This is a genomic window from Burkholderia sp. BCC0419 (assembly GCF_902830285.1).
Lineage (GTDB): Bacteria > Pseudomonadota > Gammaproteobacteria > Burkholderiales > Burkholderiaceae > Burkholderia.
Genome location: NZ_CADESR010000001.1, coordinates 915,745 through 1,081,750 on the forward strand (window position 1 = coordinate 915,745; position 166,006 = coordinate 1,081,750).

At 67.5% G+C, this 166,006-nt stretch carries 142 protein-coding genes and 1 pseudogene (1 of these 143 cut by a window edge); 78 read left to right on the plus strand and 65 right to left on the minus strand.

Translation table 11 applies throughout. The annotated features are described in order from the left end of the window. Together HWW87_RS04065 and HWW87_RS04070 are read left to right on the plus strand one after the other, a co-directional pair. On the plus strand, positions 1-289 hold the 3' portion of the coding sequence (locus HWW87_RS04065; protein WP_175819340.1) for a hypothetical protein. It extends 464 nt beyond the left edge of the window; 289 of the gene's 753 nt are visible here — the last part of the coding sequence; its start codon lies off the left edge, out of view; it ends in the stop codon at positions 287-289. After that, positions 279-716 carry a DUF4279 domain-containing protein gene (locus HWW87_RS04070; RefSeq protein WP_175819341.1) on the plus strand — a complete coding sequence of 146 codons (438 nt, stop codon included), beginning with the start codon at positions 279-281 and terminating at the stop codon, positions 714-716. The genes HWW87_RS04065 and HWW87_RS04070 overlap by 11 nt, the downstream gene beginning before the upstream one ends. A 203-nt stretch (positions 717-919) precedes the next feature. On the opposite strand, the gene HWW87_RS04075 is transcribed toward HWW87_RS04070, so the two are convergent. Then, complete coding sequence (locus tag HWW87_RS04075) at positions 920-2,446, minus strand: PLP-dependent aminotransferase family protein (RefSeq protein ID WP_175819342.1); 1,527 nt, start codon at positions 2,444-2,446, stop codon at positions 920-922. Between the two features lie 263 nt (positions 2,447-2,709). On the opposite strand from HWW87_RS04075, the gene HWW87_RS04080 reads away from it, so the two are divergent. Next, entirely contained in the window at positions 2,710-3,048 is a 339-nt protein-coding gene (locus HWW87_RS04080) for a GNAT family N-acetyltransferase (RefSeq protein ID WP_175819343.1), read from the plus strand. A 45-nt stretch (positions 3,049-3,093) separates the two neighbouring features. Continuing rightward, positions 3,094-4,548 carry a phosphonoacetaldehyde dehydrogenase gene (gene phnY, locus HWW87_RS04085; RefSeq protein ID WP_175819344.1) on the plus strand — a complete coding sequence of 485 codons (1,455 nt, stop codon included), beginning with the start codon at positions 3,094-3,096 and terminating at the stop codon, positions 4,546-4,548. Between the two features lie 45 nt (positions 4,549-4,593). Here the strand turns inward: phnY and HWW87_RS04090 are convergent, their stop codons facing one another. Then, a complete protein-coding gene (locus HWW87_RS04090) occupies positions 4,594-6,819 on the minus strand; it encodes a TonB-dependent receptor (protein ID WP_175819345.1) in 2,226 nt (741 codons plus the stop codon). A 323-nt stretch (positions 6,820-7,142) separates the two neighbouring features. On the opposite strand from HWW87_RS04090, the gene HWW87_RS04095 reads away from it, so the two are divergent. Next, the gene (locus HWW87_RS04095; RefSeq protein WP_175819346.1) at positions 7,143-8,204 is read left to right on the plus strand and encodes an asparaginase; all 1,062 of its coding nucleotides are present in this window, start codon (positions 7,143-7,145) and stop codon (positions 8,202-8,204) included. Positions 8,205-8,272: 68 nt separating this feature from the next. Here HWW87_RS04095 and HWW87_RS04100 read toward each other — a convergent pair whose 3' ends face one another. Next, positions 8,273-9,247, minus strand: a complete 975-nt coding sequence (locus HWW87_RS04100; RefSeq protein WP_175819347.1) for a LysR family transcriptional regulator — start codon at positions 9,245-9,247, stop codon at positions 8,273-8,275. 142 nt (positions 9,248-9,389) lie between these two features. On the opposite strand from HWW87_RS04100, the gene aspA reads away from it, so the two are divergent. Both aspA and HWW87_RS04110 read left to right on the plus strand, forming a co-directional pair. Then, complete coding sequence (gene aspA / locus HWW87_RS04105; protein WP_174388491.1) at positions 9,390-10,796, plus strand: aspartate ammonia-lyase; 1,407 nt, start codon at positions 9,390-9,392, stop codon at positions 10,794-10,796. A gap of 103 nt (positions 10,797-10,899) precedes the next feature. After that, entirely contained in the window at positions 10,900-12,405 is a 1,506-nt protein-coding gene (locus HWW87_RS04110) for an amino acid permease (RefSeq protein WP_175819348.1), read from the plus strand. Between the two features lie 75 nt (positions 12,406-12,480). On the opposite strand, the gene HWW87_RS04115 is transcribed toward HWW87_RS04110, so the two are convergent. Beyond that, positions 12,481-13,185 (minus strand): phospholipase, encoded by a 705-nt coding sequence (locus HWW87_RS04115; protein WP_175819349.1) that lies wholly within the window; start codon positions 13,183-13,185, stop codon positions 12,481-12,483. 199 nt (positions 13,186-13,384) lie between these two features. Beyond that, positions 13,385-13,576, minus strand: a complete 192-nt coding sequence (locus HWW87_RS04120; RefSeq protein WP_244107133.1) for a hypothetical protein — start codon at positions 13,574-13,576, stop codon at positions 13,385-13,387. 96 nt (positions 13,577-13,672) lie between these two features. On the opposite strand from HWW87_RS04120, the gene HWW87_RS04125 reads away from it, so the two are divergent. The 8 genes from HWW87_RS04125 (at position 13,673) to HWW87_RS04160 (ending at position 21,014) form a co-directional block, all read left to right on the plus strand. Next, a complete protein-coding gene (locus HWW87_RS04125; RefSeq protein ID WP_175819351.1) occupies positions 13,673-16,060 on the plus strand; it encodes an MCP four helix bundle domain-containing protein in 2,388 nt (795 codons plus the stop codon). Positions 16,061-16,082: 22 nt separating this feature from the next. Next, positions 16,083-16,811 carry a methyl-accepting chemotaxis protein gene (locus HWW87_RS04130; RefSeq protein WP_175819352.1) on the plus strand — a complete coding sequence of 243 codons (729 nt, stop codon included), beginning with the start codon at positions 16,083-16,085 and terminating at the stop codon, positions 16,809-16,811. Next, the gene (locus tag HWW87_RS04135; RefSeq protein WP_175819353.1) at positions 16,808-17,389 is read left to right on the plus strand and encodes a hypothetical protein; all 582 of its coding nucleotides are present in this window, start codon (positions 16,808-16,810) and stop codon (positions 17,387-17,389) included. The genes HWW87_RS04130 and HWW87_RS04135 overlap by 4 nt, the downstream gene beginning before the upstream one ends. A gap of 22 nt (positions 17,390-17,411) precedes the next feature. Beyond that, positions 17,412-18,371 (plus strand): chemotaxis protein CheX, encoded by a 960-nt coding sequence (locus tag HWW87_RS04140; RefSeq protein WP_175819354.1) that lies wholly within the window; start codon positions 17,412-17,414, stop codon positions 18,369-18,371. A 36-nt stretch (positions 18,372-18,407) separates the two neighbouring features. Further along, a complete protein-coding gene (locus HWW87_RS04145; RefSeq protein ID WP_006486240.1) occupies positions 18,408-18,773 on the plus strand; it encodes a response regulator in 366 nt (121 codons plus the stop codon). 202 nt (positions 18,774-18,975) lie between these two features. Further along, the gene (locus HWW87_RS04150) at positions 18,976-19,560 is read left to right on the plus strand and encodes a hypothetical protein (RefSeq protein ID WP_175819355.1); all 585 of its coding nucleotides are present in this window, start codon (positions 18,976-18,978) and stop codon (positions 19,558-19,560) included. A gap of 10 nt (positions 19,561-19,570) precedes the next feature. Continuing rightward, positions 19,571-20,023: a DUF3592 domain-containing protein gene (locus tag HWW87_RS04155; protein ID WP_175820668.1), complete on the plus strand. Its 453-nt coding sequence runs from the start codon at positions 19,571-19,573 to the stop codon at positions 20,021-20,023. Between the two features lie 40 nt (positions 20,024-20,063). After that, the gene (locus HWW87_RS04160; RefSeq protein ID WP_175819356.1) at positions 20,064-21,014 is read left to right on the plus strand and encodes a hypothetical protein; all 951 of its coding nucleotides are present in this window, start codon (positions 20,064-20,066) and stop codon (positions 21,012-21,014) included. A 23-nt stretch (positions 21,015-21,037) separates the two neighbouring features. Here HWW87_RS04160 and HWW87_RS04165 read toward each other — a convergent pair whose 3' ends face one another. Beyond that, positions 21,038-21,916, minus strand: a complete 879-nt coding sequence (locus tag HWW87_RS04165) for a LysR family transcriptional regulator (protein WP_175819357.1) — start codon at positions 21,914-21,916, stop codon at positions 21,038-21,040. Between the two features lie 137 nt (positions 21,917-22,053). Between HWW87_RS04165 and HWW87_RS04170 the strand changes: the two genes are divergently transcribed. Beyond that, entirely contained in the window at positions 22,054-23,484 is a 1,431-nt protein-coding gene (locus HWW87_RS04170) for an MFS transporter (protein ID WP_175819358.1), read from the plus strand. Between the two features lie 185 nt (positions 23,485-23,669). Continuing rightward, entirely contained in the window at positions 23,670-24,464 is a 795-nt protein-coding gene (locus HWW87_RS04175) for an enoyl-CoA hydratase (RefSeq protein WP_175819359.1), read from the plus strand. A gap of 258 nt (positions 24,465-24,722) precedes the next feature. Here the strand turns inward: HWW87_RS04175 and alr are convergent, their stop codons facing one another. Further along, positions 24,723-25,844, minus strand: coding sequence for an alanine racemase (gene alr, locus HWW87_RS04180; protein WP_175819360.1), 1,122 nt, complete (start codon positions 25,842-25,844; stop codon positions 24,723-24,725). A 302-nt stretch (positions 25,845-26,146) separates the two neighbouring features. Between alr and HWW87_RS04185 the strand changes: the two genes are divergently transcribed. Continuing rightward, a complete protein-coding gene (locus tag HWW87_RS04185) occupies positions 26,147-26,518 on the plus strand; it encodes an MAPEG family protein (RefSeq protein ID WP_027782754.1) in 372 nt (123 codons plus the stop codon). A 43-nt stretch (positions 26,519-26,561) separates the two neighbouring features. Here HWW87_RS04185 and HWW87_RS04190 read toward each other — a convergent pair whose 3' ends face one another. After that, entirely contained in the window at positions 26,562-27,509 is a 948-nt protein-coding gene (locus HWW87_RS04190) for a LysR family transcriptional regulator (RefSeq protein ID WP_174388477.1), read from the minus strand. Positions 27,510-27,628: 119 nt separating this feature from the next. Between HWW87_RS04190 and HWW87_RS04195 the strand changes: the two genes are divergently transcribed. Then, positions 27,629-31,168: an ABC transporter ATP-binding protein gene (locus HWW87_RS04195; RefSeq protein WP_175819361.1), complete on the plus strand. Its 3,540-nt coding sequence runs from the start codon at positions 27,629-27,631 to the stop codon at positions 31,166-31,168. Positions 31,169-31,696: 528 nt separating this feature from the next. Here the strand turns inward: HWW87_RS04195 and HWW87_RS04200 are convergent. Both HWW87_RS04200 and HWW87_RS04205 read right to left on the minus strand, forming a co-directional pair. Continuing rightward, complete coding sequence (locus HWW87_RS04200) at positions 31,697-32,008, minus strand: HigA family addiction module antitoxin (protein WP_175819362.1); 312 nt, start codon at positions 32,006-32,008, stop codon at positions 31,697-31,699. 49 nt (positions 32,009-32,057) lie between these two features. Beyond that, entirely contained in the window at positions 32,058-32,336 is a 279-nt protein-coding gene (locus HWW87_RS04205; RefSeq protein WP_074803724.1) for a type II toxin-antitoxin system RelE/ParE family toxin, read from the minus strand. Between the two features lie 462 nt (positions 32,337-32,798). On the opposite strand from HWW87_RS04205, the gene glnH reads away from it, so the two are divergent. The 8 genes from glnH (at position 32,799) to HWW87_RS04245 (ending at position 40,067) form a co-directional block, all read left to right on the plus strand. Continuing rightward, complete coding sequence (gene glnH, locus HWW87_RS04210; protein WP_175819363.1) at positions 32,799-33,551, plus strand: glutamine ABC transporter substrate-binding protein GlnH; 753 nt, start codon at positions 32,799-32,801, stop codon at positions 33,549-33,551. Positions 33,552-33,566: 15 nt separating this feature from the next. Continuing rightward, on the plus strand, positions 33,567-34,274 hold the full coding sequence (glnP, locus tag HWW87_RS04215) for a glutamine ABC transporter permease GlnP (protein ID WP_175819364.1): 708 nt from the start codon (positions 33,567-33,569) through the stop codon (positions 34,272-34,274). Continuing rightward, positions 34,271-34,999 carry a glutamine ABC transporter ATP-binding protein GlnQ gene (glnQ, locus tag HWW87_RS04220; RefSeq protein ID WP_174388472.1) on the plus strand — a complete coding sequence of 243 codons (729 nt, stop codon included), beginning with the start codon at positions 34,271-34,273 and terminating at the stop codon, positions 34,997-34,999. Before glnP ends, glnQ begins: the two co-directional genes overlap by 4 nt. A gap of 20 nt (positions 35,000-35,019) precedes the next feature. After that, complete coding sequence (locus HWW87_RS04225) at positions 35,020-36,069, plus strand: C45 family peptidase (RefSeq protein ID WP_175819365.1); 1,050 nt, start codon at positions 35,020-35,022, stop codon at positions 36,067-36,069. A gap of 15 nt (positions 36,070-36,084) precedes the next feature. Continuing rightward, on the plus strand, positions 36,085-37,419 hold the full coding sequence (locus HWW87_RS04230) for an aspartate aminotransferase family protein (RefSeq protein ID WP_175819366.1): 1,335 nt from the start codon (positions 36,085-36,087) through the stop codon (positions 37,417-37,419). 25 nt (positions 37,420-37,444) lie between these two features. Then, positions 37,445-37,999 carry a carboxymuconolactone decarboxylase family protein gene (locus tag HWW87_RS04235; RefSeq protein ID WP_174388469.1) on the plus strand — a complete coding sequence of 185 codons (555 nt, stop codon included), beginning with the start codon at positions 37,445-37,447 and terminating at the stop codon, positions 37,997-37,999. Positions 38,000-38,207: 208 nt separating this feature from the next. Then, a complete protein-coding gene (gene lpxO, locus HWW87_RS04240) occupies positions 38,208-39,107 on the plus strand; it encodes a lipid A hydroxylase LpxO (RefSeq protein ID WP_175819367.1) in 900 nt (299 codons plus the stop codon). Positions 39,108-39,275: 168 nt separating this feature from the next. Beyond that, a complete protein-coding gene (locus HWW87_RS04245) occupies positions 39,276-40,067 on the plus strand; it encodes an extensin (protein ID WP_175819368.1) in 792 nt (263 codons plus the stop codon). A 95-nt stretch (positions 40,068-40,162) separates the two neighbouring features. Here HWW87_RS04245 and ahpF read toward each other — a convergent pair whose 3' ends face one another. From ahpF to HWW87_RS04265, 4 genes are all read right to left on the minus strand, one after another. After that, positions 40,163-41,764 carry an alkyl hydroperoxide reductase subunit F gene (gene ahpF, locus HWW87_RS04250; protein WP_175819369.1) on the minus strand — a complete coding sequence of 534 codons (1,602 nt, stop codon included), beginning with the start codon at positions 41,762-41,764 and terminating at the stop codon, positions 40,163-40,165. A gap of 119 nt (positions 41,765-41,883) precedes the next feature. After that, positions 41,884-42,447 carry an alkyl hydroperoxide reductase subunit C gene (gene ahpC / locus HWW87_RS04255; protein ID WP_175819370.1) on the minus strand — a complete coding sequence of 188 codons (564 nt, stop codon included), beginning with the start codon at positions 42,445-42,447 and terminating at the stop codon, positions 41,884-41,886. A 144-nt stretch (positions 42,448-42,591) separates the two neighbouring features. After that, positions 42,592-42,801 carry a CopG family transcriptional regulator gene (locus HWW87_RS04260; protein WP_175819371.1) on the minus strand — a complete coding sequence of 70 codons (210 nt, stop codon included), beginning with the start codon at positions 42,799-42,801 and terminating at the stop codon, positions 42,592-42,594. A 114-nt stretch (positions 42,802-42,915) separates the two neighbouring features. Beyond that, positions 42,916-43,812, minus strand: coding sequence for a LysR substrate-binding domain-containing protein (locus tag HWW87_RS04265; RefSeq protein ID WP_175819372.1), 897 nt, complete (start codon positions 43,810-43,812; stop codon positions 42,916-42,918). 179 nt (positions 43,813-43,991) lie between these two features. Here HWW87_RS04265 and HWW87_RS04270 point away from each other — a divergent pair, with 179 nt between their 5' ends. Genes HWW87_RS04270 through HWW87_RS04280 form a run of 3 tightly spaced genes read left to right on the plus strand, consistent with a single transcriptional unit; the run spans position 43,992 to position 46,957 of the window. Then, positions 43,992-45,158 (plus strand): branched-chain amino acid ABC transporter substrate-binding protein, encoded by a 1,167-nt coding sequence (locus HWW87_RS04270; protein WP_175819373.1) that lies wholly within the window; start codon positions 43,992-43,994, stop codon positions 45,156-45,158. Positions 45,159-45,183: 25 nt separating this feature from the next. Further along, the gene (locus HWW87_RS04275) at positions 45,184-45,708 is read left to right on the plus strand and encodes an L-2-amino-thiazoline-4-carboxylic acid hydrolase (RefSeq protein WP_175819374.1); all 525 of its coding nucleotides are present in this window, start codon (positions 45,184-45,186) and stop codon (positions 45,706-45,708) included. Continuing rightward, complete coding sequence (locus tag HWW87_RS04280) at positions 45,701-46,957, plus strand: Zn-dependent hydrolase (protein WP_175819375.1); 1,257 nt, start codon at positions 45,701-45,703, stop codon at positions 46,955-46,957. Before HWW87_RS04275 ends, HWW87_RS04280 begins: the two co-directional genes overlap by 8 nt. Before the next feature lie 36 nt (positions 46,958-46,993). On the opposite strand, the gene HWW87_RS04285 is transcribed toward HWW87_RS04280, so the two are convergent. From HWW87_RS04285 to HWW87_RS04330, 10 genes are all read right to left on the minus strand, one after another. Beyond that, a complete protein-coding gene (locus tag HWW87_RS04285; protein WP_175819376.1) occupies positions 46,994-47,830 on the minus strand; it encodes a cytochrome c in 837 nt (278 codons plus the stop codon). 278 nt (positions 47,831-48,108) lie between these two features. Further along, positions 48,109-49,374: a hypothetical protein gene (locus HWW87_RS04290; RefSeq protein WP_175819377.1), complete on the minus strand. Its 1,266-nt coding sequence runs from the start codon at positions 49,372-49,374 to the stop codon at positions 48,109-48,111. After that, entirely contained in the window at positions 49,371-51,194 is a 1,824-nt protein-coding gene (gene glmS, locus HWW87_RS04295) for a glutamine--fructose-6-phosphate transaminase (isomerizing) (RefSeq protein ID WP_175819378.1), read from the minus strand. Before glmS ends, HWW87_RS04290 begins: the two co-directional genes overlap by 4 nt. A 119-nt stretch (positions 51,195-51,313) precedes the next feature. Then, entirely contained in the window at positions 51,314-51,802 is a 489-nt protein-coding gene (locus tag HWW87_RS04300) for a Biofilm PGA synthesis auxiliary protein PgaD (protein ID WP_175819379.1), read from the minus strand. Continuing rightward, positions 51,780-53,051 (minus strand): poly-beta-1,6-N-acetyl-D-glucosamine synthase, encoded by a 1,272-nt coding sequence (gene pgaC / locus HWW87_RS04305; RefSeq protein ID WP_175819380.1) that lies wholly within the window; start codon positions 53,049-53,051, stop codon positions 51,780-51,782. Before pgaC ends, HWW87_RS04300 begins: the two co-directional genes overlap by 23 nt. Further along, complete coding sequence (gene pgaB / locus HWW87_RS04310) at positions 53,048-55,141, minus strand: poly-beta-1,6-N-acetyl-D-glucosamine N-deacetylase PgaB (protein WP_175819381.1); 2,094 nt, start codon at positions 55,139-55,141, stop codon at positions 53,048-53,050. The genes pgaC and pgaB overlap by 4 nt, the downstream gene beginning before the upstream one ends. Positions 55,142-55,156: 15 nt before the next feature. Further along, positions 55,157-57,682 carry a poly-beta-1,6 N-acetyl-D-glucosamine export porin PgaA gene (gene pgaA, locus HWW87_RS04315; protein ID WP_175819382.1) on the minus strand — a complete coding sequence of 842 codons (2,526 nt, stop codon included), beginning with the start codon at positions 57,680-57,682 and terminating at the stop codon, positions 55,157-55,159. A 105-nt stretch (positions 57,683-57,787) separates the two neighbouring features. Continuing rightward, positions 57,788-58,546, minus strand: coding sequence for a hypothetical protein (locus HWW87_RS04320; RefSeq protein ID WP_175819383.1), 759 nt, complete (start codon positions 58,544-58,546; stop codon positions 57,788-57,790). Between the two features lie 65 nt (positions 58,547-58,611). After that, on the minus strand, positions 58,612-59,037 hold the full coding sequence (locus tag HWW87_RS04325) for a hypothetical protein (protein WP_175820669.1): 426 nt from the start codon (positions 59,035-59,037) through the stop codon (positions 58,612-58,614). A 634-nt stretch (positions 59,038-59,671) separates the two neighbouring features. Beyond that, complete coding sequence (locus HWW87_RS04330; RefSeq protein ID WP_175819384.1) at positions 59,672-60,655, minus strand: LysR substrate-binding domain-containing protein; 984 nt, start codon at positions 60,653-60,655, stop codon at positions 59,672-59,674. A 584-nt stretch (positions 60,656-61,239) separates the two neighbouring features. Here HWW87_RS04330 and HWW87_RS04335 point away from each other — a divergent pair. The 7 genes from HWW87_RS04335 (at position 61,240) to HWW87_RS04365 (ending at position 72,616) form a co-directional block, all read left to right on the plus strand. Further along, positions 61,240-62,655, plus strand: a complete 1,416-nt coding sequence (locus HWW87_RS04335) for a circularly permuted type 2 ATP-grasp protein (protein ID WP_175819385.1) — start codon at positions 61,240-61,242, stop codon at positions 62,653-62,655. A gap of 64 nt (positions 62,656-62,719) precedes the next feature. Then, positions 62,720-63,661, plus strand: a complete 942-nt coding sequence (locus HWW87_RS04340) for an alpha-E domain-containing protein (protein ID WP_175819386.1) — start codon at positions 62,720-62,722, stop codon at positions 63,659-63,661. 8 nt (positions 63,662-63,669) lie between these two features. Beyond that, complete coding sequence (locus HWW87_RS04345) at positions 63,670-64,671, plus strand: transglutaminase family protein (RefSeq protein WP_175819387.1); 1,002 nt, start codon at positions 63,670-63,672, stop codon at positions 64,669-64,671. A 93-nt stretch (positions 64,672-64,764) separates the two neighbouring features. Next, positions 64,765-68,202, plus strand: a complete 3,438-nt coding sequence (locus HWW87_RS04350) for a transglutaminase family protein (protein WP_175819388.1) — start codon at positions 64,765-64,767, stop codon at positions 68,200-68,202. Positions 68,203-68,404: 202 nt separating this feature from the next. Beyond that, positions 68,405-71,011: a circularly permuted type 2 ATP-grasp protein gene (locus HWW87_RS04355; protein WP_175820670.1), complete on the plus strand. Its 2,607-nt coding sequence runs from the start codon at positions 68,405-68,407 to the stop codon at positions 71,009-71,011. Further along, positions 71,005-72,165 (plus strand): transglutaminase family protein, encoded by a 1,161-nt coding sequence (locus tag HWW87_RS04360; protein WP_175819389.1) that lies wholly within the window; start codon positions 71,005-71,007, stop codon positions 72,163-72,165. Before HWW87_RS04355 ends, HWW87_RS04360 begins: the two co-directional genes overlap by 7 nt. A gap of 178 nt (positions 72,166-72,343) precedes the next feature. After that, positions 72,344-72,616 carry a hypothetical protein gene (locus HWW87_RS04365; protein WP_175819390.1) on the plus strand — a complete coding sequence of 91 codons (273 nt, stop codon included), beginning with the start codon at positions 72,344-72,346 and terminating at the stop codon, positions 72,614-72,616. Positions 72,617-72,682: 66 nt separating this feature from the next. Here HWW87_RS04365 and pip read toward each other — a convergent pair whose 3' ends face one another. Together pip and HWW87_RS04375 are read right to left on the minus strand one after the other, a co-directional pair. Further along, on the minus strand, positions 72,683-73,615 hold the full coding sequence (gene pip / locus HWW87_RS04370) for a prolyl aminopeptidase (RefSeq protein WP_175819391.1): 933 nt from the start codon (positions 73,613-73,615) through the stop codon (positions 72,683-72,685). A 143-nt stretch (positions 73,616-73,758) separates the two neighbouring features. Continuing rightward, on the minus strand, positions 73,759-73,959 hold the full coding sequence (locus HWW87_RS04375; protein WP_175819392.1) for a hypothetical protein: 201 nt from the start codon (positions 73,957-73,959) through the stop codon (positions 73,759-73,761). Between HWW87_RS04375 and HWW87_RS04380 the strand changes: the two genes are divergently transcribed. Then, on the plus strand, positions 73,951-75,102 hold the full coding sequence (locus HWW87_RS04380; RefSeq protein WP_175819393.1) for an acyltransferase: 1,152 nt from the start codon (positions 73,951-73,953) through the stop codon (positions 75,100-75,102). The genes HWW87_RS04375 and HWW87_RS04380 overlap by 9 nt on opposite strands. A gap of 17 nt (positions 75,103-75,119) precedes the next feature. Here HWW87_RS04380 and HWW87_RS04385 read toward each other — a convergent pair whose 3' ends face one another. Further along, positions 75,120-75,944 (minus strand): multidrug ABC transporter ATPase, encoded by an 825-nt coding sequence (locus HWW87_RS04385; protein ID WP_175819394.1) that lies wholly within the window; start codon positions 75,942-75,944, stop codon positions 75,120-75,122. 459 nt (positions 75,945-76,403) lie between these two features. Between HWW87_RS04385 and HWW87_RS04390 the strand changes: the two genes are divergently transcribed. Together HWW87_RS04390 and HWW87_RS04395 are read left to right on the plus strand one after the other, a co-directional pair. Further along, positions 76,404-77,549: a threonine synthase gene (locus HWW87_RS04390; RefSeq protein ID WP_175819395.1), complete on the plus strand. Its 1,146-nt coding sequence runs from the start codon at positions 76,404-76,406 to the stop codon at positions 77,547-77,549. Positions 77,550-77,561: 12 nt separating this feature from the next. Further along, the gene (locus HWW87_RS04395) at positions 77,562-78,491 is read left to right on the plus strand and encodes an asparaginase domain-containing protein (protein ID WP_175819396.1); all 930 of its coding nucleotides are present in this window, start codon (positions 77,562-77,564) and stop codon (positions 78,489-78,491) included. 294 nt (positions 78,492-78,785) lie between these two features. Here HWW87_RS04395 and HWW87_RS04400 read toward each other — a convergent pair whose 3' ends face one another. The 8 genes from HWW87_RS04400 to HWW87_RS04435 all read right to left on the minus strand — a co-directional run bounded on the left by HWW87_RS04400 (position 78,786) and on the right by HWW87_RS04435 (position 87,650). Beyond that, entirely contained in the window at positions 78,786-79,877 is a 1,092-nt protein-coding gene (locus HWW87_RS04400; RefSeq protein ID WP_244107195.1) for a branched-chain amino acid ABC transporter substrate-binding protein, read from the minus strand. A 561-nt stretch (positions 79,878-80,438) separates the two neighbouring features. Beyond that, positions 80,439-81,503, minus strand: a complete 1,065-nt coding sequence (locus tag HWW87_RS04405; RefSeq protein ID WP_175819397.1) for a 2-aminoethylphosphonate aminotransferase — start codon at positions 81,501-81,503, stop codon at positions 80,439-80,441. Then, positions 81,503-82,684: a phosphonopyruvate decarboxylase gene (aepY, locus tag HWW87_RS04410; RefSeq protein WP_175819398.1), complete on the minus strand. Its 1,182-nt coding sequence runs from the start codon at positions 82,682-82,684 to the stop codon at positions 81,503-81,505. The genes HWW87_RS04405 and aepY overlap by 1 nt, the downstream gene beginning before the upstream one ends. Continuing rightward, the gene (aepX, locus tag HWW87_RS04415; RefSeq protein ID WP_175819399.1) at positions 82,681-84,366 is read right to left on the minus strand and encodes a phosphoenolpyruvate mutase; all 1,686 of its coding nucleotides are present in this window, start codon (positions 84,364-84,366) and stop codon (positions 82,681-82,683) included. Before aepX ends, aepY begins: the two co-directional genes overlap by 4 nt. Continuing rightward, positions 84,363-85,130: a phosphocholine cytidylyltransferase family protein gene (locus HWW87_RS04420; RefSeq protein ID WP_174430765.1), complete on the minus strand. Its 768-nt coding sequence runs from the start codon at positions 85,128-85,130 to the stop codon at positions 84,363-84,365. Before HWW87_RS04420 ends, aepX begins: the two co-directional genes overlap by 4 nt. Before the next feature lie 35 nt (positions 85,131-85,165). Beyond that, on the minus strand, positions 85,166-86,167 hold the full coding sequence (locus tag HWW87_RS04425; protein ID WP_174430766.1) for an HpnL family protein: 1,002 nt from the start codon (positions 86,165-86,167) through the stop codon (positions 85,166-85,168). Then, positions 86,164-86,973, minus strand: coding sequence for a 2OG-Fe(II) oxygenase (locus tag HWW87_RS04430; protein WP_175819400.1), 810 nt, complete (start codon positions 86,971-86,973; stop codon positions 86,164-86,166). The genes HWW87_RS04425 and HWW87_RS04430 overlap by 4 nt, the downstream gene beginning before the upstream one ends. After that, a complete protein-coding gene (locus HWW87_RS04435; protein WP_175819401.1) occupies positions 86,970-87,650 on the minus strand; it encodes a CDP-alcohol phosphatidyltransferase family protein in 681 nt (226 codons plus the stop codon). Before HWW87_RS04435 ends, HWW87_RS04430 begins: the two co-directional genes overlap by 4 nt. 655 nt (positions 87,651-88,305) lie before the next feature. Here HWW87_RS04435 and HWW87_RS04440 point away from each other — a divergent pair. Beyond that, positions 88,306-89,820, plus strand: a complete 1,515-nt coding sequence (locus tag HWW87_RS04440; protein ID WP_174430769.1) for an acetyl-CoA hydrolase/transferase family protein — start codon at positions 88,306-88,308, stop codon at positions 89,818-89,820. 30 nt (positions 89,821-89,850) lie between these two features. Here HWW87_RS04440 and HWW87_RS04445 read toward each other — a convergent pair whose 3' ends face one another. Further along, positions 89,851-91,332: an MDR family MFS transporter gene (locus tag HWW87_RS04445; protein WP_175819402.1), complete on the minus strand. Its 1,482-nt coding sequence runs from the start codon at positions 91,330-91,332 to the stop codon at positions 89,851-89,853. Positions 91,333-91,520: 188 nt separating this feature from the next. Between HWW87_RS04445 and HWW87_RS04450 the strand changes: the two genes are divergently transcribed. Both HWW87_RS04450 and HWW87_RS04455 read left to right on the plus strand, forming a co-directional pair. After that, positions 91,521-91,961: a MarR family transcriptional regulator gene (locus HWW87_RS04450; protein WP_174430771.1), complete on the plus strand. Its 441-nt coding sequence runs from the start codon at positions 91,521-91,523 to the stop codon at positions 91,959-91,961. A 56-nt stretch (positions 91,962-92,017) separates the two neighbouring features. Continuing rightward, positions 92,018-93,088, plus strand: coding sequence for a tetratricopeptide repeat protein (locus HWW87_RS04455; RefSeq protein ID WP_175819403.1), 1,071 nt, complete (start codon positions 92,018-92,020; stop codon positions 93,086-93,088). A gap of 57 nt (positions 93,089-93,145) precedes the next feature. Here the strand turns inward: HWW87_RS04455 and HWW87_RS04460 are convergent, their stop codons facing one another. Continuing rightward, a complete protein-coding gene (locus HWW87_RS04460; RefSeq protein ID WP_175819404.1) occupies positions 93,146-93,643 on the minus strand; it encodes a DUF2938 domain-containing protein in 498 nt (165 codons plus the stop codon). A gap of 140 nt (positions 93,644-93,783) precedes the next feature. Here HWW87_RS04460 and HWW87_RS04465 point away from each other — a divergent pair, with 140 nt between their 5' ends. Next, complete coding sequence (locus HWW87_RS04465; RefSeq protein WP_175819405.1) at positions 93,784-94,209, plus strand: helix-turn-helix domain-containing protein; 426 nt, start codon at positions 93,784-93,786, stop codon at positions 94,207-94,209. Between the two features lie 16 nt (positions 94,210-94,225). Continuing rightward, positions 94,226-94,429 (plus strand): hypothetical protein, encoded by a 204-nt coding sequence (locus HWW87_RS04470; protein ID WP_175819406.1) that lies wholly within the window; start codon positions 94,226-94,228, stop codon positions 94,427-94,429. Between the two features lies 1 nt (position 94,430). Here the strand turns inward: HWW87_RS04470 and HWW87_RS04475 are convergent, their stop codons facing one another. Further along, the gene (locus tag HWW87_RS04475; RefSeq protein WP_175819407.1) at positions 94,431-95,312 is read right to left on the minus strand and encodes a helix-hairpin-helix domain-containing protein; all 882 of its coding nucleotides are present in this window, start codon (positions 95,310-95,312) and stop codon (positions 94,431-94,433) included. A 182-nt stretch (positions 95,313-95,494) separates the two neighbouring features. Further along, positions 95,495-97,030, minus strand: a complete 1,536-nt coding sequence (locus HWW87_RS04480) for a sigma-70 family RNA polymerase sigma factor (protein ID WP_175819408.1) — start codon at positions 97,028-97,030, stop codon at positions 95,495-95,497. Positions 97,031-97,327: 297 nt separating this feature from the next. Here HWW87_RS04480 and HWW87_RS04485 point away from each other — a divergent pair, with 297 nt between their 5' ends. Both HWW87_RS04485 and HWW87_RS04490 read left to right on the plus strand, forming a co-directional pair. Continuing rightward, positions 97,328-97,753 (plus strand): hypothetical protein, encoded by a 426-nt coding sequence (locus HWW87_RS04485; RefSeq protein ID WP_175819409.1) that lies wholly within the window; start codon positions 97,328-97,330, stop codon positions 97,751-97,753. 33 nt (positions 97,754-97,786) lie between these two features. Further along, positions 97,787-98,656: an SH3 domain-containing protein gene (locus HWW87_RS04490; RefSeq protein ID WP_175819410.1), complete on the plus strand. Its 870-nt coding sequence runs from the start codon at positions 97,787-97,789 to the stop codon at positions 98,654-98,656. Positions 98,657-98,763: 107 nt separating this feature from the next. Here HWW87_RS04490 and ilvD read toward each other — a convergent pair whose 3' ends face one another. From ilvD to HWW87_RS04515, 5 genes are all read right to left on the minus strand, one after another. Further along, entirely contained in the window at positions 98,764-100,623 is a 1,860-nt protein-coding gene (gene ilvD, locus HWW87_RS04495) for a dihydroxy-acid dehydratase (protein ID WP_175819411.1), read from the minus strand. A gap of 403 nt (positions 100,624-101,026) precedes the next feature. After that, the gene (locus HWW87_RS04500) at positions 101,027-102,049 is read right to left on the minus strand and encodes an Ldh family oxidoreductase (RefSeq protein WP_175819412.1); all 1,023 of its coding nucleotides are present in this window, start codon (positions 102,047-102,049) and stop codon (positions 101,027-101,029) included. After that, a complete protein-coding gene (locus HWW87_RS04505; protein WP_175819413.1) occupies positions 102,042-103,634 on the minus strand; it encodes an aldehyde dehydrogenase (NADP(+)) in 1,593 nt (530 codons plus the stop codon). Before HWW87_RS04505 ends, HWW87_RS04500 begins: the two co-directional genes overlap by 8 nt. 74 nt (positions 103,635-103,708) lie before the next feature. Beyond that, on the minus strand, positions 103,709-105,334 hold the full coding sequence (locus HWW87_RS04510; protein WP_175819414.1) for an APC family permease: 1,626 nt from the start codon (positions 105,332-105,334) through the stop codon (positions 103,709-103,711). A gap of 226 nt (positions 105,335-105,560) precedes the next feature. Further along, positions 105,561-106,481: a dihydrodipicolinate synthase family protein gene (locus HWW87_RS04515; RefSeq protein WP_059591384.1), complete on the minus strand. Its 921-nt coding sequence runs from the start codon at positions 106,479-106,481 to the stop codon at positions 105,561-105,563. A 251-nt stretch (positions 106,482-106,732) separates the two neighbouring features. Here HWW87_RS04515 and HWW87_RS04520 point away from each other — a divergent pair, with 251 nt between their 5' ends. From HWW87_RS04520 to HWW87_RS04535, 4 genes are all read left to right on the plus strand, one after another. After that, complete coding sequence (locus tag HWW87_RS04520) at positions 106,733-107,665, plus strand: 4-hydroxyproline epimerase (RefSeq protein ID WP_175820672.1); 933 nt, start codon at positions 106,733-106,735, stop codon at positions 107,663-107,665. Continuing rightward, the gene (locus HWW87_RS04525) at positions 107,662-108,789 is read left to right on the plus strand and encodes an FAD-dependent oxidoreductase (protein WP_175819415.1); all 1,128 of its coding nucleotides are present in this window, start codon (positions 107,662-107,664) and stop codon (positions 108,787-108,789) included. Before HWW87_RS04520 ends, HWW87_RS04525 begins: the two co-directional genes overlap by 4 nt. A 127-nt stretch (positions 108,790-108,916) precedes the next feature. Beyond that, positions 108,917-109,150: a 2Fe-2S iron-sulfur cluster-binding protein gene (locus HWW87_RS04530; RefSeq protein ID WP_012338331.1), complete on the plus strand. Its 234-nt coding sequence runs from the start codon at positions 108,917-108,919 to the stop codon at positions 109,148-109,150. After that, entirely contained in the window at positions 109,147-110,415 is a 1,269-nt protein-coding gene (locus HWW87_RS04535) for an FAD/NAD(P)-binding oxidoreductase (protein WP_175819416.1), read from the plus strand. The genes HWW87_RS04530 and HWW87_RS04535 overlap by 4 nt, the downstream gene beginning before the upstream one ends. A 56-nt stretch (positions 110,416-110,471) precedes the next feature. On the opposite strand, the gene HWW87_RS04540 is transcribed toward HWW87_RS04535, so the two are convergent. Continuing rightward, positions 110,472-111,416, minus strand: coding sequence for a LysR substrate-binding domain-containing protein (locus HWW87_RS04540; RefSeq protein WP_175819417.1), 945 nt, complete (start codon positions 111,414-111,416; stop codon positions 110,472-110,474). A gap of 164 nt (positions 111,417-111,580) precedes the next feature. On the opposite strand from HWW87_RS04540, the gene gtdA reads away from it, so the two are divergent. The 8 genes from gtdA to HWW87_RS04580 all read left to right on the plus strand — a co-directional run bounded on the left by gtdA (position 111,581) and on the right by HWW87_RS04580 (position 118,067). Next, positions 111,581-112,624 carry a gentisate 1,2-dioxygenase gene (gtdA, locus tag HWW87_RS04545; RefSeq protein WP_175819418.1) on the plus strand — a complete coding sequence of 348 codons (1,044 nt, stop codon included), beginning with the start codon at positions 111,581-111,583 and terminating at the stop codon, positions 112,622-112,624. An 88-nt stretch (positions 112,625-112,712) separates the two neighbouring features. Next, complete coding sequence (locus tag HWW87_RS04550; RefSeq protein ID WP_175819419.1) at positions 112,713-113,411, plus strand: fumarylacetoacetate hydrolase family protein; 699 nt, start codon at positions 112,713-112,715, stop codon at positions 113,409-113,411. 34 nt (positions 113,412-113,445) lie between these two features. Beyond that, positions 113,446-114,087, plus strand: a complete 642-nt coding sequence (maiA, locus tag HWW87_RS04555; protein ID WP_175819420.1) for a maleylacetoacetate isomerase — start codon at positions 113,446-113,448, stop codon at positions 114,085-114,087. A 33-nt stretch (positions 114,088-114,120) separates the two neighbouring features. Continuing rightward, the gene (locus HWW87_RS04560) at positions 114,121-115,329 is read left to right on the plus strand and encodes a 3-hydroxybenzoate 6-monooxygenase (protein WP_175819421.1); all 1,209 of its coding nucleotides are present in this window, start codon (positions 114,121-114,123) and stop codon (positions 115,327-115,329) included. Between the two features lie 78 nt (positions 115,330-115,407). Beyond that, a complete protein-coding gene (locus tag HWW87_RS04565) occupies positions 115,408-116,769 on the plus strand; it encodes an aromatic acid/H+ symport family MFS transporter (protein ID WP_175819422.1) in 1,362 nt (453 codons plus the stop codon). 99 nt (positions 116,770-116,868) lie between these two features. Then, entirely contained in the window at positions 116,869-117,219 is a 351-nt protein-coding gene (locus tag HWW87_RS04570; RefSeq protein WP_174434644.1) for a metalloregulator ArsR/SmtB family transcription factor, read from the plus strand. Continuing rightward, entirely contained in the window at positions 117,209-117,643 is a 435-nt protein-coding gene (locus HWW87_RS04575) for a YeeE/YedE family protein (RefSeq protein WP_175819423.1), read from the plus strand. Before HWW87_RS04570 ends, HWW87_RS04575 begins: the two co-directional genes overlap by 11 nt. Position 117,644: 1 nt before the next feature. Next, positions 117,645-118,067, plus strand: coding sequence for a DUF6691 family protein (locus HWW87_RS04580; protein WP_175819424.1), 423 nt, complete (start codon positions 117,645-117,647; stop codon positions 118,065-118,067). Between the two features lie 108 nt (positions 118,068-118,175). Here HWW87_RS04580 and HWW87_RS04585 read toward each other — a convergent pair whose 3' ends face one another. Further along, on the minus strand, positions 118,176-118,526 hold the full coding sequence (locus HWW87_RS04585; protein ID WP_175819425.1) for a hypothetical protein: 351 nt from the start codon (positions 118,524-118,526) through the stop codon (positions 118,176-118,178). 203 nt (positions 118,527-118,729) lie between these two features. On the opposite strand from HWW87_RS04585, the pseudogene HWW87_RS04590 reads away from it, so the two are divergent. Next, a pseudogene (locus HWW87_RS04590) lies at positions 118,730-120,222 on the plus strand (PLP-dependent aminotransferase family protein). Between the two features lie 84 nt (positions 120,223-120,306). On the opposite strand, the gene HWW87_RS04595 reads toward HWW87_RS04590, so the two are convergent. The 3 genes from HWW87_RS04595 to HWW87_RS04605 all read right to left on the minus strand — a co-directional run bounded on the left by HWW87_RS04595 (position 120,307) and on the right by HWW87_RS04605 (position 123,527). Next, on the minus strand, positions 120,307-120,585 hold the full coding sequence (locus HWW87_RS04595) for a hypothetical protein (RefSeq protein WP_175819426.1): 279 nt from the start codon (positions 120,583-120,585) through the stop codon (positions 120,307-120,309). Positions 120,586-120,681: 96 nt separating this feature from the next. Continuing rightward, complete coding sequence (locus tag HWW87_RS04600) at positions 120,682-122,067, minus strand: cytochrome c peroxidase (protein ID WP_175819427.1); 1,386 nt, start codon at positions 122,065-122,067, stop codon at positions 120,682-120,684. Then, positions 122,064-123,527 carry a metallophosphoesterase gene (locus HWW87_RS04605; RefSeq protein WP_175819428.1) on the minus strand — a complete coding sequence of 488 codons (1,464 nt, stop codon included), beginning with the start codon at positions 123,525-123,527 and terminating at the stop codon, positions 122,064-122,066. The genes HWW87_RS04600 and HWW87_RS04605 overlap by 4 nt, the downstream gene beginning before the upstream one ends. Before the next feature lie 163 nt (positions 123,528-123,690). Between HWW87_RS04605 and HWW87_RS04610 the strand changes: the two genes are divergently transcribed. Next, entirely contained in the window at positions 123,691-124,545 is an 855-nt protein-coding gene (locus HWW87_RS04610) for a class I SAM-dependent methyltransferase (protein WP_175819429.1), read from the plus strand. A gap of 94 nt (positions 124,546-124,639) precedes the next feature. Here HWW87_RS04610 and HWW87_RS04615 read toward each other — a convergent pair whose 3' ends face one another. The 5 genes from HWW87_RS04615 to HWW87_RS04635 form a co-directional block, all read right to left on the minus strand. After that, the gene (locus HWW87_RS04615) at positions 124,640-124,951 is read right to left on the minus strand and encodes a hypothetical protein (protein WP_175819430.1); all 312 of its coding nucleotides are present in this window, start codon (positions 124,949-124,951) and stop codon (positions 124,640-124,642) included. Beyond that, positions 124,948-126,969, minus strand: coding sequence for a BCCT family transporter (locus HWW87_RS04620; protein ID WP_175819431.1), 2,022 nt, complete (start codon positions 126,967-126,969; stop codon positions 124,948-124,950). The genes HWW87_RS04615 and HWW87_RS04620 overlap by 4 nt, the downstream gene beginning before the upstream one ends. A gap of 308 nt (positions 126,970-127,277) precedes the next feature. Then, entirely contained in the window at positions 127,278-128,465 is a 1,188-nt protein-coding gene (locus tag HWW87_RS04625) for a porin (protein WP_175819432.1), read from the minus strand. A 105-nt stretch (positions 128,466-128,570) separates the two neighbouring features. Continuing rightward, a complete protein-coding gene (locus HWW87_RS04630; RefSeq protein WP_175819433.1) occupies positions 128,571-130,991 on the minus strand; it encodes a glycoside hydrolase family 31 protein in 2,421 nt (806 codons plus the stop codon). A 27-nt stretch (positions 130,992-131,018) separates the two neighbouring features. Further along, complete coding sequence (locus HWW87_RS04635; RefSeq protein WP_175819434.1) at positions 131,019-132,290, minus strand: MFS transporter; 1,272 nt, start codon at positions 132,288-132,290, stop codon at positions 131,019-131,021. Between the two features lie 473 nt (positions 132,291-132,763). On the opposite strand from HWW87_RS04635, the gene HWW87_RS04640 reads away from it, so the two are divergent. The 9 genes from HWW87_RS04640 (at position 132,764) to HWW87_RS04680 (ending at position 143,000) form a co-directional block, all read left to right on the plus strand. Continuing rightward, complete coding sequence (locus HWW87_RS04640; RefSeq protein WP_175819435.1) at positions 132,764-133,708, plus strand: MurR/RpiR family transcriptional regulator; 945 nt, start codon at positions 132,764-132,766, stop codon at positions 133,706-133,708. Then, positions 133,705-134,703 carry an isoaspartyl peptidase/L-asparaginase gene (locus HWW87_RS04645; RefSeq protein ID WP_175819436.1) on the plus strand — a complete coding sequence of 333 codons (999 nt, stop codon included), beginning with the start codon at positions 133,705-133,707 and terminating at the stop codon, positions 134,701-134,703. The genes HWW87_RS04640 and HWW87_RS04645 overlap by 4 nt, the downstream gene beginning before the upstream one ends. A gap of 25 nt (positions 134,704-134,728) precedes the next feature. After that, positions 134,729-136,633 carry a dipeptide ABC transporter ATP-binding protein gene (locus HWW87_RS04650; RefSeq protein WP_175819437.1) on the plus strand — a complete coding sequence of 635 codons (1,905 nt, stop codon included), beginning with the start codon at positions 134,729-134,731 and terminating at the stop codon, positions 136,631-136,633. Positions 136,634-136,762: 129 nt separating this feature from the next. Next, the gene (gsiB, locus tag HWW87_RS04655; RefSeq protein WP_175819438.1) at positions 136,763-138,325 is read left to right on the plus strand and encodes a glutathione ABC transporter substrate-binding protein GsiB; all 1,563 of its coding nucleotides are present in this window, start codon (positions 136,763-136,765) and stop codon (positions 138,323-138,325) included. A 67-nt stretch (positions 138,326-138,392) separates the two neighbouring features. Further along, positions 138,393-139,313, plus strand: coding sequence for a glutathione ABC transporter permease GsiC (gsiC, locus tag HWW87_RS04660; RefSeq protein ID WP_175819439.1), 921 nt, complete (start codon positions 138,393-138,395; stop codon positions 139,311-139,313). Positions 139,314-139,320: 7 nt separating this feature from the next. After that, complete coding sequence (gene gsiD, locus HWW87_RS04665) at positions 139,321-140,214, plus strand: glutathione ABC transporter permease GsiD (protein WP_175819440.1); 894 nt, start codon at positions 139,321-139,323, stop codon at positions 140,212-140,214. Further along, the gene (locus HWW87_RS04670; RefSeq protein WP_175819441.1) at positions 140,214-141,296 is read left to right on the plus strand and encodes a P1 family peptidase; all 1,083 of its coding nucleotides are present in this window, start codon (positions 140,214-140,216) and stop codon (positions 141,294-141,296) included. The genes gsiD and HWW87_RS04670 overlap by 1 nt, the downstream gene beginning before the upstream one ends. Further along, complete coding sequence (locus tag HWW87_RS04675; protein ID WP_175819442.1) at positions 141,293-142,120, plus strand: M55 family metallopeptidase; 828 nt, start codon at positions 141,293-141,295, stop codon at positions 142,118-142,120. The genes HWW87_RS04670 and HWW87_RS04675 overlap by 4 nt, the downstream gene beginning before the upstream one ends. 100 nt (positions 142,121-142,220) lie before the next feature. After that, complete coding sequence (locus HWW87_RS04680) at positions 142,221-143,000, plus strand: helix-turn-helix transcriptional regulator (protein WP_175819443.1); 780 nt, start codon at positions 142,221-142,223, stop codon at positions 142,998-143,000. A 434-nt stretch (positions 143,001-143,434) separates the two neighbouring features. Here HWW87_RS04680 and pcaG read toward each other — a convergent pair whose 3' ends face one another. The 3 genes from pcaG to HWW87_RS04695 form a co-directional block, all read right to left on the minus strand. Beyond that, entirely contained in the window at positions 143,435-144,028 is a 594-nt protein-coding gene (gene pcaG, locus HWW87_RS04685; RefSeq protein ID WP_027809337.1) for a protocatechuate 3,4-dioxygenase subunit alpha, read from the minus strand. 3 nt (positions 144,029-144,031) lie between these two features. Further along, a complete protein-coding gene (gene pcaH / locus HWW87_RS04690) occupies positions 144,032-144,739 on the minus strand; it encodes a protocatechuate 3,4-dioxygenase subunit beta (protein WP_006489685.1) in 708 nt (235 codons plus the stop codon). 278 nt (positions 144,740-145,017) lie between these two features. Continuing rightward, positions 145,018-145,584: a YiiX/YebB-like N1pC/P60 family cysteine hydrolase gene (locus HWW87_RS04695; protein WP_175819444.1), complete on the minus strand. Its 567-nt coding sequence runs from the start codon at positions 145,582-145,584 to the stop codon at positions 145,018-145,020. A gap of 120 nt (positions 145,585-145,704) precedes the next feature. On the opposite strand from HWW87_RS04695, the gene HWW87_RS04700 reads away from it, so the two are divergent. From HWW87_RS04700 to HWW87_RS04715, 4 genes are all read left to right on the plus strand, one after another. Continuing rightward, a complete protein-coding gene (locus HWW87_RS04700) occupies positions 145,705-146,442 on the plus strand; it encodes a helix-turn-helix transcriptional regulator (RefSeq protein ID WP_174432277.1) in 738 nt (245 codons plus the stop codon). 77 nt (positions 146,443-146,519) lie between these two features. After that, positions 146,520-147,506: a pca operon transcription factor PcaQ gene (gene pcaQ / locus HWW87_RS04705; RefSeq protein WP_174388557.1), complete on the plus strand. Its 987-nt coding sequence runs from the start codon at positions 146,520-146,522 to the stop codon at positions 147,504-147,506. Between the two features lie 127 nt (positions 147,507-147,633). Then, entirely contained in the window at positions 147,634-147,993 is a 360-nt protein-coding gene (locus HWW87_RS04710) for a type II toxin-antitoxin system RelE/ParE family toxin (protein ID WP_034206211.1), read from the plus strand. Between the two features lie 74 nt (positions 147,994-148,067). Then, positions 148,068-148,364, plus strand: a complete 297-nt coding sequence (locus HWW87_RS04715; protein WP_175819445.1) for an XRE family transcriptional regulator — start codon at positions 148,068-148,070, stop codon at positions 148,362-148,364. A gap of 96 nt (positions 148,365-148,460) precedes the next feature. On the opposite strand, the gene HWW87_RS04720 is transcribed toward HWW87_RS04715, so the two are convergent. The 3 genes from HWW87_RS04720 to HWW87_RS04730 form a co-directional block, all read right to left on the minus strand. Then, the gene (locus HWW87_RS04720) at positions 148,461-149,735 is read right to left on the minus strand and encodes an amino acid permease (RefSeq protein WP_175819446.1); all 1,275 of its coding nucleotides are present in this window, start codon (positions 149,733-149,735) and stop codon (positions 148,461-148,463) included. Positions 149,736-149,875: 140 nt separating this feature from the next. Further along, on the minus strand, positions 149,876-154,384 hold the full coding sequence (locus HWW87_RS04725; RefSeq protein WP_175819447.1) for a DEAD/DEAH box helicase: 4,509 nt from the start codon (positions 154,382-154,384) through the stop codon (positions 149,876-149,878). Between the two features lie 201 nt (positions 154,385-154,585). Beyond that, positions 154,586-155,110, minus strand: a complete 525-nt coding sequence (locus HWW87_RS04730; protein ID WP_175819448.1) for a metal-dependent hydrolase — start codon at positions 155,108-155,110, stop codon at positions 154,586-154,588. Positions 155,111-155,507: 397 nt separating this feature from the next. Between HWW87_RS04730 and ggt the strand changes: the two genes are divergently transcribed. Further along, positions 155,508-157,229 carry a gamma-glutamyltransferase gene (gene ggt, locus HWW87_RS04735; RefSeq protein ID WP_175819449.1) on the plus strand — a complete coding sequence of 574 codons (1,722 nt, stop codon included), beginning with the start codon at positions 155,508-155,510 and terminating at the stop codon, positions 157,227-157,229. A gap of 132 nt (positions 157,230-157,361) precedes the next feature. Here the strand turns inward: ggt and HWW87_RS04740 are convergent, their stop codons facing one another. Beyond that, the gene (locus tag HWW87_RS04740; RefSeq protein WP_175819450.1) at positions 157,362-159,785 is read right to left on the minus strand and encodes a glycosyl hydrolase family 28-related protein; all 2,424 of its coding nucleotides are present in this window, start codon (positions 159,783-159,785) and stop codon (positions 157,362-157,364) included. 602 nt (positions 159,786-160,387) lie between these two features. Continuing rightward, a complete protein-coding gene (locus tag HWW87_RS04745) occupies positions 160,388-161,311 on the minus strand; it encodes an alpha/beta fold hydrolase (RefSeq protein ID WP_175819451.1) in 924 nt (307 codons plus the stop codon). Positions 161,312-161,664: 353 nt separating this feature from the next. Between HWW87_RS04745 and HWW87_RS04750 the strand changes: the two genes are divergently transcribed. Next, positions 161,665-162,114, plus strand: coding sequence for a helix-turn-helix domain-containing protein (locus tag HWW87_RS04750; RefSeq protein ID WP_175819452.1), 450 nt, complete (start codon positions 161,665-161,667; stop codon positions 162,112-162,114). 150 nt (positions 162,115-162,264) lie between these two features. After that, positions 162,265-163,215 carry a polyphosphate kinase 2 gene (gene ppk2, locus HWW87_RS04755; RefSeq protein ID WP_175819453.1) on the plus strand — a complete coding sequence of 317 codons (951 nt, stop codon included), beginning with the start codon at positions 162,265-162,267 and terminating at the stop codon, positions 163,213-163,215. A gap of 55 nt (positions 163,216-163,270) precedes the next feature. Here the strand turns inward: ppk2 and HWW87_RS04760 are convergent, their stop codons facing one another. Together HWW87_RS04760 and HWW87_RS04765 are read right to left on the minus strand one after the other, a co-directional pair. After that, on the minus strand, positions 163,271-163,558 hold the full coding sequence (locus HWW87_RS04760; protein WP_174429032.1) for an H-NS histone family protein: 288 nt from the start codon (positions 163,556-163,558) through the stop codon (positions 163,271-163,273). 175 nt (positions 163,559-163,733) lie between these two features. Continuing rightward, complete coding sequence (locus HWW87_RS04765) at positions 163,734-164,321, minus strand: YigZ family protein (RefSeq protein WP_175819454.1); 588 nt, start codon at positions 164,319-164,321, stop codon at positions 163,734-163,736. Positions 164,322-164,448: 127 nt separating this feature from the next. Between HWW87_RS04765 and HWW87_RS37515 the strand changes: the two genes are divergently transcribed. Continuing rightward, positions 164,449-164,622: a hypothetical protein gene (locus HWW87_RS37515; RefSeq protein ID WP_175819455.1), complete on the plus strand. Its 174-nt coding sequence runs from the start codon at positions 164,449-164,451 to the stop codon at positions 164,620-164,622. A 355-nt stretch (positions 164,623-164,977) separates the two neighbouring features. Here HWW87_RS37515 and HWW87_RS04775 read toward each other — a convergent pair. Next, positions 164,978-166,006: hypothetical protein (locus HWW87_RS04775; RefSeq protein ID WP_208449927.1), on the minus strand; the 1,029-nt coding region annotated here is incomplete at its 5' end.

Here is a 166,006-nt window from a genome sequence, read left to right on the forward strand (position 1 = left end):
CACAGCCGGCTTCACGGGCGGTGCCTCGTCATTGTTGGGAGATGCGCAGTCGTTCGACTACGCCGCAGGCACAATTGGCGACAGCGTTGAATCGCTTGCTGCCGCGACCAGCAATCCGAACTTTGCGGCAAAGATGCTCGGCTACGATCGCAAGACGTTCGGGCAGATGCTGCATATCTTGAAGCCAACAAACGGCTTAGGACCTGCCGACAACGTTATCTTTCACGACAGCGGCGACGTCGAGTTCAAAGGCGTGATTATTGATAACATCCACGACTATGCACCCTGAGTCCCCTACGCCCACCGATAGCGCACTTGCGCACGCGACGTTCATCATTTCATCGGAGGACGCACACCCGGACACGTGGACCGCTTTCTTCGGCATCTTCCCGAGTCGGACGATCACGAAAGGAAAGCCCTATCTGCTGCCGTCCGGGCGCCTGAGTTCGCGGCCCGGAAAGCTCAATCTGTGGGCGCTGGAAAGCAAGGCCGCCGTTCAAAGCGATCGATTGGAGCCGCACCTTCGCTACCTGATCGACCGACTCTCGTTGCCGCGTGAAGGTCTCCTCGAGCGTATCGAGCAGGCCGGTGCGCGTATGAGGTTCTTCTGCTACTGGGACAACGAGAAGGGTGATCGTGTACCTCACGTGTCGGATGCTACCCGCCAGCTCATTGAAACAGTCGGGGCAGTGATCGAGATCGATGAATATCGATAGCATCTACCGCTGCTGGCGTCGCGCTGACGCCTGACGCGACGCGCGTACCTCAATCCACCTCCCGTCGTAACACTAGTGTGGGCTTACGCGCAGTTCCGGCTGCAACGCACGGCTGCACGCGCCACGGACGGCGGGTTCGTGACGATTCATTTCAGCAGCCGCCCGAACCATCCGAAACCGAAGGTCGGCGACCTCGTATCCGATCAACTCGCCGGCTTCTGCACCCGCACACACTGCGCGAGCGCCCGCACCCCCGGCTCGATCCGTTCGAGCGGAATCGCGGAAAACCCCATCCGGAAGCAGCGGCGCGCGTTGCTGTCGTCGTTCATGAAGAACACGCTGCCGGGTTCGATCAGAATCCCGGCTTCCTGCGCGTCCACCGCGAGACGCGCCGCATCGAGCCACGGCGGCCCCTCGACCCAGCACGACGCACCGCCCGTCACGCGCACATGGCGCGCTTCCGGCAGATGCGCATCGAGCGCGGCCATCAGCGCCAGCGAGCGTTCGCTGTACGCATGCGCGAGCCGGCGCAGCAACGCGTCGTGATGGCCGAGCGCGAGGAAGGTCGCGAATGCGCGCTGGATGTACGCGACCGGGTGGCGCACCATCAGCCGCCGCAGCGCACGCAATTCCCGGATCAGCTCGCGCGGCCCGACCACGTAGCCGAGCCGCAGGCCCGGCGCGAACGTCTTCGACAGGCTGCCGACGTAGATCACGCGGTCGGCCGTATCGAGGCTCTTCAACGCCGGATGCGGCGTGCCGGAGAACGTGTTCTCGCTCTCGTAGTCGTCCTCGATGATCACGAAATCGTGCTGCCGCGCGCAATCGAGCAGCGCGCGGCGCCGCTCGACCGGCATCGTCGCGGTGGTCGGGCATTGGTGGCTCGGCGTCACGTACACGTAGTCGCAGCGCGACAGCGTGTCGCCGAGCGCATCGGGCGCGATCCCGTGGCCGTCGACGGGCAGCGGCAGCAGCCGCGCGTTGCGGTTCTCGAAGATGTTGCGCGCGTCCGGATAGCCGGGATTCTCGAAGCCGACCGTCGTGTGCTTGCCGCACAGCAGGTCCGCGATCAGGTACAGCGCCTGCTGGCAGCCGTTCGTGACGACGATCTCGTCGGGCATCGCGAACACGCCGCGCCGCGGCAGCACGCGCGTGCGGATCTGCTGGATCAGCGATTCGTCGTCGCGCTCGATCAGGTCGGGCGCCCAGTTGCGGATCTCCATTACCGACAGCGCCTTCAGGCAGCATTCGCGCCAGTCGTTGGTCGGAAACAGCGACTGGTCGAACTGCCCGTAGATGAACGGATATTCGTAGTGCTGCCAGTTCGCGGGCTTCACGATGTTGCGCTGCCTCGACGGCGGATGCGCGATGCGTTGCTCCCACGCGGGGCGGCCCGGGCTGTCGCCGCCGGCCTCCGGTTTCGCAGCGGGCCTGGCGGCCGCGAAGCCGGGCACGCCTTCGAGCATCTTCGGGTTCACGAAGTGCCCGCTGCGTTCGCGCGAGATCAGGTAGCCCTCTTCGACGAGCATCTGGTACGCGAGCACGACGGTGTTGCGCGCGACGCCGAGCTGGTCGGCGAGCTCGCGGCTCGACGGCAGCGCGGCATCGGGCGCGAGCTGGCCGTCGAGGATCGCGGCCACCAGCATGCGCCGGATCTGGTCCTGCAGGCTCGACGCCGACGACCGCCGGAACTGCTGCGCCCATAAGGCGGTCGGGGGACGACTCGGCATGCTTCCTCCTGTGATCGGTACGGGAAACGCGAGGCGGCACGCGCGGCGGATGCGCAGGCCCGCGAGGGCGCGGTGTGGCGAGAATACGCGCGTCGCGCCGCGGATGTGGACTCAATGAAAGATGGCGTCTGGCACTACTGCGCGCGGACGTGGCAAGACGATACTCAACTCGTCGCGCCCACACGATCCGGATAACTCCCCGGTACGCGGGCGCAGGGAGGCGTGCGCGCGTCGCGTGCGCCGGCATCGTCACCGGAGGGGCCATGCACGTCGTCGTGTTCAGGGATCGCTACGCACGCGTGATCCGCATCGTGTTCAACGACGCGCGCGTGACGGCGGTCGCGTATCGCGACGACGAGGCGATCGGCGAACTCGGCATCGACGACGATGGCGACGCCGTGCGCACGCCGTCGCTCGCGCGGCTGTACGTCGAACCGGCCTACCGGCGCAGCGGCATCGCGCACACGCTGCTGGCGTGCGCGTCGCGCGAATTCGGGCGGCCGATCCGCATCGATACCGCCGCGCGCGAATGGCCCGATTCGCCGGCGTGGGCGACGCTGTGCCGCTGCCTCGAATACGAAGGGCTGGTCGTGGTGCGCTAGCCCGACAGCGTGGCCACGATCGCGCAACACAAGAACGGAGACGACATGAGCACGGTCCTGAAGCCGATGCCCGCATCCGGCGTGCGGCACGAAGCGTTGCGACTCGACGGGCAGCGCGTGTGGCGCGACGCCGTCATCGACGTGCGCAACCCGTACGACGGTGCGCTGGTCGGCACCGTGCCGAAGGCGACGCTCGACGACGTGCGCCGCGCGTTCGCGGTCGCACGCGCGTACCGGCCGACGCTCACGCGCCACGATCGCGCGGCGATCCTGCGCCGCGCGGCCGACATCGTGCGTGCGCGCACCGCGGAGATCGCGGCGCTGATCACGGCCGAGGCCGGGTTGTGCATCAAGGATTCGACGTACGAAGCGGGCCGCGTGGCCGACGTGCTGACGTTCGGCGCGGGCGAAGTGCTGAAGGACGACGGGCAGATCTTCTCGTGCGATCTGACGCCGCACGGCAAGAAGCGCCGCGTGTACACGCAGCGCGACCCGCTGCTCGGCGTGATTTCGGCGATCACGCCGTTCAATCACCCGATGAACCAGGTTGCGCACAAGATCGTGCCGTCGGTGGCGACCAACAACCGGATCGTCGTGAAGCCGTCGGAGAAGGTGCCGCTGTCGTGCTACCTGTTCGCGGACATCCTGTACGAAGCCGGCTTGCCGCCGCAGATGCTGCAGGTGATCACCGGCGACCCGAAGGAAATCGCCGACGAGCTGATCACGAACCCGGCGATCGACATGATCACGTTCACCGGCGGCGTGTCGATCGGCAAGTCGATCGCCGCGCGGATGGGCTACCGGCGCGCGGTGCTCGAACTCGGCGGCAACGATCCGATCATCGTGATGGAAGACGCCGATCTCGACGAAGCGAGTACGCTCGCGGTGTCGGGCTCGTACAAGAATTCGGGGCAGCGCTGCACGGCGATCAAGCGGATGCTCGTGCACGAGTCGGTGGCCGATCGCTTCACGGCGCTGGTCGTCGAGAAGACGCGAGCTTGGTCGTACGGCAATCCGTCCGATCCGTCGGTCGACATGGGCACGGTGATCGACGAAGCGGCCGCGAAGTTCTGCGAGCAGCAGGTAAATGATGCGATGGCGCGCGGGGCGCGGCTGCTGGTCGGCAACGTGCGTGACGGCGCGCTGTATTCGCCGACCGTCGTCGATCGCGTGACGCCCGACATGCCGCTGGTGAAGCATGAAACCTTCGGGCCGGTATCGCCGATCATGCGCTTTCGCGACATCGACGAAGCGATCCGGATGTCGAACAGCACCGACTACGCGCTGTCGTCGTCGGTGTGCACGAACCGCTTCGACCACATCACGCGCTTCATCACCGAGCTGGAAGTCGGCAGCGTGAACGTGCGCGAGGTGCCCGGCTATCGACTCGAACTGACGCCGTTCGGCGGCGTGAAGGATTCGGGGCTCGGGTACAAGGAGGGCGTGCAGGAGGCGATGAAGAGCTTCACGAACGTGAAGACGTATTCGCTGCCGTGGTGAACGCGGCGGGGAAGGGCGCGTCGCGCCCTCCCGTCGCCGGCGGCGTTACTGATAGAAGTTGAGCGTGACCATTGCCGAGCGGCCCGGCGCCCACGTTGCGTAGATCGGGTACGCGCTCGCGTAATACTGCTTGTCGAACAGGTTCTGCACGTTCAGTTGAACGTCCATCGTCTTGTTCACGCGCCACGTCGCGGCCGCGTCGAAACGCGCATAGCCGGGCGTCCACTTCTTCACGGTCGACGATACCGACGCATAGGTCTGGCTCATCACCGTCGCGCCCGCGCCGAGCGTGAGCTTCGGCATCACGTCGTAGCTCGTCCACAGCGTGAAGTTGTGCTTCGGCACCATCACCATCGGCAAGCCCGATGCGCCCGGGCTGCCGGGGCCCGCGTCGGTCGTGATCGCGTTCAGGTACGAATAGCCGCCGAACACGTGCCACTTCTGCGTCAGGTTGCCCGCGAAGCCGAATTCGAAACCGCGCACGCGCTGCTTGCCCGCGTTGACCGTGTGACCGAGGCCGTCGCTGACGCGCGCGTTGGTCTTTTCGGTCTGGAACAGCGCCGACGTCAGCGACAGCTGATCCTGCAGCACGTCCCACTTCGCGCCGATCTCGATGTTGCGCGCGCGTTCGGGTGCGAGGTCCTGGTTGGTCGCGGTGATCTGGTCGGTGCCGCCGCCGAGGCCGCCGTTCGAGCCCGGCGGGTTCGACGACGTGCCGTACGACGCATACAGGCTCACGTTGGTCACCGGCTTGAACACGAGGCCGAACTGATAGCTGAACAGGTTCGACGTGTTCGACAGGTCGGCGACGCCGGCCTGCTTGCCGGTCGTGTCGTAGCGGTCGAAGCGCAGCCCCGTGTTGAACTGCCAGCGCTCGGACAGCTTCACCGTGTCGAAGAGGTACGCGGATACGGTGTCGGTGCGCGTGTTCGTCGTCGGGCCGGGGAAGCCCTTGTCGCCGTTCAGCACGATGCTGCCGGTCCACGGCCGGTTCGGGTTCCAGCCGCCGGCGAGCGGCGTGCAGTTGCCGGCCACCGCGCACGGGCTGTTCGAGCGGATGTTGTTGCCGGCCGAATCCGACACGAGATAGCCCTCGTAGCGCGCCTGCTCGTGGCTGAACTCGACGCCGGCCGTCATCGTGTGCTTCATCCCGAACAGGCTCGCGCTGCCGGTGACTTCCGTCTGGTTCGAGAAGCCGTTGAGCGCGTACTTGCCGCTCTTCGCCTGCAGCCCGAGCATGGCCGGGTTCGACGCGAGGATCTGCGGGTTCGTCGCGACGTAATCGAGCGTCGAGCGGCCGAACATCGTCGTGTTCCTCAGCTTCCAGTCGTCATTGATCTTGTGCTCGACGCGAATTTCGCCGGTGTCGGTCTGCCCGTAGCGATAGTCGCGCGTGTTCAGCCCGAAGAACTGCCCGCGATCGGTCGGCACCGGCGTGCCGCCCGACGCGCGGAACGGCACGCTGAAGTCCGGCATGTCGTACGAGTTCATGTGGTAGTAGCTGACCGTGACCGTGGTCGGCGTGTTCAGCCCGAACACGATCGACGGCGCGACGCCCCAGCGCTTGTTGTACACGTCGTTGCGGCCGGCCTGGTTCGCGTCGTGGCCCATCACGTTCAGCCGCACGGCCGTCGTGTCGCTGATCTTGCGGTTCGCGTCGACCGTCGCGCGCTTGTAGCCGTCGGTGCCGAAGCCGATGCTGCTGTTGATGAAGTTGTCGTTCTGCGGCGTCTTCGTGACGATGTCGATGCTGCCGCCCACCGAGCCGCGGCCCGCGTAGACCGAATCGGGGCCCTTGATCACGCTGATCTGCTCGACCGCGAACGTCTCGCGGTTCTGCAAGCCGGAGTCGCGCATGCCGTCGACGAAGATCGAGTTGCGCGATTCGAAGCCGCGGATCACCGGACGGTCGGCCGACGGGTTCGCGGCCGCATCGCCGCCGAGGAACGTGATGCCCGGCACCGAGCGCAGCGCGTCCGCGAACGACGTGACGTTCTTTTCCTTGATCAGTTGCTCGGGAATCACCGTGACCGAGCGCGGCGTATCGAGCAGCGGCGCGGTGAACTTGTACGACGGCGAGCGCTTCACCTGCATGTCCGACAGCGCGGACGACTGCACGGCGATGGTCGGCAGCGTCGCGGGCACGTCGGCGGCAGAAACGGAAGCGGAGGCGGGAGCGGTTTCGGCGGAGGCGAGCAGCGGCGTCAGGAAAACGGAGCAGGTCAGTGCCGATACGAGGGGGCGAGGCCTCGTCTTGAACTGGGCAGGCATATCGGGAAGCAGCGGAAGGTTCGGTGATCGGGCGCGTTTTCTCGATGCCGGAGGAGCACGCCCGGCACATCGGAAAATGTCAATGTAAATGCGTATGATTCGCGTTTGCGGCCGCAATTCTACGGATTGGTATCAAATATGTAAACGATTGAATGGTTTTTGTACTAAATCGGTCAGTCTTTCGTTGGGGGCGGCTGCCTTTGCGTCGCGTGCAACACCACTTTCCACGGCAAGGCCGACGCGCGGCGGCGACGACTCGCTACACTGCCGTACCGGTTGGACGGGCCCCGGCATCAGGCCCCCGAGCAAGGAGACAGAAGAGGATGGACACCCCACGCGCAGCGGTCGTCACGTACCGTGGCAATGCGATCGAGAACACGCACGTCGCCCATGTGGCGGTCGTCGATGCACGCGGCCGGCTGCTGGCCCGGTTCGGCGATCCGTTCCGGATGACGCTCGCGCGGTCGGCGGCCAAGCCGGCCCAGGCGCTGTCGGTGATCGAGACGGGCGCGCCGGAACGCTTCGGCTTCGACGACGCGGACATCGCGCTGATGTGCGCGTCGCACAGTAGCGAGGATCGTCACATCGAACGCACGCGCGCGATGCTCGCGAAGGTCGCCGCGCACGAATCGGATCTGCGCTGCGGCGGCCATCCGCCGCTGTCCGACGCGGTGTACCGGTCGTGGATCAAGCGCGACTACACGCCGACCGGCGTATGCAGCAACTGTTCGGGCAAGCATGTCGGGATGCTGGCGGGCGCGCAGGCGATCGGCGCCGCGATCGCCGATTACCATCTGCCCGACCATCCGATGCAGGTGCGCGTGAAGCAGGTGGTGGCCGACGCGTGCGGCCTGCGCGACGACGAGGTCGACTGGGGCATCGACGGCTGCAATCTGCCGACGCCGGCGTTCTCGCTGGATCGGCTGGCGCGCCTGTACGCGTCGCTGGCCGACGGCGCGGATGCGGTGGAAGCCGGCGGCGCGCTCACCGATCGCGTGCGCGCACTGGCGCGCATTCACCGGGCGATGACCGCCTATCCGGAGCTGGTCGCAGGCGAAGGGCGCTATTGCACGGTGCTGATGAACGCGTTCGGCGGGCAGGTGGTCGGCAAGATCGGCGCGGATGCGTGCTACGGGATCGGCGTGCGCGCGTCGGAGCGCACGCGACAACTCGGCGCGGACGGCGCACTCGGCATCTCGGTGAAGATCGAGGACGGCAATCTCGACGTGCTCTATATGGTCGTCAGCGAAATCCTCGAGCGGCTGCAGATCGGCACGGCCGAGCAGCGCGCGCAACTGGCCGGCTTCCACCGGCCGCGGATGCTCAACACGCAGGGCGTCGAGTTCGGGCACGCGACGTTCCCGTTCGAGTTGCAGGCGGCCTGAACGCCGTTACCGCGCCGTCACCGCGCCGATGCCGCCGGCCCGCGATCCGGGCCTCGCATCGGCGCGTGCTACGCGCGTGCGTCGCGAATCTTCGCCAGCTCCCGATCCGACAGCTCGCCGATCTGCGCGAGGTGTTCCGCGAGAAAATCCTTCAGCACGCGCAGCTTCGCCGAGCTGCGCCGGTTCGCCAGATACGCGATGTAGATGAATTCGCCGGTCAGCCGGTTCTGCAGCCGGTAGCGCGGCAGCACGGCTTCGAGCTGGCCGCTCGCGAGCAGGTCGCGCACGAGCCAGATTTCGAATTCCGCGATGCCGAGCCCCGCGCAGGTCGCTTCGAGCAGCAGCTCCGAATGGTCGGTGACGAGATTGCCGGCCGGCAGCACGCTGTGCTGCGTGTCGCCGTTCACGAGCGCCCAGCGCGGATCGCCTTCCGGGTGCACGTAGCGCAGGCAGTTGTGGTGCGTCAGGTCGTCCGGCGTTGCCGGGCGCCCGCAGCGGTCGAGATAGCCGGGCGTCGCGCACAGGATGCTGTCGTTGCGCGACAGCCGGTGGACGACCAGATTGTCCAGGTAGTTCTCGCCTTCGTGGATGTCGAGGTCGAAGCCGCCGGCCACGAGATCGTTATGGTTGTCGGTGAGCCGCACGTCGAGCTGGATCGTCGGATAGCGTGCCAGAAACGGTGCGACCAGCGGCGCGAGATGACGGCGGCCGAACGCGACCGGCGCGGTGAGCTTCAGCGGGCCGCTCGGCTGCGCATTCAGCTCGGCGACGACGCGCAGCGTGTCGTCGAGATCGGCGATCAGCGTGACCGCGCGCTCCAGATAGATATGGCCGGCTTCGGTGAGCGTCACGCTGTGCGTCGAGCGGTGCAGCAGCGCGACGCCGAGCGCCTCCTCGATCGCCGTCACCTTGCGCGCGACGGTCGACGTCGACACGTGCATCTCCTTCGCGACCGCCGAAAAACTCCCCGTTTCGACCACCCGCACGAACGCGCGCATCGCGCCCAGATGATCGATGCCGGTTTCTCTCGCGCCTTTTTTCATTCGATTCTCGCTGTTGCGTCCCACGCAAAACCGCTTTCGATAATACAGAAGGGGGCTTGTTTTTGCAAAGGCATAGAATGCGAACCCGTCGCGTTCGGCAAGCGGCGAACGACGAGCGGCACGAGACATCCAGGAGGGGACGATGACCGAGAACGGCTTCCGCGTCGAAGCGGATCTTTTAGGCAAACGAAGTATTCCGGATGCCGCCTATTACGGCGTCCATACGCTGCGCGCGAAAGAGAATTTCGACATTTCGGGCCGCACCATTGCGTCGCTGCCGTACCTCGTGATGGCGCTCGCGTCCGTGAAGGAAGCGGCGGCCGATGCCAATTGCGAACTAGGGCTGCTGCCGCGGCCGTATCGCGATGCGATCGCCGCCGCGTGCGTCGAGATCCGCGAAGGGCGGCTGCACGACCAGTTCGTCGTCGACGTCATCCAGGGCGGCGCCGGCACGTCGACCAACATGAACGCGAACGAGGTGATCTGCAACCGCGCGCTCGAAATCATGGGGCACGCGCGCGGGCAGTACGAATACCTGCATCCGAACGAGCACGTCAATCTCGCGCAGAGCACCAACGACGTCTATCCGACCGCGATCCGGATCGCCACGTGCTTCGCGGTCGAGCACCTGCTCGAAGCGATGGCGCGGCTGCGCGATGCATTCGCGGAGCGGGCCGACGCGTTCGCCGGCTTGCTGAAGCTCGGCCGCACGCAGTTGCAGGACGCGGTGCCGATGACGCTCGGCCAGGAATTCTCGACCTACGCGGTGATGCTGACGGAAGACATCGCGCGGCTGCAGGAGGCCGGCTGGCTGATTCGCGAGATCAACCTCGGCGCGACCGCGATCGGCACGGGCATCACCGCGCATCCGCAGTACGCGGAGAAGGCGCTGGCCGCGCTGCGCCGCATCACCGGGCTCGACCTGAGCACCGCGCCGAACCTGATCGAGGCGACCCAGGATTGCGGCGCGTTCGTCCAGGTATCGGGCGTGCTCAAGCGGATCGCCGTCAAGCTGTCGAAGATCTGCAACGACCTGCGGCTGCTGTCGAGCGGCCCGCGCGCGGGCTTCGGCGAGATCAACCTGCCGCCCGTGCAGGCCGGCTCGTCGATCATGCCCGGCAAGGTGAATCCGGTGATCCCGGAAGTCGTCAACCAGGTCGCGTTCGAGGTGTTCGGCAACGACCTGACCATCACCTTCGCGGCCGAGGCCGGCCAGCTTCAGCTCAACGCGTTCGAACCGGTGATCGCGAGCGCGCTGTTCCGCAGCTTCAGCCACCTGACGGCCGCTTGCACGACGCTCGCGCAGCGATGCGTGAGCGGCATCACCGCGAATCCCGAGCGGCTGCGAGAAACGATGGAGCGCTCGGTCGCGCTCGCCACCGCGCTGAATCCGTACATCGGCTACAAGCGCGCGACCGCCGTGGCCGCCGAAGCGCACGAGAGCGGCAAGTCGATCCGCGAAGTCGTGCTGGCTCACCAGCTGATGACCGACGCGCAACTGGACGAGGCGCTGCAGCCCGAAGCGCTGATCCGGCCGCGCGCGTACTGATTCCGGCCGCGCGGCGCCGGCGCATGCCGCCGGCGGCCCGCACGCGGCCGTTCCCCGCAGCGCCCGTCGACGGGCGCGCTACATCAAGAAACGGAGACACACCATGAAGCACGCCAGCGAGCGCCCGGCCGATACGGCCGGCGGCGCGGATCCCCGTCATGCCGACCGCGATGCGATGTTCGCGTCGCACGAGGCCGGCTATGAGCAGAAGCTGAAGCCGCGCCACGTGCAGATGATCGCGATGGGCGGTGCGATCGGCACCGGCCTCTTCCTCGGCGCGGGCGGCCGCCTGCAGAGCGCGGGGCCCGCGCTGGCGCTCGTGTATCTCGTGTGCGGCGTGTTCGCGTTCCTGATCATGCGCGCGCTCGGCGAGCTCGTGATGCACCGGCCGACCAGCGGCAGCTTCGTGTCCTACGCACGGGAGTTCATGGGCGAGCGCGCGTCGTTCGTCGCGGGCTGGATGTACTACCTGAACTGGGCGACGACCGGCATCGTCGACATCACCGCGGTCGCGATCTACATGAAGTACTGGGCCATGTTCACCGACGTGCCGCAATGGGTGTTCGCGCTCGGCGCGCTCGGGATCGTGTCGGTGATGAACATGATCGGCGTGAAGGTATTCGGCGAGATGGAGTTCTGGTTCTCGATCGTCAAGGTGGGGACGCTCGCGCTGTTCCTCGCGGTCGGCGCCGTCTTTCTCGCGAGCGGGCACCCGGTCGCCGGCCAGATGCCGGGGCTGCATCTCGTCGCGGATCACGGCGGGATCTTCCCGCACGGCATCCTGCCGGCCGTGCTGATCGTGCAGGGCGTCGTGTTCGCCTACGCGAGCATCGAGCTCGTCGGCGTCGCGGCGGGTGAGACCGCCGATGCGCGCAAGGTGTTGCCGAAGGCGATCAACAGCGTGATGTGGCGTATCGCGCTGTTCTACGTCGGCTCGGTCGTGCTGCTGACGATGCTGCTGCCGTGGACCGCGTACAGCGCGCACGAAAGCCCGTTCGTGACGTTCTTCAGCAAGCTCGGCGTGCCGTACGTCGGCACGGTGATGAACGTCGTGGTGCTGACCGCCGCGCTGTCGAGCCTGAATTCCGGCCTCTATTCGACCGGGCGCGTGCTGCGCTCGCTCGCGATGGGCGGCTCGGCGCCGCGCTTCGTGTCGCGGATGAACGCGCGCGGTGTGCCCTATGGCGGAATTCTCGTCACGGTCGCGGTCAATGCGATCGGCGTGCCGCTGAACTACATCGTGCCGGCGCAGGCGTTCGAGATCGTGCTGAACATGGCGTCGCTCGGGATCATCACGACCTGGGGCTTCATCGTGATGTGCCAGATCCTGTTCCGCCGCGCGGTCGATCGCGGCGAGCTGAGCCCGGTGTCGTTCCGGATGCCCGGCGCGCCGTTCACGTCGTGGCTCACGCTCGGGTTCCTGGTCAGCGTGCTGGTGCTGATGGCGTTCGACTACCCGGGCGGCACGTGGACCGTCGCGATGATTCCGGTCGTCGTGCTCGCGCTGGTGATCGGCTGGAAGCTGGCGAAGCGCGGCGCCGAGCGCGAGCGGGCGGCGGCGATGCCCGCATCCGCGCGGGCCGTTGCCGAGCCTGCGCAGAACGCGTAATGCGTAATGCCATGCACCGGGGGCGCCGGTCCGTTTGCGGGCCGGCGCCCCCGGTGCGTTTGGTTCAAGTTCCGTTCAACCCGGCGAGCTCGCCGACCGATCCAACCCGGCGCGCTCACCGACCCATCGGCCGAAATCGCCGGCCATCTCCGCGGTCAACTCGTGGCCGGCCGCATACAGCCGCGTGTCGTGCGCGACGCCGAGCGCCGCGAGTTTCGCGTCGGCCTTGTCCGCCCATGAGACGGGCAGCTTGTCGTCGAAGCGACCATGCACGATCAGCGCATGGAGCGCGCTCAGTGCGTCCCGCGACGCAATCAGCGGATCGATCTCCGGCAGGATGCGCCCGCACAGCACGGCGAACGCGCTCACGTCGCCCGGCGACGTGAGGCCGACGCTCGCGCTCATGATGCCGCCCTGGCTGAAGCCCGCGATCACGGTCGGCAACGCGGGGGTTGCGCCATCCCGCGCGCGGAGTGCGTGCAACAGCGTGATCAGTTGCACGCGGCTCTCGTCGGCCCGCGCCGCGTCGATTTCAGGGCCGTTCGGGCCGAAACGCACCGGAAACCAGGCATGCTGATTGGGCCCGAACGTGAGCGGGCCGCGCAGGTACGCAATCTCGATGCGCGGATCGATCGCGTCGGCCACGTTCAGCAGGTTGGTTTCGTTGCCGCCGACGCCGTGCAGCAGCAACAGGCGGGCGGCGGCGCGGCCGGTGGCCGGACGCAACCGGTATTGAAGGCCGGAATCGGGATCGGTGGTCAGCGGCAGGGCGTCGGTCATCGCATGGGTCCGAAAGGGGAACGATGCGACAGTCTAGAGCGGGCGGATCGGGAGGGGAATCGCCGGCGCGGGATTGATTGTTTCCTGATGGGAACGAATCGGGGCAGGGTTGGTTTCGGGAGCGAATCGCCGATCGCGACTATAAAAAATACCAAAACAAACCGGCCCGTCGATAATGCGCAAACGTTTTGCCGGGCACTCAATAAAACGGATTTTGCGGATCATGAATAAAACAATGAATATCCGCTATTCCAGCGACGCGCCGAGCGCAGCCGCAGCCGCGCTGCGTATGGCGGCGTAAAGTTAACGGCAAACCCGCCAAAAACTTTAGCCTTTTCCCCGCGCAATTATTCATTTCAATTTCCTCAATGAACGATTGATTTTCGGTCATCGGACAGTCATACACCATCCCCGATAATTCGGCGCTCACATTCTTTCAATAGACCAAAGGGCGATCGAAGCCGGATCGCTGCGGGGAGCTGTACTCATGACCATCCGTCATCGCATTACGCTGCTAGTCGTCCTGACGTTCTTCGCGCTGTCCGCGATCGGCATCTATGCCGTGTACCAGACACGCAAGAGCGCATCCGAGGTGCGTCAGGTCACCCAGGGAATCGTGCCGAGTGCGCTCGCGTCGGCGGATCTCGTCGCCGATGTGAAGAACATCCAGATCGCGACGATGACGCTCGTCTATGCGCCCGACGCGAACACCGCCGCGCAGGCGCGCGACGAGCTGAAGGCGAAGCAGGCCGCCCTGCGCGCCGCACTCGACGCGCAGGCGAAATCGGCGGTCGGCCGCGCGCAGGAAGGCCTCGTCGCGCAGGCGAAGGACAGCGCCGCGAACTATTTCGCGGCGATCGACGACACCGTGAAGATGAAGACGGATGGCAAGGCCGAGATGGCGCAGGCCTACCTGTTCGCGAACGTCGCGCAGTATCGCGACGAACTCGAAAGCATCGTCGACACGCTGCGCGTCGAGAAGAACCGCCAGAAGGACGACGCGATCGGCGCGCTGAACGGGATGCTCGCCACCACGGCGACCGCGATCGCGGGCGTCGCCGGCACGGTGATCGTGCTGCTGACCGCGCTCGGCTTCGTGCTGTATCGCCAGATCACGCGCCCGCTGATCGGGATGCAGACGGCGATGAGCGAGATCGCGGCGAGCCAGGATTTCACGCGCCGTGTGCCGGTGGGCCGGATGGACGAAATCGGCCATTCGATCGTCGCGTTCAACGGGATGATCGAGAAGATCCAGGAGAACGCCGCGCAACTGAAGCAGAAGACGGCCGACATCCAGGCGATGCTGCAGAACATGCAGCAGGGCATCCTGACCGTCGTCGACGGCGGCGTCGTGCATGCGGAGTATTCGGCGTACCTCGAAACCATCTTCGAGACCAACGACATCGCCGGCCGCGACCTGATGGCGCTCGTGTTCGACGATTCGACGATCGGCGCCGACGCGCGCTCGCAGGTCGATGCGGCCGTGCATGCGTGCCTCGGCGAAGACAGCATGAATTTCGAGTTCAACGAGCACCTGCTCGTCAACGAAGTCGCGAAGCGGATGCCGGACGGCCGCGAGAAATGGCTCGACCTGAGCTGGTCGGCGATCACCGACGAGACCGACACGGTGGTGCGGCTGATGCTGTGCGTGCGCGACGTGACCGAGATCCGCGAGCTGACCGCGCAGGCCGGCGAGCAGCAGCGGCGCCTCGAGATGATCGGCGAGATTTTGTCGATCAGCCAGGACAAGTTCCACGACTTCGTGCACAGCGCGAAGGGCTTCCTCAGCGAGAACGAGCGGATGATCCGCCAGCACGAGCGCGTCGATCACTCGATCGTCGCGGCGCTGTTCCGCAACATGCACACGATCAAGGGCAATGCGCGCACCTACAGCCTGCAGCATCTGACGAACATCGTCCACGAAGCGGAGCAGGCATACGAATCGCTGCGCCGCGCGGACAGCGGCCCCGAGTGGAACCGCGACGCGCTGATGGACGACCTGGCGCGCGTGCGCGAAGCCGTCGAGCACTACGCGACGATCAACGCGGTCACGCTCGGCCGCAGCGGCGAGCCGGCGCAGAATGGCGCCGATTTCCTGATGGTCGAGCGCGCGCACATCAGCGAGAGCCTGCGGGTGCTCGACGGCGCCGATCCGGCGAACGCGTCCGACTGGCACGCGGCGCGCGATGCGGTGCGGCGCATGCTGAGCCAGCTCGGCACGCAAGGTATCGGCGAGGCGCTCGGCGGCGTGATCGAGTCGCTGCCGTCGCTCGCGGCCGAGCTCGGCAAGCCGGCGCCCGTCGTGCATATCGACAGCCACGGCCAGCGCGTGCGCAGCGAAATCGTCGCGACGCTGAAGAACGTCTTCATGCACCTGCTGCGCAATGCGATCGACCACGGGATCGAATCGTCGGAAGCGCGGCGCGCGGCCGGCAAGGCGGCGTCCGGCACGATCGACATCGCGGTCGGCGTGGGCGGCGGCGAGCTGTGGTTCGTGCTCGGCGACGACGGCCGCGGCCTCGCGCTCGACCGGATTCGCGGCATCGCGCGCGAGCGCGGCTGGATCGATGCCGACGACGAAGCGGCGCTGTCCGACGAGGACGTCGCCGAGCTGATCTTCCGGCCGGGCTTCTCGACCGCGCAGACGGTGACCGAGGTATCGGGGCGCGGCGTCGGCATGGACGCGGTGCGCAATTTCCTGAAGCGCGACGGCGGCGATATCGCGCTGCGCTTCACCGACGATCGCGTCGGCGCGCCGTATCGCGCGTTCGAGACGATCGTATCGCTGCCGGCGCGCTTCGCGGCGGACGGTGCCGCGCACGGCGCGGGGCACGCGCAGCCGGCGCGCAGCGCGGATATCGACGCAGCGGAGTGACGGCGTGATCGAGCAGGCGTGGATGAGTCAGATCGCCGCCGCGCTGGCGGGGGGCGGGGTCGTCGCGGTGGCGGCGGCGATCGTTTTTCGCGTGACGCGCAAACGGCTCGTCGCGGCGCTGGAGCGCGACGCGCAAGCGTTGCGCGATGCGCTCCACGGGGCCGATGGGCGGGCGGTAGAAGCGGCGTCGGCGCATGCGGAAGCGGCCGACGCATGGGCGCAACGCGAGGCGCAGCTCGAGGAGGCGCTGACGCGCGAGGCAGCCGCGAACGGTGCGCAGCGCGACGCGTTGCAGGCGCTGTCGGCCGACCGCGCGGCGCTCGCGCAGCATGCGATGAAGATCGCCGACGAAGCCGCGCGCCTGCGCGGGCTCGCCGGCACGTTCGAGCGCTGGCACGAGCAGATGATCTCGCTGACCACGCAGAACCAGGACATGCGCTCGAAGAACCAGGAGCTGTCGGCGATCGTCGCGCACGTGTCGATCGTGTCGCTGAACGCGTCGATCGAGGCTGCGCGTGCAGGCACTGCCGGCCGCGGTTTCTCGATCGTCGCGAGCGAAGTGCGCGGGCTGGCCGCCCGCTCGCAGGAACTGTCGAACAGCTATCGCGACAGCCTGAACCGCAACGATCTCGTGACGGCCGCGACGTTCCAGGACATCCAGGCTGGCGGCAAGATGATCACGGCCGCGCTCGCGACCGTCGAGACGCTGGCCGGGCAACTGCACGCACGGATCGAAGGAGCAGCCGCGTGATCAGTGCGCAGGCGAGGGCCGGTTTCGAGCGGATCTTTTTCGATGCTGCGCGCACGCGGCTCGCCGCCGGCGGCGCGTGCGACATCCGGCCAGCCGCCGGTCACGAACCCGACGCGCCGGATCGCGTGCACGCGAAGTCGCGATCGAAGCCGAAAGTGGCCGAACATGTCGTCGTGCTGACGATCTCAGCGCTGCATTTCCGCCTGCTGCTCGCGTTGCGCTTCAGCGACGACGACGCGACGCGCCGCCATTTCGCGGGCACGACGGCAGGCGCGAGCAACCAGCGGCCGCTGACCGATGCGTTCATGGAAGTCGCGAACCTGTGTTGCGGCGCGATCAACCAGGCGCTGACCGCGCCGTTTCCCGATCTCGGGATGTCGACGCCTTACCTGCTGAGCGGCGCGAGCATCGACTCCATGCCCGCGCTCTCGCCCGATTACGTGGCCGCGTACGACCTGACGCTCGGCGACGACGTGCGGGTCGGCGCGACGCTGTGCGTGTGCGCGAACGCGCCGGTCGATTTCCACGTGCCGGAAACGGCCACGGTGGAAACCGGCGGCGAGCTCGAACTGTTCTGACCGACCATCAGGAATCCATCAGATGACCGAAGACCAACCCGTCAGCAAGGTGCTCGTGCTCGACGACAGCCGCGTGCACGCTGACGCGATCAAGCGTTTCTGCGACGAGCACAACCTGGTCGGCCTGACCGTGCGGCGCAGCCGGCTGCTGAAGGTGCTGCGCTCGAACATCGATCTCGGCGCGATCCTGCTCGCCGAGGATTACGGCGGATCGCCGGCCGAGAGCGCGATCATCGCGACGCAGATCGATGCGCTGCGGCCCGAGCTGCCGATCATCCTGCGTCGCGAATCGCTCGCGTCGCGCGACGGGCTGCCCGATGCGCTCGCCCGTGTCGCGTGCGCGGCCTACGTCGCCGACGACATGACGCCGCTCAAGCGCGCGATCGACGAATACCTGTTCGGCCGCGACTACCCGAACGCGCTCGTGCGCGGCATTGCGGAGATCACCGAGGCACGCATCGACAGCCTGTTTCCGGGCATGACGATCGAGCACGACACGCCGTGCATCGTCCGCGACCAGATCATCTTCGGCGAGGTGTTCAGCCTGATCGCGCTCGAAAGCGCGTGGTGCCGCGGCTACATGCTGTTGCAGACGAGCGAGCAGCCGCTGCTCGACATGCTCGGCGGCACGCGCGACGGCGGCCGCGCGCCGGATTTCCGCGACGTGAACAGCGTGCTCGGCGAGCTGACCAACCTCGTGTGGGGCGCGTTCAAGAACCGCTATCTCGGCGATGCCGAGGCACTGGCGCGCCATCCGGTGCAGGTGCCGCTCGTCGTCAATCACAAGCAGAAGTTCATCTCGTTCGGCGGTGACTGTCCGCAGCTCTGTTTCAAGTACCGGATGACCGATCCGGCCTCGGGGCGCTCGGTCTGTCTCGACCAGCGTTTCGTGTTCAGCCTGAGCTGGTCGCCGGAGGATTTCCGCGAATCGGTGCAGGACGTCGGGCCGATGGTCGAATCGGGCGAACTCGAACTGTTTTGAATGTTGAAGTCAGCAACGACGAAAGGGGAATACGACATGGCAAAGATTCTGGTGGTCGACGATTCGGGCACGGTGCGCGACGAAGTGGCGGGCTTCCTGCGCAATCACGGGCTCGACGTCGCGACGGCCGTCGACGGCAAGGACGGGCTCGCGAAGCTCAAGGCGACGCCCGGCGTGCGCCTCGTGATCAGCGACGTGAACATGCCGAACATGGACGGCCTGACGATGGTCGAGAAGATTCGCGGCGAACTGGCGAACACGGCGGTCAACGTCGTGATGCTGACGACCGAGAGCAGCCCGGCGATGAAGGAGCGCGGCAAGGCCGCCGGCGTGAAGGGCTGGATCGTGAAGCCGTTCAAGGGCGATGCGGTGCTCGACGCGCTGAAGAAGCTCGCGGGCTGACGAGTATCGCGCGGTAGCGGGCTCGACGGCGGGCCCGCATTCAGCGCTGCGGTTCGGGTTGTGCGGCCGCCGCGTGGCCGGTTGCCGGCGCAATTTACAGCGCGCCGCGATGTCCGTATCCTGCCGGGTGCCGAGGGCGGCGTGCCGGTGCGTCATGCACAGCTCGCCCGGCATTGACGATATCGGGAACGGAACACCTCCAATGAAAACCGGAATCGGTCGGGCCGCGCTGCTGCGCGGCGCGTGCGTATCGCTGGTCGCCGCGCTGGCGGGCGGATGCGCGAACACGGGGCAACAGGATGCACGAACGGCGGCCGCGGGCAGCGGCTCGTCGTACACGTGCAACCCCACGCAGGCCGACGGGCAGGCGTCGGCCGGGCGGGGTGCAAACGGATGCTATTTCGTGCTGCACGATCCCGCCACCCGGCAGGCGCTGCCGAACACGCGCTATGCGTTCGCGCTTTACACCCGCGCGGCCCAGGACAACCCGGAACTCGAAGTCGAAGGCACGACCGACGCGCAGGGGCGCACGATCTACATGCGTTCCGATGCGCCGATCGATGCGGCGCGCATGGTGCTCGTCCGCATGATCGGTGACGGTCCGACCGGGCGGATGCCGGTGCTGGTCCGTCCGACGGACGGCAAGCGCATCCCGTTCGCGCAGTACAAGGTGGCAGGCTGTAACGGGCCGTACGAAGGCGTGACCGACGAGACGGGGCGCGGCGTGATGTATCGCTGCAAGACACAGTCCCGGATCGACGTGTCGTTCTACCAGTCGCGTCCGTAGCGCGAACCGGATCATGTCCGTCTCCGGCCGCGCTGCTGCCCAACCCATCGAGATGCTGATCGCGAAGGGCATCGTTTTTACCATCGTGGGCACGTGCATGCTGATCGGCGCCGCGCTGTGCGCGCAGTCGACACGGGAATTCATGCGGACGTCGGTCGTCGTGCCGGGGCGCGTCGTCAAGCTGAACGCGGGCCCGCATCATCCGGAGATCGCGTTCACGACGCTCGCGGGCGAGCACGTCGAATATCCGCAGGGCGGCGACGTCAGCGTCGAGGACGGCGCGACGGTGGAGGTGCGCTATGCGCCGGACGCGCCGGAGATGACCGCGCGGTTGAACACGTTCGGCGCGATCTGGGGCGATGCGCTGACAATCGGCGGGATGGGCGCGGTCTTTTTCGTCGGGGGCGTCGGACAGTTGTGGTCGGGCGTGCGCATGTGGCGCAGCGGGCGCAAGCGCACGTGACCGCCCGTTGCGCACTGAAACTCTTCACAGGACATTCCACATGACAATTCGCTTGATGCCGTGGCTTATCGCGATCGGCGCTGCATTCGCGGGCTTCCCCGCGCACGCGGCCGGCACCGCGCATTCGCTTGACCAAGTGCCCGGGAAGCTCAGTTCGCCCGAAACACGCGCCGCGTACGCGCGCGACATGAGCGGCGCGGAAGCGGATGGCTTCGGCGTGCACCTGCCGCCGGGCTTCACGAAGGAGGGGCTGGCGGCGCAGCTTGCCCCGGGCCAGCCGCTTGCGCGTGTCGTGCTGGTCGGCGCGAAACCGTGGCCGCAGCGCCCTGGTGCGTTCGTCGCGATCGTTTGCGTGGCACCGACCGACGAGATTGCGCGCGAGGTGCTGCGATTCCGTGCGCCTACCGATTGTGAAGGCTTCGAGAGCCACGCCGAGGCCGATGACCGGAAGGAATTCGTCTGGCTGGGCGTGTTCGAGCGCGGTACGGATGGCGTGCCGCGCCTCGTTGCCCGTACCGAACAGCCGCTCGAACAGGCGACCGACTGGAGCAGCACGAATCTCGACAGCCCCGACTATCTCGAGCAGACGAAGCAGTCGGGTGATCGCGCGTTACGGCCCGAGCGGTGGTCGCGGTTCGATCTCGCGCCGTATACGCTGCGGGCGGGCGATGCTGCGTTCGGGGTGCGGGCGGGCTGGTCGATCGGCTATGCGGGCGGTGGTGCGTCGTTCGAGGCGCTGTACCTGTTCCGGATCGACGGCAAGACACTGCGCGTCGTGTTCGCGCAACCGATGATGTACTACCGGAATATCGCCGGCGATTGGCATAGCAACGGCACGCGCGATCACGACATCACGGAAGGCAGCAATGCGCTCAGTGTGCTGTCGTCCTCGACGGACGGCTTCCACGACTTGCAGTTGCGAGAGCGCGGCGGCAAATGGCGCCAGACGTTTCGCTGGTCTGCTGCCGATGGCGAGTATCAGCCGCGCTGACGCACCGGCCCGTTAGAGGGCCACTACCGGCCCGCCGCCGCAGTCGCGAATTCGTCGACGACGGCTTCGATCACCGCCTGCACGCGCGCGGTCTTGTAGAGATCGGCATGGGCGACGAGCCACACGTCGAAATGATTGCACCGCTGCGTCATGAGCCGCACCAGCTCCGGCTCGGTGTCGGCGCGGAAGCACGGTAGCTCCGCAATGCCGAGGCCCGCCAGCGTGGCCTCCACCAGCATCATCGTCGACGACGTCTGGAACATCACGCGGCCGCGCGACGTCGGTTCGCCGCACAGCGCATCCCACATCGTCGGCACCACCGGCTGCTGGTACATCACCAGATCGTGTCCGTCGAACGCACTGCCCGCGACCGGTTCGCCCCGTTCGGCCAGGTAGCGGCGCGATGCGTAAATGCCCGTTTCGAGATGCCCGAGCCGCCTGACGATCAGGTCCGGCGATTCCGGCCGCAACGTGCGAATCGCGAGATCCGCTTCGCGGCGCGTCAGGTTGGTGATTTGCGCCGACGTCACGCACACGACGTCGATGCCGGCATGCCTGCGCCGCAAGCGGGCGATCGCGGGAACGATGAAACGCTTGCCGAGCGAGTCGGTCGTGGCGATGCGCACGGACCCGGCCAGTTGCTCGTCGAGCCCCATCACGCGGCGTTCGATCGTCAGCGACGCCCGCTCCATCGTTTCGGCCGGTTCGAGCAGCGCTTCGCCCGCGGTCGTCAGCACATAGAGGGACGGTGTGCGGAGAAACAGCCGGGCCGACAGCTCGTCCTCGAGTGCGGCGATCCGGCGTCCGACCGTCGCCTGATCGACGTTCAGCTGCGCCGCGGCGCCGCGCAGCGTGCCGGTGCGCGCCAAGGCGAGGAAGAAGCGGGCGTTGTCCCAGTTCATGCGGATCGATTGTGTCATCGGGCAGGCGGCGACGAGCGGGAAGTCATGATGCAGATTTGCATCAGGCAAATGCGAAATTATCACTTTTCCGCATCACGCGCCCGGTCCTAGACTCCCGGCATCTGCCTGGAGGTGTCATGTCCGATTGCCATTCCGTTTCCGTCCCCGTTTCTCCCGTCGCGCTCGCGGCACCGAGCCGCGCGACGGCGCGCGAGCAGCGCCTGACGCTGGCGCTGGTCGCCATCGGCATGTTCATGGCGGTACTCGATTCGACGATCGTCAACGTGGCGCTGCCGGCGATGCGCACGAGCCTCGGCGCGACGGTCGCGGAGCTCGCGTGGGTCGTCGACGCGTATACGCTCAGCTTCGCCGCGCTGATCCTCGCGGGCGGCGCGCTGTCCGACCGGTTCGGCGCGAAGCACGTGTATCTCGCCGGGCTGGCGCTGTTCGTCGGCGCATCGGCCGCGTGCGGCGTCGCGTCGTCGGTGGCCATCCTCGTGGTCGCGCGCTTCGCGCAGGGCATGGGCGCCGCGCTCTTTTTGCCCGCGTCGCTCGCGATCGTGCGCAGCACCTTCGACGTGCCGGCCGAGCGGGCGCGGGCGATTGCGGTGTGGGCCGGCATCGCGTCGGTCGCGGTCGCCGTGGGGCCGGTGCTGGGCGGGATCCTGGTCGACGATTTCGGCTGGCGCAGCGCGTTCCTGATCAACCTGCCGACCGGTGCGGTCGCCTTTGCCGGCGCGGCGGCGCTCGTTCGGGCCTCGGCCGCGCGGGATGTGCGCCAGTTCGACTGGGCCGGCCAGTGCATCGGGGCGACGGCGCTCGGTGCGCTGTGTTTCGCAGTGATCGAATTGCCGACGCGCGGCGTCGGCGCCACGGAGGTTTGGTGCGCGCTGCTGATCGCCGCGCTCGCCGCCGCCGTGCTGGTCGTCGTCGAGCGGCGTGCCCGCCATCCGATGGTGCCGCTCGCGTGGTTTCGCAATCGCGTGTTCGTCGCGATGAACCTGATGGGCAGCCTCGTCTATGTCGGCTACTTCGGGCTGCTGTTCGTGCTGAGCCTGTACCTGCACGGGTGCTTCGGCATGAGCGCGCGGCAGATCGGGCTGACGCTGTTGCCGTTCGCGCTGAGTCTGTCGCTCGGCAACCTGCTGTCGGGAAAACTGCATGGCCGCATTCGCCCGGTCACGCTGATGGCGAACGGCCTCGCGATGGCCGCGCTGGCCATTCCGGCGATCGCGATTGCGCTCGCGCTGCGTGCGCCGTGGCCGGTGGTCTGGATGGCCATGGCCGCATTCGGCACCGGGACCGCGCTGTCGGTGGCGCCGATGATCGCGACGGTGCTCGAACAGGTGCCTGCCGACGCGGCGGGCGTGGCGTCCGGATTCCTCAACGCGGCACGGCAGGCCGGCAGCCTGCTCGGCGTGGCCGTCGCAGGCGCCGCGACGATACTGTTGCCGGATCTGACCGATGCGCTATGGGCGGTCGCGGCGCTCGGGTGTGTCGCCTATGCGATTGCCGCGCTGGCTGCGAGCACGGCAGGCCGCGCGGAAGCCGCGCAACGGGGCCGTTGACGCGCGACCGGCAGGGTCGTTGCGCAGTGGCCGGCAGGCCGCCGCGCATGCGCATGCGGCGCCGCGGCTGGACGCCGTGCGGAATGTGGAGGACCATTTCGTGAACGATGCCGCGAACGGACGGACACGCGTTTCATCCGTTCGCGCCGCATCGAATCCTGCCGAACCCCATCGAGCGGAACACCATGGAACCCAGTCAACAGACAGCCGAGCCGATCCTGCTGCGCGACGCGCACGACGGCGTCGTCACGCTGCGCCTGAATCGCCCGCAGCAGTTCAACGCGTTGTCCGAAGCGATGCTGTCGGCCCTGCACGATGCGTTCGATACGCTGGCTACCGATCCGCACGTGCGCTGCGTCGTGCTGGCCGCCGAAGGCAAGGCGTTCTGCGCCGGCCACGACTTGCGGCAGATGCGCAGCAAGCCCGAACTCGACTACTACCGCACGCTGTTCGCGCAGTGCAGCCGCGTGATGCTCGCGATGCGCGCGTTGCCGGTGCCGGTGATCGCGCGCGTGCACGGCATCGCGACGGCGGCCGGCTGCCAGCTCGTCGCCGCGTGCGACCTCGCGATCGCGGCCGATACCGCGCGCTTCGCGGTGTCGGGCATCAACGTCGGGCTGTTCTGCTCGACGCCGGCCGTCGCGCTGAGCCGCAACGTCGCGGCCAAGCGCGCGTTCGACATGCTGATGACCGGGCGCTTCGTCGATGCGGCGACGGCCGCCGCGTGGGGGCTCGTCAACGAAGCCGTGCCCGCGGACGCGCTCGATGCGGCCGTCGCGCGCAAGGTCGCGGAGATCGTCGCGAAGAGCCCGGCCGCGGTGCGGTATGGCAAGCAGATGTTCTATCGTCAGCGCGAGTTGCCGCTCGACGAAGCCTATGCGTATGCGGGCGACGTGATGGCGCGCAACATGATGGAAGAGGATGCGGGCGAGGGCATCGACGCGTTCCTCGAGAAGCGGAAGCCGACGTGGCGTTCGTGATGCGTTGACGGAGGCGGGCGGGGAGCGCGTCGGAGCCCGTCGTTGCGCAACGATGTACCGTGTCGGCGTCGGCGCGCGTTGGCGGTTCTTCGCCGCCAAGCAAACGGTTCATCAGCCCGCGGCCGCCTATGCTTCAACCGTCCAACTTCGCGGGGTCAGTTCACCGAGGCGGCCCGCCGGTACGTAGCACGGCATGCGCGGCGACGCGGTCACGCACCGCCGCACCGCCGCACCGCCGCACCGCCGCACCGCCGCCGCTCAGCGTCCGTAGCTGCCGGTCCGCAGCGCCGGCTGCACGGTCGACGCGCCAGGCGGCACGATTACCACCGGCACGCGGCGCGCGAGCGCGCACATCAGCTCGTAGCCGATCGTGCCGCTGGCTTCCGCGACATCGTCCACTTTCACCTGGTCGCCCCACAGCTCGACGCTCGCGCCGATGCCCGCGTTCGGGCACGGCGTCAGGTCGACGGTCAGCATGTCCATCGACACGCGGCCGACGACGCGCGTCATCACGCCGTCCACCGCGATCGGCGTGCCGGTCGGCGCGTGGCGCGGATAGCCGTCCGCGTAGCCGCACGCGACGACGCCGATCCGCATCGGCCGGTCGGCCGTGAAGCGGCGGCCGTAGCCGACGGTTTCGTCGGGCGCGAGCGTCTGCACGCCGATGATCCTGCTGGTCAGCGTCATCGCGGCCATCAGCGGCGTGTCGGCGATATCCCGCGACGCGCCCGTCGGCGAAGCGCCGTACAGGATCGTGCCCGGCCGCATCCAGTCGCGGTGCGCACGCGGATGCCACAGCACGGCCGCCGAATTCGATACCGAGCGCTCGCCCGGAATCCCGGCCGTGGTCGCGTCGAACTGTTCGAGCTGCCAGTCGACTTCCCCTTCGTCGGCGTTCGCGAAATGCATCATCAGCGTGATCTTGCCGATCGACGGCGCACTCGCCGCGCGTTCCCACGCGGCGCGGAACGCGGCCGGCCGGTAGCCGAGCCGGTTCATGCCGGAATTCATCTTGAGCTGGATGTCGATCGGCTGCCGCGGCTTCGCGGCGATCAGCAGGTCGAGCTGTTCGTCGCAGTGCACGGCGACCGTCAGGCGATGGCGATCGGCCAGCTCGACGTCGGCCGGCTCGAAGATCCCTTCGAGCAGCAGCACGGGCTTGTCCCAGCCGAGTTCGCGCACGCGCACGGCTTCGTCGAGGTCGAGCAGCGCGATGCCGTCGGCGGCCGCGAGGCCGGGGTAGATCCGTTCGATGCCGTGACCGTACGCGTTGGCCTTGATCACGGCCCACACGCGCGATTGCGCGGCGATGCGGCGGATGAAGTCGAGGTTGTGGCGGACGGCGTCGGGGCGGATATGGGCGACGATGGGACGGGGCATGGCAAGGGCTCGGGTCGGATGTCGTTCGGCGCGCGGCGGCGCGGAGGGAAACGGCGGGCTGGCGCGATCACGCGCCAAGCCAGTGTCGAGCGCTATCTTATTGGTGTTCGACCAGTTTTAATTAACGTATTTGTCGACGATTTGGTGGAAATTTTGGCGTCGTTGCGGGCCGGGCGCCGTCACCCGCGGCCTGCTCGGCCGAGCCTCCCGTCTAGAAAACCGGTGCGCGAATAGCACGGCGCAATGCTAAGCTCTCGGCGATCTTGTCATTGATCAATGTAATCATAATGGAGGAGACTTTGATGACGACGTCCCAGCTGTGCCTGTTCATCGTGGCGCTGTTGCCGTTCCCGATGACGTTTCTGGCCAAGGCCCGCAAGGGTTACGACAACCGTACGCCGCGCGCGTACCTGGCGAAGCTCGAAGGCTGGCGCGCCCGCGCCCAGGCCGCGCATCAGAATGCGTGGGAAGCGCTGGCGCTGTTCACGGCCGCGCTGGTGGTCGCATGGCACAACGGCGCGAACGTGCATCGCGTCGACCAGCTCGCGATCGCGTTCGTCGCGATCCGCATCGTCTATGCGCTGATGTACCTGCTGAACTGGGCGTCGCTGCGTTCGCTCGTGTGGTTCGGCGGGATGGCGTGCGTCGTCGCGCTGTTCTTCGCGACGCCGTAAGCGGCCGACAGGCCACGCGAGGCCGGCCTTGCATGCCGGCCCGTCAGGCGCCGCCCGCGCCGCGTGCGTGACTGTCGTTGGATGCGGGCGCAACCATTTTCGAAACGAACGGCGGCGCGTCCGCTTCGCTGCGCAGGAACGCGACCAACGGGTCGAGCAGCCGGTGTCGCGTCGACGGATGGCGGCGCAGCACGAAGCGCCACGACGCGTCGCGTGCGAGGCCCGGCACCAGCGGCACCAGGCGCCCGCTGCGCAGTTCGGGCTCGATCAGCGGCACGCGGCCGAGCGCGATGCCCGCGCCGCCGACGGCCGCGCCGATCACCTGGCTGAAACTGCTGTAACGGACGATCTTCGTGTCGAAGTCGCCCGGCAGGCCGAATTCCGACGCCCAGTTGCGCCAGTCGATCTCGGGGCTGTCCTCGTGCATCTCCTGCAGCAGCCGCGAGCGGCATACGTACCCCGATGCGTACGGAAACAACTCGGGACTGCAGACCGGAAACACGGTTTCCCGCATCAGCACGTCGTCGTCGGCCCGCAGCCGGCGCGCCGGTACGTGCACGATCGCCAGGTCGATGCCGCTGCGCGCGAAATCCGGCTCGTCGTCGAGCACGACCGCATGCAGCGGCGTGTCGGGATGAAGCGACGAGAATTCCGCGAGCCGGCGCGCGAGCCACATCGACGAAAACGGCGCGTTGGCGGATACGGTGAGCCGTTGTGCGGTGCCGCGAATCTCGGCGCACGCGTCGGTGAGACGCGACAGCGCATCGCTGACGGCCGGCAGCAGGCGCGCACCGGCCGGCGTGACGCTGATGCCGCCGAGCCCCGTGCTGCGTTCGAGCAGCCGTGCGCCGAGCGATTCCTCGAGCGAACGGATCTGGTGGCTGACCGCGCTGGTCGATACGTTCAGCTCGACCGCCGCGCGCGCGAACCCGCCGAGGCGGACGGCCGCCTCGAAAGCACGCAGTGCGCTGAGGGGAGGGAGGTGCGACATGCGGGGTATTGTAGTTGACTCAACACCCGTTGAAAATTCATCTTTTGCCGCGCGCGGGCGGCGCGGGTAGCCTCGATCCGGTCAAGAAAAACGCAACGAAACACCGACTGGAGGGCTGCATGTATTTCGACCGACGACTATGGGCAATGATGGCGGGACTGCGCTGGCGGGTGGCGGCGGCCGTCGCGCTCGGGCTGCTCGCGATGGGTGTCGGCATCCTCCGCTTCGTATTTCTCGGCCGCGTGCTGGCGCTGGTGTTTTCCGGCGCGCCGGCGCGCAATATCGGCGAGGCCGTTGCTGCAACGGCGGCTTGCGTGCTGCTGCGTGCGTGGCTCGATCATCGCCGCACGGTGCTCGCGCAGCATACGGCGGGCCGCGTGCAGGCGACGCTGCGCGCGCGGCTGTTCGACCGGATCGCCGCGCTCGGCCCCGCCTGGTTCAGCGGCGAACGCACGGGCGGCGTGATGCTGGCCGTCGTCGACGGCGTCGAGCAGTTGCAGACCTTCTTCGGCGTCTACCTGCCGCAGCTCGTGATCGCCGCGTGCGCGCCGCTCATGATCTTCGCGGTGCTCGCATGGTGGGACGTGCCGACGGCCGCGATCCTGCTGGTCGCGGCGCTCGTCACGCTTGCGCTGCCGCAGCTCGTGCATCGCGCCGACAAACGCGCGGCGCTCGCACGGTCGGCCGCGTTCAAGGCGTTCGGCGAGGAGTTTCTCGATGCGGTGCAGGGGCTGCCGACGCTGAAGGCGTTCGGGCAGAGCACCGCGTTCGGCGCAAAGCTGGCCGCGAAGGCGCGCGCGCTGTCGGACAGCACGTTCTGGGTGCTTGCGCTCGGCCTGCTGACGCGGCTCTTCACGGATCTCGGCACCGGCCTCGGCGCGGCCGCAGCGATCGCGGTGGGCGCGTGGCGCGTGCGGCACGGCGACATGAGCCTTGAAGCGCTGCTGATCGTGCTGATGGCCGGCAGCGAGATCTTCCGGCCGCTGCGCGACCTGCGCGCGGTGCTGCATCAGGGGATGATCGGCCAGTCGGCGGCGAATGCGATCCATGCGCTGCTCGACGCGGGCAGCCCTGCACCTTCCGTCGATGCGCCGCGCGTAGCGGGCCTGCGGCCGGAGATCGCGTTCGATCACGTCAGCTTCGCGTATCCGGGGCGCCGCGCGGATGCCCATGCGGCGCTGAGTTTCACGGTGAGCGAGGGCGAGACGGTCGCGATCGTCGGGCCGAGTGGCGCCGGCAAGTCGACCATCGTGCGCCTGCTGCTGCGCCAGCACGACGCGCAGGGCGGTGCGGTCCGGATCGGCGGCCACGACGTGCGGACGCTCGCTGCCGACCAGGTGCGCGACATGATCGCGGTCGTCGCGCAGGATGCGACGCTGTTCGACGGCAGCGTCGCCGACAACCTGCGGCTCGGCCGCCCGGACGCGAGCGACGCGGACATGATCGCGGCCGCGCGCGCCGCCAACGCGCACGATTTCATCTCGGCGCTGCCCGACGGCTACGCGACGCGCATCGGCGAACGCGGGCTCATGCTGTCGGGCGGCCAGCGCCAGCGCATCGCGATTGCCCGCGCGCTGCTGCGCGATGCGCCGATCCTGTTGCTCGACGAGGCGCTGTCGTCGGTCGATGCGGAAAACGAAGCGCTGATCCAGCAGGCGCTCGACCGGCTCACGCGCGGACGGACGACGCTCGTGCTCGCGCACCGGCTGTCCAGCGTGATCGGCGCCGATCGCATCCTGGTGCTCGACCAGGGGCAGGTGGTCGACGAAGGGACGCATGCGGCGCTGATCGCGCGCGACGGCCCGTATCGGCGGCTGATGGGGCCGCAGCTGGAAGCGGTCGCCGAATCCGTCGGCGCGACGGCGGCGGCCGGCGCGACCGCGCGCGCATCGTCGGGCCCGCAGGTGCGGCCGCTGAACGACGACGCGGCGACGATCGGTTGGCCGGAGACGTTGCAGACGCTGCTGCGCTTCGTGCGTCCGTGGAAGGGCAAGGTGGCGCTGACCGTGCTGTTCGGGATCGGCCGCGTGCTTGCGTTCATCGGCGTCGGCGTGATCGGCGCGCTGGTGGTCGGCGCGGTGCCGACGGGGCACGTCGGCACCGGGCTCGTGGCCGCGCTGCTCGTGATCGCGCCGGTCGCGGCCGTGCTGCACTGGCTCGAATCGTGGCTCGCGCACGACATGGCGTACCGGCTGCTCGCGGAAATGCGCATCGCGCTGTTCGCGACGCTCGAACGACTCGCGCCGGCCGGGCTGCTGCGCCGCCGTTCCGGCGATCTCGTGTCGCTCGCGACGCAGGACGTCGAGACCGTCGAATATTTCTACGCGCATACGCTGGCGCCGGCATTCGTCGCGGTGCTCGTGCCGGCCGGCGTGCTGGTGTTGCTCGCGTCGATCGCATGGCCGCTCGCGCTCGTGCTGCTGCCGTTCCTGCTGTGGGCGGGGCTTGCGCCCGTGCTGGCCCGGCGCGACGTCGACCGGCTCGGCGCCGGCGCGCGCGAAGCGCTCGGCCAGCTCGGTGCGCACCTGACCGAAACGATCCAGGGGCTCGCGGAACTGACCGCGTTCCAGGCGATCGCGCGCCGGCGCGCGGCGTTCGTGGCCGAGGTCGATGCGTACCGCCAGCAGCGCGCGAAGCTGCTCGACGATCTGTCGACGCAAAGTGCCGCGCTGGAAGTCGCGAGCGGGCTCGGCGGGCTGGCCGTCGCGGCGCTCGGCGCGTGGTTGTGCGCACGCGGCGGGTTCCCGCGCGAGTCGTTGCCGCTGCTGGTGCTGGTCGCGGTGGCCGCGTTCATGCCGGTGGCCGAAATCAGTCAGGTCGCGCGCCAGCTTGCCGACACGATCGCGTCGACGCGCCGCTTGCGCGCGCTGGAGAAGGAACCCGTGACGGTGACGGACGGCGCGCACGCGATGCCGGGCAATCCGGCGGTGCGGTTCGAGGTGGCGTCGTTCACGTATCCGGGGCGCAGCGTGCCCGCGCTCGACCGCGTGAGCTTCGAGGTGCCGCCCGGCAGCACGGTTGCGCTGGTCGGCGCATCGGGCGCCGGCAAGTCGACCGTCGCGAGCCTGCTGCTGCGCTTCTGGGATCCGCAGCAGGGCCGCGTGACGCTCGGCGGCGTCGACCTGCGCGACCTGCGGCTCGACGATCTGCGGCAGCACATCGCGCTCGTTGCGCAGGATACCTACCTGTTCAACGACACGCTCGAAGCGAACATCCGGCTCGCGGCGAACGACGCGTCCGATGCGGACGTGCAGCGCGCGATCGACCATGCGGCGCTCGGCGACTTCGTCGCGCGGCTGCCGGACGGGCTCGCAACGCGCGTCGGCGAGCGCGGCGTGCAGTTGTCGGGCGGCCAGCGCCAGCGTGTGGCGATCGCGCGCGCCTTCCTGAAGGATGCGCCGGTGCTGATCCTCGACGAGGCGACGTCGCACCTGGACACGATCAGCGAGCAGCAGATCCGCGCGGCGCTGGAGGACCTGATGACGCAGCGCACGTCGATCATCATCGCGCACCGCCTGTCGACCGTGCGCAATGCCGACCTGATCCTCGTGATGGAGCACGGCGGCGTGATCGAGGCCGGGCGCCATGCGGAGCTGATGGCGCGGCAGGGCGCGTATGCGCGGCTCGTGTCGCATCAGGCGAGCGGGGTCGCGGCGTGAGCGACGCGGGATCGGCGCGCCGTCGTTCGGCGATGGCGCGCGAACCCCGCAACCTGCGTTGAGCCGCGCCGGCGATTGCCGGCTTGGCGCGCACGGCCGTCCCGACAAGGCGCCTGGTTGAATCGCCGGCCGTCCGCGCAAACCGATGTGCGGGTGGCGGCGACGGCGCGGTCGTTATCCTGCCGCGCACGTTGCACTGGACGGCCGTCGTGCCGGCCCGCACCATCTGCCGCGCCCCTCCCTTCAGACTTCTGCCTTAAGCTCGCCCCCGCACGACTCTTCCGAACGTCGTATGAAACCGGGGAACGTGTCGATCTCAAGGTCACATCTTTGCCGTTCGATAACGAGCTGTTCCAGGTATTCAGCGACTTCAGGATCGAACTAACCGCACGCGGTTACTACGTCATGCCGATCGATGAGGGCGCCGTCTACGTGCGGCCGGAAGACGTAGACGACGAGTCATAAGAAAAAAGCCCACACAAGGCGGGCTTTAACTGAATAGGGATCCGAACCAATGCTGGCCTCTCGTCATGCATGCACTGCCTCTACAGGGGCAGGCTTGACCTTCGTCGGCGCATGCTTTCGTGCCTGCCAGAGGTCGTAGTCCAGCTGCATGCCGAGCCAGAAATCAGCTCGGCCGCCGCGCTCCACACCAAGCCACTGCTCGAGGCGTAGCGCCATATCGGGCGAGATACTCGCCCTTTCGTTGAGAACACGGGACAACTGGACGCGCGAAACGCCCAGTTGTTCTGCCGCTTGAGTCACCGTCAGGTTCAGTGCCGGAAGCACATCTTCCCGAAGGATTGCCGCGGGATGCGGTGGGTCAAACATGATGGACATAGCCGTTGTAATGAATGCTGTACTGTAGAACCGTAGTAGAGGCGGCCTGTCAGTGAGGATCGAGATAATCGACGAGGACTGCATCCTCCCCATCGAACTCGAACGTCAACCTCCAATTTCCGTTCACGTCGACCGACCATACACCGTCGCCGGTTCCCTTCCAAGGGTGCAATCGCCACCCCGGTTGGTTCATGTCGTTCGGGCTTTTCGCCCGGTTCAACGCAGACAGTAGCCGCTTAAGTTTGCTCATGTGCGCCGCCTGAATGCCCGCTGTGGAGCCAGATTCAAAGAAGCGCTGAATGCCTTTATGGCGAAAGCTCTTGATCATAGAAATTGCGCATAGTGGAAACCCCCTTTTTTGTGGTGAATCAAAGCGTCTCGCACAAGACGCAAGGCGAGTATAGCCTGTAACGTTACGCGTTACAAGGATTGTGAATGCGATCAACTCGACGGATTCGCTCCCCATCAATCCGCCGATTTTGCGGGGCAGCGCCCGCGCATCCGTTTCATCCAAGGGGACGGCCTGCCCCAAGGGGGCGGTGCAGCACGCCCCGGACCATGCATTTCGGCCGCCATCCTCCCGCTTTCCTCCGATCTATCCGCGCCGCGCGGCCTGGGTTTGTCTCGATGTATTTATCTGTTGCGGACTTTTTTGGCGTCGTAGTATCGCCATTGACAACACTTGTTGCACTAAGGTCTAATTCGACATCGCATGTTGCGGTGCGGCTTGATGTCGTCGTTCCGCCGGCCCGTCGGCCGGCTACATCGCTCAATCATGCGGAGAGAAACCATGAGTCGCCGTTCCTTCCTGAAAGCCGTCGCGGTTGCTGCCGCGCTCGGCGCCAGCATCGCGCACGCGGACACCAAGACGCTCGTCGTCGGGACCGATACGTCGTTCATGCCGTTCGAGTTCAAGCAGGGCGACAAGTACGTCGGCTTCGATCTCGACCTGTGGGCCGAGATCGCGAAGGACCAGGGCTGGAAATACACGATCCAGCCGATGGATTTCGCGGGCCTGATCCCGGCGCTGCAGACGCAGAACATCGACGTCGCGCTGTCGGGCATGACCATCAAGGAAGAGCGCAAGAAGGCGATCGACTTCTCCGCGCCGTATTACGACAGCGGCCTGGCGGCGATGGTGCAGACCGGCAATACGTCGATCAAGTCGATCGACGACCTGAACGGCAAGGTAATCGCCGCGAAGACGGGCACCGCGACGATCGACTGGATCAAGGCGCACCTGAAGCCGAAGGAAGTCCGCCAGTTCCCGAACATCGACCAGGCGTATCTCGCGCTCGAGGCCGGCCGTGTCGACGCGGCGATGCACGACACGCCGAACGTGCTGTTCTTCGTGAACAACGAAGGCAAGGGCAAGGTGAAGGTCGCGGGCCAGCCGGTCAGCGGCGACAAGTACGGGATCGGCTTCCCGAAGGGCAGCGCGCTCGTGCCGAAGGTCAACGCGTCGCTCGTGAAGATCAAGGCCGACGGCCGCTACGCGCAGATCTACAAGAAGTGGTTCGGCGCCGAGCCGCCGAAGATGTGAGCGTGACGGCGCATCATGGCGCGGCCGAGTGGCCGCGCCGGTCTTGAATCGAACGGGGAGCGACAAGTGAATTTCGATTGGTCGGCGATCTGGGCGGCGTTGCCGGACCTGATGGACGGGGTCCGGTTGACGGTGTTCATCGCATTACTGGGGCTGGTGGGCGGTTTCATCGTCGGGATGATCGCGGGCATGTTCCGCGCATACGGACCGAAGGTGATGAACGTGCTCGCCCAAGTCTACATTGAGCTGATCCGCGGCACGCCGATCGTCGTGCAGGTGATGTTCCTGTATTTCGCGCTGCCGCTGCTCGCGCATATCCGCATCGACGGCCTGACGGCCGCGATCATCGCGATCACGGTGAATTCCGGCGCGTATCTGGCGGAAGTGGTGCGCGGCGCGCTGCTGTCAATCCCGAAGGGGCTGACGGAAGCAGGGCTCGCGATGGGGCTGTCGATGCCGCGCGTGCTGCTGAAGATCGTCGGGCCGCTGGCGTTCCGGCGGCTGATTCCGCCGCTCGGCAACCAGTGCATCGTGAGCCTGAAGGACACGTCGCTGTTCATCGTGATCGGCGTGGGCGAGCTGACGCGCAAGGGGCAGGAAATCATCGCGGGCAATTTCCAGGCGGTCGAGATCTGGAGTGCGGTGGCCGTCATCTACCTGATACTGACCGGCGCGATGACGCTGACGCTTCGGATCGTCGAAAAGCGGATGAAAATTTTATGAGCATGATCGAGTTCCAGAACGTGTCGAAGAGCTTCGGCCATGTACCGGTGCTGAAGAACATCGACCTGAAGATCGACGCGGGCGAGGTGGTCGTCGTGGTCGGCCCGTCGGGCTCGGGCAAATCGACGATGCTGCGCTGTATCAACGCGCTCGAGAAAATCACCGGCGGCGAGCTGCTGGTCGACGGCCAGAGCGTGCGCGGCAACGCGACGACGATCCGCAACATCCGGCTCGAAGCCGGCATGGTGTTCCAGCAGTTCAACCTGTTCCCGCAAATGACCGCGCTCGAGAACGTGATGTTCGGGCCGATGCAGGTGCGCGGCGCGTCGCGCGCCGACGCGCGCGACCAGGCGATGGCGCTGCTCGACAAGGTCGGCCTCGAATCGCGCGCGAATCATTACCCGTCGGAGCTGTCGGGCGGCCAGCAGCAGCGCGTCGCGATCGCGCGGGCGCTCGCGATCCGGCCGCGGCTGATGCTGTTCGACGAGCCGACGTCGGCACTCGATCCGGAGCTGCGCCACGAAGTGCTGAAAGTGATGCAGGATCTCGCGACCGAAGGGATGACGATGATCGTCGTCACGCACGAGATCGGCTTCGCGAAGCGGGTCGGCACGCGGCTGCTGTTCATGGATCAGGGCGGCATCGCCGAGGACGGCCATCCGGTCGAGCTGATCGACCGGCCGCCGACGCCGCGCCTGAAGGAATTCCTGAAACACGTGTCCTGAACGAAACCGAAACATCCGACATGCCGCTTTCCCTTTCTCCCGTCATCGCCGGCACGCCGTTCGACATCGGCGTGCGCCTCGGCGAGCTTGCCCGCCCCGTGTTCGATACGTACATGCAGCAGAGCAGCGCATGGCAGGCCGTGCGCCGCTGGCGCGGCCATCCGTTCGTCGATGCGCTGCGGCAGGCCGCGCTGGCCGCGTACCCCGACCTCGTCGCGGAACTGGACGGGATCGCGGCGGGTGTCGGCTGGCCGGCCGAGGACATTTTTCTGTGGAACTGCCGCGGCGAGCTGATCCATAACGCGCCGGACGGCTGCACGACGCTTGCCGCGCGCGATGCGGATGGCACGCGCTGGATCGCGCACAACGAGGACGGCGATCCGTATCTGCGCGAACGCTGCCTGCTCGTCGACGTGCAACCGCAGGGCAAGCCGGGCTTCATCAGTTTCTATTACCCGGGCTCGCTGCCGGGGCATACGTTCGCCGCGAACCGCGCGGGCATCGCGCAGGCGATCAACAACCTGCGGATCCGCACGCCTGCCGCCGGTGTGCCGCGGATGATCCTCGCGCGGGCGGTGCTCGATGCGACGTCGCTCGATGCGGCCGCCGACGTGCTGCGCACGCATGCGCGAGCGAGCGGCTTTCACCACACGCTCGGCGCCACCGGCGACACGCGAGTGCTGAGCATCGAGGCGAGCGTCGCGCGCTGTTCGGTCGTCGACGTCACGCGGCTGGCGGGCCATGCGAATCACCTGGTGCATCCCGGTTGCGACGCGGAAGCGCAGATCGTCACGCAATCGTCCGGCGATCGCCAGCGACGCGTCGACGCGCTCACGTCAGGCATCGACGCGATCGACGAAGCCGCGCTGCTGCGCGTGCTCGGCGATCGCGCGCCGGAAGGACTGCCGATCTACCGCGACGATCCGGCCGACCCCGACGACGAAAACACGCTGGCGACCGCGGTGTTCGCGATTCACGACACCGCGATCGACTTCACCGTCCATCAACACGGCACGCAGCGCTTCGCGACGCGCATTGAGCCGTCCGCGCACGCGCCCCGCGCGTTCTGATCCATGAGGCAACGCATGACGACCGTTTTTCATCGCGCTCCGCGCGCCACCTTGCCCGTCGCCGTCGCAGGCGACGGCATCGAGATCATCGACTCGACCGGCAAACGTTATATCGACGCGTGCGGCGGCGCGGCGGTGTCGTGTCTAGGCCACAGCAACCAGCGCGTGATCGACGCGATCAAGCGGCAGGCGCAGCAGCTGCCGTACGCGCATACGTCGTTCTTCACGACGGAAGTGGCCGAGGAACTGGCCGACCGGCTCGTCGACGCCGCACCGGCCGGCCTCGATCACGTGTACTTCGTGTCGGGCGGCTCCGAGGCGATCGAGGCCGCGCTGAAGCTCGCGCGCCAGTATTTCGTCGAGAAGGGCGAGCCGCAGCGCCGTCATTTCATCGCGCGCCGCCAGAGCTATCACGGCAACACGCTCGGCGCGCTCGCGATCGGCGGCAACGCATGGCGGCGCGAGCCGTTCCTGCCGCTGCTGATCGAAGCGCATCACGTGAGCCCGTGCTATGCGTATCGCGACCAACTGGCGGGCGAAACCGACGAAGCGTATGCGCAGCGCCTGGCTGACGAGCTCGAGCAGAAGATCGTCGAACTCGGCGCGGAAAACGTCGCGGCGTTCGTCGCGGAAACGGTGGTCGGCGCGACGGCCGGCGCGGTGCCGCCGGTGCGTACCTACCTGAAGAAGATTCGCGCGGTGTGCGACAAGTACGGCGTGTTGCTGATCCTCGATGAAATCATGTCGGGGATGGGGCGCACGGGTTACCTGTTCGCCTGCGACGAAGACGGCGTCGCGCCCGATCTGCTGACCATCGCGAAAGGGCTTGGCGCGGGCTACCAGCCGATCGGCGCGACGCTCGTCAGCGATCGGATCTACCGCACGATCGTCGACGGCTCGGGCTTCTTCCAGCACGGCCATACCTATCTCGGTCATGCCACGGCCTGCGCGGCCGCGCTCGAAGTGCAGCGCGTGATCGCTGAAGACAAGCTGCTCGACAATGTGAAGGCGCGCGGCGAGCAACTGCGTGCGTCGCTGCGCGAGCATTACGGTGCGCATCCGCATGTCGGCGACGTGCGCGGCCGCGGGCTGTTCGTCGGCGTCGAACTCGTGCGCGATCGCGACACCAAGGTGACGTTCGATCCCGCGCTGAAGCTGCATGCGGCGGTCAAGCGCGAAGCGATGCAGCGCGGGCTGATGGTGTATCCGATGGGCGGGACGATCGACGGCGTGCACGGCGATCACATCCTGATCGCACCGCCGTTCGTCTGCACCGCGCAACAGATCGACACGATCGTCGAGCGGCTGTCCGGCGCGATCGGCGCGGCGCTCGCGTCGGCCGGCGCGTGAACCCCGACCTCACCGAATCCTCACCATGACAGACAGACTGCCTCCTTTCGATCCCGCATCGGCCACCGACGAACAGAAGGCCGTGCTCGCCGACATCCTCAGCGGCCCGCGCGGCAACCTGAACGGGCCGTTTCTCGGCTGGATCGCAAGCCCCGAACTGGCCCAGCACGCGCAGAAGCTCGGCGCGTTCTGCCGCTATCGCACGGGGCTGCCGCTGCGCCTGTCGGAGCTCGCGATTCTCGTGACGGCCGCGCGCTGGCGCTCGCAGGCCGAGTGGCACATCCATCATCCGATCGCGCTCGATGCCGGCGTGCCGGCCGCGACGGCCGACGCGATCCGGCTTGGCGTCGCGCCCGCATTCGAATCGGACGACGACGCGCTGATCCATGCGTTCGCCACCGAGCTGTACGACACGCGGCGCGTGAGCGATGCGACGTTCGCCCGTGCGCAGGCGCGCTTCGGCCACGAGACCGTCGTGAACCTCGTCGCGCTGCTCGGCTATTACGCGCTCGTCGCGATGACGCTCAACACGTTCGGCATGCGCGCAGACGGGCAAACTGATTTGCCGTTTCCGGAATAATCGCCGCCGGCGCGTGCGTCGGCGGCATGCCGCACGCGCGCGCAGATTGCCCGAAAAGCCCGTATACACGGGCTTTTCGGCGTTTTGGCATCGGTCGATCGACACTCGCGCTGTGTCGTCCCGCTGCACATCGCCACCCCCTGCGCGTCAATGCAGGAAATTTCCCCCGTCTCTAGAATTTCATTAAAAGAACTCCGGGGGAATATCGATGCGCTGGGTCCTGTTGATCGTGTTCATTGCGTGTGTCGTGTACACGCATCGGCGCGGCAAGGTTCGGCACAGGTTGTTCAGGCAACTATCCGATCACTCGACCTTTACCGCACCGCTGAACTGCTTTTCGTACGCGTTCTCGTCGGTGCCGACCACGCCGTTTCTCGACACGGATCACTTTCCGGAGCTCGCGGTGCTGCAGCGCGAATGGCGCACGTTTCGCCGCGAAGCGCTCGCGTTGCGCGACGCGAGCCGGATCAAGGCGTCGGGCGAGTACAACGACATCGGCTTCAATTCGTTCTTTCGCCACGGCTGGAAGCGTTTCTACCTGAAGTGGTACGACGCGCCGCATCCGTCCGCGCAGGCGTTGTGTCCGCGCTCGGTCGAGATCCTGTCGCGGATTCCGTCGATCAAGGCGGCGATGTTCGCGCAGTTGCCGCCGGGCGGGAAGCTCGGGCTGCATCGCGATCCGTATGCGGGCTCGCTGCGCTACCACCTCGGGCTCGACACGCCGAACGACGACGCGTGCCGGATCGTCGTCGACGGCGAGTCGTATGCATGGCGCGACGGCGCCGCCGTGATGTTCGACGAGACGTACCTGCACTGGGCCGAAAACCGCACCGCGCACGATCGCGTGATCCTGTTCTGCGACATCGATCGCCCGATGAAATATCGCTGGGCGCAGCGCGTCAACGATGCGTTCGGACAACTGCTGATGCGCGCGGCCGCGTCGCCGAATGAAACCGGCGATCGCACGGGCGGGCTCAATCGTGCGTTCAGGTACCTGTATGCGATTCGCCGCGCCGGCAAGCGCCTGAAGGCGTGGAATCGCACCGTGTACTACCTCGTCAAGTGGCTGCTGTTCGGCGGGATCGCGGTCGCGATCTTTTGCATCTGACGGGCGAGGGCGGGCGGTTGCTTCTCGTCTGACGATAGTGCGGCGCGGCATTGCCCGGTGCCGACGCCCCGCCGCCATCATCAATGCAACCAAATGTATTCATGCGGGATCAACGGACGTCGGCCGCGTATGATGGCTTGTTCACGTCGATACGATCGGTGAGCAAGCATGACAAGTACCCGTAAAACCATGATGATCGCCGGCGGGCTTCTGGTGGCCGCGGCCGGCACCGCGTACGTGATGCTCCTGCGCGCGGACCACCGTGCGATCGAAGACGCCGGCATCGGCGATTCGGCCGCACCGGTTGCCGCGGCGCCCGCGGGCAACGATCACGCGGTGCAGGGCGCGATCGCGCCGCCGGCACCGGCCGCCGCGACGGCGCCGAAACAAACGGCTGCCGCACCGCCTCCCCCCGCACCCACGCCCGCGCCGGCAGCAACCGCGCGCGTCGGCGCCGCGCCTGCGCCGGCTCCCGCGATTCCGGTGGTCAGCGACAAGCCGCAACCGGTGACGAAGCCGGCCGCACCGCCGCCGAAGGTCAACGTCGTGACGGTCGATGCGCAGGATTCGACCCCATCGGCGCCGGCCGCCAAACCCGCTCAGTCGGCTGCGCCCGCGCAGGCCACGGAACGTGCGCAAGTCACGCAACGGGCGCCGCGCAAGCGCGACGGCCTCGACCGCCACGCAGCCGCCGCGCCGCCGGCTGCGACGAAATCCGAAACGCCGGAGACGGCCGCGCTCGTCAGGGAATCGGCGAAGCTCGATCCGTCGTTGCCGCCGCCGTCGACGTCATCGATATCTTCGATGCCGGCGAGCACCGGTTCGTACCGGCAGGGAAGTGCGTCGTCCGGCGCGAATCCGGTGGCCGCCGCGATGACCGAGCAACTGGTCAGGCAGTCGAGCAGTTTCAAGTCGACGGCGCCTGCGCCGGCGAACGGCGGCCCGACCGCGACCAAGTAATCGCGATCGACCTCGGCATAAAAAGGACCCCGCACGCCGACCAAGGCATGCGGGGCCAAGAGAGACAAACTTTGATGTCGGCAGGCTGACGTGCGTCAGGCGGCGACCGCTTCTTCGGCCTGCGGCTGAGCGCTCGTCGCCGGCGCTGCCACGTCCTGCCGGATCAGGTAGTCGAACGCGCCGAGCGACGCCTTCGCACCTTCGCCGACCGCGATCACGATCTGCTTGAACGGCACCGTCGTCACGTCGCCGGCCGCGAACACGCCCGGCACCGACGTCGCACCGCGCGCATCGACGACGATCTCGCCGTGCTTCGACAGTTCGACCGTGCCCTTCAGCCATTCGGTGTTCGGCACGAGGCCGATCTGCACGAACACGCCTTCGAGCTCGATACGCTGCGTGTCGCCCGAGCGCAGATCCTTGTAGACGAGCCCGTTCAGCTTGCTGCCGTCGCCGGTCAGTTCGGTCGTCTGCGCCTGCGTGACGATCGTCACGTTCGGCAGGCTGCGCAGCTTGCGTTGCAGCACTTCGTCCGCGCGCAGTTGCGCGCCGTATTCGATCAGCGTGACTTCCTTCACGATGCCGGCGAGGTCGATCGCGGCCTCGACGCCCGAGTTGCCGCCGCCGACCACCGCGACACGCTTGCCCTTGAACAGCGGGCCGTCGCAGTGCGGGCAGTAAGCGACCCCGCGGTTGCGGTATTCGTGCTCGCCAGGCACGTTGATTTCGCGCCAGCGTGCGCCGGTCGCGAGGACGATCGTCTTCGCCTTCAGCACCGCGCCGTTCGCGAGGCGGATCTGGTGCACGTCGCCCGGAATCAGCGCGTCGGCGCGCTGCACGTCCATGATGTCGACGTCGTACTGCTTCACGTGCTGCTCGAGTGCGGTCGCAAACTTCGGCCCTTCGGTTTCCTGCACCGACACGAAGTTCTCGATCGCCATCGTGTCGAGCACCTGGCCGCCGAAACGCTCGGCGACCACGCCCGTCGCGATGCCCTTGCGTGCCGAGTAGATCGCCGCGGCCGCGCCTGCCGGGCCGCCGCCGACGATCAGCGTGTCGAACACCGGCTTGTTCTCGAGCGACTTCGCGGCACGGGCGCTCGCACCCGTATCGAGCTTCGCGAGGATTTCCTTCACGCTGCTGCGGCCCTGGCCGAACGACGCGCCGTTCAGGAACATCGTCGGCACGGCCATGATCTGGCGCGACTCGACTTCATCCTGGAACAGCGCGCCGTCGATCGCGACGTGGCGGATGCGCGGGTTGATCAGCGACATCACGTTCAGCGCCTGCACGACTTCCGGGCAGTTCTGGCACGACAGCGAGAAATACGTTTCGAACGCGTAGTCGCCGTCGAGCGCACGAATCTGTTCGATCACGTCGTCGTCGAGCTTGATCGGATGGCCGCCCGTCTGCAGCAGCGCGAGCACGAGCGACGTGAATTCATGGCCCATCGGGATGCCGGCAAAACGGATGCCGGCCGGCTTGCCGGGCTCGCCGATCGAGAACGACGGCTTGCGCTCGGCGTCGTCGCGGCGTTCGGCCACGGTCACCCGATCCGTCAGCGACGCAATCTCGTTCAGCAGCGCATGCAGTTCCTGCGATTTCGCGCTGTCGTCGAGCGAGGCGACGAGTTCGATCGGGCGCGTGATTTTTTCGAGGTACGCTTTCAGTTGGGTCTTGAGATTGGCGTCGAGCATGGCGTTTCGGATTCCGTATTAATGATTATGGTCGGGCACGTCGTGCCGGAGGAGGGCGCGGGCCGCGCGATGTGGTGGCCCGCCGTCGCGCGCCTCGTGCGAGGCGCGCGGCGCGATCGTCAGATCTTGCCGATCAGGTCGAGCGACGGGGTCAGCGTTTCCGCACCCGGCGTCCACTTGGCCGGACACACTTCACCCGGGTGCGCCGCGATGTATTGCGCCGCCTGGACCTTGCGCAGCAGTTCGCCTGCGTCGCGGCCGATGCCGTTGTCGTGGATTTCGCACAGCTTGATCTCGCCTTCCGGGTTGATCACGAACGTGCCGCGCAGCGCCATCCCTTCTTCCTCGATCAGCACGTCGAAGTTGCGCGACAGCGTGAGCGTCGGGTCGCCGATCATCGGGTACTTGATCTTGCCGATCGTGTCCGACGTGTCGTGCCATGCCTTGTGCGTGAAGTGCGTATCGGTCGACACACCGTAGATTTCGACACCCAGCTTCTGGAATTCCGCGTAACGGTCGGCGAGGTCGCCCAGTTCGGTCGGGCAGACGAACGTGAAGTCGGCCGGGTAGAACACGACGACGGACCACTTGCCCTTGAGGTTCTCTTCCGAGACGGGCACGAATACGCCGTTGTGGTAAGCGGTTGCCTTGAACGGCTTGATTTGGGTGTTGATGATCGGCATCTGGACAATTCCTTTTCGTCAGGGGTGAGTGGAGTGTTGCCAGTATCCGGGTTCACCCTGAGTTTGTGAAATTGCTTGTTTCAATCCGAGGGATCGGGATTTCCTATCTGCTTCCGGCCCTTGATTGGGTGGCGGGGCGTGCCTTCACCATTCCGAGCGCAGATTCTCCTGGCTGGCGATCTCGCGCCCCTTCCATAGACCGAACACATTGTTGACAAGTGTGTATTCGTGTCGCGCGATATAGGCATCGATTGCGTCGCTGATGATCTCGGCGGGAGAGCAGTTCTTGTGCTCCGCGATGATGCTCAACGCGGCATGCTGGTCATCCGACAGGTCGACCGGGATTGTGCTCATGGCAACCTCCGTTACTGGACGCGTCCATCATCGATATCCGGCCCGGCAAATGCAAGGTCGCGCCTATCCGAAGCGAATGCCGATTCCCGGTTCGGTCGGCGGGACACGCCCCGCTCAAATCCCCGCCAGCTTCCGCAACCACTCCGCCAGCCGCCGCGCCCCGTCCGGCATGTCCGCGTCCTCTCGCGTGCACAGGTAGTAATCGCGCCCGTCGTCGAGCTCGTGATCGAACAGTTGCACGAGCTCGCCGTTCGCCAGTTCGCGCTGGACCAGCGGCGCGCGCAGCAACGCGGCGCCGAGATCTGCGCGGGCGGCGCTCAGCGTGAGCTGGCCATCCTCGAACATCGGCCCCACCGCGTGCGACACGTGCCGCACGCCGGCGCCCTGCAGCCAGTTGACCCACGTGCTGCGATCCTCGTCGTGCACGAGCGGCGCGCGCGAGAGATCGGCCGGCGTGCGGAACGGCCCGTGACGCTTCAGGAACGACGGGCTGCACATCGGCACCATCGCGCCCGGCAGCAGCCGCTCGCAGCGATAGCCGGGCCAGTCGCCGGTGCCGAAGCGGATCGACAGGTCCGACGCATCGCTTCGGTAGTTGCGGTGATGCGCGTACAGCACCGTGACGTCGACATCGGTGTTGTCGGCGAGGAACGCGTGCAGCCGGGGAATGAACCAGCCGATGCCGAGCAGCGGAATCAGGCTGACGGTGATCTGGCGCAGCGACGAACGGTCGCGCACGAAGCGCGTCGCGCTGCGCAGCACCGAGAACGCCGCGCTGATCGACCGGTAGTAGTCGCGTCCCTCGTCGGTGAGCGCGAGCAGCCGGCCTTCGCGTACCGTCAGCGGCGTCTGGATGAACGCTTCGAGCAGTTGCAGCTGATGGCTGACCGCCGACGGCGTGATGTCGAGTTCGCCCGCCGCCGCGGTGACCGAGCCGAGACGCGCAAACGCTTCGAACGCACGCACCGCGCGCAGCGGCGGATCGTGCGGCAATTGTTCGATATTTTTCATGTGTCGAATTTTATCGAAAAGTCAGGGTAAGCGACAACACAAAAATATCCTGCATTTACAGTGATGTACGTTAATGTGTCGGTAACGGTATAAGCATCCAACAATTAGGTATTTGGGGTTTGGGTGCCTAATATTTAATATTTTTCATGTTTTTGATCCGACTGACCCGATCCCCGCACATGAAAATCGCTTTCCTCTCCGCCAGCCTCGCCTTCTCGGCGGCCTCCTTGGTCGCCTCCGTTCCCGCGTTCGCGCAGTCCGCTCCGCAGACGGTCCTGATCGGTCTCGCCGCGCCGCTCACCGGCCCGTCCGCGCGGATCGGCAAGGATCTGCAGAACGGCGCGCAACTCGCGATCGACGACGCGAACGCCAGGCATCCGACCATCGGCGGCAAGCCGGTCGTCTACAAGCTCGTCGCGGCCGACGACCAGTCCGACCCGCGCACGGCCGTCGCGGTCGCGCAGCAACTCGTCGACCAGCACGTGATCGGCGTCGTCGGTCACTGGAACACGGGCTGCAGCGTGCCGGCGTCGCGCGTGTACCGCGATGCGGGCATCCCGCAGATCGCGCCGGCGTCCACCGGCCATCAATACACGCAGCAGGGCTACGCAACGGCGTTCCGCATCATGGGTCACGACGATGCGGGCGGTAACTTCACCGGTGCATACGCGGTGAAGACGCTGAAGGCGAAGCGCATCGCGGTGATCGACGATCGCACGTCGTTCGGCGCGGGGCTGGCCGACCAGTTCATCAAGGGCGTGCAGGCGAACGGCGGCACGATCGTCGATCGCCAGTACGTGAACGACAAGACGACCGACTTCAGCGGCGTGCTGACCGCGATCAAGGGCAAGCGCGCGGATCTCGTGTTTTTCGGCGGCCTCGACGCGCAGGCCGCGCCGATCGCGCGCCGGATGCGCCAGCTCGGCGTGAACGCGCCGCTGCTCGGCGCGGGCGGCTTCGTGAGCCAGACCTTCCTGTCGCTCGCCGGCAAGGACGGCGACGGCGTGACGGCGCTCGAGCCGGGCCTGCCGCTCGCCCGGATGCCGGGCGGCAAGGCATTCGATACGCAATACCAGGCCCGCTTTCACGCGCCGATCGAGCTGCATGCGCCGTTCGCGTACGACGCGGCCGCCACGCTGATCGCGGCCGCGCAGAAGGCCGGCACGACCCAGCCGGCGAAGCTGGTCGCGGCCGTGCGCGCGATCGACCGGCCCGGCGTGACCGGGCGCATCGGGTTCGACGCCGACGGCAACCTGAAGGACCCGGCCTTCACGATCTACCAGGTGCGCGGCGGCAAGTGGGCCGTCGTCGACGTGCTCGGCGGCTCGCGCACCGCAACCAAGTAACGACAAAACGACCAAGACGATCCCCATGACCGAAGCGAACCCGACATCCGCCGCCGCACCCGAGGACCCGCGCCTCGGCATCCTCGCGCGGCGCCGCATCGAAGCGGAAATCATCAAGCCGATCTACGAGATCATGAAGCGCGAGTTCGGCACCGAGCGCGCGCAGGCCGTGATCGCGGAAGCCGTGCGCGGCGCGGCCGTCGACGCGGGCCGTACGTTCGCCGCGCAGGAGCCGGACGGCACGAGCGTGAAGTCGTTCATCGCGCTGCAGGTGCTGTGGGAGAAGGACGATGCGCTCGACGTCGAGGTGCGGCGCGCGGACGACGCGCACTACGACTACGACGTGCATCGCTGCCGCTACGCGGAGATGTATCACGCGATGGGGCTCGGCGAGATCGGCCACCTGCTGAGCTGCGCGCGCGACAGCTATTTCATCCAGGGCTATGCGCCGGACATCGCGCTCACGCGCACGAGCACGATCATGCAGGGCGGCAAGCGCTGCGACTTCCGTTATGCGCTGCACAGCGCGCCGGAGAACGGCGATGCGTAACGATACCGATACCGCGAGCATGCCGCGCGTCGACGGCGACCGGCTGTGGGCGTCGCTCGAACGGATGGCGCAGATCGGCGCGACGCCGAAGGGCGGCGTCTGCCGTCTCGCGCTGACCGATCTCGACCGCGAGTCGCGCGACCTGTTCGTGCAGTGGGCGCGTGAAGCCGGCTGCACGGTGCGCGTCGACCGGATGGGCAACGTGTTCGCGCGTCGCGCGGGCCGTCATCCCGACGCCGCACCGGTGATGACGGGCTCGCACGCCGATTCGCAGCCGACCGGCGGCCGCTACGACGGCATCTACGGCGTGCTCGGCGGCCTCGAAGTCGTGCGCGCGCTGAACGACGCGGGGATCGAGACCGAGCGCCCGGTCGACGTCGTGATCTGGACCAACGAGGAAGGCTCGCGCTTCGCGCCGGCGATGGTGTCGGCCGGCGTGTTCTCGGGTGTCTACACGCTCGAATATGGACTGTCGCGCACCGACGGCGCGGGCCGGACGATCGGCGAGGAGCTCGAACGGATCGGCTACGCGGGCGCGGAGCCGGTCGGCGGCTATCCGGTGCACGCGGCGTACGAACTGCATATCGAGCAGGGCGCGATTCTCGAGCGGGCCGGCAAGACGATCGGCGTCGTGACGGCCGGGCAGGGGCAGCGCTGGTACGAGGTGACGCTCACCGGTGTCGACGCGCACGCGGGCACCACGCCGATGGCGTTCCGTCGCGACGCGCTGGTCGGTGCAGCGCGGATGATCTCGTTCATCGACGTGCTCGGCCGCCGCTATGCACCGGATGCGCGCGCAACGGTCGGGATGATCGACGCGCGGCCGAATTCGCGCAACACGGTGCCGGGCAGCTGCTTCTTCACAGTGGAATTCCGTCATCCCGACGATGCGGTACTCGACGAACTGGACGCGGCGCTGCGCGCGGAACTTGCGCGCGTGGCCGACGAAACCGGCCTCGGCGCGCAGATCGAGCAGATTTTCACGTATGCGCCGGTACCGTTCGCGCCGCGCTGCATCGACACGGTGCGTGACGCGGCGCGAACGCTCGGGCTGTCGCACATGGACATCGTGTCCGGCGCGGGCCATGACGCATGCTATGTCGCGCGTGTCGCGCCGACCGGCATGATCTTCGTGCCGTGCGTCGACGGGCTGAGCCACAACGAGGCCGAAGCGATTACGCCCGCATGGGCGACGGCCGGCGCCGACGTGCTGTTGCGCGCGGTGCTGCAGAGCGCGCAGGAAGCGTAAGCGCGACGGGTGCGGCCGTGCAGCGGGGTGCTCGCGTTACTTTCCCGCCTTGCGCCGCGCCATATACGCGAGATACGCGACGATCTGGTCGAGTTCGCGGTCGCTCAGCTGATCGGGCGGGAACGCCGGCATCACGCGGCCCGGCCAGTCGCGCACCGACGCCGGATTGCGGATGTAGCGGCGCAGCGCGGCGGGCTGGAAGTAGTCGACCGGATTCATCGGCGTGTTCAGGTCGGGGCCGGCGTGGCTGCTGCCCGCGCCGTCGATGCGATGACACGCGAGACATTGCGTGACGAACAGGCGCTGGCCCGCGCGGGCCGGATCGTTCGCGGGCAACGCGGCATCGACGGCGAGCGACGGCCAGCGCGCGAGCGGCGATGATTCGATCGTGATGCGCACGATCTGGTACGGCCACTGCTCGCCGCGGATCGACGACGCGTCTTGCCCGACCCACACCAGATAGAACGCCCCCGCGCTGACCTGCTTGCCGGGCAGCTTCGGCCACGGATGGGCCGGATCCTCGATCGCGAGCCACGGGATCGCGCCGGCCGGCGCGCGGCGGCGCACCAGATCGAGCGGCAGTTGCGCGGCGAAACCGTCGGCCGCGCGCGTTTCGAGCACGCCGTCGGCCGGCAGCGGCGTGTCGCCGAGCAGCGCGGCGAACGGCACCGCGCGGAACGTCATCGGCCGGCCGTACGCGATGTCGCGCGGCACGTGGATATCGGTCGCGTCCGTACGAGCGAGCAGCGTCTGGCGGGTGAGGGCGCGGGCTGTGCCGTCGGTGTCGAGTTCGAGCGTGGACTGGGCCGACGCGCGTTGCGCGAGCAGGCAAACCGTCAGCAGCACAAGCGAAAACCACTGGCGCTTCAGCATTCGTTCTCCGGGAAGGGGCGTTCCGGCGGCGGCAGGAGGCGGGACGCCGCGGCCGATAGAGGAATCGGGCGACAGTCTATCCGGTACGCGCGGCGCTGGCGAATTCGGCGCGGAAAGGCGCGGCGGCCATGCTCGGACAGGCCCGCGACAGCGCGCCCGACTACCGGGCGGCCGAATGGGCGAGGTGTCGTCGCAGCGCGGTTCGGACGGAGGAAGACGAAGGGCGCGGGCGACATGCGGTCTGCCCGCGTTCGCGACATTGCGTTACCGGACCGCCGTCAGTGACTCGCACACGACACGTCGTTCTTCGGCATCGACGTGCGTTGCGCCGGTTCGAAATCGGCTTCGCGCATCCCCGACGGCGTCAGCGAGACGAAATGCATCGCCGTGCCGCGCGCCGGGAAACCGGCGACGCCGGTCGCGCCCCACGGAATCGGCGAGCGCTGCACGCCGCTCACCGCCATGTTCGCCGGCGCAAGCGCGAGCGTCAGCAGCCGCCCGTCGCGGGTCGGCACATACGCGTGCGTGCCGGCGACGCCGATGTCCGATTCGCGCACCGACGCGGGCAGGCAATCGAGCGTCGCCGTGCGGCGGCCGTCCGGCGCGATCAGCATCGCGACGCCGCGATCGTCCGCTGTCGTCGTGACGACGATGAAACGGTCGATCTCCGGCACATAGGCGGCTGAATACACGTAGTACTGGATCGCGCCGTTCAGCGATCCGAGTTTTTCCAGCTTCTCGGTGACCGGATCGAACATCGCGTACTCGAGCGTCGCGTCCGTGCTGTCTTCGATGAACTTCTGCCACACGAGCAGCGCGTTGCGCGGCGAGCCCGCGATCACGGGCCACCACTCGCGGCGGCGCGGCGCAACCGCGACATGGTTCAGCACGCGCCCGGCCGCGTCGTAGGTTTTCAGGTAGACGCCATTGCCGCTGCCGAGGTTGTCGACCCCGCCGCCGTTGACCCAGTCGGCGGAATAGAACACGACGAAACGGTCGCCGACCGTCGCCACATGCCCCGAATGGCCGCCCGATTCGACGTCGTTCGGATAGGGCTTGATCGGCTTCAGGTCGCGGCGGTAGATGCCGTAGCGCTGGCTGACTTCCTGCGACGTGTTCCAGCCGTCCTCGAACGTGACGAAGATGTCGCCGTGCGCGTTCTGCGCGATCGATACGGGTTCCTGCGCCTCGGGGCGGCTGATGAACGTGCGGACGTGCAGCACGCGCGGCTTGTCGGGCAGCCATTCGCCGACGTACACGTCATGCGGCCAGTTGCCGTTGCGCAGTGCACCGCGCGGCGCGACGCCCGAGCTGCTGAAGAACACCCAGCGTTTGCCGTCGCCGGCGTCGGCCACGCCGATCCCGTGCATGAAGCGCCGCGGGTCGCCGGTGTCCTGCGGCGACGGGGCGCTCGACACGGTGACCGTATGCACGGCCGGCGCGTCGGCGAGGGCCGGCGACGCCGCGCCGATGCCGCCCGCGCCGCAGAAGGCAGCCACGGCCAGCCGCGTGACCGCCTGTACCGGGCGCGTTCGCCGCATCATTCGACGGTCACCGATTTCGCGAGGTTGCGCGGCTTGTCGACGTCGGCGCCGCGCGCGCAGCCCACGTGATACGCGAGCAGTTGCAGCGGAATCACGTTGACGATCGGCGACAGCAGGTCGCCCGATTCGCGCACGCGGATCAGGTGCGTGTCGCGGTCGGCGTCGATCTCGAGCTGATTGCCGGCCAGGACGTAAAGCCGCCCGCCGCGCGCACGCACCTCGGCCATGTTGGACTTCAGCTTCTGGAACAGCCGATCGTCCGGTGCGATCGTGACCACCGGCATCGCGCTCGTGACGAGCGCGAGCGGCCCGTGCTTCAGCTCGCCGGCCGCATAGCCTTCCGCATGGATGTACGACACTTCCTTGAGCTTCAGCGCGCCTTCCAGCGCGATCGGGAAATGGATGCCGCGCCCGAGGAACAACGCGTTCTCGGTGCGCGCGAACTTCGCGGCCCAGCCCATGATCTGCGTTTCCAGCGCGAGCGCGTGGCTGATGCGGTCGGGCAGCGCGCGCAACTGCTTCAGGTGCGTCGCGACTTGCGCGGCATCGAGCCGGCCGCGTAGTTGCGCGAGCGTCAGCGTCAGCACGAACAGCGCGACGAGCTGCGTGGTGAACGCCTTGGTCGACGCGACGCCGAGCTCGGTGCCGGCCCGCGTCAGGAACCGTAGCGGCGCGTTGCGCGCGATCGTGCTGGTCGCGACGTTGCAGATCGCCATCGACAGGTCCTGGCCCATTGCGCGCGCCTGCTCGATCGCGCCGATGGTGTCGGCCGTCTCACCCGACTGCGAGATGCCGACGACGAGCGTGCGCGGATCGGCTACCGTATCGCGGTAGCGGAATTCGCTGGCGATCTCGACCTGGGCCGGCACGCCCGCGATGCTTTCGAGCCAGTATTTCGCGGTCAGGCCCGCGTAGTAGCTGGTGCCGCAGCCGAGCAGCAGCACGCTTCTCACCCGCGACAGCAACGCGTGCGAGCTTTCCGTCGCGTCGAACAGCGCCGGCGAGATCGTGTCGATGCCGTCGAGCGTGCTGTCGATCGCCTTCGGCTGCTCGAAGATTTCCTTCTGCATGAAGTGCTGGTACGGGCCGAGCGCGGCATCGTCTGCGCGCGCCTTCACTTCGCACAACGGGCGCCGCGCTTCCTGCCCGCCCGCATCGACCACGGCGATGCGCTCCGGCGTGATCAGCGCGACGTCGCCGTCCTCCAGGTACACGAAGCGGTCGGTCAGGTCGCCGAGCGCCGCGCAGTCGGACGCGAGGTAGTTCTGCTCGGCGCCGATGCCGATCACGAGCGGCGAGCCGGCGCGCGCGGCGACGAGGCGCTGCGGCTCGCGCGCGCTGAGCACCGCGATCGCGTACGCGCCGTGCAGCCGTTTGACGGCGCGCACCACCGCGTCGAACAGGTCGTCGCGATAGAGGCTGTGGATCAGGTGCGCGATGACCTCGGTGTCGGTCTGCCCGCGAAACGTATAGCCGCGTTCGCGCAGCTCGGCGCGCAGCGTGTCGTGGTTCTCGATGATCCCGTTGTGCACGACCGCGATCGTGTCGCCCGACATGATCGGGTGCGCGTTCATTTCCGACGGCGCGCCGTGCGTCGCCCAGCGCGTATGCGCGATGCAGGTTTGCGCTTCGAGACCGAGCGTCAGCACGCGATCCTGCAGGTCCGTCACGCGTCGCAGCGTGCGTTCGCTGTGCAGGCGGCCGTCACCCTGTACGGCGATGCCGCACGAATCGTAGCCGCGATATTCGAGCCGGCTCAGCGCATTGACCAGTTGCGGCACCTGATTGTTCCGGCCGCTTGCTCCGACGATTCCGCACATGATTCACCTCGTCTCCAGGAAGTTGTCGGCTGACGCGCGACGCGCGGCAGCACGATGTCAGAAGCGGCGCCACGTCGCGCGGCCAAGCGTCGCGCGCGGCGCGGCACGTCTCCGGCGATTCATTCGCGGGGCTGCGGCCCGGCATGCGCGACCCATTCGATGCCCGAAATCGACCCGTTCGCATCGTGCGACGCGACGAGAATGCGCGTCGTGCGCCGCGCGCCGCGCCGGCGCTCGCTCACGAACGCGGTCGGCGGCACCGAGCGCACCTTCACGCTGGCCGAGCGCCGCAGCATCTTCGACACGCGCAACCGGTACGCGAGCGGATGCACGACGCGTCCCGCGATCAGCCACATGACGATCGTGCCGGCGATCAGCGCGATGCTCGTCACGTAGAACACGATCTGTTCGATCGGCATCTCGGCCTCGTTGAACGGCAACAGGTAGCGGTACGTGTAGATGCAGATCGATGCCCATACCCCCCCGACCAATGCGGGCCGCACGAGGCGGAACCACGCGACGAGCACGGGCCCGACGATGCCGCCCCGTTCGGCGATCATGTCGCGCGGTGCGCGCAGGGAGAGATCAATAATCGGTGCGTTCTTCATGTTGAATGCCTCGGTCGGGACTGACCCAAACGGCGCGCTTGCCGCGGCCCCGCAGTACGACGGCGGGCAGGGCGACGACGGTGGTGATCATGCTGATCAGCCAGAACGCGACGGGGTACCAGATGGTGTCAAGGAAGTACATCAGGAGTTTTTCGTCGTAACGACGATCGATCATGCTGCCGATGATCAGCTGCAGGATGCAGGTCGCGACCAGCAGCATCCCGTGCCAGTGCGGCACCACGGACACATGCCAGTTCGCCGGAAGCGGGTAGACGACGTCGATCAGCGCGAGCAGCAGGATGAACGACATCGAGTACGCCCACGCGATGCCGATCAGGTATTCGACGAACAGCGGCCACATCATCATCTGCGTCGGCCGCATCAGCGTGCCCGCGTACTTGAGCAGCACCTGGATGCCGCCCTTGGACCAGCGCAGCCGCTGCCGGTAGAGCCCCTTGATCGTCTCGGGCATCAGGATCCAGCTGAGCGCGTGCGGCTCGTACACGACGCGCCAGTCGCGGCACTGCAGCTTCCAGCTGATGTCGATGTCCTCGGTCAGCATGTCCGAGCTCCAGTAGCCGACGTCGGCGAGCGCGGTCTTGCGGAACATCGTGATCACGCCCGACACCGTGAAGATGCGGCCGTACACCTGCTGCGTGCGCTTGATCAGCCCGACGATCGACGAGAATTCGCCGACCTGCATGCGGCCGAGCAGCGACGTGCGGGTGCGGATGCGCGGGTTGCCGGTCACCGCGCCGACGCCCGGGTCGGTCAGGAAGTGTTCGAGCATCCAGCCGATCGCATCGTGCGCGAGCAGCGCGTCGCCGTCGATGCACAGCAGGTATTCCGCGTTGGATACCGCGGCCGCGGTCGTGAGCCCGACCGCCTTGCCTTCGTTGCGCGCGTGATGGATCACGAGCAGCCGCGGGATCTCGACGGCCAGCTCGTTGAGGATTTCGCCGGTGCGATCCTTGCTGCCGTCGTTGACCGCGATGATGTCGTAGTTCGGATACTGCATCCCGTTCAGGTGGGCGATCACGCTGCGCGCGTTCGCGGCTTCGTTGAAGCAGGGCACGACGATCGAGATCTTCGGGATGCCGCTCGACGCGATCGTGCGCATCGACAGCTCGCGGCCCTCCTCGAGCAGGAAGTAATGCACGACACCGCCGATCATCCACAGATACGACATGAAGAACGGATAGTAGAAGACGAAATCCTGCAGGCGCTGGATCAGGCTGTGGGTGTTCATGGCGTCTTGGTTCCCGGCGATTGCTGCATCTGCATCAGCGCGTTGATCGAGGTGGGATCGAGGCGCGATTTCAGCGACATGACGTCGCGCATCGCGTTGAGCTCCGGCTGGCCGTTCAGGAAGTTGTCGGGGTAGTAGCCGAAATTCACGGCGCCCTCGCTGCGCAGCCGCCGCATCTGCGCGAGCAGCGTGCTGGCCGGCACCGCCTTGCGCGCGTGCCAGTCGTACGACTGCAGTTCGAACACCGTGCGCTGCAGCCCGCGCTGCTTCGTGCGCACCACCTTCACGAGCTGGTCCAGCCAGCCTTCCGGATCCTTCGCCTGCTCCATGTACGGCATCGCCATCAGCGCGACGTAGTCGTAGGCGGCGAGGAAATCGTCGTAGTTCTGCGCATACCACGCTTCCGATTCGGGCTTGAGCACCGGCATCGCGAAAATGTTGCGCGCGGTCAGCACGTCGCCGACGTTCTGGTGGGCCAGCACGATCTGCTCGAGCTGCCGGGTCATGTCGATCAGGTAGCGCGTCTTCTGGCGCGTCCAGCGCTTCATCAGGTCGGGGTTCTCGCGGATCTTGCCGACGTCGGCCGGCAGCCCCCATTGCGAATAGGTGCGCAGCGCATGCCGGCTCGCATCCTCGTAGTCGTCGAGCACGGCGTCGTCGCTGAACAGGATGCCGCTGAACGACGCGTGCTTGCTGAGATCCTCGTAGACCTGCTGGATCATCAGTCGCGCATCGGGATCGAACGGGCTCAGCCGGAACACCCGCGTGCCGTTCTCGCGGGCCGGCGCGCCGCCGTATGCGCTGACGGCCTCGAGCCCGCGCTGCTTGTCGGCCGGCGGCCGGAACGCGAGCACCGGCATCCACGCGTACACCTGCACGTTGGCGCGCGTATTGAGCTGCCACGCGGCACGCGAGAACAGGTCGGAACGCATCGGCAGGTGCCGGTTCGGGAAATACACCGCCTCGGCCACGCCCGTGCCCTTCGGGTCCGCATATGCCTGCAGGTACACCGATTTCGGCTGCATCCGGTAGATGCGCTCGATCAGCTTGCCGAGATTCGCTTCCTGCCGCGCGGGATCGGGATCGTAGACCTGGTCGAGATCGACCTGCACGGTGCGCTCGGGCGTGTCGACGTCGCCGCGATTGGACGCCGGCTCGCGCATCGAGCGCTCGAACCCGCCGATATCGACGTCGTACATCATCAGGATCCGTCTCAGCCGGTCGAGCGGCACGTCGGGCGTATTCGGGCCGGCATCGAGGCTGAACTGGATGTCCATGCCGAGCGACGTCGATATCTGGCGCACGGGCTGATTTTCCGCGCCGTATGGCCACACCATCGAGCGTGCGACGAGGCCGGTGCGTTCGCGGATCTGCCGCACGCAAGTCTGCAGGTCGTCGTGCACGCGTGCGTGGAATTCGGCGTCGGTTTCATAGCGTTTCTGGTCTTGCAGGTAGAGATGCGACGTGGTCGCCGGCAATTCGTTGCCTTGCGGATTCGCGATCGCGCCGTGATGGAGATTGTGGGTGTGGCAGCCGAGCTCGACGAATTCCGACTGCCCGAGCTTTTTCACCTCGTCCCACGACAGGAAGTAGTCGCGCGGCACCTGAACCTTGTCGCTGATGCGGATCGGCGTACCCGACGGTGTGTCGATCCACGCGGTGACGAGGCCCATCACGGCCGGATACTTGAAGCGCTCGAGCAGCGGCAGCACCTTCGTGTAGTGGCTGCGGAAGCCGTCGTCGAACGTGAGCAGCACCGAGCGCGGCGGCAGCGGCTTGCCGCCGTGCCGCGACGCCTCGATCTGCTTGACCGTGATGGTGTGGTAGTTGTTGGTCTGCAGCCACGAGAAGATCGCGGTCAGTGTGCCGGTATCGACCGCGAACGGATCGATGATCGCCGTCGGCGACGAAAACGACGCCATCAGGTTGTCGCGCACGTCGTGCATGCAGATCACGCGAAACGTCTTGCCGTCGGCCGGATCGGACGGCGGCAGCAGGTCGATCATCCTGGCGTTGGTCACGCCCGGGAACAGCGAACAGGTGGCAAACGCGCCGAGGCATCCGCACATGAAGGTCCGTCTGGATTGCATTGATCGATCTCCTTGCTAGAACGGCAGGTTGAGCGACAGGAAGCCGGTTTCGGAGCGCTCGCGCTGGCCGTCGTATGCGTGACTGCTGACCTCGACGCCGTAGCTCAGCGTGATGTCGTGCTTGAACGTCCACGCGTGCTCGAGGCGCGCGCTCCACAGCGGGCTGGTGCCGAAGCCGCGCTCGTTGTACACGCCGCCCGACACCGACACGCGCTGTTGCAGCCCCATGTCGCCCTTCTTCCACAGCGTCAGCTGGTGCATGACGGTCGCCGCGGCCGCGTAGTCGCGACCGGGGCTGAAGTAGGGCGCGTCCCGGCGCGTATTGCTGTCGGTACCGAGATTCAGCGATACGTTGACGAGCTGGTTCGCGGACGTGTACACGCGCTGCGTGGCGGTCGCCGCGATCTCCTGGTGCAGGTTCGAATCGCTGTAGCGGCTCACGCCGTAGCTCAGCTTGACTTGGCGCCGGTCGTTCTGGCGATACACGACCTCGACGTTCGCGGAGCGGCCCCAGATGTGCGCGGCATACGCTTTCCACGGCAGCGAGTTGTCGTTGGTGTCGAGCCCGGCGCTGACCGTCCAGTAGTCGTTCAGCGCGTACGCGATCGTCCCGCGGCCGCCGGTTCGGCCGTTGCCGCCCATCGAGCGCGTGACTTCGCCCAGCACGGTGAGCGGCCCGTGCCGGTAGTCGCCGCCGATGCCCGTGCGCGTGCGGCTGAGGTTGCCGTCGTCGGTCTGCGCGAAACCGTAGAACGTGTGCGAAAACACGCGCCAGTTGTCGCCGAACGGTTGCGAATACACATAGCTGTCCGACGTGAAGCTGTTGTTGGCCAGTGCGCTGTTGCCGTGCTCGAAGCTCAGGTCGGTCGTGAACACCGGGCTGCGGTAGGCCTTGTAGTCGCGCTTGAAGCCGCGCACGGCGCCGCTGTCCGGGAACGTGTTGTCCAGCGTCTGGTCGACGGTCTTCGCGGTCGCGTAGTCGTCTGCCACGAGCGCTGCGCGGCCGAGGCCCGCGAGCATCTCGACGCTGTCCGGGTGGTCGGTCAGCGACGCGCGATACATCGAGATCGCCTGGCGCGGATGCGCCTGGCCCGACACCGCGTCGGCATGCGCGGCGCGGATCTCCGCGTTGAACGGCACCTGTTGCTCGAGCTGTTCGAGCGCGGCGATCCCTTCGTTGACGTGGCCCGTGAAGATCAGGTATTGCGCACGCAGCCGGTAGTAGCGCAGGTAGTCGCTTTCTCCCGGACCGACGTTGGTCACTTGCTTGGCCGGCGGCAGCGATTTCTCCATGTCGTCGAGCGCCTGCTTCGCTTGCGGCGCGCGTGCCTGGTCGACGTACGACCAGAACAGCCCTTCTTGCAGCTCGATCGGACGCGTGCGCGCGCCGTACTGGAAGCCGCGGGTCGCGCGATCCGTCGGCGACGCGGTGGCCTGCTTCAGCGCGCGCGCGTACACGGCGTTCGCCTTGACCGGCTCGCTCAGGTACAGGTAGGCGTCGCCGACGGCCGCCAGCGCGTCGATCGAGATTTCCGCGTTGGGCGGAATCGTCTCGAACGTCGCGACGGCCGTTTTCATGTCGCCGCGTGCCGCGAGGGCGACTACCCGGTCGCCCGCGAGTGCGGTGCGGACCGGCGTGTACTCCGGCGTGGCCGGCATCCGCTTGTCGAGGTCGTCGGCCGCGTGCAGCGCGCTGTCGAGTCCGTCGAAGCGGTCCGAACTCGTCATCGAACGCGACTTGTCGCGTCCGCCGCGCACCTGCTGGCGAATCGACAGTTCTTCCAGTTGCGCGATGTCGACGGCGGAGAAGGCATCGGGCCGGGCTTTCGCTTCGTCGAGCGCCTTGACCGCGCCGCCGCTCGTCGCGAGGCCGAACACGTCGTTGCGCACCGTTGCGACGTCGGCGGTGCGGAGATTCGGCGCCTGCGCATTCGGCGCTTCGACGTCGGGTCCCTGCGATCGTTGGGTCGACTCACCGGGGAGCTGCGCGCCGGGTGACTGTGAAGTCGGTTGCGGGGACGACGGCGGTTCGGCGCCGGGCGGCTGGGTCACGGGCGCGGGCGAATTCGGCATCGGCGTGCCGGATGCCTGCGCGGTGAGCGTCGGCGTAGTCGGCGGTGGGGCGGTCGCGGTTTGGGCGAGCGGCTGCGGTGCATCCGACGTCTGCGCGCGCGGCGCCGACGTATCCGGCGGCGCGGTGTCGAATGATGCTTGCGCGAGCAGCATCGGCGCATTCGACGTGTGCGCGACCGGCACCGCGGCGCCCGGCTGCGGCGCGTCGGGGTCCACCACGACCGTGGTCGGCATCGCCGGGTTCGATCCCTGCGCGATCTGCATCGACGCATCCGAGGCCTGCGCGATCGGCGTCGGCGCATGAGGGGGCTGCGTGCCCGAGCCCTGGGCGACCTGCGGCTCCACACCGCCCTCGGCTGCAAGGCACGGGCCGGACGCGACGAGCAGGCACAGCAGCGGCGCATGCAGGAGGGTCCGCCGGTTCGGCGGAACGACGGTGGTGCATTGTTGTTGACGATTGTTAGCCACGATGTCTCCTCACTTTGAAACGATCCCCCTCGGTTGCACGCCCGACGGCGCTCGTCGCCAGCCGTCGCGCCGCCGGGCTGCGAGGCCCGGCGGCATCCGACCGGTTTACAGGCGGTTGCGGATCGCTTGTCCAAGCAGTGCGCGCGATTCGCTGTTCTTCGGGTCGATGGCGAGTGCACGGCTCGCGTTTTGTTCTACACAGCTCCATTCGTCGATCTGGGCGCACCAGCGCGCCTTGGCCAGCGCGCGGGCGCCTTCCAGCTCATCGTGCGTGACGCTGGTGGTCTCCATGTGCGGCGTGCCGGCGATATACGACTGCGGTTGCTGTTTCGGCACGGGGTCGGGGTGTTTTCTCATGCGCGCCAGCGCCTGCGAACGTGACGTCCGGTGCGCATCGCCGGGGCGCGTCGTGCGACTGCCGGTCGACGCGGCGTGCGGGTCGGCGGCGAGCTTCGTCGCCGGTACATGCGCGCGGCGCGTGGGTTTCGTGTCGGAACGGGCCGCCGTTTGCGGCGGCGCGGCCGGTTCGGCCGCGGCCGACGGGGCGGGCGTCGCCGATGCAGACGGCGGAACCGGCCCGGCCTGCGCGACCGTCGACGTCGAGCCGGTGCGCGCCGCTGTGCCGGACGCGCCGCCCGACGCCGCCACGATGAGCTCGCGGTACTTGCCGACGGCGTTTCCGATCACGCCGGCGATATCGTGCGTCACGCTCGCATGGCCGACCCTCGCGTCTCGCTCGACATACGCGAAAGCGCCGAAGATCGCGGCAAACGCGGCGATGCTGAGCGCCGCATTCTTTCCCGGCCCCCACGAGGGTTTCGGCTGACGGGCGGGCGATTCATCCGGTCGTTCTGCACGGGGCATTCAAGTCTCCTAGATTCGATTTGTCGTTCTACCAATGACGCGATCCGAGCGGGACGGCGCGATGTTCACCATCGCAACTGCGTCGTGAGCGTGCCCGTCTCCACGATCGCGAACTGGGTTGCTCCCTGATAGGTTCCTTCGACCCGGTAGCTCGCATCCGGCACGCTGAACAGGCAGCGCGATCCCGATGCGTTGAATTCGACGAGCACGCGCCCGTGCCGGCGCAGGCGCACCTGCACGTTGGAGAGCGGCTGCCCGGTGTTCCCCGACACGAAAGACACGCCCAGGTTGTACGGGCGGCCGTCAGGGGGAAGCGGCGCGGTACCGTCGATCCGCGCATCGCCGCAGATATACGAAATCACGTACCGGTTTGATCCCGGACCGGACGCCGGCGACGAGGCCGCCGGTATCTGGGCCATGGCGTTCATGCAGAGCGTGGAGAGCACGACGCCCAGGAAAGGGCGGGCATGCTGTCGAAGCGAGGGTGACATTGCAATCTCCCATTCGGAATCGATGACGCGCATCGACTTCGAGTCGAATTTGCCAACGTTCTTTTTGCGACACGCTATTGATACACGATGGCTTTTGAACCAACAACTGCGTGTGGCCCGAATGGGACGAGGGTGAAAGATCCTATCTAAATAAGATAAGTGCAGATTGGTGAGGATTTCTTAATGCTGAATAAAGGCGATATTGCCGAACATGAAAATTGCTCGTCGGTAGCGATGATCGAGCACGCTTTGAATCACGTCGGAGGTATTGACGTTCGTGCCGAAAAATAACGACCGATAAAAGAAACTATTGCGGCTGTGATCGAGGCGAATCTATCAAAATCGGGATACAGATCGCACATCATGAAATGAGGGTACGACATTTTTGGTCATTCCGACAGTTGCAGGTAAATCGAAACTTGTGTAACAAGGTATTTCTGCCCGGAAAATCGAGCTGAATATTCTTACTTAATACGGAAAACAGTAAAAAATACGACATGAATCGCAAACGTTTGCGTTTTTATCGAGATCGATTACAGTCGGTGAGGGATTTTACGAAGTCGCACGGGGATTATCGATTGCCATCGAAAGAACGCGCATGCGCGCCGTGGATGCCCACGGCGCGAACGCTTCGTCAGCGGCTGCCGCCCGCGCTTCGCCGCGCGCTGCGCATCGCCGGCGCGGCCGCCTCTTCAGTGCCGATCGCCGTGCGCGGCCGGTTCATGATGTAGGCCCACAGCTGCTCGGCCGCGAGCCCGCGCTTGCGCGCCGATCGATACAGGCGGATTTCGAGTTCGGTGATCCAGTCGCCGGTGCCCGCACACACGAGCGTGCCGTCCGCGAGCTCCTTCGCGACGCAGCTTTCCGGCAGCCAGCCGATGCCGTGCCCGGCCACGACCATGCCTTTCAGCGCTTCGGACATGTGCGTCTCGAAACACCGGTGCAGCACATACGGCTCGGTCGCATTCAGCAGCAGCATCTCGACGATGTTGCCGAGAAAGGCGCCCGACGAATACGCGAGCAGCGGCAGCGGCGCATCGGGCGTGCCGGGCAGCTGGAACACCGGCTTGCCGCGCGCGTCGGGCGACGACACGGGCAGGATTCGCTCGACGCCGAGGCTGACGAACGGGAAGTGGTTCGGGTCGAGCACGATCGGCAATTGCGGATGGTGATAGCCGAGCAGCAGGTCGCATTCGCCTTCGACCAGCTGTTGCACGCCTTCCGGCACGTTCACCGCATTGACGCGCGCGGTCACGTGGCCGACCTCGCTGTTGAGCTGCTTGAGCCATTCGGGAAACAGCGTGAACACGAGCGTATGCGCGACGGCGAAGCGCACGACCTGGTCGCTCGCCGCGAACTGGTCATAGCCGTTCACGAGATTGCGCGCCGCATACATGCTGCGCAGGATGTCCGCGGCGAGCCCGCGGAACATCTGGCCGGCGGGCGTCAGCGTGATCGGATTGATGCTCCGGTCCACCAGCTTCGCGTCCATCCAGGTTTCGAGGGCGGCGATTCGTCTGCTGAACGCCGACTGCGTCAGGTGCCGGTGACGCGCGGCCCGGGAAAAGCTCTTGGTATCCGCAAGGCTCAGGAAATCTTCCAGCCACTTTGCTTCCATTTCGATCTTCGCTTTTTATAGTCGGGCGCCTGAAAGGCGGCGCCGTCTGCTGCACCAACGTTCTAGCGTACCGCGCATCGCGCCGGTCGGGCCGATGTTTTTTTTCGATCGGTGTCAGTCGAAATATGCATGGGCATTGTCGGCGGGATTACGGCTGCATAGCGTTGAGGGGCCGGACCGGTTAACCGGACAGTTCACCGCGTCGGACTGTCCCGGCCGCCCGGACGGCACTTCCCCCAGGGCCGGCTGCGCCGTGTGCGTGCCGGCCCGCCCGTTCATGGTCGTTCCGAGGGCCTGGGCTCGCCGCTTTTGGTGCAGTGCAGATTGCATATTCGTGACACGCGGGAGAACTATGTTCGTTGGACGCGGCGCAGCATCGGCCGTGCGCGCTCGCGGCGCACCGCAAGCGCCCGTCGCGTCGGGTGTTGCACCGTTGTGGTGCGTAATGCCGCGCAGGCGTGCCTGGGCGGCGCAAAACAGGGGGATATCGAAGGGATCAAGCAAGGCACGTTCCTTGCAAAGCATTCAGTACGCCGGTCCGGCATGCGCAATGCCGGGGAAAACGATCGATGGAGAAAAGATCGATGAAGCCATTCGATGAAATGCTGCAATCCGGCGATATGGTAAGGGCGCCTTACGCGCGCCTGAAGCAATGGCTCGACACGCAGAATCCTGCGAGCCTCGCCCAGAAGGCCCACGACGCGGAAGGCGTGTTCCGCAGGACGGGCATCACGTTCGCCGTCTATGGCGACGCGGAGGCCGCCGAGCGGCTGATTCCGTTCGACATCGTCCCGCGCATCATCTCGGGGGCGGAATGGAGCCGGCTGTCGCTCGGCATCGAGCAGCGCGTGATGGCGCTGAACGCGTTCCTCGACGACATCTACCACCGCCAGGAAATCGTGCGCGCGGGCATCGTGCCGAAGCACCTGATCGCGCACAACGAAGCGTTCGTTCCGGAGATGATCGATTTCCGGCCGCCCGGGAACGTTTACACGCACATCATCGGCGTCGACATCGTGCGCACGGCCGAAAACGCGTTCTACGTGCTGGAGGACAACGCGCGCACGCCGTCCGGCGTGTCGTACATGCTGGAAAACCGCGAGACGATGATGCAGCTCTTCCCGGAGCTGTTCCAGCAGGTGAAGGTGCGTCCGGTCGAGACCTATCCGCAGATGCTGCGCCAGTCGCTCGCGGCCGTGTGCCCGCCGGGCGGCAATGCCGACAACCCGACCATCGCGGTGCTGACGCCCGGCATCCACAATTCCGCGTACTACGAGCATTCGTTCCTCGCCGACCAGATGGGCGTGCATCTCGTCGAGGGCAGCGACCTGCAGGTGGTCGACGGGCGCGTCGCGATGCGCACGACCGAGGGGTTCCGCCAGATCGACGTGCTGTACCGCCGCGTCGACGACGCGTTCCTCGATCCGCTCACGTTTCGCCCGGATTCGGTGCTCGGCGTGGCAGGCATCATGGACGTGTACCGCGCGGGCAACATCACGATCGCGAATGCGCCCGGCACCGGCATCGCCGACGACAAGGCGATCTACTCGTACATGCCGGAGATCGTCGAGTTCTACACGGGCCGCAAGGCGCTGCTGGAGAACGTGCCGACGTGGCGCTGCGGCGAGGCCGACAGCCTGAAGTACGTGCTCGAGCATCTCGACGAACTGGTCGTGAAGGAGGTGCACGGCTCGGGCGGCTACGGGATGCTGGTCGGGCCGTGCGCGTCGAAGGCGGAACTCGAGGCATTTTCCGCGAAGCTGCGCGCACGTCCCGCGAACTACATCGCGCAACCGACGCTCGCGCTGTCCACGACGCCGATCCTGACCGACGCCGGCCTCGCACCGCGCCACGTCGACCTGCGTCCGTTCGTGCTGGTGTCGGACCGGATCCGCATCACGCCGGGCGGGCTCACGCGCGTCGCGCTGCAGGAAGGATCGCTCGTCGTCAACTCGAGCCAGGGCGGCGGCACCAAGGACACCTGGGTGCTGGCCGACTGAGCCGGGCACGACCGCGCGCGCCGGAGCCGGCGCGCGAACCGAACGAAGACGGAGTGGACACGAGATGCTTCTGGGACGTACTGCAAGCGGTCTCTACTGGATGTACCGCTATATCGAGCGCGCGGAGAATATCGCGCGCATCGTCGATGCCGGGCTGCGGATGGCGCTCACGCGCACGGCCGACGCGCCGGCCGAATGGTCGTCGGTGCTCGTCAGCTCGGGCGCGGACGACGGCTACCGGCAGAAATACGACGCGTATGCGGCCGATACCGTGACCGACTACCTGCTGCGCGATCGCGACAACCCGTCGAGCGTGCTGTCGTGCATCGAGGCCGCGCGCTCGAACGCGCGGATGGTGCGCACGGCGCTGACGCGCGAGGCGTGGGAAAGCGTGAACGGCGCGTGGCTCGCGCTGCGCCGCGCGCTGGCGCAGCCGGTGCCGGAAAGCGAGCTGCCGGCCGTGCTCGACGAAGTGAAGCGCGAAACCGCGCTGATCCTCGGCAGCTTCTACAGCACGATGCTGCGCAACGAGATCTTCGATTTCGCGCAGATCGGCGCATTCATCGAACGCGCGGACAACACCGCGCGGATCATCGACGTGAAGTACCACCTGCTGCTGCCGTCGGTATCGCACGTCGGCACGATCCTCGACAACTACCAATGGGAGACGATCCTGCGCTGCGTGGCCGCACACCGTTCGTATCGCTGGGTGTACGACGTGCAGTACAAGCCGCTCAACATCGCCGACTACCTGATCCTGAACGGCCGGATGCCGCGTTCGCTGCGCTATTGCTACGGACGCGTCGTGTCGAGCCTGAACCTGCTCGCGAAGGATTACGGCGTGACACACCCGTGTCACGACACGGCCGCGAAGATCCTGCAAATGCTGTCCGATACCTCGGTCGAGCGGATCTTCAAGAGCGGCCTGCACGAGTTCCTGACCGACTTCATCGGCCGCAACAACAGCCTCGGGATCGAAATCGCCCAGGCTTACAACTTCGACTGAGACTTGCCATGCGACTCGCCATTCGACACATTTCGCGTTACCAGTTCGACGATCAGGCCACCCACGCACTGCAACGGTTGCGGCTGCGCCCGCAGTCGGGCCCCGGGCAGACGGTGCGCGCGTGGCAGGTCACGATCGACGGCGTCGAGCCGACGCTGTCTTACGCCGACGGGCTCGGCAACCGGATCGACCTCGTGCGTCACGATCGCGGCGCGAAGGCCGAGATCGTCGTCGTGGCGGCCGGCGTCGTCGAGACGCAGGACCGCTCGGGTATCATCGGGAATCCTGAAGGCTATGCGCCGCCGTGGATCTTCGAGCGCGAGACCGCGCTCACGAAGGCCGGCGACACCGTGCGCGAGCTCGCGCAGGCGCTGCCGATCGAGCCGCACGGCCTCGACGCATTGCACTGGCTGATGACGGAAGTGCACGGCCGTATCGCATACGCGCCGAACCTGGCCGCCGACGCTGCCGTCGATGCGGAAACCGCGCTGCAAAGCGGCGAGGGCACGAGCCGCGACCATGCACACGCGTTCATCGCGGCCGCACGCGTGCTGAAGATCCCCGCGCGCTACATCTCGGGCTACGTGCTGGCCGACAGCGCGATGCAGCGCATCGCCGATGCGAAACAGCATGGGGGCGACGTCGAGGACGAGGAAGCGCTCGCGCTGCAGAGCGGCGACGGCATGCAGCAGGCGCTCGGCGCGTCGCATGCCGCGCAATCGCAATCGCAGGGGCAGTCGCAGTCGCAGGGGCAGCTACAGGCGGCGCTCGGCGGGCAGCCGCAAGCCGTCGCGCTGATGCAGCAGCCGGCCGGCCATGCATGGGCCGAGGCCTATGTCGAAGGGCTCGGCTGGGTCGGCTTCGACCCGTTCATGAACCGTTGCCCGGACGAACGCTACGTGCGCATCGCGGTCGGCCTCGACCATCGCGACGCGCAGCCGGTGACGGGGCTCGGCGCGACGGCCGTCGGCGTCGAGATCAGCGTCGTGCAGACGCCGGAACTCGTCTGACCCGCGGCGCGTTTTCGCCGAATCCGCCATGCCGGGCCGCCGCGTCGACAGCGACGCGGCGTGCGCGGCCGGCCCAACCCGACTCGAGCTCCCATGTCCATCCACGTCGCGCTGCATCACACCACCCGCTATCGCTACGACCGGCTCGTCAACCTCGGCCCGCAGGTCGTGCGGCTGCGGCCCGCGCCGCATTGCCGGACGCCGATTCTCGCGTATTCGATGACGGTCGAGCCCGCGCAGCACTTCATCAACTGGCAGCAGGATCCGTTCTCGAACTATCTCGCGCGGCTCGTGTTTCCGGAGCGGACCGAGCACTTCGACATCACGATCGATCTCGTCGCCGAGATGTCGGTGTACAACCCGTTCGACTTCTTCCTCGAAGCGAGCGCGGAGCAATACCCGTTCAGCTATGACGACGCGCTGAAGATCGAGCTCGCGCCGTATCTCGCGTGCGATCCGCAGACGAGCGCCGCGCCGCTGTTTCGCGCGTATCTCGACGGCGTCGACCGCACGCCGGCCGGCACCACGAACTTTCTCGTCGCGCTGAACCAGCAGCTTCAGCGCGACATCGGCTATCTCGTGCGGATGGAGCCCGGCGTGCAGACGCCCGTGCAGACGCTCGAACTCGCGTCCGGCTCGTGCCGCGACAGCGCGTGGCTGCTCGTGCAGCTGTGCCGCCATCTCGGCATCGCCGCGCGCTTCGTGTCGGGCTACCTGATCCAGCTCACCCCCGACGTGAAATCGCTCGACGGCCCGAGCGGCACGTCGGTCGATTTCACCGACCTGCACGCGTGGTGCGAGGTCTATCTGCCGGGCGCCGGCTGGATCGGCTTCGATCCGACGTCGGGCCTGCTCGCCGGCGAAGGGCATATTCCGCTCGCGTGCACGCCGCAGCCGACGAGCGCCGCGCCGGTGGAAGGGCTGATCGACGAGTGCGAGGTGTCGTTCGAGCACGAGATGAGCGTGACGCGCGTGTACGAGTCGCCGCGCGTGACGAAGCCGTATACGGAATCGCAGTGGGATGCCGTGCTCGCGCTCGGCACGCAGGTCGACGGCGCGCTGGCCGCCGGCGACGTACGGCTCACGCAGGGCGGCGAGCCGACCTTCGTGTCGATCGACGATCGCGACGGCGCCGAGTGGAACACCGATGCGCTCGGCCCGACCAAGCGCGGCTACGCGACCGAACTCGTGCAGCGGCTGCGCGCCGAATATGGCGACGGCGGCTTCCTGCATTTCGGGCAGGGCAAGTGGTACCCGGGCGAGCAATTGCCGCGCTGGGCGTTGTCGATCTTCTGGCGCGCGGACGGCCAGCCCGTGTGGCACGATCCGTCGCTGTTCGCCGACGAGCGCGAGCCGTCCTCGTATACCACCGACGACGCGAAGCGCTTCATCGATGCGCTCGCCGCGCGGCTGAACCTGACCGGCGAATTCATCGAGCCCGGCTACGAGGACGTCTGGTACTACCTGTGGCGCGAGCGCCGGCTGCCCGTCAACGTCGATCCGTTCGACGCGCGCCTCGACGACGAGCTCGAGCGCGCGCGGCTGCGCAAGGTATTCGAGCAGCAGCTCGACAGCGTGGTCGGCTACGTGCTGCCGCTCAAGCGCACGGAGGACGAGCCGGATCGGTCGGGCAGCGAGCGGCCGGGCCTCGACGGGCCGCGCTGGCAGACGGGCCCGTGGTTCTTCCGCGACGAGCGGATGTACCTCGTGCCGGGCGATTCGCCGATGGGCTATCGGCTGCCGCTCGATTCGCTGCCGTGGGCGGCCCGCGCCGACCATCCGTACCTCGTCGAGCGCGATCCGTTCGCGCCGCGCGACGTCTTGCCGGACGCCGCCGCCATTCGCGCCCGCTACGCGGGCCCGGCCGACGCGCCGCGCTACCTGGCCGGCGTGCATCGCGAAGCGTCCGCGCAGACCGTGATGCAGTGGCGCGGCGATGGCACGGCCGCGAGCGGCCGACCGGGCGCCGCGGACCCGCATCGCCGGCCCGAGCGCTTCGAATCGGCCGCGTGGATCACGCGCACCGCGCTGTGCGTCGAAGTGCGCAACGGCATCCTGTACCTGTTCATGCCGCCGCTCGCCGCGCTCGAGGATTATCTCGAACTGGTCGGCGCGATCGAGCTGACCGCGCACGCACTCGGCGTGAAGCTCGTGCTCGAAGGCTATCCGCCGCCGCGCGACGCGCGGCTGAAGCTGCTGCAGGTGACGCCCGATCCCGGCGTGATCGAGGTGAACATCCATCCGGCCGCGAGCTTCGACGAACTCGTCGACCACACCGAATTCCTGTACGACGCCGCGTGGCAATCGCGGCTGTGCAGCGAGAAGTTCATGGTCGACGGGCGGCACGTCGGCACCGGCGGCGGCAACCACTTCGTGCTCGGCGGCGCGACGCCGGCCGACAGCCCGTTCCTGCGCCGCCCCGATCTGCTCGCGAGCCTGATCGCGTACTGGCACAACCATCCGTCGCTGTCGTACCTGTTCTCGGGGCTGTTCATCGGGCCGACGAGCCAGGCGCCGCGTGTCGACGAGGCGCGCAACGACCAGCTCTACGAGCTCGACATCGCGTTCGCGGAGATCCAGCGCAACAAGCTGCTGTTCGGGCAGGACATGCCGCCGTGGCTCGTCGACCGCGTGCTGCGCAACCTGCTGATCGACGTGACGGGCAACACGCACCGCAGCGAGTTCTGCATCGACAAGCTGTATTCACCCGATTCGTCCACCGGCCGGCTCGGCCTGCTCGAACTGCGCGCGTTCGAGATGCCACCGCATGCGCGGATGAGCATCGTGCAGCAACTGCTGCTGCGCGCGCTGGTCGCGCGCTTCTGGGCCGCGCCGTACACGACGCCGCTCACGCGCTGGGGCACCGCGCTGCACGACCGGTTCATGCTGCCGGAATTTCTTCAGATGGATTTCGACGACGTGCTGGCCGAGCTGCGCGACGCCGGTTTCGCGTTCGATCCGGCGTGGTTCGCGCCGCACTTCGAATTCCGTTTTCCGCTGTTCGGGCAGATCGCGGTGAACGGGATGCAGTTGTCGCTGCGCGGCGCGCTGGAGCCGTGGCACGTGATGGGCGAGGAGGGCGCGCCCGGCGGCACGGTGCGCTACGTCGATTCGTCGGTCGAGCGGCTCGAAGTGCGTGTGACGGGGCTGAACGACAACCGGCACGTCGTGACCGTCAACGGCCGCGCGCTGCCGCTGCAGCCGACCGGCACCGTCGGCGAATACGTCGCGGGCGTGCGCTACAAGGCGTGGGCGCCGCCGTCGGCGCTGCATCCGACCATCGGCGTACATGCGCCGCTCACGTTCGACATTGTCGACACGTGGCTGCAACGCTCGCTCGGCGGCTGCCGGTATCACGTCGCGCATCCGGGCGGGCGCAGCTACGCGACGTTCCCGGTCAATGCGTACGAAGCCGAGAGCCGCCGGCTCGCGCGCTTCGTCGAGATCGGGCACACGCCGGGGCGGATGGATATCGCGGCTGCCGCGCCGAGCCGCGAATTCCCGTTCACGCTCGACTTGCGGCGGCCGTGACCGATCGATGACAGGGAGGACGACGATGCGCGGTTCGCGACCTCCCGGCGGCCGCGCCGGAATGCTAGGATGCGGGCAGATTGCGGCCGCGCGCCGTGGTAGCGCACCGCCGGTGCGGCGGCGCGCATGCGCGGTTGCACCCTGACGACGGAACGACATCGTGCCGCCCATTGACATTGATCATCTCGCCGCCCTCGACGCGATGCCCACGCTTTTCGATTCCGGCGCCCAGCCGGACGCCGCCGAACTGGCCGCCGCGCTCGCGGCACCGGCGGCCGCCGGCCGCTACGACGAACTGCGCGGCAGCGTGGCCGGGCTGAACGCGCCTGCGCTTGCGCCCGCGTGGCGCAGCTTCTTCACGTCGATCGGCAGCGACGGCGTGGCCGACCTCGACCGCCGTGCCGACGCGCTGCACCGGCGCATGCGCGAGAACGGCCTGTTCTACCAGTTGCACGAGCAGCGCGCCGGCGACGGCGCGGTCGGCCCGTGGTCGCTCGACCTGCTGCCGTTGATCGTCACGCCCGAGGACTGGGTCGCGATCGAGCGCGGCGTGCTGCAGCGCGTGCGGCTGCTGAACGCGACGTTGGCCGACCTGTACGGGCCGCAGACGATCCTGCAGCGCGGGCTGCTGCCGCCCGCGCTCGTCACCGGCCACCCCGGCTACCTGCGTGCGATGCGCGGCGCGCACGTGCCGGGCGATACGTGGCTGCACGTCGTCGCGTTCGATCTCGCGCGCGGCCCGGACGGCCAGTGGCGGATCGTCGCTCAGCACACGCAGGGCCCGGCCGGCCTCGGCTATCTGCTCGAGAACCGGCTGATCGTGTCGCGGCTCTTTCCGCGCGGGTTTCGCGGGCTGCGCGTGCAGCGGCTTGCGTCCGCGTACCGTGCGCTGCTGCAAAGCATGCAGTCGCTCAGCCCTGCCGCGAAGAATTCGCGGATCGTGCTGCTGACGCCGGGGCCGCACAGCGCGACCTATTTCGAGCATGCGTATCTCGCGCGCTATCTCGGCCTCACGCTCGTCGAAGGCGGCGACCTGACCGCGCGCGACAGCCGCGTGTTCCTGAAGACGCTGAGCGGACTCGAACCGGTGCACGGCATCCTGCGGCGCGTCGACGATGCGTGGCTCGATCCGCTCGAACTGCGGCCCGATTCGATGCTCGGCGTGCCGGGGCTGTTGCAGGCCGTGCGCGCGGGCAACGTGCTGCTCGCGAACGCGCCGGGCTCGGGCTTCCTCGAATCGCCGGCGATGCTCGGCTTCATGCCGCGTCTCGCGGAAGGCCTGCTCGGCGAAACGCTGACGCTGCCGGCCGTGCATTCGTGGTGGTGCGGCGAGGCGGCCGCGTGCGAGGACGCGCTGCCGCAGCTCGCGCGCGGCATCATCAAGGCATCCTATCCGCCCGACGTGCAGGAAGGCGGTGCATTCGAACCGGTGATCGGCGCGCGGCTCACGCAGGCGCAACTGGCGGAATGGCGCGCGCGGATTCTCGCGCAGCCCGAACATTACACGGTGCAGGCAGATCTGCCGCTGTCGCAGGCGCCGACCTGGCCGCGGCCCGACGCGCCCGACGGCAACGGCAGCGCGCGCATCGTGCCGAAGCCGCTGCTGCTGCGCGTGTTCGCGCTCGCCGACGGCGCGCAGCGCTGGCGGCTCCTGCCGGGCGGGCTGTCGCGGGTCGGCACGCGCGACACGCTGTTCAACGCGCCGATGCCGCGCGGCGGCAGCACCGTCGATACGTGGGTGATGACCGAGGGCATCGTCGATTCGACGACGCTGCTGCAGACGCACCTCGGCCCCGACGACCTCGTCGAACGGCCGCGCGCCATCGCGAGCCGCGCGGCCGAGAACCTGTTCTGGCTCGGCCGCTACACCGAGCGCGCGACCAACCTGATGCGCCTGGCGCGTGCCGCGCTCGAACGGCTGCGCGGCGAAGACGACGTCGACAGCCCCGCGCATCTGGAACTGATCGACACGCTGTGCCGCGACACCGGGCTGATCGCGGCCGATGCGCCGCACGCCGTCGATGCGCCGCGCGCGTTCCAGCATGAGCTGGCGACGTCGCTGACGCGCGGCGCCGACCGCACGTCGGGGATCGCGTCGTGCCTGTTCGGCATGCGCGGCGCGGCTGCCGCGATCCGCGAACGGCTGTCGAGCGATCAGTGGCGGCTGATCGACGACGCGACGCAACTGTTCGCGGACAGCGCAGGGCAGCCGGAAGCGGAGGAGCAGATCGGCAACGAGGCGCTGCAATTGCTGGAACGCGTCGGCCTGCTGCTCGGCGCGATCACCGGCGCGCAGACCGACAACATGACGCGCGACGACGGCTGGCGATTGCTGTCGATCGGCCGGCAGATCGACCGGCTCGACTTCCTGTGCAGCGTGCTGAAGTTCGCGTTCGACGAAGGCGCCGTGCATCGGCAGGACGGCTTCGAACTCGTGCTGGAACTGTTCGACAGCACGATCACGTTCCGCTCGCGGTTCCAGCGCGGCTTCGACGTCGCGCCGCTGCTGTCGCTCGTCGTGCTCGATACCGACAACCCGCGCTCGCTCGGCTGGGTCCTGCAGGCGCTGCGCGGCCGGCTGACGAAGGTCGAGCACGGCGAAGGCTATGCGCTGTCCGAGCTGGCCGAGACGGTTCCGGACATCCCCGCGTGGTCGCTGCACGAGCTGTGCGAGACCGCCGAAGGCGGTCGGCACGACAAGCTGCTCGCCGCGCTCGACACGACGGTGAAGGCGGTCTGGGAGCTGTCGAACCGGATCGGCGAGCGCTATTTCAGCCACGTGCGCGAGGCGGGCAGGACGCTATGGTGACGAAAGGCGTGCCGAAAACACCGGCCGGTGCCGGAGACGCACGGCAGGCACCGGCCTCGGCTCCGGTTCCAGCTCCAGCCCAGGCCCAGAGCCAAGGCCAGGGCCAAGGGCAAGGGCAAGGGCAAGGGCAAGGGCAAGGGCAAGGGCAAGGGCAAGGGCAAGGGCAAGGGCAGGGCCAGGCCGCAACGGACGCACCGGCCGCCGTCGCGCCGGGCCGGTTGCTGCGCGTCACGCACGACACCGAATACCGTTACGCGGCGCGCGTCGAATCCGCACAGCACCAGGCACGCCTGCAACCGCTCGCGACGCCGCGCCAGCAGGTGCTGTCGTTCTCGCTCGACATCGAGCCTGCACCGGAATCGGTCTGCACGGAGATCGACGCGTTCGGCAATGCGCGCGCGTCGTTCGCGCTGAACCTGCCGCACGACACGCTGCTGGTGCGCAGCCGCAGCACCGTGCGCGTGACGCCGCCCGTGTGGTCGCTCGGCGCGCGCGGCGAGCCGCCGCCTGCGATCGCGGACCCGGACGCCGCGCATGCCACCGCATGGGAGGCCGTGCGCGACCGCTTGCGGTTCCATGCGGGGCAGCCTTACGACCCGGCGAGCGAGTTCGTGTTCGCGTCGCCGCACGTGGCGTGCGACCCCGAACTCGCCGCGTACGCGGCCGCGAGCTTCACGCCGCAACGGCCGCTCGTGCAGGCGGCGTGGGACCTGATGCGGCGCGTGCATGCCGATTTCGCGTACACGCCGAACAGCACCGACATCACGACGTCGGCGCTCGACGCGCTGCGATTGCGCAAGGGCGTCTGCCAGGATTTCGCGCACGTGATGATCGGCGCGTTGCGCTCGCTCGGGCTGGCCGCGCGTTACATCAGCGGCTACCTGCTCACGCAGCCGCCGCCCGGCCAGCCGCGGCTGATCGGCGCCGACGCGTCGCATGCGTGGGTCGAGGTGTACGACCCGGCGTGGCCCGAGGATGGTGGCTGGCTGCAACTCGATCCGACCAACGATCGTGCGCCGGGCGACGACTACGTGATGCTGTCGGTCGGCCGCGACTACGCGGACGTGACGCCGCTGCGCGGCGTGATCCGCGGCGGCGGGGCGGATCAGGAGCTGAAGGTCGGCGTGACGGTCGAGCCGCTCGATGCGGCTTGAGGGGCGCGCCGGGCGGGGCTCACGCGCTTTAAGTCTTCGTTAATTCTGCACGCCTAGCATGGTGATGCCGGCGAACGGTTCGGACTCCGGTCCGACGGGCCGGCGGCACGCGCGGGTGCGTCGACGTCACGGCGCCGCGCCGTCGCGCGGCGCCATTTCCATGCAACGGCGGCAGACCATGATCAAGCACTTCGACTACACGCTCGGCAGCGAGACGATCGAGCTTTGTGCGAGCTTCGGCGCGGGCCCGGCGTTCCGCCGCGTGCTCGTGAGCCGCGCGGATTCGATGGAAACGCTGGTGGTGCTCGACGCGCGCGGGTTGTCGGGCCTGTTGAAGGTGGCGACCGAAGAACCGGAAGGGCTGCTCGACGACGCGATCCGCAAGGTCGGCGACGAACAGCTCGTCGAGCGGGCGATCAGCGGCCGGACGATCGTCGAAGCCACGCTTTGAGCGGTGCGGCGTGTGCGCGGCGATGATGCATGGCCGCACGCGCCGCGTTGCGCTGCATGGCGTTGATCACACTGCAAACCGGTCCGTCGCCGCGACCAGCGCTTCCAGAATCCCCGGTTCGTTGTACGCGTGTCCCGCGCCGGGCACGATTTCAAACGTCGCGTCCGGCCACGCCTTCGACAACTCCCATGCGGTACGTGCAGGCGTCGCGACATCGTAGCGGCCCTGCACGATCACGCCCGGAATACCGGCGAGCCGATGCGCGTCGCGCAGCAACTGGCCTTCCTCGACGAAGCCCTTGTTCACGAAGTAGTGGTTTTCGATCCGCGCGAACGCGAGCGCGTAGTGGCCGTCCGCGAAGTGCGCGGCGAGCGCGGGATCGGGCAGCAGCGTGATCGTGCGGCCTTCCCAGATGCTCCACGCGCGCGCGGCTTCGAGCTTCGCGGCTTCGTCGTCGCCGGTCAGCCGGCGATGATAGGCGGCCATCAGGTCGCCGCGCTCGGCTTCCGGAATCGGTGCGAGGAAGTCCTCCCACAGATCGGGGAACAGCCACGACGCGCCTTCCTGGTAGTACCACAGCAGTTCCGCGCGACGCATCGTGAAGATGCCGCGTACGATCAGCGCGCTCACGCGTTCGGGGTGGGTCTCCGCGTATGCGATCGACAGCGCGCTGCCCCACGAGCCGCCGAACACCAGCCATTGCTCGGCGCCGACCATCTCGCGCAGCCGTTCGATATCGGCGACCAGATCCCACGTCGTGTTGTTCTCGAGGCTCGCATGCGGCGTCGAGCGCCCGCAGCCGCGCTGGTCGAACAGCAGGATGTCGTAGCGCGCGGGATCGAACAGGCGGCGATGGTCGGGGCCGCAGCCGGCGCCGGGGCCGCCGTGCAGGAACACGGCGGGCTTGCCGGCCGGGTTGCCGCAGCGCTCCCAGTAGATGCGATGGCCGTCGCCGGTGTCGAGATGGCCGTGGGCGTAAGGTTCGATCGGTGGGTACACAGGCAGGCTCCGGGTAAGGGGTGACAGGCGGCGGGCGAGGCGCGGGCCGGTGTGCGGGCGAGGTACGGTGCTGCGGGTGTTGCTGCGCCGCAAAAATTCGTTGCGTGGGCATCGGACCGGCCGCCGCCGGACAAGGCTCGTCATTATGCCCATTCGTCGCGCCGGACGTTGGCGCGCCGTGGCGAAGCGTCGCCGGCGGTGTTTGTCACGCGGATTTTTGAAGCAATTTCATTCCGATATTTTTCATACAAAATCCCGGCGGCAGGTCGGCGTGCCAATCGGGCGCCGGCCGATTCCAGCTTCTCCACCTCCACCGTGCCAGCGGAAACCAGCCGATGAACCATCGTGTCACGCAGTTGACCGGGTTGCGCGCCGTCGCGGTCGCGATGGTCGTCGTCGGTCATGCCGAGCATGTGCTGCCCGGCGGCTATACGGGCTGGTATGCGCCGTTGCGGCTGATCGCCGACGGCCGGCTCGGCGTGCTGATCTTCTTCGTGCTGAGCGGTTTCCTGATCACCAACGTGCTGCGCGCCGAATTCGCGCGCACGGGCGGCATCGCGCTGACGTCGTTCTACGTGCGCCGTGCGCTGCGGATCTGGCCGGCCTGCTACGTGTATCTCACGGCCGTCGCGATCGTGGCGTTCGCCGGCGGGTTCGACGTCGATCGCCGGCAGTGGCTCTATGCGGCGCTGCACCTGTGGAATTACTCGGCGTGGTTCGGGTTGACCGGCGACAACGCGATGCATCCGGACGGCGCGTGGTACCTCGGCCATTTCTGGTCGCTCGCGCTAGAGGAGCAGTTCTACTGGTTCTGGCCGCTGCTGTTCGTGTTCGGCATCCGCCGCGCCGGCACGCGCTGGCTGGCCGCGCTGATCCTGATCGTGCCGCTGGTGCGCGCCGCCACGTATTTCGTCGTGCCCGCGCTGCGCGGGCAACTCGGGATGATGCTGCACACGGGTGTCGATCCGATCCTGATCGGCTGCTATGCGTCGCTCAACCGCGAACGGCTCGAAGCATGGATCGGCTCGTGGCGCGGCGAGGCGCGCATCGTGACGGCGCTCGTGTTCGTCGTGCTGCTCGGCATGCCGCTTGCCGAACACCGGCTCGGCGGCTTCTGGAATGCGACGTACGGCGTGACGCTCGAAGCCGCGCTGATCGCGATCGTGATCGTCGTGCTGAATTTCCGCAGCGAGTTCTGGTGCGCGCGCTGGTTGCGCGCCGGGCCGGTGGTGTTCGCCGGCACGATTTCGTTCAGTCTCTATCTGTGGCAGCAGCCTTTTGCGAATCCGGGTCTGCCGGTCGCGCACGCGTTTCCGCTCGGCATCGTGTGGGCGTTGGTCGCCGCGACCGCCAGCTATTTCCTCGTCGAAAAACCGTTCCTGCGGCTGAAGGATCGCTACACGGCGCGCGAGGCGCGACGCGCGCGGGACGACGCGTTGCGGATGCCGGCGCCGACCGATGCGATCGGGCCGAAGGTGGTGGAGTAGGGGCGCGGGGCGCAGTCTTACTTGAAGCGCTTCTTCGAGACCGGGGAATACCAGAAGTCGCGGAACATATCGATTCCGTACGACTTGCCGTCGTATTTGACGATCGTGCGCACGGTACGTTTCCCGGTGGCTGAGTCTTTGTCGTCGTCGCTTTCCATATTGGTGACGTGCGCCGTAATCGATAGATCCGCGAAACCGTTGTGAGATGTTTTCTCGACAGCAATCGTCATGCGGGCAGATTCACTCCGCAGGTCGCTCGTGTCGGGGCCGCATGCGGTGCCTGTGGTGGCTACCCAGCCATGGAGATTTGTACCGAACACCGGACGGATGCGGGCGCCGTCGCGAATCCACAGCGTCAGTTCGTTCTCGGGGTACGCGTCCACACAACTCGGTCCGCGCGCGCTACTCGTAAACACGACGCCGAACGCGCGCACGTCGGGCGACAGCCGATAGGGTGCAGTATCGATGCGATAGCTGTTTGCGTCGACTTCCGTGACGGCATCTTCCTGAACCACCGACCGATCGGCTGCCACGACCTTGCCGCCCTCGACGAGCGCGACGATCTGCAGCTTTTTGCTCTCGTCGGGATTCTTGCTCTTCGGCAGCGCATCGAATGCGACAGCCGCGATCGTCGTTTCCGGTGCGTTCGGCATGGCCTTGCATGACGACGCGACGACGAGCCGGTCCGCGTCGCGCGTGGCGATGCGTGCGCTCGCGATGCCGGCCCAGCGAGCGACGGCCGTGACGGTTTCGTCGCTGCAAGACTGGCTGTCGGCGGCGTGAGCGAAGGGTGCCGCGGCGAGCGCCAGCAGCGGAACAAAACGAACGATTCTCGGGGTCATGAGGAGAGGGGTTTTTTACGGATTGTTGTGGATGCCGCTTGACGGCCCGGAAACGAACGTCTTCAGAACCGCCCCACGTCGTCATGGGCGGGCCACGGTTCATTGATCCCGATGGCGATGAACTGGCCGTATGGTCGGCAGACGAATCGAGCAAGTAATCAAGACAAGAACCAGTAAGCGATGATACCCGCCGTCCCAAAGACATCTAAAGCCAGGGCCACTTTGAGGCTCACGATGTCCGCTTCGGGTGGCGCCGTTCGCGGGTCGTCAGGGCAGCGACCGGCGGAGTTCGGCTATGACGCGTCATTGACTCGTACCCATGCTCGGGATTTTCATCTAGACGAATTGTTATGAATTTGACAAAACGTCTGGTAATGGCCAAACTGCCCAGCATGCCAAGGACCATCATCGTCTTGCTCTTGCCGCGATCCGGTATGTGCCCACGAGGAGTCGGAAAACGTGAAATCGCACTATGTTGAGCCGCTCAGCGGCACTACCTATCCTTTAGACACGCCTCGGTGGTGTTCGGACGACCGCAGGCCGCTGCTGATCTCGCCGCTGCCTGGAATTTCCCGGGATGACGTCGACCGGCATCTGCGCTCCCAATGGCGCTATCGCGCATCGCTTCCAGTCGAGATCGTCTCGCCCATCTCCATGGGGGAAGGATGCACGCCCCTGATCCAGAAGACATGGGACGACCACCGGCCGCATTTCAAGCTGGAGTGGTTCAGCCCCACAAGCAGCTTCAAGGATCGCGGCACCACGGTGATGCTCTCGATGTTACGGCAACAAGGGATCACGTCCGTTCTGGAGGACAGTTCAGGCAACGGCGGAGCGTCGGTGGCGGCTTATGGCGCCGCAGGCGCGATGCGCGTGAAGATTCTGGCGCCCGCCTACGCATCGCCCGCGAAGATCGCCCAGATGCGAGCCTACGGGGCGGAGGTACAACTGGTCGACGGGCCTCGACAGGCGTGCGAGGATGAGGCCGTCCTGCAGTCCGCGAGCATCTTCTACGCCAGCCACAATTGGCAGCCATTTTTCCTCGAAGGGACCAAGTCGGTCGGCTACGAGATCTGGGAGGACCTCAACTTCCAGGCGCCGGACAACATCGTCATGCCTGCCGGCGCGGGCAGCAATGTACTCGGCTGTTATCTGGCGTTCTCGGAACTGATGCGCGCGGGTCAGATTCACAAAATGCCCAGGCTCTTCGTTTGCCAGCCATTGAACTGCTCGCCTATCGATGCCAGCTTCCAGGCGGGCGTCACGACGCCCGTTCCGCGCGAGGTTCGAAAGACGGTCTCCGAGGGGACGGCCATCGCCCATCCTCTACGGCTGGCGCAAGTGGTCAACGCCGTCAGAGAGACGGGTGGCACGACCGTGGCTGTGGAAGAGGAGGCAATCGTCGAAGCGCTCAGGCGGATTGCGCGACTGGGCCTTCTGCCGGAGCTGACTTCGGCGACTGCGGTTGCAGGATTTGATCGGCTCAAGCAACTTGGGGCGATTCGGGCGCGAGAGGAAACGGTTGTCCTGCTGACTGGCACGGGTATCAAGAACGCCGAAGCCATCGCGGATATGTACGCGGGAATTCCCGATACGCTTGTCTAAAGGGCAAACCTGATGAAAATCGGACTCCTGAATTGCGGCGGCACCATCACGGAAAACTATCAGGTTGATGGGACGATCAAGCGTCTATTGGCACGCGATCTGATCGTATTGAGCGGTCAGGCAGACTGGATCGGACATGACATCGATCCTGTCGATAGCTGCGACCTGACTTTCGCGTCACTTTGCCGGGCGCGTGACGTCATGCGGCAGGATCGCGAGAGCGAAGCTTTCGTGATGTGCTGCGGCACCGACGCAATGGAAGATGTCGCCTATGCGGCCGCGCTGCTTTTTGATCGCGACCGGCCTGTCGTTTTGACCGGCGCGGCGATCCCCGGCGGCCATGCCAATGCCGATGGTCCGCGCAATCTGGCGGATGCTGCCAATCTGGCACGGGCCATGCCGAAGGGCGCGAGCGTTCTCGTGGCCTTCGCGGGACGGATTTTCGATCCGGTCTCGATCGTCAAGGTATGGCCGCAGGCCATTCAGCCCTTCGGACCGGAAACAGCGATCCGCGGCGCCATCGAGGCCGACATCGTTACGCTCACAGGGTCGGGAACCATTGGCGAGCGTTACGCGGAACTCGGCGTATCCGACCTCGGCGCCCGCGTTGCGATCGTCATGGAAACCTTCGGGCCACTCGTTGGCTTCCCGGATATCTCCGAACTCGACGGCATCGTCGTGGCAGGCAAGGGAGCAGGGGGCTTTTCCGTGCAGTCAGAGCGCCTTCTGAGCGAAGCCGCACGGCATATCCCCGTCGTGCTGTCGACGCGCTGCGCCCATGGCTTCCGGGTCAATCCAGCCGTCACCAAGTATGCGTATGATCGCGCCCACGACCTCGGCCTGACCACGGCAGGTTATGACGGACTGAACGCATCAAAGGCACGCATTCGACTCATAGCCGAGCTTGGTCGTGCAAATCGCAGCGGAAAGGCCGGGCGCTGATCAGCGCCTCGTCCACTCGGGGGCCTGCTTGGGCACCGTACTATTCGCGTAGGTCCAGACCGTCGAGCGATACCCGATATGAGCCACGATAACTCGATTACCGCGACGACGACGTGGCGGAGATCGACGATGACATTGAGAAAACGCGCTTCGAACCGTTAGCCGCACCGCTTCCTGTGCCCTCGTGCCGAGCGCACAAGGGAAACGCCGCCGGAGACGGCGGCCATTCAAGGATTTCAGCAAAGATCCACCCGGCGCGGGGGCCTGAAGGCGCCCGCGTCGGGGCTGCTTCGATCACATCTTTTCGACTTCCAGCAGGGTTCGCTTGCCTTTGACGTACTTGTAGAGAGAGATGGTGCTGTTCTTCAGGTCGCCGTGCTCGTCGAACCGGATATTGCCGATCAGGGTGTTCAGATTGGTCGCGGGCATGGCGGACAGGATGCCGGCGCGCGTGATCGAGTTGGAGCGTTTCATGGCATCGACGATCACGTAGACGGCGCTGTACGCAACCGGCGAGTAGACCACCGGATCGTGGCCGTACACGGCCTTCAGTTCCTTGGCGAACGCGGCGCTGCCCGCCATCGCGGACAGATCGCCGCCCGCGACCGAACAGACCAGATTGTCGGCGGCGTCGCCGGCCAGCCTCGCCAGGTCGGTGGTGCAGACACCGTCGCCCGCCAGGATCCTGGCGCGGAGGGCCAGCTGCATGGCCTGCTTGGCGAAGGGGCCGCCGGTGGCGTCCTCGCCGCCATACATGATGGCGTCGGGGCGTTCGGCCTTGATCTTGGTCAGGATGGCCTTGAAGTCGGTGGCCTTGTCGTTGGTCGCATCGCGCGAGAGCACCTGGATGCCTTCGGCCTTGGCGGTCTTCTCGAACTGGTCCGCCAGGCCCTGGCCGTAGGCCGTGGCGTCGTCGACGATGGCGACCGTCTTGACCTTCTGGTTTTTGGCGTACTTCGCGAGGGCGGGGCCCTGCTGGGCGTCGGTGCCGATCACGCGGAAGGCGGTCTTGTAGCCTTGCAGCGTGTACTGCGGGTTGGTGGAGCCCGGCGTGATCTGGGTGACGCCGTTGTCGCGGTAGATTTTGGACGCGGGGATGGACACGCCGGAGTTCAGGTGGCCGATCACGGCCACGACGCCGTCGTCGACCAGCTTCTGCGCGACATTCGTACCGATCCGGGGATCGGCCTGGTCATCCAGCGAATCGAGCTCCAGGACGACCTTCTGGCCACCGATGACCAGATTGCCGGCCTTGTTGATCTGCTGGACGGCGAGCTTGGCGCCATCGGCCGCATCCTGGCCCATGTGGGCAATGTTGCCGGTCAGCGGTTCGGCGCTGCCGATCTTCACGATCACGTCGGCGAGCGCAGCTTGACCGTAGACCATCGCAACGCAGGCGAGCGTCAGCGCGGCGTTGATGGGTTTGAGTTGAGATTTCATATGCTTGAGCCTCTTGTTGAACTGGGTTGCTATTGAAAAATGCATACGGCGTCTCCTATCGAAGCCACGACATTGGCGACATTTTCGAATGTGAGTATTCGTCAGAGCAGCCCATCACCCGAGGGCAAGCTGATTAGCATTCCGTAGCGTTGTGGTCGGGAACCCGACCGCTCGTTAGCGGTCCGTCTGTTCCATGGGCTCCCCTTTCTAGAAAGATTATCTAGAATTAAATAAAATGTATTGTAGGGGTAAACGCTTAGTTCTTTTGGTCGGCATCGACCGGAAGCTGAGCTACTTACTGATAGATAGGAGGCAGGCCCGGATTGGGAAAAACGCCGCATCTCAGTCCGGGCAGTTGACTTGAACGTAACATCGATCGCCGGATCGACATGGTGATATGTGGCGTTGCTGCTCCAGCAGGTGGGCGCTGCTGTCGGCGCCCCGGAGCATCGCGAACAACAAAAAAGGCCCTTGCGGGCCTTTCGTAGACGAAGATGCGGACAACGCTTACCGCGTCAGCGCCGTAAACCCTTCCAGCAACCGATCGACATCGGCCGCCTGAATCGCGCCCATCGTCGAAATCCGGAACAGTTCCTTCGACAGCCCGCCTTGCCCCGCATAAATCACGAAGCCACGCGCCTTCAGCCCGTCGTGCAGCGTCTCGTACGTGACGCCCTGCGGCAACCGATACGCACGCAGCACAACCGATGAAGCGCCTTCCGGCAACACGAGCGGCATCCCGCGCGCGGCAAGCCCCGCCTGCGCCTGATCGGCGAGCGCCTTGTAGTGCGCATGCCGCGCACGCCAGCCGCCGGCTTCATCAAACTCGCGCAGCGCCTCGACAAGCGCGTAATACGCATGCACGGACGGCGTAAACGGCGTATTCCGCTGATCCTGCAGCTTCGCAAGACGACCGAGATCGAGGTAATACGTGCGGCTCGCGGCCTTCGCGAGCGCGCTGCGGCGCACGATCACGAACGCTGCGCCCGGCACGCCGTGCAGGCACTTGTTCGCGGTCGCGGCAACGGCGTCGATGTCGCCGCCGGCGAAGTCGATCGCTTCCGCGCCGAAGCTGCTGACGCCATCCACGAGCATCTTCACGCCGCGCGCACGGCAAACTTCCGCAATCGCGCCGAGGTCGTTCAGCCGGCCCGTCGTCGTTTCATGATGAATCACGGCGACATGCGAGTACCCACCCGCATCGAGCTTCGCACCGATCTGCGCGAGATCGGGCGCCTGCATCCATTCATGCTTGAGCACGTCATGCGCGATGCCGTACTGCGTCGCGATCTGCGTGATCCGCTCGCCGTACACGCCGTTCTCGATCACGAGCAGCTTGCCGTCCTGCGGCACGAGCGCCGCGATCATGCTCTCGACGGCGGCCGTGCCTGAACCCGTCATCAGCACGGCGGCCCATTCGGCCGGATCGAGTTCGTATGCGGAGACGAGGCGCGCGCGCGCTTCATCCTGCAGGTCGAAGAATTCGCCTTCGCGATGGCACAGATCGGGTTGCAGCAGGCTACGGCGCACGCGTTCGGTGAGCGTGACCGGGCCGGGGTTCAGCAGCAGCATCAATGGGCTCCTTCAACGTGGGCTTCGGCTTGCGCGGCGCCGATGTGCCGCATCAGACGGGTCTTGACCTCGACCGGCGTGACGGTCGGGCGGGGCAGGCCGTCGGGCACGCCCGTGCGGATCGCCACGCGAACGAACTGCGCACCATTCGCCGTCGCGGCCAGCGTCGCATCGAGCACGTCGAGCGTATCGCCTTCGACGGCCGACGCGTAGCCGCAGGCGGCCGCGACACCCGCGAACGACACATGCTGCGAGACCGTCGCCTGGCCGCCCGTCGATTCGTGCGCGCCGTTGTCGAGCAGCACGTGCGTGAGGTTGGCCGGGCCGTAGGTGCCGAGCGTCGCGAACACGCCCATGCGCATCAGCGCGGCGCCGTCGCCGTCGACGGCCACCACGCGCAGGTCGGGGCGCGCGAGCGCGAGGCCGAGCGCGAGCGGCGTCACGCAGCCCATCGAACCGACCATGTACAGCTGGTTCGGGCGATCGTCGAGCGCATAGAGTTCGCGGCCGCAGAAACCGGTCGACGCGAGCACGACGGTCGAATCGACCGGCGTATGCGCGATCACGCGCTGCAGCGCGTCGTGACGGGTCGGCCACGCGTCGGCCGACGCGGCGTGCGACGACGATTGCGCGGCGACGTGCGCGCGCGGCTTCGCGGCCGGGTTCGCCTTCAGCTCATACGGCGCGACGCTGCCTTTCTGCATCACGAGCGCGTACGGGCGGCCCGTTTCGTCCATGTGCGCGATCGCGCGGTCGAGCGCCGGGCCGATCTGTGCGGGGTCGGTCGGGAACGTCTCCCACGGGATCTCCATCGTGTCGAGCATCGCGGGCGTGATCGGCCCCATCAGCGCGTGCTGCGGCTCGTCGGACACGCCCGGCTGGCCGCGCCACGTGACGATCAGCAGCTGCGGCAGCCGGAACGTCCAGGTCAGCGACGTGAGCGGGCTCACCGCGTTGCCGAGCCCGGAGTTCTGCATCATCGTGATGCCGCGCTTGCCGCCGAGCGTGGCGCCGGCGATCAGCGCGACCGCGTCGCCTTCGTTCGCGGCCGACAGGTAGTGCAGCGTCGGGTCCTGCAACACATAGTTGATGAACGGCGTCAGGTACGAGCAGGGCACGCCCGCGTACCAGTCGAAGCCGCGTTCGCGCGCGGCCTCGACGAACTGGGCCGCTTCGATCATTGCGCGCCCCCGTTGCCGGCACCCGGCTCGGACAGCGGCGTCTGGCCGTGCGCGAAGTCGCCCGCGCGGCGGAAGTCTTCCAGGTCGTTGACGCCGCGCCAGTGACCGTGCACGTACTGCACCTCGATCTTCTCGCCGGCGGCGATCAGCTCGTTCAGCAGCGACGGGATGTCGAGCGTGTCGAAATCAGGACGCGCCTGCAGCGTCGCGAGCATCGTCTTCAGGCGATCGACGCCTGCACCGCGCACGTTCAGGAGACCGATCCAGCGGCCATGCGGCGTGCCTGCGGCGACGTCGCTCGACACGCGTTGCAGATAGGTCTTCTGGCCGAACAGGCCGCGATCGTCGGCCGCCGAGCACAGCGCGAAGTCACGCACGCTCTGGTTGGTCTCCGTGAGCGACGAATCGACCACCACGCTGAACTCGGCCTCGCTCTCCGCGAGGTCGCGCACGATGTAGCTGCGGAACAGCAGGTCGCCGTACGAGATCACGGTGTCGCCGGTCAGGCGTTCGGCCGCGCATGCGAGCGACGCGAGCTCGCCCGTCTGCGCGTGGCGCTCGTTGACGACGAGCTTGATGCCCGACGTATCGATCGCATCGGCGCGATAGCCGCCGACCACGGTGATGTCGTTCACGCCGTGCGTCTTGAAGCCGTCGACGAGCCAGCGCAGCAGCGGCTTGCCGGCGACCGGCAACATGACCTTCGGCTTGTCTTCGGTCACGGCTTCGAGGCCCTTGCCGCGGCTCGCGGCGAGCACGATCGCAGCATTCGACGCGCGCGACGACGACGACAGGTAGATACGCTCGGCGGCCGAGTACTCGTCGGCGTCCTGCAGGCGGAAGATCTCGTTGACCGATGCAACGCGGTCCTCGACGTTGATCAGCGTTTCGCTTTCGTGGATCTCGCGTGCGGTCGCCTGCATCGCGGATGCCGACGCGCGGATCAGATGATTCGCCCAGATCACGGTGCTGATGCCGGCCTGGCGGAACACGTCGGTCGGCGTGCTGTAGTACTTGGTCGGCACGATCACGAGCGGCGCCTTGCCGCTCCATTCGCGCGCGAACTGCAGGATTTCGTCCGGGCGCGACAGCTTGCTGTGGATCAGGATTGCATCCGCACCGGCTTCCGCGTACGCGTTCGCGCGGCGCAGCGCCTCGTCCATCCCCCAGCCGGCAATCAGCGCCTCGACGCGCGCGACGATCGAGAAGTCGGGATCGGTCTGCGAATCCTTGCCGGCCTTGATCTTGCCGCAGAACTCGTCGATTTCCGCGAGCGGCTGGCGCTCGCCGCCGATGAAGCTGTTGGTCTTCGGGAACTGCTTGTCCTCGATACAGACGCCCGCGATGCCGCGCTGCTCGAGCTTCTTCACGAGGCGGCGCACGTTGTTGAAGTTGCCGTAGCCGGTGTCGCCATCCAGCAGGATCGGCAGGTCGCTCGCGTCGGCCATGAACTCGAGCACGTCGACGACCTGGGTCCAGCTCGCTTCGTTGTTGTCGCGCACGCCGAACTGCGCGGAGATCGCGAGGCCCGATGCCCAGATCCCCTTGAAGCCGGCTTCGCGGACGATCCGCGCGGACAGGCCGTTGTGTGCTTCCATCAGGAATTCGAGATCGCTGCTGACGAGCATGCGGCGCAGGCGCGCGCTGCGCGATTCGGTGAAGTTGGGTTCGCGTGCGTTCATCGTGCGGCTCCGGCGGTAGTGCGTTGAATCAGGGGAAGAATGTCTTGCGTCGCGCGTGCGACGTCGTTCGGGAAGTCGATCTCGATCCACGGCGAGCCGGTGACGTCGGCGACGTCGAACGAATGGCCGCCTTCGAGCAGCAGGTCGCGCACGGCTTCCTCGTGCGGCATGTTCGCGCGGCCGCTGTCGACGTAGCCCGCGACGATCGTCGCGAGGCGGCGCGCGGTGCCTTCGGTGAAGCGGAAAAAGCCGACCGATTCGCCGATCGTGTCGTAGTCGAGGTCGACCGCGAGCTGCTTGCGCAGCTCGACCGGCACGCCGTTCTTCAGGCACAGCTTGACGGGTTCGTCGCCGGCCTCGAAGTCGCGATCGATCAGCAGGCGGTCGACTGCCTTGTCCTGATCGGCGATCAGCGCGTGCAGGATGTTCTCGTCGTACAGCACGTCCGCGTCCATCAGCAGCACGTCGCCGCCGCGCGTCATCGCGTCGGCGACGGTATGCACGGTCAGCACGCTGCCGAGGTCGTAGCGCTCGTTGACCACGATCTCGGCCTGGCGGCCGAGGCGCTTCAGTTCCTGCTCGACCTTCTCGTGCTGGAAGCCGAGCCCGAGCACGATCTCGTCGACGCCCGCGGCGTCGAGCACGCGCAGATGGCGCTCGAGCAGCGAAACGTCGTCGAAGCGCAGCAGGCACTTCGGGAACTGCGCTTCGGGCGGTTGTTGCAGGCGCAAGCCGAGGCCTGCCGCAAGAATGATGGCTCGCATGGGTTCTCCAACCAAAAAGCCGGCGATCTGAACGATCAGTCGGCGAGCGGCTGCGGCGCATGGCGCCGCTGCCAGTTTCTTTCACTGAAATGCAGATAGAGCAGGCCGGGAAGGCCGAGCGCGAGTTCGCGCGCGCGCTTCGCGAGCGACAGCGCGAGCGCCGCGTCGGGCGGCAGGCCGACCAGCGGCGCAAGCAGCAGGTAGCCGCCTTCCTGCGCACCGAGCGAGCCCGGGATCGCGAAGGCCGCCCCGCGAATCGCCTGGCCGACGCTCTCGAGCAACAGCGCGTCGAGCCAGCTCACCGGATGCCCGAGGAAATGCAGCGCGAGCCACACTTCCGCGGTGCCGACGATCCAGCCGGCGAGACTCAACGCGAAGGTCTTCGCGACTTTCGCGCGATCGCGGTACAGCGCGCCGACTGCGTCGTCGATCGCGTCGGCGCGCGTGGCGAGCGACGACCAGTCGCGCGGGCCGAGCAGCTTCGACGCGAGGCGCAGGCCGCGGCCGAACAGCCCGCGCCGCTGCGCCGCGTAGAACGCGACGGCGAGCGCGCCGAGCACGCCGGTGGCGATCAGCGCGGGCGTACGCAGGTGCGCGACCGACTCGTGCGTCGCATAGAGGCTGAACGTGGCGATGCCGATCAGCGCGAACGCCATCTGCGCGAGCGCCTGCATCGTCGTGCTGACGGTCACGGCGGCGGCCGCGTCGGCCATCCGCGTGCCGCGCTGCGCGAGGTGGCGCACCATCAGCACGGGGCCGCCGATCTGACCGGCGGGCAGCAGGCTGTTCACCGATTCGCCGACCCAGCGCGCGCGCAGCGCATTGCCGAGTTCGGCGCCCGGCTGCCCGCGGCGGAACATCACGGAGATCGCGACCGCGTCGATCGCGAGCGGCACGACGTGGAACGCGGCGACGAGCGCGAGGCCCCAGCCGGCCGCGAGGAACGTGGACGCTACCGCGCCGACGCCCTGCCAGGCCAGGAGTGCGATGAAGAGTGCGGTCCCGAGGGACAGCAGGATGAGGCCCGCGCGTGTCATGACCCGCTCGTGCGTCGCGTCGCCAGTTGCTTGAACACCTGGCGGAAACCAAAATATGCGATCGCGTCCTTCATGTTCGAGATGAAGCGCTTCCACGGCCGCATGCCGGGGTTCGTCACGTATTCGAACGTGAGCGACACGCGCAGCTCGTTCTGGCCGAGCGGCGTGATGCGGTGGCGCAGCTTGTCGCCGTCGAACAGCACGATGCCGCCGTCGGCGATCTGCACGGAGCCCGGTTCGTCGGCGACGTCCGGGTTGCGCGTATGCAGCTCGTAGTCGAGCCGGCACGACGATTCGTCGATCACGCCGATCAGCAGCGTGTAGCGGCGGCCATCGTAGTACGACGTGTCGTAGTGCCAGCCGATGTGGTCGCCGGGCTTCGTGTAGTAATACAGCGCGTACGCGTGCGGATCGTCGTCCGGCGACAGCATCAGCTTGTCGCCCGTGACTTTCTCGAGGAAACCGATCAGCGCCTTCGAGCGATACAGCTCGGCGATGTACGGCGCCTGCTCGTCGATCGTATGGCGGCTCACGCTGCCGCCCTGCTTGTGGCCGGGCAGGTAATTGCGGTTCAGGCCCGGCTGCATCGCGCGGGCGGCGTTCGCCAGCTTCGCGTGCGCGTCGGCCGGCAGGAAGGCGTCGAGGTAGAGGAACGAGCCCTGGCGCGTGTAGTCGCCGCGCAGGCGGTCGAGGTCGAGCTGGCCGATGCAGTCGGCCACGGTGCGATCGGGATCGGCCGCGGCCGCGCGCACGGGCGCGGGGCGTGCCGGGCTCAGCACGGAATCGTCGCGCGTGCTAGGAGTCATTTGGAAGCCTGGATTTCAGTTGGGTTCTGCGGAACATTGCTGCGGCGGACAATGCGCCACCAGTCGATCACGACCCAGGCGGCGAACAGCGGGGCGCCGATCGACGCCGCGAGCAGGAACGGCTGGACGCCGTCGACGAGCGTCACGATCGGCAGCAGGTACAGCACGTCTTCCGTCTCGAAGCCGCCGGCGAACGCCTGCTTGGTGCCGGCCTTGCCGGCGATCGATTCGATCCGCATGCGCAGGAAGAAGATCAGCGCGACGGCCGCGCCGGCCACCGCGCCGAGCAGCACCGGCGACGCGGCCATCTGGCCGCCCTGGGCGACGATGCCGACGCCCATGCTGACGAACAGCGCGACCGTGACGAGCGCATCGGCCGCGAGGTCGTAAAAATGACCGATCTTGCTGGACTTGCCGCTGATGCGCGCGAGCTCGCCGTCGGTGTGGTCGACGAAGTTCGACAGCACGATCAGGAACGCGCCTGCATTGCTCCAGCCGAAGCCGCCGTGCGCGAGGCACCAGGCGCCGGCGAGGCCGATCAGCAGACGAAGGGTGGTGAGGTGATTCGGGGTGACCGGCGTATCGACGAGCGGTCGGACAAGCGAGCGCGCGAGCCGCGCATCCCAGGTGCGTGGCGGGGGTGGCTCGGGGCGTGTGGCGGTTTTTCTTTGGTCCATCGGCGAAATATATACGGAATTGTAATTTGTTGCTTTTTATTCGATCAATGTCCTGACATGCGGGAGTGTTACCGCGTCTTGAGCGCATCGGCCGGTCCAGAAACGCATGGGCGAACGGGGCGGTCAAGCGGGCGGCCGGACCCGTCTTCCAGTGTGGTTCGCGTCGCGCGCCTGTCAAGGCCGGACGGGCCTCGCAGGCGGATACGGCAGGATTTTTCGCGCCGGTCGGCTGGCGTCGCGCAGCGCATGCGACCTTGATCTCGGTCAGGCCCGGAAAAGCCGCATCGGGCGACAATCGGCCGCGCCGGACGGGTATCGGCCATTGCCGAACGAAGCGGCATCAATGTCGATGGAAAACGCATCGATTGATATGCATCAATCGGTGATCGCGAACCGGCGATTCGCCCGATGCTTTCGCACACCTTTCGTGTGCATCCGGCGCGGGCAGATCGCCTGTCACAGAACGGTCGTTCGATACCCGGCAAATCCGGCAAGGATCTTTTGCATCCAGCGGACATTTCGCGGCGATGGCCTCTGCGATACTCCGGCCGTGCCCGTGGTGCCGGGCCGCCCCTCGCGGCCCCAAGGGCTTCGCGTCGCTCAGGAGACACCCCCCGCGACGTCAACGACAGACCCAAGCGTCAGATAACCAGCCATGTCTTCATCACGCATCCTCGCTCCCGCCCTGCGTTCGCTCGTCCGCACCGCCGACGAAGCCGCCGCGCTGATCCGCCCCGGCATGACCGTCGCGATGAGCGGCTTCACCGGGTCGGGCTATCCGAAGGCCGTGCCGGCCGCGCTTGCCGCCCACATCGACGCGGCGCACGCGCGCGGCGAGGACTTCCGGATCAACGTGCTGACGGGCGCGTCGACCGCACCGGAACTCGACGGCGCGCTCGCCCGCACCAACGGCATCTCGATGCGGCTGCCGTACCAGTCCGACCCGACGTTGCGCGACAAGATCAACGCCGGCGAAGTCGATTACCAGGACGTTCACCTGAGTCACGTCGCGCAATACGCGTGGTTCGGGCTGTACGGCGATCTCGACGTCGCGATCGTCGAAGTCGCGGGCATCCGCGAGGACGGGCTGCTGATCCCGTCCGCGTCGATCGGCAACAACAAGACCTGGCTCGAGCGCGCGAAGCACGTGATCCTCGAAGTGAACGCGCGCCAGCCGCTCGGCCTCGACGGGATGCACGACATCTACTACGGCACCGCGCTGCCGCCGCACCGCAAGCCGATTCCGCTGACGAAGAGCGACGACCGGATCGGCGAGCCGTACCTGCGCTGCCCGGCCGACAAGATCGTCGCGATCGTCGAGACCGACGCGCCCGACCGCAGCAATGCGTTCTCCGCGCCGGATGCCACGTCGAAGGAGATCGCGCTGCAACTGATCGACTTCCTGCGCCACGAAGTGAAGCGCGGCCGCCTGCCGGAAAACCTGCTGCCGCTGCAGTCGGGCGTCGGCAACATCACGAACGCGGTGCTCGCCGAACTCAGCTCGGCCGGCTTCTCGAACCTGACCGCGTACACCGAGGTGATCCAGGACGCCATGCTCGACCTGCTCGACGACGGCACGCTGAGCTTCGCGTCGGCCACCGCGCTGTCGCTGAGCCCGGCCGCCGTGCAGCGTTTCGCCGACGAAATCGCGACGTTCCGCGAGAAGATCGTGCTGCGCCCGCAGGAGATCAGCAACCATCCGGAACTCGTGCGCCGGCTCGGCTGCATCGCGATGAACGGGATGATCGAGGCCGATATCTACGGCAACGTGAACTCGACGCACGTGATGGGCACGAAGATCCAGAACGGCATCGGCGGCTCGGGCGACTTCGCGCGCAACGGCTATCTGTCGTGCTTCATGTCGGCGAGTACCGCGAAGGGCGGGGCGATCTCGCGGATCGTGCCGATGGCGAGCCACGTCGACCATACCGAGCACGACGTCGCGGTGGTCGTCACCGAGCAGGGGCTGGCCGATCTGCGCGGCCTGTCGCCGAAGCAGCGTGCGCGCAAGATCATCGCGACCTGCGCGCACCCGGACTACCGGCCGATGCTCGAGGACTACTTCGAGCGCGCGTCGCGCGAAAGCTTCGGCAAGCACACGCCGCATCTGCTCGCCGAGGCGCTGTCGTGGCACGAGCGCTACGTGCGGACCGGGACGATGAAGGCCTGACGCGGCCTCGGACGGGCGCATGCGCGCCCGTCAGTCCATCGCCGCATGCGCGACGTCGACGCTCGCCGTTTTCTGCGGCGGGCGGACCAGCAGCAACAGCGGGATCATCAGCAGCGTCGCGACGAACATCAGCTTGAAGTCGTTCAGGTACGCGATCATCGTCGCCTGCTGATTGATCGTGCGGTCGAGCAGCGCGATGTCGACGCGGCTGCCGACCATCGCCTGCACGGCCGGGTTGAACGGCGTGATGTGGGTCGCGAGGTCGGCATGCGCGACCTGCGTATTGCGCGTCATCAGCGTCTGCACGATCGAGATGCCGATACTGCTGCCGATGTTGCGCATCAGGCTGTAGGTGGCCGTGCCGTCCGCGCGCAGGTCGGGCGGCAGCGTCGAGAACGACAGCGCGCTCAACGGCACGAACACGAGCCCGAGGCCGAAGCCCTGGATCACGCCGGGCCACACGATGTCCGCTTCGGACAGCACGATCGTGTACTGCATCATCTGCCACAGCGCGAGCGCGGAAATCAGCAGCCCCGCGAGCAGCAGCAGCCGCGCATCCACGTATTTCATCAGCCTCCCGACCAACAGCATCGCGATCATCGTGCCGGCGCCGCTCGGCGCGGTGACGAGGCCCGTCGTCGCGACCGGGTAGCCCATCAGGTTCTGCAGCATCGGCGGCAGCAGCGCGCGCGTCGCGTACAGCACCGCGCCGACCACGAAGATGAACAGCGTGCCGGTCGCGAAGTTCGGGTCGCGCAGCAACTCCGACTTGAAGAACGACGCCTTGCCGGCGGTCGCCGTATGCGCGAGGAAGAACGCGAAGGCGAGCGCCGCGACGAGCGCCTCGATGCGGATCTCGTACGAGCCGAACCAGTCGAGCTGTTCGCCGCGGTCTAGCATCGCCTGGAACGCGCCGATCGCGAGCGCGAGCGTCGCGAAGCCGAACGTGTCGAATTTCACGTGCGGGCGCGGCGCGCGCGCCGGCAGGAAGGTCAGCACGCCGGCGAGCGCGAATGCGCCGATCGGCACGTTGATGAAGAACACCCAGCGCCAGTTGTAGCTATCGGTGAGCCAGCCGCCGAGCGTCGGGCCGAGGATCGGGCCGACCATCACGCCCATCCCCCAGATCGCCATCGCCTGGCCCTGTTTCTCGCGCGGGTTGATGTCGAGCAAGATCGATTGCGACAGCGGCACCAGCGCGGCGCCGAACACACCCTGCAGCAGCCGCGCGCCGACGATCTGCACGAGCGTCTCCGACAGCCCGCACAGCGCCGACGCCACCGTGAAGCCCGCGATCGACACGATCAGCAGCCGCTTCACGCTCAGCCGGTCGGACAGCCAGCCGGTAAGCGGCGTCGCGATCGCCGCGGCGACGATGTAGGAGGTCAGCACCCACGTGATTTCGTCCTGCGACGCGGACAGCGTGCCCTGCATGTGGGGCAGCGCGACGTTCGCGATCGTGCTGTCGAGGGTCTGGATCAGCGTGGCGAGCATGATCGACAGGGTCAGCATCGGCCGGTTCAGGGCGGGCGAGGCGGGGGGGGGCGTCGGCGGCGGGGTTCAAGCGGGGCGTCTCCGTGGGGCGGTCGCCGTGGGCGGCGATCCGGCATGGCGCAAATTATAAGCATGCTTATTATGTAGAAGCTTATTGCTGGGGTGCGAGCCGCGGGCCGGTTCCGGCTTGACCCTATAATCGCCGCATGGACAAGACCTACGAGAACCGGATCGGTTACCTGATCGCCGACGTGGCCCGCCTGAACGGACGCCTGTTCGACCGGCGCGCGAAGCGCATCGGGCTGACGCGGGCGCAAAGCCGCGTGCTCGCGTACCTGACGTGGAAGGGCGAGATGAACCAGGCGCGGCTCGCCGAATGGCTCGAGATCACGCCGATCTCGCTCACGCGGCTGCTCGACCGGATGGAAAGCTATGGCTGGATCGAGCGTGTCGCGAACGACGACGACCGCCGCGCGTTCGTGATCCGGCTGACCGACAAGTCGCGCGAGATCTTTCCGCAGATGCTGGAAGTGGGCGATACCGTCGCCGACGACGGGCTGCGCGGCTTCACGTCCGACGAGCGCGATACGCTGGTGCGGCTGCTCGGGCGCGTGCGCCGTAACCTGATCGACTGCGGCGGCGAGTGACGCGGGCGCCCGGCCGGGCGTACCGCGTGCAACCACAAAAAAGAGAACACTGAGAGATGACCCAGGCACGACGAATCGGCCGGAAGACCCGTATTGCGATCCTCATCGCGCTCGCAATCGTACTGATCCTCGGAATCGGCATCGCCTGGCTCGGACACGACGATGCGCCCGCGGCGTTCGACGCAGCGATGGCGAAGGCGCAGCACGGCGACCTGGATGGCGAATTCAGCGTCGCGCTGATGTATGAGCACGGCGACGGCGTCGAGCAGAATCCCGCCGAAGCCGTGAAATGGTACCGGCGGGCCGCCGATCAGGGCGATGCGGCCTCGCAGAACAATCTCGGCACGCTGTACGAAACCGGCGTCGGCGTCGCGCAAAGCCGTGCGGAGGCCGTGAGCTGGTATCGGCGCGCGGCCGCGCAGGGCCATGCGAATGCGTTGTGCAATCTCGGTCGCGCGTACGAGGATGGCGAAGGCGCGCCGCAGGATAGCGCGGAAGCGGTGCGGCTCTACCGGCGCGCGGCCGAACAGGGCCTGCCGAGGGGGCAGCTGTATCTGGGCATGATGTACGACGCCGGGACGGGCGTGCCGCAGGATGTCGCGGAAGCCGCCAAATGGTATCGGCGCGCGGCCGACCAGGGCGATCCGCAGGCGCAGAACGCCCTCGGCTACCTGTATGACAGCGGGCGCGGCGTGAAGCAGAGCGACACCGAGGCATTCAAGTGGTATCGACTCGCCGCGGAACAGGGTTACGCGAACGCGCAGAACAATCTCGGGCTGATGTACGAAAACGGGCAGGGCGTGCGCAAGGATGACGCCGAAGCGGTGAGCTGGTATCGGCTGGCCGCGGCCGAGGGTGCGGCGACCTCGCTGTTCCGGCTGGGCGTGCAGTACTACGCGGGCAGCGGTGTCGCATACGATCCGATCGCCGCGAATGCATTGTTGGGGCTGGCTGCCGCCGCAGGCGAGACGCGTGCGCAGGAGTACCTCGATCAGGGCGCGAAGCTCACCGCGCCGGCCGATATCGAGAAAGCCGCCAGGCTGCGGGCCGAGATGAGCCGGCCGGGCAAACTGCTCGACGCGCTCGATCGTTACGAGGAAACGGCGCAGCGCGGCGACGGCAGGTGATCTTGTCCGGCTTGCACGAGGCGGACAGGGGCGGCTGAGGGCACGCCGGCGTGCGGGTCAACGGGCCAGTGCCGCGAGCGTGTACGCCGCTAGATAGAGCCCCACCCCGTACGACAGATGTGTGACGAGGCTGCGCCGGCGAGCGACGCTCGGCTGCGGCGTGCGCGACGCCGCGATGCCGAAGCCGAACGCTGGCTGCATCACGAAGAACGGCGCGACCACGCTCGCGAGCCCGGCGACGAGCGCGGGGAGCGGCGTCGGCGCATCGATCCACGCCGGGCCGGCGATCAGCACGGGCAGTGCCGCGAACGCGATGCCGATCGCGTAATGCGCGACCCAGCCGAGCGCGCGTTCACCGGCCACGGGGGCGGCGGCGCCGATCGACGCATGCCGGAACCGGCCGTGCGTCATGTGGCCGAGCCAGCGGCCGACCAGTGCGTAGTCGAGCGACGGAATGCCGAACGCACGCCGCCGGAACAGCGTCCACAGATCCATCAACAGCGTGGCGCCCGCGCCGATCAACAGCAGTTCGAGCAGGACGTCGGGCATGCTCATCGCGCACCTCCGCGGTGGACGGTAATGGCGATGCGGCACGGCGGAATACGACGCGGGTTCAACGGTTTCATGGTGGTCCGGGCTTGTCTTCATGGAGTCGAGCGACTATCTTGCAACGTCAAGTTCACTTGAGGTCAAGCATGAGCCGACTGGACATTGCGGACGTCGCGCGGCGCACGGGGTTGCCCGCGTCGACGCTGCGCTACTACGAGGAAAAGGGGTTGATCGTCCCGATCGGCCGGCACGGGCTGCGGCGGCAATACGACGCGTCGGTGCTGGAGCGCCTGGCGCTGATCGCGCTCGGCCGGGAGGCCGGATTTTCGCTGGACGACATCCTCGCGATGGTCGGCGCGGACGGCCGGCCCGAGATCGACCGCGCGAAGCTCGACGACAAGGCCGACGAGATCGACTGCACGATCCGCCGTCTCGGCGCCGTGCGCGATGCGCTGCGGTATGCGGCCGCGTGCCCGGCGGCGAACCATCTCGAATGCCCGTCGTTCCAGAAGCTGCTGCGCGTTGCGGCGCATCGTCGTCCGGCACGCCGCACGAAGGCGGAAGGCATGTAGGCGGCGAGCCCGCGCGATGCGCGCGGGCGGCTACAGGGTGACGGTATGGTTCGACGTGCCGAACCGGGGAAAGGCTGCCGATGACGTGTCGTATTCGACGTCGTTCGATTTCGATCCGGACCATGCCGATCGCCGTTCACGCGCACTTACCCGTGCATGTCGCGAGGTCGCGTCCCTGCTCGACACGGCATTCGACGTCGGCGAAGCATCCGACGCATGATTCATCCCGCGTAATACACGCGGCATTCCATCTCGCGCCCGCGCACGATCCGCTTGCCGACGAGCGCGCCGTCCGTTTCGGTGAACACGGTGCGCTGGTGCTCGCACTGCACGGCGTCGTAGAAGTAGAGCGAGACCCAGTCGATCGGGCGCCCGGCTTCCGGCGTACGCATCGCGGCATGCTGGCTCAGCACCGTGAAATGCCAGCCGCCCTTGGTCATGTGCATTACGGGCGGCGGCACGTAGGCGTCCGCGTTCAGGCGCCGGTGCGTGAGCCTCGGCAGCACGCCGGCGGCCGCCTTGTTGCGGTACTGGCGATCGATGTAAAGCAGCAATTCGATGGGCGGTTCCGTACCGGGGCCGGCGTGTCGCATGTGACCTTGCCAGCGCCGGCGGCGGCTCAGCACGTCGTCGAGCGCGGCGCGGATGCCGACCGCGCGCCGCGGGCCGACACCGGAGATCGTTTCGAGCTGGCCGTTGCGGGCCGCGCGTTCGAGTTCCTCCAGCGTGTCGATGTGCAGTGCGTCATGAATGCGCAGCGCGAGCGCGTGGCCGATGCCCGGCACCGCTTCGAAGGCCGACGCGCGTTCCGCGTCGCCGCGCAAGCGGTCGAGCTGGCGCCAGCGCCCCGTCACCAGCAGCTCGGCGATCGCCTGCGCGACGCCCGCGCCGATGTCGGGCAGCGCGCCGAGCGCGTCGACGCCGCCGGTTTCGAACACGCTGCGGATGTCGCGGTCGAGCGCGTCGACCGTATCGGCCGCCGCGCGGTACGCGGCGACCCGGTACGGGTTCGCACCCTGGTCGACGAGCCACTGCGCGGCCTCGCGCAAGCAGGCCGCGATAGGCCGGTTTTCCTCGTACGTCTGGCTGACGGTCGACTGCATGGCGAGGGACCCGGAAAGCACAAACGGAATGGACGCGGCGAGCGATGCGCCGGTCGGCTGTCAACCATTGTCGCGATGCGCGATGAAGAAAACTTGATGTGCGTCAATGACAAACGTAGCACAGCCGCGAAGCGCACGGTCGTGCCGGAACGCGGCATGACCGTGCACTGCGCGCGATGCGGTCAAGCGTCGAGAAACGACTGCGCGTTCTCGGCCTCGGCGGCCGTGCGCAGCGCGGCGAGCGCCCGTTTCTCGATCTGCCGCACACGCTCCCGCGACATCCCAGCATCCTGCGCGATCGCGTCGTAGGTGTCGGGCTCGGCGCCGCCGAGGCCGAACCGCCGGCGCAGCACGTCGGCCTCGGTCGGCGTGACCGACTGCAGCAGCGACCGCACGCATTCGCGCATGCGCGTGTCGGCCAGCTGCTCGAACGGGCTGGCCGAGGCCTGATCCTCGATCAGTTCCACGAGGCCGGTGTCCGCATCGGGCAGCGGCGTGTCGAGCGAAACCGGCTCGGCGGGCAGCGCGAGCACCGCGCGCAGCTTGCCTTCGTCGAGGCCGGTTTCGGCCGCGAGCTCGGCCGGCGTGGCCCGCCGGCCCGTGCGCTGGCGAAAGCGCAGCGCATGCCGCTGCACGCGCTGGTACTGGTCGCCGACGTGCACCGGCACGCGGATCGTGCGCGAGCGATCCGCGACCGCGCGCGCGATCGCCTGGCGAATCCACCAGGTCGCGTAGGTCGAGAACTTGAACCCGCGCCGGTATTCGAATTTCTCGATCGCGCGCATCAGGCCGAGGCAGCCGTCCTGCACGAGATCGGACAGGTCGACGCCGCGGTTCAGGTACTTGCGCGCGATCGACAGCACGAGCCGCAGGTTCGCCTCGAGCATCGCACGCGTCGCGTCGCGCACCTTCTGCTGGCCGTCGCTCAGCGCGGCCGCGAGCGCGCGCCGTGCGACCGCGTCGAAGCACGCTGCGTCGACCGCCGACGGATCGTGCGGGGCGGCCGCGAGTGCGCGTACGGTACGGCTCGCGCCGTCGACGGCCGGCGCGACCCACGCGAGCGAACCGAGCAGGGCGGCCACGTGGTTGCGTGCGTCGCGGTATTCGGCCGAACGGCTGCCATGCGCATGCAATGCGCCGCGCAGCGTCGACACCGCTGCGTGCAGCGCGTCGTAGCGGGCGGGCGCGGGCGTGCCGGCGTCGTCGTCATCGGGCGAGCCGGTTGTGCCGGTGCCGCCCGTTGCACGATGACGCTCGAGCAGCGCGTCGACCGCGGGCGGATAGCCGGCGATCGCATGCAGGACCTGATGGCGGCCCGTCTCGATCTCGCGGGCGAGCACGATTTCGCCTTCGCGCGTGAGCAGCGGCACCGCGTGCATGCGCCGCATGTAGAGCGCGAGCGGATCGGTCGACGCGCTCGTGCCGCGCGCGAGGTCGCCGAGCATGGCCCGGCCTTCGTCGAGCGCGTCGCGATCGACCTCGACCGGCGCCGCGCCGGCGAACGGTGCAGGCACGGCCGGCTCGTCGAGTACCGCGATGCCGATGTCGGCAAGCGCGGCGCGCACGACGTCGAGCGCGTCGGGGCTGTCGCTTTCGGGCGGCAGCGCGTCGACGAGGTCGGCGTGCGTCAGATAACCCTGCTCGCCGGCGAGCGCCAGCAACTGGATGATCGGATCGAGCGGTGTGTCCGCCCGGGGAGTGGGGCGTGGCGTAGTCATGTCGATGGCGGCGCGAGCCGCGTTCCTGTCTGGGCGGGCCGAAGCTCGCCGGTTTGCGGTTGCCGGTGGGTCGCGGACGCCCGTCCGCGCCGGTCAGCCCGACATCGTTCAAGTTGAGGGCATTTGCGCCAACTTCAACGCCGGTGCCGCGGACGGGCCAGCACGCAGCGTGCCTGCTTCGCCGTGCGGAGCAGGAAACAAAAAGTAACCGATCATACGCGCGGAAATCTGCAGGGGACGTAAGCTAGAGTCAGGCGCGCGCCCGGCGGCGACGCGCGGATTCTGCCGGAGCACGAGATGAACCCGATTTCCGCCGCGAGGCCCGCCGTCGTCGCGCTGGCCGCACTGGCGCTTGGCGGCTGCTACTACACGAGCCCGTACGGTTATGCACCTTATTACGCGCCGGTGCCCGCCACCGTGACGCAGCGCGAAATTCCAACCGCACCGGCTACGCCCGGTCCGGTCCCGTCGACCGTGCCTCAGGCGCAGGTCGACGCCGGCCCGGCGGTGCCGGTGTATGTCGCGCCGGCCTACGTGCCGCCGCCGTATCCGTATTACTACCCGGCGTACTACTCCGGCTGGTACGGGCCGCCCGTGACGATCGGCTTCTGGGGCCGCTGGGGCGGCGGCGGATACTGGGGCGGGCGCGGCGGGTACTGGCATCGTCCGTGGGGCGGCGGGCATTGGGGTGGCGGTCACTGGGGCGGCGGCCATCGGCACTGACCGGCGCGCGGCGGCACGGCGCGGGAGAGCATCATGAAGAACACGATTGTCCGAAGTCTGTGCGTCGTCCTGGCCGGCCTCGCGGCCGCACCGGGCGTCGCCGATGCGCAAAGCAGCGCTTACACGAATTCGCCGGCCGAGCTGTATGCCGGGCCGGCACCCGATTATCCGGTGGTCGCGCAGCTTCCGCCCGGCACCGCGCTGGACGTATTCGGCTGCCTGAGCAACTACGCATGGTGCGACGTCGCGCTGCCGGGCGTGCGCGGCTGGATCGATGCGCAGTTGCTCGACTATCCCTACCAGGGCAGCTACGTGCCGTTGCTCGAGTATGGCGCGATCATCGGCGTGCCGGTGACCGGATTCGCGATCGGCGCGTACTGGGATCGCTATTACCGGCACCGCCCGTGGTATCCGGACCGCGATCGCTGGGCGCATCGTCCGGAGCCGAGGCTCGGCCCGGGAGGCATGCCGCCGGGGCACGGGCGTCCGCAACCGGGCGCGCCGATGCAGGTCGCGCCGGGTGGCCCGCCGCCCGTGCATGACACGCGGCCGTCGGCGACGCGCGGCGGCTGGAATGGTGCGAATCGCGTGCCGCCGCCGGCTGCGCCGGCGCCGACACCGATGCCGGGTGGGGCGGGTAATGCGCGTCCGGCCAGTCCGCCGCCGGCTGCGCCAGCGCCGACGCCGATGCCGGGTGGAGCGGGCAATGCGCGTCCGGCCAGTCCGCCGCCGGCCGTGCTGCGTCCACCGCCCGCGCCGGGCGGCGAGGGCCACCCGATGCCACCGCCGGGGCGGCAGGGAGGCGGGGGCGGCGGCGGTTATGCGCGACCTCAAGGCGGTGGAAACGGCGGCGGCAACCACGGCGGTGGTGGAGGCGGCGGCCCCGACGAACTCCGGCACTGATGGCGCCGGCGCTGCGGGTTCTCCGGGCAACGGATGAAAAAAAGCCGCTCCGGAGAGCGGCTTTCTGATCGGGCGGGCAGGCCGTTCGCACGACCCGCCGTCTCGCATCAGTCGTCGAGCAGCGACAGGTCGCGCACCGCGCCCTTGTCGGCCGACATGACCAGCTTCGCGTACGCCTTCAGCGCCGCGGACACCTTGCGCGGACGCGGCTGCGCGGGCTTCCAGCCTTTCGCGTTCTGCTCTTCGCGGCGGCGCGCCAGTTCCTCGTCCGATACCAGCACGTCGACCGTGCGGTTCGGAATGTCGATGCGGATCCGGTCGCCGTCGCGCACGAGGCCGATCGCGCCGCCCGCTGCCGCTTCCGGCGAGCAGTGCCCGATCGACAGGCCCGACGTGCCGCCCGAGAAACGGCCGTCCGTCAGCAGCGCGCACGCCTTGCCGAGCCCCTTCGACTTGATGTAGCTGGTCGGGTAGAGCATTTCCTGCATGCCCGGGCCGCCCTTCGGGCCTTCGTAGCGCACGATCACCACGTCGCCGGCCTTGACCTTGTCGTTCAGGATGTTCTCGACCGCCTCGTCCTGCGATTCGGTCACGTGGGCCGAGCCCTCGAACACGAGGATGCTCTCGTCGACGCCGGCCGTCTTCACCACGCAGCCGTCGAGCGCGATGTTGCCCGTCAGCACGGCGAGGCCGCCTTCCTTCGAGAACGCATGCTCGTACGAGCGGATGCAGCCTTCGGCACGGTCGAGGTCGAGGCTCGGCCAGCGCGTGTCCTGGCTGAACGCGACCTGCGTCGGGATGCCGGCCGGGCCGGCGAGGTAGAACGTGCGGACCGCGTCGTCCCGCGTGCGCACGATGTCCCACTGGTCGAGCGCGTCCTTCAGCGTCGGCGCGTGCACGGTCGGCACGTCGGTGTGCAGCTTGCCGGCGCGCTCGAGCTCGCCGAGGATCGCCATGATCCCGCCTGCGCGGTGCACGTCCTCGATGTGGTACTTGTTCGTGTTCGGCGCGACCTTGCACAGCTGCGGCACGGTGCGCGACAGGCGGTCGATGTCCTTCATCGTGAAGTCGATGTCGGCTTCCCGCGCGATCGCCAGCAGGTGCAGGATCGTGTTGGTCGAGCCGCCCATCGCGATGTCGAGCGTCATCGCGTTCTCGAACGCCTTGAAGCCGACCGAGCGCGGCAGCACGCGTTCGTCGTCCTGCTCGTAGTGCTGGCGCGTCAGTTCGACGATGCGGCGGCCGGCACGCTTGAACAGCTGTTCGCGATCGGCGTGCGTGGCGACCACCGTGCCGTTGCCGGGCAGCGACAGGCCGAGCGCTTCGGTCAGGCAGTTCATCGAGTTCGCGGTGAACATGCCCGAGCACGAGCCGCAGGTCGGGCACGCGGAGCGTTCGACTTCGGCGACGTCGGCGTCCGAATACGACTGGTCGGCCGCGATCACCATCGCGTCGACGAGGTCGAGCTTCTTCAGTTCGATGGCCTTGGTGACCGGGTTCGCGAGGCGCGTCTTGCCGGCTTCCATCGGGCCGCCCGACACGAAGATCACCGGAATGTTCAGGCGCATCGCGGCCATCAGCATCCCCGGCGTGATCTTGTCGCAGTTCGAGATGCACACCATCGCGTCCGCGCAGTGCGCGTTCACCATGTATTCGACCGAGTCGGCGATGATGTCGCGGCTCGGCAGCGAATACAGCATGCCGTCGTGGCCCATCGCGATGCCGTCGTCGACCGCGATCGTGTTGAATTCCTTCGCGACGCCGCCGGCAGCCTCGATCTCGCGCGCGACGAGCTGGCCGAGATCCTTCAGGTGCACGTGCCCGGGCACGAACTGGGTGAACGAGTTGACGACCGCGATGATCGGCTTCGAGAAATCGTCGTCTTTCATGCCGGTGGCGCGCCACAGCGAGCGCGCACCTGCCATGTTGCGGCCGGCGGTAGAGGTTTTGGAACGGTAAGTGGGCATGGTGATGGCTGAAGAAATATCGCGGGAAAAGGGTGGAGGCTCGGGAATAAAGGCCTCTCTCGCGCCCGTGCGAACAACCTCTTGAGCTGCGCCCTGGGCAAACTCGATGATTATCCCACAGCCGCCGGGCCTGCGGCGCCGGCGGGAGCGGGCGAGCGGTGCGGGTGGTGCGGGTGGCGCGGGTGGCGCGGGTGGCGCGGGTGGCGCGGGTGGCGCGGGTGGCGCGGGTGGCGCGGGTGGCGCGGGTGGCGCGGGTGGCGCGGGTGGCGCACCGGACAGCGGCCAAGTGCACCAAGTTCCCCGAGCACGAAGTTCGACGCAGGCCATCGCCGGCGCAACCGGGCGGCGGCTTCATCGCCCGTTCCGCCGACGATGAAGCCGCGCCGTGCCGCTCGATCGCGCGTCAGTCGAGCAGCGTCAGGATTTCGTCGTACAGCGCCTTCGGAATCCGCACGCCGTTCGCGATGCTGCGCGCGCGGGCGTCGAAGCGCCGTTGCGACGGCAGCCGCGCGCCCTGCGCGACGATCGATTCGAACATCCGCTCGCCGCGCGCGCGCCCCGCGTCGAGATCGTCGCCGAGAAACACCTTCGGATCGAACGCGATCACGAGTTCGCCATGGCACGGCGTCGCGCCGACGCCTTCGTCGAAATCCATCGATTCCCGGCTCGTCATGTCGCCGATCAGCGCGCCGCCGAGCAGTTCGACCATCGCCGCGAGCGCCGAACCCTTGTGGCCGCCGAACGTGCGCATCGCGCCTTGCAGCGCGGCCTTCGGGTCGGTGGTCGGCTGGCCGTCGGCGTCGATCGCCCAGTGCGACGGAATCGCCTTGCCTTGCTTCGCGTGCAGCTCGATGTCGCCGCGCGCGATCGCGCTCGTCGCGAAATCGAACACGAACGGCTCGCCGCCCGGGCGCGGCCACGCGAACGCGATCGGGTTGGTGCCGAATACGGGCTCGCGGCCGCCTTCCGGCGCGACCCAGCTATGGCTCGGGTTCATCGCGATGCCGACCAGCCCCTCGGCCGCGATCGCCTCGACCTCGGGCCACAGCGCGGAGAAGTGGTAGCAATGGTTGATCGCCATCGCGGCGATGCCGTGCTGCTTCGCCATCTCGACCAGCACGGGCAGCCCGGTCTCGAAGCTCAGCAGCGAGAAGCCGCGATGCGCGTCGACCGCGACGATCGACGACGACAGCCGGCGCAGCGTCGGCACGGCCTGCGGATCGACCTTGCCCTTCTTCAGCGACCGCACGCAGACGAGCAGCCGGTACACGCCGTGCGAATGGCATTCGTCGCGCTGGCCCTGCGTGATCACGTTGGCGATGGCCCGCGCATGCGCGTCGGACATCCCGTTGTGCGTCAGCACGCGCAGCGCGAGCGTGTGGACTTCATCGAGCGACAGGACGACTTCGGCGGTGTGCTCAGACATGGTTCACCTCGCGCGGGGCGGGCACGCCGTCGATGCGTTGCGGCACGCGCAGCGGATTGCTGCTGCGGATCGCGTCCGGCAGCAGCGCGTCCGGCAGGTCCTGGTACGACACGGGGCGCAGGAAGCGCTCGATCGCGCGTGCGCCGACCGACGTCGTGCGCGTGTCGGACGTCGCCGGGAACGGGCCGCCGTGTACCATCGCGTGGCCGACCTCGACGCCCGTGCCGAAGCCGTTGACGAGAATGCGGCCGGCCTTGCGTTCGAGCGTCGGGCGCAGCGCGGCGAACAGCGCCGCGTCGCCGTCGGCGAGATGAGCGGCGATCGTCAGCTGGCCTTCGAGCGACTTCAGCACGCGATGCAGCGTGTCGGCGTCCGGACAGCGCACGATCAGCGATGCGGGGCCGAACACTTCGTCGCGCAATTCGGGGCGCGCGACGAACGCATCGGCGGACGTTGCGAACAGCGCCGCGCGGGCCTGGTGACGGCCGCCTTCCGCGCCTTCGGCCAGCCGCTCGACCGCATCGTGATCGCGCAGCGCCGCGACGCCTTGCGCATAGCTCGCGTGGATATGGGGTGTCAGCATCGTCTGTGCGGCCGTCGCGCGCACCGCGTCGGCTGCCGCGGCTTCGAACGCGCGCAGCGCGGGGCCGTCGACCGCGAGCACGAGGCCCGGGTTCGTGCAGAACTGCCCGGCGCCGAGCGTGAGCGACGCGATGAACTGCGATGCGATGGTGTCGTGACGCGCGTCGAGCGCGGCAGGACACAGCAGCACGGGATTGATCGAGCTCATTTCCGCATAGACGGGGATCGGCTCGGCTCGCGCGGCCGCGATATGCATCAGCGCGACGCCGCCGCGACGCGAGCCGGTGAAGCCGACCGCCTTGATGCGCGGGTCGGCGACGAGCGCCTGGCCGATTTCGCGCGATGCGTCGAACAGCAGCGAGAACACGCCGGCCGGCATCCCGCATTCGTGCGCGGCCTGCTGGATCGCGCGACCGACGAGTTCCGACGTGCCCGGATGCGCGGAATGCGCCTTGACGATCACCGGGCAGCCGGCCGCCAGCGCCGACGCCGTGTCGCCGCCGGCCACCGAGAACGCGAGCGGGAAGTTCGACGCGCCGAATACGGCGACCGGCCCGACCGCGACGTTGCGCAAGCGCAGGTCGACGCGCGGCAGCGGCTTGCGTTCGGGGCGCGCCGGATCGATGCGCGCATCGAGGAAACCGCCGTCCCGCACGAGCGACGCGAACAGCGCGAGCTGGCCGACCGTGCGGCCGCGTTCGCCTTCGATGCGCGCGCGCGGCAGCCCGGTTTCAACGACGCAGCGCTCGATCAGGGCGTCGCCGAGCGTCATGATGTGGCGGCCGATCGCGTCGAGGAACGCGGCGCGTGCTTCGAGCGACGTTTCGCGATAGGTGTCGAACACGTCGTCGGCGAGCGCGCACGCCGTTTCCAGGTCGTGCAGGCTCGCGCCGCCGAACGCCGGTTCGAGCGGTTCGCCGGTGGCGGCGGCGATTGCGTGGAGGGTGCCGTTCTGTCCGGCGACGGCCGACTGGCCGATCAGGATCTGACCTGTGAGTTGCATGATTTTCCTCGGAAAAAAGCAGGGCCGGGCGTGCTGCGCCCGGCCGATGGAAGGGGAAAAAGGGCGCGGGCGCGTCAGTCCTCGTCGTCGTCGAGCTGCAGCTTGTCGGCGCGCACGCCGGTGTGGGCGCCCCAGTAGTAGATGACGAGCGCGACGGCCGCGACGACGACCGTGTCGTACGGATGCGCGAGCCGGCCCGTGCCGCCGAAGCCGCCGAGATACGACAGCACGATCATCGCCGCATAGAACGCGATCAGCCACGCGGACGAACGCACTTGCTCGGCGAGGCTCAGGTGCGCGGTCGGCACCCAGCGGCGGCACGCGAGATAGATCGCGAACATCACGATCTGCAGGCCGAGCAGCCAGGACACCGTGCTCCAGCCCGACCAGTAGACGATCAGCGCGGCGATCACGAACGACGCGGGGCCGGTGAGGCCGAACGCGCTGGCGCGGAACGGCCGCGGCAGGTCGGGCGCGGTGCGGCGCAGCGCGGCGACCGACACCGGCGCGACCGCATAGCTCAGCACCAGCGCGGCCGACACGATGTTGATCAGCGCTTCCCACGACGGGAACGGCAGCGTCCAGAAGATCGCGAGGCCGAACGTGAGCCACAGGCCCGCGCGCGGGATGCCCGACGCTTCGTCGACGCGCGTGAACACCTTGAAGAACGTGCCCGTCTTCGCCCAGCCGTAGACGACGCGCGGCGTCGCGTTCATGTAGATGTTGCCGCAGCCGCTCGGCGAGATCATCGCGTCGGCGACGACCATCACCGCGAGCCAGCCGACGCCGAGCGCGAGGGCGATGTCGCGGTACGGCAGCGAGAACGCCTTGCTCACGTCGTGCCAGCCGCCGGCGAGCATCGTCGTCGGGATGCTGCCGATGAACGCGAGCTGCAGCAGCACGTAGATCAGCGTCGACAGCAGGATCGACAGGATCAGCGCGATCGGGATCGTGCGCTGCGGATTGCGCACCTCGCTCGCGACCGACACGATCGGCGTGAGCCCGAGATACGCGAAGATGATGCCGCCGGCCGACACGGCCATCTCGATGCCCGGCATGCCGAACGGCGCGAAGCCGTGCACGGTCAGGTTCGCGGGCTTGAAGAACGTGAATAGCACGCCGATCACCGCAAGCGGCACGATGAACTTGAAGACGCTGATGATGTTGTTCGCCTTCGCGAACGTCTTCACGCTCGAATAGTTCAGGTAAAAGAAGAAGCAGAGCAGTGCGGCCTGCACGAGCCAGCCGAGTGTGGTCGGGTCGCTCGATCCTTCGACCGTGAGGCCCGGAAACCATGCGGCCGCGTACTGGCGCGCGGCGACGACTTCGATCGCGATCAGGCTCGAGAACGCGATCAGCGTGATGAAGCCCATCAGGTAGCCGAGCAGCGGGCCGTGCGAGAACACCGGGTAACGCACCACGCCGCCGGCGCGCGGCAGCGCGGCGCCGAGTTCGCAGTAGACGATGCCGAGCAGCAGCACCGCGAAGCCCCCGAGCAGCCACGAGAAGATGCCGGCCGGCCCCGCGATCGTCGACACGTGACTCGCGGCGAACAGCCACCCCGAACCGAAAATGGCGCCGAGACCGATGAACGTGAGATCGGTCAGCGACAGCTGTTTCTTGAACTTGCCGTGACCCGCGCCGGGGTGCGCGGAACGGGAAAGCGGGACAGACGGGTGTGCGTTGCCTTGGCCTGGCATGGGCTTGTCTCCTGGGGAATGTCGGTGCAGGCGCGCGTGGCGCGCGCTCCGACGGAGCAGCGCGCACGCGTGCCGGCCGGCGTCGCCCGGTTCGAACGACCGGGGCGGGCCGCGGCCCGTTCACGCGCGGCGCGCGCTGGCGCCGGGGCGAGCGGGCCCGCAGGCCATGCCGGACCACGGACGGCGACGCACCGGGCAAGCCCGCGCGCCGCCGCAGGGGCGTCGGTCAGAGACCGACGTCGGGCAGCGCGGGGCGCGTTTCGAGCGCCTTCGCGACGATGGCCTTCACTTCCGCGAGCGTGTCGCCTTGCAGCGCGAGGCGCGGCGGCCGCGTGACCGCGCTGCCGCGGCCGACCAGCTCTTCGCACAGCTTGATGCACTGCACGAGGTCCGGGCGGGCGTCGAGGTGCAGCAGCGGCATGAACCAGCGGTACAGCGCGAGCGCTTCGTCGAAGCGCTTCTGCTTCGCGAGGCGGAACAGCGTCTCGCCTTCCTTCGGGAACGCGTTCGACATGCCCGACACCCAGCCTTCGGCGCCGACCGCGATGCTCTCGACCACGACGTCGTCGAGGCCCGCGAACAGCACGAAGCGATCGCCGACCGCGTTGCGCAGGTCGATGAAGCGCCGCGTATCGCCCGACGAATCCTTGAAGCAGACGATGTTCTCGCAATCCTGCAGCGCGATCAGCACGTCGGGCGTCACGTCGTTCTTGTAGATCGGCGGGTTGTTGTAGACCATCACCGGCAGGTCGGTGCTCGTCGCGACCGCGCGGAAGTGCGCGGCGGTTTCGTGCGGCTTGGCCGAGTACACGAGCGCGGGCATCACCATCACGCCGTCGACGCCGACGCGCTGCGCTTCGCGCACCGTGTTGCGCGCGAATTCGGTCGTGAATTCGGCGATGCCGGCGATCACCGGAATCTTGCCGCCGGCCGCGTCGCGTGCGGCTTCGATCACCTGGAGCTTCTCGCTCGTCGACAGCGACGTGTTTTCGCCGACCGTGCCGCAGACCACGAGGCCCGACACGCCGTCGTTCACCAGGTTCTTGACCACGCGGTGCGTGGCGTCGATGTCGAGGGAAAAGTCCGGCTTGAACTGGGTGCTGACGGCCGGGAACACCCCGGTCCACTGAATGGCTTTGCGGCTCACTGAAATCTCCTACGTTCGTATCGGTCGGCCGACGGGTGTGTCGGTGTGGCAACCAGTATCGCCGCGCAAACGCCCATCACGCTTGAGTCGTATCGCGGAGCAAAATGACGAAATCGGCACAGCGGCCGGCAGGGGCGCGAAGGGCGCGTCGCACTATGCCGATTTCGTCGTCGTCCTCATCGAAAAGCCACAAGCGGACGGACGCGCGACGGAGGAAGCTATGCTCCTTTCCCCACTTCGGACAGCTCATGATGAAGCGCATCCAGATCATCGATTCGCACACGGGCGGCGAACCCACTCGGCTCGTCGTGTCCGGCTTTCCGTCGCTCGGCAACGGCACGATGGCCGAGCGGCGCGACGTGCTCGCGCGCGAGCACGACCGTTACCGCACCGCGTGCATCCTCGAGCCGCGCGGCAGCGACGTGCTGGTCGGCGCGCTGCTGTGCGACCCGGTAGCGGCCGACGCGGCGGCCGGCGTGATCTTCTTCAACAATAGCGGCTATCTCGGGATGTGCGGGCACGGCACGATCGGCGTCGTGCGCACGCTGCATCACATGGGGCGCATCGCGCCCGGTGTGCACCGGATCGAGACGCCGGTCGGCACCGTCGAGGCGACGCTGCACGACGATCTGTCGGTCAGCGTGCGCAACGTGCCCGCGTATCGCCATGCGCAGGGTGTCGCGCTCGACGTGCCGGGATACGGCCCCGTGAAGGGCGACGTCGCGTGGGGCGGCAACTGGTTCTTCCTGATCAGCGAGCACGGGCAGCGCGTCGCCGGCGACAACGTCGCGGCGCTCACCGCGTATGCGTCGGCGGTGCGCGCAGGGCTCGAACGCGCGGGCATCGCCGGCGCGAACGGTGGCGAGATCGACCACATCGAGCTGTTCGCCGACGATCCCGAACACGACAGCCGCAGCTTCGTGCTGTGCCCGGGCCTCGCCTACGACCGTTCACCGTGCGGCACCGGCACCAGCGCGAAGCTCGCGTGCCTCGCGGCCGACGGCAAGCTCGCGCCGGGCGCCGTGTGGCGGCAGGCGAGCGTGATCGGCAGCGTGTTCCACGCGAGCTACGAGCTGGCCGACGGCGGCATCGTGCCGACGATTCGCGGCAGCGCGCACCTGAGCGCGGAAGCGACGCTGCTGATCGACGAAGACGATCCGTTCGGCTGGGGTATCGGGGCGTGAGCGAAACGAAGACCGACGTCGTCGTGATCGGCGCCGGCATCGTCGGCGCGGCGTGCGCGCACGAACTCGCGCAGCGCGGGCTGCGCGTGCTCGTCGTCGACGACGCGAGCGGCGGCGCGACCGGCGCGGGCATGGGGCACCTCGTCGCGATGGACGACAACGCGGCCGAGCTCGCGCTGAGCCATTACTCGATCGAACTGTGGCGCGCGTTGAGCGGCGAGATGCCCGACGGCTGCGCATACCGCAACTGCGGCACGCTGTGGCTCGCGGCCGATGCGCACGAGATGGATCTCGCACGCGCGAAGCAGGCGACGCTCGCCGCGCACGGCGTGGCCGGCGAGCTGATCGACGCGGCAGCGCTCGCGCAACTGGAGCCGATGCTGCGCGCGGGCCTCGGCGGCGCGCTGAAGATTCCGGGCGACGCGATCCTCTATGCGCCCGTTGCCGCGAACTGGCTGCTGCAGCGCGCGCCGCGCGTCACGTTGCGCCGCGAGCGGGCCGTCGTGGTCGATGGCCCGAGCGTGACGCTCGCGAGCGGCGACGTGCTGCGCGCGGAGCGGGTGGTCGTCGCGAATGGTGTCGCGGCGCGCACGCTGCTGCCCGAACTGCCGCTGCGCCCGAAAAAGGGCCATCTGCTGATTACCGACCGCTATCCGGGCCACGTGTCGCACCAGCTCGTCGAGCTCGGCTATGCGGCGAGCGCGCACGCGAGCGACGGCACGTCGGTCGCGTTCAACGTGCAGCCGCGGCCGACCGGCCAGTTGCTGATCGGCTCGTCGCGCCAGTTCGACACCGAGGATGCGCAGGTCGAGCCGCCCGTGCTCGCGCGGATGCTGCGCCGCGCGGTCGGCTATCTGCCGGATCTGGCCGACCTGAACGGCATCCGCGCATGGACGGGCTTCCGCGCCGCCAGCCCCGACGGCCTGCCGCTGCTCGGTGAGCACCCGGCGCGGCCGGGCGTGTGGCTCGCGGTCGGGCACGAAGGGCTCGGCGTGACGACCGCGCCGGGCAGCGCGCGGCTCGTCGCCGCGCTGATGGCCGGCGAGCGGCCGGCCATCGATATCGAACCGTATTTGCCGGGACGCTTCCTGACCGCGTCCCCTGTCGCCGGAGCGCTGACATGAAACGACCCCCACGCTCACATCGTTCGCTGTCGACCGGAGTGGGTGCTTCAGCGCTTACTCCGGTCCCATGCAAGGCGCCCCCCGCGAGGGCGGTCAGCCCCGTTGGGGCGGCCCGGCGGAGGCTGACATGATCATTCATCTGGACGGCCGCGCGCTGACGGTGGCCGACGGCGCGACCGTCGCGGCCGCTGTCGCGGCGAGCGGCGACGACACGACGCGCGTGTCGTGCACGGGCGCGGCGCGTGCGCCGTTTTGCGGGATGGGCATCTGCCAGGAATGCCGGATGACGATCGACGGCCGGCGCCGGCTGGCGTGCCAGACGCTGTGCCGCGACGGCATGCAGGTGGAGCGCACGCGATGAAACAGGAACGACTGAGCGTCGACGTCGCGATCGTCGGCGCGGGGCCGGCCGGGCTGTCGGCCGCGCGGGCGGCCGCACAAAGTGGTGCAACGATTGCGATCGTCGACGACAACCCGCGGGCGGGCGGGCAGATCTGGCGGCAGCCGGCAGCGGCCGCACCGACGCCGGCCGCTGCTGAACGCGTCGCCGTGCTGCGGCAGCCGAACGTCACGCATCTCGCGGCGACCCGCATCGTCGCCGAAACGCGGCCGGGCACGCTGCTGCTCGAAGACGACGAACGCGGGCTGCTGCTCGATTTCCGGACGCTGATTCTCTGCTGCGGCGCGCGCGAGCTGCTGCTGCCGTTTCCGGGCTGGACGCTGCCGGGCGTGACCGGCGCGGGCGGTTTGCAGGCGCTGATCAAGTACGGGCTCGACGTGCGCGGGCAGCGCACGGTGATCGCGGGCAGCGGGCCGCTGCTGCTGGCGAGCGCGGCGACGGCCCGGCAGGCCGGCGCGCGCGTGCCGCACGTGCTCGAACAGGCCGCATGGGGCGACGTGGCCGGCTTCGGCGCGGGGCTGTGGCGCTGGCCGTCGAAGCTCGCGCAGGCCGCGAAGCTCGTCACGGCCGCGTATCGGCCCGACGCGTACGTCGTGGAGGCATTCGGCGACCAGCGGCTGGAACGTGTGCGGATCCGTCGCGGCGATCGCGAATTCGACGTCGACTGCGACCGGCTCGCGTGCGGCTTCGGCCTCGTGCCGAATACCGTGCTGCCGCGCCATCTTGGCTGCCGGGTCGAGCACGGCGCGGTGGCGGTCGATGCATACCAGCGCACGAGCCGCGACGGGTATTTCGCGGCGGGCGAGTGCACGGGCGTCGGCGGCAGCGAGCTGGCGATGATCGAAGGTGAAATCGCCGGCTACGCGGCGACCGGGCAGACCGCACAACTGGCCGCGCTCGTCGCACGGCGCGCGCACTGGCAGGCGTTCGCAGATGCCGTCCGCGAGTGCTTCGCGATCCGGGAGCCGATCCGCCGGCTCGCGCGGCCCGACACGCTGCTGTGTCGTTGCGAAGACGTGCGGTTCGATGCGGTCGCGCGGGAACCAGGCTGGACGGCTGCCAAACTGCAGTCGCGTTGCGGGATGGGCGCGTGCCAGGGCCGCGTGTGCGGCGCGGCCGCGCAGGCGCTGTTCGGCTGGACGCCGCCGGCGCCGCGCACGCCGCTCGTGCCCGCGCGGGTCGGCACGCTGATGCTCGACGGCACCGGGTCCTGCGACGGCGCATGATGCGTGACGCATGAGCGTTGCGGTGAAGCGGCCGGGTTCGTGCCGGGCCGCGCCCGTTACTCCACCTTCACTTTTTCCCATCCGCCGACCTGCGGCGCCGCACAGGCGCGCAGGCACTCGATCGTCGCGGCCACGGCCGCGCGGTTCGCGCTGTCGGGGTGCCAGTACATCGACACCGCGCCCTGGCCCTCGAGCTCCATCGGCAGGATCCGGATCGCGTTCAGTTGCGCGAAGCGTCGTGCGGGGCGGTGCGAGGCGACGCCGAGCAGGTCGGTGTTGTTCAGCAGCGTGAGGTTCAGGATCGACGAATTCGATTCGACGCAGTGCGGCGGCTGCACGCGGCCGGCGGCTTTCAGTGCGGCTTCCAGCGCATTGTGGACGGGCGTGCCCGCCGGCCACACGATCCACGGATAGGCGAGCACGTCGTCCCAGCCGAGCGACGCCGCGCCGGCCAGCGCGTGGTCGGGCCGCGCGACGAACACGACCGGATCGACGTACAGCGCTTCGGCATGCAGCAGCGGATCGACGGACGTCGAACCCGAGCGGCCAACGACGATGTCGAGTTCGCTGCGCGCGAGCTGCGGCATCAGCTGGTTCATCGTGCTTTCGGTGAGCCGCACCTGCGCGCGCGGCATCCGTTTCAGCAACTGCGACACCGCGAACGGCACCGTGTCGGCCGCCGCGACGCCCGACGTGCCGATCGTCACGAGGCCGCTGCCGCCTTCGCGCAACGCGGCCATGTCGTCGCGCGCGATGTCGAGCTGCGCTTCGACGCGGCGCGCATGCTCGATCAGCGCTTCGCCGTAAGGCGTCGGCCGCAGCCCGCGCGCATGTCGCTCGAACAGCGGCAGCCCGACATCCTCTTCCAGCTCCTTCAGCCACTTCGACAGCGCCGGCTGCGTGGTCGCGAGCGCGACCGCCGACTGGCTCAGATTGCCGGTGCCGGCCACGCTCAACAGTACCTGCAGATGCCGCAGCCGCAGCCGGTGGGTCCAGTCCATGGCGTGCCTCGTCGCGAGAAGGTATATCCAGAAATATATGGATCAGATGATTTGACCATTTTACCGGGTATGTCTGCGTCGAATATAAATCTGCTGACGGACTGCAGCACGGTCCCCGACCCGACATCGCGCCGACGCCGATCGGCCGCCCCGAAGGAGACATCATGACGACCCATCCGGACACGACGCGCGCCGCTTACTACGCACGGATCGCCGAGCAGCGCCTCGCGCCGCTGTGGGAATCGCTGCACAACCTCGTGCCGACATCGCCGCAGCCGGCCGCGCAGGCCGCGATCTGGAAGTATGCGCAGATACGCGACCTCGTGATGCAGGCCGGCAGCGTGATCAGCGCCGAAGAAGCGGTGCGCCGCGTGCTGGTGCTGGAGAACCCGGGGCTGCCGGGCAAGTCGAGCATGACGCCGAGCCTGTATGCGGGGCTGCAGCTGATCCTGCCGGGCGAGATCGCACCGAGCCACCGTCATACGCAGTCGGCGCTGCGCTTCATCGTCGAAGGGCGCGGCGCGTGGACGGCCGTGAACGGCGAGCGCACGACGATGCATCCGGGCGACTTCATCATCACGCCGTCGTGGGCGTGGCACGACCACGGCAATCCGTCGGTGGAAGACGGCGGCGAGCCGGTCGTGTGGCTCGACGGGCTCGACATTCCGCTGCTCGCGACTCTCGACGCCGGTTTCGCGGAGAACTATCCGGAAGCCGTGCAGCCGGTGAACCGCCTGGAAGGCGACAGCTTCGCGCGCTTCGGTCACAACATGGTGCCGGTGCGGCATCGCGTCAGCGATCCGACGTCGCCGGTGTTCAGCTATCCGTATGCACGCAGCCGCGAGGCGCTCGACGCGCTGTACCGGCACGGCGAACTCGATGCGTGGGACGGCGTGAAGCTGCGCTACGTGAACCCCGCGACGGGCGGCTGGCCGATGCCGACCATCGCCACCTTCATGCAGTTCCTGCCCGCCGGCTTCGACGGCCGCCCGTACCGCAGCACCGACGCAACCATCTACTGCGTCGTCGAAGGCAGCGGCACCGCATTGATAGGCGGCAACGCGTTCGCGTTCGAGCCGCACGACATCTTCGTCGCGCCGTCGTGGGCGCCGGTGCGGCTGTCGGCGTCGTCCGACAGCGTGCTGTTCAGCTATTCCGACCGGCCCGTGCTGTCCGCGCTGAACCTGCTGCGCGAAGCGCGCGACTGACAGCCGGCTGTTTTCGACAATCCGTTTTCCGTGCGCCGCCGAGGGTGCGGCGCGCATCCCTTCATTCATGCCTACGCTGGAGCCGTTCATGACTTTCGTATTCCCGCCCGAAGCGCCGGTGGCGCTGCCCGTCGCCGGCAGCGACGCCCGGTTTGCAGTCCGCCGCGTCTATTGCGTCGGCCGCAACTACGCGGCCCATGCGCGCGAAATGGGCTTCGATCCCGATCGCGAGCCGCCGTTCTTCTTCTGCAAGCCGGCCGATTCGATCGTGCCGGTTGCGTACGGCGATACGCTCGAGCTCGCGTATCCGTCGCAGACGCAGAACTATCACTACGAAGCCGAACTCGTCGCGGTGATCGGCAAGGGCGGCTCGGACATTCCGCTCGAGCGCGCGCTCGAGCACGTGTGGGGCTATGCGGTCGGCCTCGACATGACGCGCCGCGACCTGCAGATGAAGATGCGCGAGATGGGCCGGCCGTGGGAGATCGGCAAGGCGTTCGATCGTTCGGCGCCGATCGGGCCCGTGCATCCGGCGAGCGACGTCGGTCATGTCGAGCAGGGCGGCCTGTGGCTGACCGTCAACGGCGCGACGAAGCAGAAGAGCGACGTGTCGCACCTGATCTGGTCGGTCGCGGAGACGGTGGCCGACCTGTCGAAGTTCTTCCGCCTCGAACCGGGCGACGTGATCTTCACGGGCACGCCCGAAGGGGTCGGCGCGGTGGTCGCGGGCGACGTGATGAGGGTCGGCGTCGAGCGTCTCGGCGAACTGACCGTGCGCGTGGTCTGACGCGCGCTTGTCGATTTCCTCGAAAGGTCACATCGTGCAACTGCATAGCTTCTTCAACAGTTCGACGTCCTACCGGGTGCGCATCGCGCTCGCGCTGAAAGGGCTGTCGTACGACACACTGCCGGTGAACATCCGCGCCGGCGAGCATCGCGACGCCGATTACGTCGCGCAGGTGAACCCGTCGGCCACGGTGCCGGCGCTGACCGACGGCGATTTCCGTCTCGGCCAGTCGCTCGCGATCCTCGATTACCTCGACCAGATCCAGCCGACGCCTCGGCTGATTCCGCTCGAACCGCGGCGCCGCGCGCGCGTGCTGGAACTGGCGGCGCTGATTGCCTGCGATATCCATCCAATCAACAACCTGCGCGTGCTGCGCTATCTCGACAGCGAGCTGAAGGTCACGCCGCAGCAGAAGGCCGCGTGGTATCGGCACTGGGTCGCGGAAGGGATGGCCGGCGCCGAGCGGCTGCTGGCCCGCGCGGACGAGGGCCCGTGGTGCTTCGGCGACACGCCGACGCTGGCCGACGTGTGCCTGGTGCCGCAGGTCGCGAACGCGTTGCGGATGGATTGCGACCTGAGCGCGTATCCGCGCTGCCTCGCGGTGTTTGAGCACGCGCGGCACGAGCCGGCGTTCGAGGCCGCGCAACCGCAGCGGCAACCGGATTACGTCGCGTAACACGAATCGCGTAATAAGAAGCAGGAGACAAACATGGGCGAGACAATCAACAACGGCCGGCGCGTACTCGTGATCGGCGGCGGTATCGGCGGGCTCGCGGCGGCGCTCGCGCTCGCGCGTCAGGGCATTCGCGTGAAGCTGCTCGAGCAGGCCGAGCGGATCGGCGAGATCGGCGCGGGCATCCAGCTCGCCGCGAACGCGTTCAACGCGCTCGATGCGCTGGGTGTCGGCGACGCGGCGCGCGGTCGCGCGGTGTTGACCGACCGGCTGCAACTGATGGATGCGATCGATGCGCGCGAGGTCGCACGCATCGATACGGGCGTCGCGTATCGCGAACGCTTCGGCAACCCGTACGCGGTGATTCATCGCGCGGACATTCACCTGTCGATCTACGACGCGGTCAAGGATCACCCGCTGATCGAATTCCGGACGAGCACGCAGGTGTGCGGGTTCGAGCAGGACGGCAACGGCGTGACCGTGATCGACCAGCATGGCGAACGCTATCGTGCCGACGCGGTGATCGGCTGCGACGGCGTGAAGTCCGCGATCCGTCAGGCGCTGATCGGCGATGCGCATCGCGTGACGGGCCATGTCGTGTATCGCGCGGTGGTGGACGTCGACGACATGCCGAAGGATCTGCAGATCAATGCGCCGGTCGTGTGGGCCGGCCCGCATTGCCATCTGGTTCACTATCCGCTGCGCGGCGGCCGGCAGTACAACCTCGTCGTCACGTTCCACAGTCGCGAGCATGAGACCTGGGGCGTGCGCGAGGGCAGCAAGGAAGAAGTGCTGTCGTACTTCGACGGCATCCATCCGCTGCCGAAACAGATGCTCGACCGGCCGACGTCGTGGAAGCGCTGGGCGACCGCCGACCGCGATCCGGTCGAGCGCTGGAGCGCGGGCCGCGCGACGGTGCTCGGCGACGCCGCGCATCCGATGACGCAATACATCGCGCAGGGCGCGTGCCAGGCGCTCGAGGATGCGGTGACGCTCGGCGCGGCCGTTGCGCGGACCGACGGCGATTTCGAGGCCGCGTTCGCGCTGTACCAAAGCGTGCGGATTCCGCGTACCGCTCGCGTGCTGTATTCGGCACGCGAGATGGGGCGGATCTATCACGCGAAGGGCGTCGAGCGGCAAGTGCGCAACGGGCTGTGGGCCGGGCGCACCGACGCGCAGTTCTACGACGCGCTCGACTGGCTGCACGGCTGGCGTGCGCAGGATTGCCTGAAGACGGTCGCATAACGCACCCGTTCAGCCCGATTCCGGCGGCGCATTTCAACGACATACGACGCGCGCCGCCTTCCTGGAGGAGACACCATCATGGCCGATACGCTGTCCATCGACGTCAGCGAATGGATCGACCGGCATCGCATTGCGCCGTTTCAGGCCGCGATCGTCGTCCTGTGCTTTCTGATCGTCGCGATCGACGGGTTCGATACCGCGTCGATCGGATTCATCGCGCCGGTCATCCGCGCGGAATGGGGCTTGTCGCCCGCGCAGCTCGCGCCGGTGTTCGGCGCGGGATTGGCTGGGCTGATGGCCGGCGCGCTCGTGTTCGGGCCGTTCGGCGACCGGTTCGGCCGCAAGCGCCTGCTGCTCGCGTGCGTGGCGTGCTTCGGCATCGCGAGCGCCGCGTCGGCGAGCGCGGGCGGCCTGACCGAGCTGATCGTATGGCGCTTCGTGACCGGGCTCGGGCTGGGCGGTGCGATGCCGAATGCGATCACGCTGACGTCCGAATACTGTCCGGCGCGCCGTCGCTCGCTGCTCGTGACGACGATGTTCTGCGGTTTCACGATCGGCTCCGCGCTCGGCGGGCTCGCGGCCGCGTCGCTGATCGAGCACCACGGCTGGCGCGCGGTGCTGGTCGTCGGCGGCGTAGCGCCGCTGCTGCTCCTGCCGCTGCTCGCATGGCGACTGCCGGAATCGGTGCGCTATCTCGTCAACCAGGGTGCGCCGTCCACGCGGATCGCGGGGATGCTCGGCCGTATCGCGCCGGACCCGCATCTCGCGCACGCATCGTTCATCGCGCCCGCCGGCAAGCCGGCCGGGTCGCCGCTCGGCCGGCTGTTCGCCGCCGACCTGCTGCGCGGCACGCTGCTGCTGTGGCTCACGTTCTTCATGAGCCTGCTCGTCATCTACCTGCTGTCGAGCTGGCTGCCGACGCTGCTGCGCACGACCGGCGCGACCTTGCAGACGGCCGCGCGCGTGACCGCGATGTTCCAGGTCGGCGGCACGCTCGGCGCGATCGTCCTCGGCGGGTTGATGGACCGCTTCGATCCGCATCGCGTGCTGGCCTGCAGCTATGCGGCGGCGGGCGCCTGCGTCGCGGCGATCGGCGTGTTCGCCGGGTCGCCGTGGGGCGCTGCGCTCGCGGTGTTCGCCGCCGGCTTCTGCGTATCGGGCTCGCAGGTCGGTGCGAACGCGCTGTCGGCCGCGTTCTATCCGACCGAGTGCCGGACGACCGGCGTGAGCTGGGCGAACGGGATCGGTCGGGGCGGTTCGGTGGTCGGTTCGATGGCGGGCGGCGCGATGCTGGCGATGGGCGTGCCGTTGTCGACCGCGTTCGCTGTCGTTGCCGCGCCCTGCGTGATCGCGGCGGTCGCGGTGCTGGCGCTCGGCGTGGTGCGCGCCGGTGCGGACCGCGCGGCGGCCGCCGACGGGATGGCGGGCAGGCGGGCTTGATCGAAGGCGGGGCGGTCCGCTTGCCGATCCGGCAAGCGGCGGGATGCAATGCTATATAAATAAATATAATATTCATTCTTTAACCGTACTCCCGCTCTGATGAACGACGATCTTCCCGCCGGGCTGCCCGGGCCCGATCAGATGCGCGCCGCCGCCGAATCGGCCTGCGCGCTCCTCAAGGTGATGTCGAATCCCGACCGGCTGCTGCTGCTGTGCGAACTGTCGCAGGGCGAGTGCTGCGTGAGCGATCTCGAGGCGCGACTGGACATCCATCAACCGACGCTGTCGCAGCAGCTCGGTGTGCTGCGGGACAACGCGCTGGTCCGTACGCGCCGCGAAGGCAAGACCATCCGCTATTCGCTCGACAGTCCGGCCGTGGTCGCGGTGATGGGCGTGCTGTACGAACAGTTTTGCGGAGCGGCCGCGAAGGAGGCGCGCGATGCAGGTTGATGCGTTTCATTTCACGCCGTGGCTGTCGCTGGCCGGCGGCGTGCTGATCGGGCTCGCGGCCGCGTGGCTCGTCGCGTTCAACGGCCGGATTGCCGGCATCAGCGGGATCGTCGGCGGCTTGCTGACGGCGGGCGACGCAGAGCGCGGCTGGCGCGCGGCGTTCATCGCCGGGATGATCGCCGCGCCCGTTGCGATGCGCTTCGTCGGGAGCAGCCTGATACCGCAGATCGACGCCAGCTGGCCTGAATTGCTGGCGGCCGGGCTGCTGGTCGGGATCGGTACACGGTACGCGGGCGGCTGCACGAGCGGTCACGGCGTGTGCGGGATCTCGCGCGGAGCGCTGCGTTCGGTGGTCGCGACGGCGACCTTCATGGTCGCCGGCTTCGCGACCGTCTTCGTGCGGCTGCACGTTCCGGGAGGCTGACATGCAGGCAGGATTCGCGTTTCTGGCGGGGCTGCTGTTCGGCGTCGGCCTCATCGTGTCGGGCATGGCCAATCCGCAGAAGGTGCTCGGTTTTCTCGACCTGGCCGGCCGGTGGGATCCGTCGCTCGCGTTCGTGATGGCGGGCGCGATTGGTGTCGGGGTGTTCGCGTTCGCGTGGGCGAAGCGCCGGACACGGTCGTGGCTCGGCCTGCCGATGCAGTTGCCGGCGTTGCGGGCGATTACCGTGCGCCTGGTCGCGGGAAGCGCGGTGTTCGGCATCGGCTGGGGGCTTGCCGGGTTCTGCCCGGGGCCCGCGATCGTGTCGATCGGCTTCGGGTCGGCCAAGGGGCTCGGGTTCGTCGTCGCGATGCTGGCCGGGATGGCGCTGTTCGAGTGGATCGAGCGCCGGCGGAACGCACCGTGACGGAGGGCGCGCTGCGGGCCCGAGGATGCCGGGAACGTCGTGCGTTCGTTGGGCACCGCGATGATGCGATGGCGCCCCCGCGCCTCCTGCGACAAGCAAGTCGCGATATCAGAAATGCCCGTTTACGTGGCGGCCGCCGCGTACTCGGCCGGACAGCCGGCGCAGGATCTCGCGCCACACCGAGCGCACGCCTGTTCGGCTCGAGGGTTCCACGATCGTCGTGCTGACCGCGCCGGTGCCGCCAGCCGACAGCGCGACGTGACCGGCTGTTTCGACCGTCAGGCATTCGCCTTCGGCGAGTTCGCGGCGAAGGTATTGCGGTGCATCGGGCAGCCAGTCGAGTCCGCCGTGGCGCAGCGTGACCGTGAGCGCGCCGTCCAGCACGATCATCTGGCTGCCCTTGTCGAACCACGCAAAGTGGCTTTGCCCGGCGGCGAGCCGAAGGTGTTGTGTCCGCATGGCGATTCCTTTTCCCGGTTGCTTCGGTTGCGCGGCCTCGCGACGACGAGGCGACAGCGTGCAATCAGGTTAGGGAAACGGGCGCGCGCACGACAGATTCAGGGGACGGGAATCTGTTGCGGTGCAGGCGATGATTTCGAGCCGCTGTATCGGTGGGTTTTCCCCGAATCTGTATCTGGCGTGTGCCGGGGGGCGCGGGCACGATGGCTCGCATGACGCCTTTCGCCGACGCATCCCGCACGCCTTTGCCGATGAACGGCGAACCGCTTTACGAACGGCTCGCCGAACATTACCGCCGTATCATCGCGGCCGGCACGTTGTCGCCCGGCGACCGGATGCCGTCGGTCCGCGCGTTCATGGCGCAGCATGGCGTGAGCCTCTCGACCGCGATCCAGGCGTTTCGTCGACTCGAGGAGACGGGCTGGTGCGAGGCGAAGCCGCGTTCGGGGTATTTCGTGCGTCGCCGCGCGGCGGCCGTGCTCGACACGCTGCCGGAAAGCGACGGGCCGCCGCTGAACATCGAGCCGCCGTTCGCGGGCCTGCACGAACGCGTATCGCGTGTGATCGACCGTGCGAACGCGGCGACCGATGCGCTGAATCTCGGCGGCGCATCCGCGCACGCCGCGCTGTATCCGACCGAGCGCCTGCAGGCGTTGGCGATCCGCCTGCTGCGGCGCAAGCCCACGCTGCTGACCGATGCGGGGCCCGTCGGCGGTTCGCCCGAATTCCGGCAGACGATGGCCAAACGCGCGCTGTCGTACGGCGTGACGCTGACGCCGGATGACGTGATGTCGACGAGCGGTGGCGTCGATGCGGTGAATCTGGCGTTGCGTGCGGTCGCGCGGCCCGGCGACACGATCGCGATCGAATCGCCGGCCTTCTTCGGCCTGATCCAGTTGCTCGAAAGTCTCGGCCTGCGGGCGCTTGAAATCCCCGCCAGCCCGACGACGGGCCTGTCGATCGAGGCGCTGGAGGTGGCACTGACTGCCTATCCGGACATCCGGGCCGTGGTCGTCGTGCCGAACCTGCAAAACCCGCTCGGCTGCGTGATGCCGGACGAGCGCAAGGCCGCGCTCGTCGCGCTGTGTTCGCGCCACGGCGTGGCCGTGATCGAGGACGAGCCATATCGCGAACTCGTCGAGGCGCCGCAGGCAGTCAGGCCGGTCAAGGCATGGGACCGCGACGGCACGGTGATCTACTGCCCGTCGTTCAACAAGGTGCTGGCTCCCGGGATGCGGCTCGGCTGGATGAGTGCGGGCCGCTGGCAGGCGCGCGTGAGGATGCTGAAATTCGCTCAGAGTCGACATAACGCCGCGTTGCTGCAGGCCGTGGCCGCCGAATTCGTCGGCTCCGGCGCATTCGATCGGCACCTGCACCGGTTTCGCGAACAGTTGCGCGTGCAGCGCGACGTGACGATCGACGCGATTGCGCGGTATTTCCCGGCCGGCACGCGGATGAACCAGCCGCCGGGCGGGATGCTGCTGGAGATCGCGTTGCCGGAAGGCGTGCGCTCCGATGCGCTGTTCGATGCCGCGCTGGCGCTGGAGTCAAGATCGCGCCCGGCTCGATCTTCTCGAATTCGGATCGTTTCGATGGCTATATCCGGCTCGCCTGCACGCGCGTATTCGATGCGGCGCACGAAGCGGCGTTCGACACACCCGGCCGCCTCGTACGGGAAGCCACGGCGGCCGCGTAAGCGCGACGGCGGCGGCCCGCCGGACTTCCGAATACGCGAGTGCGCCGGCCGGACGCGGTACCGAAGCGGCAAGCCGCCGCCATTTCATCGGCCGACCGTGTGCGTGGCGAGGTGCTGGCGAATCAGCGACAGGTAACGATCGCCGACCGAGAAATCGCGGGCCGCGCGCGGCCGGGCGGCGGCCGGCCGCAGCGTGGCCGGTACGCTCATGCCCAGATACCGGCACACGGCCGACGGAAAGGGCTTGCGCGTATGCCCAAGCTGACGCGCCGCGCGCTCGACGCGGGCATCGCCGACCTGGGCACGAAGCCACGCCAGTACTTGGCGATCGGTGTCGTTGACGATACGGACCAGATGTTCCATCGCGCACCTCACTGTTCATAAATACAGTACTGTAAATATAACCAGTGTTTGCGCTAACCGCAAGCGGCGGCGTGTCGGCTGGCCGTTCGGCCAGGGTCAGCGCACCGGCGCGGCGGTGCGCGTGATCCGGGCCGCGGGAGCGGCCGGGGCGGCGCGGCCGGTATAGCGCGCGTCGGTCAGCGTGCCGAGGAACGCGACGATGTCGTCGATTTCCGCGTCGGTCAGCGCGGGCGGCGTGCCGGGCCGGCGGTTCATCGGCGTCGAGTTGACGTTGATGTTGCCGCGATAGGCGGCCGGCACGTCGTCGAACGTGTTGGCGCCGTGATACCAGAAGCCCGGATCGGTCGAGCGCGTGTTGTAGAACGCGACCGCGTCGCGCAGCGTCGTGAACACGCCGTTGTGCATGAACGTCTGCTTGACCGCGACGTTGCGCAGCCCCGGCGTGCGCAGGTAGCCGCACCATTGCGTCGGTTCGGGCCAGCGCAGCCGCCGCGCGGTGTCGCACAGCCCGTTGTCGAAATGGCGCGGATCGCGGTTCGCCGGCAGCGCACGGTTGCGCGGCACCGCGATCGCGTCGTAGCCGAAATCGGTGAACAGCGAGCGCTCCGGGCGGCTCGATGTGTCCGACAGCGTATGGCAGGTCATGCAATTGCCCTTGTCCGGATTCCGGAACAGCGCGAGGCCGCGCATCTCGGCCGGCGCGAGCGGCGTGCGCGTGCGCAGGAACGCGTCGAAGCGCGACGTGAACGGCGCCATCTCGTCGCTCTGCAGATAGGCTTCGACGGCCAACCCCAGCGCGCGCACCAGTTGTTCGGGATCGCGCCGCACCGGCGCGCCGAAGCGCGCGGCGAGATCGGGCGCGAGTTCGGTCGCATCGACCTTGCGCAGCAGCGCGGCCGGCGACCGGTTGTTCATCTCGTTCGGATCGAACAGCGGCCCGCGGATCTGCTCGGCGAGCGTATCCGCGCGACCGTCGCTGAACAGGCCGCCGAACGGCGACGGCGCGGGCGCATCGTCGTCCTGGTAGAAGTGGCGGCGCGGCACGTAGCGCACATACAGCAGCGACGGCGCATTGCGCTGGCTGAAGCGCCCGGGCCGGCTGCCTTCCGGCACGCCGGGGCCCGCGAGCGACGCGGCCGACAGCGTCGGCGCGAACGCGCGGCCCGGATCGTGGCAGCCCGCGCACGACATGCCGCGCGGCTCGGACAGCCGCGGGTCGAAGAAGATCCGGCGGCCGAGCGCGACGAGCGTCGGGTCGGGCGCGAAGCGCGCGGTGGCCGCGTCGATCTTGCCCGTTACCTGCGGCGTGCCGGTGCCGATCGTGTCGACGACGCGCGACGGCGGCGCGCCGGGAAGCAGCACCGTTTCGGCCGGTGCGGCGTGGGCCGCGAGCGTCAGGCCGGCGAGCACGGTTGCGGCAAGCGTGCGCAGCGTCTGCCAGCCACGCACCCCGTAGCCGTCACATCGAACTTCTTCCGTCACGGCGCGATGAACCCCGTCTTGTCGCAGGCGAGCGTCGTGCCCGACTGGTTGCACGACGCCAGTAGCTTGCCGGCCGCCGAATATGCGCGGAACACCCAGCCCGTCGCCGGCGCGGCGTTGCGCTCCATGATCAGGAAACCGAAGCTGTTGTTGTGCGACAGCCGCTCGATCACGGCGCCCGGCGCGGGCGTCAGGCCGGCCGGGAACGGGTCGGGCAGCGCGACGTCGAGGTTGTCGCCGCCGTTGCCGGACACGATCGTCGCCGGGTGCCCGGACGAGAAGTTGATCGCCTGGAAATCGTGCACGTGGCCGTGCAGCGCGACGTGCACGCCCGGCGGGTAGTACGCCTGCGCGTTGAGGCTCGACATCACCGACTGCAGCGCGAGGTTGCCCGGCGCCGGCGTGCTGCCGGCGATCGGCGCAAACGCGAGGATCGGATGATGGTTCGTGAAGATCGTCGTCGTCATGCCGGCCTTCGACGCGAGCGCCGCGACCGTCTGGAACTGCTTCTGGTAGATGCCGAACTGCGCGTCGGTCGTCTTGAGCGGCGTGCGGCCGACCTTCGCGGTGTCGAACACGATCACCTGCGAGCCGCTGCCGAGCGATACCGCATAGGGCTCCGAATAGTTCGCGTTGTTGTCGTTGGCCGGATCGTCGCACGAGCGTGCGGCCGAATACGGGCGCGGGTCGAGGAAGCGGAACCAGCCCTGGCCCGCCCGCGCGCATTCCTCGTGATTGCCGCGGACGACGACCCACGGCGCCTTCGCGAGCAACGGCGCGGCCGGACGGAACAGGTCGGCCTGCCACGTATCCCAGCCGTAGCCCCACGGGCTGTCCTTGCAGCCGGCGATGTCCGGCGGGCACGCGTTCTCGCGATAGTGGTAGTCGCCGACGTGCAGCACGAGATCGGGCGACAGCTTCGCGACGCTGGCCGCGATCGTGTCGAGCGGCCAGACCGCGGCATCGTTGCACGCCTGCCATGCGTTGTCGGCCTTCTTCATCCGGCAGCCCGTGTCGGCGATGATCGCGATGCGCTGCGGCTGCGCTTTCGGCAGCGGCAGCGTGCGGCCCGCGACGCTGGCCGCTTGCGCGCCGGCCGGCAGCGTGGTTTCGCAGACGGACACGGGAAAGCTCGACGGTTTCGAATCGGCCGGGTCGCTGGCGGTCGGCCGCTGGGCGACGGTCGCGGCGCCCGCGCGCAGCGCCATGCGCGACACCTTGCCGTCGACGGTCAATTGTGGGCACAGCGGATCGCCGGCCGACGTGGGCGTGTAGTTCGTGATCACGCGCGCGATCGCCTGGTTCGCATCGCCGATCTCGACCCATGCGGCCTGGACGTTGGCCGACGCGCTGGCCGGATCGTTCGGCGTATCGATGTGATTCGAGCACGCGGACAGCGCGGCGAGGGCAGCAAGCGGGGCGCAGCGCACGAGCAGCGCGCGCGTGAGGAATCGTCGCATGGGAGGGAGAGGCACCGTAGGAAAGTCGTCAACGATACGCAGCGCAAATGTAAGAAATATGAAAAAAACGGGGCGCGACGCGGGTGCACACTGGCCTTGACTTCAAGCCGGCTTGAAGCAGCACAGTCCGGTTCGTCATCAATGAATCGGAAGGGAATCGACGATGAAAGCCAACCGGCCCAACGAAGCGCAATCGGCGCTATGGAACGGTCCGTCGGGGCGCGCATGGGTCGATGCGCAGGCGCCGATGGACCGGATGTTCGAGCCGTTCGAAACGCTGCTGGCGGATGCCGCGGCAGCGTCGTCTGCAACCCGTGTGCTCGATGTCGGCTGCGGCACGGGCGCGGTCACGCTCGCGATCGCGCGACGGCTCGGCGCGAACGCGCAGTGCACGGGCATCGACATTTCGGCGCGGATGATCGACGCCGCCCGGGCGCGTGCCGAACGCAGCGGCCTGCGCGCCCGGTTCGTGTGCGCGGACGGGCAGACGCATGCGTTCGAGCCGGCGAGCGTCGACCTGATCGTGTCGCGCCTCGGCGTGATGTTCTTCGACGATCCGGTGCGGGCGTTCGCGAACCTGCGGCAGGCGGCGCGGCCCGGCGCGCAGATGCGGTTCGTCGCGTGGCGCGGCGCGGCCGACAACCCGTTCATGACGACGGCCGAGCGGGCGGCCGCGCCGCTGCTGCCGAACCTGCCCGCGCGGCAGCCCGGCGCACCGGGGCAGTTCGCGTTCGGCGACCGGCAGCGGATCGCGTCGGTACTGTCGGACAGCGGCTGGGCCGACGTTGCGATCGAGCCGGTCGATCGGGCATGCGTGCTGCCGGCGTCCGCGCTGGACGACTACATTGCCCGGCTGGGCCCGGTAGGCCTTGCGTTGCTGGAGACGGACGAAGCGACGCGGCGGCGCGTAATCGACACGCTGCGCGCGGCGTTCGAGCCGTACGTGCAGGGCGCCGAGGTGCGTTTCGATGCGGCGTGCTGGCTCGTGACGGCGCGCGCGCCGACCGCAGATGTGTAGCGTGAAAGCAGCGGATCAGGGAGGGATTGGCCGCCCGTCCGCCCCGCAGGTGACCGTTCCCGCGTGACGAAGCGGCCGTGACGACGCGCGTGCGTCAGCGCTTCCGCGCGCGCAGCATCAGCCACGCGCAGCCACCGGCCACCAGCACGAGGCCGAGCAGGACGGCCTCGACGCCGAGCGCGAAACCGGGCGGCATCTCGCCGCTGTTCGGCACCGGCGACAGGTTGCCGCCCATCGCGACGGCGCCGCCGGCGAGCAGCGCCGCGCAGACGATCCAGTAGACCTTGCCGAGCGGCGCCGCGGCGCGGATTCGCCACAGCGCGACGCCGGCGCCGCCGAGGTACAGCACGGCGAGCGTGCCGAGCGCGATGACGTCGACAGCGCGGCTTTGCAGCAGCCCGCTCATTCGGCCTCCGTCGCGTGCCCCGGCGCACGGCTCAGCAGGTGCGTGCGTTTGTCCGCGGCGAGCGACACGTAGCGCTCGTACTGGCGCAGCACGTCGGCGATCACTTCGTCGCCGCGCAGGTATTCGACGTCGTAGCCGAGCCGGCCGTCCTCGAAAAACGTGACGATGCCATGGACGTGCGCACGCGACTCGTCCGGCTCGGCCGCCTCGCGCACCAGGAACGCGGCCGCGGATTTCGCGGTGACGCGCACGCCGTACACGAAATCGCGATGTTCGGCGGTCGGCACGGTGAGCCGCACCGCATCGTCGCTGTCGCGCTGCACGTGCGCATCGACGCCGCTCGCGCGCAGCTCGTCGGCGACCTTGCGCAGCGCGGGTTCGACCGTTTCCGCGACGAACTGGCGCGCCTCGGCCTCGGTCGTCTGCCGCAGGATGTGCGTCAGGCGATGGCGCCAGTGCTGGCCGGTCCAGAAGCTCGCCGCGGGCGCGATGTCCTGCGAATAGTGCGCGCGGTCGGCCGCGAGCCCGCGCCACAGCCCGTAGCAGAGCGCGAGCATGATGAGGGCGACCGGCAGCGCGGCGATCAGCGTCATTGCCTGCAGCGCGCCGAGCCCGCCCGCGACGAGCAGCACCGCGGCCGTCACGCCGAGCAGCGCGGCCCAGAACAGCCGCTGCCAGACCGGCGAATGCGCGTTGCCGCGCGTCGCGATCTGGTCGATCACGAACGCGCCCGAATCGGCGGACGTGACGAAGAACACCGCGATCAGCACGATCGCGACGATCGACAGCAGTTGCGACAACGGCAGGAAATCGAAGAAGCGGAACAGCAGCGCATCGACGCTGGTCGCCGTCTGCGCGAGCGCGCCGGCCGCGCCGTGCGTATCGAGCCAGATCGCGCTGTTGCCGAACACGGTCATCCAGACGAGGTTGAACGCGGTCGGCACGAGCAGCACGCCGATCACGAACTGGCGGATCGTGCGGCCGCGCGAGATGCGCGCGATGAACATGCCGACGAACGGCGACCACGACACCCACCATGCCCAGTAGAGGATCGTCCAGCCGCCGAACCAGCCTTCCTCGCGCGGCGACGCGTATGCATAGGTGCGGAACGACAGGTCGACGAGGCTCGACAGGTACTGGCCGATGTTGTCGCCGAGCGCGCGCAGCAGGAATGCCGTCGGGCCCGCGACCACCACGAAGGCGAGCAGCAGGAACGCGAGCAGCAGGTTCAGCTCGGACAGCCGGCGCACGCCCTTGTCGAGGCCGGTCGCGGCCGACACGCCCGCGAGGATCACGACCACCGCGACGAGCCCGATGCGGAACAGGTTGCTGCCCGTGTCCCACCCGGCGACCGTATGCAGGCCCGCGCTCAGCTGCATCACGCCGTAGCCGAGCGTCGTCGCGATCCCGGCGACCGTGCCGACGAGCGCGAACGCATCGACCGTGTGACCGATCCAGCCGTTGATGCGCTCGCGCAGCACCGGATACAGCCCCGAGCGCAGCGTGAGCGGCAGGTTGTAGCGGAAGCCGAAGTACGCGAGCACGAGCCCCATCAGCCCGTAGATCGCCCACGCATGGAAGCCCCAGTGGAAGAAGGTCATCAGCATCGCCTCGCGCGCGGCGGCAGGCGTGCCGGGATCGACGGTCGGCGGCTTCAGGAAATGCTGCATCGGCTCGCCGACGCCGAAGTACATCAGGCCGATGCCCATGCCGGCCGCGAACAGCATCGCCGTCCACGACACGAAGCTGAATTCGGGTTCGGCATCGTCCGGGCCGAGCCGGATGTTGCCGAAGTCGCTGGCGGCGATCAGCACGAGAAACACGAGGAAGCCGGTGACGGCGAGCACGTAGAACCAGTCGAACCGTGCGATGACCCATTGCTGGCCGGCGGAGAACAGTGCGCCGGCTTCGCTCGGGCGCAGTGTGCACACGACGAGTAGCGCGCCGATCACGGCGAGCGCGGGCAGGACGACCTGCGGCTTGAATGTCGTGCGGGGCGAGGGACGGGAATCCGGCATGGCGGGCATCCAGTTGTGGGTGCAACGAAGCGCGACGCCGCCCGGCGCGCACGTCGCGCGTCGGACCCTGATACGGCGTGCGTCGAGTGTACCTCGGTGTCAGGACTGCAAGAAGGGGCATGCAGAAGGGATGAGCCTGACGGATTGTAAGGTATCGGGGCGACCGAGAAAACCCGCGCGGTGCGCGCAGCGGGCCGGCGAGGCGGGGAAAACGCCGCGGCGAATGCGGATCGGGCGCCCGGACGGCGCGCGCGGCATGCGCATCGTCCGGGGCGCAGGCGGCGCGCGGAAGGCGCCGCCGGGCGGGTTCAGAACGTGACGGCGATCCCGGCCATGCCGACGAACTGGCCGTGCGTCGTCGACGGCGTGAGCTGCTGCGAATCGCCGACGATCGGCGCCGCGTCGACGATGTGGCCGGCGCCTTGCGCGCCGAGCGTCCGCCCGCTCGAATGCGTGTACGCCTGCAGCGCATAGAGTGTCGTGCGTTTCGACAGGCTGTACGACTCCTTCAGCGAGACCTGCTGATAGCGGGCCGCGTTCGCGACGCCGTTCGCCTTCGACGCGAGCGTGTACGCGAATGCGCCGGCCACCGAGAACGTCGGCGTGAAGCGGTACGCGGCAAGCGCGCCGTAGGTGTTGAACACGGCCGTGTCGGTGAACGCCGAGCCGTTGCCGGGCAGGTACTTCACGTTCGAATAGTTGAGCCCCATCGTCAGGTCGCCGAGCGTGTAGTTGCCGGCCGCCGCGACCTGCTCGACGGCCTTCGCGGTCAGGTAGCCCTGGTTCAGCACGGACACCGCGAAGCTGCCCGACGATGCGGCGGCCGGATTCAGGAAGCCGGTGGACGAGCCGGAACTGTTAATCCGCAGGTAGCCGGCCGCGATCCCGATCGGCCCGTTCGCGTAACGCAGCGCGGCGCTGAACGTGTTGCCCTTGCCGGTCGCGCCGGCAATGCCGCCGAATGCATACATCGCGCTCGCGGTCAGCCCGGCGAAGGTCGGCGACGTATAGGTGACCGAGTTGTTCACGCGGATCGTCGTGTCGAGGCCGTCGATGTCGCCCGGATGCGCGCCGGTGGCGCCCGTCAGCCAGCTGCTCGACGCGTACGGGCCGACGAACAGGAAGTAGGGCGTGTACTGGCGGCCGGCCGTGACCGTGCCGTAGCGAACGTTGCGCAGGCCGACGAACGCCTGGCGATTGAAGATCGTGCCGGCGGCGGCCTGCGCGCCCGTATTCAGGTTGAAGCCGGCCTGCAGGTCGAAGATCGCATGCGTGCCGCCGCCGAGATCCTCGTCGCCGCGCAGACCGAACTTCGACGCATACAGGTTGCCGTCGCGCATGTACACGTTCGAGTGTCCCTGCTGGTTGTTCACGTACGCGAGCGAATCGTCGACGACGCCGTACAGCGTGACGCTGCTCTGCGCGTGGGCGGCGGTCGTGCCGAGCGACGCGGCCGATAAAATCAGGATTACGTAACGGTTGGCGGGTGCTTTCATTGTCGATCTCCGGAGTCTCTTCATCTTTTCACGGGGGCGGGAGGTCGAATGCCTCCTCTGTGGCAGGCGGCGGGCCGCGCGAACGGCCCGCCTGATCGGGTTGGCTCAGTGGTCGAACGCGACGACGAGGCGGCGCCACGCGCCATCCTGCGCATCCTGCTCGACGCGCGCACCGTGCACGGCAACGGGGCCTTGCAGCGACCCGGGCAGCAGGATCTCGACGCGGTCGGCCGGGCGCGCGGGGCGGCCGTCCCAGCGGATCGACACGCCGAGCACGCCTGACGCCTCGCGGCCGGTCTCGATGCGCCACAGTCCGTATTCGCCGTCGCGCCACGCTTCCGTCTCGCCGTCGTCCTCCACGCATTCGCCGTACGCGACGCCGTCCTCGATCCGCGGTGCGACGAGGAAGCCGCGCGTATCGGCGCGCGCACCGAAATGCTGTTCGGCGACGTTCAGCGGCAGCACGCGGCCTTCGCGCAGCAGCATCACCGACGTGTCGAGCGGCGCGGGCAGCGTCACGCTCGCGCCGCCGTCGAACGACTGCGCGCTCGCGCAGCACGTCCAGCGTGCGCCCGACGGCAGATACACCGTGCGCTCGGTCAGGCCGGGATCGACGACCGGCGCGACCAGCAGCGCGTCGCCGAGCATCATGTCGTCGCATGCGTCGTAGCAGCGTGCATCGCCGGGGAAATCGGCGAAGGTCGGCCGCAGCACGGGCTCGTAGCGCGTCGTCGACAGCCACAGCAGGTGATAGAGGTAGGGCAGCAGCCGGTAGCGCTGCTTGATCAGCGACGCGACCTGCGCGGTGATCTCCGGGTACATCCACGGTTCGTTGACGGTGCCGTCGTCGTTCCACGAATGGATGCTGAAGCGCGGCATGAAGATGCCGAACTGCACCCAGCGCAGCAGCAATTCGGGCGACGGCGCGGGGCCGGAGAAGCCGCCGATGTCGTGGCCGATGTTCGACACGCCCGACAGCGCGAGCCCGAGGCCCATCTTCAGGTTGTAGCGCAGCGTTTCCCACGACGTGTAGTTGTCGCCGGACCACGTCTGCACGTAACGCTGCATGCCGGCGCCGCCGGAGCGCGACACGAGGAACGGCCGCCGCGCCGGCGCATGCGCGCGCTGCGCATCGCGCGACGCGCGCATCATCAGCATCGTCTGCAGCACCTTCGCTTCGCGCGCCGGAAACGGTGCGCCGAAGCCGTGCGCGATCGCGTCGGGCGACCAGATCTCGTATTCGTTGTTGTCGTTCCAGGTCGACTCGATCCCGTATTCCAGCAGCGCCGACGTGACCTGCTCGCGCCACCAGCGGTACGCGTCCGGCTGCGTGAAGTCGAGGTACGCGCCGACTTCGTCCCAGAACTGCACCCATGCGGGCTCGCCCGACGCCGAGCGGATCAGCAGCCCGCGCGTCGCTGCTTCGTCGAACGCCGGATGGTCACGCAGCAGGCACGGCTTGATGTTCGCGCACAGGCGGATGCCGTGGTCGCGGTAGTGCCGCACGAAGCCCTTCGCGTCGGGGAACTTGTCGCGGTTCCAGTTGAACACGTAGCGCTTCGCGCCGATCGACGTATAGCCCGACGACAGGTGGAACGAATCGCACAGGATGTCATGCGCGTCGCACTGCTCGACGAACTGGTTCATCTGCTGCTGCGCGTCCGGCGCATCGGTGTAGCTCATCGTCGAGCCCGAATAGCCGAGCCCCCATTTCGGCGTGCGCGCCGGGCGCCCGGTCAGCCACGTGAAGCGCCGCGCGGCCGCGAGCGGCGTAGCGGGCGACGCGATGAAGTAGTAGTCGAGATCGCCGTGCTCGGCGACGAAATAACGATAGAGCCCGTGATAGTTGTCGAGCTCGCGGCCCATGTCGAATGCGCAGTCGGACAGCGTGTCGTAGAACAGCCCGAAGCCCTGGCACGCATCCGGCGACCACGTGATGTAGAACGGGATGTGCTTGTACAGCGGGTCGGTGTGCTTCGCGCTGTAGCCCATCGCGTCGATGTTGCGCATCTCGAAGCGCGCGCCCGTGCGGTCGAGTTCGCCTGCGCGTTCGCCGAGGCCGAATACCTTGTCGCCGCGCTCGCGGGCGACGTAGTGATACGCGCGATCGTCCCACCAGCCGAAGTTGTACGCCTGTGTCGCGCGGTCGGCGAGCGCGACGCGCCATGCGCCGTCCGCGCCGCGCATCGACCACGTGCAATGGCCGCCTTGCCGGCGCACCGCGAGCCGGATCTGCGCGGTTTCGATGCGCACGCCGTCGTCGTCTTCGGCGAAGTCGTAGTGGGGCAGCGCGAAGCCGCTTAGGTCGAGGCGGTCGCGCCCGTCGACCGGCACGTCGTCGAGACCGGGCGCGATCGTCCACGTGCGCGGGTTGCGCGCGGTCGCGTCGGGCAGCACGCGCACCCGCACGATGTCGTCCTCGAGCACGAAGATTTCGAGGGTGGCACCGGTATCGGACGCGAGCAGCACACGGTTCGCCTGACGGTCGGCGACGCGGAACACGGGCGGATGAAGGAGCGAAGTCATGAATGCGATTCCTGGTGAAAACGGAGGTCAGGCGTGCTGCGCGAGCAGGCGTTCCTGCTTCGACTGTCCGCGGATCAGCACCGCGAGCAGCGTGACGCCGATGATGTCGAACAGGCCGAGGCACGCGAACAGCGGCGCATAGCCGATCTTGTCGGCGAGCGCGCCGACCAGCAGCGAGAAGCCGAGGCCGCCGATCCACGCGGCCATCCCGGCGAAGCCGCTCGCGGTGCCGACTTCCTCGGGATCGAAGACGTCGGCCGACAGCGTGTTGACGAGCGCGGAGATCATCTGGTGCGCGAAGCCGCCGACGCAGAACAGCGCAATCGCCGTGTACGGCGACGACACGAGCCCGATCATCGCCGGCCCGAGCATCAGCACCGCGCCGAGCGCGACGCCGGCGACGCGCGACCACACGAGCGGCAGCTTGAAGCGATTCGCGAGGTAGGGCGACAGGTAGCCGCCCGCGATGCCGCCAAGGTCGGCCGCGAGAAACGGCATCCACGCGAACACCGCGATCTGCGTGAGCGGCATGTGGCGCTCGGTGGCCAAATACAGCGGAATCCAGAAGCTGAAGGTCTGCCACGCCGGTTCCGCGAAGAAGCGCGGCAGCGCGATCGCCCAGAAGCGCCGTGCGGTGACGACGTCGCGGATGCGGCGCGTCGACACGGGCGGCATCGTGGCCTGGCCGTCGCGGATCAGCGTGCGCTCCTGCGGCGTGAGACGCGGATGGTCGGCCGGGGAACGGTACTGCGTGTACCAGAGCGCGGCCCACACGAACCCGAGCGCACCGGTGACCATGAACGCGGCCTGCCAGCCGAACCGCATCGACAGGAACACGACGAGTGGCGGCGCGATCGCGGCGCCGAGCGACGTGCCCGCGTTGAAGTAGCCGACCGCGACGGATTTCTCGCGATCGGGAAACCATTCGGCGACGGCCTTCATCCCCGACGGAATCGCGGCGGCCTCGAACAGGCCCAGCAAGCCGCGCAGGATGCCGAGCGACAGCCAGCCGGACGCGAAGCCGTGCGCGACGCCGACCACCGACCATAGCATCGCGAACAGCGCGAACCCGAGCCGCAGCCCGATCAGGTCGACGATGAACCCGCATACCGGCTGCATGATCGTGTAGCCGATCTGGAACGCGCCGACGATGTACGAGTACTGCTGCGTCGAGATCGCGAACACCTGCTTGAGCTCGGGCGCGAGCACCGCGAGGGAATTCCGTGCGAGGTAGTTGAGGATCGTGCCGAGACACACGAGCACGATGATCCACCAGCGCAACGCCTTGACTGTCTTCACTGCTGTCTCCTGTCAGGGAGGGCGGGCGCGCGGCGCCTGCCCGGTCCATGAAGGCCATCTGTCGGAGATGGCTTGTTTCGTTTTTGTTCGTACGATGTCCGATCTTGATGTGCGTCGGTTTTAGCCGGTTTATATCGAAATCAGGGTGTTCGAGCGAACATTCAGTCGTCATCGGGCTGCTATGTTATCTGACGACTGATCATTTTCGAACATCCTATGTTCGAATACGAATCTGGTCAACGTGAATCTGCATTCGAATGAACGTGCTCGGGGTTTTCCCGATGAGTGGACGGCAACCGGTGAGCGGCGACTCGCGGCGCTCGCCAGCCAAGGCCCGTGCGGCGGGGCCGAGCGAGCTTCTCGGCGGTCGATGGATGTCCGGCGGGGCGTGACAACCCCGATGAAAATTTATTTCTTTCCAGGAGGCAGATTGTGTAAATTGATTTTCATCGAACCTTGCAACGACCCTTCGCATGACGCCTCTCGTTCAGCCCGATGTCAGTCACGACGAACCCGCGATCGCCGAGCGGATCGCGTCGGCGATGCCGTTGATGACGCCGATTCACCGGCGCATGGGCGAATTCGTGCTCGCGAACCCGTTTCGCGCGGCGACGATGCGGATCGACGAGCTCGCGCAGGCCGTGAATGCGTCGATCGCAACCGCGAACCGCTTCGCGAAGGCGCTCGGTTTCGACGGCTATCCGGCGATGCGCGCGGCGCTCGTGCGCGGCTTCGAGGCCACGCTCGGGCCGGTCGAACGGCTGCGTTCCGCGCAGGAGCAGGAGTCCGGCGTGCGCGGCGCGGTCTGGATCGACGCGGTGTTCGACCAGGCTGCCGCCAACATCGAGAACACGCGCGCGCACCTGGACGCGGCCGATGTCGAGGCGGCGGTCGAGGCGATCGTCGGCGCGCGGCGCGTGCTGATTCTCGGCGCCGGGTCGAGCGCGTTCCTGGCCGGATTGATGGAGCACGGACTGTCCGTCTGCCATGACAGCGTGCAGTCGCTCGCGCTGCTTGGCGGGCCTTCGCATGCGGCGCGACGCCTGTACACGGCCGATTCGCGCGATCTCGTGATCGCGCTCGCGTTTCCGCGCTACGTGAAGGACACGGTCGAGCTGGCCCGTCGTGCGGCGGCGCGCGGCGCGGGCGTGCTCGGCATCTCCGACGGCCCGCAATCGCCGCTCGCGCCGATCGCGTCGCTGAACCTGTACGTCAAGGCCGAGCGGCGTTTCGCGGCCACGTCGGAAGCCGCCGTGCTCACGATGATCGAGGCGCTGATCGATGCGGTCGCGCTGCGCACGCACCGGTCCGCGAAATCCGCCGCCGAGATGACCGAATTCCTGCTGCCGTGGCTCGTGCAGCCGCAAGCGGCCTTGTCGGCCGCCAACCCTTCTTTCCCCCGTCCGAAAAAATCATGACTTCACCCGCGATCGTCGCGATTCACGGCGGCGCAGGCACGATCCTGCGCGAAGCGATGGATACCGACACCGAACGTCGGTACCGCGCCGAACTCACCGCGATCCTGCAGGCCGCGCAACAGGTGCTGGCCGATGGCGGCAGCGCGCTCGACGCCGTCACCGTCGCGGTGCGGATGCTCGAGGATTGTCCGCTGTTCAACGCCGGGCGCGGCGCCGTCTATACGGCGGAAGGCAAGCACGAACTCGACGCGGCGGTCATGGACGGCGCGACGCTCGGCGCCGGCGCGATCTGCTGCGCGACCCGCGTGCGCAATCCGGTGCTCGCCGCGCGGCGCGTGATGGAAGCGAGCGAGCACGTGCTGTTCGCCGGCGCGGGCGCCGATGCGTTCGCGGCCGCGCAGGGGCTCGAACTCGCGGAACCCGGCTACTTCGACACCGAATCGCGGCATGCGCAGTGGGTCAAGGCGCGCGCGGCAGCCGGCATGATGCTCGATCACGATGCGGCGACGTTCGCGTTCGGCCAGTCGCAGCAACAGGCGCAGCCGGCCGAGCCGCTCGATCCGGACCGCAAGCACGGCACGGTCGGCGCGGTCGCGTGCGACCTGAACGGCCACATCGCGGCGGCGACGTCGACGGGCGGCATCACGAACAAGCAGCCGGGGCGCGTCGGCGATTCGCCGATCATCGGCGCCGGCTGCTACGCGGACGACGCGACCTGCGCGGTCTCGTCGACGGGCACCGGCGAGATGTTCATGCGGCTCGCGACCGCCTACGACGTCGCCGCGCAGATCGCGTATCGCGGCGCGTCGCTCGCCGATGCCGCGCACGACGTCGTGATGAACAAGCTGCCGCGACTGGCGGGCCGCGGCGGGATCATCGCGGTCGACGCACTGGGCAACGTCGCGATGCCGTTCAACACCGAAGGGATGTACCGCGGCTACGCGCGCGTCGGTGAAGCGCCGGTCGTCGGTATCTACCGCGACGACGCGGCCTGATTCCGGATCGCACGAGGAGAGATGCATGACTTCGAGCCGTAACCCGTCGGTCCTGGCGCTGCCCGAGCAGCGCGTGGTGGCCGTCGACGACCTGTCGGTCACGTTCCGCCGCGAAGGTGCGACGTTCGACGCCGTGCGCAACGTGTCGTTTCACGTCGATCGCGGCGAGACGCTCGCGATCGTCGGCGAATCGGGCTCGGGCAAGTCGGTCACGTCGCTCGCGCTGATGCGGCTCGTCGAGCACGGCGGCGGGGAGATCACGAGCGGCCGGATCGCGTTCCGGCGCCGTGGCGGCGCGCTGGTCGATCTCGCGCAGGCGAGTGCCGCGACGATGCGCGGCATCCGCGGCGCGGACATCGCGATGATCTTCCAGGAGCCGATGACGTCGCTGAACCCGGTGTTTACGGTCGGCGACCAGATCAGCGAGGCGATCGCGCTGCACCAGTCGAAGGGCGCGGCCGAAGCGCGCGCGGAAGCGCTGCGGCTGCTCGATCTCGTGCGCATCCCGGAAGCGCGCCGCGTGTTCGTGCGTTATCCGCACCAGTTGTCGGGCGGCATGCGGCAGCGCGTGATGATCGCGATGGCGCTGTCGTGCCGGCCCGCGCTGCTGATCGCCGACGAGCCGACGACCGCGCTCGACGTGACGATCCAGGCGCAGATCCTGCAACTGATCCGCGGGCTGCAGGATGAAATGAACATGGGCGTGATCTTCATCACGCACGACATGGGCGTGGTGGCCGAGGTCGCCGACCGCGTGCTCGTGATGTACCGCGGCGAGAAGGTCGAGGAGGGCGAGTCGGACCGCATCTTCGCGACGCCCGCGCATCGCTACACGCGGGCGCTGCTCGCGGCCGTGCCGCGGCTCGGCTCGATGCAGGGCACCGACGCTCCTGAGAAATTCCCGCTGCTGAAGGTGGACGGCACGAGTGCGGCCCCTGCCGCCCCGATCACGGCGTCCGCCGCGAACGACGCGCAGCCGCCCGTCGATCACGCCGCGCCGCCGATCCTGCGCGTGCGCGATCTCGTCACGCGCTTTCCGGTGAAGAGCGGCGTGTTCGGCCGCGTGTCGCAATACGTGCATGCGGTCGAGCGCGTGAGCTTCGAGCTGCGCGCGGGCGAGACGCTCGCGCTCGTCGGCGAATCGGGTTGCGGCAAGTCGACCACCGGCCGTTCGCTGTTGCGCCTCGTCGAATCGCAGAGCGGCTCGATCGAATTCGACGGCCGCGACATCAGCGCGCTGAAGGGCCCGGACCTGCAGGCGCTGCGCCGCAATATCCAGTTCATCTTCCAGGACCCGTTCGCGTCGCTGAACCCGCGCCTGACCGTCGGCTTCTCGATCATGGAGCCGCTGCTCGTGCACGGCGTCGCGAGCGGCCGCGAAGCGCAGGCGCGCGTCGACTGGCTGCTCGACAAGGTCGGCCTGCCGCCGGAAGCCGCGCGCCGCTATCCGCACGAATTCTCGGGCGGCCAGCGCCAGCGGATCGCGATCGCGCGTGCGCTCGCGCTGAACCCGAAAGTCGTGATCGCCGACGAGTCGGTGTCGGCGCTCGACGTGTCGGTGCAGGCGCAGATCGTCAACCTGATGCTCGACCTGCAGCGCGAGCTGGGCGTCGCGTACCTGTTCATCTCGCACGACATGGCGGTGGTCGAGCGCGTCAGCCATCGCGTCGCGGTGATGTATCTGGGCCAGATCGTCGAGATCGGCCCGCGCCGCGCGGTGTTCGAGGCGCCGCAGCATCCGTACACGAAGAAGCTGATGAGCGCGGTGCCGGTGGCCGACCCCGCGCGCCGGCATGCGCCGCGCCAGCTCGCGGCGGACGAGATTCCGAGCCCGATCCGCGCGGTCGGCGACGAGCCGGTGATTGCGCCGCTCGTCGCGGTCGGCCCCGATCATTACGTCGCGACGCATCGCGTCGGCGGCGCGTACTGAACGCGCGGGAGCTTGCATATGGACCGAAGCTGCGCACGAGCAAGGCAACGGCGTCTTTTTCCCGAAAGGGCGCAGTCACGCCGCGATTTCCATCACGCGTTACCGAATCATCCACAGGAGCCCAACAAGATGAACAATCCGTATTCGTTCCCGATGTTCCGTCCGCGCGCGCTGCTCGCCGCGGGGGCCGGCGCGCTCGCGTTGTCGGTCGCGGTGCCCGCGTTCGCGCAGCAGAACGTCGTGGTCGCCGTGTACTCGACGTTTACGACGATGGACCCATACGACGCGAACGATACGGTGTCGCAGGCTGTCGTCAAGTCGTTCTACGAAGGCCTGTTCGGTTTCGACCGGAACATGAAGCTCGTCAACGTGCTCGCGACCAGCTATACGGCGTCGCCGGACGCGAAGGTATACACGGTCAAGCTGCGCCAGGGCGTGAAATTCCACGACGGCACCGACTTCAATGCCGCTGCGGTGAAGGCGAATTTCGACCGCGTGACCGATCCGGCGAACAAGCTGAAGCGGTACGGCCTGTTCCGGGTGATCGAGAAGACCGAAGTGGTCGATCCGAGCACCGTGCGGTTCACGTTGCACGAGCCGTTCTCGGCGTTCATCAACACGCTCGCGCACCCGTCCGCGGTGATGATTTCGCCGGCCGCGCTGAAGAAGTGGGGGCGCGACGTGTCGCTGCATCCGGTCGGCACCGGGCCGTTCGAGTTCGTCGAATGGAAGCAGACCGACGACATGAAGGTGAAGAAATTCGCCGGTTACTGGAAGAAGGGGTATCCGAAGATCGACGCGATCGACTGGAAGCCGGTGGTCGACAACAACACGCGCGCCGCGCTGATCAAGACCGGCGAGGCCGATTTCGCGTTCACGATTCCGTTCGAGCAGGCGAACGATCTGAAGAGCAATCCGAAGGTGGACCTGATCGAGGCGCCGTCCATCATCCAGCGCTACATTTCGCTGAACACGCGGCAAAAGCCGTTCGATAACCCGAAGGTGCGCGAAGCGCTGAACTACGCGGTCAACAAGGATGCGCTCGCGAAGGTCGTGTTCGCCGGTTACGCGACACCGCAGACGGGGGTTGCGCCGATTGGCGTCGAATACGCAACGAAACTCGGGCCCTGGCCGTATGACCCGGCGAAGGCGCGTGCGCTGTTGAAGGAGGCCGGCTATCCGAACGGCTTCGAATCGACGCTCTGGTCCGCCTACAATCACACGACGGCGCAGAAGCTGATCCAGTTCGTCCAGCAGCAGCTCGCGCAGGTCGGCGTGAAGGTGCAGGTACAGGCGCTCGAGGCCGGCGAGCGGGTCGCTCGGGTGGAGAGTGCGCAGGATCCGGCGAAGGCGCCGGTGCGGATGTACTACAGCGGCTGGTCGGCGTCGACCGGCGAGGCGAACTGGGCACTGTCGCCGCTGCTTGCTTCGGAGTCGGCGCCGCCGAAGCTGTACAACACGGCGTACTACAAGAACGGTCTGGTCGACGACGATCTCGCACAGGCACTCACCACGACCGATCGCACGAAGAAGGCCACCCTCTACGCCGATGCGCAGAAGCAGATCTGGACCGACGCGCCGTGGATCTTCCTCGTGCAGGAGAAGATCGTCTACGCACGCAGCAAGCGCCTGCAGGGCATGTACGTGATGCCGGACGGCTCGTTCAACTTCGACGAAATCTCGCTGAAATGACGGCGGTTCGCCCGCCACGCGGTGCCGGCGGCGCAAGCCGCCGGCGCGTTGACCCGATCGGTGCCCCATGCTGAATTTTCTCGTCAAACGCCTGTTCGGCCTGCTGCCCACGCTCGCGATCGTCGCGGTGCTGGTGTTCCTGTTCGTGCACCTGCTGCCCGGCGATCCGGCGCGGCTCGCGGCCGGCCCCGAAGCCGACGACGCGACGGTCGCGCTCGTGCGCACCGATCTCGGGCTCGACAAACCGATGCCGACCCAGTTCGCGAACTTCTTCGTGAAGATCGCGCACGGCGATTTCGGCATGTCGACGCGCAGCAAGCGGCCGGTGTCGACCGAGATCGGCGAACGTTTCATGCCGACGCTGCTGCTCACGCTCGTCAGCATGGTGTGGGCGACGGCGATCGGGATGGCGATCGGGATCGCGTCGGCCGTGTGGCGCAATCGCTGGCCCGACCGTCTCGGGATGACGCTCGCGGTGTCGGGCATCTCGTTTCCCGCGTTCGCGCTCGGCATGCTGCTGATGGAGATCTTCTCGGTGAAGCTCGGCTGGCTGCCGGTCGTGCCGGACGGCACGTGGAAGAGCTACGTGCTGCCGTCGCTGACGCTCGGCGCCGCGGTCGCGGCGGTGATGGCGCGCTTCACGCGCGCGTCGTTCGTCGAGGTGCTGAACGAGGATTTCGTGCGCACCGCGCGCGCGAAGGGCGTGCACGAGCCGATGGTCGTGCTCAAGCATTGCCTGCGCAACGCGATGATCCCGGTCGTCACGATGATGGGGCTGCAGTTCGGCTTCCTGCTCGGCGGCTCGATCGTCGTCGAGGCCGTGTTCAACTGGCCGGGGCTCGGGCGCCTGCTCGTCGATGCGGTGACGATGCGCGACTACCCGGTGATCCAGGCGATCGTGCTGTTGTTCTCGCTGGAATTCATCCTGATCAACCTGACCGTCGACGTGCTGTACGCGGTCATCAACCCGACCATCCGGTTCAAGTGAGGCCAGCATGAACGCGACTGTCCAGCCCGCGGCGCCGGCCGCATCGACCGCGATCCGCACGCCGTGGCGCGAATTCTGGCGCAAGTTCCGCAAGCAGACCGTCGCGCTGGTCGCGGGCGGCTTCGTGCTGGCGCTCGTCGTGCTGGCCTTTGTCGGCCCGCACATCGTGCCGTTCGATCCGGAGAACTATTTCGACTACGACGCGCTGAACGCGGGGCCGTCGGCCATGCACTGGTTCGGCGTCGACTCGCTCGGCCGCGACATCTTCAGCCGGATCATCGCGGGTACGCGCATCTCGCTCGCGGCCGGCTTCTTCTCGGTTGCGCTCGGCGCGGTGATCGGCACGTTCTTCGGGCTGCTCGCCGGCTATTACGAAGGCTGGTGGGACCGCATCACGATGCGCGTCGCCGACGTGCTGTTCGCGTTTCCGGGCATCCTGCTTGCGATCGGCGTGGTCGCGATCCTCGGCAACGGGATGGTCAACGTGATCTGCGCGGTCGCGATCTTCAGCATCCCGGCGTTCGCGCGGCTCGTGCGCGGCAACACGCTGATGCTCAAGCACATGACCTACGTCGAGGCCGCGCGCAGCATCGGCGCGTCCGACTGGACGATCATCATGCGGCACATCCTGCCGGGCACCGTGTCGTCGGTCGTCGTCTACTTCACGATGCGGATCGGCACGTCGATCATCACTGCCGCGAGCCTGTCGTTCCTCGGGCTCGGCGCGCAGCCGCCGACGCCGGAGTGGGGTGCGATGCTCAACGAGGCGCGCGCGGACATGGTGACGGCGCCGCACATCGCGGTGTTCCCGAGCCTCGCGATCTTCCTGACCGTGCTCGCGTTCAACCTGCTCGGCGACGGGCTGCGCGACGCGCTCGACCCGAAGCTGGAGCGCCGTTGATGCGAGCAGTCCCGATGTGGAGCGAGACGCTGCCGGCCGGGCCGCGCGGCACGATCGCCGACGTGCCGGGCGTGACGGTCGGCCATTGCACGCTCGATGCCGGCAACGTGCAGACGGGCGTGACGGTGGTGAAGCCGCATCCGGGCGACGTGTACCGCAGCAAGGTGCCGGCGGGCGCGGCCGTGATCAACGGTTTCGGCAAGAGCGTCGGGCTCGTGCAGGTCGACGAACTCGGCTCGCTCGATACGCCGATCGCGCTGACCAATACGTTCGGCGTCGGCGCGGTCGCGCACGCGCAGATCCGCGCGGCGATCGCGGCGAATCCGCGGATCGGCCGCGACTGGCCGACCGTCAATCCGCTCGTGTTCGAGTGCAACGACGGTTACCTGAACGATCTCCAGGCATTCGCGGTCACCGCCGCGCATTACGACGACGCATGCCGCACGGCGTCGCGCGACGTCGCACGCGGCGCGGTGGGCGCCGGGCGCGGGATGTCGTGCTTCGACCTGAAAGGCGGGATCGGTTCCGCATCGCGCGTGGCCGTCGCGGCCGGCCGGCCGTATACGGTCGGCGCGCTCGTGCTCGCGAATTTCGGCCGGCTGCCGATGCTGACGCTCGGCGGCGTGCCGCTCGGGCGCATCGTCGCGCAACGGCGCGCGGCCGAAGCCGCCCACACGGCGCCGCCCGAGCAGGGCTCGATCATCCTGTTGCTGGCCACCGATGCGCCGCTCGACGCGCGGCAGTTGTCGCGGCTCGCGCGCCGCGCGGGGGCCGGGCTGGCTCGCACGGGCTCCGTCTACGGGCACGGCAGCGGCGACCTCGCGCTCGCCTTCTCGACCGCCTACACGATCGCGCACGATGCATCGACGATCGCGCTGCCGGCCCTCGTGGCCGATGCGGCGCTCGATCCGCTGTTCATGGCCGCGGCCGAAAGCGTCGAGCACGCGATCGCCGACGCCTTGCTGCAAGCGGTAACGGTCGCCGGGCGCGACGGCCACGTGCGGCCATCGCTGCGCGACGCGGTGCCCGATCTCGACTGGCTGTTCAACGAAGACAACGAAGGACGATCGACCCTGTCATGAAGATCCTGATCTCGACCGACATCGAGGGTGTCGCCGGCGTATTCGCGACCGAGCAGACGCGTGCCGGCAATCCGGAATACGAGCGGGCGCGCCGCTGGATGACCGCCGAGGCGAACGCGGCGATCGAAGGCGCGTTCGCCGGCGGTGCGCAGGCCGTCTGGGTCAACGATTCGCATGGCGGCTTTCGCAACCTGCTGCCCGACGGGCTCGATGCGCGGGCGCGCGTCGTGCTCGGCAAGCCGCGCACGCTCGGGATGATGGCGGGCCTCGAACAGCAGCCCGATCTCGTGTTCATGATCGGCTATCACGCGAAATCGCAGACACGCGGCGTGCTCGCGCACACGATCAACGGCTTTGCGTTCACGCAGGTGTGGCTGAACGGCGTCGAGCTCGGCGAAGCCGGACTGTACGGGGCGCTGGCGCACGAATACGGCGCGCATGTCGCGCTCGCGACGGGCGACGACGTATTCGCCGAGGAAACGCAGCCGCTGTTTCCGGACGCGCGTTTCGAGACGGTCAAGACGGCCGGCGGCGCATCCAGCGGCGAGACGCTCACGCCGTCCGCGTCGTGCGCGCGGATCGCGACCGCCGCACGGGAAACGGTCGCGCATGCGCTGTCGTCCGGCCGGCGCGCGGGCGCCCATCGGCCCGCGCCGGCCGCTTGCACGCTGCGCGTGCAGACGGCCGCGCTCGCCGACCTGTTCTGCGTGCTGCCGTCGCTCGAGCGCGTCGATGCGGTGACACTGCGGTTCGACGGGCCGTCGGTCGAACACGCGGTGCGCACGCTGAACAGCCTGTCGGCGATGTCGTTCATGCTGCGGTGATGCGTGCCGCGACGATGCCGCCGGTGCGCGGCCGGTCGGCCGATCGCGCGACGGGGCGGGCCACCTTCGATATCGGGTCATTGATGATGGAATTCGGGCCGTGAGAAATACGCTGCTAGATCCCTACGAACACATTCCCCGGAGCGTGGTCGTGCTCGCCAACGAATTTGCGGCGGGCACGACGTTTCCGGATCACGCGCACGTGCGCGGGCAATTCGCATTCGCGTCGCGCGGCACGATCAGCGTGTCCACGCCGCACGGGCGCTGGCTGGTGCCGCCGCAGCGCGCGTGCTGGGTGCCGGCCGGCGTGCGGCACGAAATGACGATGACCGGGCCGGTCACGATGCTCAACGCATTCGTGTCTGCCGACGCCGCGCAGGCGGTCGGGCTGCCCACCCAGTGCGGCGTGTATGGCGTGTCGTCGCTGCTGCGGCAACTGATCGACGAGGCGGTCGACCTGCCGGCCATGTACGACGTCGACGGTCGCGCGGGCAAGCTGATGGATCTGCTGGTCGCCGAAATCGCGACGATGCCGCGCCTGTCGCTGCATGCGCCGTTGCCGGCCGACGCACGGCTGGCGAAGGTGTGCCGGCATCTGTTCGCGGCGCCGTCGATCGACGCCGATCTCGATCGGGTCGCGGCCGACGCGGGCGTGAGCCGGCGCACGTTTACGCGCCAGTTCCGCGCGCAGACGGGCGTGAGTTTTGCCGCCTGGCGCCAGCAGGTGTGCATGCTCGCGGCGATTTCGCGCCTGACCGACGGGCAGCCGGTGACGCGCGTCGCGCTCGATCTCGGCTACGCGAGCGCGAGCGCATTCACGTCGGCATTTCGCCGCATTCTGGGCGACACGCCGAGCCGCTATCTGGAGATGCGTCGCTAGCTCTGCGCGGGCCGCGTCGCAAAAAAATACGCGTCCGCCAACTTCGGCCAGACGCGTTTAAAGGCACTCGGTCTGAAAAAATGCGCGGGCCGCCCGTCGGGTAGCGTCGCACATGATTCATGTCATTGTTGCTTCATACGATTCAATTCTTCCGGCTCGTTACGAATAACGAAGAATACGCCGCATAACGCGCAAACGATATCGTGTCGGCCCGACGATTGATGTGCTGTCGCAGCATGCGCTTCAATGGCGCGTTGGATATCGGGGCGAGAAGTCGATGAGGATAGGCGTCCGCAGCCGCTACGGGTCATGATGCGGCGCACCATCGAATGAGGGTGACGCGAGCCCAAAACGCCGTATGGCGCGATGCCTGTCGGTATCGCGCCATACGATGGTGCAGTCGCTCACGAAGCCGGCGCGCGCCGGCGTACGCATCAAACGTCGAAGAACACGGTTTCTTCCGGCCCCTGCATGCGGATGTCGAAGCGGTAGACGACCGGGCGGCCCGGCTGCGCGTCGCGTTTCGCGACGAGCGTCGCGCGGCGCTCGGCCGGCACCGCGTTCAGCACAGGGTCGACCGCGTTCGCGGCGGCTTCGTCGTCGAAGTACACGCGCGTGAACGCGTGGGTCAGGATGCCGCGCATCATCACGGTCACGTTGATGTGCGGCGCCTCGTCGGCGGCGACGCGGCCCGGCTTCACCGTCTCGACGACGAAGCGCTGCTGCGGGTCGGTGCCCGTGCCGACCCGCGCGAAGCCCGTGAAGCCGGATTTCGCGATGTCGTCGCGCGACGCGGGATAGCGGCCCGCGCCGTCCACTTGCGTGAATTCGAGCACCGCGTCGCCAACCACGTTGCCGTCGCCGTCGAACACCTGCCCGACCAGCAGCACATGCTCGCCTTCGGCGTGCGCGGCGGCGATCGTCGGCGTGAACAGGCTTTTCAGGTCGTAGTCGTATTGCTGCGGGCACAGGCCGTACGCGAAGTACGGGCCGACCGTCTGCGAAGGGGTTTGCTTCAGCGTCGTCATGGTTCAGCGCTCCATCGGGGTGGCGTCGCGGCCGCGCAGCACGATGTCGAATTCGTAGCCGAGCGCATAGCCTTCTTCGGTGATGTCCATCGAGAAGCGCGAGATCAGGCGATCGCGCGCGGCTTCCGGCGTGCCCTGGAAGATCGGGTCGTACGCGAGCAGCGGATCGCCGGGGAAGTACATCTGCGTGACGAGACGCGAGCCGAAGTAGTCGCCGAACAGCGAGAAGTGGATGTGATTCGGGCGCCACGCGTTCGGATGGTTGCCCCACGGATACGCGCCGGGCTTGATCGTCAGGAAGCGGTAGCGGCCTTCGTCGTCGGTCAGGCAGCGGCCCGCGCCGAGGAAGTTCGGGTCGAGCGGCGCGTCGTGCTGGTCGACCTTGTGCACGTAGCGGCCGGCCGCGTTGGCCTGCCACACCTCGACGAGCGTGTTGCGCACGGGCTTGCCGCCTTCGTCGAGCACGCGGCCGGTGACGACCATCCGCTCGCCGAGCGGCTCGCCGTTCTTCACGGCGTTCTTCGTCAGGTCGTGGTCGAGCGCGCCGAGATCCTCCGCGCCGTAGACGGGCGCGTACTGGTCGCGCAGCTTCTCCTTCAGCGGGATCAGCGGGCGGGTCGGGCCGCGCTTCACGGACGAACGGTACTCGGGGTGAACATAGGCCGGATGCGACGGCCAGTCGCGCGGCGTGAGGATCGTGGGGGAATCCATCGGGCGTCTCCTTGTAGGTATTTCGCGAAGTGGATGGCACGACTGTAGCCAATCCGGAAAGTTATGCAAAATGACCTTTTTTCGCGTATCGCATAACCGTTCGTTATGTTGGTCCCCCAAATGAAAATTCCGCCGGACAGGAAGCCTGTCCGGCGGAAAAAAGCGATCGGGCTTCGCGTCGTCGGTGACGACCCCGTGCACGGCCCTCCAGCCAGCCCGTCGCTGCTTTTTTGTCTTTCGTTCTCGTTGTTATCCGGTCTCCCCGAGCGTGCCCGTCGTCATGGATGGCGGGGATCGAAGACGATCCCGTCGAATTCGAGCGCCAGCGTGCCGCTGCGCAGCAGGGCCGACGGTGTCGACGCGTGGCCGGCGCCGAGCACCTCGGTCACGTACTGCGCGCAGAAGCCGCGCCGCGCGCGCAGGTTGAAGCGACTGCCGAGCAGCGCATCGATTCGCTGTTCGGCCAGCGCATGGACGTGGCGCTGCGCGTCGGCCGACGCTGCCGCGACGCGGCGCGCCAGTGCGATGCGTCCGCCGTCGGTACGGGCGACGAAGCGCGACAGCGGCGTGAGCTTCGTCCACGCGAACGCGGTGGACTCGGCGATCACGGGTTCGTCGCCCGACGTATCGACGACGATGCCGAAGCGATTGGCCCAGGCGCCCGCCGAGCCGGCCGCGGCATCCGGCGCACCGGCCGGCTCGCGGATGAACACGAGATCGCCGACATGCGCGCCGGCGGCCAGCGTGCGCAAGGTGGCGAGCGGCATCATGCGATCGGTGTCGCGTGCATCGCGCGGGGCGGCGTGGTGCGGTTCGCAGGTGGCTGTGTCGATTCGGGCGGTCATTTCGGCTCCGTCGTTGTGTGACAGGACGGAGCGGATTATGCAGACAAGTAACCAAAAGTGCTGATGCGGATGCGCGAGTAGCCTAATATCCGACCTCGAGCATCATTTTTTGATACCAATATGACCGAGACCGCTCAACTCATCGAAACGCTGAAGCGCCAGTTGAAGGCGCAGGGAATGACTTACCGGGACGTCGCGCGTGCGCTCGATGTTTCCGAGACGAGCGTGAAGCGGCTGTTCGCGAGCGGCCGCTTCACGCTGGAGCGCGTCGCGGAGATCGCGCAGCTGCTCGGCTATACGCTCGCCGAGCTCGTGCAGGAAGCGTCGGCGTCCGCGCCGCGCCTGCGCGTGCTGACCGAGCAGCAGGAGGCGCTGCTCGTGTCGGACGAGAAGTTGCTGCTGGTCGCCGTCTGCGCGATCAACTACTGGACCGTGCAGGACATCGTGTCGGCCTATCGCGTCACGCAGGCCGAGTGCGTGAAATATCTGCTGATGCTCGACCGGATGAACGTGATCGCGCTGCTGCCCGGCGACCGGATTCGCGTGCGCGTCGCGCGCGATTTCGACTGGCTGCCGGGCGGGCCGATCCGCCGCTACTTCCATGCGCACGTGCTCGACGATTTTCTCGGCAGCCGCTTCGACGGCCCGGGCGAGACGATGACGTTCCTGCAAGGGATGCTGACGGACGCGGCCGCCGCGGAGCTCGAACAGGAACTGCGGCGGCTGAGCAGCAAGGCGGCGGCGCTGCATGCGGAGTCGTCGTCCGCGCCGCTCGGGCAAAAGCACGGCACGGCCCTGCTGATCGCGAAACGGATCTGGGAGCCGACGGGATTCCACGCGCTGCGGCGCCATGCATGACGTCGTCCCGAACGCTTGGGCCTTTCCGGAAAGTTATGCAAAATGGCGATTCATCGTCATTCACATAACCACCCGTTATGAATAACCGTATCGCCGACGGCCGCGTCAAATTCCGGCACCTGCAGTGTTTTCTCGCGGTCGCGCAGCTGGGCGGCGTGCAGAAGGCGGCCGAAAGCCTGTCGATCACGCAACCGGCTGTGTCGAAGACGATCGCCGAGCTGGAGGCGATCCTCGGCGTGAAGCTGTTCGAGCGCGGGCGGCACGGCGCGCAGCCCACCCGCGAAGCGCAACTGTTCATGCCGCACGCGAATGCGTGCGTGCTGGCGCTGCGGCAGGGCGTCGGGCTGCTGGCGCGCGAGGGCGGGGCCGCCGCCGCGACGCTGGAAATAGGCATGCTGCCGACCGTCGCGGCCTCGCTCGCGCCGGCCTTGATGAAGGCGCTGACCGCGCGCTGGCCGCGCATCGTCGTGCGGATCGCGACGGCCGCGAACGCCGAGCTGCTCGAGCGTCTGAAATCGGGGGCGATCGAATGCGCGATCGGCCGGCTGTCGGAGCCCGAGCGGATGATCGGGCTCGCGTTCGAGCAGTTGTACAACGAGCCGCTCGTCGCGGTCGTGCGCGCCGGGCATCCGCTGCTCGCGAGCGCGGCGCCGGCCGCCGAGCTGGCGCGCTATCCGGTCGTGCTGCCGCCGTTCGGCACGTTGATCCGCCAGTCCGCCGAGCAACTGCTCGGCGCATGCGGCGCGCCGCCGCTGGATTCGTTCATCGAGGTGCTGTCGGTATCGGTTGCGCGCGCGCTGGCGCTCGAGAACGACGCGGTCTGGTTCGTGCCGCTCTATGCGGCCGAGCACGATCTGTCGGCCGGCGCGCTGGCGCGCCTGCCGCTGCCGTCGGCGGGCACCGACGAGCCGGTCGGGCTCGTGCTGCGTACCGATGCGCAGCCGTCGCCGGTCGCGCGGACGCTGATCGACGCGGTGCGCGACATCGCGCGGTCGCGGTTCGGCGATGCGCGTCCGCACCGGGCGCCACGCGCGGCGCGCAAGCCCGCTCGCGGCAAGCGCTGATCCACCGGGCCTGGCGACATGCCGGGCCCGATCTCCTTTCTTGCCGAAGGATTGGCCATTCGGTCAGTAGCCATCGTCGGGGTGCTTGGCATATCGTACCGTTTTTGATACGATGGACGACAAGACGATGGCGAGACAGCAGATTCAGGTCACGCTCGGCGTGCGGTTCTTCCGGACGGCCCGCGGCCACGAGCCGGTGCGCGAATGGCTCAACGCGCTCGGGCAAGCGGAGCGAAGGGCGATCGGCGAAGAGATCAAGACCGTTCAACTCGGCTGGCCGCTCGGCATGCCGCTGGTCCGGAAGATGGCGAAGGATCTGTGGGAGATCCGCGTGACGGTGCCGGGGCGAAGCGCGCGCGTGCTGTTCACGGTTGTCGGCGACACGATGGTGCTGCTGCACGGCTTCTTCAAGCAGTCGCGGGCCACGCCGTCGGACGATCTCGACGTCACCGTCGCGCGCCTGAAAGCGCTGACGCACGCCATCTGAATTCCCCGGTTGCGCCGGAACGCACCGTCTCCGACGGTCGGGCAGCCGGCAACGCCATGCACCTGGAGTACGACATGACGACCACGAACAATCCGCATATCGGCAGCGATTTCGATACCTTCCTCGAAGCGGACGGCAATCTCGAAGCGGCCACCGCCACCGCGATCAAGCGCGTGATCGCGTGGCAGATCGGGCAGGAAATGAAGGCGCAGCACATCACGAAAACCGCGATGGCCGCGCGGATGAAAACTAGCCGCGCCGCACTCAACCGTCTGCTCGACGAAACCGATACGAGCCTCACACTGGCGACGCTCGCGAGCGCGGCCGCCGCGCTGGGCAAACGCCTCAGCTTCGAGCTGGTGCCGGCCTGACCGGCGCGAACCAACGGCGCGCGGCCGGACCGACGCGATGGTTCGCGCGACGGGTGCGGCGAGCAGGCGGGCGTCGGCCCGCGGGCGCATGCCGGGTCATTGACGCGGGCCGGTGACCTGCAGATAAAGCAGTGCGCCGCCCGCGAGCAGCAGCGGGCACAGGAAATACCATCCGGTCGTCGTGAACAGCCCGGCGACCGCAATCAGCGAAATCCACGCGCAGCGGTACGCGATGCCGCCACGCGGCAGCAGTTTCAGCGCGGCCGCCGCGCCGAGCCCGTACACCATCACGAAACATCCGGACGTCACGAGCACGAGCGGCTTCGGTCCGACGTCCGACAGCGTCGTGGCGGCCAGCGCGATGGCCGCGAGCACGGCGATCACACCGAGGCTGCGGCGCGGCACGCCGCCGACCTGGCTGCCCTGCGCGAGCCATGCGGGTAGGGCGCCGTCGCGTCCGAGCGCGGCCCCGAGTTTTGCCGCGCCCGCGAAATACGCGTTCATCGTGCCGAGCGTGAGCAGCAGCGCAGCGGCCGCCGCCAGCACCTGCGCATGGCCGCCGATGCCGCCCGCGATCAGTTCGGCGAGCGGCGCGCCCGATGCGCCCGCGGAAGGCCCGAGCACCGTCACGCTCGCGGCGGCGACCGACAGATACAGGAGCCCGACGACCACGACCGCGATGCCGGCCGAGCGCGGCATGTCGTGCGCGGGCCGGCGGAATTCGGCCGCGAGATGCGTGATCGCTTCCCAGCCGGCGAAGCTCCACACGAGCAGCGCCGCGGCCTCGCCGACCGCGAGCCAGCCGTGCGGGGCGAACGGATGCAGGTTCGCGGTGCGGGCATGCGGTGCGGACGCAAGCACCGCGGCAAGCAGCAGCGCGACCAGCAGCGCCGACAACACCAGTTGCATGCGGCCCGATACGGTGACGCCGAACGCGTTCGCGGCCGACACGGTCGCGATCAGCGCGGCGGCCGTGACGATGATCGTCGTGTGCCCGCCGCCCGTGACGGCCGCGACGTATGCGCCGCCGAACATCGCGGCGGCCGGCGCGCCGGCCGGCACCGCGAAATAGAAGCACCAGCCGACGATGGCCGCGGCCTTCGGGCCGAATGCGCGCCGCGCGTAGGTCGACACGCCGCCCGCATCGGGATAGCGCGCGCCGAGTGCGGCGAAGGTGGCGGCGAGCGGCCCGGACAGCACGACGAGCGCCGCCCATGCGAGCAGCGAGGCCGGCCCCGCGACTTCGGCGGCGAGCGCGGGCAGCGCGATCACGCCGGTGCCGAGCACCGCGCCGATATAGAGCGCGGCGCCCTGGAAAATGGTCAGCGAACCCGCGTGATGGGCAGCGGGCGAATCGGCATGCGAAGGCATGAGCGGCAGTCTCCGGAAGTCTTGTTTTGTGTAGGCGAGGCGCGGAAGCCTTTGCGGTCGATCGTTCGATGCTACCCGAACGATGGCGTCCGCGCGGCCCGGCGATTAGTAGTCGGGTGCCGCGACCGTGTCAGCCGATGTCAGCAGGACCGCGCGAGCCGCAGGCGCGCGTCCTCGCGCGCGGCGGGCGACAGGTCGGGCGCGTAGTGGAACGTACCCGAGACCAGCGATGCGACGGGCACGCCGTCGCGGAACAGCACGCGGTTGCCGGCCAGCGCCGGCACCTTGTCGCCGGGCAGCAGCGTGCCGGCGAGGTTCAATGGGTCGGCACCCGTCACGCATATGTACTGCCCATCGCCCGGTTGCCGCCGCAGTTCGCGCAGGATCGGGATGGCTTCGGGCAGCGCGAACTGCTCGCCCGCGAGCCCGGCGACGAAGCGACCGCCGCGAATCTCGCCGCGTGCTTCGAGACGCTGCAGCACGCGCACGAGCTCGCGCCAGCTCGGCAGCCAGTCGGCTTCGCGTTCGAGCAGCCGCCAGAACACGACGCCGTAGCGGCGCAGCAGCGTCCACACGATATGTTCGAGCGCGTCGGGATCGGTCGTGGCCGGGCCGCGTTTCGGTGCGGGCGCGTCGTCGTCCGGCGGTGCCTGACGCTGCACGAGCGCCCAGCGGCCGGCGTCGTCCATCCCGCCGATCAGCGCGCCGCCGCGTCGCGTACGCGGTGCATAGGTCGCGCTGCGCTTGACGGCCGGCTTCAGCAGCGCGCGCAGGCCCGCGTAACTGTCCGCATTGACGAGGCCGGCCGACACGAGTTCGCCGAGCGCCTGTTCGAGTTCGATGGGTAGCATGTGCAGGTCGTCGAGCAATGCGTCGAAGAACATCGCGCCGTGCGCGGCGAGCGCGTCGCGCACCTGCGTGGCGCGCGCGGACAGTGCCGGCTGCGCATCGGGATCGCGCAGCGCCTGCCACGCGGAAAGATGGCGGCGCGGCAACAGCACGATCGGCGTCGTCTTCACGGGCGTGCCGGCCGCGCGCGCCGGCACGCCGATGCGGGTCCACACCAGCTTGCCCGAGCGGCACAGCTCGTCGAGGCCGCCTGCCGTGTAGTCCGTTAGCCGCGCGGGCAGCAGCGCGTCTTCCCACGCGCTCGCCGCGGCCTCGTAGCCTTCGAGCTGTTCGACCACGGCCGCCAGCGCATCGCGGCCGGTGCCGCGCGTGTCGGGCGTCAGGTGCTGCCAGTGGAACAGGAAGCGCATGAAATCGGCGCGTTCGACCGGTTCGATCTCGCGACGCAGCCGCTTCACCGTATAGCGATGAATGCGCGCGAGCAGATGGCGTTCGCACCATTCGTCGGTCGTCGCGCCCGGCGTGAAGCGGCCGCGCATCACGTAGCCTTCGCGCTCCAGCGCCGCGAGCGCCGTCGCGATCGACTTGGGCGGCAAGCCGAGCGGCGCGGCGATCGCATCGAGCGTGAGCGGCCCGAAGCCGGTGAGCCGCGCGCGGATCACGTCGACGAGCGCCGCATCGGCTTCCCACGGCTGCGCGCACGCGGCCGGCACCTTGAGCGCGGGTGTCGCGCGGGCGTCGGGGTGCAGCGCGCGCACGCAGACGAGCCGTTCGACCGGCACCCACAGCGCGGCGCCGCCCGGCGTCGCGAGTTTCGTCGCGCGGCGGCGTTCCGCGAGTTCCGCGAGTCGCTCGGGCCAGCCTGCGTGGGCGTGCGCCTCGCTGTCGGCGACGCAGGCGAGCGTGAGCAGCGCATCGTGCATTTCGTCGGCGTCGCGCACCAGCGGCCACGCTTCGTCGCGCACCGCGTCGATCGCGTCGGCGTCGAGCGCGCCGAGATCGTCGGCCGATTCGGGATCGCTCCAGCGGCGCGACTGCACGGCCTGCGTGCGGCGCTCTTCGAGCGGCGCATCGTCGAGGAACGCGTAGGGCTTCGCGTTCAGGATCTCGGCCGCGAGCGGCGACGGCGCGGGCAAGTCGCGCGCGATGAGTTCGATCGCGCCGCTTTCGATCCGGCGCAGCAGCGCGAGCCAGCCGTCGGTATCCATCGCGTCGTGCAGGCAATCGTCGAGCGTCTGGTCGACGAGCGGATGATGCGGAATCTCGCGTTCGCCGACGACGTTCTCGAGGCACGCGACCTGATCGGGGAACACCGTCGCGAGCAGGTCGTCGCTCTTCATCCGCTGCAGTTGCGGCGCGGTGCGCCGGCCGCCGGTGAAGCGCGGCAGCGCGAGCGCGGTCGTCGCATTCCAGCGCCAGCGCACGCCGAACATCGGCGCGTCGAGCAGCGCCTGGGTCAGCACGTGCTCGGCGCTGGCCGAACGCAGGTAGCGCCACACTTCGTCGAGCGCGAAGCTGTGCGCGAGCGACAGCGACAGGATGATCGCGTCGTCGGTCGCGGCGGCCTGCAGTTCGAAGTTGAAGTTGCGACAGAAGCGCTTGCGCAGCGCGAGCCCCCATGCGCGGTTGATCCGGCTGCCGAACGGCGAATGGATCACGAGCTGCGTGCCGCCCGATTCGTCGAAGAAACGCTCCATCACGAGCGTGTCCTGTGTCGGCAAGGCGCCGAGTGCGGCGCGGGTGCGGGCGAGGTAGTCGGCGATCTGGCGCGCGGCATCGGGCGACAGGCGGAGATCGTCGACGAGCCAGCGCAACGCGGGCGCGAGGCGGCTTTCCGCTGTGCCGCTCGCTGTGCCGCCAGCATTGCTTCGCGCATCGGTCACGGCACCGGCTTCCGCTTCCGCGCGTTTCCTTGCATTGTCGCGCGTGCCCGTCTTGCCGGCCGCGTCGCCGCTCGCGGGCTTGCGTCCAGCGGCATCCGTATGACGATCACCTTCGGCGAACAGCCCGTCGAGCCGCGCGCGCAGCCGGCCGACCGCCGCCGACAGTTCGTCGCTGCGCCCGAGCCCCTCGCCGAGCCAGAACGGAATGCTCGGCGATTGACCTTGCGCATCCTCGACGCGCACGCGGCCCGTTTCCACGCGAATGATCCTGTACGACTGGTTGCCGAGCTGGAACACGTCGCCGGCCAGGCTCTCGATCGCGAAATCCTCGTTGACGGTGCCGACCTGGATGCCCTGCGGTTCGAGCAGCACCGCGTAGTCGGCCATGTCGGGGATCGTGCCGCCGGAGGTGGTCGCGGTCATCATCGCGTTGCGGCGGCCGCGCACGGTGCCGCCGACCACGTCGCGGTGCAGGTACGCGCCGCGCACGCCGCGACGGCTCGTGAACCCCTCGGCGAGCATCTTCATCACTTCGTCGAAGCGCTCGCGCGTCAGCCGGGCGTACGGCGCGGCGCGCGTGAAGCTCGCGTACAGCGCGTCTTCCTGCCATTCCGTGCACGCGACTTCGGCGACGATCTGCTGCGCGAGCACGTCGAGCGGCGCTTCGGGAATCCGCAGCGCATCGAGTTCGCCGCGTTGCACGCAGTCGAGCAGCGCCGCGCATTCGACCAGCTCGTCGCGCGACAGCGGAAACAGCCGTCCCTTCGGCACGCCGCCGACATGGTGGCCCGAGCGGCCGACGCGTTGCAGGAACGGCGCGATGCCGCGCGGCGAGCCGACCTGGCAGACGAGATCGACGTCGCCGATGTCGATGCCGAGTTCGAGCGACGCGGTCGCGACGAGCAGTTTCAGTTCGCCGCGCTTCAGGCGCTGCTCGGCGTCGAAGCGGTGCTCCTTCGCGAGACTGCCGTGATGCGCGGCGATCGTGTCCTTGCCGAGCCGGTCGGCGAGATGGCGCGCCATGCGCTCGGCGGTGCGCCGCGTGTTGACGAACACCAGCGTCGTACGATGCGCGGCCGCGAGCCCGGCGATGCGGTCGTACACCTGTTCCCACACGTCGGTGGCCATCACCGGCTCGAGCGGCACGTTCGGCAGTTCGAGCGCGAGATCGCGCTCGCGGGTGTGGCCGGTGTCGACGATCGTGCAGTCGCGCGGCGCGTCGGCCGGCCCGCCGACGAGGAAGCGCGCGACCGCGTCGATCGGCTTTTGCGTGGCCGACAGCCCGATGCGCGGCAGCGCGCGCCCGGTCAGCGCGTCGAGGCGTTCGAGCGACAGCGCGAGATGGCTGCCGCGCTTGGACGATGCAAGCGCATGGATTTCGTCGACGATGACCGAGCGCACGTTCGACAGCATCTGCCGCCCCGACGTGGACGACAGCAGCACGTACAGCGATTCGGGTGTCGTGACGAGGATGTGCGGCGCGCGCTTGCGCAGCGCGGCGCGCTCGGCCTGCGTCGTGTCGCCGGTGCGTACCGCGGTGCGGATCGCCGGCACCGGCAGGCCGAGTTGCGCGAGCGATTCGGCGATGCCGGCGAGCGGGGCATCGAGGTTCACGTGGATGTCGTTCGACAGCGCCTTCAGCGGCGATACGTAGACGACCAGCGTCGCGTCGGGCAGCGTGCCGTCGTGCGCGAGCGCATCGCGCACCAGATCGTCGAGCGCGCACAGGAACGCGGTGAGCGTCTTGCCGGAACCGGTCGGCGCGGCGACGAGCGTGGAGCGGCCGGCCTTGATGTGCGGCCACGCGAGCGCCTGCGCGCCGGTCGGCGCGGCGAACGTGCGGCGGAACCACGCGGCGACGGCCGGGTGGAACACGTCGAGCGCACGGGCGGCAGGGCGGGTAGCTGTGACGTCCATCGGAGCGTTGAAATAGGGTGCGAGCGTGCGGATGCATCGCACGCGAATCGAATCGTCAGTGTGCCAGACGTCGCGGGTGCGTGCCGGGCCTGCGTGCTGACGCTTCAGATTCAGATGGGGGCCTGCACCGCGCTTTCAATGGACGGAAAGTTGCGTGCGCGTCGGCACGCCGATCGCGTGCCGAATTGTGTCGAATTGCAACTAGACGCGATGCAGCCAGCCGAGCCAGTGTTCGATCAGCGGCGCACGCGACCACAGCGACTGCGCGAGCCACAGCGTGCCGCCCCAGGCGGCGGCCACCACGATCAGGTCGCAATGCCCGCTGTTCCACAGGTTGAGCGAATGGCGCCGCCAGATCCACGGTACGCCGAGCGGATTGGGCCAGTCGGCGAGCAGGTGCATCACGCCGCCGCAGGCGAAGCCGAACAGCGGCGCGGCCCACAGCGGATGCGGATGATGGATGAGCCCGTGCCAGCCGAGCGCGAGCAGCGCGACCCAGCCGATACCCCAGTGCGTGATGGTGCGATGCGTGATCCACAGGCGGCGCTTGCGGCTCCACCATGCGACTTCGAGCCAGTCGGGCGCGGTGCCGCCCGCGACGCCCGCCGCGAACGCGGCGAGCATGCCCGAGTGCCACGGGCCGGTTGCGCCGGTTTGCGCGACGAGGACGGCGGCGACGACGCCGGCCGCGAAGCCGGACGCGTGATGCGCATTGTGTGATGCCATAGGGAGCGAGACGAAGCAACGTGAAGCGGCGCGCGCACGAAACGATGGTGCGGCGCGGAAGCGGGGCGCTATCTTCGCAGATCGGCCTGTGCCGCGGGTGGGTCCTTCGCAGATTTTTTTTCACGCGCTGCGGGGGCTGCCGCGTGGTTCGCAACTTTCGGTTTTGTGCGTTGCGCGATGGCGCGCGTCGCAGGCGATGTCGAACGATCCCCGTGTGCGTCGCGGCGCTGCAACGTGACCGCGCGCGCACAACCGGCACGCGTTCGCCGCCGCCGCGTGTTCGACCCTTTTTGTCCCTCTATACTACGAAGCCGGCATATGGCCGTCGGCGCGCCAGCGGCCATCCACGGATCAGGTGCTCGTCGTGCCTGACAGAGATCCACATGGGGGACATGCAATGACTACGCTGAATCGCTTCAAATCATCCGCCGCCGTGCTGGCGACGGTGGCCGGCATCGGCTTTCTGCCGAATGCGCCCGCCTACGCGAAAGGGCCGCAGCCCGCGATCCTGACGAGCTCCGCGGTGGCCGTGGCCGACAAGTACAGCGCGGATGCCGCGGAGCGGATCTTCAAGGAAGGCGGCAACGCGATCGACGCGGCCGTCGCGATCGCATTCACGCTCGCCGTCACGTACCCGGAAGCCGGCAACATCGGCGGCGGCGGCTTCATGACGATCTACAAGGACGGCAAGCCGTACTTCATCGATTACCGCGAGCGCGCGCCGCTCGCCGCGACGAAGGACATGTACCTCGACAAGGACGGCAACGTCGTCAAGGGCATGAGCCTGTACGGCCCGCGCGCGGTCGGCGTGCCGGGCACGGTCGCGGGCATGTGGGAAGCGCAGAAGCGTTTCGGCAAGCTGAAGTGGAAGCAGGTGCTCGCGCCGGCGATCCACTACGCGCGCGACGGCTTCGTCGTCGACGAGCAACTGGCGCAGCGCGGCGTCGACGCCTCGAAGGAGTTCGGCGGCAAGACCAACTTCGACAAGTACTTCTCCGGGCTGAAGGCCGGCGTGAACTTCAAGCAGGCCGATCTCGCCGACGTGCTGACGCGCGTCGCGAACGGCGGCGCTGAAGGCTTCTACAAGGGCAAGACGGCCGAACTGATCGCTGCTTCGATGAAGACCGGCGACGGCAACGGGCTGATCACGACCGAGGATCTCGCGCAGTACCGCGCGGTGTGGCGCCAGCCGGTGCAGGCGAAGTGGAACGGCTATGACGTGATCACCGCGCCGCCCCCGAGCTCCGGCGGCATCGGCCTCGTGCAGTTGCTGAAGATGAAAGCCGACCTGAAGCAGGACTTCGAGGGCGTGAAGCTCAACTCGCCGCAGTACATCCACCTCGTCGCGGAAATCGAGAAGCGCGTGTTCGCCGATCGGGCGCAGTATCTCGGCGATCCCGACTTCTACAAGGTGCCGATCGCGCAGCTGACCGACGACGCGTACATCGCGAAGCGCGCGGCCGAGGTCAACCCGAAGGAGCCGTCGGACACGAAGAGCGTGCAGCCGGGCCTCGGCACGACGATGCCGGAGAAGGCCGAAACGACGCACTTCTCGGTGGTCGACAAGTGGGGTAACGCGGTGTCGAACACGTACACGGTCAACGGCTATTTCGGCTCGGGCGTGATCGCCGACGGCACGGGCATCGTGCTGAACGACGAGATGGACGACTTCTCCGCGAAGCCGGGCGTTGCGAACATGTTCGGCGTGGTCGGCAGCGACGCGAACGCGATCGAACCGAAGAAGCGCCCGCTGTCGTCGATGTCGCCGACGATCATGACGAAGGACGGCAAGGTGTCGCTGGTGATCGGCACGCCGGGCGGCTCGCGGATCTTCACGTCGATCTTCCAGGTGATCAACAACATCTACGACTTCAAGATGCCGTTGAAGGAAGCGGTCGGCGCGATGCGTTTCCATCACCAGTTGCTGCCGCCGAACACGATCTTCTGGGAGCCGTACCACCCGATCGAAGGCGAACTCGCGAAGCAGATCGAGGCGCGCGGCTACACGCTGAAGGGGCAGGATTTCAGCGGCGACATCCAGGTCATCAAGATCGACGGCAAGACGCCGGAAGCGATGGCCGATCCGCGCGGGCGGGGCGTGACGCGGGTCATTCGTTGACGGAGCAGGCCGTCGGCGCGATCGCTGTGGCGGTCGCGCCGACGGCGATCGATGCCGGGTTTGCGAACACGAGGAGGGGCGACGCGATTTGCATTCGTCTACCTCCCTGCGTAAGGGTTACCGTCGCATGCACTATTGTCCCAATCTCGGAATCATCGTGACAGTGGGGGCGGCGCTATAGGTGACCGTCATGGCGTCGCCTGGCTTGAGATCGATCATTCCGTTCGTCAAGCCGGTGGCATAGGCTGCTTGCCCGTTTCGCGAGACGGCAATTGACGATACGGTGCCGCCAGCGACCGACATGCTGACCGCGCTCAAGTTGCTGTTCGCAAACGTCCATGGTGAGGCGCCGACCGTCTGCCCGACCGGGTTAAGCGGGACATAGGAGCTGACGAATCCGTTTTGGGCAAAGTTATCTTCGCTCCACGATATAGCGTTCCACGAACTCGCATAAATTAGACCGGAGATCGCCCGCGGATAATTGACCGGCTGGGCCATATAATTTCCCTGTAATTTAAGGGAGGCTCCCGCCGCGAGTGTTCCTACTGCAATAAGATTGGCAAATGCGTTGCAGCAGCCGATGTTTTCCCCGATATTGCCGCTGATCTCCGTGAAATATGTGCAGGAGGGATCCATGTAAATTCCGACATTCGCGATGCCGGACAGCTTGTTTTTCGAAACAATGCACTCCCTGGTTTTGAATAGATTGATTCCATTGGTATTGTTCAACGATCCGGTTCCGGTAAATGTAATGGAGGCGCCATTCGCAATTCCAGTGCCGGTAAAATTATTAGACAGCGTAACGGTTGGGCCATTTCCGTTGCCGGAAACCGAGGTAACGTAAGTGCCAGCCGGAATATTCGTGCCGGACACGCCTTGACCCACGGCACACCCGCGCGCCGACGGGTACGGCGTGAATGTCAGCGTGTTGGTTCCTGCCGCCGACGCAGCCGAGGTTGAGAGCGTTTGCGAGGCCATGCAGACCATCGGGGTAAAAACAATGGACGCACCGCTTGCGATGGCCCCCGTCGTGCCCCGGCTAAGCGTGACCGAATTTGCCGTCACGCCAATCACGAACGTACCGGCGGCGATGTTGGTGCCGCTGACACTCTGTCCGATCGACACGCCGGTCGTTTCATTTCCTGGGGATCCAAAACCGTAATTATCGTTATAAGTCACGCCGGTCGTCGTGGCGAACGTGAGCAACGTGGCGGCGCTCGCGGCGGCGGCAGAGGTTGTGATGGTCGCTCCGAACAGGCCTACATCGGAATAAATCACGGTTCCGCCGCTTGGAACGGTGGCATTCCGGTTCAACGTAACCGTCGATGCGCTGGCGGACACGACCGAGCCGATTTGCACGCTCGTCGAACCATTGAAATACCAGGCCGTCATTCCGACGGCAACGCCCGGGTTGTTGGCAAAGTTCAGTGTAGTGGATGCCGAAGTCGCGCTGATTGTTGTCAATGGGAATCCGTTTTTGTTGTTTGGGTCCCATCCATTTATCAAATTGTTTTGCGAAATATTGATCTGGATATTAGCGCCGCCATTGCTTATCGCAGATATTGACTCTCCCGCGGAATTTTTGATTGTGTTGTTGATGACGTCGATGTTGAAATTGTTGAATCCGGTTGTTGCGCCCAACTGCAGTGCCGCGTAGCCGTTCGGGCCATTTGTGAAATCCGGGAATGCGCCGATGTTGGACGATATGCCGCATGTGTCCAGTATATTGTCAACAATTTTCACATTTGCGTTGCCATACGTCGCGTAAATCGCTTCTGATGCGACATAGATGCCTGCGCACTGGGCGTTATAAATCTGGTTTCCGGCAACAGTTATCTCCTGAGCGCCGACGATGGCAATGCCTCGAGCGTATTTGGTCTTGTCGACGCGGTTGTTTGAAATAGTAATTCGACAAGGGCGGACGCCATCTTGTTGATATCCGACGACGGCAAACGCGTCATCGCCACCGTTTATGACTTCATTGTTCGTAATGGTAATGTCCGAGCTTGCTCCAGTGACATGAAAACCGTCATGCCAGAGATTGACTAGTGTATTTCCAAAAACCTTTCCGTTGATGCATGCGCGCATCATGACAGCCTGGCTTGCGGCGTTGTTGATCTGACACCCGGAGATCTCGAAAAGATTGCAGTTTTTCAGATTGACCGGGCCGGCATTTTCATTATTGTAATACCCTGCCGCATTTTTCGAAAAAAACTGCAAATTCTGGATTTTGAAACTGCTTGCGTTGGTCCAGTAAATGGACGCATTTTGACCTTGCGAAGTCGTGCATTGAAGAATCGAATTCCAGCCGGCCCCAATAATTGACGAGGTCGCGGTCAATGTGTTGCTGTACAGATAGGTGCCGGGTGGAAAGTAGAGAGGGATTCCTGCATTCAAAGCTACTTGAAGCGCTGCGGTATCGTCAGTTATACCGTCGCCCATGACGCCAAACCGTCTAACGCTGACCGGTAGGTCGACTAATTCCTGCAGAAGCGTGCGAGCGGTCAGACCCGTTGAAGTGCCAATAATATATGTGGCCGGAAATTCGGTTGTCATTGTGGTAGATGATTTAATAAAAATTAATCACGATGCAAGAAGGATTGGAGGTGAGGCTGCTGGATGATCGGAAAGCAATGTTTTCCATCGTTCCTGCTTGGGCAGCGAAATGCATTCACAAATTTTGTGTATTTTATGCTCCGTCAGTTTTATTAATTGAAAAATGTGGGTGCGATCAATTCTACACACCGAATTCAACGTGACAGGGGGTTTTTCGAGGAACGGTGTGGCAGGTAACTAAAGTAAATTGTTGAGTGAAAAATGAGGGGGAGACACCGTACAAGCAGCTGCTGGTTGTGTCCGTCGTGAATCGTCGACCCAATGACCAGGTAGCGCATGAAACAAGCTGACCTGGTACTGAACGTGCCGACGAAGCGCGCACAAACGCGAATTCCTGGACACGCTGAAGGGGCAGGATTTCAGCGGCGACATCCAGGTCATCAAGATCGACGGCAAGACGCCGGAAGCGATGGCCGATCCGCGCGGGCGGGGCGTGACGCGAGTCATTCGTTGACGTTGACGTGAAGCGATGCGGCGCGTTGGCGACAGCGGCCGCGCGCGCCGTTCGGCAGCCGGTGTTTCGATCCGGCTGCCGAATTTTTTTAGCCGGTCGTCCGGATAAAGTCCGCGATCCGCGCGGCAATGGCATCGGGCGCATCCTCGAAGCAGTAGTGCCCGACGCCCGCCAGCCGCTCGACGGGCGCGGACGGGAACAGTGCGGTAAAAAGCGGCAGGAAGTGTTCGGCGCCGAGCGTTCGGTCGGCGCCTCCCCAGATCGCGAGCGCGGGTTTGTCGCGTATCGTGCGCAGCGCCGCCGCGTCGGGTTCCTCGAACCGGTGCGCGCCGGCCGCGAACCCCCGTGCCCATCCGATCGCGCCGAGACAGTCGGCCGGTTGCGCGAACGGCGCGCCGTATGCGGCGATCCACGTATCGGTGATGATCGCGTGGTTCTCGAAGCCGTTCAGTTTCAGCGTGCTCAGGATGTTGAAGCCGAGCTGCCCGAGCACCGTTTCGAGCGTATCGTCGGCCGCCGCGCGCATGATCCACTGGAACCACGGCGCATCGCGGCCGTTCGCATTCAGGCGCTCGACGAGATCGGGTTGACCGAACGGCGTCGGTCCGTTGGCCGACACGATGCGCCGGATCCGGTCCGGATGCCGCGCGGCGAGCCCCATGCCGACCGGGCCACCGAAGTCGTGCATCACGAGCGTGATGCGATCGAGGTCGCGCGCGAGCACGAAACGCTCGAGATTGTCGATGTGATCCTGCAGCCAGTAGCTGCGGTCCTGCGGCGTCGCGCTTTTGCCGAAGCCCATGTGATCGGGCACAACGACGCGATACGCCGGACTCAATGTCGTCACCAGGTGGCGGAACAGATAACCCCATGTGGGCTCGCCATGCAGGCACAGGACGATTTCGCCGTCGCGCGGGCCTTCGTCCACGTAGTGCATCCGGAAGCCGGACGCGTCGTCGAAATGCGGGGCGAAGGGAAAGGTGCCGTCGAACGTGGCATCGGACCGGATCATCGAACGCTCCTTCGGGTAGTCGGACAGGGTGGTTTCAAGTTGAAACTGAATCGAAGCGTAGATGATGTGGTTTCAAGTTGCAACCGAATAAATCACGAGAGCGGTTGTCGGGTGCGGCGCCAATCGAGTGGAGTGAAGCGATGGAAAGCTGCCACGCGTGACTTTATCGGCGGAAAGGTAAGAATCCATGTACCAGTCTGGGGTGGAGCGGGTCGTTCCGTTCGTCGATCCCGAACAGTCAGATCCATCGAATTGATCTTTTCCTGGTCTAGTTTTATATTGCAACCATTCGCTTCAACGAAAACGCCCGTCGTTCGGCCCATATCCCTGCCACGGCATCACCGCATGCACCGATGAACAGACGCACCACGCACGAAGATTCCCTTTGCGGCGTCGCCCGCCCGCTGGACGCGATCGGCGACTGGTGGTCGCTGCTGATCGTCCGCGATGCGTTCGACGGGCTGCGCCGCTTCGGCGAATTCCAGAAGAATCTCGGCCTCGCGAAGAACATCCTGGCCGCGCGCCTGCGCAACCTGGTCGCGCACGGGATCATGGACGTCGTGCCGGCCGCGGACGGCGGCGCGCATCACGAATACGTGCTGACCGAGAAGGGGCGCGGGCTGTTTCCGCTGCTCGTCGCGCTGCGGCAGTGGGGCGAGGATTTCTTCTTCGAACCGGATGAGGCACATGTGTTGCTCGTCGACCGGAAAACCGGCCTGCCGGTCAGGAAGCTGGAGCTGCGTTCGCAGGACGGCCGCGTGCTCGGGCCGGAAGACACGGTCGTGCTTTCGCCGCCCGTCTGACGCGCGGCGAACCGGCGGACATCGCGCGGGCGGGCCGGCGTGCTGCCCGGATGCCGCTTCTGACGGGCGTGGCGCCCGTTTTCATGAATTTGACGCGCGACGCTGGGATAATGGCGGAGTTTGGCTGCGTCAATAATGGAAGGAGGCCCCATGGGCGACAACGATACCCGCACCGAGACCGACAACCTTACCGATACGAGCTCGATGGAAGCGCGCCAGCGCCGTTTCGAGGAGGATCTCGTCGACGCATACGACGAAGAGCTCGAGATGGAGCTCGACGACCGCCGCTTCGACGACGGCGAGGACCTGCTGTTCTCGCCCGAGCGTCGCGAGGCGCGCAAGGAATATTTCCGCGAGCTGTTCCGCTTGCAGGGCGAACTCGTGAAGCTGCAGGACTGGGTCGTGAACACCGGGCACCGGCTCGTCGTCATTTTCGAGGGGCGCGATGCGGCCGGCAAGGGCGGGGCGATCAAGCGCATCACGCAGCGCCTGAACCCGCGCGTGTGCCGGGTCGCCGCGCTTCCCGCGCCGAACAACCGCGAGCGCACGCAATGGTACTTCCAGCGCTATGTCGCGCATCTGCCGGCAGGCGGCGAGATCGTGCTGTTCGATCGCAGCTGGTACAACCGCGCGGGCGTCGAGCGCGTGATGAATTTTTGTACCGACGACGAGTACGAGGAATTTTTCCGGTCGGTGCCCGAGTTCGAGAAGATGCTCGTGCGCAGCGGGATCCAGATCGTCAAGTACTGGTTCTCGATCACCGATCACGAGCAGGAGGCGCGCTTCCAGAGCCGGATCGCGGATCCGCTGAAGCAGTGGAAGCTGAGCCCGATGGACCTCGAAAGCCGTCGCCGCTGGGAGGCTTATACGGCCGCGAAGGAAGAGATGCTGCAGCGCACGCATATTCCCGAAGCGCCGTGGTGGGTCGTGCAGGCCGTCGACAAGAAGCGCGCGCGGCTGAACTGCATTCACCATCTGCTCGGCCAGGTGCCGTACCACGAGGTGCCGCGCCCGACGATCGATCTGCCGCAGCGCGAGCATCACGAGGATTACATTCGCCGGCCGGTGCCGGACACGATGATCGTGCCGGACGTTTATTGAGCGGTTCGGGGCGGCTGGATCGGCCACGGAGGCGCGCCGTGCAACGCGGCGCGCGTTACTCCCGGATCAGGAATGCGGCGCGGTCGCGGCCGGCGATCCAGGCGGGCGGGCGACCACGTCCGCTCCAGGTGGCGCCCGTCGCCGGATCGCGATATTTCGCGCCGATGGTGAACAGCTTCGCGCGATCGCTGTAACTCTGCCCGAAGACTTCCCGCGCGGTCAGCGCATGGTCAGTCACAATCTGGCGTACCTGCCTCAGTGCTGCTTGGCGTTCGCGGCGGCGCGCCGCCCGGATACGTTGATCGAGTTCCGCGAGCTGGGCTTGCAGTTTTTGCAGTTGCATGCGTCCGATATCCCCGTAGCTGAATTCTGATTGTTGGCAGGCGCGCGATGTGCCGCATGTCTGCATGCCCGGCCAGACGTTTGCAGAACGCGCCACGAGCAACACGGGGAGATTAAGTTTCAGCGCGTGGGTTTTCTATCGGACGCATCCGATTTTTCACGGGAATCCGCCCGCCTTATAGTGCGGGGAAGCCCGAGCGTCCTTGCGTCAGATCGAACAGTTCGGCTCTTGCGGCGGCTTCGGCCGTTTCGGGCAGCTTGATCACGAGCTTCACCGTCATTCCGTACGCGCTGTCCACCAGTTCGTAGCCGGCCTGTTCGATCCAGCGGCGCACGCGCGCCTCTTCCGGGTAGCCGATCTCGATCGCGAGCCGCGTGTGCCGAATGCGCTCGACGCGTTCGGCATCGAGCAGCGCCGATGCGATCGCATCCGTGTACGCACGCACCAGCCCGCCCGCGCCGAGCTTCACGCCGCCGTAGTAACGCACGACCGCGCCGAGCACGCCGTCGAGGTCGTGATGGCGCAGCACTTCGAGGATCGGCCGGCCCGCCGTGCCCGACGGCTCGCCGTCGTCCGACATGCCCGACTGGCCGCCCGCCAGCAGCGCCCAGCACACGTGGGTGGCCGCCGGATGCTCGTCGCGCAGGCGCTGCAGCACCTGCATCGCGGCATCGCGGTCGTCGACGGGAACCGCGTACGCGATGAAACGGCTCTTGCGGATTTCGAGTTCCCGGATGTGTGTGGTGGCGAGCGTGTAGGTCATGGTCCGGGTGAGGAAAAATATAAGTAAATCAATAGTTTTTGTAGTCGTCCGCTTGAATCCATGCTGATCGATGTTGACCTAATTTGCATACATGGTATCTACATGTTGCCTACATGGATGGGGCGAAATGAAGCGTGAGAATTTTACCGTGGCGCGCGTCGATGCATTTCGTTGCGACCAGAACAAGAAGCAGACGATCTACTGGGACGCGAAAGCGCCTGGGTTGGGTTTGAGCGTGACGTCAGCTGGTGCGCGGGCGTATGTGTTCGAATCCCGGCTTTTTGGAAAACGGTTCGGTTGACGATTGGCGATCCGCGAACATGGGATCTCACGGCTGTGCGTTCGGAAGCGGCGAGGATGAAGACGCTTGTCGATGAAGGCAAGGATCCGCGCGTATCGAGGGCGGAGCAGCGAGTTGCCTGCGAGGCACAGGAGCGCGAGAAGCGGCAGCAAGTTGTCGCGATGGGTGAGGCTTGGGATAAAAGCGCGCGCGGGTTCTCGCGTTCGCGCAACAGCACTGGATCGGCGATCGGCACGCGCACACGACGCGAACAGCTTCACCGCGCTGTTCGCTGGCCACTCTGCGCAGTTCGAGACGGACGACGCAACGTGTGCAGGCTGCCGCGCCGGGGCTCCCGATCATGCGCATTGCCGGCTCATGTTCGCATCGGTACGACGAGTACGCTCGCGAAGCGAAATGCGTTTTCGCCGAGATCCGCGCCGCGTGCGATTTGCACATGGTTCACGCCGGGTGCGAACGGAAAGACGTCGTTCGCTTCGTAATGGAAGAATTCCCGACCGTCCTCGCCAAGCAGCGCGGGTCCGCTTCCGTGCGCGGCAAGCGTGGCCGACGCGAGCGTGCGCTGCGTGTCAGGCGTCACGAGCGTCAGATTGACGAACGTGTCTGCGGTCGTCCGGACGTCTGCCAGAAGCGGGATAAGGCGGCAGGCGACAGGTGCCGCGGTTCGGTTCGTCACGACGAAGGTCAGGTGCTTGCCGATCAGGATCGACTTGCCGATCATCACGTCCGGATAGGCGGTCGGTGCGCCGAGCGTCGACGAATCCGCAAGGCTGAAACCGCAGGTCAGGTCGAGTTCGAGGCCGACGTCGGCGCCGTGCAATTCCGCGAGTTGCGATGCAGACGAGTAGTGTCGCAGTGCCATGCCGGCGTACGGAACGCTGCGGCTCGAATCCTCGCGGCACGTCTTGTCGGAATAGGTGCCCGGTTCGGTCAGGAATGCCGAGACGAAATACCCCGGCTCGAGCTTCGCCGCGTTGCCGGGCGTATACGACTGTATGTAATCCGGATTGTCGACCAGATCGAGGACGTTGCCGTATCCGTCGGTTGCCGCCGAATAGCGTGTGCCGGTGCCGTCCTGCATCTGCAGCGCATAGAGAATCTGGTTTGCGTTACGGCTGACGATCGCTCCCCGGACGGCCGCCTTCCAGATGCAGCCGAGGCCATCCGTCAACTCGCCTGCCGACTGATTCGCGGCGAACGAGTGCTGAATCGCGAGCAGGCTGCCCGACACGCCGTCGAAGTCGCCGGTGCAACCTTGCGCGTCGATGCGTGTCGATCGGCCTGCGCCGTCGACGAAGGTCTGATTCATGCGGACGACGCGCGGATCGCCGCCGTAACCGCAATGGCAGATTGCGAGCAGGTCCGTCACGTACGACGTGCGAGA

Excerpts from the sequence above, each read along its gene's own strand:
- HWW87_RS04070 (WP_175819341.1), top strand. The coding sequence starts at position 279 with ATGCACCCTGAGTCCCCTACGCCCACCGATAGCGCACTTGCGCACGCG.
- HWW87_RS04075 (WP_175819342.1), bottom strand. The coding sequence starts at position 2,446 with ATGCCGAGTCGTCCCCCGACCGCCTTATGGGCGCAGCAGTTCCGGCGG.
- HWW87_RS04080 (WP_175819343.1), top strand. The coding sequence starts at position 2,710 with ATGCACGTCGTCGTGTTCAGGGATCGCTACGCACGCGTGATCCGCATC.
- phnY (WP_175819344.1), top strand. The coding sequence starts at position 3,094 with ATGAGCACGGTCCTGAAGCCGATGCCCGCATCCGGCGTGCGGCACGAA.
- HWW87_RS04090 (WP_175819345.1), bottom strand. The coding sequence starts at position 6,819 with ATGCCTGCCCAGTTCAAGACGAGGCCTCGCCCCCTCGTATCGGCACTG.
- HWW87_RS04095 (WP_175819346.1), top strand. The coding sequence starts at position 7,143 with ATGGACACCCCACGCGCAGCGGTCGTCACGTACCGTGGCAATGCGATC.
- HWW87_RS04100 (WP_175819347.1), bottom strand. The coding sequence starts at position 9,247 with ATGAAAAAAGGCGCGAGAGAAACCGGCATCGATCATCTGGGCGCGATG.
- aspA (WP_174388491.1), top strand. The coding sequence starts at position 9,390 with ATGACCGAGAACGGCTTCCGCGTCGAAGCGGATCTTTTAGGCAAACGA.
- HWW87_RS04110 (WP_175819348.1), top strand. The coding sequence starts at position 10,900 with ATGAAGCACGCCAGCGAGCGCCCGGCCGATACGGCCGGCGGCGCGGAT.
- HWW87_RS04115 (WP_175819349.1), bottom strand. The coding sequence starts at position 13,185 with ATGACCGACGCCCTGCCGCTGACCACCGATCCCGATTCCGGCCTTCAA.
- HWW87_RS04120 (WP_244107133.1), bottom strand. The coding sequence starts at position 13,576 with ATGACCGAAAATCAATCGTTCATTGAGGAAATTGAAATGAATAATTGC.
- HWW87_RS04125 (WP_175819351.1), top strand. The coding sequence starts at position 13,673 with ATGACCATCCGTCATCGCATTACGCTGCTAGTCGTCCTGACGTTCTTC.
- HWW87_RS04130 (WP_175819352.1), top strand. The coding sequence starts at position 16,083 with ATGAGTCAGATCGCCGCCGCGCTGGCGGGGGGCGGGGTCGTCGCGGTG.
- HWW87_RS04140 (WP_175819354.1), top strand. The coding sequence starts at position 17,412 with ATGACCGAAGACCAACCCGTCAGCAAGGTGCTCGTGCTCGACGACAGC.
- HWW87_RS04145 (WP_006486240.1), top strand. The coding sequence starts at position 18,408 with ATGGCAAAGATTCTGGTGGTCGACGATTCGGGCACGGTGCGCGACGAA.
- HWW87_RS04150 (WP_175819355.1), top strand. The coding sequence starts at position 18,976 with ATGAAAACCGGAATCGGTCGGGCCGCGCTGCTGCGCGGCGCGTGCGTA.
- HWW87_RS04160 (WP_175819356.1), top strand. The coding sequence starts at position 20,064 with ATGACAATTCGCTTGATGCCGTGGCTTATCGCGATCGGCGCTGCATTC.
- HWW87_RS04165 (WP_175819357.1), bottom strand. The coding sequence starts at position 21,916 with ATGAACTGGGACAACGCCCGCTTCTTCCTCGCCTTGGCGCGCACCGGC.
- HWW87_RS04170 (WP_175819358.1), top strand. The coding sequence starts at position 22,054 with ATGTCCGATTGCCATTCCGTTTCCGTCCCCGTTTCTCCCGTCGCGCTC.
- HWW87_RS04175 (WP_175819359.1), top strand. The coding sequence starts at position 23,670 with ATGGAACCCAGTCAACAGACAGCCGAGCCGATCCTGCTGCGCGACGCG.
- alr (WP_175819360.1), bottom strand. The coding sequence starts at position 25,844 with ATGCCCCGTCCCATCGTCGCCCATATCCGCCCCGACGCCGTCCGCCAC.
- HWW87_RS04185 (WP_027782754.1), top strand. The coding sequence starts at position 26,147 with ATGACGACGTCCCAGCTGTGCCTGTTCATCGTGGCGCTGTTGCCGTTC.
- HWW87_RS04190 (WP_174388477.1), bottom strand. The coding sequence starts at position 27,509 with ATGTCGCACCTCCCTCCCCTCAGCGCACTGCGTGCTTTCGAGGCGGCC.
- HWW87_RS04195 (WP_175819361.1), top strand. The coding sequence starts at position 27,629 with ATGTATTTCGACCGACGACTATGGGCAATGATGGCGGGACTGCGCTGG.
- HWW87_RS04200 (WP_175819362.1), bottom strand. The coding sequence starts at position 32,008 with ATGTCCATCATGTTTGACCCACCGCATCCCGCGGCAATCCTTCGGGAA.
- HWW87_RS04205 (WP_074803724.1), bottom strand. The coding sequence starts at position 32,336 with ATGATCAAGAGCTTTCGCCATAAAGGCATTCAGCGCTTCTTTGAATCT.
- glnH (WP_175819363.1), top strand. The coding sequence starts at position 32,799 with ATGAGTCGCCGTTCCTTCCTGAAAGCCGTCGCGGTTGCTGCCGCGCTC.
- glnP (WP_175819364.1), top strand. The coding sequence starts at position 33,567 with ATGGCGCGGCCGAGTGGCCGCGCCGGTCTTGAATCGAACGGGGAGCGA.
- glnQ (WP_174388472.1), top strand. The coding sequence starts at position 34,271 with ATGAGCATGATCGAGTTCCAGAACGTGTCGAAGAGCTTCGGCCATGTA.
- HWW87_RS04225 (WP_175819365.1), top strand. The coding sequence starts at position 35,020 with ATGCCGCTTTCCCTTTCTCCCGTCATCGCCGGCACGCCGTTCGACATC.
- HWW87_RS04230 (WP_175819366.1), top strand. The coding sequence starts at position 36,085 with ATGACGACCGTTTTTCATCGCGCTCCGCGCGCCACCTTGCCCGTCGCC.
- HWW87_RS04235 (WP_174388469.1), top strand. The coding sequence starts at position 37,445 with ATGACAGACAGACTGCCTCCTTTCGATCCCGCATCGGCCACCGACGAA.
- lpxO (WP_175819367.1), top strand. The coding sequence starts at position 38,208 with ATGCGCTGGGTCCTGTTGATCGTGTTCATTGCGTGTGTCGTGTACACG.
- HWW87_RS04245 (WP_175819368.1), top strand. The coding sequence starts at position 39,276 with ATGACAAGTACCCGTAAAACCATGATGATCGCCGGCGGGCTTCTGGTG.
- ahpF (WP_175819369.1), bottom strand. The coding sequence starts at position 41,764 with ATGCTCGACGCCAATCTCAAGACCCAACTGAAAGCGTACCTCGAAAAA.
- ahpC (WP_175819370.1), bottom strand. The coding sequence starts at position 42,447 with ATGCCGATCATCAACACCCAAATCAAGCCGTTCAAGGCAACCGCTTAC.
- HWW87_RS04260 (WP_175819371.1), bottom strand. The coding sequence starts at position 42,801 with ATGAGCACAATCCCGGTCGACCTGTCGGATGACCAGCATGCCGCGTTG.
- HWW87_RS04265 (WP_175819372.1), bottom strand. The coding sequence starts at position 43,812 with ATGAAAAATATCGAACAATTGCCGCACGATCCGCCGCTGCGCGCGGTG.
- HWW87_RS04270 (WP_175819373.1), top strand. The coding sequence starts at position 43,992 with ATGAAAATCGCTTTCCTCTCCGCCAGCCTCGCCTTCTCGGCGGCCTCC.
- HWW87_RS04275 (WP_175819374.1), top strand. The coding sequence starts at position 45,184 with ATGACCGAAGCGAACCCGACATCCGCCGCCGCACCCGAGGACCCGCGC.
- HWW87_RS04280 (WP_175819375.1), top strand. The coding sequence starts at position 45,701 with ATGCGTAACGATACCGATACCGCGAGCATGCCGCGCGTCGACGGCGAC.
- HWW87_RS04285 (WP_175819376.1), bottom strand. The coding sequence starts at position 47,830 with ATGCTGAAGCGCCAGTGGTTTTCGCTTGTGCTGCTGACGGTTTGCCTG.
- HWW87_RS04290 (WP_175819377.1), bottom strand. The coding sequence starts at position 49,374 with ATGATGCGGCGAACGCGCCCGGTACAGGCGGTCACGCGGCTGGCCGTG.
- glmS (WP_175819378.1), bottom strand. The coding sequence starts at position 51,194 with ATGTGCGGAATCGTCGGAGCAAGCGGCCGGAACAATCAGGTGCCGCAA.
- HWW87_RS04300 (WP_175819379.1), bottom strand. The coding sequence starts at position 51,802 with ATGAAGAACGCACCGATTATTGATCTCTCCCTGCGCGCACCGCGCGAC.
- pgaC (WP_175819380.1), bottom strand. The coding sequence starts at position 53,051 with ATGAACACCCACAGCCTGATCCAGCGCCTGCAGGATTTCGTCTTCTAC.
- pgaB (WP_175819381.1), bottom strand. The coding sequence starts at position 55,141 with ATGCAATCCAGACGGACCTTCATGTGCGGATGCCTCGGCGCGTTTGCC.
- HWW87_RS04320 (WP_175819383.1), bottom strand. The coding sequence starts at position 58,546 with ATGCCCCGTGCAGAACGACCGGATGAATCGCCCGCCCGTCAGCCGAAA.
- HWW87_RS04325 (WP_175820669.1), bottom strand. The coding sequence starts at position 59,037 with ATGTCACCCTCGCTTCGACAGCATGCCCGCCCTTTCCTGGGCGTCGTG.
- HWW87_RS04330 (WP_175819384.1), bottom strand. The coding sequence starts at position 60,655 with ATGGAAGCAAAGTGGCTGGAAGATTTCCTGAGCCTTGCGGATACCAAG.
- HWW87_RS04335 (WP_175819385.1), top strand. The coding sequence starts at position 61,240 with ATGAAGCCATTCGATGAAATGCTGCAATCCGGCGATATGGTAAGGGCG.
- HWW87_RS04340 (WP_175819386.1), top strand. The coding sequence starts at position 62,720 with ATGCTTCTGGGACGTACTGCAAGCGGTCTCTACTGGATGTACCGCTAT.
- HWW87_RS04345 (WP_175819387.1), top strand. The coding sequence starts at position 63,670 with ATGCGACTCGCCATTCGACACATTTCGCGTTACCAGTTCGACGATCAG.
- HWW87_RS04350 (WP_175819388.1), top strand. The coding sequence starts at position 64,765 with ATGTCCATCCACGTCGCGCTGCATCACACCACCCGCTATCGCTACGAC.
- HWW87_RS04355 (WP_175820670.1), top strand. The coding sequence starts at position 68,405 with ATGCCCACGCTTTTCGATTCCGGCGCCCAGCCGGACGCCGCCGAACTG.
- HWW87_RS04360 (WP_175819389.1), top strand. The coding sequence starts at position 71,005 with ATGGTGACGAAAGGCGTGCCGAAAACACCGGCCGGTGCCGGAGACGCA.
- HWW87_RS04365 (WP_175819390.1), top strand. The coding sequence starts at position 72,344 with ATGATCAAGCACTTCGACTACACGCTCGGCAGCGAGACGATCGAGCTT.
- HWW87_RS04380 (WP_175819393.1), top strand. The coding sequence starts at position 73,951 with ATGAACCATCGTGTCACGCAGTTGACCGGGTTGCGCGCCGTCGCGGTC.
- HWW87_RS04375 (WP_175819392.1), bottom strand. The coding sequence starts at position 73,959 with ATGGTTCATCGGCTGGTTTCCGCTGGCACGGTGGAGGTGGAGAAGCTG.
- HWW87_RS04385 (WP_175819394.1), bottom strand. The coding sequence starts at position 75,944 with ATGACCCCGAGAATCGTTCGTTTTGTTCCGCTGCTGGCGCTCGCCGCG.
- HWW87_RS04395 (WP_175819396.1), top strand. The coding sequence starts at position 77,562 with ATGAAAATCGGACTCCTGAATTGCGGCGGCACCATCACGGAAAACTAT.
- HWW87_RS04400 (WP_244107195.1), bottom strand. The coding sequence starts at position 79,877 with ATGGTCTACGGTCAAGCTGCGCTCGCCGACGTGATCGTGAAGATCGGC.
- HWW87_RS04405 (WP_175819397.1), bottom strand. The coding sequence starts at position 81,503 with ATGCTGCTGCTGAACCCCGGCCCGGTCACGCTCACCGAACGCGTGCGC.
- aepY (WP_175819398.1), bottom strand. The coding sequence starts at position 82,684 with ATGATCGAAGCGGCCCAGTTCGTCGAGGCCGCGCGCGAACGCGGCTTC.
- aepX (WP_175819399.1), bottom strand. The coding sequence starts at position 84,366 with ATGAACGCACGCGAACCCAACTTCACCGAATCGCGCAGCGCGCGCCTG.
- HWW87_RS04420 (WP_174430765.1), bottom strand. The coding sequence starts at position 85,130 with ATGCGAGCCATCATTCTTGCGGCAGGCCTCGGCTTGCGCCTGCAACAA.
- HWW87_RS04425 (WP_174430766.1), bottom strand. The coding sequence starts at position 86,167 with ATGACACGCGCGGGCCTCATCCTGCTGTCCCTCGGGACCGCACTCTTC.
- HWW87_RS04430 (WP_175819400.1), bottom strand. The coding sequence starts at position 86,973 with ATGACTCCTAGCACGCGCGACGATTCCGTGCTGAGCCCGGCACGCCCC.
- HWW87_RS04435 (WP_175819401.1), bottom strand. The coding sequence starts at position 87,650 with ATGGACCAAAGAAAAACCGCCACACGCCCCGAGCCACCCCCGCCACGC.
- HWW87_RS04440 (WP_174430769.1), top strand. The coding sequence starts at position 88,306 with ATGTCTTCATCACGCATCCTCGCTCCCGCCCTGCGTTCGCTCGTCCGC.
- HWW87_RS04445 (WP_175819402.1), bottom strand. The coding sequence starts at position 91,332 with ATGCTGACCCTGTCGATCATGCTCGCCACGCTGATCCAGACCCTCGAC.
- HWW87_RS04450 (WP_174430771.1), top strand. The coding sequence starts at position 91,521 with ATGGACAAGACCTACGAGAACCGGATCGGTTACCTGATCGCCGACGTG.
- HWW87_RS04455 (WP_175819403.1), top strand. The coding sequence starts at position 92,018 with ATGACCCAGGCACGACGAATCGGCCGGAAGACCCGTATTGCGATCCTC.
- HWW87_RS04460 (WP_175819404.1), bottom strand. The coding sequence starts at position 93,643 with ATGAGCATGCCCGACGTCCTGCTCGAACTGCTGTTGATCGGCGCGGGC.
- HWW87_RS04465 (WP_175819405.1), top strand. The coding sequence starts at position 93,784 with ATGAGCCGACTGGACATTGCGGACGTCGCGCGGCGCACGGGGTTGCCC.
- HWW87_RS04470 (WP_175819406.1), top strand. The coding sequence starts at position 94,226 with ATGCGCGCGGGCGGCTACAGGGTGACGGTATGGTTCGACGTGCCGAAC.
- HWW87_RS04475 (WP_175819407.1), bottom strand. The coding sequence starts at position 95,312 with ATGCAGTCGACCGTCAGCCAGACGTACGAGGAAAACCGGCCTATCGCG.
- HWW87_RS04480 (WP_175819408.1), bottom strand. The coding sequence starts at position 97,030 with ATGACTACGCCACGCCCCACTCCCCGGGCGGACACACCGCTCGATCCG.
- HWW87_RS04485 (WP_175819409.1), top strand. The coding sequence starts at position 97,328 with ATGAACCCGATTTCCGCCGCGAGGCCCGCCGTCGTCGCGCTGGCCGCA.
- HWW87_RS04490 (WP_175819410.1), top strand. The coding sequence starts at position 97,787 with ATGAAGAACACGATTGTCCGAAGTCTGTGCGTCGTCCTGGCCGGCCTC.
- ilvD (WP_175819411.1), bottom strand. The coding sequence starts at position 100,623 with ATGCCCACTTACCGTTCCAAAACCTCTACCGCCGGCCGCAACATGGCA.
- HWW87_RS04500 (WP_175819412.1), bottom strand. The coding sequence starts at position 102,049 with ATGTCTGAGCACACCGCCGAAGTCGTCCTGTCGCTCGATGAAGTCCAC.
- HWW87_RS04505 (WP_175819413.1), bottom strand. The coding sequence starts at position 103,634 with ATGCAACTCACAGGTCAGATCCTGATCGGCCAGTCGGCCGTCGCCGGA.
- HWW87_RS04510 (WP_175819414.1), bottom strand. The coding sequence starts at position 105,334 with ATGCCAGGCCAAGGCAACGCACACCCGTCTGTCCCGCTTTCCCGTTCC.
- HWW87_RS04520 (WP_175820672.1), top strand. The coding sequence starts at position 106,733 with ATGAAGCGCATCCAGATCATCGATTCGCACACGGGCGGCGAACCCACT.
- HWW87_RS04530 (WP_012338331.1), top strand. The coding sequence starts at position 108,917 with ATGATCATTCATCTGGACGGCCGCGCGCTGACGGTGGCCGACGGCGCG.
- HWW87_RS04535 (WP_175819416.1), top strand. The coding sequence starts at position 109,147 with ATGAAACAGGAACGACTGAGCGTCGACGTCGCGATCGTCGGCGCGGGG.
- HWW87_RS04540 (WP_175819417.1), bottom strand. The coding sequence starts at position 111,416 with ATGGACTGGACCCACCGGCTGCGGCTGCGGCATCTGCAGGTACTGTTG.
- gtdA (WP_175819418.1), top strand. The coding sequence starts at position 111,581 with ATGACGACCCATCCGGACACGACGCGCGCCGCTTACTACGCACGGATC.
- HWW87_RS04550 (WP_175819419.1), top strand. The coding sequence starts at position 112,713 with ATGACTTTCGTATTCCCGCCCGAAGCGCCGGTGGCGCTGCCCGTCGCC.
- HWW87_RS04560 (WP_175819421.1), top strand. The coding sequence starts at position 114,121 with ATGGGCGAGACAATCAACAACGGCCGGCGCGTACTCGTGATCGGCGGC.
- HWW87_RS04565 (WP_175819422.1), top strand. The coding sequence starts at position 115,408 with ATGGCCGATACGCTGTCCATCGACGTCAGCGAATGGATCGACCGGCAT.
- HWW87_RS04570 (WP_174434644.1), top strand. The coding sequence starts at position 116,869 with ATGAACGACGATCTTCCCGCCGGGCTGCCCGGGCCCGATCAGATGCGC.
- HWW87_RS04575 (WP_175819423.1), top strand. The coding sequence starts at position 117,209 with ATGCAGGTTGATGCGTTTCATTTCACGCCGTGGCTGTCGCTGGCCGGC.
- HWW87_RS04580 (WP_175819424.1), top strand. The coding sequence starts at position 117,645 with ATGCAGGCAGGATTCGCGTTTCTGGCGGGGCTGCTGTTCGGCGTCGGC.
- HWW87_RS04585 (WP_175819425.1), bottom strand. The coding sequence starts at position 118,526 with ATGCGGACACAACACCTTCGGCTCGCCGCCGGGCAAAGCCACTTTGCG.
- HWW87_RS04595 (WP_175819426.1), bottom strand. The coding sequence starts at position 120,585 with ATGGAACATCTGGTCCGTATCGTCAACGACACCGATCGCCAAGTACTG.
- HWW87_RS04605 (WP_175819428.1), bottom strand. The coding sequence starts at position 123,527 with ATGCGACGATTCCTCACGCGCGCGCTGCTCGTGCGCTGCGCCCCGCTT.
- HWW87_RS04610 (WP_175819429.1), top strand. The coding sequence starts at position 123,691 with ATGAAAGCCAACCGGCCCAACGAAGCGCAATCGGCGCTATGGAACGGT.
- HWW87_RS04615 (WP_175819430.1), bottom strand. The coding sequence starts at position 124,951 with ATGAGCGGGCTGCTGCAAAGCCGCGCTGTCGACGTCATCGCGCTCGGC.
- HWW87_RS04620 (WP_175819431.1), bottom strand. The coding sequence starts at position 126,969 with ATGCCGGATTCCCGTCCCTCGCCCCGCACGACATTCAAGCCGCAGGTC.
- HWW87_RS04625 (WP_175819432.1), bottom strand. The coding sequence starts at position 128,465 with ATGAAAGCACCCGCCAACCGTTACGTAATCCTGATTTTATCGGCCGCG.
- HWW87_RS04630 (WP_175819433.1), bottom strand. The coding sequence starts at position 130,991 with ATGACTTCGCTCCTTCATCCGCCCGTGTTCCGCGTCGCCGACCGTCAG.
- HWW87_RS04640 (WP_175819435.1), top strand. The coding sequence starts at position 132,764 with ATGACGCCTCTCGTTCAGCCCGATGTCAGTCACGACGAACCCGCGATC.
- HWW87_RS04645 (WP_175819436.1), top strand. The coding sequence starts at position 133,705 with ATGACTTCACCCGCGATCGTCGCGATTCACGGCGGCGCAGGCACGATC.
- HWW87_RS04650 (WP_175819437.1), top strand. The coding sequence starts at position 134,729 with ATGACTTCGAGCCGTAACCCGTCGGTCCTGGCGCTGCCCGAGCAGCGC.
- gsiB (WP_175819438.1), top strand. The coding sequence starts at position 136,763 with ATGAACAATCCGTATTCGTTCCCGATGTTCCGTCCGCGCGCGCTGCTC.
- gsiC (WP_175819439.1), top strand. The coding sequence starts at position 138,393 with ATGCTGAATTTTCTCGTCAAACGCCTGTTCGGCCTGCTGCCCACGCTC.
- gsiD (WP_175819440.1), top strand. The coding sequence starts at position 139,321 with ATGAACGCGACTGTCCAGCCCGCGGCGCCGGCCGCATCGACCGCGATC.
- HWW87_RS04670 (WP_175819441.1), top strand. The coding sequence starts at position 140,214 with ATGCGAGCAGTCCCGATGTGGAGCGAGACGCTGCCGGCCGGGCCGCGC.
- HWW87_RS04675 (WP_175819442.1), top strand. The coding sequence starts at position 141,293 with ATGAAGATCCTGATCTCGACCGACATCGAGGGTGTCGCCGGCGTATTC.
- pcaG (WP_027809337.1), bottom strand. The coding sequence starts at position 144,028 with ATGACGACGCTGAAGCAAACCCCTTCGCAGACGGTCGGCCCGTACTTC.
- pcaH (WP_006489685.1), bottom strand. The coding sequence starts at position 144,739 with ATGGATTCCCCCACGATCCTCACGCCGCGCGACTGGCCGTCGCATCCG.
- HWW87_RS04695 (WP_175819444.1), bottom strand. The coding sequence starts at position 145,584 with ATGACCGCCCGAATCGACACAGCCACCTGCGAACCGCACCACGCCGCC.
- HWW87_RS04700 (WP_174432277.1), top strand. The coding sequence starts at position 145,705 with ATGACCGAGACCGCTCAACTCATCGAAACGCTGAAGCGCCAGTTGAAG.
- pcaQ (WP_174388557.1), top strand. The coding sequence starts at position 146,520 with ATGAATAACCGTATCGCCGACGGCCGCGTCAAATTCCGGCACCTGCAG.
- HWW87_RS04710 (WP_034206211.1), top strand. The coding sequence starts at position 147,634 with ATGGCGAGACAGCAGATTCAGGTCACGCTCGGCGTGCGGTTCTTCCGG.
- HWW87_RS04715 (WP_175819445.1), top strand. The coding sequence starts at position 148,068 with ATGACGACCACGAACAATCCGCATATCGGCAGCGATTTCGATACCTTC.
- HWW87_RS04720 (WP_175819446.1), bottom strand. The coding sequence starts at position 149,735 with ATGCCTTCGCATGCCGATTCGCCCGCTGCCCATCACGCGGGTTCGCTG.
- HWW87_RS04725 (WP_175819447.1), bottom strand. The coding sequence starts at position 154,384 with ATGGACGTCACAGCTACCCGCCCTGCCGCCCGTGCGCTCGACGTGTTC.
- HWW87_RS04730 (WP_175819448.1), bottom strand. The coding sequence starts at position 155,110 with ATGGCATCACACAATGCGCATCACGCGTCCGGCTTCGCGGCCGGCGTC.
- ggt (WP_175819449.1), top strand. The coding sequence starts at position 155,508 with ATGACTACGCTGAATCGCTTCAAATCATCCGCCGCCGTGCTGGCGACG.
- HWW87_RS04740 (WP_175819450.1), bottom strand. The coding sequence starts at position 159,785 with ATGACAACCGAATTTCCGGCCACATATATTATTGGCACTTCAACGGGT.
- HWW87_RS04745 (WP_175819451.1), bottom strand. The coding sequence starts at position 161,311 with ATGATCCGGTCCGATGCCACGTTCGACGGCACCTTTCCCTTCGCCCCG.
- HWW87_RS04750 (WP_175819452.1), top strand. The coding sequence starts at position 161,665 with ATGAACAGACGCACCACGCACGAAGATTCCCTTTGCGGCGTCGCCCGC.
- ppk2 (WP_175819453.1), top strand. The coding sequence starts at position 162,265 with ATGGGCGACAACGATACCCGCACCGAGACCGACAACCTTACCGATACG.
- HWW87_RS04760 (WP_174429032.1), bottom strand. The coding sequence starts at position 163,558 with ATGCAACTGCAAAAACTGCAAGCCCAGCTCGCGGAACTCGATCAACGT.
- HWW87_RS04765 (WP_175819454.1), bottom strand. The coding sequence starts at position 164,321 with ATGACCTACACGCTCGCCACCACACACATCCGGGAACTCGAAATCCGC.
- HWW87_RS37515 (WP_175819455.1), top strand. The coding sequence starts at position 164,449 with ATGAAGCGTGAGAATTTTACCGTGGCGCGCGTCGATGCATTTCGTTGC.